This window comes from Kineococcus rhizosphaerae (assembly GCF_003002055.1).
Taxonomy (GTDB): Bacteria; Actinomycetota; Actinomycetes; order Actinomycetales; family Kineococcaceae; genus Kineococcus; species Kineococcus rhizosphaerae.
Genome location: NZ_PVZF01000009.1, coordinates 57,672 through 288,357 on the forward strand (window position 1 = coordinate 57,672; position 230,686 = coordinate 288,357).

The window sequence follows — 230,686 nt, forward strand, 5'->3', positions numbered from 1 at the left end:
CGGCGTCGGTGAACAGCGCGCTGCAGCGGGCGCGGGCGACGCTGGCCGAACGCCCCGACGTCGAGCGCACCGAGCCGCTGGACGCGCGCCACGAGGCGTTGCTGGACGAGTACGTCCGGGCGTTCGAGGCGTACGACATCGACGCGTTCGTCAAGCTCCTGGCGGCCGACGTCACGCAGAACATGCCCCCGTTCGAGCTGTGGCTGGCCGGGGCCGAGGACATCGCGGCGTGGATGCTCGGCCCCGGTCACCAGTGCCGCGGGTCGCAACTGGTGCCGGTGACGATGAACGGCTCCCCGGCGTACGTGCACTACAAGCCCATCGGTGAGCACGGCGAGCTCGTGCCCTTCGCGATCCAGGCCCTGGAACTGGCGGACGGGAAGATCGCGCGGATCACCTCGTTCCTGGACACGCGCCTGTTCGGGCTCTTCGGGTTCCCGGTTGAGCCGCCCGCGCGGGCCTGAGCGCTCAGCCCATGGACTTGCGCCCGTCGATCGCCTCGCGCAGGAAGTCGGCGTGCCCGGCGTGCTGGGAGACCTCGGCGAGCAGGTGCAGCAGGACGCGCCGCACGCTCCACCGCTCACGGGCGAACCACGGCGCCTCGGGCAGGTCGTGGGCGACGTCGAGGTCGGCGGTGCGGACGAGGTCGTCGGTGCGGGCGGCGACGGCGGCGTAGTCGGCGAGGATCCCGGCGACGGTCTCCCCCGGCAGCACCCGGAAGGAGTCGGCGCGGGCCTGCCAGTCGGTGTCGGCGAAGGACGGGAAGGCGGCCGGGCCCCGCAGGGCGAACGCGACCCACTGGGCCTCGGTCTGCCCGACGTGCTTGACGAGCCCGCCCAGGCACAGCTCGCTGACCGTGGGACGGGAACCGGCCTGCTCGTCGCTCAGGCCGGTCAGGGTCGCGGTGAACAGGGCGCGGTGCTCGTTCAGCGCGGACAGGAACTCACGTCGTTCGGGTGACAGGTCCTCGTCGGTGGTCATGACCGCAGGCTAGGGGCGGCCCCCGACACTAGGATCGGTTCCGATGCCCACGGCCCCAGCCCCGCGCACCCTCGCCGAGGACCTGCGTTCGCGCCCGGACGAGGACCTGCAGGCCCTCTTCGCCGCCCGCCCCGATCTCGCCGCCCCGCTGCCGACGTCCTCGACGGCCCTCGCCACCCGCGCGACGACGCGGGCCAGCACCCAACGGGCCCTGGAACGGCTGGACACCCCGACCCTGCAGGTCGCCGAGGTCCTCGCCGTCCTGCCGGACCCGACGAGCGTCACCGCGGTCTCGAAGGCGTGGGGGGCCAGGGCCGGCGACGTCGTCGCGGACCTGCGCCGGCGGGCGCTGGTGTGGGGGCCGGACCGCCGGCTGCACCTCGTCGCCGCCGTGCGCGAGCTGCTCGGCCCGCACCCGGCCGGGCTGGGGCCGACGCTGGCCGACGCCCTCGGCCGGCGCTCGCCGCAGCGGCTGGCCGAGCTCCTGGAGGACCTCGGCCTGGAGGTCAGCCACGACCCCGAGGTCGCGCTGGTGCGGCTCGGCGGGCACCTGGCCGTCCCGGCCAGGGTGGAGGCGTTGCTGGCCGGGGCGCCCGAAGGGGTGCGCGCCGTCCTGGACAAGCTGACGTGGGGTCCGCCGACGGGGGCCGTCGAACGCGCCGACCGGCAGGTCCGGGCCGCGTCGTCGTCCGGACCGGTGGAGTGGCTGCTGTCCCGCGGCCTGCTGGCGGTCTCAGGTCCGGGCACCGTCGTGCTGCCCCGCGAGGTGGCGCTGGCGCTGCGCGGGGGCAAGGTCCACCGCGGCCCCGAGCGGGTCGCGCCCGAGCTGACGGTCAGCGCCCGGCCGCACGACCGGGTGCTCGCCGCGTCCGCCGAGGCCGCGACCGAGGCGTGCCGGCTGGTGGCCGAGCTGGGCCGCTGGTGGGGGGCGGCCGGTCCGTCCGTGCTGCGCGCCGGCGGTCTCGGAGTGCGCGACCTCAAGCGGACCGCGGCCGCCCTCGAGGTCGACGAGCCGACGGCGGCGCTCGTCGTGGAGACGGCGTGGGTGGCCGGTCTCGTCGCCGACGACGGCGAGGTCGAACCGCGCTGGCTGCCCACGCCCGCGTTCGACGCGTGGCTGGCCGAGGACGTGCCCGAGCAGTGGCTGACGCTGGCCACGGCGTGGCTGCCCTCGACGCGGGTACCGGCGATGGTGGGCTCGCGCGACGCGAAGGACTCCGCCCGCAACGCCCTGGGCCCCGACCTGGACCGCACGTCGGCGCCCGTGGTCCGGCACGCGGTCCTGGCCGAGCTCGCCGCGCTGCCCGCCGACGGCGCCGTGCCCGGTCCCGAGCTCGCCGCCCGGCTGCGCTGGTCGGCGCCGCGGCGCGCGACGCGGTTGCGCGACGACCTCGTCGAGTGGACGCTGCGGGACGCGGCGTGGCTGGGCGTCCTCGGCGCGGGGGCCCTGGCCCCCGCGGGCCGGGCGTTGCTGGCCGGTGACGAGGACGGCGCCCTGGCCGCCCTGGCCCGGGCGATGCCCGAACCGGTGCGCGAGGTGCTGCTGCAGGCCGACCTGACGGCGGTCGCGCCCGGACCGCTGGAGGCGGCGGTGGCCCGGCGGCTGGAGTCGCTGGCCCGGGTCGAGAGCCGTGGCGGGGCGACGGTCTACCGCTTCGACCCCACGACGGTGCGCCGCGGGCTCGACGACGGGCAGACCGCGGACGAGGTCCTCGCCTTCCTCGCCCAGCTGTCCTCGACGGGGGTCCCGCAACCGCTGGAGTACCTCGTCCGCGACGTCGCCCGGCGCCACGGGCGCGTGCGGGTGGGCCGGGCGAACGCCTACGTCCGCGCCGAGGACCCCACCCTGCTCGCCGAGCTGGTCGCCGACAAGCGCTGCAGCGCACTGGGTCTGCGAGCGCTGGCCCCCACCGTCCTGACCAGCTCCGCCGACCCGGACGACGTCCTGGCGGTGCTGCGCGACGTGGGGGTCGCCCCGGCCGCGGAGGGGCCCGGCGGGGAGCTCCTCGTCCGCCGTCCCTCGGCCAACCGTTCCGGGCCCAAGCCGCCGCCGCGACCGGTGACGGGCGAGCCGCCCGCGCCGGGCCCGTCGCTGCTGGCCGCCGCCGTGCAGACGGTCCGCGGCGGCGACGACGACCTCGCCGAGCTGGAGCGCCGCCGGGAGCGGTACGAGGACGCCCCCGCCCTGCCGGCGATGGACCCCACGACGTCGCTGTCGGTGCTGCGCGAGGCCGTCAGCCGCCGCCGGCCCGTGTGGGTCGGGTACGTCGACGCCACGGGGGCCGCGGGGCGGCACCTCGTCGACCCGCTGGGCGTCGACGGTGGCCGGGTGACGGTCTTCGACCACGCGGAGCGGACGGTCCGGTCCTTCTCGGTGCACCGCATCACCGGTGTGGTGGACGCCGGCTGAGCGGCGGGAGGTACCCGTCGGAGGTGTGGGCTAGCGTCGGACCCCGGACGAGCGGCACACCTTGGATCGGAGCGCGGACCACCATGAGCGACAGCGGGCAGGGCGAGGGACAGCGGTCCTGGTGGGAGAAGCCGGACCCGGAACAGGCCCCGCAGGACCCGTACGCGGCCGGTCAGGGCCCCGGCACGGGTGACGCGCACGACCCGTACCGCACGGGTGGAGCGGACGACGCCACCCGGGCGAACCCGGCGCAGACGCCGCCGACCGAGAGCCTGCCGCGGTACGGCGAGCAGCAGCAGTCCTGGTCCTCGTCGTCCCCGTCCGGACAGCCGTACGGTGAGCAGCCCGGCCAGCCTTACGGCCAGCAGCCCGGCGGCCAGTACGGCACTCAGTACGGCGCCCAGCAGAACCAGCAGTACCCCGACCAGCGGTACGCCAACCAGCAGTACACGGACCAGTACGGCAACCAGCAGTACGGCAACCAGCAGTACGGCTACGCCGGCCAGCAGCCGCCCGTGGCGCCCATGGCGCACGCGGTCCTGTGGACGGCCGTCGGCGGTCTGGCCCTGACCCTCCTGACGGCCGGGACGCTCGGGTGGATCGCCTCGATCGTGTCCCTGGCCCTCACGCCGGGGGCCCGGCGCGACATCGTGGCGGCCAACGGGGCGAAGCGGGGTCTGGGGTACCTGCTGGCCGGGAAGATCTGCGCCTGGGTCAACATCGGGCTCGTCGTCCTCGGTGTCGTGGTCCTCGGGATCGTCATCGCCGTCGCCGCCTCCAACGGCGGCTTCGACTCCGGCTCCACCTTCGACACCGGCGGTGTCGACGTCCTCTTCCGGCGCTGACGGAAGTTCCCCGACCCCCACGGAGTTGACCACCAGGTGACCGACGGCCCCCTCATCGTCCAGAGCGACAAGACGCTGCTGCTCGAGGTCGACCACCCGCGCGCCGCGGCGTGCCGGGCGGCGATCGCGCCCTTCGCCGAGCTCGAACGCGCCCCCGAGCACGTCCACACCTACCGGCTGACGCCGCTGGGCCTGTGGAACGCGCGCGCGGCCGGGCACGACGCCGAGCAGGTCGTCGACACCCTCCTGGAGTTCTCCCGCTACTCCGTCCCGCACGCGCTGCTGGTCGACGTGGCCGAGACGATGGCCCGCTACGGCCGGCTGCAGCTGGTCAAGGACCCGGCGCACGGGCTGGTGCTGCACTCCCTCGACGCTCCCGTGCTCGAGGAGGTCATGCGCAGCAAGAAGGTCGCCCCGCTGCTGGGGGCCAAGGTCGCGCCCGACACGGTCCTGGTGCACCCCAGCGAGCGCGGCAACCTCAAGCAGGTGCTGCTGAAGCTGGGCTGGCCCGCCGAGGACCTCGCCGGGTACGTCGACGGCGAGGCGCACTCGATCGACCTGGCCCAGGACGGCTGGAGCCTGCGCCCGTACCAGGACCAGGCCGTCGAGGGTTTCTGGCACGGCGGGTCCGGCGTCGTCGTCCTGCCCTGCGGCGCGGGCAAGACGATCGTCGGGGCGGCCGCCATGGCCCGGGCCCGCGCGACGACCCTCATCCTCGTGACGAACACCGTCTCGGCCCGGCAGTGGCGCGACGAGCTGGTCAAGCGCACGTCGCTGACCGAGGACGAGATCGGCGAGTACTCGGGGGCGCGCAAGGAGATCCGGCCCGTGACGATCGCGACGTACCAGGTCGTGACGACGAAGCGGAAGGGCGTGTACCCGCACCTGGAGCTCTTCGACGCCCGCGACTGGGGCCTCATCGTGTACGACGAGGTCCACCTGCTGCCGGCGCCGATCTTCCGGATGACGGCCGACCTGCAGGCCCGGCGCCGGCTGGGCCTGACCGCGACGCTGGTGCGCGAGGACGGCCGCGAGGGCGACGTGTTCTCCCTCATCGGCCCCAAGCGCTACGACGCGCCGTGGAAGGACATCGAGGCGCAGGGGTACATCGCGCCCGCCGACTGCGTCGAGGTCCGCGTCACCCTGCCCGACTCCGAGCGCCTGGCCTACGCCACGGCCGAGGACGACGAGAAGTACCGGCTGTGCTCGACGTCGCTGGAGAAGTCCCGCGTGGTGGAGAAGCTCGTCGAGCAGCACCGGGGCCAGCCGACGCTGGTCATCGGTCAGTACATCGACCAGCTCGACGACCTCGGTGAGCGCCTCGACGCGCCCGTCATCAAGGGCGACACGTCCGTCAAGGAGCGCCAGCGGCTGTTCGACGCGTTCCGGCACGGGGAGATCACGACGCTCGTCGTGAGCAAGGTCGCGAACTTCTCGATCGACCTGCCGGAGGCGAAGGTCGCCATCCAGGTGTCGGGCTCGTTCGGGTCCCGCCAGGAGGAGGCCCAGCGCCTGGGCCGGGTCCTGCGTCCCAAGGGCGACCACGGGGCGGCGCGGTTCTACACCGTCGTCTCGCGCGACACCAAGGACCAGGACTTCGCCGCCCACCGGCAGCGGTTCCTGGCCGAGCAGGGCTACGCGTACCGGATCGTGGACGCCGACGACATCGACGGCGGGGTCCCGGACGCCGACGGCGTCCTGCCCTGACCCTGCTCTGACGCGGTCCTGACGCGTTCCCGGTGGCGCCGCCGGCGGGCGGTGGCACTGTGCGGTCCATGGCCGAGACCGCGCACCCCTCCCCCGCCGAGCCCTCCACCGGCACCGCCCGGCGGTCCAGGATCCGCCTGCCCCGGGCGGCGTCGAGGCCGTTCGCGTCCGCCCGGGACGTGGCGCGCGCCTACGCGTACCCGATCGACCGGGCCGACGGGTCGGGGCTGAGCGTCGGGATCGTCGAGCTCGGCGGCGCGGTGGGCACCGACGACCTGCGGACCTACCTCACCGAGCGCGGCCTGGCCGTCCCGGACGTCACGAGCGTGTCCGTGGACGGCGCGCAGCCGGCCTCGGACGGCGCGGACGGCGCCGACGGCGAGGTCATGCTGGACGTCGAGGTCATCGCGGCCGTCGCCCCGGGTGCCGCCCAGCGCGTCTACTTCGCCCCGAACACCGACGCCGGGTTCCGCGAGGCGGTGTCGCAGGCGGTCGCCGACGGCGTCGACGTCGTCTCGATCTCCTGGGGCGGCCCGGAGAACCACTGGGACGCCGCGGCCGTGACGGCGTTCGACGCCGTGCTCGCCTCGGCGCGCCGCGCGGGCGTGCCGGTGTTCGTGGCCGCCGGCGACACCGGGTCGCAGGACTCCGGCGGGGACGGGAAGGACCACGTCGACTTCCCCGCCTCCTCCCCCAACGCGGTCGGGTGCGGCGGGACCCGGCTGACGGTCGACGCCTCCGGGGCCCGCGCCGCCGAGGTCGTGTGGGACGACAACGACCGCTCCAGCGCGACCGGGGGCGGTACGAGCGTGTTCTTCCCGGGCCGCAACGTGCCCGACGTGGCGGGCAACGCCGACCCCGTCACGGGCTACACCGTGCGGGTCGACGGCCAGGAGGCGGCGATCGGCGGCACGTCGGCGGTGGCACCGCTGTACGCGGCGCTGTACCTGCTCACCAAGCAGCTGACGGGCCGGGCGTGGGACCCGCTGACGGTCGTCCCGGCGCACCCGACGGTGTGCTTCGACGTGACCTCGGGCGACAACGGCACCTTCCGCGCCGGTCCGGGCCGGGACGCCACGACGGGTTTCGGCGTCGTGGACGGGTCCCGGCTGCTGGCCGTCCTGGGCGAGGGCGAACCCGTGGCGGCGCAGGCGGCGGACCCGGTGGCGGCGTTCTGGGCCGACGAGCGCGTCCGCGACTGGGCCCAGCGCGAGCACGCGGGCGAGGACGAGCACGTCGCGCAGGCCGTGCTCGCCCTCGTCCGCTCCGCCGGCCGGCTGCAGCCGTGAGCCTCAGCCGTTCGTGAGCCTCAGGCGTCGGCGACGTCGATGAGGACCTTGCCCACGACGCCGCCCTCCACGGCGTCGTGGGCGTCGGCCGTGCGCTCCAGCGGGAAGCGGGTCAGCGGCAGCCCGTGCTCCTCCCCGACGCCGAGGGCGCCGTCGCGCGCGGCCGCGGTGACGTCCTCGGCCGCGGCGGCCAGCGCCTCGGCGCCCATCGTGTACATGAGGATGAACTGCAGGCGCGTGTTGAGGACCATGTGCGGGCGGATGTCGACGTTCACGCCGTCGCCGCCGTCGTTCGCGTAGCTCGCGATCGAGGCGCGCGGGCGGATCACGGCCTGGTCGAGGGCGAGGTTCTGGGCCAGGGCGACCTCGACGACCAGGTCGACGCCGTCGGGGGCGATCTCGCGGATCTCGGCGGCGGGGTCGCCCTCGCGGTAGTTGACGACGTGGTGGGCTCCGGCGGCCGTGGCCAGCCGGCCCTTCTCCGGGCCGCTGACCGTCGTCACGACGGTGGCCCCGGCCCAGCGGGCGAGCTGGATCGCGGCGTGCCCGACGGCCCCGGCGCCGCCGGAGACGAGCACGGTGCGGCCGGTGAGCGCTCCGGGGGCCAGCCGGCGGGGGCCGTCCTCGGCGACGGTCAGGGCACGGTGCGCCGTGACGGCCGGCACGCCCAGGGCCGCGCCGACGTCGAAGGAGACGCCGTCGGGCAGCCGGGTGACGCGGTCGGCGGGCAGGACGGTGAACTCCTGGGCGGTGCCGGTGGGCCGGCCCTGGGCGGCCATGCACGTCCACACCCGGTCCCCCACGGCGAGGTCGGGCACGCCGGGGCCGACGGCGTCCACGACGCCCGCCCCGTCCTGGTTGGGGGTGGCCTCCTCGAAGGCCAGCGTGCCGGTGGCCCCCGAGCGCGACTTCCAGTCGGTGGGGTTCACCCCCGAGACGACGACGCGCAGCCGCACCTCGCCCGCGTCGGGTTCGGGCAGGGGGCGCTCGGCCAGGGACAGGACGGAGGACGGACCGGTCTGGGAGTACCTGATGGACTTCACGTGGGGGCGAACCCCGCACCCGCACGAGGTGTTCCGGCCCGTGCGGGCGCGGCGGGGCACCGCTCAGGCGTCGGCCAGCCCCCGCCGGCGCAGCAGCGGTTCGATCCGCGCGTCGCGGCCGCGGAACTCGCGGTAGGCCTCCAGCGGGTCGACGCTGCCGCCGCGGGCCAGGACGGTGCGCCGGAAGTGGTCGCCGTTCTCCCGGCGCAGTCCCCCGTTCTCGGCGAACCACTCGACGGTGTCGGCGTCGAGGACCTCGCTCCACACGTAGGAGTAGTACGCGGCCGCGTAGCCGCCGCCGAAGACGTGGTGGAAGTAGGTGCTGCGGTAGCGCGGGGGGACGGTCTCCAGCGCGACCCCGGCCTCGGCCAGGGCCGCGGCCTCGAACCGGCCGACCTCGTCGGGCACGGCCCCGTCGAGGGCACCGGGGCCGACGCGGTGCCAGGCCTGGTCCAGCAGGGCCGCGGCCAGGTACTCGGTGGTGGAGAAGCCCTGCCCGTACCCGCGGGCGGCGCGCAGCTTCGCGACGTCGTCGGCGGGCAGCGGTTCGCCGGTCTCCACGTGCTTGGCGTACCCGGCGAGGACCTCGGGTTCGAAGCCCCAGAACTCGTTGACCTGGGAGGGGAACTCGACGAAGTCTCGGGGGACGCTGGTCCCGGAGAACCGGGGGAAGTGCACGTCGGACAGCAGCCCGTGCAGGGTGTGGCCGAACTCGTGGAACAGCGTCTCGACCTCGTCGACGGTCAGCAGCGCCGGGTCGCCCGCGGCGGGCTTGGGCACGTTGAGGCAGTTCACGACGACGGGCCGGGTCCCGAGCAGGCGGGACTGCTCGACGAACGAGCTCATCCACGCCCCGCCGCGCTTGGAAGCGCGGGCGTAGGGGTCGAACAGGTACAGCCCGAGGGGGCCGTCGGCGTCGGCGACCTCGAAGGCGCGCACGTCGGCGGAGAAGGTGGGCACGTCGGTGCGTTCGGTGAACGTCAGCCCGTACAGGGCGGTGGCGGTGGCGAACACGCCGTCGACGAGGACGCGGTCGAGCTCGAACCAGGGTTTGAGGGCCTCGGCGTCGACGGCGAACCGCTCGCGGCGCAGCCGTTCGGCGTAGTAGGCCCAGTCCCAGGGCTGCAGCGGGCCCTCGAACCCGTCGGCGTGCAGGAGCTCGGTGAGCTCGGCCTCCTCGCGGCGGGCGTTGGCGACGGCGGCGGGCGCGAGCCGGCGCAGCATGCCGACGGCGGCCTCGACATCGTCGGCGGTCTCGTCGGCCACCACCCAGGAGGCGTGGTCGGGGTGGCCGAGCAGGGCGGCGCGCTCGGCGCGCAGCGCCGCGATCCGCAGGAGGGTCGCGCGGGTGTCGTGGTCGCCGCCGCGGCCGCCGCGCAGCACCGACGCCTCGTGCACCCGACGACGGGACTCCCTGCGGTGCAGGGACTCCAGCACGGGCTGGCCGGTGGGCAGGACGAGCGGCAGGAGGTACCCGTCGCCGTCGGCGGCGCGGGCGAGCTCGGCGGCGGACAGCCCCTCGAGCTCGGCGGCGTCGGTGAACCGGACGGCGAGGTCGTTGGTGTCGGCGAGCAGCTCGACGTCGAAGGCGGTCGTGAGGGTGGACAGCTCCTCGTTGAGCTCGCGCAGCCGGGCCTGGCCCGCGGCGTCGAGCAGGGCCCCGGAGCGGGCCGCGTCGCGGTGCAGCCGGTCCAGCAGCCGGCGCTGCTCGGGGTCCAGGTCCGCCGGCGGGTCCTCGTGCAGGGCCGCGACCCTGGCGACCAGGCGCGGGTCGAGCCGGACCGCGTCGTGGTGGGCGGACAGCCGGGGCGAGTACTCGGCCTGCACGGCCCGCAGGGCGTCGTCGGCGTCGGTGCCGACGAGGTTGAAGAACACGGCCTCGGCGCGGGCGAGCAGCTGCCCCGCGGCCTCCAGGCCGTCGAGGAACGCCGCGGCCGGCGGGTCCTGCGCGAGGAGCGCGTCGAGCTCGGTGAGGTGCCCGGCCATCCCGGCCTCGAACGCCGGGGCGTAGTGCTCGACGCGGATCCGGTCGAACGGCGGCACGGCGAAGGGCAGGTCGCTCGCGGCGGCGAACGGGTTCTCGGGGCTCAGCGCGGGTTCGGGGGCCATGGACCGATACTGCCCGACCGCCGCCGCGCCGGCGCCGTCAGCGCGCGGGCAGCACCAGCGCCGCCAGCAGCCGGTCGACCTCGGCGGCCGGGTCGGCCGTCAGCCCGCAGTGCACCGGCGAGGTCTGCACGACCGTCGAGCGGGGGGCGACGAGCCAGCGGAAGCGGGCCCCCTTGGCCTCGGTGGTGGCGGCCCCGGCGGCCGGGTCGCCCGCGCAGACGCCCTCCAGGGCCCGCAGGTGCCGCCTCAAGGCCTCGACGTCCAGGTCGGCGCCGAGGGCGCGCAGGCGGTCGGGGTCCAGGACGGTCCGGGCCTGCAGGTGCTCGCGCTGCCGGCACCACAGCACGATCCCGGCGTTGAGGAACTCGGCGCGCTCCACGCGCGGGACGACGCGCACGACGGCGTACTCGAAGACGTCCAGCCCGGCCGGCTCAGCCACGGGAGGCCCCCCCACCGTGCTCGCGCTGCACGCGGGCCAGGTCCTCGACCCATCCCGTGGCGGCCAGGCGCGCGGTGAACCAGTCCAGGTAGGCCGTGCGCAGCGCGGCGGCGGAGTCGAACCCGGGCTCGTCCTCGACCCACACGTCCGGGACGGCGTCGACGGCCGCGCGCAGGACCTCGGGGGTCAGCGCGGCGGCGCAGTCCAGAGCGGCCACGGGCGCCGCGGCCCGCAGCAGCAGGTGGTCCTCGGCGTGCCGCAGCGGACGGTCGACGCTGGCGGCGGCGCGGGGCCAGTCGTGGTGGAAGTACAACGCCGCACCGTGGTCGATGAGCCAGGGCCGTGCACCCCACCACAGCGAGTTCGGGTTCCGCCAGGACCGGTCGACGTTGAGGACGAAGGCGTCGAACCACAGCACGCGCGCCGCCCAGTCCGGGTCGACGGGGTCCACGGCCGGGTCGAAGGACAGCGCCCCGGGCAGGAAGTCCATGCCGAGGTTGGCCCCCGGGGAGCGCAGCAGCAGGTCCTGGACCTCCTCGTCGGGCTCGCCGCGGCCGATGACGGGGTCGACGTCGGCGACGACGAGCTCGGGCACCTCCAGGCCCAGGGCGCCGGCGAGCGCCGCGGCGAGGACCTCGGCGACCAGGACGCGCCGGCCCTGCCCGGCGCCGTGGAACTTCACGACGTAGGTCCCGAGGTCGTCGGCCTCGCAGACCCCGGGCATGCTGCCGCCCTCGCGCAGCGGTACCACGTAGCGGGTCGCGGTCACCCGGCGCAGGGCGGCGGGCGGCTTCGGAGGCGGCACGGACCCGATCTTCGCACTTCCCACCCACCGCTCCGGGCGGGTCCCCAGCCCGCTCCCAGGCTGCGGGCGCAGACTGACCGGTGTGAGATCTGCGAGTTCTGCTCCGGAGGCCCGCCTGCTCGTCGTCGACGACGAGCCGAGCATCCGCGAACTGCTGGCCACCAGTCTGCGCTTCGCCGGGTTCGAGGTCGCCTCGGCCGCCGACGGCGCCGAGGCGCTGAAGCTGGCCGAGGACTTCCGCCCCGACCTGGTCGTGCTCGACGTCATGCTCCCCGACCTGGACGGGTTCACCGTGACGCGCAAGCTGCGCGAACGCGGCCGGCCGGTCCCGGTGCTGTTCCTGACCGCGCGCGACGACACCGCCGACAAGGTCGCCGGGCTCACGGTCGGCGGCGACGACTACGTGACGAAGCCGTTCAGCCTCGAGGAGGTCGTGGCCCGCATCCGCGCGGTGCTGCGCCGCACGGGCGCGGCCGAGGGCGCGGACACGGGGCGCCTGGTGTTCCACGACCTCGAGCTCGAGGAGGACTCCCACGAGGTGCGCCGGGCGGGCCGGGAGGTGGAGCTGTCCCCGACGGAGTTCAAGCTCCTGCGGTACCTGATGCTGAACCCGAACCGGGTGCTGTCGAAGGCGCAGATCCTCGACCACGTGTGGGACTACGACTTCAACGGCGAGGCGGGGATCGTGGAGTCGTACATCTCCTACCTGCGCCGCAAGCTGGACACCGAGGGCCTGGAACCGCTGATCCACACCAAGCGCGGCGTGGGGTACGTCCTGCGCGTCCCGCAGACGGTGGGATGACCCGGTTCGCCGGACGGCTGCGCGGGGCGCGGGCGCGCGCCCTGGCCGCCGAGTCGCGGCTGCCCCTGCGGGTGCGGCTGCTGGTGATCGTCGTGGTGCTGCTGGTGCTGGCGATGAGCGTCACGAGCGTGGTGTCGCTGCAGCTGCTGCAGCGCAACCTGCGAACCCAGGTCGACGAGCAGCTCATCGAGAAGGGGAAGGTCGCGATCTACAGCGCCTTCCCGGTGTTCAACCAGTCCACGGGTCAGGCGCTGCAGCTGTCCGACTTCTACGTCCAGCTCAGCGACTCCGACGGCACCGACCCGGTCGCGGCCTGCCAGGTCGACGACCAGCACCGGTGCCTGAAGGCACCGGCCCTGCCGCGGCTGACGACGGCGTACGTCGCGGCCCACGGCGACGACCCGTTCACCGTGCCCGACGCCGACGGGGGCGACCCCTGGCGGGTGCTGGTCTTCACCGCCAGCGTCAGCGGCAGTCCCACGACGAAGAACATCGCCGTCGCGCTGCCCCTGTCGGGAGCCACCCGGACGTTGTCCGACTTCCGGACGGTGGCCCTGGCCGTGGCGGCCGGGGCGCTGGTCCTCGGGGGGTTCTTCGCCGTCCTGGCGATCCGCCGCAGCTTCCGCCCCCTGGACGACATCGAGCGGACGGCCTCGGCGATCGCGGCCGGGGACCTGTCGCGGCGCGTGCCCGCCGCACCGGCCGGCACCGAGATCGGCCGGTTGTCGACGGCGCTGAACACGATGCTGGCGCAGATCGAGGCCTCGTTCGGCGCCCGGCAGCGCTCGGAGGACCAGATGCGCCGGTTCGTGGCCGACGCCAGCCACGAGCTGCGCACGCCGCTGGCGGCGATCCGGGGCTTCGCGGAGCTGTACCGGCAGGGCGCGGTGCGCGAACCCGACGACGTCGCGCACGTCATGGGGCGCATCGAGGGCGAGTCGACGCGGCTGGGGCGGCTGGTGGAGGACCTGCTGGCGCTGGCCCGGCTCGACGAGGCCCAGCGGACGCGCACGACCCGCCGCGAGCCCGTGGACCTCGTCGTGGTGGCCTCCGACTGCGTCCACGACGCCCGGGCGCTGGCGCCGGACCGGACGGTGCGGCTGACGGGGGTCCACGAGGGGGTCGGCCCGAGTTCGGCGGTGGTGCTGGCCGACGAGGCCGGCATGCGGCAGGTGCTGACGAACCTGCTGGCCAACGCCGTGCACCACACCCCGGCGGGGACTCCGATCGAGGTGGCCGTGGGCCGGGTGCGGGGACCGTCGGGCCCGGAGTCGGTCGTGGAGGTGCGCGACCACGGGCCGGGGCTGACGCCTGACCAGGCCGACAAGGTCTTCGAACGCTTCTACCGGGTGGACTCCTCGCGCCGGCGCGGGACGGGCGGCGGTTCCGGGCTGGGGCTGGCGATCGTCGCGACCATCGTGGACCTGCACGGCGGCACGGTGTCGGTGCTGCCCACCGAGGGCGGGGGGGCGACGTTCCGGGTGCGGTTCCGCGCCGACGAGCACGCCCTGCAGCCCGGACCCGAGGACGGGGACGACGCGGACGACGACGCGGACGACGACGCGGACGCGGGCGGGGCGGGCATTCACAGCTAGGTCCCAGTCGCTTCCAGGTGCGCCTGCAGCGGAGTGTCCGTCAATGGGAGTGGACAAGCCCAGGACCTACTCGCAGAGGTGAGCACCGATGAACGGCCCCGACGAGCGCGACACCACCGCCGGCAGCGGCCACCCCTCGTCCGGGGTCGCCACCACCACGGCCCGCGACAACCAGTCCGGCGGCTACGGCGACTCCAGCCCGACCCAGCCCCAGCAGCCCTGGGACTGGAACCGGGGGCCGTACCAGCAGCCCAGCGACCAGGGGTACGGGCAGTACGGGCAGCACGACCCGTGGACGACCCCCGGCGGCCCGACCCCGCCGAACGGCGGCGGCGGTGAGGGTGGCGGCGGTGGTGGCGGCGGTCGTCGCGGCCCGCGCCGCTCCCCCGGCTGGCTGGGCGTCGCCGGCATCGCCGTGGGCTGCACCGTCGCGGCGAGCCTGCTGACCGCCGGGCTCACGGGAGCGTTCGGCCAGTCGGCGACCACGGGCACGACCTCCTCGTCCACCGGCTCGGCGAGCACCCAGATCCAGGGCGTCAGCGAGACGACCGTGAACTGGCAGGCCGTCGTGAGCGCCGTCGCGCCGAGCGTAGTGTCGGTGACCGTGACCGGGCAGTCCGGCGAGGCGGAGGGCTCGGGGATCGTCTACGACTCCTCCGGCTACGTGGTGACGAACAACCACGTCGTCTCCGGCCTGGGCACGGGCGCCTCGATCAAGGTGACGCTGTCCGACGGCCGGGAGTACGCCGCGACCATCAAGGGCACCGACCCCGCCACCGACCTGGCGGTCATCCAGCTGACGGACCCGCCGGGCGACCTGAAGGCCGCGACGTTCGCGGACTCCGACGACGTCGTCGCCGGGCAGGCCGTGATGGCGCTGGGCAACCCGCTGGGCCTGTCGGGCAGCGCGACGACGGGCATCGTCTCGGCGCTGAACCGCCCGGTCGTCACCCAGGCCGAGGACGAGTCGCAGCAGCAGTCCCAGGACCCGTTCGGGCAGTTCGGCGGTCAGCAGCAGCAGTCGGCGGCGGAGACGGTGGCCACCAGCGCGATCCAGACCGACGCGGCGATCAACCCCGGCAACTCCGGCGGCGCGCTCCTGGACTCCTCCGGCAAGGTCATCGGGATCAACTCCTCGATCGCCTCGCTCAGCTCCGCGTCGTCCTCGAGCCAGTCCGGCAGCATCGGCCTCGGGTTCGCGATCCCCTCCAACGAGGTCAAGATGATCGCCGACCAGCTCATCAAGACCGGCACGGCGCAGCACGCGCTGCTCGGGGTGAGCCTGTCCCAGCAGTCGGCCACCGCGACGGTCGGCGACGTGACCCGCGAGGGCGCCCAGGTGGCGGCCGTCACCGACGGCGGGCCCGCGGCCAACGCCGGGGTCAAGGCCGGTGACGTCATCACGGCCGTCGACGGCGTGAACACCGACGGGGCCGACTCCCTGACGGCGACGATCCGCGGCAAGGCCGTGGGCAGCACCGTCGAGCTCACCGTCGTGCGCGGCGGGGCCGAGCAGACGCTGAAGGCGACGCTCACGGCACGCGCGCAGGACTGACCGGTCCCTCTCCCCCGTCCTGCATCCGGCGCACCTCGTCGAGGAACCGCCGCAGGTGCGCCGGTTGCGGGACGGGACCGGCTCGTCGCTGCGCGTCCTGCACCAGCACGCCGTGCAGCAGCAGCGGCACGACCAGGTCCTCGGGCAGGGGGTTCTCCGCCGGCAGCGACAGCGCCAGCGAGCGCTGGTCGGCGGGGGCTTCCCACCACCACCGCTCCAGCGCGAGGTCGTCAGGGGGTGTGGCGACGCGGGCGCGAGCGGGCTCGGGCTCGGGCTCGGGCTCGGGACGCACCGGCCGGCGCTTGCGGAACCCGGTCGTGGAGGGGGCCGACGAGGGACCGTCGAACTTCACGGCCGCTGCTCCCGGGGCCGTCGGACCGCCTGCCGGCGGTGGGGGCGGTCGGCTCGCGTCGAGGTGGTGTGGGTGCGCACGCGTCGTCTCCCGGGTCGGCTGAGCGGTCGCGCGACCGGGTCCGGGGTGGCGTTCCGGGCAGGCTAGGCCCGTCCTCCTCCCCCCGGCAAGGGTGGCGCAGAACCCCTCAGGGCCGGCGCGGCAGGTCCAGGCGCAGGTCGCCGGCGATGACGGCGGCGGCGACCGCGGTCAGGGTGGTCCCCTCGCGGCGGGCGTGGCGGCGCAGACGCGTGAAGGCGTCCTCGACCGTGGTGTCCAGCCGGGCGGCGAGCACCCCCTTGGCCTGCTCGATGACGACGCGGCTGTTCAGGGCGGCCTGCAGCTGCTCGGACAGCAGCGTCCTCTCCCGCAGCGACCGCTCGTTGATGAGCCCGATGGTCGCGATGTCGGCCATCGCCTGCCCCAGGTCCAGACCGGCCTGGTCGGTCGGGCCGTCGGCGAAGAGGTTGAGGGCGCCGATGACCTCCCCCCGCAACCGCATCGGCAGGGCCGAGGTGTGGGCCACCCCCGCGGCGCGGGCCGCCGCGCAGAACCGCGGCCACCGCCGCCCCGCCGACTCGGTGTCGATCTCCACGTTGCGGATGGCCCGTCCGGTGGCGAAGGTGTCGACGCAGGGCCCCTCCTCGACCTCCAGCTCGAACAGCTCCAGGTCCCGGGTCGTCTGCGACGTCCCGGCGACGACCCGCAACCGTCCCCGCTCGTCGGACAGCATCAGCCCCGCCGCGCCGACGCCCAGCAGTTCCACGCACCGCTCGGTGAGGACGTGCAGGAAGTCGACGATGTCGAAGTCGTCCACCAGGGTGTCGGCCAGCTCCACGAAGACCTGCGCGGTGCGCTGCTCGCTCACGGTCCCCTCCTCCCTCGTTCGTCCTGTGTGCTCGTCGTGCGGCGGGGGGTCGACCCGGGCGCTCACCCCGGGCTCCACGCGGTGTCGGGGCCGAAGCGCAGCCGGCCGGCCACCACGTCCGCGGCGACCTCGTCGACGGGACGGTCGTCCTTCCAGGCCCGCGCGCGCAGCAGCACGAGGGCGTCGGCGAGGTCGACCTGCGCGGTGACGCTGATCACGCCGGTCGCCTGGTGGACCACGGCCCGGTCGTGGGCCAGCGGGACGTGCCAGGCGGGCTCACCACCAGTGTCCTCCGGCGGGGTCCGCAGGGTGAGCAGCATCCTGCTCGCGGCCGTGGCGTAGGCCAGGGCCTCGGCGAGCTCGGCCCGGTCCAGGGGGCCCACCCGGTCGCGGTACAGGTCGAGCACGCCGATGCTGATGAGCCCGATGCGCAACGGCAGGGCGAAGACCGCGGCGGCGCCGGCACCGATCGCCGCGGCGGCGAAACCCGGCCACCGTGCCCGGCCGCCGACCAGGCGGTCGGCGCTGGCGAGGTCCGGGACCAGGACGGGGCGCCCGGTGCGCGAGGCGTCCAGGCAGGGCCCCTCGCCGAGGGTGAACTGCAGGTCTTCCAGGGTCCTGGCGACCTCGTCGGAGGCGGCCACCAGGCCCGCCGGGACCGCCTCGCTCGTCATGAGGGCCAGACCGACGCCGCTGACCGTCAGGGCCTGGTCGCAGGCGTCGACCAGTCGCTGCGGCAGGTCCTGGGGACGGGTACCGGGCGGAGCGAGCTCGAGGAGGATGGCGCGGACGCGTTCGGTGTCGCCCACCGCTGCCGCCCTTCCCCGTGCCGTCGTCCTGCTGGTGCGGGTCTGCGGCACGAGGACCGCGCACGCGGCCGTGATCACCCGTTCCGACCGTACAGGTCCGGTGGGGTGGTGGACGTCACGAGCGCAGGCGTGCCGCCAGCGGGCAGGACCTGTCGCGCCGCCCGGCCAGGCCGACGGTGTCCAGGTGCCGCACCACGGCGCGGAAGGCTCCCGCGAACGTGGTCTCGGTGTAGGGGACGTCGTGACGGCGGCAGAAGTCCCGCACGAGCGGTCGCACCTGGCGCAGCGTCGGACGGGGCATGCTCGGGAACAGGTGGTGCTCGACCTGGTGGTTCAGCCCGCCCATCACGAGGTCGACCCACCAGCCCCCGCTGACGTTGCGCGAGGCGGTGACCTGTCGGTGCAGGAAGTCCATCCGCGCACCCGGCTGCAGGACCGGCATCCCTGTGTGGTTGGGCGCGAACGCGCCGCCGAGCAGGACCCCGAAGCAGGTGAGGTCGACCGCCACGAAGGCGGCTGCCTTGCCCGGGGTCAGAGCGGACGACAGGAGCAGGAGGTACGCGGCCCAGCGGGTCAGCACGAGCGTGGCGTCCACGACCCGCCGCGGGCGGTGCGCGCGGGAGAGCAGGGCCCGGGCGCTGTCCACGTGCAGGTTGAAGCCCTCCAGCAGGAGCAGGGGGAAGAACAGCAGGCCCTGCCGGCGCAGGATCCGGCGCTGCAGCCGGCCCTTGGCGGACATGGCCTCCGGGTAGAAGGCCAGCGCCTTGGACTCGATGTCGGTGTCGCGCCCGCGCTGGTTCGGTGCGGTGTGGTGGACGCCGTGCTTGCCCAGCCACCAGCCGTAGCTGAGGCCGGCGCAACCGGCGGCCAGCGCGCGGGCGGCGACCTCGTTGGCCACCGGCCGGGTGAAGACCTGCTGGTGGGCGGCGTCGTGCCCCAGGAAGGCGAGTTGGCTGACGACGACCGCCACGACCGGCGCGAGCGCCAGGACGGCCCACGTGTTCCCCAGCAGCACGACGGCGACGGCGAGGGCGGCCAGGGCAGCGGCGCACGCGGCGGTGTGGCCGGCGTACCAGCCGGGCCGACGACGCATCAGCCCGCGCTCGCGCACCTCCTGGGCCAGGGCCCGGTAGAGGGCGACGCCGCTCGGGCGGGCCGCCGGAGACGCCTGGTCGACGGTCGTGGTCACGGTGATCCCCTTCGACGCGGTACGACGCGCGACCGGGTCCGGGGCAACACATCAACGGATCTCAGTGGACCACGCCCCGGAGGCGGGCGCACCCGGATCGGCTCAGTCCTGGTGCAGCAGGAGCGACCACCAGTGACCGGGCGGCCGGTGCGGGATCGGTCCGTCGGGCAGCAGGACCCCGTCGTGGCGCAGGTCGACGCCCTGCGCGGTGCGCGACCACCGCCGGCGGAAGCCGGCCACGGGTCCGACGAGCCGGTCCGCGACGGGGAGGTCACCGTCGGCGCCGAGCAGGACCCCGTCGCCGCACCGCCGGGCGAGCCGGTGGGTGCCGTGGGGCTCGGGGACCGTGGCGGCGCGCACGACGTCGATGCGGTGGCCGTCGACGACGGCGGTGGACAGCACCTTCTCCCCGCGACGCTTGGGCGTGCGCAGACCGGCGGCGCGCAGGCGGGCGATGAGCTCGCGGGTCGTGACGAGCTCGGCCCCGAGGTCGACGGCGGCGGGCACCCGTTCGACGGGGACGTCGTAGTGGTCGCCCTCGAAGGCGCGGCGGGGGACGCCGAGCCGGTCGGCGAAGGCGTGCAGCTCGGCGGTGGAGGTGTCGCTGGCCAGGTGGGCCCACCACCGTCCGTGAGCGGGGACGCGCGCGGTGTCGACGAGGACGCTCACGCGGTGGTCGTCCCGGTGTGCACAGGGTCCACTCGCGGGGCCGGACCCGTTGCTGCTGTGGACAACTCCCGCCTCCCGTCGTGCCGTCGTCCTAGGTTTCCCGCAGGTCGCCCACCGGGGCGGTCCGTGCAGTCCGCGGGTGCCGCGGGGAGGGAAGGATGCCATGAGCCGGTTCGAGGTCGACAGCGCACGCGTGGAGCAGGCCAGCACGGCGGTGGCGAGCTCGGCGACCAACCTCGCGGCCGAGGTCGAGGGGATGATGCGCCACCTGCTCGACCTGGAGTCGTGCTGGAAGGGGCAGGCGGCCAGCGGGTTCGCGAACCTGTCGGCGCAGTGGCGCCAGACCCAGGACCGCGTCCGCGGGTCGCTGGAGGAGATCCAGCGGGCCCTGGCGCAGGCCGGCCGGCAGTACGCCGACGTCGAGGCGGCCAACGCCCGGATGTTCGCCTCCTGAGCGGGCCCGGACGCACCGCAGGCCCCGCCGGGTGGGCGGGGCCTGCGGTCGGGGACCCGTGGGTCAGGCGGCGCGCGACAGCGGCGCGTGCGCCCCGGGGATGCTCCAGCGCATCTCCAGGTGCGGGCGGCCGGTGGTGTCGCGGACGGTCACCCAGTGCATGACGGGCGTGCTGCTCGCCTGCGGCGCGGTCTTCGTTCCGATGTTGGCCATGTGCCACCTCCTGTTCATCTGGTGTTCACCTTAGCGGATCTGACCGGTTTTCGAGCAACTCGTGACGCGCTTCACTCGATGTGAGCAGTGCCACACGGCTGGTGATCCCGTTCGGCGCGCCCCCGGAAGCGACCTACCCTGGGCCCGTGACGACGGTCGATCTGGGTCTTCCGCGGGTGCGCGCCGCGAGCCCGGAGGCTCGGGCGCTGACCGTTGCCGACCCCCGCTCCACGACGGGTGACCTGCTCGACCGGCACGGCCGGGTGGCCCGGGACCTGCGGGTCTCCCTGACCGACCGCTGCAACCTGCGCTGCCACTACTGCATGCCACCCGAGGGGCTGCCGTGGCTGGCGGACGAGCGAGTGCTCACCGACGACGAGATCGTCCGGTTGATCCGGTTGGCGGTGCACGACCTCGGCATCCACGAGGTCCGCTTCACCGGCGGTGAACCGCTCCTGCGCAAGGGCTTGGAGGACATCGTCGCGGCGACCTCGCAGCTGCGCACCGCGGCCGGCGAGACCGTGCGGACGTCGGTGACGACCAACGGCATCGGCCTGGCCCGCCGCGCCGCGAAGCTGGCCGCGGCGGGGCTGACCCGCGTCAACGTCTCCCTCGACACCCTGCACCCCGACCGGTTCGCACAGATCACCCGCCGCGACCGGCACGCCGACGTCATGGCCGGCCTGGCCGCCGCCGCGGACGCCGGCCTGGCGCCGGTGAAGGTCAACGCCGTCCTGCTGCGGGGCACGAACGACGACGAGGCCGCCGGCCTGCTGCGCTGGGCCCTGGACGCCGGCTACCGGTTGCGCTTCATCGAGCAGATGCCGCTGGACCCGCACGGCAGCTGGCAGCGCTCGGACATGGTCACCGCCGAGGAGATCCTCGCTGCGCTGCACCGGGAGTTCACCCTCGTCCCCCGTCCGGGCACGGCCCGCGGGGCCGCCCCCGCCGAGACCTGGGACGTCGTGGACGCGTCGGGAGCGCACCTCGGGGACGTCGGCGTCATCGCCTCCGTCACCCGCCCGTTCTGCGGGGACTGCGACCGGACGCGCCTGACCGCGGACGGCCAGGTCAGGACCTGCCTGTTCTCCACCTCGGAGACCGACCTGCGCGGTGCCCTGCGCGAGGGGGCCGACGACGCAGTGCTCGCGGCGACCTGGCGCGCGGCCATGTGGGGCAAGCTGCCCGGGCACGACATCGACGACCCGGGGTTCCTGCACCCCACCCGCCCCATGAGCGCCATCGGCGGCTGAGTGGCCAGAGCCTCCACAGTGAACGGAAGGTGAACGAGGACGTGACGCTGTCCATCCGGTTCTTCGCCGGGGCGGCCGCGGCCGCCGGGCACGAGACCGAGGAGCTCTCGCTGACCGGGCCGCAGACCCTCGGCGAGCTGGTCTCGACGCTCGGCGACCGCGACCCCGCCCTGGCCCGCGTGCTGACGGCGGCGAGCTTCCTCGTCGACGGCGTCGCCGCCCGCCCCGGGGACGTCCTGCACGACGGGGCCACCCTCGATGTGCTGCCCCCCTTCGCGGGGGGCTGAGGCGGCTCAGCGCCGGGCGAGCCGCGCGATCGAGTTCGCGAGGTGGACCCGCATGGCCGCCCGGGCGGTCTCGACGTCCCCGCGCTCGACGGCCCGCAGGACGGTGTCGTGCTCGGCGACGACGTCCGCGACGGTGTCCGTCCCCGACCGCAGCCGGGCCGCGGGCATGGCGATCATCGGCTCCCCCAGCGTCCGCAGGACGTCGAGGAGGTAGCGGTTGCCCGAGGCGGCCGCGACGGCGGCGTGGAACCGGAAGTCGGCTCCGACCGCGTCGGCCGGGCGGTCGGCGGCGTCCGCGAACGCCGTCGCGGCCCGCCGCAGCGCGTCGAGGCGGCCCTCGTCGCGGCGTGCGGCGGCCAGGGCCGCGGCCTCGGTCTCCACCGCGAGCCGGAACTCGAGCAGCTCGACGCGTTCGGGCACCGACCGCAGCCCCGCCACGTCGACCCCGAAGCTCTCCTCGCTGGGGCGGGCGAGCACGAAGGACCCCTTGCCCCGCAGGGTCTCCACGAGACCGGCGGCCTGCAGGCGGGACATCGCCTCGCGCACCACGGTGCGCGAGACCCCGAACTCGCCGACCAGCTCGCTCTCGGAGGGGACGGCCTGTCCCGGCACCAGCTCGCCCTCGACGATGCGGAACCGCAGGACGTCGACGAGGTGCTGGGTGCGGGTCGTCACCGCCTCACCGCGCCCCGAAGGAGACCGAGTCCGTCGTCCAGGCCCGCGCCTGGTCGGTGAGGGTGAACCCGAGCCCGGGGCGGTCGGGCACGACCATGCGCCCGTCGACCGTCTCGAGGCGTTCCTCGAACAGCGGGTTCAGCCACTCGAAGTGCTCGACCCACGGTTCGCGCGGGTAGGCCGCCGCCAGGTGCAGGTGGATCTCCATGGCGAAGTGCGGAGCCAGGTCGAGCCCGGCCTGGTCGGCGATCGCGGCCAGCCGCAGGAAGGGGGTGATGCCGCCGATGCGCGGGGCGTCGGGCTGGATGACGTCGGCCGAGCGGTGCTCGACCAGGGCCAGGTGCTCCCCCACGCTGGAGAGCATCTCCCCCGTCGCGATGGGCGTGTCCAGGGCGCGGGCGAGGTCGGCGTGCCCGACCGCGTCGTAGGCGTCGAGGGGTTCCTCGATCCAGACCAGGCCGAACTCCTCGAACGCCCGCCCCATCCGCAGGGCCGACGTCCGGTCCCACTGCTGGTTGGCGTCGACCATGAGCGGCACGTCGGGCCCCAGGTGCTCGCGGACGGCGGTCAGCCGGCGCAGGTCCTCGCGCTGGTCCGGCTGCCCCACCTTGATCTTGACGCCCCCGATGCCGGCGGCCAGCGACTCGTCGGCCCGCGCGAGGACCTCCTCCAGCGGGGCGTGCAGGAAACCCCCGGAGGTGTTGTAGGTGCGGACCGAGTCGCGGTGCGAGCCCAGGAACTTGGCCAGGGACAGCCCGGCGCGCTTGGCCTTCAGGTCGTACAGGGCGATGTCCAGGGCCGCGATGGCCTGCGTGGCGACCCCGCTGCGCCCCACGGACGCCCCCGACCACAGGAGCTTGGTGTAGACCTTCGCGATGTCGTTGGGGTCCTCCCCCAGCAGGTCCGCGGCGACCTCGCGGGCGTGGGCGTACTGCGCCGGGCCGCCCGCACGCTTGGAGTAGCTGAACCCCAGCCCCTCGAAACCCTGCTCGGTGCGGATCTGCGCGAACAGGAACACGATCTCGGTCATGGGCCGCTGCCGGCCGGTCAGGACCTTGGCGTCGCTGATCGGGGTCGCCAGCGGCAGGGTGGCGGTCGAGAGTTCCACGTACCGGATGCTGTCCACCCGCTCATCGTACAAGTCGACCCGCTTGTCCTACAAGAAGGGCGCGGGGTCGAACGTGCCGTTGCGACGTCGGAACTCCGTCGCCGTGTCCGGCCACAGCAGCGTCAGCCGCCCGCTGCGGGCGTCCACGTACCAGCTCTCGCAGCCGCCCCGCAGCCACACCGACTCGGCCGCCCGCGCGTCGATCTCGGCGGTGTAGGCCCGCTGCGCCGACAGGCTCACCTCCAGGGCTCCCCCGCGGGCGGCGAGGTGGTCCAGCGCCCCCAGCAGGTAGCCGACCTGGCTCTCGATGACGTGCACCGCCGAGTTGTGCCCCAGGCTCGCGTTCGGGCCGTCGAGGACGAACAGGTTCGGGAACCCGTGCACCACGGTCGAGGCGTGCGAGACCATCCCCCGCTCCCAGGCCCGCGCGAGCGGGACCCCGTCGCGCCCCAGCACCCGGGACGCGTAGGGCTGCACCGTGGAGTGGAAACCCGTCGCCAGGACCAGGACGTCGAGCGCGTGCCGCGACCCGTCCGCCGCGGTCACCGACCCCGACGCCACCGACCGGACCGCGGACGGCACGAGCGTCACGTCCGGGCGGGTCAGCGCCGGGTAGAACGTGTCCGACAGCAGGACGCGCTTGCAGCCGATCTCGTAGTCCGGCCTCAGCGCCGCCCGCAGCCCGGGGTCCTCGATCTGCGCTTCGAGGTGGTCCGACGCCCTGCGGCGCAACGCCTCCAGCGCCACCGGTTCCAGCCGGCGGGCCCCCAGGCCGCGTTCCATGTCCGTGAACGTCCGCTCCCGCAGCGCCGCCGCCCGGGCGGGCTCGGCCGCGAAACCGGCCCGCTCGTCGGCGCCGAACGGCCGGTCCCCGCGGGGGACGACCCACGGCGCGCTGCGCTGGAACACGCTGACGTGCGCCGCGGTGCCCGCCAGTTCCGGGACGACCTGGACGGCCGAGGCTCCGGTGCCCACGACCCCCACCCGCGCCCCGGCGAGGTCGACCGAGTGGTCCCAGCGGGAGGTGTGGAACACCGGGCCGCCGAACTCCGGCAGGCCCTCGACGTCGGGGATCCGGGGTTCGGTGAGCCGCCCCGCGGCCAGCACCAGGACCCGCGCGCGGACCGGGCCCCGCGACGTCTCCAGCTCCCAGCAGCGCCCGGACCAGCGGGCCCGCAGGACCTCGCAGCCCAGCCGGACGTGCCCGGCGACCTCCCGCGCCCGCTCCCGCAGGTACCGCTGGATCTCCGCGCCCGGCGCGAACACCCGCGACCAGCCCGGTTCGGGCGCGAAGGAGAACGAGTACAGGTGCGAGGGGACGTCGCAGGCCACCCCCGGGTACGTGTTGTCGCGCCACGTGCCGCCGACCTCACCGGCGCGTTCGAGGACGACGAAGCTCTCCCGCCCCCGGCGGTGCAGCCGGATCGCCGCGCCGAGCCCGGCGAAACCCGCCCCGACGACCGCGACGTCGACCACGGCACCGGGCAGCTCCCGGTCGTTCACACCGGGGCCGGCCGGCCGTACCGCGTCGTCCGCTGCCGCAGCGGACGGCCACCCGTGAGCGCCGCCGCCCGCTGCCGGGTCAGCGTCGTCCCGGCCTCCTGCCCCGCGGCGGGGTCGAGGACGCCGTCGAGCAGCAGCCCGCCGAGGTCGTCGCCCCCGCCGGCCAGGAGCTGGGTGACCAGTCCCGGCGCGTGCTTGGGCCACGCCACCTGGACGTGGTCGACGGCCCCGTCCAGCAGCAGCCGCGCCACCGCGTGCAGGGCCCGCACGGCGCGCGGCGACGGGTCCCCCCAGGGCGCAGGCATCGCGATGAACTCGGTGACGCCCCCCGTGCGGCGCGCGATCGCGGCGAGCAGCCGCAGGTGCGCGACCTGCTGCGCGCCGGTCTCGGGGCCGCCGTGCACGAGGACCGACGTGGAGGTCAGCCCGACCTCGTGGGCCGTGGTCAGCACGCGCACCCACTCGGCGACGGGCAGGTCGGGCACGCCCCCGTTCAGCCGCGTCCGCACGCCGTCGTCGAGGACCTTCGCCGCCGTCCCCGGCACCGAGCCCAGACCCGCGTCGCGCGCGGCGAGGAGGAACTCGCGGACCGTGGACCCGCGCCGGTGGGCCGCGTCGAGCACCTCGGGCACCCGGAAGGCGTGCAGGTGGACCCCCGGACCGGCCTCGCGGACCGCGCGCACCAGCTCGAGGTACCCCTTGGGACCGGCGGCGACCGGGACGGGCCCCTGGACGCAGACCTCGGTGGCCCCCAGGCCGACCGCCTCGGCGACGAGGTCGCGGACGTGGTGCAGGTCGGCGCCCACGCGCTCGGCGTCGAGGTTGCGGTTGACGACGAACGTCACGTCGTCGCCCACCCGCGCCCGCCGCAGCGCGTCGGCGGTCGCGGCGAGCCGTTCGAGGTCGTCGCCGTCGGCGCCCAGCAGGGCGAGCGCGTGGTCGTCGGACAGCTGCGCGGGATCGTCGGCGGCCACGGCGAGAGCGTCGAGCAGGTGGTCGGGCACCGCCCGAGGCTAGCTCTCAGGGGCAGGCGACCCACTCGGAGGTGCCGTCGGTGAAGTGCTGGTGCTTCCAGACCGGCAGCCGGTCCTTGACCTCGTCGACCAGCCGCGCGCACGCCGCGAACGCCTCCTGGCGGTGCGCCGCCGAGACGGCCACGGCGAGCGCCACGTCCCCGATCACCAGGTGCCCCAGGCGGTGGCTGACCGCGACCGCGTCCACGTCCAGCCCCGCCGCGACCTCGGCGACGACGGCGGCCAGCACGTCGGGGGCGCTGGGGTGCCCCACGTACTCCAGCTCGCGGACCGCGCGCCCGTGGTCGTGGTCGCGCACGACCCCCGCGAACGTGACGACGGCGCCCGCGGCGGCGGCCCCGACCAGGTCCGCGTGCTCGGCGACGTCGAGCGGTTCGCCGCTCACGGCGGTCCGCACGACGCGACGGGCGGGCGCGCTCAGGCGCCCCGGGGTCGGCACCTCGTGCTGCTCCTCGATCTGCACGAGTGCAAGGGTAGGTGTTCCCAGGCCACCGATCGTGGGGGAGACTCCCCCGGTGACGCACGTGAGCGGCTGGCGGATCGTCGTCCCGGTCAAGGGCGGCGACGAGGCGAAGACGCGGTTGGCGCTGCCCCCCGGGCCGCGACGCGCTCTCGCGCTGGCCATGGCCCTGGACTGCCTGGAGGCGTGCCTGGCCACCCCGGGCGTGGGACTGGTGGTGTGCGTCAGCGACGACCGCGACGTCCTGGCGGCTGCCCGCGCGGTCGGCGCGGTGACGGTCTCCCCGGGCCGGCCCGGCCTGGCGCAGGCCCTGGACGCGGGCCTGGCGAGCCTGGAGCGGGGCCCCACGGCCGTCCTGCTGGGCGACGTCCCGGCGCTGCGGCCCGCGGACCTGGCCGCCGCCCTCGACGAGGCCCTGAGCGCACCCGGCCCGGCCCTGGTGACCGACGCCGAGGGCACCGGCAGCGTCCTGCTGGCCGATGTGGCCGGCGACGTGCCGCACCGGTTCGGTCCCGGCTCCGCGCGCCGCCACCTCGACGCCGGGGCGCACGCGCTGTCCGCGGACCTGCCCTCGCTGCGCCGCGACGTCGACACCCTCACCGACCTGGCCGGCGCCCTGAGCCTCGGCGTCGGTCCCCGCACCCGGGACGCCCTGCCCCACGGCCTGCTCGCCGAGTGCGCCGGCCGACCCTGCTGACCCTGCTGCCCCCCGGAGAGACCCCCACCGTGAGCACCACCCTGCCGACGCCCCGTGCCCGCCACGCCGCTCCCGCCGAGGACACCCCGGCCCCCGCGCGGATCACCGCGGCCCTGCGCGCCGCCCGGGGCGGCGCCCTGGACCGCGAGCACGCCGAGGTCCTCCTGCACGCCCGCGGCGACGACCTCGCCGAGCTGTGCGCCCTGGCCCGCCCGGTCCGCGACGAGACCCTCGAGCGCGCCGGGCACCCAGGGGTGATCACCTACTCCCGCAAGGTGTTCGTCCCCATCACCCGGTTGTGCCGCGACCGCTGCCACTACTGCACGTTCGCCACCGTCCCCGGCCGGCTGCCCGTCCTGTTCCTGTCCGAGGACGACGTCCTGGCCATCGCCCGCGACGGGGCCGGCGCCGGCTGCAAGGAGGCGCTGTTCACCCTCGGCGACGCCCCCGAGGACCGCTGGCCCGCCGCCCGGCAGTGGCTCAGCGCCCGGGGCTTCGCCTCCACGATCGAGTACGTCCAGCACCTGGCCCGCCGCGTCCTCGACGAGACCGGCCTGCTGCCGCACCTGAACCCCGGCGTCATGTCGCTGGACGTCCTGCGGGCCTCCAGGCCGCTCGCGCCGTCGATGGGGATGATGCTGGAGACGACCTCGAAGCGCCTGTGGCTCGAACCGGGGCAGGTCCACTTCGGCTCCCCCGACAAGGACCCCGACCTGCGGCTGCGGGTCCTGCGCGACGCCGGCCGCGCCGGGGTCCCCTTCACCAGCGGCGTCCTCGTCGGCATCGGGGAGACCTACGCCGAACGCGTCGACTCGGTCCTGGCGATCAAGGACGTGGTCGAGGAGTTCGGCGGGATCCAGGAGGTCATCGTGCAGAACTTCCGCGCCAAGGACGACACCGCCATGCGCGGCGAGGCCGACCTCGAGCACCCCGAGTACATCGCCACCCTCGCCGTCTCCCGGCTCCTGCTGGGCTCGGGGGTCTCCCTGCAGGCCCCGCCGAACCTGTCCGACCCGGCCCAGCGGCGCCAGCTCCTCGAGGCCGGCGTCGACGACTGGGGCGGGGTCTCCCCCCTGACCCCCGACCACGTCAACCCCGAACGGCCCTGGCCCCAGCTCGACGACCTCGCCGCGACCACCCGGGAGGCCGGGTTCCGGCTCGCCGAGCGCCTCACCGCCCACCCCCGGTTCGTGCTGGACGCGCTCGCGGGCCGCGACACGTGGATCCACCCCGACCTGCACGGGGCCGTCGCGGCGCTCGCCGACCCCGTCACGGGGCTGGCGCGCGAGGCGGCCGTCCCCGTCGGCCGGGTGGCCGCGTGAGCGAGGAGGGCCGCGACGGAGCGGACCGGGGACCGGCGGCGGGCGGGTTCGCCGAGCCCAGCGATGCCGAGGTCCGCATGGCGCGGTTCGTCGGGGAGCAGCTCGCCCCCGACGGCCGGCCCGAGATCGAGGACTTCCTCAGCCGCGACGAGACGCTGCTGCTGGACGTCATGACGGCCGTGGACGCCCCCGCGCCGGGCTTCACGTCGGTCTCGACGCTGTCCATGCACCGGTACCCGAACGTGGTGGGCAGCACGGACGTGCGCGTCGAGCTCGTCACGGTGCTCGAGGACGTCGAGCGCCGGCTGGCGACGGGTCTGCTGGTCGCCTCGGCGTTCGCCGCCATCGGCGAACCGTGGCCGCTGTCGCCGGGGACGGTCTTCCCCGGGATCGTGGCCGACCTGCTCGGCGGGCGCACCGAGCACCTGCTGCTCACGACGCCGGGCAACTTCGACCACCTCAGCCGCTACCCGCTCGCACCCGACCTCGACGTCCACTGGCTGCAGGCCGTCCCCGTGCACGAGAGCGAGCGGGTGTTCCTGCTCGAGCACGGCCTCGACGCCCTGGAGCAGCGGTTCGAGGCCGCGGAGCTGCCGTTCTACGACGTGCGGCGCGACGCGGTCGTCTGAGCCCTCACGGCAGCAGCCGGTCGGGGGCCTTCGCCGCCCACCCGTCCTGCAGCGCCGTCCGCAGGTCCTCGTCCGAGACCCGCTCCAGGGCCACGAGGTAGGCGGGGTAGCCCCTGAAGTGCTGCGTGTCGAACACGCCCGGCACGCCCTGGGCGAGGACGGCGTCCTTCTCGGCGAGGTCGGCGCAGGCGATGGCCAGGATCGGGCCCGCGGGCGCCTCGACGGGCGGGTCGGCGGCCCGGAACCGCTTGACGTCGGCCTTCGTGAACGGCCGCTCCCACGCGAAGTCCTGCCCCGCCACGGCCCAGGCGCGCCCGCCCCGGCGCTCGCCCTCGCCGACCTCGGCCAGCCCGGCCGCGATCCGCGCCACGTCGTCGTAGGTCGCCATCCCCGGAACGCTAGCCCTCCCCCCTTCCCGCGCGAAGCACACCTCGGACCCTCCGGAGTGCTCTCAGAGGGCGCGAGGTGTGCTTCGCGTGGGGAAAGGGGGGCGCAGAACGCCACGAGGGCGGCCCTCCGGGTGGAGGACCGCCCTCGCGGGTGGATCAGGTGGTGCGGGGTGGGGCTGGACTCAGAAGTCCATGCCGCCCATGCCACCGTCGCCGGCCGGGGCCGGAGCGGACTTCTCCGGCTTGTCGGCGATGACGGCCTCGGTGGTGAGGAACAGCGCCGCGATGGAGGCGGCGTTCTGCAGCGCGGAGCGCGTCACCTTGACCGGGTCGTTGATGCCCGCGCCGAGCAGGTCCACGTACTCGCCGGTGGCGGCGTTGAGGCCGTGACCGGTGGGCAGGTTGCTGACCTTCTCCGCCACGACGCCGCCCTCGAGGCCGGCGTTGACGGCGATCTGCTTCAGCGGGGCCTGGATGGCGACCTTGACGATGTTCGCGCCCGTGGCCTCGTCACCGACGAGGTCGAGCTTGTCGAAGGCGAGCACGCCGGCCTGGATGAGGGCCACGCCACCACCGGCGACGATGCCCTCCTCGACGGCGGCCTTCGCGTTGCGGACGGCGTCCTCGATGCGGTGCTTGCGTTCCTTGAGCTCGACCTCGGTCGCCGCGCCGGCCTTGATGACGGCCACGCCGCCGGCCAGCTTGGCGAGACGCTCCTGGAGCTTCTCGCGGTCGTAGTCGGAGTCGCTGCGCTCGATCTCGGCGCGGATCTGGCCCACGCGGCCGGCGATGGCGTCGGCGTCGCCGGCACCCTCGACGATCGTGGTCTCGTCCTTGGTGACGACGACCTTGCGGGCGCGGCCGAGCAGGTCGAGGTCCGCGGTGTCGAGCTTGAGGCCGACCTCCTCGGAGATGACCTGACCACCGGTGAGGATGGCGATGTCGCCGAGCATGGCCTTGCGGCGGTCGCCGAAGCCCGGGGCCTTGACGGCGACGGACTTGAAGGTGCCGCGGATCTTGTTGACGACGAGGGTCGCCAGGGCTTCGCCCTCGACGTCCTCGGCCACGATCACGAGGGGCTTGCCCGACTGCATGACCTTCTCCAGCAGCGGGAGCAGGTCCTTCACGGTCGAGATCTTGGAGTTGAGGATCAGCAGGTACGGGTCCTCGAGCTCCGTCTCCTGACGCTCGGCGTCGGTGACGAAGTAGGGCGAGATGTAGCCCTTGTCGAAGCGCATGCCCTCGGTGAGCTCGAGCTCGAGGCCGAAGGTGTTGCTCTCCTCGACGGTGATGACACCTTCCTTGCCGACCTTGTCGAGCGCCTCGGCGATGAGCTCGCCGATGGAGGCGTCACCGGCGGAGATCCCGGCGGTGGCCGCGATCTGCTCCTTGGTGGTGACCTCCTTGGCGGCGGCCAGCAGCTGCTCGGTCACGGCCTCGACGGCCTTCTCGATGCCGCGCTTGAGGCCCATCGGGTTCGCGCCCGCGGCCACGTTGCGCAGACCCTCGCGCACGAGCGCCTGGGCCAGCACGGTGGCGGTGGTGGTGCCGTCGCCCGCGACGTCGTCGGTCTTCTTGGCGACTTCCTTGACGAGCTCGGCCCCGATCTTCTCGTAGGGGTCCTCGAGCTCGATCTCCTTGGCGATGGAGACACCGTCGTTGGTGATCGTGGGGGCGCCCCACTTCTTCTCCAGGACGACGTTGCGGCCCTTGGGCCCCAGCGTGACCTTGACGGCGTCAGCGAGCTGGTTCATCCCGCGCTCGAGGCCGCGACGAGCCTCTTCGTCGAAGGCGATGATCTTGCTCATGCCTGGTGTTCCTCCCAGAAGAACGGGCGTGGGTGGCTGGAGCGGTGCCCGCGACGGACGGCCGCGCGCTCCCGGGGTCACGTCCCCCGGGACCTGCGGACCTCACCGCCCCGGCCGGGGAGCTTCGCTCCCGGGTCGAGGTGCTGTTGTCACTCTCGACTCGAGAGTGCCAACGCCAATGTTGGCACTCTCCCCCTCCGAGTGCAAACGCCCGGTGGCCCGTCCGCTCACCGCGGACGGGCCCGCGCGCTCAGTCCTTGAGCCCGGCGTTGATGTCGGCGTTCATGACGTACCGCTGGAAGACGAGGTAGATGACCACCAGCGGGACGATCGAGATGACCGAGGCGCCCAGCAGCACCGACCAGTTGACGTTCTGCGCCCCGACGATGCTCTGGATCCCGATCTGCAGGGTGAACTTGCCCGGGTCGTTGAGCACGATGAGCGGCCAGATGTAGTCGTTCCAGCGCCACTGGAAGGAGAAGATCGCCAGCGTCACCATGATCGGGCGGGCGATGGGCAGCATGACGCGCACGAAGGTCGACAGCTCGTTCGAGCCGTCGATCCGGGCCGCCTCCAGCAGCTCGTCGGGCACCGTGGTGAAGAACTGCCGGAACATGAAGCACCCGGTCGCGGTGATGATCGAGGGGACGATGATCCCGGCGAGGTGGTTGTAGAGCCCCAGGTCGCGCACGACCAGGAAGGACGGGGACAGGATGACCTCGGTCGGCAGCATCGTCGTGGCGAGGATGCACATGAAGAAGGCCTTGAGCCACCAGTTGGAGTACTTGGCCAGCGCGTAGCCCGTCATGGCGCTGGCGGTGACGGTGAGCACCGTCGTGACGACCGCGACGATCAGGGTGTTGGTGAAGTACCCGGCGAAGTTGAAGCTCGTCCACGCCTGCTCGTAGCCGGAGACCGTCCAGGTCTTCGGCAGCAGCGTCAGGGGGTAGGAGAAGAGGTCCCCGGCGGGCTTGAAGGACGACAGCACGAACCACAGCACGGGGAAGCCGTAGAGCAGTGCCAGCAGCCACAGCAGCGTGGTGGCGCTGACGACCCGGAAGGGCGAGGCGTCGGTGCGGGTGCGCGCGGCGCGGCGCGCGGCCGGGGTCGGGCGGCTCAGCGAGGAGAGGGCCATCTCACGCCTCCCGGCGTCGGTTGACGAGGACCTGGGCGAAGGCGATGACCATGAGCACGGCCATCAGCACGAAGGACGCCGCGCTGGCGTAGCCGATCTGGCCCTGCTGGAAGCCGGTGCGGAAGATGTACTGCACGACGAGGTTGTTCTCCGTGCCCGGGCCGCCGCCGTTGAGGGACTGCAGCAGCGCGTACTCCTTCATCGCCCCCAGGCTGCCCAGCAGGATCACGATGAACGACGTCGGCGCGATGCTCGGCAGGGTGATGTACCGGAAGCGCTGCCACGGCGAGGCGCCGTCGAGGGAGGCGGCCTCGTAGTAGGAGGTGGGCACGTTCTTCAGCGCGGCGACGAACAGCAGCATGTTGAACGCCGTCCCGCCCCACGCCCCCGCGAAGGCGACGACGACCAGCGACAGGTTCGCGTTCGACTGCCACGGGACGGCGCTGCCGCCCAGGGAGGTGATGAGGTAGTTGACGAGGCCGAAGTTCTCCCCGAAGATCCACCGCCAGATGACGCCGGCCACGATCGGTGAGATCAGCCACGGGACGAAGAACAGGATCCGGGCGACCGTCTTGCCCTTGGCGTGCGGGGTGGTCAGCAGCACCGCCATGGACAGCGACAGGACGTAGACCAGCGGCACCGACATCGCCGCGAACACGACGGTGCGGCCGAACGCGGCGTAGAACGCGGAGTCGGCGAAGAGCTTCTGGTAGTTCGCCAGCCCCACCCAGGGCGCGGACCCGACCCCGGTGTAGCTCGTGAACGAGTACCACAGCCCCGTGATCGCGGGCCAGACGAAGAAGAGGGCGAAGAGCACCACGTTGACGCCGACGAACAGCAGCGGCGCGAGGCGGTAGCGCGCCGCCCGCCGGCGGGTGGAGCGGGACGAGCGGGCGGCGGGGGTCGCCACGAGGGCGGCGGGGTCGTCCCCGACCGCCGCGGGGACCGGACCCGGTGCGCTGGGGGGCATCGAACCTCCTGGGGGTGGGCCCGGGCCCGGGTGTCCCCGGGCCCGGCGGGGACGTCAGGCGATCTGCTCGTTGAGCAGCTTGACGATGTTGGCGACGGTCTCGGCCACGGTCTGCTGACCGTTGATGGCCTTGCCCATCTCGTCCTTGGTGGGGTCGGTGGTGATCGCCTTGCCCGCCAGGGTCAGCTTCTCACCCGCGTCGGACCCGGAGGTGGAGATCGGGTCGGCGAGCTGGATCTCCTTCTGGTACAGCGCGTAGCCGTCGAGCGCGGCCTGGTTCGTGCCCGGGTAGGTGATGTCGAGGTCGTTCTCGACGGGCAGCCAGCCGTTCGTGGCGGCGACCTTCGCGTAGTTCGCGGGGTCGTAGAGGAACTCGACGAACTTCATCGCCGCGTCCTTGGTGTCGCCGTTGTCGAAGGCGACGATCTTGCCGCCGGTGTTGATGTCGGTGGCCTGGGTGGGCTGCGCCGGGGTCGGCACGGCGGCCCACTCGAACTGGGTGATGCTCTCGGCGAAGTCCGCGACCTGCCAGACGCCGGAGAAGTAGGCGACGACCTGGCCGCTCTTGAACAGGGCGTTCGGGTCGGCCCCGGAGGTCCAGACCGACTTGGGCATGACGACGTCGTCGTTGATGTCGACGAACTTCTGCAGCACCGCCGTGGTGGCGTCGTCGACGGAGTACTCGGTGCCCTTCTCGTTGAGCTGGAAGCCCTTGGCCCCGTGCTCGTAGACGAAGGCGCGGATGCGGGCCGGGGAGGCGTCGTAGACGAGGTCGTACTTGGACCCCGTCGCCGTGCGCACCTGGGTGGCGGCGGCGAGGAACTCGTCCCAGGTCCACGTGCTGGCCGGGTCGGTCGGGTAGGCGACGCCCGCCTTCTGGAACAGGGTGGTGTTGATGAACAGCCCGGCCGCGGTGATGTCGGAGGGGATCGTGAGGATCTTGCCGTCGTCGGTCTTCTGGTAGAGCTTCTCGTCGATCTTGTTGGTGGTGCTCGTCGCGACCGCGGTGAGGTCCTGGAGCTTGTTGGTCCAGATCGGGTCCAGCGACGGGGCGCTGGCGACGTCGGGCAGGGAGTTCGCCTGCGCGGACTGGCGCAGCTTGGTCTGGTAGCCGTCGTAGGGGACGTTGACGATCTCGACGGTGATGCCCTGGGCGGCCTTGAAGGCGTCGGCGAGGTCGTAGTAGCCCTTGGCCTGCGCGTCGCTGGCCGAGAGCCAGAAGGTGATCTTCTTCGCGTCGCCGCCACCGGCGCTCGAACCGCCGCCCCCGCCGCAGGCGCTCAGGGCGCTGCCGGCGGCGACCGCGGCGAGGGAGCCGAGGAGGACGGAACGCCGGCTGGTGCTGGTACGGGTCATGGTTGGACTTCCTCGTCTCCCGGTCCTCGACCGTCTCCCCCACCCGCCGTCGAGCCGACCTGTGCGGGCCTGCGGGGGAACGGCTCCGCCGTCGTCGGCGGAGCTTGGACGGTACGAGGAAAGGGTTTACCCGTCAAGGCTCTAGAGACTGTGCGGACCGGTTGACTTCACGTCAGGTCATACGCACGATACCGTCGGCGACCCGTGACGCAGCGTCGCCCCGCCCGGCGGCTGACCAGCGCGTTCCCGAATCCCCCCGATTCCCCCCGAGTTCCCCCGAGGACGACCCGTGACCCCACCCCAGCCCTCCCCGCCGCACGGGCACCCCGTGGACGAGGCGTTCACCGCCGCGCTCGTGGCGGACCTCGACCGGCACGTGGCGGGGCTGCTGTCCGGCGACGCCGCGGCCCTGAGCCCGCTGGCGCACCGCGAGACGACGGCCCGCCTCAAGGCCCTCGTCGCGGCGTTCTCGCACCCGGACTCCGCCCACCACCACGACGAGGCCGTGCTGGAGCTCGCCGGCCGCCTGCTCGGCCACCTCGCCGCGGCGCAGACCCCCGGCGGCCTGTTCGACAGCACGAACCTGGCCTCCCCGCCCGACACCGCCTTCACCGTCAACGACTTGTGCCTGACCGCCGGCCTCGCGGCCCGCGAACCGGCCCTGGCCCCCGTGGCCGACGGGCTGCGGCGGATCGGCGAGCGCGCCCTGCCGCCCCTGCTGACCGGCGGGGTGCACACGCCCAACCACCGCTGGGAACTGTCCAGCGCCCTGGCCCGGCTCGACGCGCTCCTCGGGCCCGACCCCGCCGTGCGCGCCCGCGTCGAGCAGTGGCTGGCCGAGGGCGTCGACCTGCAACCGGACGGCATGTACTCCGAGCGCAGCCCGCTGTACGCCGGCGCCGTCACCAACCCCTCGCTGCTCACCCTCGCCGACGAGCTCGACCGCCCCGACCTGCTGGACCCGGTGCGCCGCAACCTGGAGGCGTTCCTGCCGCTGCTCGACGGCGACGGGCTCCTGGAGTCGGTGCACTCCCGCCGCCAGGACCAGCACGAGGCCGGCTACCCGGGCGACCGGTTCCTGCTGCCCTACCGGCGGTTCGCGCTCGCCGAGGGCCGCGCGGACTTCGCCGCCGCCGCCCGGAGCCTGCAGGCCCTCGGCGCGCACGGCCGGCAGGACCTGCCGGAGGTGATGGCCCGTCCTGAACTGGCCGGACGGCTGCCCGACGAACCGGCCGAACCCTGGACCGGCACCGCGGTGTACCCGGCCTCCGGGCTCGCGGTGTCAGCGACGGCCCGCAGCCGGACCACCGTCTTCGGCGGCAGCGACCTGCCGCCGGTCACGACCGTCCGTTCCGGCACCGCGAACTCGGCGACGTTCCTGCGCTTCCGGCACGGCGAGGCGCTGCTGCGCTCCGTGCGGTTCTCGGCGGAGTTCTTCGGCCTCGGCCCCTTCCGCAGCGCCGTGCTCGAACCCCGTCCGGGCGGGTACGTGCTGCGGCAGACGCTGCGCGCCGGGTACTACCAGCCGCTGGCCCCCGCCGACCGCGACCCCGCGGGGGCCTACGCGTTCGGCGACGAGGGCCGCTTCCACGCCGCCATGGCCTTCGAGCGCCGCCCGGTCGACGCGGTGGAGCTCACCACCGAGGTCGTGGTGGACCTGCTGGAGGACGGGGTGGACCTGACGGTCCGGACCACCGGCGCGGCGACGTCGTTCGCGCTGGAACTCGCCTTCCGGCCCGGCGGGACCCTCGAGGGCGTCGAGCAGGACGCCGACGGCACGCGCCGGCTGACGGGCGGGGAACTGCGGTACACCGTGGGCGGCGACCAGATCGTCGTGGGCCCCGGTGGCGGCCGCGACGAACCGGCCCGCATCGACCCCGGTGAGCAGTACGGCTACCTCGGCGCCGACCTGCCCGCCCACGGCGAGGTCGTGTTCGTCACCGGACGCACCCCCGGAGTGCAGCACGTGCGCCTGCGGGGACGCTCGGTGGCCGCAGGCTGACTCGGGTCCGGGGTGGCGCGCGACGTCACCCCGGACCCCGGGTCCTCAGAGGGCGCGGACGCTCTCGGCCTGCGGGCCCTTCTGGCCCTGGCCGACCTCGAACTCCACCCGCTGTCCCTCCTCGAGGGCGCGGTAGCCGTCGGCCACGATGGCGGAGTAGTGCACGAACACGTCCGCACCGCCGTCGTCGACGGTGATGAAGCCGTACCCCTTCTCGGCGTTGAACCACTTCACGGTGCCCTGAGCCATTGCTTCTCCTGGTGGTGCAGCGAGCGGAAGACGCCTCCGGCGCGCGCCGGACACGGGTCTCACGCTGCCCGCGGCCACGCGGCCGTGAGCGAGGCCCGACGCGCTCTGCCCCGAGGGGACGACTGCTCGCCGAACTGATCGACCGAGGCTCAGATTAGTGCGGGGAGGGGCTGGTGGGACAAGGTTCGACGAACCTCGTCTTCACGAGATGGTCACGGAACGCTCGCTCAGAGCGCGCCGCGCGCCAGGTCGAGCAGCGGCCCGAGGACCGAGCGCAGCCCCACGACGAGGCCGGCGACCACGACCGCCGCGAGCACCCCCCACGCGAGGACCAGCACGAGGACCCCCAGCGGACCGCGACGGGTGCGGTGCGCACCCCGGCGCGCGGCCAGCTGGCGGGTCCGGGTGCGGCTCAGGGCTGCACGCCCAGGCGACGGGCCGAGCGCGCCCGCTGCCGGCTGGAGCGCATGCGGCGCAAGCGCTTGACCAGCATCGGGTCGTGCGCCAGCGCGGCCGGGGAGTCGATGAGGGCGTTGAGCAGCTGGTAGTACCGCGTCGGGGACAGGTCGAAGAGTTCGCGCACGGCCTGCTCCTTGGCCCCGGCGTACTTCCACCACTGGCGCTCGAAGGCGAGGATCTCGGCGTCGCGCCGGCTCAGCCCCTCGGGCAGCTCGCCCGACGGTGCGCCGGCCTGCTCGTGCTCGTCGTGCCCGATGCGCGCCGTCGCGTCCGACCGCTCCACGTGCCCACCCCTCCGTCACCGTCAGGCCCCCCGGCGGTGCCCAGCGGTCGTGAGTCTAGGAGGGCATCACACGCGTGTCATTCACCTGGCCGCGCGCGCCGGGGGCTGGGTACGGTCCCACGCGTGACTCCCACCCCAGCGTTCCCGCAGACCCCGCAGGACCCGGCCGGCCTGGGCCTGGACGACCTCGACCCGGGCTGGGCGCAGGCCCTGGCCCCCGTGCGCGCGGACCTGGAACGGATCTCGGCGGCGCTGGCCGCCGAAGCCGAGACCTGGTTGCCCGCGCCCCAGGACGTGCTGCGCGCGTTCCGGCAGCCGTTCGCCGGGGTGCGGGTGCTGCTCGTCGGGCAGGACCCCTACCCCACGCCCGGGCACCCGGTCGGGCTGAGCTTCGCCGTGGAGCCGCACGTACGGCCGCTGCCGCGCTCGCTGGTGAACATCGGGCGCGAACTGCGCGAGGACGTCGGCGTCGAACCGCCCGCGCACGGCGACCTGTCGAGCTGGACCGAGGCGGGCGTCCTGCTGCTCAACCGCGTCCTGACGGTGCGCGCCGGCAGCTCCGGCTCGCACCGCAGGCTCGGCTGGCAGGTGGTGACCGACGCGGCCGTGCGCGCCCTCGCCGCCCGCGGCGGTCCGCTCGTGGCGCTGCTGTGGGGCCGCGACGCCCAGCAGGTGACGCCGCTGCTGGAAGGTGTGCCCGTGGTCGCCGGGGTCCACCCGAGCCCGCTGTCCGCCTCGCGCGGGTTCTTCGGCTCGCGGCCCTTCAGCCGCGTCGACGCGCTGCTGCGCGAGGCCGGCGGGGACGGGATCGACTGGCGCCTGGAGTGAGGCCGGGGTTCCGGCACGTTGTCCGGCGCTGCGCGCTGGCTCCATCCCCGGTCTCGATGAACGGGACCGTTGAGTCAACGTGCCGGAACCCGAGCGGCCCCGTGACGGCGGGCGCGGGGCGTAGGGCACGATCGGCCCCATGACGGCAACGGTGCACAGCAGTCCCTTCGGCCGGACCCGCCGCGGGGAACCCGTGGAGCGTTGGGAGCTGCGGCTGCCCTCGGGCGCGAGCGCGGCCGTGCTGACCCGCGGGGCGACGCTGCAGCAGGTCCGCGTGCCGGACGCCGCGGGCGACCTCGGCGACGCGGTCGTCGCGCTGCCGGACGTCGCGGCCTACGAGGACGCCGACGGGTACCCCGGGGCCGTCGTCGGCCGCGTCGCGAACCGCATCGCGGGCGGGCGGTTCAGCCTCGACGGCGTCGAGCACCGGGTCCCGCTCAACGACGGCGTCAACGCGCTGCACGGCGGCCTCGAGGGTTTCGACCAGCGCGTGTGGTCGGCCTCGCAGGTGGACGTCGACGGGGTCCCGGGGGTCCGGTTCGCCCTGCGCTCGCCCGACGGCGACATGGGGTTCCCCGGGACGCTCGAGGCGGCCGTCACGTACTCGCTGCGCGAGGAGGGCTCCGCCGTGGTCCTGCGCCTGGACTACGCGGCGACGACCGACGCCCCCACCCCGGTGAACCTCACGAACCACGCGTACTTCGCCCTCGACGGGGCCGGGTCCGTGGAGGACCACGTCGTGCGGCTGGCCGCCGCGCGGTACCTGCCGGTGGACGCGAACCTCATCCCCACCGGGGAGCTCGCCGCGACGGCCCGCACCCCGTTCGACTTCTCCTCCCCCACCCGGATCGGCGAGCGCCTGCGCGACGCCGACGACCAGCTCCTGCGGGCGGGCGGGTACGACCACTGCCTGGTGCTGGACGGGCCCGGGACCCTGCGCGAGGTCGGGACGGTGACCGGTTCGCGCTCGGGCCGCACGGTGGCGGTCCGCACGGACCTGCCGGGGCTGCAGTTCTACTCGGGCAACTTCCTCGACGGCTCGTGGCGCACTGTCCAGGGCCGGCCGGTCCGCCAGGGCGACGCGGTGTGCCTGGAGACGCAGCTGCTGCCCGACGCCGTGAACCAGCCGCTGCTCGGGGACTCGGTCGTGCGCCCGGGTGAGGAGTTCACCTCGACGACCGAGTACGTCTTCTCGGCCTGAGGGCGGGACGACGACGGCGACGGGGGCACCTCGTGCACCCCGTCGCCGTCGGCCCCGTGCGGTCAGTTGATGTGCTTGCCGCCGTCGACCTGGTAGCTGACGCCGTTGACGAAACCGGCGTCCTGCGAGAGCAGGAACGCGACCATCGCCGCGATGTCGGCGGGGGTCCCGACGCGGCCGACGGGGATGCCCGCGGCCATGCCGGCCTTGCGCTCGTCCGTGAGGGTCCCGCCCATGATGTCGGTGTCGATCGGGCCGGGCAGGATCGCGTTGGCGGTGATGCCGTGCGGGCCGAGTTCGCGCGCGGCGCCGCGGGTCAGGCCGAGGACGGCGGCCTTGGCGGCGGCGTAGGAGGTCTTGGAGAACGTCCCGCCCCCGTCGACCGCGGTGATCGAGGACGTGTTGACGATGCGCCCGACCCCGAGGTCGATCATGCGGCGGGCGGCGGCCTGGATCATCAGCAGCGACCCCGTCGCGTTGACGGCCATCGTCCGGTTCCAGCCCTCGACCGTGAGGTCCATGAGGGGGGTCGGGTCGGCGATCCCGGCGAGGTTCACCAGGCCGACGACGGGCGGCAGGTCGGCGTCGAACCGCTCGAACGCGGCGGCGACGGACTCCGGGGAGGAGATGTCGGTGACGGCCCCGGAGACCTCGACGCCGGCGTCGGTGAGTTCGCGGGTGATCTCGGCGACGCCGTCGGCAGAGATGTCGACGAGGCCGAGGCTCCAGCCGTCGGCCGCGAGGCGGCGGGCGACGACGCGGCCGATGCCGCGGGGGGCGCCGACGCCGGTGACGACGGCGGTGCGGCGGGCGGGGAACTCCATGGTGGTCTCCAGGGTGTGGTCGGGTCAGCGGACGGCGTCGGCCGTGGTCGCGGGGGCGTCGGCGGGGGCGGTGCGCAGGAACCTCGTGCCCAGCAGGAACAGTGCTCCCAGGACGGCCATCCCCGCCAGGGCGAACAGCCCCGCGGTGCTGGAGTCGAACGTCTCCTCGGCCCAGACGCGGATGTTCGGGGCGATGAAGCCGCCCAGGTTCCCCAGGCCGTTGATGAGACCGAAACCCGCTGCCAGCGCGGCACCGCTGAGGTAGCGGGTGGGCAGGGTCCAGAACAGCGGCTGGCAGGTGACGAAACCGACGGCCGCGACGCACAGGGCGACGATCGCGACCACGGCGTTCTCCGCGACGGCCGAGACCGCGATGCCGATGCCGGACAGGACGAGCAGCGCGGCGCCGATCTCGCGGTGCCGGCCGGTGCGGTCGGCGAACCGGGGCAGGAGGGCGATGGTGACGAAGGCGCAGGCCCACGGGATCGAGGTGAGCAGCCCGACCTGGAACCCGACGTCGCGTCCGGTGATGCTCGCCACCTGGGTCGGCAGGAAGAACGTCAGGCCGTAGACCGCGGCCTGGATGCACAGGCAGATCAGGCAGAAGTACAGCACGCGGGGGTTGAGCAGCGCCTTGGCCCAGCCCTGGTGCCCACCCACGGCGGCGCGGTCGGCGTTGTCCGCCTCGAGCCGGGCGAGCAGGGCGTCGCGTTCGGGGGCCGGCATCCAGGCGGCCTTCTCGGGCCGGTCGGTCAGGTAGAACACGGCGACGATCCCGACGAGGACCGCGAGGACGCCCTCGACCATGAACAGCCACTGGTACCCGGCCAGACCCCCGAACCCGTCGAGTTCCAGGAGCCCACCGGACAGCGGGCCGCCGACGATGTTGGCCAGCGGCAGGCCCATCTGGAACAGGCCGGTCGCGAAGGCGCGCCGGTCCTCGGGGAACCAGTACGTGAGGTAGAGCAGGACGCCGGGGAAGAACCCGGCCTCGGCGACACCGAGGAGGAACCGCAGGACGTAGAACATCGTCTCGCCCTGCACGAACATGAACGCGGTGGCGATGATGCCCCAGGTCACCATGATCCGGGCCATCCACCAGCGAGCGCCGACCCTGTGCATGATCAGGTTGCTGGGGACCTCGAACAGGGCGTAGCCGACGAAGAACAGGCCCGCGCCCAGCGCGTACGCCGCGGCCGACAGGCCGATGTCGGCCTCGAGCTCCTCCTTGGCGAACCCGACGTTGCTGCGGTCGAGGAACGCGATGACGTACATCAGCAGCAGGAACGGGATGAGCCGCTTGGCCGAGCGGCGGACGGCGGAGTCGACCAGCGCGGTCTGCTCTCCGGTGGTGGGCGTGCTCACGGGCTCTCCAGAAGACGTCATCGTTCACAGAGGTCGTCCAGGACGGACGAGAGTGCTCGGGCGATAAAACATCCAATAGGATGTTGCTGTCAACGTGAGCGCGGTCGACCCGCGACGACGCGGACGGTCAGCGGCCGGCGCTCGCGCGGTCCTCGATGGCCCGGCGCCGGACGGCTTCGAGGTGCTCGCGCATGCGCTCGGCCGCCGCGGCCCCGTCCTTCGCCCGCAGGGCCTGCACGACCGCCGTGTGCTCGTCGATCGCCGGGCCGGCGTCGGTCACCCCGCGCTGGACGAGCCGGAACCGGAACCGCTGCAGCTGACCGTTCAGGCCCTCGAACGCGTCGGCCAGGAACCGGTTGCCCCCGGCGTGGTTCACCAGCCGGTGGAACTCGTTGTCGGCCCGGTGGTAGTCCTGGTACTCGGTGAACGACGGCCCCTTGGGGGCCCGCGCCATGCGCTCGACGGTCTCGCCCAGCCGCGCCAGCAGGTCCTCGTCGACCGCGGCGGCCGCCGCCGCGACGTTGTGGCACTCCAGCAGCAGCCGGGCGTCCATCAGCTGGTCGATCTCCTCGCGGGACAGCAGACCCGCCACCCGGTACCCGCGCATCGCGACGCGTTCGAGCAGACCCGTGGACTCGATGCGGGCCATCGCCTCGCGCACCGGCGTCGGGGAGACCCCCAGCAGCCGGGCGAGCCCGTCGATGCTCAGCGCCTCCCCCGGTTCGGCGTTGCCGTCCATCAGCCAGGCCAGCAGCGAGGTGTGCACCGAGTCGGCCAGCGAGGCGCGCGCGGGGACGGACGGCGGCGCGGGGCGGGACGGCACCGCGAGATCGTACCCACCGCCGGTCGGCCCCCCGCGCCGCAGCGGGTCCCCCGGCCCGTCCCTCAGAAGGAGGCGAGCAGGGCCTGCACCGACGCCCGGGCGTCGTCGGCGAGCGCCACCAGGTGCAGGCGCAGCGGTTCGAGGTCGCGCAGCGGCACGAAGACCAGGTCGTCGGAGCGGTGCGCGGAGGCCACGGCCTCGGAGGTGATGGCCATGGCCCGGCCCGTGGCGACGACGGCCAGCATCTCCTCGACCGTCGTGGCGGCGGGCCCCACGACGACGGGGACGGCCCCCGAGGGCCGGGGGTCGACGAGCCAGACGTCGCGCTCGCTGCCGGCGTCGACGATCGGCTCGGCGTCCAGGTCCCCGATCGACAGCGAGCTGCGGGCGGCCAGCCGGTGCCCGGCGGCGAAGACGGCGACCCGGCCGATCCCGGCGACGTCGACGGACCGCACGCGCGGGTCGGGGTCGGCACCCGGCGGCCGCTGCTGGAAGACGACGTCGACCTTGCCGTCGACGAGGTCGGCGACCTCCCGGCCCCACGGGACGTGGCGCAGCACGACGTCGAGCCCGGGGCTCTCCTGGGCGGCCTCGACGAGCCGCGTCGAGACCCACCGCGGGGTCGACGTGCCGATCCCCACGGTCAGCCGTTCCCGCTCGCCGGCCTCGGCGATGCGCCGGGCGCGCACCAGGGCTCGGTCGAGGAGCTCGGTGATGCGCTCGGCGTCGGCCACCAGGGCCTGGCCCGCGGGCGTCAGGGGGTTGCCCTCCCGGGCGACGCCGCGGGCGTCGCGCACGACGAGCCGGCCCCCCACCAGGGACTCCACGCGGGCCACGGCCTGGCTCAGCGCGGGCTGGGACATCTGCAGGGAGGCCGCGGCGGTGGTGAAGCTGCGGTCGCGGGCGACGGCCAGCAGGTAGCGCAGCGACCTCGCGTCGAGCTCGCCCTGGCCCCGCCCCGACCGTTCCTCCACGGCGTCGATGGTCCCAGAGGAGTCCCGTGCGCGACACGCAGGGTGCGAGGTGCCTACGTTGTGCTCGTGCGTCCGCTCGTCTCGCTGCCGAAGGTCCACGTGCACGCCCACCTGGACGGGTCGTACCCCCGCCAGGCCGTGCTCGACCTCGCCCGCCGCCGCGGCGTCGGCCTCGACCTGCCCGCCCGGGCCTCCTCCGGCGAGCCGGAGCGCTGGCCGGACGTGTGGGGGTTCTTCGACGCCTACGGGCGCGTCCCGGCGCTCGTGCAGGACCTCGACGACCTCGCCGGGTTGTGCGAGGCGCTCGTGGCGCAGGAGGCCGCCGAGGGCGTCCTGTTCCTCGAACCGGCGGTCGAACCGCAGTTGTACGCCCCCCGCCTGGGCAGCCTGCGCGACGTGACGCGGGTGGTGCTGGAGGCGTTCGCCACGGCGGGCCGGCGGCACGGGATCGAGGTCGGCGCCCTCGTGACGGTGAACACCGACCAGGACGAGCCGGTCGCCGCGGACCTGGCCGCGCTCGCCGCCGAGTTCGCCGGGGCGGGGGTGACGGCGTTCGGGACGGCGGGGTTCGAAGAACCCTCTGGCCTGGAGCGGTTCGCGTCCTGCGCGGCCGCGGCCCGGGCCGCGGGCCTGCCGGTGGTGGCGCACGCGGGCCAGACCGGGGGGTGGGAGTGCGTCGCCGAGGCCGTCGACGTGCTGGGCGCGACACGGATCTCGCACGGGATCAGGTCGGTGGAGGACGCCGGGTTCGTCCGCCGGCTCGCCGAGACCGGGGTCGTGCTCGACGTCGCGCCCGTCTCGAACGTCGCGCTGGGGATCGTCCCCGACCTCGCCGCGCACCCGGCGCCCGCCCTGCACGCCGCGGGGGTCGCGCTGACGCTCAACGCCGACGACCAGCTGTGGTTCGGGCGCGGCGTCGGCGACCAGTACGCCGTCGCGCGCGACGTCTGGGGCCTGCCGGACACCGAGCTCGCGGTCCTGGCCGGCAACGGGCTGCGCGTCGAGGGGATGAGCGCGACGACGCGGCAGCGGTTCGGCACGGCCCTGGCGCAGTGGCTGGCGGCCCCGTGACGCTGCTGCTGTCGGCGTTCGAGATCAACGGGCCGAACCTCACGAGCCAGGGGTTGTGGGCCCACCCCGAGCAGCAGACGGTGCGCTACAAGGACCTCGAGCACTGGCTCGACCTGGCGCGGTTGCTGGAGGACGGCGGTTTCGACCTGCTGTTCCTCGCCGACTCCCCCGGCTACCCGGTGCTGCGCGGGCGGACCCCGGACGTCACGTTCGAGCAGGCCGTCGAGATGCCGACGAACGACCCGATGCTCCTGGTCCCCGCCATGGCGGCCGTCACGCGGCGCCTGGGGTTCGCCGTGACGGCCTCGACGACGTTCGAGGGGCCCTACCCCAACGCCCGGCGGTTCGCGACGCTGGACCACCTGACGCGCGGCCGGATCGGCTGGAACGTCGTCACCACGTCCTCGCCCGTCGTCAGCGAGCTGCACGGGCGGCCCCCGCTGCCCGCGCACGACGTGCGCTACGACGTCGCCGACGAGCACCTGGCTCTCAGCTACCGGTTGTTCGAGGGGTCGTGGGAGGACGACGCCGTCCTCGTCGACCAGGACGCCCGCCGCTACGCCGACCCGGGCCGGGTGCACCCCGTCCACCACGACGGCCGCTGGTTCTCCGCGCACGGCTACTTCAAGGTCGAACCGTCCCCGCAGCGCACCCCGGTGATCTTCCAGGCCGGGACGAGCGAACGGGGCCGGGAGTTCGCCGCCGAGCACGCCGAGGTGGTGTTCCTGCAGGGCCGCGACGCGGCGACGCTGCGCCGGCACGTGCAGGACCTGCACGCCCGCGCCGCCCGGCACGGGCGCGCGCCGGGGTCGGTGCGCACGCTCGTCGGGCTCAGCGTCGTGCTGGGCCGCGACCGGGCGCACGCCCGCGAACGCCTCGAGGAGTACCTGTCGTGGGTGGACGTCGACGCGGCCCGGGCCTACTTCGCGTCGATGACGGGCGTCGACCTCGCGGCCCTGGACCCCTCGGGCAGCTTCTCGGACGTGCGGACCGAGGGCGGGCGCACGCAGGTGGAGCGGTACCGGGGCGAGACGGTGGCCGGGGCCACGGCCGACTTCCTGCGGTTCGGGATGCGCGAGTTCGTCCTGACCGGCACGGCGGGCGACGTCGCCGACGACCTCGAGCGCCTGCTCGCGGACACGGGGGCCGACGGGTTCAACGTGACCCCGTTCGTGGTGCCCGGCTCCTACGCCGAGTTCTGCGCCGAGGTGGTCCCCGAGCTGCGCCGTCGCGGGCTCGTCGCCGACCGCCGCCCGGGCGCGGCGCCCTCTACGCTGCGCGAGGCGGTCTTCGGGGCGGGTCGCGCCAGGCTGCCCGCCGACCACCCCGCGGCCCGGTTCCGGCACGTCCACGAGGAGCGGGCGTGAGCGGTGAGCGGCACGGTGGTGCCCGTCGTCCGGGTCGTGGACGCGAGGCACCGACAGGTTCGTCCCGAGGCTGGAGCCAGCGAGCAGCGCTGGACCGCGACCAGGAGCAGGAGGCACCGTGAGCGAGGTTCCCGCGACCCCCCGGACCCGGGTGGGCGGTGTCGACGTCGAACTGAACGGCGTGAACGCCGTCTCCGAGGCCGAACGCCACGGCCGGCCCCGCGACCTGTTCTGGCCCTGGTTCGCCGCCAACGTCTCGGTGCTGGCCGTCAGCTACGGCTCGTTCGTGCTGGGGTTCGGGATCTCGTTCTGGCAGGCGAGCGCCGTATCGGTCGTGGGCGTCGTCGCCTCGTACGTGGTCGTGGGGCTGGTCGCGATCGCGGGCAAGCGGGGCTCGGCGCCGACGATGACGTTGTCCCGCGCCGCGTTCGGGGTCCACGGGAACCGGTTGCCGTCCCTGGTGTCGTGGCTGCTGACGCTGGGCTGGGAGACGTCGCTGGCCGCGGTCGCGGTGCTGGCGACCTCGACGGTGCTGGGCCGGCTCGGGGCCGGCGGCGGGACGGGGACCAAGCTCGTCGCCCTCCTCGTCGTCGTGGGCCTGATCGTCCTGGGCGGGACGCTGGGGTTCACCGTGATCATGCGCATGCAGCGCTGGATCACGGTCGTCACGGCGGTGCTGACCGTCGCCTACGTCGTCTTCGCGGCGGGCTCCGTCGACTGGGCGACGGTCAGCGCGATCCCGGCCGGGGACACCGCCGCGGTCGTCGGCGCCTTCACGATGGTCATGACCGGGTTCGGCCTGGGCTGGGCCAACGCGGCGGCCGACTACTCCCGGTACCTGCCGCGGGACGCCTCCAGCGCGGGGGTCGTGGTGTGGACGACGCTCGGCTCCTCGCTCGGCCCGGCGGTGCTGCTCGTGTTCGGCGCGCTCGTCGTGGGCTCGAACCCGGGCCTGAGCGAACTCGTGGGCCAGGACCCCGTCGGGGCGCTGACCGGCATCCTGCCGACGTGGTTCCTCGTGCCGTTCGTGGTGGTGGCCGTCCTCGGCCTCGTCGGCGGCGCGGTCATGGACATCTACTCCTCGGGCCTGGCGCTGCTGAACGTGGGGCTGAGGGTCCCGCGGCCCGTCGCGGTGCTCGTCGACGCGGTCCTGATGATCGCCGGCGCGGTCTACATCGCCTTCTTCTCGGCCAACTTCCTGATCCCGTTCCAGGGGTTCCTCATCACCCTGGGGGTGCCGATCGCGGCGTGGGCGGGGATCTTCCTGGCCGACCTCGCGGCGCGGCGCGGCGGGTACGCCGAGGCCGAGCTGCTCGACGCCCGCGGGCGCTACGGATCGGTGCGCGTGCTGCCCGTGGTCACGATGGTCGTCGCCACGTTCCTGGGCTGGGGCCTGGTGACCAACGGCGGAGCGAGCTGGCTGACCTGGCAGGGGTACCTGCTGGGGCCGATCGGGGGCCGCGACGGCGGGTGGGCCTACGCCAACCTCGGCGTGCTGCTGGCGTTCGCGGTCGGGTTCGCCGTCGTCGCGGTGTTCGGGCGCGCGGCGGTGCGCGCCCAGGAGGCTCGCCGCTGACCCGGGTCCGGGACCGTTGACGCATCGGTACGAACCTTTCGCACCGATGCGTCAACGGTCCGACGAACCGGACCGGACAGGACGCCGCGACGAGCGCGCCCCGAGGGTCACGCGCGCTGGACGACGACCTTCGGCGGCGTCTGCAGGGTCTGGGCGATGACGCAGTAGCGCTCGGCCAGGGAGATCATCTTCGCCTCGGTCGCCTCGTCGGCGTCGGAGGTGAAGTCGAAGGTGATGGTCACGTCGGTGATCCCGACCGGCACCTCGCGGGCGACGCCGAGCGTGCCGCGGGCGTCCCAGTGGGCGTCGACGGTCACCGACGCGTTGCGCAGCTCGACGCCCATGGCGGTCGCCACGCTGCGCAGGGTGACACCGGCGCACGCCGCGACGGCTTCGCAGAGCATGTCGGCCGAGCACGCCTCGGTGCCGTCGCCGCCGGCGGCGGGGTGCAGCCCGGCGCGGGTGGTGCCGGCGAAACCGTCGACCGAGACGCCGATGGACTGCCCGTCCAGCACCGCCACGGCCCGCGCGGGGACCAGCGCCTCGGCCGGGTCCTCGCGGTAGGCGTCCTTCAACGGCTTCTGCAGGGCCCTGAGCTCGGTCGAATCCACCGCCGAAGCTTAGGCCCCCCGCGGGGCGCGCCCGCAACCTCGGACAGACTGCGGGGGTGAAGTGGACCACTGCCGTCAGGACCCTCGAGGACGTCGCCGACCGCTGCGCGCACGTGGGCCGCCAGCCCGAGGGGATCATCCGCCTGCGGGTCTTCCAGGCGTGGGTGTTCGGGCCCCTGCTGGGGCCGCGGACGGACGACGTCGACGACGTGGACGGCGTGCGGGTCGCGCTGGTGACGAACGCGCGCGAGGAGGACTGCGCCTTCGGCACGCGCCCGCCGGCCGCCGGGCAGTGGCTGGCCGCCTCGAGCCTGGAGACGAAGCCGGTGCGGCTGTTCTTCCGGTCCGGGCAGGCGCCGGTGTGGAACCACGTGGTCGAGCGGCCGGTGCGGTTCTGGACCCGCGAGGACGGGGTGGACCCCGAGGTGCTCGCCCGGATCCGTGCCGGGGAGGGCAGCGGGCTGCGCCCGGCGGCGCCGACGGCCACCGAGCTGGCCGGGCGCCTCGACGCCGAGCTGGCGGTGAGCCTGGCCGCGCTGCGGCGCACGGCGGTGGAGTACGACGAGAAGCGGTGGTCGCCGGGGTCGCCGACCAAGCGCGCGGACGCGCTGGCCGACGCCTCCCTGGGGTACCTGAGCGTGCGCGACGCGCGGGATAGCCTGTCCGCGTGAGCGAGGAGAGCACCCCCGGCACCGCCGGCGAGAAGCTGGCCTACCGGCTCCTGACGGGCCCGGACGACCGGTCGTTCTGCGAGAAGGTGAGCGCGGCCCTGGCGGACGGGTACGTCCTGCACGGCAGCCCGTCGGTGACGACGACGGACGGGCGCACGATCGCGGCGCAGGCCGTCGTGCTCCCCCACGTCCTGGGCTGAGCCCACCGGTCCGCCCGGAGCCGGGCGGACGTGCGGCACCCGAACCCGTTTCTGCTGCCCGCCAGGCGGTGTTAAGGTTCGGGCAGGTCATGAGTGACAGCGACAAGCCCTGGCTCGCTGTCCGGCAACCCTCCTCCGCGGCGGGGTGCCCCAGGTGAAGACCTGGCCGGACGAACCCGTCCGGCAAGCGCGGATCGTCGGACGCCGTCGATCACGGTAGCTGCGAGCCGCGCGCCCGCCCGTACGACCACCCGGAGTGCCTTCGTGTCCACCGCCCCCGCCCTTCCCGACAAGCCCAAGCGCCGTGGGCTCCTCTACGGCATCATCGCCGCCGTCGTCGTCGTCGTGGTCGTCGTCGTGGCGATCGTCCTGGGCACCCGGGACGACTCCGCGAAGACCACGGCCGCCGGCTCCACGGCCGCCGCGAAGACCGTCAAGATCGGTGTCGCCGACAAGTCCCTGAAGTACTGGACGCCCTACGTCGAGCTCGCGAAGTCGAAGTACGACGTGGACGTCGAGCTCGTGAACTTCTCCGACTACACCCAGCCGAACCCGGCGCTGTCGCAGAACCAGCTGGACCTCAACCAGTTCCAGCACATCCAGTACCTCGCGAACTACAACGCGACGTCGGGCGACGACCTGCAGCCCATCGGCGCCACCGCCGTGTACCCGCTGCCGCTGTACTCCCTGACCGCGAAGTCCGTCGCCGAGCTGCCCGCCGACGCGAAGGTCGCGATCCCGAACGACGCGATCAACGAGGCCCGCGGCCTCCTGGTCCTGCAGCAGGCCGGTCTGGTCACGCTGAAGGACGGCGGCACCGCGTTCTCCAAGACGAACGACATCGAGTCGTCCAAGGTCCAGGTGACCACCGTCGCCGCCGACCAGACCGCGAGCGCCCTGCAGTCCGGGTCCGTGGCCGCCGCGATCGTGAACAACAACTACGCCACCAAGGCGAAGCTGCCCGTCGACGACATCATCGTCAAGGACGACCCGTCGTCCCCGGCCGCGGCGCCGTACGTGAACATCTTCGCCGCCCGCAAGGCCGACGTCGCCAACCAGACGTACCTGGACCTGGCCGCGCTGTGGCACGACCCGGCCGTGCAGAAGGTCTTCCTCGAGGAGAACCCGGGCGCGGTCGTCCAGGACACCCCTGCCGCGGACCTGCAGGCGGAGACCACCAAGGTCGAGGCCGACGCGAAGGCCGCCGCGGGCAAGTGACCGCTCTCATCTCGCTGACGGACGTCAGCAAGAGCTTCGACCGTCGTGACGGGTCCACCGTCACGGCGGTCGACGCCGTTTCGCTGGAGGTCGAGACCGGCGAGGTCCTCGCGGTCATCGGCTACTCGGGGGCCGGGAAGTCGACCCTCGTCCGGCTGCTCAACGCGCTGGAGAAGCCGACGTCGGGCAGCGTCCTGGTCGCCGGGCAGGACCTCACGCGGTTGTCCGAGGGGGAACTGCGGGCGGCCCGCTCGAAGATCGGGATGATCTTCCAGCAGTTCAACCTGTTCCGGTCCCGCACGGTCGCCGGGAACGTGGCGTACCCGTTGAAGGTCGCGGGCGTGGCCAAGGCCGAACGCGACCGGCGCACCGCCGAGCTCCTCGACTTCGTGGGGTTGCTGGACCGGGCGCACTCCTACCCCGAGCAGCTGTCGGGCGGGCAGAAGCAGCGCGTCGGCATCGCGCGGGCGCTGGCGACGAACCCGCCGCTGCTGCTGTGCGACGAGGCGACGAGCGCGCTGGACCCGGAGACGACGACCGAGGTGCTGTCGCTGCTGCGCCGGGTGAACTCCGAGCTCGGGGTGACGATCGTCGTCATCACCCACGAGATGGACGCGGTGCGCCAGATCGCCGAGCGGGTCGCGGTCATGGAGAACGGCCGGCTCGTGGAGATCGGGGACGTGTACGACGTGTTCTCGGACCCGCAGACGCCTGCGGCGCAGCGCTTCGTGCGCAGCGCCACCCACGACCGCCCCTCGGCGGACACCCTGGTGCGGTTGCGTCACCAGCACCCCGGACGCCTCGTCAGCGTCCGCATCACCGACGAGGCCGGTCTGCAGCAGCGGATCGACACCGCGTTCCGGGACACCGGCACGACCGCCGAGCTCGTGTACGGAGGGGTCTCGGAGATCCGCGAGCGCCGCACCGGGTCGCTGACCTACGAACTCACCGGGCCCTCTGTCGACGCGGCGCTGGACGCGCTGCGCGCCGGGGGCATCCACGCGACCGAGGAGGTCTGAGCATGGACTTCAGCGGTTTCCTCGACACGCTCGACGTGTACAAGGACGCGATCTGGCAGACGCTGCTCATGTCGCTCGTCTCGCTCGTCGTCTCCGGGGTGCTCGGGCTGGTGCTCGGGACGGCGCTGTACGCCACCCGCCCCGGGAACCTGTTCGGCAACCGGCTGGTGTTCGGCGTCATCGGGTTCGTCGTGAACCTGGTGCGGCCCATCCCGTTCGTCATCTTCCTGGCCGCGATCACGCCGCTGCAGATCGCGGTGGTGCGCACGAGCATCGGGACGACGGCCGTCACGTTCGCGATCTCGCTGGCGGCGGCGTTCGCCGTGGCGCGCATCGTGGAGCAGTCGCTCGTGAGCGTCGACCCGGGGGTGGTCGAGGCGGCCCGCGCGGTGGGGGCCTCGCGGTTCTCGATCCTCGTCGGCGTCGTGGTCCCCGAGGGCCTGGGGCCACTCATCCTGGGGTATACGTTCATCTTCATCGGGATCGTCGACATGACGGCGCAGGCCGGGATCGTCGGCGGCGGCGGGCTGGGCGAGTACGCCATCAGCTACGGCAAGCAGCAGTACGACTACGGGATCATCTACGTCGCCGTGGCGACGATCATCGTCATCGTGCAGGTGGGGCAGGTCATCGGCAACCGCCTCGCCCGCGGGGTCATGAGGAGGTAGGGCCGACGACGATCGGCGCGTTCGTGTCCGCCGGCCCCCGCCACGCCGACGGAGTCGCTGCGTGGCGGGGACCGGCGGGCACGAACCCGGGCGCCGTGAGGAGTCGGCCAGAAGATCACGGGCAGACGACCTGCCAGACGTCGGCGTGCATCTCCCACCGCTCGGAGGTCTGCGGGTCGGTGACCTCGCCGTCGGAGTTCAGCCGGAACGTGCCGTCCTCGGCGCGGATCTCGACGACCTTGCCCGTGGCGGTCACGACGTCCTGCCGTTCGACGTGGACGCCGCGGCGCAGCCCGGCGGCGAACCCGAGGCGGGCCAGGGGTCCGGTGGAGGTGCTGACGACGACGTCGGCGAGCCCGTCGTGGGGGTCGGCGCCGGGCACCAGGGGGGTTCCCCCGCCGATGGTGCCGCCGATGCCGATGCCGGCCATGAGGACGGGCCGGCCGGGCGGGGTGAGGACCTTCCCGTCGACCTCGACGCGCAACGCGAAACCCCTCCCGGCGCTGATGCCGGCCCAGGCGGCCCCGACGGGGTAGGCGGCGACGCCGAGGCCCTTCTTCAGCCGCTGCGCCTTGGCGGTGGCCGAGGCCCCGATCCCGGCGTGGACGGTGTTGACGGTGATGCGCTGGTGGGAGTCGACGAGCAGTTCCAGACCGCGGGGGCGGCCGGTCGCGGCGACGCGGGCGGCGGCGACGGGGTCCAGCGGCAGCCGCAACGAGCGGGCCAGGTCGTTGCCGGTGCCCAGCGGGACGACGCCGAGGGGTCCCACGTCGCGGGTCCGGCCGGCGTCCCACAGCAGTTGCAGCGCGGCGTGCAGGGACCCGTCCCCGCCGAGCAGGACGAGGCGGCGCCCGTCGGCGCTCAGCAGGGCGTTCCGCAGGTCGTGCAGGTCCCCGGTGCGGCGCAGCTCGACGTCGCCGGCGCGGCCCAGCTCCCCCACGACGGCCTCGACGGCGTCGGCGCGGGCCGATCCGGCGGCGGCGTTGACGATGGCCAGGTACCCGTTCACACGCGGCACAACGGTCCGGCGCCCCGGCGGGTGCCGGGCCGTGGCCGGCCTCACAGCCGGGCCCGCACCCGGGCCCCCCGCCGAGCCTCCGGCGGGCCCCGCCGAGCCCCCCGCCGAGCCGGTCACGACGCGCCGCTCGCGACGCACCTGTGCGGTACCTGGATGCGGGCCCAGGATCGGGTTAGCCTCGGACCACGCTGACGAGGAGGTCACCGATGCCCGCTCCCGCCCCCGGGGACGACCCGTACGAGGACGTCCGCTCCTCCCCCGAGTTCCAGGCCCTGCGCCGGCGCTTCCGCCGGTTCGTCCTGCCCCTGGCCGCGCTGTTCCTGGTCTGGTACGCCGCGTACGTCCTGCTCGCCGACTACGCGCACGGGTTCATGAGCACCCGGGTCGCCGGCTCCAACATCACCGTGGGGCTGCTGTTCGGCCTCGGCCAGTTCGTCTCGACCTTCGCCATCACGACCGTGTACGTGCGGTGGGCGAACCGGCGCTTCGACCCCGCCGCGGAGGCGCTGCGGCACGAGGTCGAGCAGCGCGTCGCGCGCGGCACGGAGGTGCAGCGGTGACCGACGTCGGCGAACCCCTGGTCAACGTCGCCATCTTCGTCGTGTTCGTCGCGGTGACGCTGGTGGTGGTGCTGCGCGCCAGCCGCGGCAACCGCACGGCCGCCGACTTCTACGCCGGGGGACGCTCGTTCACCGGGCCGCAGAACGGCATCGCGATCGCCGGGGACTACCTGTCCGCGGCGAGCTTCCTGGGCATCGCGGGGGCGATCGCGGTCTACGGCTACGACGGGTTCCTCTACTCCATCGGGTTCCTCGTCGCCTGGCTCGTGGCGCTGCTGCTGGTGGCCGAGCTGCTGCGCAACACCGGTCGCTTCACCATGGCCGACGTCCTCAGCTTCCGGCTGGCCGAGCGGCCCGTGCGGCTGGCCGCGGCGATCTCGACGCTGGCCGTCTCGTTCTTCTACCTGCTCGCCCAGATGGCCGGGGCCGGGGGGCTGGTGGCGCTGCTGCTGGGCATCGACTCCACCGCGGGGCAGAACGTCGTCATCGCGGTCGTGGGGACGCTGATGATCCTGTACGTCCTCGTGGGCGGCATGAAGGGCACGACGTGGGTGCAGATCATCAAGGCGTGCCTGCTGGTCGCCGGGGCCGCGGTCATGACGGTCTGGGTGCTGGCCCGGTACGGGTTCAACCTCTCCGACCTGCTCGGCGCGGCCGTGGCCGCCCCCGGGTCGGCCGGTGACGCGCTGCTGGGGCCGGGGGCGCAGTACGGCGCGACCGGCACGTCGCGGCTGAACTTCCTGTCGCTGTCGCTGGCCCTGGTGCTGGGGACGGCGGGCCTGCCGCACGTGCTCATGCGCTTCTACACGGTGCCGTCCTCCCGGGAGGCCCGGCGCAGCGTCGTGTGGGCGATCTGGATCATCGGGTTCTTCTACCTGTTCACCCTGGTGCTGGGCTACGGCGCCGGCGCCCTGGTGGGCAAGGAGGCCATCCTCGCCGCCCCCGGGAAGGTGAACTCCGCGGCCCCGCTGCTGGCCTACGAACTGGGCGGGACGATCCTGCTGGGGATCATCGCAGCCGTCGCCTTCGCCACCATCCTCGCCGTCGTGGCGGGGCTGGCGATCACCGCCAGCGCCTCCTTCGCCCACGACGTGTACGCCTCGGTGATCAAGCGGGGGAAGGCCGACCCGGCCTCGGAGGTGCGCGTGGCGCGCCTGACCGTGGTCGTCATCGGCGCCGTGGCGATCGTCGGGGGGATCTTCGCCAACGGGCAGAACGTCGCGTTCCTCGTGGCCCTGGCCTTCGCGGTGGCCGCCAGCGCGAACCTGCCGACGATCCTGTACTCGCTGTTCTGGCCGCGGTTCACCACCCGCGGGGCGCTGTGGAGCATGTACGGCGGGCTCGTCTCCTGCCTGGTGCTCATCGCCTCCTCCCCCGTGGTGTCCGGGAAGGTCGACCCGGTGACGGGCGCGTCGCTGTCGATGATCCGGGACACCTCGGTCGACTTCTCCTGGTTCCCGCTGGAGAACCCCGGCCTGGTGACGATCCCGCTGGCCTTCCTGCTCGGCTGGCTCGGCTCGGTCACCGGCCGCGAGCGCGGGAACGAGCGGCGCGCGGCGCAGATGGAGGTGCGCAGCCTCACCGGGGCCGGCGCGGAGAAGGCCGTCGAGCACTGAGGGTCGCGCGCGGGTTCACAGGTGCACCCAGGAACCGTCGGGGCGGGCCACCTGCCCGCCGTCGTCCCACCGGTACACCGACCGGCCGCGCACGACGACGTGCAGGGCGCGGGACATGACCTCGAGGGGGTCGCCGGACCAGACGACGACGTCACCGTCCAGACCGGGAGCCAGGGACCCGACGCGGTCGTCGATCCCGAGGATCCGCGCCGGGTTCACGGTCAGGGCCCGCAGGGCCTCGTCGCGGTCGAGGCCCTCCTTGACGGCGAGGGTCGCCGAGACCGGCAGCAGCTGGATCGGGACGACGGGGTGGTCGGTGGTGAGCGCGACCCGCAGCCCGGCGCCGGCGAGGATCCCGGGGACGGCCATCGACCGGTTCCGCAGCTCCGGTTTGGACCGGGACGTGAGCAGCGGCCCGACGACGGCGGGCAGCTGCTTGTCCCGCAGCAGGTCCAGCACGAGGTGGCCCTCGGTGACGTGGTTCAGGACCAGCCGGTAGCCGAACTCGTCGGCGAGGCGGACGGCGGTGGCGATGTCGTCGGCGCGGTGGGCGTGCTGCTGCCACACGAGCTCGCCGGCCAGGACGCGGGCGAGCACCTCGGCGTCGCGGTCGGTGGACTCCGGGGTGTGCCGCTGCGCGGCGCTGAAGGCGTCGCGCAGGGCGGCGGCCACGCCCATGCGCGTGCCGGGCCCGCCGGAGGCCTTCTTGGGGTTCTCCCCCAGGGCGCTCTTCACGCCGATCGGGGCGCGCACGAGCATGTCGTCGACCGTGGTGCCCCACGTCTTCAGCGCCGCGGTCTGGCCGCCGATGACGTTGCCCGAGCCGGGCAGCACCGCGACGGTCGTGACCCCCGCGCCGAGGGCGTCGGCGAACCCCCGGTCGGCCGGGTCCACCCCGTCCCAGCTGCGCAGCCGGGCGCCGCGCGGTTCGCCCTTCTCGTTGACGTCCGCCCCGTGCCAGCCCTCCCCCTCGGCGTGCACGCCGAGGTGGGTGTGCGGATCGACGAAGCCGGGCAGGACGAGGCAGCCGGTGGCGTCGACGACGGGTACGCCCGCCGGGACGGCGACGTCGCCGACGGCCTCGACGCGGCCGTCGCGGACCAGGACGGTGCCGTGCTCGCGTTCACCGCCCCAGGCGGGGGTCAGGCGCAGGAGGGTGCCGCCGACGATCGCGACGTCTGCCGTGGGGTTCACGCGATCACTGTGTCAGTCCCGCGGCGGGGACGCCGTCCCGGACGGCGGGACCGGGTCAGCAGCTGTGCGCCAGGCGGGCCAGTTCGCTCTCGACGGCCGCCAGGAGCCGCGAGACGTCGACCAAGAGGTCCGCGTGGGTGTCGGGGAAGCGCAGGGGCCACGGCAGCCGCGGCTCGGACCCCACGACGACGCGGTGCCGCACCCCGGCGGCGAGGGCGAGCTTGGCGAACGTCGGGTAGACCAGCGACCGGGGGGTGAGTTCCACGACGCTCGCGCCCGGGCGGCAGAACACGAGGTTCGTCAGTCCCGCCCCGTGGACCCCGACCACGATGTCGGCCTCGGCGAAGGTCCGGGCCTCCTCGGTGATGCTCAGCGCCGCCGGGTCGACGACCTCGAACCCGCGACGGGCCAGCGCCTCGAGCACCGCGTCCGCGTTGAGCAACCGCCTGACCTGCCCGTCGCGGTGCAGCAGCAGCCGACGGCCCGTCCCGGTCGGGGGAACCGGCAGGGCCGCCCGGCGGACCAGGTCCACGGTGGGGGCCGAGACCCAGCGGTTGCGCCCGGGCACGCTGGACACGACCAGCCGGTCGGTCGAGAACTGCGCATCGGCGTCGACCACCTCGACGCGCCGGGAGGCCGGCACCCCGAGCAGGTCCAGCCACTGGGCCACGAACGCGGGCGCCCGGCCGGGGACGAGCCACTGGTCGACGTCGTCCAGACTCCCCCCCAGCGCCCGCCGCACGTGCAGGACGCGGGGGACGGTCTGGACGGTCCAGTGGTAGTAGTTCGGCGACCACGGCATCAGCAGGGAGACGGTCGTCCCCGGCAGGTGCACCGGCGGTCGCAGCGACCGGGACGGCGGCAGCAGGGAACGGGCCGGGAACCCCGCCTCCTGCCAGAGGTCCTCGACCAGCCGCCCGTCGTGGAAGACCCAACCCTCCCGTCCGGTGAGAGTTGCCCGCGGCAACTCCAGGACGAACTGCTCGGGCACCGAGGTCACGTCGCGCTGGCGGATCGCGCGACGGTCCGCCGCGTCGAACTCCCCGGGGACGGTCAACCGGACCTCGTGCCCGGCCTCCGCCGCGTGGTAGCGGATCCCGGGCCCGGCCAGGGCCCGGGCCCGCACCCCCGGCACCGTGGCGTGGCGAACCCCGCGGGCGAACCGCTGCACCGCCCTCACCTGGTGCGCCCCTGCGCTCACCGCGAGGTAGCGCCACCCGACCCGTCCGTCCACGAAGGAGAAGCGTGCCACCTCCGCGGGCCCCGGACCACCGAGGACCGCCGGAACCACCGGTTCGTCGCAGTCCGCCTCAGCAGGCCGCGGGGGCGACCGCGATCGGGTGCTGGGTGTCGAACCAGCGGTTCTCGGTGAACGTCACCCCCGACGGTGCCGTGGCGGCGCCGTAGCGGTTCCCGTGACCGAACTCGTTCCGGTCGAACACCACGTTCTCCAGGTTGGCCGCGCAGGAGACGTTCACGGAGTAGCTGCCGCCGTTGAAGAAGTTCTGCTCGAACCGGGCGTTCACCAGCCGCCTGGCCCCGGTCTCCGTCCCCAGCTGCACGGCGGAGTTCAGGAAGTCCTCCGAACCCTGCACCCGCGGGTCCAGGGTGTTGTGGCGCACGAGGACGTTCGAGCCCGAGGTGGACTGCAGGGCGTCGGTGTGCACGGCGGGGTCGCGGACGAGGTCGTGGACGTAGCTGTCGGAGATCGACACGTCGTCGCCGAGGCGGGGACCGTCCTGGGTCCCGTGGACGTCGACTCGGCGCAGGGTGTAACCGCTCCAGCCGATGGCCACCTCGGCGGAACCGTCGCTCACGATCTCGGAGTCCTCCATCACGAAACCGGGGGCGTCGACGAGGGCGACCGCGCGCAGCGTGGGGTCCTGGCAGGTGATCCGCGAGTTGCGGACGGTCACGCCGGGCACGTGCACGGTCAGGCACCCCTGGACGTCGAGGCCGTCGAGGACCGCGCCGGGCTCCCAGACGTCCAGGTCGGTCGAGGGGCGCAACGTCACCCCGTCCGGGACCCCGGTCGTGTCGGAGGTCGGGAAACCCGCCGGGATGCTCGTGGTGTCCAGCGGCACCGCCCGCAGGTACTTCGTGACCGACTGGACCATGTACTTGCCGCTGTAGAGCTTGGCGACGACCTTGACCGTCCCCAGGTACCCCGTGAGGTCGAGTTCGCCGGTCCCGGTGTAGACGCCCCCGGAGTTCACGACCGAACCCAGGGCGCCGTTCTGGACGTCGTTGACGTAGTAGGTCCCCCGGTCGAACTTCACGTTCGTGACGGTGTCGACGTCGACGAGCGTGGCGGGCACCCGCGCGCTGTTGACGGAGGCGTCCAGGTAGGTCATGTAGGGGGCGAACGCGGCGTCGGCCGGGGCGGCCACCCCGACGGCGGCGGTGACGGCGACGGTCACGGCGGCCAGCGGGCCGGCGAGCAGGCGGGCGCGGCGCGAGGCGCGGGCGGGACGGCGGGCGAGGGTGCGTGGGGGGTTCACGGTGACCTCCGGGCAGCGAGAACGGGTGTGTCCTCGATGTCTCGTCCGGAGCCGCTGTGACCTGTCTCGTCCGGTCCGGTAGGGCGAACGAGTGAGCCGCCGTGACGCTACTCTGCGTGGCCGGCTGGGAGGCCGTCCGGGGATCCCTTGCGCTGCACCGTGACCGCGTCGTACAGCTCGCGCGAGGGGACCCCGTCACGGGCGGCGACCTCGCGCACCGCGTCCTTCATCCGGCGCCCGGCGGCCACGAGCTCGCCCACCTCGGCCACGAGCTCGGCGCGGGAGCGGGCCGTGCGGCCGGAGGACCCCTGGACGACCAGGCACACCTCGCCGCGGACCTCGCCCTCGTGCGCCCACGCCGCGAGCTCGGCCAGCGACCCGCGCACGACCTCCTCGTACGTCTTCGTCAGCTCCCGGCAGACGGCGGCGGGCCGGTCGGCCCCGAACGCGTCCGCCATCGCGCTCAGGGTCGCCGCCGTGCGGTGCGGGGACTCGAAGAAGAGGAGGGTGCGCTCGTCGTGGGCCAGCGCCGCGAAGACCCGGGCGCGCTCGCCCGGCTTGCGCGGCGCGAACCCCTCGAACGCGAACCGGTCGCTCGGCAGGCCCGAGACCGCGAGCGCCGTCAGCACGGCGGAGGGGCCCGGGACCACGCTCACGGGCAGACCGGCCTCGACGCACCCGCGCACGAGGCGGTAGCCGGGGTCCGACACCGACGGCATCCCGGCGTCGGTGACGAGGGCGACGGTGGCGCCGCCCCGGACCGCCTCCACCAGCTCGGGGGTGCGTGCGGACTCGTTGTGCTCGTGGTAGCTGAGGACCCTGCCCCGGGGCGCCACCTCCAGCGCCGCCGCCAGCCGGTGCAGCCGGCGGGTGTCCTCGGCGGCCACGACGTCGGCCGTCGCGAGGAGGTCGACGAGGCGCCGGCTCGCGTCCTGCGCGTTGCCGATGGGGGTGCCTGCCAGCACCAGGCGGCCGGTCGTGCGCTCGGGGTCCACGGGCGCCATCGTGCCGCACGCCCCGGTCGCCGTCGCGCGCCTACGATGGCGCGGTGATCGCGAACGAGCTGGCCCCGTCCGGGACACCCGCACCGGTGGACGCCCGGGAACGGCTGCTGGGCACCGGCTCGGAGATCACGGGAGAGTCCTGGAAGCGGTCCTGGATCCCCTTGCTGGTCGTCACGGCGATCGGTGGGTTCCTGCGGTTCTTCCAGCTCGGCCGGCCGCACCAGCTGGTCTTCGACGAGACGTACTACGTCAAGCAGGGGTACTCGCTGCTCCTGCACGGGGTCGAGCTGCGCAACGACCCCGCGATCGCCAAGCCCGACGAGCTGTTCACCGCCGGCACGCCCGACGTCTTCGGCAGTGCGGGCGACTTCGTCGTCCACCCGCCCGTGGGCAAGTGGATGATCGCCGTCGGCGAGTGGTTGTTCGGGATCGACTCCTCGTTCGGCTGGCGCTTCTCCGCCGCGCTCATCGGGACGCTGTCGATCCTGCTGATCGGCCGGGTCGCGCGGCGGATGTTCCGCTCGACGCTGCTGGGCGTCACGGCCGCGGTCCTGCTGGCCTTCGAGGGCGAGCACTTCGTGGAGAGCCGCACGAGCCTGCTCGACGTCTTCCTCATGTGGTGGGTGCTCGTCGCGTTCTCGCTGCTGCTGGTGGACCGCGACCACGCGCGCGAGCGCCTGGCCCGGGCCGTGCAGCGGCACGGCGTGGGGGGGCTGGGCCCGCGGATCGGCTTCCGCGGCTGGCGGCTGGCGGCGGGGGTCAGCCTGGGCCTGGCCTGCGGGGTGAAGTGGTCCGGGATCTACGTCCTGGCCGTGTTCGGGCTGATGACCGTGCTGTGGGACGCCGGCGCCCGCCGGGCGGTCGGGGTGCGGCCGTGGTTCGCCGCGGCGGTGTGGCGCGACGGCGTCGGCGCGTTCGTGCTCCTGGTGCCGGTCGCGGTCGCGACCTACCTGGCGGCCTGGACGGGCTGGTTCCGCAGCGACGTCGGCTGGGACCGGCAGTGGGGGGCCGAGCACCCCTCCCGCGGGGTCGGCGCGCTCGTGCCGGACGCCCTTCGCAGCCTGTGGCACTACCACCAGCAGGCCTACACGTTCCACGTCGGGCTCGACACCCCGCACCCCTACATGGCCAACCCGTGGTCCTGGCTCGTCCAGGGCCGCCCGACGTCCTTCTTCTACGAGGCGAAGAGCCGCGGCGTGGAGGGCTGCACCGTCGAGAACTGCTCCAAGGCGATCACGTCCCTGGGCACCCCCGTCCTGTGGTGGGTCGGCCTGGTGGCCCTGGCCGTGCTGCTGTTCCGCTGGGCCTTCGCGCGGGACTGGCGGGCCGGGGCGATCCTCGCCGGGTACGCCGGGGCCTACCTGCCGTGGTTCCAGTACCAGCACCGGACGATCTTCACCTTCTACGCCGTCGTCTTCGTGCCGTTCGTCGTCCTGGCGGTGGTGCACCTGCTGGGGCTGGTCCTGGGGCCGGACCCGAGCACGGCGGTGCTGCAGCGCGGGGTGGGCGTCGAGGCGGCCCTGCTGCGGCGGCGGGTGGGGGCGGTGCTCGCCGGTGCCGTCGTGGTGGCGTGCGTGGCCTGCTTCGCGTTCTTCTGGCCGGTCTACACGGCCCAGGTCATCCCGTACGAGGCGTGGAGCCGGCGCATGTGGCTGCCCAGCTGGATCTGACGGTGGGGTGGTCTCTCGTCACCCCTCGTGGGGATGATCCGCCGTTCGGGTGAGCCTTGTGCGGGGGAAGTGTGATGACGTCCTCTTGGCGGTTACCCACAGCAGTCGCTAGGGTGCGGCAAGTTACAGGCTCGCCCGCCCGGGTGACCGTGAGCTCGAGGACGCCCCATGACTGCACTCCTGGTAGCCAATGACGGCGGACACCTGGCCCAGCTGCGCTCGCTGGCCAAGCGGCTGCCCATCGCGGACGCGTTCCGCTGGGTCACGGTCCCCACGCCCCAGTCCGAGTCCCTGCTCGAGGGCGAGGACGTGACCTGGGTGAAGCCCGCCCCGACCCGCGACCTGAGGGCCGCGGTGCACAACGCCGTACTGGCCTCCCCGCTCTTCCGCCGCGGGCGCATCTCCGCCGTGGTGAGCACCGGTTCCAGCCTGGCCGTCTCGGTCCTGCCGCAGGCCCGGCTGCACGGGACCCCCAGCTACTACATCGAGAGCGCCACCCGCACCGACGGCCCGAGCCTGTCCGGCCGCGTGCTCGCCAGGGTCCCCGGCGTCGAGCTGTACACGCAGAACGCCTCCTGGGCCTCCAAGAAGTGGAAGTACGCCGGATCGGTGTTCGACGGCTGGGAGCCGCTGCACCTGCCCGAACCCCGCAAGGTCTCCAAGGTCGTCGTGTCGCTGGGCACCTCGCGCACCTACGGCTTCCGCCGCCTCGTCGAGCACGTCGCCCCCCTGCTGCGCGACCTGGGCGCGGAGGTGCTGTGGCAGACCGGCACCACCGACACGGCCGGGCTGCCCGTCCTGGAGCCGCGGGCCGCGGTCCCCGCCCAGGAGCTGAGCACCGCCATGCGCGAGGCGGACCTCGTCATCGCCCACGCCGGGACGGGCGTGGCCCTGGAGGCGCTGCAGGCGGGCAAGCTGCCGCTGCTCATCCCGCGCCGCGCGGAGTTCTCCGAGCACGTGGACGACCACCAGGAGCAGATCGCCGGGATGCTGCGCACCCGCGGGCTCGCCGTCGTGCGCGAAGCGGACCAGGTGAGCGCGGACGACCTCAGCCTCGCGGCGAGCAGGACCGTGGACCTGCGCGAGGACGCCCGCCCGCTGGCCCTGTAGCCGCCGGCGGTGCGCCCGGGACGGAGCCGGAGGTCGATGGCCCTGAGGGGGGAACCGACCTCCGGCTCACCGCCGGGGTCTCAGCGGGCGGTCTCGACCCGCTCCAGCAGCGGTCGCCACCAGGCCTCGTTGTCGCGGTACCACCGGACGGTCTCGGCCAGGCCCTCGTCGAAGGTGTGCTGCGGGGCGTACCCGAGTTCGGCCGAGATCTTCGAGATGTCGACGGAGTAGCGGCGGTCGTGGCCCTTGCGGTCCTCGACCTCGCGCACCTTCTCCCAGCCGACGCCGAACGCCTCGAGGATGCGTCCCGTCAGTTCCCGGTTGGTGAGTTCGGTCCCACCGCCGATGTTGTAGACCTCACCCGGGCGCCCCCCGTCGACGACGAGCTGGATTCCGCGGCAGTGGTCGTCGACGTGCAGCCAGTCGCGCACGTTCAGACCGTCCCCGTACAGCGGGACGGTCTCACCCCGCATGAGGTTGGTGATGAACAGCGGCAGGACCTTCTCGGGGAACTGGTAGGGGCCGTAGTTGTTCGAGCAACGGGTGATGCACGCGGGCAGCCCGTGCGTGCGGTGGAACGAGCGCACGAGCAGGTCGCTGGAGGCCTTCGACGCCGAGTAGGGGCTGTTGGGTTCCAGCGGGTGGTCCTCGGGCCAGGAACCCTCGGGGATCGTCCCGTACACCTCGTCGGTCGAGACGTGCACGAACTTGTCGACGTCGTGGCGCACGGCCGCGTCGAGCAGCACCTGGGTCCCGACGACGTTCGTACGCACGAAACCCGCTGCGCCGTCGATGGAACGGTCGACGTGGCTCTCGGCCGCGAAGTGCACGACGACGTCGGCCTCGGCCATCAGCGCGTCGACCGCGGCCGCGTCGGTGATGTCCGCCTCGACCAGGCGCAGCCGCGCGTCACCCGCGACGGGGTCGAGGTTGCGCGGGTTCCCTGCGTAGGTGAGTTTGTCGAGGACCACGAGGGATTCGATCCCGGCGGCCCCGTGCACCCCCGTCAGGGCCGACCGGACGTAGTGACTTCCGATGAAGCCTGCACCACCGGTGACCAGGAGTCTCATGGGGCGACATACTACGGTGTCATGCGCGGAATCATCCTCGCCGGCGGATCCGGCACCCGGCTGCACCCGATCACCCGGGGCATCAGCAAGCAGCTCGTCCCGGTGTACGACAAGCCGATGATCTACTACCCGCTCTCCACGCTCATGCTCGCGGGGATCCGGGAGGTCCTGGTCATCACCACCCCGCACGACGCCGAGGGGTTCCGGCGGCTGCTGGGTGACGGGTCGCAGTTCGGCGTGGACCTGCAGTGGGCCGTCCAGCCCTCGCCGGACGGTCTCGCGCAGGCGTTCGTCATCGGCGAGGAGTTCATCGGCTCGCAGACCGTGGGACTGGTGCTGGGGGACAACATCTTCTACGGCCCCGGGCTGGGCAACCAGCTCAGCCGGTTCGACGGCCTGACCGGCGGCGCGATCTTCGCCTACTGGGTCAGCGACCCCACGGCCTACGGCGTCGTCGAGTTCGACGAGGCGAGGAACGCGCTGTCGCTGGAGGAGAAGCCGCAGGCGCCGAAGAGCAACTTCGCCGTTCCCGGGCTGTACTTCTACGACAACGACGTGGTCGAGATCGCGAAGGCGCTGGAACCCTCGGCCCGCGGCGAACTCGAGATCACCGACGTGAACCGGACGTACCTCGACCGCGGGGAACTGTCGGTCGAGGTCCTGCCCCGGGGGACGGCCTGGCTGGACACCGGGACGTTCGACCAGATGCTGGCCGCGGGGAACTACGTGAGCACCCTCGAAGCCCGGCAGGGGCTGAAGATCGGCTGCCCCGAGGAGGTCGCGTGGCGCAACGGCTGGCTGGACGACGCCGAACTCGCCGACCGCGCAGGGGCCATGGTCAAGAGCGGGTACGGCTCGTACCTGCTGGAACTGCTCGCCCGCGGCCGGCACGCCTGAGGCCGGTGCCCACCCGCGGTGCTCAGGCTCCGGTGCGCCGTCGCCGCGCCAGGTCGGTGAGGGCCCGCGACGCGGCGTGGAACCCGCACATCCCGTGCACCCCGCCCCCGGGCGGGGTGGCCGCCGAGCACAGGTAGACGCCCTCCAGGGGCGTGGAGTACGGGTCGAGCCCGACGACGGGGCGGAAGACCTGCTGGCGGATCGTCAGCGCCCCTCCCCCGACGTCCCCGCCGACGAGGTTCTCGTCCAGCGCCTCCAGCGCCGCCGGCGGCGTCTCGACGCGGGCGAGGACCCGGTCGCGGAAACCCGGCGCGAAGCGCTCGATCTGCCGGTCCACGCGCTCGCCGGTGCCGGGGTCGGCCGAACCGTGCGGTGCGTGCGCGTACGCCCACAGGACGCGCCGCCCCCCGGGGGCCCGGCCGGGGTCGGCGACGTCCTGCTGGGCGACGAGGACGAACGGGCGCTGCGGGTGCCGGCCGTGGACCACGTCGGCCTCGGCCTCGGCGATCTGCGCGGCGGTGCCGCCCACGTGCACCGTGACGGCCTCGGCCAGCCGCGGGTCGCGCCACGGGACGGGCCCGTCGAGCAGGTAGTCGACCTTGTGCGCCGCCGGTCCGTACGACCAGCGGCGCATCGCGCGCGCGTACCGCGGGGGGAGCTCGTCCCCGGCCACCGCCAGGAACTGCCGGGGCGTCAGGTCCAGCAGCGTGACGTCGGCGGCACCGGCCGCGCCCAGGTCCGTCAGCGTGCGGACGGGGTGCTCGAGCAGCACCCGGCCGCCGTGCTCGGCCAGCTCGGCCGCCAGGGCCCGGGTGAGGGCCCCCGTGCCCCCCTCGGGGACGGGCCAGCCCGTGGTGTGCGCGGCCGTGCCGAAGAGCATCCCGAAGGCCGCCGTGAGCGGCTGGGTGTGGGGCTGCAGGGCGTGCGCGGCCATCCCCGAGAACAGGGCCCGCGCCGGGTCGTCGCGGAACACCGCGCGCACGAAGGCCGCCGAGGGCCAGGCGGCGCGCAGCCCGAAGCCGGCCAGCGCCAGCGGCGCGGTCGGCACCCGCAGCAACGGCCCCAGGACCGCGGGGACCAGCGACTCCCAGTTGCGCACCGGGCCGGTGAACAGCGCCCGCCACGCCGGGCCGTCGACGCCCAGCTCCGCGACGGCCTCGTCGAGGTTCCCCGGCAGGACCGCCGCGGGCCGGCCGTCGAGGGGGTGGCCCAGCGGGTAGCGCCCGTGCCGCCAGCGCAGCCCGTGCCGCTCCAGCGGGAGGGTGGAGAAGAAGGGGCTGGCGGCGGCGAAGGGCTGCACGGCCGAGCCGACGTCGGAGACGACGCCGGGCCCGAGCAGTTCCGCGGTGCGCGAGGCGCCGCCGAGGTGGGCGGTGGCCTCCAGGACGGTGACCTCCAGACCGGCCCGGGCCAGCAGGACCGCTGCGGACAGGCCGTTGGGGCCGGCCCCCACCACGGTGGCGCGGCCGATCACGGGCGGCCGGCGGCGGTCGTCTCGTCCACGGCCCTCACCGTACGCCGCCCCTTGCGGCGCAGCAGGTCGCGGGGCGGACGCCGACCGCGGCCGGGGGCGGTCTCAGTCCCGGCCCAGCACCTCGCCGGCCGCGGCGCGCCACCGGCCCGCCCAGTCCCCGATCGGTTCGGCGAGGGCGCGCACGCCGTCCGTGCCCAGCACCGAGAAGGCCGGCCGCGGCGCGGGGCGGACGAACTCGGCGCTCGTGACGGGTTCCACCTCCACGTCGTCCAGGCCCGCCGAGGCCAGGACCGTGCGCGCGAACTCGAACCACGAGCAGCGTCCCGCCGAGACCGCGTGGTAGGTGCCCGCCGGGGCGCCGGCCTCGACCAGCCGCAGCGCCAGCCCGGCGACGTCGCGCGTCCAGGTGGGCTGGCCGACCTGGTCGTCGACGACGGACAGGGCACCGCGCTCGCGGCCGAGGCGGACCATCGTCCTCGGGAAGCACGCGCCGTGCGCCCCGTACAGCCAGGCGGTGCGCAGCACGAGCGCGTCGGCGCCGGAGGCCCGCACGGCCCACTCCCCCGCGGCCTTGGTGCGCCCGTAGGCGCTGCGCGGGGCGACGGGCGCGTCCTCGGCGTAGGGCTCGCTGGCCGTGCCGTCGAAGACGTAGTCGGTGGACACGTGCACGAACCGGGCGCCGGCGGCGCGGGCGGCGTCGGCGAGGGTGCGGGCCCCGACGGCGTTGACGGCGAACGCGGTGGCCTCGTCGGTCTCGGCGGCGTCCACGGCCGTGTACGCGGTGGCGTTCAGGACGACGTCGGCGTCGCGCACGAGGGCGCGCGCGGCCGACGCGTCGGTGACGTCGAGCTCGGCGCGGGTCAGGGCGGACACCTCGTGCCCGGCCGAGCGCAGGACGTCGACGACGTCCGTGCCGAGCATCCCGCCCGCTCCCGCCACGATCCAGCGCACGTGTGCTCCCTCCGGGGTACGACTGTCGGCCGCAGCCTACGGTGACCGCACGATCACGCACAGCCCGCCTCTCTCGGTAGTCTCCGCCGCGTGCAGACACGAGAACTCGCCGTCCCCGGCGCCTGGGAGTTCACCCCCCGACAGTTCGGCGACGAGCGCGGGACGTTCATGGAGTGGTTCACCGCGGGGTCCTTCAGCGCCGGGCCCGGTCACGACCTGACCCTGGCCCAGGCGAACTGCTCGGTCTCCGCCGCAGGGGTCCTGCGGGGCGTCCACTACGCCGACGTGCCTCCGGGACAGGCGAAGTACGTGTTCTGCGCGGCCGGCGCCGTGCTCGACGTCGTCGTCGACCTGCGCGTCGGGTCCCCCACCTTCGGCACGTGGGACGCGGTCGTGCTCGACGACGTGGACCGGCGCGCGGTCTACCTGTCCGAGGGGCTCGGGCACGCGTTCCTGTCGCTGGCCGACGGTTCGACCGTCGTCTACCTGTGCTCGCAGGGCTACGCCCCCGGGCGCGAGCACGGCGTGCACCCGCTGGACCCGGCCCTGGGGATCGACTGGCCCACCACCGGCCGCGACGGGCGGCCGCTGGAGTTCACACTGTCCGGCAAGGACGAGCAGGCCCCCACGCTGCAGCAGGCCCTGGAGGCCGGTGCGCTGCCCCGGGCCGAGGACGTCGAACGGTTCGTGGCCCGGCTGCGCGTCAGCTGAGCCCGAGCAGGTCGCGCCAGCGCTGCCCGCGCGCGGCCCACGTGTGGCGCCCGGCGAACTCCCGCCGGGCGTCCGCCGCGGACGGGTCGTCACCGGCGGCCGCCGCGAGCGCGGCCGCGCCGAACGCCGCCGGGTCGGTGACGAGGTCGTCGACGACGCTCACCCCGGGGGCGTCCAGCCAGTCCAGCGCCTCCAGCCGGGTGGAGACGACGGGCAGCCCCGCGGCGAGGTACTCCAGCACCTTCAGCGGGAAGCTCGCCTGGTTGAACTCCGAGAGCGTGTACGGCATCAACCCCACCGAGGCGCGCGCCAGGACCTGCGAGACCTCCTGCGGCGCACGCGGTCCCAGCCAGTGGACCCGGGGGTGCTCGAGCAGTCCGCGCCAGGCGGCGTCCTGGGTGAAGGTGGGCTGGCGGGGACCGACGACGACGAGGTCGAGGCCGGCCTCGACGACGGCGCGGAAACCCCCGAGGTCGATGCGGTCGGAGACCATCCCGAGGAACACCGCGAACGGGGCCGCCGGCAGGTCCGGGTTCCCGGCGCCCGGCGCGGACAGTTCCGCCCCGGCCGGCACGAGGCTGGCCCGCCGTCCGGAGTCGGCGCACAACCGCTGCAGGCGGGGCGAGACGACGACCACCTCGTCGGCCAGGGCGAGGCTGCGCTCGCGCCCGCGGCGCAGCCGCTCGGCGGGGACCCCCACCAGCCCGGCCCCGGCGACGTAGTCGTCCTTGACGAGGAACGCGGTCCGGGCCCCCAGGACGCGCGCGAGCGCCTGCAGCGGCCGGCCCACGTTCTGCGCCGAGGCGAAGGCCAGGGGGCGACGGCGCTCGCGCAGCACCGCGGCCAGGACCGTCGCGGCCACGATCGGGGCGTTGAGGTGGTGCAGGCCGCGGCGGCGGCTGGCGGGCGGCACCCACGGCGTCACGACGCGCACGCCGTCCGGGGCGGGCACGGGGGGCCGGCGCAACCGCAGGCCGTCGGCGCGGGTCCAGACGGCCGTGGGGGGCTGGACGAAGAGCACGTCGTGCGTGCGCGACAGCTCCGCCGCCAGCCGCTGCTCGTAGAGGCGGTGCCCCTCGAAGGCGGTGCTGGACAGCACGGTCACCAGAGGCCGGCCGCTCACGCCGCCTCCCGGACCAGGCGGGCCAGGTCGGCGGCCATCCGCGCGGTCGAGAACCGTTCGCGCACCCGGCGCGCGGCGGCGCGTCCCATCGCCGCGGCGCGGTCGGGGTCGGCCAGCAGCTGCGTGACGGCCGCGGCGAGCGCGCCGGCGTCCCCGGGCGGCACGAGCAGGCCCGTCTCGCCGTCGGCGACGTAGTCGGCCATGCCGGGGGTGGCGCTGACCACGACGGGCACGCCGCAGGCCATGGCCTCCAGCGAGGCCGTCAGGCCCGAGCAGTGCACGTTCGGCACGAGCGGCACCACGACGACGCGGGCCCGCCGGTACACCTGCTCGCGCAGCGCGACGTGGTCGAGCTGGACGGTGCGGCTGCGCGGGCCCGCCGGCAGCGGCCGGCTGGTGGCGGCGGTCAGCTCGGCGGCCGGGGCCGTGCGCAGGACGCGCGGCCAGGCGGCGGCCAGCGTCGCGTAGTCGCGGTGCCGGTCGTTGCCGACCGAGGCCACCAGCTGCCCCGCGGGCGGCTCGTCGCGCTCGGTCCAGAAGTCGGTGTCGACGCCCTGCGGCACGAGCCGGACCTGCGGGGCCCGCAGGCCCCAGCGCTCCAGCACCGGCAGCTGGGCCGAGGACAGCACGAACAGCCGTCCCGCCCGGGGCAGGTAGCGTCGCGTGATCGCCTGCGCCGCAGCCGATCCCCCGTCGGTCGCCCAGACGACGCCGGAGACCACCGGGCGGGAGCGGCCCGCCGCGGCCAGGGCGGGGACGCCCAGGCGCTCCTCCCACGTCAGCAGCGGGTCCGTCCCGCGCCAGGACGGGCCGGCGAAGCGCAGGCCGTCGAACAGCTTGCCGGACAGGCGCTCCAGCGGGCGCGGGACGCCGACGTCGAGCAGGCGCGGCGCGAGGTCGTGCGCGGCCAGCCGGTCCAGGCCGTAGGGGAAGCGGTCCGGGACGAGCCCGGCGGCGTGGCGCTGGGGCCAGCCGCGGGTGTGGGCGGAGGCGACCGCCACGTCGACCGCGAGGTGTGCGCGGGTGCCCCGCGCGGTCCCGGCGGTGTCGGCCTGCGCGCTCACCCGGCGGCCCGGACCTGCTCGGCGCCGCCGAACTCCCGCAGCAGCTCGCGCGCGGCGTCGACCGCCTCGTCGGCGCCCGAGGCGGTGCGGGTCAGGACGCTCTCGGACGTCCACGCCTCGCGGAAGTCGGCGATCTTGCCGTAGGAGTTGTCCAGCACCACGTGCGGGATCCCCAGCAGCAGGCACAGGACGTGCCCGTGCAGGCGGTCGGTGACGATCACCCGGGCGCGGCTGAAGGTGCGCACCCCCGCCTGCAGGTTCTGGCGGGCCATCGCGTCGTAGGTGGCGCGCAGGACCGGCTGGGTCAGCCGGGACGTGGCGGCCGTCTCCACCCGGCGGACGGCACCGATCGTGCGGCGCTTGAGCCGCCAGGCCCGGTGGTCGAACGCGTGCCTGCCCCAGTCGGTCACGGGCAGCCCCGCGGCGCGGAACGTCGCGGCGTGCCCGACCCCCTCGCGGTCGTCGCGCATGAGGCACAGGACGTCCACCTCGGCGGGCGCCGTCCGCTCCAGCGGTCCCAGCCCGAAGGCCGCGTCGGGCACGAGGCCGACCGCGGCGTCGGGGAACCTGCGCCGCGCCTCGTCCAGCGAGCGCCGGTCGCGGACCATGAGGTGCAGGTCGGGGTGGGCGCGCAGGGCCCGGGAGCCGTCGGATCCGGTGTCGTCACCGGCGGCGGAGTCGGAGTACCAGATCGACTGCGGCAGCTGCACGATGCGCTGCCGGGGGAACCGGCGGGCGACGTCCTCGCGGAAGCGCTGGTAGTCGGGCCACACGTCGCCGAAGTTCCCGCCGCCGTGCAGCATCAGGGGCCGGGAGCCGTTGCGGGCGCGCAGGGCGGCCGGGACGAGGGAGTGGTGCTCGCAGGCGTAGTCGACGCCGACGCCGGCCCGGGCCAGCAGGGCGCGTTCACCGAGCCAGATGAGGGAGTCCCCGACGTTCTTGTGGCCGGGGAAGTCCAGCAGCGCGGCGCGCTCGGAGCCGAGCGCCGCGGTCACGGCGTCCTGCCAGGCGGTGCCGAGGCGGTGGACGAGGGCCGCATCCGATCGGGTGACGGTCATGCCGGGAGTGTAGGGGGACGAACACTGGCGGTGACCGGAGCGGGTGAGGTCGTCGCCTCGATGACGGAGCGCAACCGGTGTGCGACGATGCGCGCACCGCCGCCGACGGAGGGAGACACATGTCGACGCCCGAGTCGGCGCCGCGCACCACGAGCACGACGCGAGAGCCCGCCACGCCGGCGCCCTTCGTCGACGTGGTCGTCCCCGTCAAGGACGACCCGCGGCTGGTGGGGTGCGTGCAGGCCCTGCTGACCCAGGACCACCCGGCCGACCGGTTCCGGGTCATCGTCGCCGACAACGGCTCCGCCGCGCCGCGCCTGGACCTGGCCGACCTCGACCCGCGCGTCAGCGTCGTCGTCGAGACCCGCCCCGGCTCCTACGCCGCGCGCAACACCGCGGTCCGCCAGGCCCGCGGCGACGTCCTGGCCTTCACCGACTCCGACACGCTGCCGGACCCCTCGTGGCTGTCCAGCGCCGTGCGGGCGCTGGGCTCGGGGGCCGACATCGTCGCCGGCCGGGTCAGGGTCTACCCGCGCGACCCCGCCCGTCCCCACCCCGTCGAGGCCTTCGAGGTCGTCAACGCCTTCCGGCAGGACCGCACCGTGCCGCGCGGCTTCGCCGTGACCGCCAACGTCGTGGTGCGCCGGGAGGTCTTCGACGCCGTCGGCCCCTTCGCCGACGCGCTGCCCTCGGGCGGGGACGCGGAGTGGTGCGGGCGGGCGATCGCCGCCGGGTACCGGCTCACCTACGTCGAGGACGCCGTGGTGGCCCACCCGGCCCGGGAGTCCTACGCCGAGGCGTGGCGCAAGCTGTGCCGGGTGCAGCTCGGGCGGCAGCTGCGGGTCCGCGGCGGGGAGGACCCGCCCGGCGCCCTGACGCTCAAGGCCTTCGCCCCGCCCCTGGGGTCGCTGGCGCGCGCGGTGCGGGCCCGGGAGCTGTACGGGGCCCGCGCCCGGGCCGCGTACGTCGTCGGGGCGTTCTACATGCGCTACGGGCGCGCCGCCGCCGCCGTGAAGTACCGCTGAGACCGCCCCGGACCCAGGACGACCCGTGAGCACCGCACCCGCCGGCACCGCCGCCGACGCGCACGACGCGCCCCGCCCCGCCCCGCCGGCCCGCGTCGACGGCCTGAGCATCGCCCGCGAGCGCCGCGCGCGCCGCCGCCGGCTGCGGTCCCTGCCCGCCCTCGTGGTGGAGGCCCTGCGGCTGTGCTGGAGCGCCCGGCGCCGCGACCTCGTCCTGGTGTTCGGCGTGCAGCTGCTCGGCGCGCTGCTGCTGGGGGTGCAGGTCCTGGTGGGGCGCGAGGCCCTGACCCGGGTGTTCTCCGGCGGTGCCGGTGGTGCTGGTGCCGGCACCGGCGGTGACCTGCTGCCGCTGGTCGGGGGCCCGCTGCTGGCCCTGGGGGGTCTGAGCGTCGTGGCGGGGCTGGCCGGTGCGGTCCGCGGTCAGCGCATGCGCCTGCTGTCCGAGGCCGTGCAGCGGGCGGTGTGGCGCCGCGTGGTGGACACGACCACGACCGTCCCCCTGGACCGCTTCGACGACCCGGAGTTCTACGACCGCCTGCAACGGGTCTCGACCAACGCCGTGTCCCGGCCGGTGGGGGTGGCCCAGGGACTGGTGTCGATCCTGGGGGGCGCGGTCGGCGCGGTCGGCCTGGTCGTGGCGCTGTGGGCCATCGACCCCCTGCTGCTGCCGCTGCTCCTGCTCGCCGGGGTCCCGGTGTTCCTGGTCTCGCGCCGCGGGGGGCGGCTGGAGTTCGACTTCGCGGTCGCGCAGTCGGGGCCGTACCGGGTGCGCAGCTACCTGCGCTCGGCGCTGACCGGGCGGCGCGAGGCCAAGGAGGTCCGCGCCTACGGCCTGGCGGCGCCGCTGGGTGCGCGGTACGAGCGCCTGCTGCAGGAGTACGAGGACGCGCTGACGCGGCACGTGGGCCGGCGCATGCGGTTGTCCCTGCTCTCGCAGGTCCTGACGGCCGCCAGCGTGGTCGGCACGGTCGCCGTCCTGCTGTGGCTGGTGGACTCCGGGCGCCTGTCGCTGGCCGACGCCGGGGCGGCCGGGGCGGCCGCCCCGCTGCTGGCCTCGCGGCTGCAGTCGCTGGCCGGCGGTGTCGGCACCGTGCTGGAGGCCGGCCTGTTCCTGGACGACCTGCGCGGGTTCCTGCGGCTGGGCACCCCGGCCGGACGGGGCGCGCAGGGGCCGGCGGCGCTCGAGCCGCTCGTCGAGCTCGAGGTGGACGGCGTCGGGTACCGCTACCCGCAGAGCGCGGGACCGGCGCTGAGCGGGGTGTCGCTGCGGGTCCGCCGGGGCGAGGTGGTGGCGCTGGTGGGCGAGAACGGGTCGGGCAAGACGACCCTGTCCAAGCTGCTCGCCGGGTTGCTGCCCCCGGGCGAGGGGACGATCCGCTGGAACGGGACGGACGTCGCCGCGCTGGACCCCGCCGCGGTGCGCGAGCACGTCGCGGTCGTGTTCCAGGACTTCGTGCAGTGGCAGTTCTCCGCGCACGACAACATCGCGGTGGGACGCCCGGACCGGCCCGACGAGGCGGGCGCGGTGCCGGCCGCGGCGGTCCAGGCGGGGGCGGACGCGCTGCTGCGCAGGCTCCCGGGGGGGTACCGCACCCTGCTGAGCGCCGAACTGGCCGGCGGGGTGGACCTGTCGCTGGGGCAGTGGCAACGGGTGGCCCTGGCCCGCGCGTTCTACCGGGGGGCGGGCCTGGTGATCCTCGACGAGCCGACGGCGGCGCTGGACGCGCGCGCCGAGGCCGAGCTCTTCGCGGGGATCCGCGAGCTGATGAGCGGGCGGACGGTCGTGCTGGTGTCCCACCGGTTCTCCAGCGTGCGCGAGGCCGACCGCATCGTCGTCCTGCGCGAGGGCCGGGTCGACGACACCGGGACCCACGAGGAGCTGCTGGCGCGGGGCGGCCTGTACGCCGAGCTGTACACCCTGCAGGCGCAGGCCTACCTCGACGAGGGGACGGCGCGCGCGGGCAGGGCCCCCACCGGCCGGCACGCGGCCCACCGGTGAGCCGTGTCGCAGCGTGTTCGTGCCCTTACGCTGTGCCCGTGAACGAGGCGCAGCAGGTCGCGGTGCGGTCCGAGGAACTGGCGTGGAACGAGGTCGACGACCAGATCGTGGTCCTCGACACGACCACCTCGACCTACCACGCGGTCTCCGGCGCGGGAGTCGCCCTGTGGCCGCTGCTCGTGGAGGGCACCACGCGCGCGGACCTGCTGGAGGTCCTGCGGCGCACCTACGACGTCCCCGGGGACCGGGCCGCAGCCGACCTCGACGCCTTCCTCGACGCCTGCACGCCGCTGCTGCGGACGGTGTGAGGTGCGGCCCGCGACCTCCCTGCGCCGTCTGCGGCGGCGGGCGGTGCGCCGCCTGCGCCGCCGCCTGGGGCTGGTCCGGCACGGCGGGCTGAGCGCGGCCCGCTGGGCGGACCGCTCGCTGCGGGCCGTGCGCCGGGAGCTGCCCACCGACGGTCTGCGCACCCGGGTCGTCCCGCCCCCGGACCTGCCCGGCACCGGCCTGGAGGCCGTGGAGGCCGTGCTGCGCCGGCGCGGGGCGACGTGCCTGCAGCGCTGCCTCGTCGTGCAGGCCTGGCTGCTCGCGCACGGGCAGCCGCGCGAGGTCGTCGTCGCGGCGTCGGTGAGCGACGGGTTCGCCGCGCACGCCTGGCTCGACGGCCACGACGAGGACGAGAGCGCGACCTACCGCGAGCTCACCCGCGTGCCGGCGCGCGGGTGAGCCCGGCCCCGTCCCCGCACGTCCCCCCGTCCCCGCACGTCCCCCCGGACCGGCTGGGCCCGCTGGAGACGGTGTGGGGCATGCCGATCGGCGCCCAGCCGGGGGTGCGGCCACTGGCGCCGGACTCGGAGCTGACGCTGCGCGCCGCGCTGGAGGAGGCCGTGCTCCCCGCGCTGCGGCGGGCCCCGTGCGTCGTGAGCTTCTCCGGCGGCCGGGACTCCTCGACGGTCCTGGCCGTGGCGACCTCGGTGGCCCGCCGCGAGGGCCTGCCCGACCCGGTCCCCTACACGCACCGCTTCCCGCACGTGCCGGACTCCCACGAGGACGAGTGGGCCGAGCTCGTCGTGCGCCACCTGGGCCTGCGCGAGTGGCAACGACCGGCCTGGCACGACGAGATGGACGTCCTGGGTCCCTTCGCCCGCACCGTCCTGCGGCGCGACGGCGTGCTGCCGCCGTTCAACGGCCACCTGCACGAACCCGTCTTCGCCGCCGCGCGCGGGGGGTCGGTGCTGACCGGCATCGGCGGCGACGAGCTGTTCTCGCAGGTCTCGCGCTACCCGGTGGTGCGGCTGCTGGCCCGGCGCGCACCGCTGAGCCCACGGGCCCTGCCGCGGGCGGCGTTCTCGGCGCTGGCCCCGGCCCCGCTGCGGGCCCGGCGGGCCGGGCGGCACCTGCCGCTGGACTTCGGGTGGCTGCGCCCGGACACGGCGCGCCGGCTGCGGGCGGCCGTGGCCCGGCACACGGCCTCCGAACCGCTGCGCTGGGACCGGGCGGCGCGCCGGTGGCTGTGGCCCAGCCGGGTCCTGCACGTGGCCGGGGCCGCCAAGGAACGCATGGCCGCCGCCCACGACGTCCACGTCAGCCACCCCTTCTCCCGCCCCGCCACGCTGCGCGCGGCGGCGGTCGCCTTCGGGTGGGCCGGGCCCCGCGGGCGGGCCGGGGAGCTGCTGCGCCACGTCGGGGACCTGCTGCCGCGCGCGCTGTGCGAGCGCGAGAGCAAGGCCGGCTTCAACGGCGCCTTCTGGACCGCGACGGCCGCGTCCTTCGCGCAGCGCTGGACCGGGGTGGGCGTCGACGCGGACCTGGTCGACCCGGAGGCGCTGCGCGCGGAGTGGGCCGGCCCGGACCCCGACCTGCACTCGGTCACCCTGCTGCAGCACGCGTGGCTGGCGCAGGAGGGCCCGGCCGCGCGCTGAGGTCCCGCGCCGGTTCGCCGCACGGTCGCGGCGCGGGCTCAGCCGTCCCGGCGGACCGGGGAGCCGCGCTCGCCGAGGGCCAGCAGGTGCCCGGCCAGCAACCGCGCGGCGTCGTCGGCGACCTCCAGGCGCCGGGGCCGCAACAGGCGCACCGTCGGCAGGCTGAGCAGGCGCAGCGGAGCGCGCTCGTCGGCCGGGGGCAGGCGCAGGGCCAGGGCGTGGGTGAGGGCCGGCCACCGCTGCGGCAGCGGCACGTCCTGCACGGCCGGGGCGTCGGCCCAGCCGAGGTGGACCAGGCCCGCCAGCTCCAGGTCCCCCGGGGGCAGCCGGACCGGGACCTCGACCCGCCAGCGCCGCCGGCGCCCGACGACCCCGATGTCCTGGCCGGCGCCGTAGTGCTCGGCGCTCTCGCGGCGCAGGTCCACGCAGCGCGGCCCCGGCAGCACCCGCAGCCCGTCGAGCACGAGGACGTCGTCGGCCACGAGGTCCAGCCCGGCGCGCACGAGGGAGTACATGGCCGTGCTCTTGCCCGCGCCGCGGTCCCCCAGCACCGCCCAGACCCGCCCGCCGACCACGACGGCCCCGGCGTGCAGGGCCACCCGGCCCTGCCACCAGGCGACGGTGGCGGCCGTGGCCGCCAGGTAGGGGTGGACGACGGCCGCGTCGTCCGGCGGGGGGCAGGCCGTGAACGTGGTGGTCGCGCCGAGGCGGTCGACCTCCACGTTCCCCTCCCCCATCGGCAGGACGGCCCGGTCGGGCCCCACGACCGTGCGCACCGGTGGCGGGACGCGCTCGAGCGCCACCCGCCGCACGCTCCACGTCGTCTCCCCGCCGCGCGCGGGGTGCAGCAGCCGGGCGGCGCCGGCGAGGTCCGGCAGGGCCAGTCCGTAGGCGACCGGGGCGGTGCTCATGGGGGCAAGGGAAGCAGGCCGCTCCTGCGGCCACGGCACCGGCTCCCGCTCCGGCGCAGCGGGCCGTCCCCCCGGCACCCGCCCTGCTCCTACACACCGTCCAGGTGACTTCTACGGACAGTACGCAGAGAGCGTGACAGTGCAGTAACCTCACGAGCACCGGGCGTGACTCCCGGCCCGATGCACCGCCGCACCGCCGCACCGCCGAACGACGACGCCGACGCCCTGGAGGTCCCCGTGGCCGAGCAGTACTCCGCTCCTCGCCTGACCACGCTCGGCTCGCTGGCCGAGCTGACCCTGCGGAACAAGAAGTTCGGCACCCGCAGCGACGGCGACTTCTTCTGCGAGGACGACACCGCCACCCCGCTCTACACCGTCTCCTGACCCGATCCCGAGGAGGAACCCCCGTGACCCAGCCCTACGTGGCCCCCACCCTCACGACGCTCGGCTCGCTGGCCGACCTCACCCTGCAGACCGGCAAGCAGTTCGGCGCCAAGAGCGACGGGGACTTCCTCAACGGCAAGTCCGTCTACACGGTCTCCTGCGGGTGCGAGACCGGCATCAACTGAGCCCCGCCCTGGACCGCGGCACGCCCGGAGGTCCCCGCCGCGCCCACCGCGCGGCGGGGACCTTCGTGCGCTCGCTGCTGCGCGGCGAGCAGGCCTCCCCCCGCGGCGTGACCCCCGAGGCGCTGGGCCGCGTCGTGCACCTGCACCGCGTCGGGCCCACCGTCGACCACCTGCTGCGGACCGCGCCCGACGCCGCCGCCCTGGCCCCGCTGCGGGCCGGCACCCGGCCCGCCCTCGTGGCCCAGAGCGCCCGGCAGCTGCCGGTCCAGCTGGACCTGCGCACCGTCGAGACCGCCCTGCGGGGCCTGGCGTGGGCCGTCGTGAAGGGGCCGGCCGTGGCCCGCACCCTGTACGGGCGCACCCCCCGGGAGTTCCACGACCTCGACGTCGTCGTCTCACCGGCCTCCTTCGGCGAGGCCCTGGGCCGCCTCGAGGCCGCCGGCGCCCGCCCCATGGACCCCGACTGGGCCGGCATCCGCGCCGCCCGCGCCGGCGAGATCGCCGTGGCCCTGCCCCACGGCACCTTCCTGGACCTGCACTGGCACCTGGTCAACCGCCCCCACCGGCGCACCCGCTTCACGCTCGACGTGGACGCCATGCTCGGGCGCGTGCGCAGCGACGTCCTGCTCGGCACCCGCGCACCGCTGTTCGACGCCACCGACCAGCTGCACCACCTCGCGCTGCACGCCTGCCTGTCCGGGGCCTGGCGGTTGCTGTGGTCCCACGACCTGCGCCTGGCCGCGGCCGCCTGCGACGACGCCGGCTGGGACGAGCTGGTCGCGCGCGCCCGCGCCGCCGGCACCGGGCTCGCGGTCGCGCTGGCCCTGGCCCGCGCGCGGCAGGTCCTGGCCGCCCCCGTGCCCCCCGTGGTCCTGCGGCGGCTGTCCGCGGGCCGGGGCGGGGACCAGTGGCGCGCCGCGGGGACCCTGTGGACCGCCGCGCTGCCCCCCCACCGGCTGGTGTCCGCCCGCCGCAACGGTGCCGTCGTCTACCAGAGCACCGCCGGCTCGGGGGTCGCGAGCCTGGCCACCCTGGCCGCCGAGACCGCCCGGCGCCTGCGGGTCGGTCCTCCTCGCCCCCCGGCGCAGGTGGTCCTCCCGCCGGACGACCCCCGCGCCGCGCGCGAGGGGTACCTGGCCGACGTGGCGTCCGGAACCGCCTGAGGCGTCGTCCGGACGGAGCAGGACCGCGACTCGTTGAGACCTCTCAGCCACGCACGGTAAGTTCACGCCGCCACAGCGCTCACTCTCAGCACCCGCGCGAGTGCGCGCCGCACCACCGTCCGAGGAGGCCCCACCGATGTCCACGCACCGAGCAGACGAGGCGCACCGGTGAGCCCTGGCCCGTCCCTGAGGTCCGCCACGGCCTCCGGCGTCGCGTGGAACGCGGTGCAGATGTGGGCCGTGCGCGCCACCACGGCGCTCGCCTTCATCGTCATCAGCCGGCAGCTGCAGCCGTCGGAGTTCGGGCTGGTGGCCCTCGCGATGTCGGTCATCGCCGTGCTGCAGCTGCTCAGCGACTCCGGGATGGCGAGCTTCCTCATCCGCCAGGAGGAGCTGGACGAGCACAGCCGCAGCACCGCGTTCTGGACCAGCGTCGTGCTGGCCGTCGTGCTGGCCGGCGTGCTCGTGCTGCTGTCGGTCCCCGTGTCGGGCTGGTTCGGCGAGCCCGACCTGGCCCCCGTCCTGCAGGTCCTGAGCATCGGCATCGTGCTGACGGGCGTCAACAGCGTGCCCACCGCGCTCCTGCGGCGCGACCTGCGGTTCAAGACGCTCGCGGTGCGCGGGACGGTCGCCACCCTGGTCGGCTCGGTGGTCGCCATCGTCCTGGCCCTCCTGGGCGCCGGCGTCTGGGCCCTGGTCGCGCAGAACCTCGTGCGCGGCGTCGTCGGCATCGTCATCCTGTGGACGTCCGTGCAGTGGCTCCCCCGCGTCCTGCCGCGCTGGACGACCGCGCGCTCGATGCTCGCCTTCGGGTCCAAGCTCCTGACGATCGACCTCATGCGGCAGGTGCAGAACCGCGGTGAGGAGTTCACCCTGGCCGGCGTCGGGGGGTCGACGACGCTGGGGTACTGGTCGGTGGCCACGCGCCTCATGCGGATCGTGACCGAGACCGGGTCCTCCGTGATCAGCTCGGTGACGCTGTCGACGTTCAGCCGCCTGCAGAACGACCGCGACCGGCTGCACCGCGCCTACCGGACGAGCATGACCGCGGCCGGGCTGGTGATGTTCCCCGCCCTGCTGTTCATGGCGGCGGCGAGCCCCGACCTCGTGCCCTTCCTGCTCGGCCAGCAGTGGGCGACCACGGCGACCGTCGCCCAGATCACCGCCCTCACCGCGGCGTTCAGCACCTTCGGCTACTTCGACCGCCAGGTGTTCATCGCGGTGGACCGGCTGCGGCCGGAGGTGGTGCTCGTCGCCGCCACCGTCGTGGCCCACCTCGCGATCGTGGTGGTCCTGGCCCGCTACGGGCTGGTGGTGCTCGCGTGGGGCCTGCTGGGCCGCACCCTGCTGACCCTGCCCGCGCGGCAGGTCCTGCTGCACCGGGTGGCCGGCACGCCGTACCGGACCGTCGTGCTGCCCTGCCGGGTCCTGCTGGCCTCGGCGGTGATGGGTGCGCTCGTCGCCGGGCAGCTGTGGCTGTGCGCGGACCTGGCCCAGTGGCTGCGGCTGCTGCTGGCCGTCGTGGTCGCCGCGCTCACCTACCCGCTGGCCCTGCTGGTGCTCGCCCGCCCCGCGGTCGAGGAGTTCCGCGGCGACGCGGCGCGCATCCTGTCGCGGGTGCGGCGCACCCCGCGCCGGCCCCCGGCCGCCGACGCGGTGGACGAGCTGGTCGTCCCGGACGCCCCGGTCAGCCGGCCCTGACCACCCGGCGGCGCACCGAGCGTCCGACCTGGCCGGCGAAGTGGACCCAGGCCCTGGCGCCCCCGGTCCCCTCCAGCCCGAACTCGGCCACCTGCCGACCCGAGACGGGACGCCCGCGCGGCACCCTCGACAGGCCGGAGTGGTTCTCCCCCGTCCCGACCGTGTAGACGGCGCCGGGGAAGGGCAGGGCCCGCAGGGGTTCTCCGCGCGCCGCGGAGTGAGCGACGCTCGCGCGGTGGGAGCCGAGCAGGTCGCGGACCAGGAAGGTCCCGAGCCGCGCGGTGAGCTCGTCCTGGCCCGCCGAGGGCGCCGGGAGGTCGGCGGGCAGGCCGAACGCCCGGTTGGCGAGGATCTCCGAGGTCCCGCACCGCTCGTTGAACCCGTCCACCGCCGTGATCAACCCGGTGCGGTCGGACAGGACGTAGCCGTGCTCGACGTACCACCCGGCCTCGGTCGGGCGGTCCGCCGACCACCCCGCGAGGCGCCTGCTGACGAAGTCGTCGGCGTCCACCTTCATCACGTGGTCCGGACGGTGGCGTTGCGCGGCCAGGAGCGCCACCGCGAGCTTCGTCCCCTTGTCGCGCAGCACGGCGTCCCTGCCGGTCATCGGGCCGGGCGTGTCGACCGGCGGGGGGAAGTCGACCCGGACGAACTCCACGCGCGGGTCGAACCGTCCTGCGGGGATCTCGTTGCAGGCCACCACGACCGCGAACTCGTCGTGGTCCTGGCGGCAGACCGAGCGCAGCGTCCGGCGCAGGAGGTGCTCGACCCGCGAGTAGTCGGCCGAGTTCCGCGGGTGCCGCAGCGAGGTGATGAAGGCCAGCACGGGGATTCCTCCGACGGTCGGGTGGGCAGGGCGAGCACCGCGGACCCTAGTGGCCGGGACCGGCCGCACATCACCCGGTCGCCCGATTCGGACACTCAACGTGTGCGATCGAAGTCGGCCAGTGACCAGTCGTGTAGCCTGCGCACCGTCGGCGATCAGCGAGGTCCGCCACTGCTCAACGCTCGCAGACCACCGGAGGGAGTCGACTGCCGTGGAGATCGACGTGCGGACCGCGGGGACCGCGGCGCCGACCCCGGTCCGGTCCCCCGGACCGACGGCGACGGCCGACCAGCGCCCCCCGCGCACCGCGCTGGTCGTGGCCGACGACCCCCGTCACGGCCTCAACCGCTACGCGGGGGTCCTGGACGCGGCGCTGCGGGCCGCCGGCACCGGGACGTCCACCGAGGTCGTCCGCCGCGGATCGGTCGCGAGCGCGGTGCGCGCGGCGCGGCGGGCACGACGGGCCGACGTGGTGCACCTGCAGTTCACCGACCGGTACTTCGGGTCGGCCGTCCGTCAGTTGCCGGTCGTGCTCACCCTGCGGCTGGCCCTGCTCGGCCGTCCCGTGGTGGTGACCGCCCACGACTTCCACACCCCGCGCCGCGAGGTGCTCGCCGCGCGTCCGCGCTCGGGCCGCGCCCGGCTGCGCGCCGCCGCGGCCGACGCCACCGCCCGCGCGCTGCTGGGGTCGGCCTCCCTCGTCCTGACCTGCACCGCAGCCGAGCAGGACAAGTGCGCGTGGACGCGGCCGCGACGCAGCGCCGTCGTGCCGCACTACGTGGAGGACGTGGCGCGCGAGCGGGTCGACGACGAGCGCACCGACGACGCGACGATCGTCGTGGCGGGTTTCATCCACCGCCGCAAGGCCCAGCACCTCGCCGTCGAGGCGCTGGCCCACCTGCCCGGTTTCCGCCTCGTCCTGGCCGGCAGCGCCGACGGGCGGGCCCGGCAGTACCTGCACGACGTCCTGCGCACCGCCGCCGAGCTCGGGGTCGAGGACCGGGTGAGCGTGACCGGGTACCTGGACGACGACAGCATGCTGCGCGTCCTGCGCCGCGCCCGGGTGGCCCTGGCCCCCTACGAGAGGATCGCCGCGTCCGGTTCCATCGCGACCGTGGCCGCGGTGGGCGTGCCGCTGGTGGTGCGCGCCGGCGACGCCGTCGGCGACCTCGTCGAGGCCTGCCCGTCGGCGGTGCGCACCTTCGCCGGCGACGACCCGCGCGCCGTCGCGGCCGCCGTCCTGGCCACCACCGCCGAACCCCTGGCGCAGCAGCGTGCGGAACTGTCGCGCTACTCCGCGCAGCGCGGCACCGACGTGACCGCCCGACGGCACGTCGACCTCTACCGCACGCTCTCGTCCCCCCGCCGCGCACGACCTCTGGAGAACCGACGGTGACGACACCGGGAACGACCGTCTGCGGGTTCTTCGGACACCACAACCTCGGCGACGAGGCCATCCTCGCCGGGTTGTGCGACGCCCTGGACGCGGCGCGGCCGGGTGAGCGGACGCTGGCCCTGACCGCCGACCCGCGGGGGACCCGCCGGGACTTCGGCATCGACACCGCCTACTTCCGTCCCGCCGCCCCGCGCAGCTCCCGGCTGCCCAGCGCACGGCCCGCGGCGGAGGGTCTGCGCCTCGTCGAGACCCTGCGGTCGCGGGACGGTTTCCTCCTCGGCGGGGGCGACCTCCTGCGGGACTCCCCCACCCAGGAGGTCGTGGGCCGGTGGCTGAAACCCCTGCGCTGGGCCCAGCGGCTGGGGCGCCGGACGGCCGTCGTGGGCGTCAGCGTCGGCGACCTGTGGAAGAGGAGTTCCGAGGACGCGCTGCGCCGGGCGCTGGACGGGACGAGCTTCGTCGTCACCCGGGACGTGCCCTCCACGGAGCGGCTGCGGGCGCTCGACCTGCAGGTGCCGGTCGAGACCGCGCCCGACCTGGCGCTGCGCGTCTTCACCCCCGACGACGGCGGTTCCCTCGCCGACCCGGCGGCCCCGAGGGTCCTGGTCTCGGTGCGCGGTCTGGCCGACCGGGGCGACGCGGCGGCGAGCGCCGCGCACGAGCACGCCCTGCGGACGCTGGCCGAGGTGCTCGACGGCCTCGTCGACGACGGCGCCCGGGTGGAGCTCGTGCCCTTCCGCAGCCTGCCCGGGCAGTTCCAGCCCGTGGACGACGACTACGTCGCCTCGCTGGAACTGGCGCACCGGGCCCGCAACGGCCACCGGTTCACGGTGCACCGCGACGTGCCCACGGTGGACGCCCTGCGGGACCTGCTGCGGGGGGCCCGCCTGGTGGTCGGCATGCGCCTGCACAGCGTCATCATGGCCGTCGGCCTCCAGATCCCCGTCCTGGCGATCTCCTACGACCGCAAGGTGCGGAACTTCTGCCACGAGGTCGGGCTGTCGGAGGCGTGCTGGGACTCGGCCGACGTCGAGGCGTCCGTCCTGGGGCGGGCCGCCCGGGCGGCCCTGGCCGGGCCGGTGCGCACGACGACCGCGGCCGCGGCGTCCTACCGGGCCCGCTCCGAACTGGTCGTGGACAGGCTCCGCGCCTGGGGCTGAGCCCGGCGGCGGGCCAGGAGCCCGGTCGCGAAGTCCGCGTGGTCGCGCGCGACGGTCTCCCACCGGTGGCGGGTCAGGTCCGGCCCGCCCCGCCGGGGCCTGGCCTCCAGCGCGGCGTGCAGCACCTCGGGGGTCAGCGGACCCTCGAACGTCCGCAGCCACCCGGGACCGACCTCGGCGCCCAGTTCCTCGAAGACGGCGGTGCGCCGGGCCAGGACGGGCCGGCCGGCCGACAGGCACAGCAGCACCGACCCGGAGTTGAAGACGGAGCGGAACGGCAGGACCGTCAGGTCCGCGGCGGCCAGGACGTCGTCCACCCCCTCCTGGGGCAGTTCCTGCAGCAGCAGCGTGACGCGGTGGTCGGCGAGCTCGGACAGGGTGCGGCGCAGGCCGGGGTCGTCGCAGCCTCCCGCCACGACCAGCCGCAGGGACGGGTCCGGGGAGGCGACGACGGCCGCGACGAGGTCCTCGACCCCCTTGTAGGGCTTGATGCGCCCGACGGCCGCGAGCACCGCGTGCCCGGCGTCCAGGCCCAGGCGTGCTCGCGCGGCCGCCCGGTCGGGACGTCCGAGCACCGGCTCGTAGGTGCCGTGGGCGACGACGCGGTGGGGTGCGCGGGCGAGGACGGGGAAGGCGTCCTCGACCTGGGCGACCCCGGTGGCGGACAGCGAGATCCACCCGTCCACCAGGCGCGGGAACGTCTGCCAGAGGAGGCGCTGCAGCAGCGGGCGGGACCCGTCGTGGGCGCGCAGGTTGTGCAGCGTCCACACGACCGGCACGTGGGCGCGGCGGGCCCGCAGGACGTGCACGTACGTCCTGGCCAGCCGTTTGAGGGCGTACCCGGTGCGCGGTGAGTGCAGGGGCATCTCGGGCCAGTGGACGTGGACCACCGACCGGTCGTCGAACGGCCGGGTGCCCAGGTGCACCACGTCGTGCCCCTGCTCGCGCAGGGCCCCCACCAGCAGCGACAGGTACGGGTTCACCATGGGCCGGTCCGGGCTGGGCTGCAGGTGGATCGTCAGGGGGCGGGCCCCGTCGGGGGTGGTCACGGGTGTCAGCTCCGGGCGGGGGGTCGCGGGGGGACGGCGCGCGCACCGGCCCGCGAGGCGAGCAGGCCGAGCACGACGGTGAACACGAGCGTGGGCTGCGGGAACGAGGTCAGGTCGCTGGTGAAGGCGCCCATGAGCACGACCCCGAGGACGGCCAGCAGGGAGCGGTTGAGGCTGCGGTCGGCCGCGTCGGCGGCCAGCACGCTGCGGTCCCAGGCGACGGCGCCGGCGACGAGGAACAGCAGGGCGAGGACGACGACGCCGACGGCGCCCCCGCCGATGAGCGTGCCGAGCCAGGTGTTGTCCAGGTACACCCCGCCGGTCTCGGGCCGGTAGACCCCGGAGCCGAGGCCGAGGACGGGGTGCTCGCGGAACAGCTGCTCGACGAGGACGTAGTCGTCGAGGCGGCCGGTGACGCTGTTGTCCTGGCCGGCCTCGCTGAAGATCAGCTGCAGGGACCCGGCCAGGGCCGGGGCGAGCACGAACAGCAGCAGGACCCCGGCCCCGGCGGCGACGAGCGCCCCCACCTTCTGGGCCGCCGGCCAGATCGAGACGGCCACGACGGCCGCGATGGCCAGGCCGAGGATCGCGGTGCGCGAGACGGCCAGCGGCACACCGGCCACGAGGACCAGGCTGGCCAGCCCGGACGCGCGGCGGCGGGCGGCGGTCGCTCCGTGGCGGGCCAGGTGCAGGGCCAGCGGCAACGCCGCCGTGGTGGCCAGGGAGAACTCCAGGGGGTGCTCGCCGGTCCCCCGGGCGCGCAGGAACTCCAGCCTGCTCACCGCCCGCAGCGTGGGGGTGTTCTCGACCAGGGGCGTCGAGCGGACCAGGGAGGCCCAGTCGAGGACCCCGGCCCACGACAGCGCGCCCACGACGACCGAGAAGGTCGCCCCCACGACGATCCAGCCGACGATCCGGTCGACGTCGCTGCGCTCGCGCACGAGCATCCACGTGTAGAAGGTGACTCCGGTGATCCCCAGCGCGCCGACCAGGGAGCGCAGGGCACCGGCGCTCTGGGCGGCGTCCAGCGGCTGCGAGAGCGCGACGCCGTAGCTCCAGACGGCGGCGGCGAGGTAGAGCACGACGGCTCCGCCGACCAGGGACCAGCGCGGCTCCCCGTCGTCGCTGCGACGGCGGCGCGAGCCCACGAAGGTCAGCGCGGCCAGGGCGAGGCACACGAGGGAGAACAGGCGCGCGGGGGTGCCGTTGGAGTTCAGCGGCCCCGGGACGACGAAGTTGCCGGGGAAGAGGAAGGCGCACACGACGACGGCGACCGGCAGCCAGGCCACGGGCACCGGTCGCGGGCGGTGCGGGGTGTGCCGGGTGGGGTCGGCGACGGTCCGGGCGAGGGCGGTGAACAGGCTCACGCCGTGCTCACGGGCGACGTGCGGTGGAACCGCCGGCGTGCTCGTGGTCGCGCTGCGCGCGCTGGTCGTCGGCGGCGCGCACGTCGAGGTCGCGGGCCGGGGTGGCCTGCGGCAGCGGGCCCGAGCCGGCCCCGGCCGGCGCGCCCGGCTGCGCCGCGGCGCCGCGGCGCCGGGCGCGGCGCGAGGACAGGCCGCGGGCGAGGGCGGAGAGGATCGCGTCCAGGGCCACGACGAGCACGACCCCGGCGGCCAGCCCCCCGAGCCCGATGGCGCCGACGGCGCGGGCGCGGTCGGGGTAGGTCTCCACCGGACCGTCGGTCGGGGTCGACTGGATGATGACGAACAGCCCGTTGTCGGGGGCCTGGACCGCGTGCTGGACGTCCAGCAGCTGCCGGGCGCCGGCCTGCAGGGCGGCGGCGATGACGGCGGCCCCCTGGTCGGGGGTGTCGGTGGCGGCGCTCACCGTGAAGTAGGTGCGGTTGCCCGTGGTGCCCGAGGCGTCGGCGGCGGAGAACCGGGCCCCGGGGAACGGGGTCATGAACCCGGCCTGGACGGTGTCGGTGTTCAGCGACGCCGAGACGGTGGCCGCGAGCGTGCTGGCCCCCCCGGACAGGGCGAACGGGTTCCGGGTGCCGGGCTCGGTGCCGGGCACGTTCTCCGGCAGCGGCGTCGAGAGCGCGACGCTGGGGGTGACGAGGAAGGTCGCGGAGGTCTGGTACTGCGGTGCGGCCTGGTTCCAGGCGCCCCGGGCGAAGTAGGCGACCAGGGCCAGGACCACCACGGTGAGGTACCAGCGGTGCAGCAACGTCCTGGTCAGCGATCCGATCGTCACTGCAGTCTCCTCGGCCTCGAACGCGATCCGGTCGGAGGTGGCCCGTGCGGGCACCACCCTTCTTCCCCCCGCTGGACGCGGAGAGCATTGCACAATCAGCAGTGCGTAGCGAACACCCGGATCCACTAGGCCGTTCGTGGACGCCTACGATGACCGGGAGCCAGCCGCGGGCTGACTCCGACCGCCCGGCCAGCGGTGTCCTCGACGACGAGCACGCCGGACGCACATCGAGAGGTGACCGTGCCCGCGCTCCGCCCGTCCCCGCCACGCCCCCTGCCCGCTCCTCCCCCCGCCCCCTCACCCGCTCCCCTGCCGGCGTTCCTCCTGGCCGCCGTGCTGGTGCTGCTCGCCGGGTGCACCGGCGGCGCCGACGAGCCGGCCGACCCCCACGCCGACCAGCGGGCGCGGCTGGCCCGGCAGGCCCGGGCGCTGGGCATCCCCCTCGGCTTCCCCGGCCCGGACACCACCGGGGTGCCGCTGGGCACGGTGCTGCAGGAGTCCGGCTCGCTGTCGGCGACCCGGGACGGCCAGGTCGTCGAGAACCTCGACGTGGACGGCTGCCTGTCGATCAAGGCCGACGACGTCGTCGTGCGCAACGTGCGCATCCGCTGCAGCGGCAAGGAACGGGCCATCACCATCGAGGGGGCCCGCACGGGGATCGTCGTGGAGGACTCCGAGATCGACGGCGGGGGCTCCACGCAGGTCGCGATCGGCTGGGGCGGGTACACGCTGCGCCGGGTGGACGTCCACGGGGTGAACGACGGGCCCCGCCTGGGCAGCGCGACGACCGTGGAGGACTGCTGGATCCACGACATGGTCCGCAAGGACGGTTTCCACTCCGACGCCCTGCAGTCCAACGGGGGCAAGGGCATCGTCGTGCGCCACAACACCCTCACGCCCAAGCAGACGTCCACCGGCGACGTGCTGAACTCCGCGATCCAGCTCGGCGCGGAGAACGACGGCGGCACGCTGTCGGACGTGACCGTCGAGGACAACTACCTCGACGACGGGAACTACAGCGTCAACGTCCGCGACGACGACGGAGTCTCCGGCATCGTGCTGCGCGACAACGTTTTCGGCACGTCCGCCCGGTACGGCCCGGTCATCGCGCCCCGGGGCAAGGTGGAGGTCGACGCGTCCAACACCACGCGCGGCACGACCACCGGGGTTAAGACCGTCGAACCGTGAGCTCGCGTTCTACCTACAGCGCGTGACCGGCTGCTACGGTGCGCGCGTGACCAGCGCCTCCCCTCCCGCGTTCACGGGCAGCGTTGTCATCCCGGCGCACGACGAGGGCCCGGTGATCGACCGGTGCCTGCGGCTGCTCGACGTCTCCCGCGGCGACCTCGAGGTCGTCGTCGTGGCCAACGCCTGCACCGACGACACCGCCGAGCGGGCGCGGGCGCACGGGGTCGTGGTCGTCGAGACCGCCACCCCCGGCAAGGCCCACGCCCTCGACCTCGGCGACGAGCGCGCGACGGCGTTCCCGCGCGCGTACGTCGACGCCGACGTCAGCCTCGCCGGCGACGACCTGCGGCGCGTGCTGGACGTCCTGCGGGCCGGGCCCGCGCAGGCCGCCGCCCCGGCGCTGCACGTGGACACCTCGCGGTCCTCCTGGCCCGTGCGGGCCTACTACGCGGTGTGGACCGCCCTGCCCTACGTCACGGACGACCTCGTCGGCTCCGGCGTCTACGCCCTGTCCCGCCGGGGCCGGGAACGCTTCGGGCGCTTCCCCGCGGCCACGGGCGACGACACCTTCGTGCGCTCGCTCTTCCGGCCCGGTGAGCGGGTCAGCGTGCCCGGCACCCGCTTCACGGTCCACCCCCCGCGCACCCTCGCGGCCCTGCTGGCGATCAAGACCCGCGCCCGGTTCAGCGTCGCCGAGCACGCCGCCGCGACCGGGTCGGGCAGCGCCGCGCCCGCCTCGGCCGGTCGACGCCTGCTCGCCCGCCCCGACCTGTGGCCCGCCGTCCCCGTCTACGCCGCGGTCGGGCTGGTGACGCGGCTGCGCGCCCGGCACCGGCTCGCCTCCGGTGCCGACGTGGCCTGGGACCGCGACACCACGTCGCGCGTCCCGGCCGCCCGCTGAAGACCGACCCGAGGAGTCACGGTGCCCCCTTCGCTCAACAGGTTCCGCGCCGTGCGCAAGGTGCTGGTCGACGCCCGGCGGCTGGTCTACACGCGGGTGTGGGGCATGGACATCCACCCCACCGCGACCTTCAGCCTCTCGGCCCGGTTCGACAAGACGTACCCGCAGGGCGTCCACGTGGGCGAACGCAGCTACGTGGCCCTGGAGGCCATCGTCCTGGCGCACGACATGACGCGCGCCAAGAAGACCCACACCCGCATCGGCCGGCACTGCTTCATCGGGGCCGGGGCCATCGTCCTGCCCGGCGTCACGATCGGTGACGGGTCGATCGTCGCGGCGGGGGCCGTGGTGACCAAGGACGTGCCCCCGGCCTCCATCGTGGCCGGTTCGCCCGCCGTCGTGATCCGCTCCGGCATCACGGTCGGCCCCTACGGGCGGCTCCGATCGGAGCAACGGGCCCCCGCCCCGGAACACCCGGTGACGATCACGCCCCCGATGGTGCAGAGCACGCACGAAGGGTGACGAAACGCGATCCGCCGTCCCCCTGACGCCTCACCCGCGCAGAGGATGGCGGTGACGGGGTCCGCGACCCGATGCCTTGAGGGACACCACGTTCTTCGAGACAGCACCCCCGCGGAGGCACCACCGTGTTCACTGCCCGACGCACCCTGCGCACCACCCTGGCCGTGCTCGGCACCGCCGCCGTGATCGGCTCCGCGGCCCTGCCGGCCGACGCGGCGAGCACCAGCACCTGGATCGCCTACGCCGGCACGTCGGTGAACAACGCCCGGGTCCCCGCGAGCAGCGTGTCCCTCACGGTGCGCTCCCCGCAGCCCTTCGACACGGTGAGCTTCCTCGTCGGCGGCAAGGCCGTCAGCGGCACCGGGACCGCCACGCTCGGCAGCGACGGCGACTGGGTCTCCTCCGCCGCCGCGGACCTCAGCGGCTACTCGGGCAGGATCAGCCTCACGGCCCGGCTGACCCGCGGCAAGGCGAGCAGCAGCATCGCCAAGACCCTGCGCGTCGTCGACCCGGCCTCCACCCTGGGTTCCGGCAGCACCGGCACCTCGCAGCGCCCGACCCGGGCCGTCCGGACCCAGTACGGCGACGGCCGCCCGGGCGCCTTCACCACCGGCCTGCGCGGCGGCGCGGACCCGGCCCGCGTCCTGACCGGCGACCAGACCATCACCACGGCGGGCACGGTGCTCGACGGCGTGACGATCAAGGGCTGCCTCGTGGTGAAGGCCAGCAACGTCACCGTGCGCAACAGCAAGGTCGTCTGCCACGCCCCGGGCCGCCAGCTGGCCGTGAACGTCGGCGACGGGGTCACCGGCTTCGTCGTCGAGGACTCCGAGATCGACGCCACGGGCACCGACGTCGGGATCGGCTGGGGGAACTACACGCTGCGACGGGTCAACGTCCACGGCTCCGCCGACGGCGCCCGGTTCGGCACGAACGTCACGATCGAGGACTCCTGGATCCACGACATGTCCCGCGCGGACGGCCTGCACTCCGACGCGGTGCAGACGACGTCGGGGGCGAACGTCGTGATCCGCCACAACACCCTGGACCCCTCCAGCGGCGGCGACCCGCTCAACTCGGCCGTCATGATCGGCACCGAGACCGGCCAGCGGGCGCTGAAGAACGTGCTCGTCGAGAAGAACTTCCTCGGCGGCGGCTCGTACACCCTCAACGTCCGCGGGGACGTGAACGTCTCGGGCCTGGTCGTGCGCGGCAACACCTTCGACGACAACAGCCGCTACGGCGCCATGATCGTGCCGAACGGCAAGGACATCACCGTCTCGGGCAACACCATGGGCTGGACCGGCAAGGAGGTCACCGCCGACCGGTGGTGACGGGCACGGCCGGGGGTGGCGCGGGGCTCAGTACGCCCCGCGCCCCCCGAACACGGCCTGCGCCGTCTTCGCCAGGATCATCACGTCGAAGGCCGGGGACCAGTTCTCGACGTACTGCAGGTCCAGGCGCGTCGACTCCTCCAGGTCCAGGTCCGAGCGCCCCGACACCTGCCACAGGCCCGTCAGCCCGGGCTTGACGAGCAGCCGGCGCCGCAGGTCGTCACCGTACTCGGCGACCTCGCGCGGCAGCGGCGGGCGCGGGCCGACCAGCGACATGGACCCGCCGACGACGTTGAACAGCTGCGGCAGCTCGTCCAGGGAGTAGCGGCGCAGCCGCGCCCCGACCCGGGTGACCCGGGGGTCCTGGTGCATCTTGAACAGCAGGCCGTTGCCCTCGGACTGGTTGCGCAGGTCGATGAGCAGCCGCTCCGCGTCGACGACCATCGAGCGGAACTTCACCATGGAGAACTCGCGGCCGTCGCGGCCGACGCGGGTCTGGCGGAAGAAGACCGGCCCGGGCGAGTCCAGCTTGATGAGGACGGCGACCAGCAGGAACAGCGGCGAGAGCAGCAGCAGGCCGGCCAGGGCGCTGCCGCGGTCGAACAGCGCCTTGCCGGCGTGGCGGATGCCGTGCAGCTCGGGGCGCTCGACGTGCAGCAGCGGCAGTCCCGAGACGGGGCGGATGACCACCCGCGGCCCCACGATGTCGGTCAGCGCCGGGGCGACGACGAGGTCGGCCCGGGTCCCCTCGAGCTCCCAGCCGAGCGTGCGCAGCACCGGGCCGTCCAGCTCGGGGCAGGTCAGGGTGGCCACCACGTCGACGTCGAGGTCCTGGGCGACCTCGGCGATCTCCTCCAGGGTCCCCAGCACGGGCACGCCGAGCGCCTCGAGCTCGGCCGACGCCTCACCGCCCGGCGTGCAGGCGCCGTCGACGCGCAGCCCGTGGTCGGTGTTGCGGCGCACCTGCCGCACGAGGGAGGCCACCGCGTGCGGGTGCCCCGCGACCAGCGTGGACTGCATGCACTCCCCCGCCGCCCGGCGCAGGTGCAGGTAGCGGCGGACCGCCAGTCGCGCCCCCACGGTCAGCAGGCCGGCGGCCGGCAGGGCGACGACGACGAACCCGCGGGCGACGTCGAGCTGGAACGCCCACGATCCGGTCCCGACGAGGGCCACGACGGTGGTGCCGGCCAGCAGGACCCGCTGGAACTCCTCGGACCCCACCCCCAGGAAGCGGGGCTCGTAGGCCCGGAACAGCAGCATCGAGACGACCCAGACGGGCGGCAGCAGCACCATCGTCCACGCGGCCGAGGGGCCGGTGGAGCCCAGCCCCGCGTCCCCGAAGCGGACGACCCAGCCGAGCAGCGCCCCCAGGAGGGCGGCGACGACGTCCGAGACGACGATCGTCCGGACGTACTCGCGCTGCCACGGGGACCGGCGGCCCGCGCGCACGGTCCGGGCGGCCTGCGGCGGACGCCCCAGCGGCGGCAGGAACCCGGAGGGGCCGGGAGCGGTGTCGTGGATGGTGGTCCGTCGTCGCTGCGTCGGCAGCAGGCGGACTTCTTCAGCAGCCATGGAACCCTCCCGCGTCGTGGCCGTTCGGTCACCCACGGCGGCGTGGGGGTGGCCAACTGCTCCGTCCGGACGACCCCGGGTGCCCGGGATCACTGCGGATGGGTTGGTCGGCGTGCCACATCGTAGCTTCGCATCACCCGTTCGCCGCAACCCCCTCACACAGGAGACACGAGCGTGCACTGGACACGGGCACGAACGCAGCGAGGAGCGGGAACGACGAAGGCCCCCACCGGTCTCCCGGTGGGGGCCTTCTCGAAGGGTGGAGCTGAGGGGATTCGAACCCCTGACCCCCTCGTTGCGAACGAGGTGCGCTACCAGCTGCGCCACAGCCCCTTGCTGCTGACCGAACTTCACCGCCCGATCACTCGCGGCGACGAAGAAGAGGTTACCAGCCCTGGCGCCCGCAGCGGACCACCGCTACTGGTTGACGACCTGGGCGTGCTCGCGCAGGTCGATCACCCGGGTCTGCTCGACGTCCGCCTCGAGGAGCCGGGCCGCCGCGACGGCCGGCGAGACGGGGTCCCACGTCCGGGCCCGGTCCTTGAGCAGGTACGTGGGCAGCGGCACGGGGACGGGCTCCCACCCGCGGTCGCCCGCCAGCGGGGACGGGCGCTCGTCGCGCTGGACGGGCACCGAGACCGCGCGGGGCTGGCGCACGGCCGGCAGGACCACCGTCGCCGGGACCGCGACCGGAGCGGGCGACGCCGCCCCGTGCCGGCCCAGCGCCCCCACGACGAGCAGCAGGCCGAGCGTGGGCACGGCACCGGACCACCACGGCGCGAGGCCGGCCACGACGAGCGCCCACCCGAGTAGGGTCAGCGCCGCGATCGTGCCGAGCAGGCGACGGCGCCGGGCGACCACCCGGGAGTTGTTGCGCCGCAGCGGCTTCAGCGGAAGCTTGACGGGAACGGCCTGCGTCGCAACGGAACCGGCGCCACGGCCCAGGACCGGGCGCGACGAGGAACTCGCCACGGCCGCGTTCACCGCCGCGGCGGCCAGGGCCTGACCGACCGGTGCCGCACCGCGGCGCACGACGACGCGCATCGCGTCCGAGTCCCGGTCCGCCTGGCGCGCCGAGGCCGTCCGCCGGTGCTTGCGGATCTGGTCCGGCAGGACGTGGGCCGCCACCAGGGCGATGATGACGAGGAAGATCAGGCTGCTGGCGGGCACGGTCGAAACGGTAGGCCGCACACCGGGCCAGACCGCGCAACGCGACGGTGTGTCGCGCCGCTGAATTCGTGGGGAACCCCTGGGGGATCGTCGCCGCGGCGTCAGCGCGCCCGGGACGCCTCGTACCGGGCCAGGACGCCCTCGGGGACCTCACCCGCGGTGAGGGCGAAGGTCCGGTGGTCGCGCCACGAACCGTCGATGTGCAGGTAGGCCTTGCGCAGGCCCTCGTCACGCATCGCGAGTTTCTCCGCGACCCGCAGCGAAGCGGCGTTCTCGGGCCGGATGTTCACCTCGATGCGGTGCAGCCGAAGGGGTCCGAAGCAGTGGTCGGCCACGAGGGCGAGCGCCACGGGGATGGTTCCGCGACCGGCGACGCGGCGGTCGATCCAGTACCCGACGTGGGCCGAGCGCAGTGAACCCCAGGTGATCCCCGAGACGGTGATCTGCCCGACGAGGTTCCCGTCGAGTTCGACCACGAACGGCAGCATGCGCCCGGCGCGGGCCTCGCGGGAGAAACCCCGGACCATCTGCGGGAAGCTCGGCGCGGGACCGCTGCCCTCGGGGGACGTCGCCTCCCACGGCCGCAACCACGAGGCGTTCGCGGCGCGCACCGAACGCCACACCGCGGCGTCGCGGCGGCGCAGCGGCCGCAGCCGGACCGGGCCCCGGCGCAGTTCCACGGGCCAGCCGGCGGTCACGGCCGCACCACCCGGGGGTGGTCGCCGCCGTGGAGCTGGTCGACGGCGTGCCGCAGGAACCCCGCGAGGACGGCGACGCCGTCGCGCGCGCCCCCGCTGGACCCGGGCAGGTTCACGACGAACGTGCGCCCGGCGACCCCCGCGATGCCGCGGGACAGGACGGCGGTCGGGACGCCCGCGGCCGCGCCGGCGGCCCGGATCGCCTCCGGCACGCCGGGGACCTCGTGGTCGACGACCCGGCGGGTGCGTTCGGGGGTGAGGTCCAGGGGGCTGAGCCCCGTGCCGCCGTTGGTGACCACGACGTCGTACCCGGCGGCGACGGCGTCCCGCAGCGCCTCCTCGACGGGGTCGCCGTCGGGCACGACGACGGGGCCGTCGACGGTGAACCCCATGCCCCGCAGGCCCTCGACGACGATCGGGCCGGACGTGTCGGCGTACACCCCCGCCGAGGCCCGGTTGGAGACGGTCACGACGAGGGCGGTGGGTTCAGCGCTCACCGTCGACGCTCCAGTCCCCCGAACGGCCACCGCTCTTGGCGGTCACGCGCACGCCGTCGAGGACGGTGCGCCGGTCGACGGCCTTGACCATGTCGACGAACGTGAGGCCGGCGACGACGACGCACGTCAGCGCCTCCATCTCGATGCCCGTGCGGTCGGCCGTGCGCACCGCGGCGGTGATCCGCACCCGCGGGTCGTCGGGGTCCGGCACTGGTTCGACCTCGACCTCGACGGCGTGCACCGCCACGGGGTGGGCCAGGGGGATGAGGTCCGGGGTGCGCTTGGCCGCCTGCAGGCCCGCGATCCGCGCCACGGCCAGGGCGTCGCCCTTGGGCAACCCGCCGTCGGCGATGAGCTCCAGCACCCGCGCCGAGCAGCGCACCCAGCCCTCGGCGCGGGCCTCGCGCGCCGTGACGGGTTTGGCGGAGACGTCGACCACCCGGGCGTGGCCGGCGTCGTCGAGGTGGGTGAGGCGCTCGTTCACGGCGTGTCCTGGGATCGGGGGGCGGGGGCGGGCAGCGGTCCGAGCAGGATGCACTCGACCTCGTCGCCGGGCTCGACGACGCCGACGCCCACGGGCACGACCGCCAGGCACGTCGCGCGGGCCAGGGCGGTCACCAGGTGCGAGCCGTGGCCCGAGACGGGCTCGACGACGAAGCGCCCCCGCTCGTCGCGCGTCCACGCGGCGCGCACGTACTGCTCCTTGGCCGGCGGTGACGTCCAGCCGGCACCGGCGACGGCCGTGACGCGCGGGCGCTGCGGGTCCGGGCCCTCGTCGCCGAGCATGCGGCGCAGCGCGGGCCGCACGAAGACCTCGAAGGACACGAACGAGCTCACCGGGTTCCCGGGCAGCGTGAAGACGGGGACGGCCTGCTCCCCCAGGGTCCCGCAGCCCTGGGGCATGCCGGGCTGCATCGCGATCCGGTCGAACCGCACGGCGTGCTGCCCGGACGCGGACAGCACCTCCTTGACGGTGTCGTAGGCCCCTTCGCTGACCCCGCCGGAGGTGACGACGACGTCGGCGCGCACGAGCTGGTCGTCGAGGACGCCGGCGAGCTCGCGGGCGTCGTCGGCCACGACCCCGACGCGGTAGGCCAGGGCCCCGAGGTCCTCGACCGCGGCGGTGAGCAGGTACCCGTTGGCGTCGTGCAGCTGGCCGCGGGCCAGCGTCACGCCCGGTTCGACGACCTCGGTGCCGGTGGACACGACGACGACGCGGGGCCGGGGCCGCACGCGCACCCGGGCCCGGCCGATCGCGGCCAGGACGCCGACGTGCCGGGGCTCCAGCCGGGTCCCGGCCTCCAGCACGAGCACGCCGGCCTCGACGTCCTCCCCGGCGCGGCGGACGTGCTGGCCCTCGGCGGGGACCCGGGTGATGCTCACGTGCGCGACGCCGCGGTCGGTCCACTCCACGGGCACGACGGCCTCGGTGCCCTGGGGGACGGGGGCCCCGGTCATGATGCGCGCCGTGGTCCCGCCGACCAGGCGCAGCGCGTCGGGCCGCCCGGCGGCGATGTCGCCGACGACGGGCAGCCCGACGGGGTGCTCCTCGCTCGCCCCGGCCACGTCGCGCAGCCGGACCGCGTACCCGTCCATGGCGGAGTTGTCGAAGGCGGGCAGCGGTCGCGGGCTGACGACGTCCTCGGCCAGCACGCAGCCGAGGGCGTCGCGCAGGGCGAGGTCGAGGGGCGGCAGCGGCCGCACCAGGTCCAGGCAGGCCTGCCGGTGCGCCGCAACGGTGGTCAGGGTGTCACCAGCGGGGCTCACACCCTGAACACTGTCACGTCAGGCCTGCGCAGCCGCACCCGGCGCGGGCATGTCCCGGACGTACTCCGCGAGCCAGTCGCGCAGCTCGCCGCCGATGTCCTCGCGCTCGCTGGCGAGGCGCACGACGGCCTTGATGTAGTCGAGCTTGTCGCCGGTGTCGTAGCGGCGTCCGCGGAAGACGACGCCGTGCACGCCGTAGCCCGGGCCCTCGCCCTGGGCGAGCACCTGCAGGGCGTCGGTGAGCTGGATCTCACCGCCCTTGCCGGGCGGGGTCTCGCGCAGCACGGCGAAGACGGCCGGGTCGAGCAGGTAGCGGCCGATGATGGCCAGGTTGCTGGGGGCCTCCTCGGTCTTGGGCTTCTCGACCAGGCCGGAGACCTTGACGACGTCCTCCTGGCCCGTGGGCTCGGCGACGGCGCAGCCGTAGAGGTGGATCTGGTCGCGCGGGACCTCCATGAAGGCCACGACGCTGCCGCCGTGCTCCTCGCGGACCTTGATCATGGTGTCCAGCAGCGGGTCGCGGGGGTCGACGATGTCGTCGCCGAGGAGGACGACGAACGGCTCGTCGCCGACGTGCTGCTCGGCCACGGCCACGGCGTGCCCGAGGCCCTTGGGGTCGCCCTGGCGGACGTAGTGGACCTGACCGAGGTCGGTGGACTCCTGGACGCGGGCGAGCTTGGCCTGGTCCCCCTTGGCCTCGAGGCCGACCTCGAGCTCGACGTTGCGGTCGAAGTGGTCCTCCAGGGACCGCTTGTTGCGGCCGGTGATCATCAGGACGTCGGTGAGCCCGGCCCGGACGGCCTCCTCGACGATGTACTGGATGGCCGGGGTGTCGACCACCGGCAGCATCTCCTTGGGCATCGCCTTCGTGGCCGGCAGGAAGCGGGTGCCCTGCCCGGCGGCGGGGATCACGGCCTTGCGCACCGTGCGGCCCGGACGCGCGTCACGTTCAGTCATGCGCCGGAGGCTACCGCCCGGGCAGGGCCGGGCACCGCCTGCTGTCGCGCGTGGTCCGTGCGGGGGACGTTCGGCCCTTCCGCGCGGCCCGCCCGAGGAGGCACACTCGACGGTGAGGACGCGCCCGAAACCCCTCGTCAGCGCCGTCCGGCACTCCAGGAGCCGCCGTGCCCGCCGAAGACACCGTCCCCCACCCCGCCGACGTCGCGACGGACACCCTGAGCGTGCACGCCGACGTCCTCGAGGTCGAGGCCCGCAAGCGCGCGCTGCGCCGCGGGGTCCGTGCCCGTCGCCGGGCCCGCGACGAGGAGACGGCCGCGGCCGTCGACGCCGGGGTGGCCCGGGTCCTGGTCTCCTGCCCGTTGCTGGCCGGGGCCCGCCGCGTGGCCGTGTACTCCTCCCTTCCCGGCGAACCGGGGACGCGGGCCCTGCTGGCCGAGCTGCGCCGCCACGACGTGGAGGTCCTGCTGCCGGCCCGGCTGCCCGACGACGACCTCGACTGGGACCTGCGCCCGGCCCGCGCCGACGCCCCCGGCCACCTGGGGGTGCACGCCATCGCCACGGCCGACCTCGTCGTCGTCCCGGCCCTGGCCGTCGACACCGCCGGCCGCCGGCTCGGGCAGGGCGGCGGCAGCTACGACCGCGCGCTGCGACGGGTCCCCGCGCGGGTGCCGGTCGTGGCCGTCGTGCACGACGAGGAGCTGCTCGACGCCGCGGTCGCGCCCCTGCCGACGCTGCCGCACGACCGGCTGGTGCAGGCCGTGGTGACCCCCACCCGGTGGCTCTGGCTGGCGGCCTGACCCCCGGGGCGGCCCTCCCCCGCCCACGTTCCGTGGTTCACTGTGCGCGCGTCGACGGTGACGATGAGTTGCGGACCGTTGAAGAGGAACCTGTGGAGGACCGGGCATGAACGTCGACGTCTCGATCGTCATCGTCACCTACAACGCGCCCGAGTGGATCGCGCAGTGCCTGGACTCCCTGACCGGTGCGGGACGCCCGAGCGCGTCCTTCGAGGTCATCGCCTTCGACAACGCCTCCGGCGAGCAGACCCGGGAGCTGCTGCGCGCGCGGGCGGCGACGACGCCCGAGCTGCGCGTGCACTTCCACCCCGACAACCTCGGCTTCGCCGCGGGCGTGAACCGCGCGGCGCAGATGGCCGAGGGGCGCCACGTCCTGCTGGTCAACCCCGACGCCGTCGTCCTGCCCGACGCCGTGGACCGGCTGCTGGCGTTCCTGGACGAGGACCCCACGCGCGGCGTCGTCGGCGGTCGCGTCCTGTACCCGGACGGGACGGTGTCCCTGACCAGCTGCTTCGCGCAGCCCACGCTGTGGAGCTGGTTCTGCTACGCGACGGGCCTGTCGACCGCGTTCAAGCGCAGCCCCGTCTTCGACCCCGAGTCCCTGGGCCGCTGGGACCGCGACAGCGTCCGCGACGTCGACATCATCAGCGGCGCGTTCCTCCTGACGACGACGCCGACCTGGCGCCGCCTCGGCGGGTTCGACGAGAAGTTCTTCATGTACGGCGAGGACGCCGACCTCAACCGCCGCGCCGTCGACGCCGGCTTCCACCCCGCGGTCACGCCCGACGCGGTCGTCGTCCACGCCGGCGGGAAGTCGTCCTCCACGAAGACGGCCAAGCAGCGGCTCCTGCTGCGCGGCAAGGCCGAGTACGCCCGCAAGCACTGGTCCGCCCCCCGGGCGCGGCTGGGGATCGGGCTGCTGGCCACCGGCGTCGCCCTGCGGTCGGTCGGGGAGACCGTGCTGGGCCGCGGGCGGACCTGGCGGCCGCTGTGGGACGAGCGCGCCGACTGGGGGCAGGGGTGGCCGGCCCGCCTGGACCTGCGGGGCGAGCGGACGCCCGCGTCCTGAGGACGATCCCGACGGGCCCCGGGGCCCGCTCGCGCTACGGTGCCCCATGACCCTGGAGGACTTCAGCCGCGTCCTGCTGCTCGCCTCCGGCGTGCTGCTGCTGGCCGTGCTGGCGGTCCGCCTCTCGACCCGCACCGGTCTGCCCTCGCTGCTGCTCTACCTCGCCCTCGGGCTGGTCCTGGGCGAGGACGGCCTGGGCATCCCGTTCACCGACGCCGAGATCGCCCAGGTCCTCGGGTACGGGGCCCTCGTCCTGATCCTCGCCGAGGGCGGCCTGACGACGCGGTGGGACGCGATCCGCGGGGTCCTCGCGCCCGCGGGGGCGCTGGCGACGGTGGGCACGGCCGTCTCGATCGGGGTCGTGGGGGCCGGCGCGCACCTGCTGCTGCACACGTCCTGGCCCGTGTCCTTCCTGGTCGGGGCCGTGGTGTCCTCCACGGACGCGGCGGCGGTGTTCTCGGTGCTGCGCTCGGTCCCGCTGCCGCGCAGGCTCTCGGGGATCCTGGAGGCCGAGTCGGGGCTGAACGACGCCCCGGTGGTCATCGCGGTGCTGGCGCTGACGGAGGTCGCGGCCGGGCACTCCGACCACGCGTGGTGGTTCTTCCTGGGCGAGGCCGTGTTCGAGCTCGCCCTGGGCACGGCCGTCGGGGTGGGGGTCGGCGCGGCGGGCGCCTTCCTGCTGCGGCGCACCGCGTTGCCGAGCGCGGGCCTGTACCCGGTGGCGGTGCTGGCACTGGCCGTCGGCGCGTTCGCGGTCGCCGACGTCCTGCACGCGTCGGGGTTCCTCGCGACCTACCTGTGCGGTCTGGTCCTGGGCAACGCGCGGCTGCCGCACCGGCAGGCGACGCGGGGTTTCGCCGAGGCGTTCGGGTGGCTGGCCCAGATCGGGCTGTTCGTCATGCTCGGGCTGCTGGCCGACCCCTCGCGCCTGCCGGCCGCCCTGCTGGGCGCGCTGCTGGTGGGCGTGGTGCTGACGCTGTTCGCCCGCCCGGTCTCGGTGCTGGCCGCCCTGGCGTGGTTCCGGCTGCCGCGGCCCGAGCTGCTCTTCCTGTCGTGGGCGGGGTTGCGCGGGGCGGTGCCCGTCGTGCTGGCCACCGTGCCCGTCGTGGCCGGCATCAGCGGCTCGGAGCAGCTCTTCGACCTCGTCGTGGTCCTCGTCGTGGTCTTCACCCTCGTCCAGGCCCCGACGCTGGCGCCGCTGGCCCGTCGCCTCGGGCTGATCTCGGCCGCACCCACGCAGGAGCTGGACGTGGAGGTCTCGCCGCTGGGGACGTTGTCGGCCGACGTCGTGCAGGTGCGGGTGGGGCCCACGTCCCGGCTGCACGGCGTGGAGGTCTTCGAGCTGCGGCTGCCCAAGGGCGCCAACGTCAGCCTGGTGGCGCGCGAGGGCACGACGTTCGTCCCGCAGCCGCGCACGGTGCTGCGCCGCGGCGACGACCTGCTCGTCGTGACCTCCACCGCGGAACGGCGCCGCGTGGAGGAACGGCTGCAGGCGATCAGCCGGGACGGCAAGCTCGCCGGGTGGCGCGACACCTGAGGTCCCGCGACCGCCGCCCGGGCGCAGGAGCGGCGGGTGCGCTGGGCCCACGGGGGTGGCGCGCGCCGAGTACCATTGGCACTCGAACACCCCGAGTGCCAGTCGGGGTCCAGGAGATTGCGGAGAACAGGTGCCCACCTACGCCTACGCCTGCCAGTCCTGCGGACACTCCTTCGAGGTCCGTCAGTCCTTCAGCGACGACGCCCTGACGGTCTGCCCGGAGTGCTCCGGTCAGCTGCGCAAGCTCTTCAACAACGTCGGCATCGTCTTCAAGGGCTCCGGGTTCTACCGCAACGACTCGCGCGGGTCGTCCAGCTCCTCGGAGAGCTCCTCGGGCTCGACGCCCGCCGCGAAGAAGGAGTCCGCCCCGGCGGCCTCGTCCGGCTCCTCGTCGAGCTCCTCCAGCTCCTCGTCGAGCTCCTCCGCCGGCTCGAGCGGGTCCACCTCCGCCGCCTGAGCCGCCCGCCCGTGACGTCCCGGTGTCCACAGGCCGCCGGGACGGCGTGTCGTCCACAGCCGGGTCGGGCGCGGGCCCCGGCGGCCGCCGGTCGCGCCTAGCGTCCGGGCGTGCCCGAGATCGCGACCGCTCCGCCCGCCCCGCTGGGTCCCCTCGACCGCCGTCGCCGGCGGCTGGGCCGCCGCTGGGCCTCGGCGGGGCTGGTGGCCGCCGCCGGCGGGGTGGCGGTCTCCGCGCTGGCGCCGTCCGCCCCCGAACTCGACGCGGTGCTGGTCGCCGCGCGCGACCTGCCGACGGGAGCGGTGCTCACCGCGGCGGACGTCGAACGCGCCGACCGTCCCGCCGACTCGCTGCCGGACGGCCTGCTCACGCCCGGCGCGGTCGTCGGCGCCGTGCTGGCCTCCCCCGTGCGCCGCGGGGAGGTCCTCACCGACACCCGGACCACCGCGGGTCCGCTGCTGACGGGGCAACCGGCGGGGACGGTCGCCACGACCGTGGACGTCGGCGACCCGGCCCTGCTCCCCTCGCTCGCCGCGGGGACCCGCGTGGACGTGCTGGCGCGCACCGAGGACCCCCTCACGGGTGCGGCGACGGGGGCGGACCGGATCGCCGTGGACGTCGTGGTCCTGCGCGTCCCGGCGCCGGCGGACGCCTCGGGCCCGCTCGGGGTGCCCGGCTCCCCGTCGTCGCCGGGGGCGTCCGTGCTGGTGGCGGTCGACGCGGCCACGGCCGCGCGGCTGGCCGCCGCGGCGGGGCACACCGTGCTGACGGTGCGCTCGTGAGGTCAGTCGCTGCCGGTGCGGGACGAGGGCACGGCCGCGGCCGGCCGGCCCTGGGCGCGCAGGAGGCCGAGCACGGCGCCGGCGGTCATGGGGTCACCGACGTGCTCGCCCTGCGCGCTGTGGCAGCCGAGGGCGGCCAGGACGCGCTGGGTGCCCGCGTCGGCCACCCCCTCGGCGACCACCCGCAGCCCGAGCTCGCGGGCCATCTGGATGGTCGAGCGGACGATGACGGCCCGGGCCCGGTCCCGGGTCATCCCGGTCACGAAGCTGCGGTCGATCTTCAGCTCGTCGACCTCGAGGTCGGTGAGGTAGGTCAGCGAGCAGTGGCCGGTGCCGTAGTCGTCGACGGCCACGGCGCACCCGAGGGCCCGCAGGCGGCGCACGACGAGGCGGGCGCGCGCGGGGTCGGAGACGATGCCCGTCTCGGTGATCTCGAGGACGACGGCGGAGGCGTCCACGCGGTGCCGGCGCAGTCCGTCGGCGACGAGCGTGGGCAGGTCGTGGTCGGTGAGCAGCCGGGCCGACAGGTTCACCGACACGGTGAGCCGGTGCCCCTCGGCGCGCCAGCGCCCGACGTCGGCCAGGGCCTGGTCGAGCACGACGGCCGTGACCCCCTCGACCAGGCCGGACTGCTCGGCGAGCGGGATGAACCGGTCGGGCGCGACGGCCCCGAGGTCGGGGTGCCACCAGCGCACCAGCGCCTCCGCGCCCACGACGACCCCCGTGCGCGGGTCGACCTGCGGCTGGTAGCGCACGAAGAGCTCACCCCGGTCGAGGGCGCGGCCGAGGTCGCCGAGCAGCCGCAGCCGCTCGACGGAGTTCCCGTCGCGGGGCCCGGCGTAGGTGCACGCCCGGCCCCGGACCCGCTTGGCCTGGTAGAGGGCGACGTCGGCGCTGCGCAGCAGCGACGGCGCGCTCGTCCCGTGCTCGGGCGCCAGGGCCACCCCCACGCTGGCCGGCAGCAGCACCTGCAGGTCCCCCACCCGCAGCGGCCGGGACATCTCCTCGACCACGGCCAGCGCGAGCCCCTCGGCCTCGAGCCCGTCGGCGACGAGGAGGCCGAACTCGTCCCCGCCGAGCCGGGCGACGACGGCCCCGGCCGGGGCCTGCGCGACGAGCCGTTCGCCGACCTCCCGCAGGAGGGCGTCGCCGACGGGGTGCCCCAGGGTGTCGTTGACGTCCTTGAAGTGGTCGAGGTCGACGACCAGCAGCCCCGGCCCGGTCCCGGCGCGGGCGGCCCCCCGCAGAGCGCGGGAGGTGGCCCCCAGCAGGGCGTCGCGGTTGGGCAGCCCGGTGAGGTCGTCGACCACCGCGCTGCGCTCGTGCCGGCGGGCGGCGGCGGCACCGACGAGGACGGCGCCCAGCGGGACGCAGACCAGCAGCAGCAGCCAGGGGCCACCCTCGGCGCTGACGGCCACGACCGGGGCGGAGGCGACGACGGCCAGGACCAGCAGGAGACCCGAGGACGGTCCGGGACGCACCAGGGACCGGGGGGCGCGCTCGAGGAGGCGCCAGCCGGCGAGGACGGCCCAGCACTGCACGAGCGAGCCCGCGACCGCGGCGGCCAGGACGGCGGGCCACCGGCCGGCGTCCGGCAGCGCCGGCCCGGTCGTCGTGCCCGCCCCGAGGAGCCCGGTGAGGACCAGGGCGCAGGTCAGGACCCCGGCGACCGAGGTGCCGGCTCCCACGACGACGGCCAGCGGCCCGGCTCCGCGGCGCACGTCGCGCACGACCGCCGGGACCAGGCGCACCAGGAGGGCCAGGCAGAGGGGGCCGAGCGCCACCAGGGCGACCAGGAAGCCCCAGGACAGCGGCAGCGCCTCCCCGCGCCCCCCGGTGCGGGCCGTGACGGGCCGGGACTCGGCGGCGAGGACGACGAGGGCCAGCACGAGCGCGGAGGAGGAGACCGGCCACGGCGAGGGGGCGGCGAGCGCCGCCGCGCCCGCCGCGACGAGCAGCGCGACCGCCACCGCGCCGGCGACGGCGGCGGGCAGGTCGGTGAGCGCCGGGACGCGGGGCCGACCGTCGGGGCGGGCCTGACCGGCGGGGCGGGAGCGTCGCCGTGGGGCCGCGGGCGCGGTCGCCGAGCGCTGCATCCCCACCCCTTCCGTCACCGAGCCCGAGGGCCTGCCGGGACCTGCCGCAGGCCCCCCACCGGGGGACACCGGTCGAGGTTCCGCGCCCATCATGGGGTGGGTGACGCGCACGGCAGAAGGCTTGCCGCGGGTGGAGTTCGAACTTTCGACCCAGAGTGATTCTGGTTGAACCTTCAGTCAGCATCTTGTGTCCGACGGCAACACTTTCGTCACCCTCAGTGGGTCGTCGCCCTGCGGAGGCCCCGCCGCGCCCGGGGTCAGTCCCAGTGCGGAGGGCGCTGGGACAGGTACCAGTCGTCGTCGAAGCCCGACCCGGACCGCTCGCCCCAGCCCTCGTCCCGGTCGTCGGCGGACCGCTCGTCCTCCAGGGACACCTCGCGCTCCTCCTCGGGCTCGGGAGCCGGCTCGGGAACGGGCCCCGCGGCGGGTCCCGCGGCGGGTCCTGTCTCGCGGGCGTTCACGACGCGTCCGCCTCGGCCGGCACGGGCGTGCGGTCCTCGTCCCGCACGTCCACCGCCCCGTCGGCGGGCTCCGCGGGTCCGGCCCGGTCGAGGTCGACGACCCACGGCAGCTCGTGACCGGCGTCGGCCAGCGTGTCCCGCCACAGCGCGGCGAGACGGCCCGCCTCGGCGTCCGCGTCGGCGAACACGTCGGCCGTCAGGACCCGCACGTAGCGCCAGCCGCGGCGCTCGAGCTCGGTGGGGCCGTCGACCTCACGGTCCACGACGTCACCCGCGGCCCAGGCCGCGTCGTCGAGCTCGACGGCCAGGGCCGGCCCGACGCCGGCGCGGGCCCGCTCGTCGCGCACGACGAGCGCCAGGCGGTGCGACGCGCCGACCTCGCACTCCACGGGCAGGCCCACGCGGCGGCAGGCCGCGGCGAGCGCCCGCACGACCGCGTCGGCCCCCGGGCGGTCCGGCGCCGACCCGCCCGGCTCCTCGGCCAGCAGCTCGTCGCGCTCCCAGGCGACGGCCGTGCGGGCGAGCAGGTCCCGGCCGTCGGCGAGGTCGTCCTCGCCGGTGCGCCCGGCGCTCCAGCCGGAGTCGTCGAGCACGAGCGTCGTGCGCAACCGGCTGCGCGTCAACGCCATCCACGCCTCGGCCCGCCCCGTGGGGACGCCGTCGCCGCCCTCGCCCGCAGCGCCCAGGGCCGGGCCGTTCAGCACGGCGTCGGTGACGACGAGGACGTGGTCGCGGCGTTCACCGGTCCAGCGCACGGGGGTGCCGACGAGCAGGGGCTCACGGCCGACGGCCAGCGGGAGCTCCTCCTCCAGCGCCTGCCGCCGGACGGTGTCGGCGAGCAGCTCGGCGCCGGCCGCGTCGGGCACGACGATCCCCAGCGACTCCTCCGGGTGGGCGCGCAGCGCGGCCAGGGCCGTGTCCAGCACCAGGTCCACCAGGGCGTCCGGACCCCGCCGGGCTCCCGGCGGCCGGTCGGACGTGCGGGCGGTGGCGCGTCCGTCGCGGCCCGGGCCGGGCAGCGACGTCTCGGCCACGGGCACCGGGACGGCCGACAGCAGGGTGTCGTCCAGGAGGGCGTGCTGACGGTCCAGCCGCAGCGTGGGCAGCACGGCCCCGACGTCGGCGAACAGGCTCTGGGCCACCGGCCGGGACGGCGACTGCTCGTCCCGGGCGGTCGCCACGTCGGCGGGGCCGGGCAGGTCGGGGTCACCGACGACGAGGACGCGCACGCCGCGCGAGAGCGCCGGCAGCGCCGAGGACGTCGTCGTGGCCTGCGCCCCGAGGACGACGAGCAGGTCGGCGTCCTCGACCCGCTCGGCCAGGGCGGCCACCCCGGCGGTGGACAGCGCCGTGACGGGCAGCAGGTCCGCGTCGGAGGTCCTGGCCCGGGCGTCGAGGTCGGCCCGCACCGCCGCGGCCCGCACCCGGCGCCGGGCCGCCACGGCGAGCTGCAGCTCGTGGCGCGCCGAGCGCAGCGCGGCCGCCTCCCCCGTCCCGACCAGCGGGTCGACCATGGAGACGGCGTCCAGGACGCCCGACCACCAGGCCGCTTCGACCTCCGAGGGCAGGTGCAGGCTGCCGGGGCCCGTCCAGCGCGCCCGCAGGTCCTCCAGCAGGCCGTCCCAGCCGGCCGCCTCGAGCTCCTCGAGCAGCACGGTGCGCCGCGGCAGGGGCTCCAGCGCCGCCGCGTCGGCCGCGAGCGCCCGCAGCAGCGTGGTGAGCTCGGGCAGCTGGACCTCCAGCAGCGACGCCGCCCCGAGCCCGGTCCAGGTGCGTTCGGGCAGGACCAGGGCGAGCTCGGTCAGCTCGTGCCGGACGGCGTCCACGGCCGCGGCGAGGGCGTCGAGGTCGTCGGGGACGCGGGGGGCGTTGTCCCGCACCGACACGCGCTGCCAGCGCAGCCGCTGGGAGCGGGCGGCCTGCAGCCAGTCGTGCAGGGTCGGCAGGTCCTCGGCGCTGACCTCCGGGCGCAGCAGGGCCCGGGCCTCGCGCCGCAGCCGCCAGCGGCGCACCCAGCCCTGGCGCACCTCGTGCTCGCGCCGCCACTGCGCGGTGGCCGTGGCCGCGGCCACGTCCCCCAGCGACTGCGCGAAGACCTCCGGGCCGAAGCGGTCGACGGTGGCGCGCACGCCGGCGAGCAGGTCCGTGCGGTCGACGGCCTCGGCCACCGAGGCCGCTCCCCGCAGCCCCGCCGCGTCGCAGACGGTCGCCAGCAGGGCCCGCAGGGCGGGCAGCCGCTGGCCCAGGAGGTCCTCGACCCGGCCCAGGGCCCGGGCCGCCGCCTCGGGCGTGCGCAGGGCCGCGCCCGCCCACGGCGTGGTGCCGGGCCCGACGGTGAAGGCCCCGAGCTCGACGGCCTCGACGACCGCGTCCTGCCAGTGGGCGAGGTCCTCGCGCGAGCAGGCCGTGAGGGCCTGCCCGCGCAGCCGGCGGCTGGTCGTGGGGGGCTGGGGCCGTTCGGCCAGCGTCAGCAGCGCCTCCACGGCCTCGGCGGCGCTGACGGCCCACGGTTCGCGCAACCGGTGCAGCGCGCGGGCGTGCTCGTCGAGCACGGTGGCCGGGCCGCCGACGTCGGGGTCGGCGCCCGGGGTCCGGTCGGTCAAGCAGCGGGCCTCGAGCTCGCGGCGCGCCGCCGCCCGCTGCAGGCCGGCGTCGTCGGCCGAGTCGTCCAGGTCGGCGACCAGGTGCAGCAGCAGGCGCCCGAACCCGTTGTCGCGCAAGCGCTCGTCGACGGCGCGGCGGTCGGCGGCGGAGTCGGCGACCAGCAGGACCCGGCGACCGGCGGCGACCTCGGAGGCGACGACGGCCGCGGCCACCTGGGTCGCTCCGGTGCCCGTGGGGGCGTGCAGCCGCAGGTCGTGCCCGGCCAGGACGGCCTCGACGGCCTGCCGCTGCGCCGGGTCCAGGCAGAACCCCTCGGCGGCGGGCGGCACCCGCTCGTCCCCGGCCAGCGGGGGCGGCGCGGCCACGGCGCGCTGCTCGGCGATGGCCGCCACGACCCGGTGCTCGCGCGCGAGCGCCCCCCGCCGGCGCAGGTCGGCCAGCAGGTCGGCGCCGGGGTCGGCGAAGGTGCCCAGCAGCAGCCGGCGCTCGACCCGCAGACCGCGCACGCCGGTGAGCTGGCGGCGCAGCTCGTCCATCGCCGGGTTGGGGTCGAAGCCCCAGTGGGCCCCCACGGCGGTGGCGATGCGCCGGGTGTCGAGGTCGACGCCGAGCTCGCTGCGCACGACCCGCACCAGGACGGGGTTGACGATGACCTCCGGCGCCAGCTGCACCACGAAGTCGTCGAGGGCCTCGGTCGCCGGCGTCAGGGTGCAGCGGCGCAGCAGGACGGGCGTGCGCCGCGGCGCGCGCAGGGTCGACGGGAGGACCGCCTCGGCCAGCTCGCGCGCGTCGGCCTCCTCGGCCAGCGACCAGCCGGCGGTGCCGACGGCCACGGCCAGCGACCGCGTGCCCCGCTGCGCCAGCAGCGCCCCCGCGAGCCGGTGGGTGGTGCGGGCACGGCGCCGGGCCTCGGTGAACGCCCCGGACTCGCGCACGAGGCTGCTCAGCGGGGCGGGCCCGCCCGCGAGCAGCTGGGCCAGGCCGGAGGGGTGGGCGGTGGTCAGGTCCAGCACGGCGTCCGTCCCCACGGGGCAGTCCAGCAGCGCGGACGTGCCCCCCAGGGCCTGCGCCTCCGCCCACCAGCGCCGCCGCGTGGAGTCGGGACCGGTCGCGGCAGAAGACGTCACGCCTCCAAGGTTAGGCGTCGCGGACCGGTGATCCGGTCAGGCGCGACCGGCCGGCACCCGCCCGGGCGAAGGGCCCGGCGGGGCCGGCTCAGCCCAGGGTCTCGCTGGCCCCGTCGCGCATCGAGGGCACGACCCGGGCGGGGCCCTGCCCGCGCGAGAACGCCACGAGGGTGACGTCGTCGCGGGCCCGGCCGCCGCTGTGGCGCCGCGCCACGTCGAGCGCCTCGTCGACGAGGGCCTGCGGGGTCAGCTCCGGCAGCCGTCCCAGCGCCTTGAGGACGCCCGCGATGCCCAGCTCGTCCGTGCTGCCCGTGGGACGGGCCTCGGTGAGCCCGTCGGTGAACACGACGAGCAGCGATCCGGGGGCCAGGGAGGCGGTCCGCGTCCGCCAGCTGCCCGGCTCGTCGAGGTGCAACCAGGACAGCAGGGGGCCGGTGGGCTCGAGCTCGGTGACCACCCGCACCCCGTCGCCGTCGTCGGCGCGCAGCACCAGCGGCGCCGGGTGCCCGGCGTTGGCGTACGTGACCGTGCCCGAGTCCGGGTCGACGACCACGACCACGCAGCTGGCGAACCGCTCGGCCTCGTCGGAGAACACGCGCGCGGCCATCGCCAGCGCCAGGTCCGGTTCGGGGGCCAGGTGCAGCGCGGCCTCCAGGAGCCGCTTGAGCTGGATGGCGACGATGCCGGCCCGGGCGCCGTGGCCGGACACGTCGGCCACGACGACCGCGAACCGGCCGTCCTTCAGGGGCAGCACGTCGTACCAGTCCCCCGCCAGCAACCCCTCGGCCGGGCGCAGCGCGGCCGCCGAGGACCACCCGGGCACGACGGGCAGGTCGTGCGCGGTCAGCTGGTCGCGGACCTCCGCCACCAGGGGCTGCCCCTGCTGGAGGGCCTCGCGCGCCGAGACGGCGTCGGCGAGCTCGTCGAGGATGCGCCGGCGCATCGTCTCGGCCGAGGCGGCGACGGCGGCCAGCTCGGGCGGGCCGGGCAGCGAGACCGGGGTCTGCAGGTCGCCGCCGCCGACCCGGAGCAGCTGCTCAGACAGCGACCCGAGCGGGTGGATGACCCAGCGGCGGACCAGGTAGAGCACCGCGGGGACCAGGAGCAGGGAGACGGCGGCGACGACGAACTGGATCTCGCGCGCACGGTTGCGTTCCGCCACGGCCTGGTCGCGCTCACGGTCCTGCAGGGTCCTGAGCGTGGTGTGCAGGGGGTCCAGGTCGCGGTAGAAGGTCAAGAAGGCGGCGGCCGCGGGCTCGTCGGCGATGGAATCGCTCAGCCCCTGAGCGTCCGCCCTCTGTTTGTAGTCGCCCTGCGCGTCGACCTGGGCGCGCCAGTCCGCGGCGTCGGCCAGCACGACCTCCAGCTCCTGGCGCACGACGGGGTTCTCCTCGCGCCCGGCGGCGGCCACCAGCACCGCACGGGTGTCGTCGTACTTCTGCAGCAGCTCCCGGCGCGCCGCACCCTGGGTCCGCAGCCGGTCCAGGGTGGAGGCCGTGATGTAGAGCTGGTGGGTCGACTGGGCCTCGACCATGGTCCGCTGCAGGGCGTCCACCTGCTCGACCAGCCGACCTGCCGCGCTGGAGGTCTCGGCGGCCTCGTTCTGCGCTCCCCGCAGGGCGCTGCCCAGCAGCAGGACGGTCAGGACGAGGACGATCACGAGGAACGCCCCGCCCATGACCGAGACGCGCCGCTGCAGCGACGTGCGGGTCATGAGGCGGTGCCACGCGCTGGTCACGGCCACCAGGTCCGCCACCCCCTCGTCCGCGCACCGGTGGCGATCACCGGCGGGTCGGCTCACACCTTGTCATCCCCGGGCCCCGAGGTGTCACACGTGTCGGCCGTCCGGGGGGTTCCCGGGCGCGCGCCGAGCGTGCGGACGCGGTAGGGCTGAGGGGTGAACGACTCCCGCTGGCCCTCCGACCTGGTCCTCGTCCGGCACGGGCAGTCGACGGGGAACCTCGCCGACGCCCACGCCCGTTCCACCCACGCCGAGGTGGTCGACGTCGCCGAGCGCGACGCCGACGTCCCCCTGTCCGCCCTCGGCGTGGCGCAGGCGCAGGCCGTGGCGCGCTGGCTGGCGCAGGACCCGCAGGCCCCGCCCGTGCCCGAGGTGGTCGTCGCCTCCCCGTACCTGCGGGCCCGGGACACCGCTGAGGCGATCGTCCGCGGGCTGCACGAGCAGGGGGTGGACCTGCCGTTGCGCACCGACGAGCGGCTGCGCGAACGCGACCTGGGCTGGTGGGACGGCCTGACGGGCCGGGGGGTGCGGGCCCGGTTCCCCGAGGAGGCCGAGCGCAGGCGCCGCATCGGCAAGTTCTACTACCGCCCCCCGGGCGGGGAGAGCTGGTGCGACGTGGCGCTGCGGGTGCGCAGCGTCCTGTCGACGCTGCGCGAGGACCACCCGGGGCAGCGGGTCCTCGTCGTCTCGCACCAGGCGGTGATCATGAACTTCCGGCTGGTGCTGGAGGACCTCGACGAGCCGACACTGCTGCGCCTGGACGCCGAGGAGCCGCTGGCGAACTGCTCGGTGACCGCCTACCGCGGCGACGGCGGGCGCCCCGTCCTGGACCGCGCCGGGGACGTCAGCGCCGTCCGCGACGTGCGGGTGACCGACGACCCGGTGGACGACGAACCCCGAGGGGCGGTGGCGCGGTGAGCGCGACGGGCGCGGACGGGGCGGTCACCGTCACCTCCGCGGTGCTGCGCGAGTGGCCGCTGCCCGCCCCGGGGGTCGGCAAGGAGTCGCGCGGGCGGACGGTCGTGGTCGGCGGCAGCACGCGCACGCCCGGGGCGGTGCTGCTGGCCGCGGAGTCGGCGGTGCGCGCGGGGGCGGGCAAGCTGCAGGTGGCGACGACGCGCGACACGGCGACCGCGCTGGGCGTCGCCCTGCCCGAGGCCCTGGTGCTGCCGCTGGCGCAGACGCCCGGCGGGGGGATCGACCCGTCCGCCGGCACCGACGAGGAACTGCTGGACCTGGTGGGCGGCGCGCACGCGGCGCTGCTGGGCATCGGGGCGATCGGCGAGGACGACGTGCGGGCGCTGCTGGAGGCGCTCGTGCCCCGGGTGGACGACGGCGTCGTGGTGCTCGACGCCCTCGGCCTGGCGCCCGTGACGGCCGACGCGACCTTCCTGCACCACCTGCGGGGCCGGGCGGTCCTGACGCCGAACCTCAGCGAGCTGGCCATCGTCCTGGGTGCCGCGCCCGAGGAGGTGGAGGCCGACGTGGGCGCCGCGACCCGGGAGCTGGCCCGGCGCAGCCGCTGCACGGTCGCGGCCGGTGGCGGCGAGTCGTGGATCGCCGACCCCGACGGCCGGTGCTGGCGCGACCCCTCCGGGGGTGTCGGCCTGGGCGTGTCGGGGTCCGGGGACGTGCTGGCGGGCATCGTGACGGGCCTGTGCGCCCGTGGCGCGGACCCGACGCAGGCCGCGGTCTGGGGTGCGCACCTGCACGGTCGTGCCGGTGACCGGCTCGCCAGCGCGGTCGGCCGGCTCGGCTTCCTCGCCCGGGAGCTGCCGGCTCAGGTGCCGGCCGTGCTCGCCGAGATCGAGGTCTGACTCAGGCCAGCAGCGCGGCGGCGCTGGCGACGACGTCGGCGGTCGGGACCTGGAGCTGCCAGGTCGTCGCCGAACGGTTGTCGCAGGCGTCGGGGTCGCCGCCCGCGCCGGCCCACGTCTGGGGCTGGGCGGTGACCTTCCACGCGGCGCTGCCCCGCTGGCGCGCGCGGGCCGCGAGCCCGGCGTCACCGGCGCGCTGGGCGGCCTCGGCGAGGACGTCCACGGCGCGACCGAGGGAACGGGCGTCGTAGAAGGACAGGGTCAGGCCGGTCTCGGCGGCGGAGGTGGAGACGAGGATGCACCCGGACTCCTGGAGCGCCACGGCGAGGGCGGCGACGGCGGCCTGCTCGCGCGGGGCGCGCCGCGGGGCGGGGACCCGGTGGGTGCCGGCGCCGGCGGTGCGGGTGGTGGTGACGGACATGCGGGACGACTCCTCGAGTGACGGCAGCGGCCGGGTGTCGGAGTCCCCGTCGACTGCGCCCGACACCCGAACGAGCCATCGGTCGGTGTTCCTTGCGCCTTGAGTGTAGGCACTCCGTTCGGGCGATCCCGACCACACCCCCCGCGTGTTCGCTTGCAGCACAGGCCGTTTCCAACTACCGGGCGTCGTAGTTCGGGGATGTCGAACGAACCGGGACACCGTGCGACCGTCGCCCCGGCGAGCCCGGTAAGGTGAGGACAGCGCCTCTATAGCTCAGGGGATAGAGCATCGGTTTCCTAAACCGTGTGTCGCAGGTTCGAATCCTGCTAGGGGCACCGCGCCACGACGCCGGCCGGAGCGCCGGCACGGATCCCCGCCGCCCCGCGAGGACGACGGGGCCCCGCCTCACCCCCCGGCGGCGATGTCCACCCACCCGAGCTTGCCGTTCGTCCCGCCGATGCCGTCGAGCGTGAGCCGGCCGTCGGCCACGACCACCCGGGCGCTCGCGGTGAAGAAGCGGGTGGTGGACGTCGGCGTGGTGGGCGCGAGCACCGTGACCTGACCGGGCTGGCCGCGCTCGGCCGTCACCGCGTACGTCGAGTTGAACGCGGTGGCGTCCCCCACGCCGACCGTGACCGTGTAGGTGCCGTTGGGCAGCGCGTACTCCCAGGTGCCCCGGGTCTGCGCCGTCGCCTGGGACAGGATCAGCGTGTCCGAGCGCTGGTCCGGCGAGGAGGCGGACCCGCGCACGCGCCCGTTGCCGACGAGCGAGAGCGGCTGCCGGCTGGTCTCCCCGACCCAGCCGTAGCCCCGGGTGGTGTCGTAGGCCTGCCCGTAGTCGCGCACCGAGTCGGCGGCCAGGGGGCCGGTCTGCGTGGTGAAGTCGACGCTGGCCCCGCCGAACCCGCTGGCGGGCACGACGTCCACGAAGTCGAGCTTGGTGTTCGTGCCGCCGGTGGCGTCCAGCGTCAGCCTGCCGTTCGTCACGGCGACCCGGGCGGTGCTCTTGCGCCACGGCGTGGACGACGTGGGCACGAAGCCGTCGACGACGACCTTCTCGCTGCTCGTGCCGCCCTGCGCGACGATCCGGTGCCGGGAGTTGGTCGCCGTGGCGTCCCCCACGACCACGGTCACGTCGTAGGTGCCGTCGGGCAGCGTGGTGACCCAGCGTCCCGGGGTCGTGTTCCCGCTGCCGGCGGGCGCCTGCACCAGGATGAACGAGGTGTAGCGGACGTCCGGTGCGGCGCTGGAGGTGCGCACCCGGGTGTTGGCGCTCAGGTCCAGCGGGTTGCCCGCCAGGTCCTGCCACCCGCGGGTGCCGTCGAAGGGCGCCCCCGCGTCCCGGCTGTACCCGTCGGCCAGCGTCGCGGTCTTCGGCTGGAAGCTCACCTTCAGGCTCGTGCTGGCCGGCTGCGCGGGTTTGAGCAGGGTGATCGCGCCGCTGGTGAGGTCCGTCTCGTTGAGGTACTCCGCGACGTAGACGACGCCGCTGACCGGGTCGGTGACCACGCCGAGGGGGTTGGTGAAGACGAGCCGCTGCCCGGGGGCGTCGGCGTCGGCAATGGTGGCGGAGGAGACGGGCTTGCCGGCGGAGTCCAGGCTCACCGCGAGCAGGTCGTCACCGTTGGAGTACTCGGAGACGATGAAGCTGCCGCGCAGCTTGCCGCCGAAGGCGCCGGTGCTGCGGTACTCCGCCGCCCCGTTCGGCGAGCGGTGCACCCCGAGGTTGAGGTCGGGCGACTGCCAGTCGGCCTCGGGCCTGGTCCCCACGGGGTACTGCCGGACCTCCCAGGGGTCGACGCCCGAGGTCGGGTTGGCCCCGTTGAGCGCGTAGTGGCCGGTGGAGGGGTTGGGGTGGCCGTAGTACTTGCCGGCGACGATGCGCGTGAAGAAGTCCGCGTAGGCGGGGACGTCCTCGAGGTGCGGGGACGCCCCGTCGGGCGAGGCCGGGGTGTTGCCGCCGTCCGCGGACTCGTTGACCGGCGCGTAGAGCTTGCCGTTGGAGGCCCAGACCAGGGTGTAGGGGTTGCGGACCCCGGAGGCGTAGACCTTCACCGGGGCCCCGGCGGCGCCGGGCCGGTAGCCGACCGCGGGGGCCGACCCGTCGGCCGGAGCCGGGTCGGAGGTGTCCGTGTTGACGTTGACCGCCACTCCCGGCCGGAAGAGCGTGGTGTCGTGGACGTCGGCGACGAGGATGGCCGCCGACATCGGCTGCTCCCCGCGGTCGCCCCAGTAGACGTCGGTGTCCCCGTAGGCGGTGTTGGCGCCCTGGGCGATGTAGAGGCGGCCGTCGGGACCGAACGCGAGGCCGTTGGTCATGTGGTCGTACCGCGAGCGCGGCAGGCCGATGATCACCGGGCTGGCCGTCGCGGCGCTGAGCGCGCCCCCGCTCTTCAGCCGCAGCAGGGAGACCGCCCCGGAGGAGCGGGGCGCGTCCTCGGCGATCCCGTAGTTGTTGGTGACGTAGAGGGCCGTGGGGTCGGCGGGGTCGAAGGCGAGACCGGTGATGATCCGGTCGCCGAAGGGCTGGACGGTCTCGGGGGCGGACAGGGTGCCGTCGGCGGCCCGGGCGTAGCGGACCAGGGACCCCGTGTAGGTGCCGACGTAGAGGCGCCCGTCGGGTCCCAGGGCCATGACGGAGGGTTTCGCGACGCTCGTCGTGGCCGCGCGGCGGAAGGCGTAGGGCGAGACCGGTGGTGAGCTGTTGTCGGTGCGGAACGCGCTGGAGTAGCTGAGGAACGCCTGCCCGTCCTTGGTGCGCAGCGCGGTGGTGGTGCGCACGGTGTACTTGGTGTTGGCGGAGAGGTTGCGCGCGGGGGTGAAGCTGATGGTGCCGCCCGCCGCGTCGCTGTTCAGCGTCAGCGGGACGTCGCCGTCGGGGCCGACCAGGTGCACGCTGGCCGCGGTCGTCGTGTCGTCCACCGGCTCGGTGATGGCGAGGCTGACCGAGGTGTCGAGCCGGACGCCGGTCGCCCCGTCCGCGGGCAGCGTCGAGGTGATGCGCGGCGCCGGGACGGCGGGGGTCGCGGTGGACGGCTCCAGGGTGAGCGAGGTGAGCTTGGTGTTCACCCCGCCCGTCGCGTCGACCGTGAGGCGGCCGTCGTCGACGGCGACCACCACGGTCGCGCTCGCCGTCGGCTGGGCGGCCGTGGGCACGAAGTCCTTCACCGCCTCGACGCCCTCCACGCTCACCCGGTGGGTGCTGTCCAGGCAGCAGTACGCCCCGGTCGCGGTCTTGCCCGTGTCGCCCACGCCGACGGTGACCGAGTACACCCCGTCGGGCACGCTGTACTCCCAGCGCCCGCCCGCGACGACGAGCCCCGAACCGCTGGGCCGCTGCAGGTGGATGAACGAGTTCTCGGGGCTGGTGCCGGTGCGCTGGCGCGTCTCGGCCGACAGGTCCACCGGGGTCTCGTCCGCGAAGCGGACCCATCCGTAACCGCGGGTCGCGTCGAAACCCAGGCCGGTGTCGGTCGTCCAGCCGGCCACGGCCGGCGAACTCGCCGGCGCGAAGTCGATCTGCGCGGTCGTCGGCGGTGCGGCCGCCGCGGTGGTCGCCGCGGTGATGGCCGACGCGCCGACGAGCCCGGACGCGGCGAGCGCCGCGCCCAGGACGGTCAGCGCTCTGCCGGTGCGCCGGTAGGCACCCATGTGTTCTCCCCCGAATCCCCCGCCGAGCACGGTGGCCGCACGAGTTTCCACGGCGCTGATCGGCTCGGTCGGGACGACGGTAGCGAGGCCGCGCGGGCAGGAGAAGGACATCGGGGGAATCGGCGGCTACCGCCGATCGAGTGAACTACTCACGGTCCACAGTTGGTCACTCAGAATGGTTCTCGTGGTGCCCGCCGGGGGAGGAACCGGCCCGGCGCACGACCGGGCTCAGCGCCGCAGGCTCACCCGGGGCAGGTCGGCCCGCGACACCCCCTGGGCCGGGACGAGGCTCTTCGGGCGGCAGCAGGCGGGCGAGCAGAAGGTGTACATGACGACGAGGCGGTCGACCGTCTTGGCGTGCCCCCCGCGGTGCAGGCCGAGGGTGTCGGCCCAGGCGACGTCCCCCGCCCGGCCCAGCGCCTCGACCATCACCGGCTCCTCGAACGTGGCGTCGATCAGTTCGTCCTCGACGCGGAACCCGATGCCGTCCCACTGCGACGGCAGTTTGATCTTGCGGCCCTGCGGGGTGTTGGTGCCCTTGACGTACCGGAGCGGACCGGCACCGGCGGGCACGTCGTCGACGTAGAGGAACGCCTTGAGGATCTTGGTGTCCTCCAGCAGGTCGCGGTGCCACTTCTGGGACTTCGAGGCCGGCGCGTCCGTGGCCAGGTTCTGCCAGACGTTGACGTCGTGCAGGCGGACCCGCGTCTCGAAGTACGCCTCCGCGATGCCCAGGACCTGCTCCTGCAGGGCGAACTGCACCAGCGGGTCCCTCGGGTCCACCTCCGGTCGGGTGCCCAGGAGCTCGACCAGGTAGTCCTTGGAGCGGGCACCCACCCCGTCGCGGGCGAGGGCGGCCCGCCGCTCCTCGATCACCGTGGCGTGCTCGGCCTTCAGCGCACGGACGCGGTCCTGGACCCGGTCGAGGAGCGCCGCGTCCGGACCGAGCAGCGCGCGGCTGTCGGCGACGATGACGCCGTCGCGCCGCAGGGTGCGCACCACGTCCTGGGCCGGGGCCGACAGGGCCGGGGGGTTCTGCCGGTACCGCAGGGTGGAGACGAGGTTGAACCCGTAGCGGGACACGACCGGGTTCTCGCAGCGCACCCTCCGCCACGCCTGCCCCAGCGACCGACGCGCCTTGCGGAAGACCTGGGGAACCTCACCGGTCGCCCCCTGAGCCGACACCTCTGCCACCACGTCCTGCCTCCGCCCGCTCCACGACCCGTTGCCGATCCCTGCGTCCGGCGGAGTTCCCGGCAGGACGGCGCGGCAGCCGGCCGAGGGCCAGCCCCGACCGTTCGCCCCGACCTGTCGTCCCCCCGGGCGGACCACGTGTCACACCCGCGAGGGGGATTCTAGGTGGCCACCCACCGCCCGTGGGCGCGCTGTCACGGAGCAGTTCGCGAACAGTGACCGAAGACCTTCCGGACTGAAACTCTGAGTGGTGGATCAGTCACTCAAACGACAATATTTCGGGCCCCCGCCCCGCGCACCGGACCCGCCACCGCCGCCGCGTGACCAAGACCACGCGCCACCGACCTCGCGACGGGACCACGCGCTGCCCGCCGACGGCGCGCAGGCCGCCTCGAACGCCGCCCGACGACGGCACGTGCCGATACGCTCCGAGCGACCCCGGTGCCCACCGGGTCGATCCCGCCTGCACCCGGCGGCTGCTCGTGATCACCGAGTCGCCGGGGCCGACGACTGGGAGGTCCCCCCACGTGAGCATCGGTGAGTTCCTGATCGCCCTGCGCCGCAGACGCGCGCTGGTCGTTGTCCTCCTCCTGCTGCCCCTGGTGGCGGCGGTGGTGTTCTCCCTGGTGCGGGGGAAGACCTACGAGGCGACCGCGCAGGCCTTCGTCAGCACGCCCTCCAGCGTCGCGGCACCGGACCAGGTGGTGCAGGGTTCGCAGTTCGCGCAGACCCGCGCGGAGTCCTACGCCCTGCTCGCCCGCACGGAGACCGTCACCGGTCCCGCCATCACCTCGCTCGGGCTCAAGCTCACCCCCCAGCAGCTGGCCCGCGAGATCTCGACGTCGGTCACCCTCGACACCGTCATCATCGACATCACCGTGGAGGACACCTCCGCGCAGCGGGCCGCCGACATCGCCAACGCCGTCGGCAAGCAGCTGGTGAGCGCCGTCGGCACCCTGGAGGCGCAGAGCGGCGCGACGAGCCCCGTCGCGGTGACCATCGTGCAGCCCGCCACCGCGCCGACCTCCCCCGCCGGCCCGGGCTGGCTCCTCGTGCTGGGGCTGGGCCTGGTCGCCGGGCTGGCGCTGGCCGTCTGCGGCGCCCTCGTCGCGGAGTCCCTGGCCGCCTCGCGCGCCCGCGCGGTCCCCGCCGGGACCTCACTGCGGGGTGAGGGCGCGCCGCGGGAGACCCGCGCCGGCAGCGGCAGCTGATGGCGGCGCCCGTCTCCTCGGCGCCGCAGGCGCCACCGCGCCCCTCCGCGGGAGCCCCGGGGGGTCCCGGGGTGGCGACGGGGACCGGGCCCCTGCCCACGCTGCAGCGCCCCCCCGCCCGGCACGGCACGCTCGCCTTCGTCCTGGCGTTCGCCGCGGTCGTCGTGAACCTGCTGGACGTGTGGGTCTACCCCACGGCGACCAGCGACGCCGTCGGCATCAAGGCCGCCGGGATCCGGGTCACCGACCTGCTGGCCGTGGCCGCGCTGGCGATCGGGGCGGTCAACGTCCTCGCGGGCCGGGTCGCCCTGCCGCGGCCCGTGGTCCTGCCCCTGGTCCTGGTGACCGCGGCGTGGACGGCGGGGACGGTCGTCGGCCTGGCCAACGGCCACGACGGCCGGCTGATCTTCGGCCAGTGGCACCTCGTGCTCTACGTCTGGGCCCTGCTCGTGGCGTGGGCCGGGGCGCCCGACGCGCTGCTGCGACGCGGCGAGGTCCTGCTCCCCTGGCTGACGCTCGTCGTGGCCGTCGGGCTGGTGCTGACCGGCGGCGGCGGCGACCCGTACACCGTGGTCGCCGCCGTGGCCGCCGTCGCCCTCGTGCGCAGCCGGCTGCTGGTCGCGCTGCCCCTGCTCGTGCTGGCCGTCGTGCTCGTCGGCCTGGGCGGCCAGCGGGCCGCCCTGCTGTTCTCGCTGCCGCCGCTGGTGCTCGCCGTGCTGCTGCGGGTGCGCAGCCGCCACCCGTCGCGGCGCGCGCTCGGGGTCAGCGCCGCCGTCACCGCCGTCCTGGCCCTGGTGGGACTGGCGACGGCCGGCACCGTCGCGACCTTCGTCTCCAAGGTCGTGGACGCGACCTTCCGCCGCACGGGGAAGGTGGAGTCGAGCCACTCGCGGCTGGACCAGGCCACCATCGCGCTGCGGGAGATCCGCGACTCGCCCTGGCTGGGGCGGGGACTGGGCTTCGAGTACAAGCTCTACGACCGGCCCACCAACCGCTCGGCGATGACCGCCCTGACGCACGACGTGTACCTCGACCTGCCGCTGCGCCTGGGGCTGGTGGCCACCGGCGTGCTGGTCGTGGTCCTCGCGGTGTGCGCCCTGCAGGTCCTGCTGCGCCTGCCGCGGCTGCTGCCGCTGCAGGTCGCCGCGCTGGGGGTGCTGCTGGGCCTGCTCGGCAAGGGCGCGGTCGAGTCGATCCTCGACAAGCCCCGCCTGATGCTCCTCGTCGCCTGGCTCGTGGTGACCGTCCTCACCGCGCGGCGCACCCTGCCGCACGCCACCTCCCCGGAGACCGTCGCGACCCGCTGAGCGTTCGCCCACCCGCCCGCGGTGCGCGTCCCGCCGGACGCGCACCGCGGGCGCGACCACGGCACCGCCCGCCGCTGCGGACGTCACTGCGGACGTCACTGCTGACGTCGCTGCAGGTGCCGCCGACCGGCGGGTGAGACCGGTCTGCCGGGTCGGGGCGCGACGGGCGGGTGACGCGCGCCGGGCCCGCGGTGCCGGCCGGTCCCGGACGGTGGAGCCGTGGCCCGCCCCGGCCTGGACGTCTCGACGCCCGTCGCGCCCGGACGTCCTGCGGCGCAACCGGTCCCGGGCCGGCGCACCACCGCGGTACGGACCGTCCACCGACCACTGCTGGACCACCGGGTTCCCGCGGACATACCGCACAGTCGATCGAGAAACCACGTCATCCGCGTGTGAAATAACTCTCGTACCCCTTGATCACCACCGGCGCACCCCTGCTGACCTGCGACGAAGTAGTTGAACGCGCGCCGTGAGTCCGTCGATCGTGACGCCTCCGGGGGGCGAAATGGTCACGCAAACTAGCGATCTGGTCACTCTTTCGGGCAGATTGCCACCCGATCGGGCTAACCGATCACATTCGACGCCGCACCCAGCGGCACACCGAGTGCGACGCGGTGACGCGGGGAAGGGCTGTGCGGTCAGGGGGGGGCAAGGCCGAGTGCAACCGTTCTCCGGCGCGTCGCTCTCCTGAACCCGGAAGAGAGCCATGCCCCTCCTCACGCCATCCTCGACGTCCCGAGACGACAGGCCCACCGGCACCACGACCACCCGTCCGCTGCGCACCGGCGCGCGGACCGCTCTCGCCGCCCGGTTCGGCACGGCGCTCGCGGTGGCCGGCACCCTGCTCGCCGGGGCCGTGCTGCAGGCCCCGCCCGCCCAGGCGGGGACGGGCACGCTGCACGGGGCGTTCGTCCGCCCGGCGACCGACACCGGCGCCTTCGCCAGCCTGACGGGCCGCAAGCTGCAGCTGGTGACCGGGTTCCTGCCCGAGACCAGCTGGTCGCAGATCACCGACCCCTACCCCATGAACCAGTGGAAGGGGAAGGGCTACCGGATGCACTGGTCGGTGCCGATGCTCCCGGACTCGGGGGCCTCCATCCAGACCGGCGCCACCGGTGCCTACAACAAGTACTTCGTGAAAGTCGCCCAGAACCTCGTCAACACCGGCCAGTCCAACGCCATCGTGCGCCTGGGGTGGGAGATGAACTGCTCCTGCCAGACGTGGAGCGCGAAGAACGACCCCACCTCGTACATCAAGTACTGGCGGCAGGTGGTCAGCGCGATGCGTGGCGTGTCGGGGCAGAAGTTCACCTTCCTCTGGGCCCCCGGCAGCGGGAACTCCCTCGGGACGTTCGACACCGACCGGGCCTACCCCGGGGACGCCTACGTCGACGCGATCGGCGCCTCCCTCTACGACCACAGCGAGAACTTCGCCCCCTCGGACTACGTGGGGCGCTGGGGCCACTTCTACGACCAGGACTACGGCCTGAAGTGGCTGGCGAGCTTCGGCAAGCAGCACGGCAAGCCGATCGCCCTGGCCGAGTGGGGGCTCAGCAGCCTCTCCAGCGGGTGGGGCGGCGGCGACGACCCGTACTTCATCAAGAAGGTCTACGAGTACGTGGCCACCAACAACGTCCTCTTCGAGAGCTACTTCAACTACGACCCCAGCAGCGCCGAGCGGCACCGGATCACGGGCAGCACCTTCCCCAAGGCCAAGGCGCAGTACGCGCAGCTGTGGAAGCAGGGTTTCGTCGCGAGCGCGACGGCCACCTCCACCGGTCGCGTCGCCACCTCGAGCGACGTCCTGCAGTGGACGAAGAACTCGGACCGTTCGGGGACCGCCTACGCGCTCTCGGGCGCCTCGATCCACGACTTCGCCTACGTCACGGCCAAGGTCTCCTCGTCGCAGGCCAGCCGGGTGAGCTTCTACCTGGACAAGGCGACCTCGAGCACGCCGACGCACAGCGAGTCCGACGCCCCGTTCGACCTGTACGGGGTCTCGGCCATCTCCGGGCGCGCGAACCCGCTGGACGGTTCGGCGCTGAGCGCGGGCACGCACACCCTGACCGTCGTGATCACCGACTGGAAGGGCGCCAAGCGGACCGTCTCCTCGACGTTCACCGCGGGGTGAGGTCCGCGCCGGGGGTCCCGACAGGACCCCCGGCGCGGCCGGGTCGTGGCGGCGGCAGGACGACCGGTGGGCCGCACCGCGGGGGCGTTGTCCGCCGCCGTACAAACTCTCCGCGCTGGATCACTTGCTCTGCGTGAGATGGATCAGGGTGTTGCTCACATCTGAGGGACGGATGCACTGCGACCGGTGACCAGGACCACCCGAACGCAGTACCGTCAGCCTCGCGAGCGGCCTCTGCAGCGGGCCGCCCCGGACACCGGAGGGCATCATCACCTCGACGCGCGACCGCGGCACGCGGTACCGACTCACGATCGCCGCGACCGCGGCAGGCACCGTGCTCCTGCCGATGGTCCACGCCTCGGCAGCCGGCGCGGCCACGGTCGACCCGAGCACCCGCACCAGCGCGCGGGTGAACTTCCAGAGCCAGGCCGCCACCGCGCCCGCCGGTTACACCGCGGACTACGGACAGGCCTGGAGCGACACCACGGGGTCCGGGTGGCTGGACGACAACACCTCCGCGCCCGCCTCCCTGGTCGGCAACGGCCGCCAGCGCAACTCGAGCGTCTCGCCGGACAAGCGCTACGACACGTTCATCCAGATGCAGCAGACGACGGCCTCCACCGGCGGCACGCTGACCCCGGGCCGGTGGGAGTACGCCCTGGCCAACGGCACGTACGACGTGACGGTCGCCGTCGGGGACGCCACCGCCTACAACTCCACCTACACGATCACCGCCGAGCCGGGGACCCCGAACGCCGTCACCGTGATCGACGCCGTCAAGCCCACCTCGGCGGCCCCCTTCACCACGGTCACCAAGCGCGTGACCGTCTCCGACGGCCGCCTCACGCTCTCCCCGCGCGGCGGCGTCAACACCAAGATCGACTTCGTCGACGTGGTGGCCGTGCCGAGCACCCCCACCGACACCACCGCGCCGGTCGCGACGGTCTCCCTGGCCGGTGACCAGGACGGCACGGGCGCCTACACCAGCGACGTCACCGTGACCGCCGGCGCCACCGACGAGGCCGGCGGCAGCGGGGTCGCGGGCATCACCTACTCCCTCGACGGCGGTCCCGCCCTGCCCTACAGCGGCCCGTTCGCGGTCGCCGACGCCGGCGCGCACTCCCTGACCGTCACGGCGACCGACGGGGCGGGCAACACGGGGACCGCCACGACCTCCTGGACCCGCGCCACCAGCGAACCGGCCGGCACCCTCGTGGTCAGCTCGCCCGACGACGCGGTGCTCGGGCTGCCCACCTCCCGGCTGATCTTCAGCACGGTCAAGTCGCGCCCGACCCCGCCCGCGCGGGCCTTCACCTTCACCAACACCGGCGGCACCGCCCTGACCCTGTCCGGGCTGGCCACGGGCGGGGAGGACGCGAGCAGCTTCGCGCTGGCCCCGGGGCAGCCCAGCAGCGTCACGGTGCCCGCGCACGGCACGACGAACGTGCAGGTCGTCTTCACCCCGACCGACCCGACGAACTGCCCGACCTCCACGAACACCACGGCCATCGCCGACATGATCCGCAAGGCCACCCTGACCTACACCACCAGCAGCGGTGCCGGGTCGGTCGACCTGTCCGGCGTCGTCACCTGCAACGTCGAGGGCAACAACGAGCCCACCCTGCAGCAGGTCACCGACAGCCTCGGCTACAACGTCAAGACCTACCGGACCTACGGCAACGAGCGCTTCCTCGGCGCGCAGCGCTACCAAGCCGGCTCGGACGAGGTCTACAGCCCGTACTTCACCGCGGCCACGCCGGGGACGCCGGTCACCCTGACCCCCGTCGCCCACTACGGCAGCCGCAACACCGCGGCCTCGGGCTACGGGCGCACCGGGTGGATCGCGCAGGGCGCCGTCGGCGCCACGGCGTGCAGCTCCACCTGCAAGCAGCTGTTCACCTTCCCCGGTGACACGTCCTCCTCCTACACGGAGAACCAGAAGCTGATGCCGGCCGTCACCGGCACCACCTCCTTCACGCCCACCGGCGGCTTCGGGCTGTACCACGGCGACTACGGCGACGTGAACTACACCGACGACGGCTTCAACCTGGCGCGCACCACCACGGGCGCCACGATCAGCCCGGCGCACTACGTGCACAGCATCCGCGTCTACCCCGCCTACACGGCCGACCGGACCCTGATCCCCGGCACCTGGATCGTGGGCGTCGACATCACCCGGGTGCCCGCGTACAAGAACAACGACTTCGAGGACGTCGTGTTCGTGCTGCGCAACGCCACACCGGCCGTGCCCGCGGCCCCCCAGCCCGGCGCGGCCACCACGGTGAACCTCGCCGCCGGCGGCACCGTCGGCAGCGGCTGCCAGGTCACCGGCTTCGACGGCGTCGTGCCGAACACGGCCGGCACCCAGTGCAACGCGGCGAACCTGGCGTTCACCTCCGCCGGCCTGCAGATGACCTCCACCGCCGGGCAGTTCCCGAACGGCAACCAGCAGAACGCGTTGTACAAGTCGTTCGACGCCTCCACCGGCCCGTTCACCGTCACGGCCCGGGTCAAGGGGCCGATCACCACCCTGTCCCAGCCCTACCAGCAGGTGGCGGCGTTCTTCGGCCCGGACCAGAGCAACTTCGTCAAGGCCGAGATCGAGTACCAGGGCACCGGCACCGACCCGCACGCGACGTTCTTCTTCGACGAGAAGGGGACGGCGAAGACGATCGCCACCACGTCGCTGCCCGGGGTGACCTCGGCCAGCACCGTGGACCTCATCATCAAGGCGAACACCAGCGTGCCGGACCCGATCGCCTCGACGTCGGACCCGAACAAGGTGCGCGGGTACCCGCTCGACCAGGTGTCGGTGTACTACTCGATCGACGGCGGGGCCGCCGTGCAGATCGGCACCGCGCCGGTCAGCCCCGCCGACGTCTCGAAGTGGTTCAGCCGCTCGGCCCGGGCCGGGGTCCTGGTCTCCGGCGGGGGCAGCAGCACCCCGTACACGGCGACGTTCTCCCGCTTCGCCGTCACCGCCGGCTGATCAACCACCCGGCACCACCTGCACCACCGCACCACCGCGCCGCCGTCGTCGCGCCGTCACAGCCCGGCACCGCGGGAGGACCTCCCGCGGTGCCGGTGACCACCGACAACCCACGACCGCTGCGGAGGCACCCCCTGAGAAGCGTCATGGTCACCAAGTTCACGCCCTTCCCCGCCGACGGCGGCGGCAAGCTGCGCTCGCTGGCGGTGCTGCGCCGGCTGGCCTCGATGGGCCCGACGACGCTGTGCTGCTTCGCCGACGGCACCGGTGACGCCGACGCCCTGCGGGCGGAGGGCATCACGGTGCACGAGGTGCCGTGGACCCCCGGGCCCCTCACCGTGGCGAAGGGGATCCTGCCCGCGGGCAGCCTCTCGGCGGCCCGCTTCCACGACGCGCGCCTGGCCGCCGTGGTCCGCGAGCAGGTGGCCCGGCAGCGGCCGGACCTGCTGCAGGTGGAGTACTCCCAGCTCGCGCCCCACCTGCGCGCCGAGGGCGCCAGGGTGCGGGCGCTGGACTGCCACAACGCGGAGGCCGCCCTCGTCGCCAGTTACGCGGCCTCGGCGCCGCCCCTGCGCAAGGTGGCGGCCCTCGTCGAGGCCCGCCTGCTCGAGCGCGTGGAGCGCGCCGGTCTGCTGGCGGCCGACCTCGTCTCCGTGGTGAGCGCCAAGGACGCCGAACGCCTGCCGGTGCAGCCGCGCCGGCTGGTCACCGCGCTCAACGGCTGGGAGCCCCGCCCCCTGCTGGAGCCCGCGAGCGACCCCGTGGCCGTGTTCGTCGGCGTGCTCGGCTGGCAGCCGAACGCCGACGCCGCCCAGTGGCTCGCCCAGCAGGTCTGGCCCCACGTCCGGGCCTCCCTGCCGCAGGCCCGGGCCTCCCTCGTGGGGCGCAACCCCTCCCCCGCGACGCTCGCCCTCGCCGGCGACGGGCTGACCGTCACCGGCACCGTCCCCGACGTGCAGCCCTACCTGCAGCAGGCCCGCGTCGCGCTGGCCCCGCTGCGCGCGGGGGGCGGCACGCGGCTGAAGATCCTCGAGGCGCTGGCCGCGGGCCGCCCCGTCGTGGCCACCTCGGTCGGCGCCGACGGGCTGGAGGACCTCGTCGGGTCCGGGGTGGTCGTCGCCGACGACCCGCGCGAGTTCGCGGCCCGCGTCGTGGAACTGCTCGACGACCCCGCACGGGCGCAGGACCTCGGGCGCGCGGGCGCCGCCGCCGTGGCGGACCGCTACAGCTGGGACCGGGTGCTGACCCCCTGGGCGGACGCCGTGCAGGAGCTCGTCGCCCGCGCCGACCCCGAACCGCCCCGGGCCTCCCCCGCCCGCACCCTGCCCCGTCCCCGACCGGGGCAGGCCCTGGCCGGCGACGGCGTCGCCGGGTCGGCGTCGACGGTGATCACCGACCTCCAGCAGTCCACCCTGGCCGCCTTCCGGCCGCTGCTGGAGGGCCGCGACGTGGCGCTGCTGGACTTCCCCAACCACAGCAACTGCGGGGACAGCGCCATCTGGCGCGGGGAGGTCGCCGTCGCCGAGGCCCTGGGGTGCCGGGTGGTGTACCGCTGCGAGACCGGCACCTACCGGCGCGAGGACATCGCCAGGCTGCCGGAGTCCACGGCCGTCCTCCTGCACGGCGGGGGCAACTTCGGCGACCTGTGGCCGCACTTCCACGCCTTCCGCGAGCGGGTCATCGCCGACTTCCCCGACCGCCGCATCATCCAGATGCCGCAGTCCATCCACTTCCAGGACCCGGCCGCGCTGCGCCGCACGCAGCAGCTCATCGCCGCCCACCGCGACTTCGTGCTCGTGGTCCGCGACCACCAGAGCCACGCCCTCGCGCGCACGTCCTTCGACTGCCAGGTCCTGCTCGCCCCGGACATGGCCTTCATGCTGGGCGCCCGTCCCCGCACCCACGCCGCGACGCAGCCGATCCTGGCCCTGGCGCGCACCGACCACGAGACCCTCGGCGAGGCACTGGACCCGGTGGCCCGGGCCGAGGGCCTGAACCCCGTCGACTGGGGCCGGCCGCGCCCGCCGGCCCACCACCCCGAGGGGTTCCTCATCCGGCTGGACCTCGGCCTGGACCGGTTGCCGCCGCCGCTGCGCACCCTCGGGCTCCTGGAGCGCCGGCAGGGGTGGATCTACGAGTGGCAGGCGGAGAAGCAGCTCCAGCGGGGTCTGGAGCACCTCAGCCGTGGGGAGGTCGTGGTGACCGACCGGCTGCACGCGCACCTGCTGGCGGAGCTGCTGGGCATCCCGCACGTCGCCATGGACTCCGGCTACGGCAAGATCCGCAGCTACCACGAGACGTGGCTCGCCGACTCCCCCCTGGCCCACGTCGAGACGACGGCCAAGGGGGCCGTGGAGAAGGCGCGCCAGCTGAGCGAGGAACTGGTCGCCCGGTGACGGCCCCGTCGGACCCCTCGGCCCCGGAGGCGGGCCCGGCGTCGCCCGAGGCCCCCGCGACCGGGCGGGCGCACGGCGTGGGCGCGCGCGCGATGCGCGGCGCGCTGTGGTCGGTGCTGGAGAAGTGGGGTTCGCGCCTCACCCAGCTGCTCGTCTTCGTGCTGCTGGGCCGGCTGCTGGACCCGACCGTCTTCGGGGTGATCGCGCTCGCGTCCGTGGTGCTGGACCTGGTGCGCATCCTCGTCGACCAGGGTTTCAGCCAGGCCATCGTCGTGGAGAAGGAGCCCGACCGGGCCTTCCTGAGCACCGCCTTCTGGGTGGGTCTGGCCACCTCGGCGGCCCTGACCGCGGCGATGTTCTTCACCGCCCCGCTCGTGGCGGACTTCTACGACGAGCCGCAGCTGGTGGGCGTCCTGCGCTGGCTCTCCCTGGGCTTCGTGCTGCAGGCCGCCTCCAGCGTGCCGACGGCCCTGCTGTCCCGGGAGTTCAGGTTCCGCGAGCTCGCCCAGCGCCGTCTGGTGTCCGTCTTCCTGGGGGGCCTGGCCGGGGTGGTGCTCGCCGCCTGCGGGGCGGGCGTGTGGAGCCTGGTCACCCAGACCCTGGTCACCACGGGCAGCGCCGTCGCCATCCTCTACGCGGCGACGCGGTTCCGCCCCAGCCTCACCTTCGCCCGCGGGCACTGGCGGCGGCTGGTGCGCTTCAGCGGTGGCGTGCTCGGGGTCGACCTCATGACCTGGCTGGTGAACAACGTCGACAAGCTCATCGTGGGCGCGGTGCTGGGCACGAAGGCGCTGGGGTACTACTACATCGCCTGGCGCATCCTCATGCTCGTCACCGAGGTGATGACGGGGGTGATGTCCGCCGTCGCGCTGCCGGTGTTCTCCCGGATGAGCGACGACCGGGAGCTGACCGTCCGGGCCCTGTTCCGGGCCACCAAGCTCTCCGTCTCGCTCGCCGCGCCGATCTTCATCGCCGTCCTGGTGCTGGCTCCCGACCTCGTCCCGGTGGTCTTCGGGTCCCAGTGGCGCGACGCGGTCCCGCTGACCCAGGTCCTGAGCGTGGTCGGCCTGGTGTACTCCGTCACCTTCTTCGACCGCAGCGTGCTGTACGCCGCGGGACGGCCCGGTCTGGAGCTCATCGTCTCCGCGGCCACCGCGGCGGGGACGGCGGCCGCCGCGTTCGTCGGCTCCCAGTGGAGCCTGATGCTCGTGTGCGTCCTGCTCGCGGTCCGCTCCTACGGCCTGTGGCCGTTGCGCCTGACGTTCCTGCACAAGGTCACCGGGCTGTCCGTCGCGCGGTACCTCCTGCAGTGGGTGCGCCCGGTGCTGGCCACCGCGCCGGCCGCCGGTGCCGGCCTCGCCGTCCGCGCGCTGCTGGACGACACCTACCCGGTGCTCCGGCTGGTCCTGGCCGGGACGGCGATGGGGGCGGTCTTCCTGCTGGCGCTCCTGGTCATCGACCGCCGCTTCGTGCGCGAGACCGCCTCGATGCTCCGTTCGGCCGGACGGCGTCGGGGCGGCGGCGGTGCCCCGGCCCCGGTGACCGCCCCGGCCGGGGCGGAGGGCTGACCCTGCGCCGCAGGACCCTGCTGGCCGCCGTCGCCGGGACCGTGGTGCTGGGCAGTGCCGTGACGCTGGCCGTCACCGGGGACGGATCCCCGGAGGCGTCCGTCCGGCCGTCCTCGGAGCGCTCGGGACTGCCGTGGCCGAGCGGCGGGTCGGACGACGCGGGGATCGCCGAGTTCGAGCGCTGGCGCGGCCGGCGGGCGGACGTGCGGGTCATGTGGAACAGCACGAGCACCTGGGCCGAGGCCGAGCCCGCGCAGGGTCTGCGGGAGGCGCGGGAGCAGGGCGAGCCGCGGCTGATCAGCTACGCCGTCCCCCTCGTCACCGAGGAGTCCGGGCAGGACCTGCGGGCCTGCGCCGCCGGGGCCAACGACCGGCGCTTCCGCGTCATGGCGCGCAACGTCGTCGACAACGGTTTCGGCTCGGCGATCGTGCGGATCGGGTGGGAGGGTTCGGCGAGCTGGTACCCGTGGGGGGTCACCAACCCCGTGAACGGCGGGGTGCAGGAGGCGCAGCGCGCGTTCCGGGAGGGTTTCCGCCGCTGCGCCGCCGCGTTCCGCGAGGTCGCCCCGGACGTGCGCATCGAGCTGAACTACGGCTCGGCCCGCGGCCGGACCAACGTCGCCGACGTCTACCCGGGGGACGAGTACGTGGACGTCGTCGGCAACGACGTGTACCTGTCCCCGGACGTCCGCAGCGCCCAGGACTGGCAGCGGGCCTGCCGCGCCGGGACCGCCGAACGGCCGGTGGGTCTGCAGCGGTACGCGGAGTTCGCGCGCGCGCACGGCAAGCTCTTCGCCGTGGCGGAGTGGGGGCTGGACACCACCGAGGCCCCGGACGCCGACGCGGTGGCCTACGTCGAGGGCATGGCGCGCCTGTTCCGCGACCACCGCGACGTCCTGGCCTACGAGGGGTACTACAACCGCACGAACGACGCGGCGGCACCGTGCAGGTTCCGTCTCGACGAGGGCTGCAACCCCGCGGCGGCGGCCGCCTACCTGCGCCTGTTCGGCGCCGCGGCCACCGCCGCGTGACCACGACGACGGCGGTCGCCGGGGTTTCCCGGCGACCGCCGTGGTGGTGCCGCGCCACCGGACCGGGTCCTGGTCAGGAACCCGCCGGTGACGCCGTGCGCAGCACCCTGTACCGGCGCGTCAGCGTCTGGGCCGGTCCTGCGGCTGGGTCAACCTACCGTCGTGCCGCCGACGGTGAAGGTCGCGGTCTGGGTGATCGAGGGCAGGTTGTAGCGGCTGACGACGACCGTCATCGTGTGCGTGCCGGGCGTCCAGGTGCTGACGTCGGTGGGCAGGGCGGTGGGGGAGATCGGGGACGTGCCGCCGAAGTCGTAGGGCGCCGTGGACTCCGTCTTGCTGGGGGTCCCGGTCGCCGCCTTGTCCAGGTAGAAGTACACGGCGCGCGTGGAGCTCTTGGGGACGTTGACGTCGATGTAGTTCGCGCCCTGCAGGTTCGCACCGTTCAGGTCGTACTTGGTGGAGTTCACGTCGGCGTCGACCCGCACCCGGATCAGGGTCGTGCTCGTGGCGGCGGTGCCGGTGGTCACCGGCGTTGCCGTGGGGGCGAAACCGCCGACCCACAGCTTCTGGTAGAGCGCGGCGGCCTTGGGGAAGTTCCCGGTGTTCAGCGCGTGCTTCTCGCAGTCGGTGACGTCCTTGTTGAAGTAGCTCTCGTACGCCACGTCGTTGTTCGCGATGTAGTCGTGCAGCTTCTGGACGAAGTAGGTGTCGTCCCCGCTGTCCCAGCCGTCGCAGCTCTTGGTCAGGCCCCACTCGGAGAACGCGATCCGCTTGCCGTGCGCCTTGCCGAACTCCGCCAGCCACTTCAGCCCGCCGGCCTGGTTGTACATGTTGGCCCAGCGCTCGACGTACTGGTCGGGGCGGAAGCTCTGGCTGTGGTCGTAGAGGGACTGGCCGACGATGTCGACGTAGGCGTCACCGGGGTACGCCGTGGCGGAGTCGAACTGCCCCATGTTGTTGCCGCTGCCGGGCGACCAGTTGAAGGAGAAGTTCGCGCCGGGGACCGAGCGCATGGTCGTGACGATCTGGCGCCAGTAGGCGATCCAGGAGGCGGGGTCCTTCTTGGCGCTCCACTGGAAGCTGTCGGAGTTGAACTCCCAGCCGACCCGCAGGATGGCGTTGCCCTGGTTGTTCTTGACCAGCAGTTCGGCGAGCTGCTTGAAGTAGGTGTTGTACTGCCCGGTCGCCCCCTGCTGGATGGACACCCCGGAGGTCTCGGGCAGCATGGGGACCGCCCAGGCCATGCGGTGGTAGCCGCCGGAGTACAGGCCCACGCCCCACTGCCAGGAGGAGATGTCGCTCCAGGTCGCGTCGGGCAGGAAGGCGGTCGTCACGGCGACGTCCTTGCCGGTCCACTGGCCCCACTCGGTGACGGGACCGCGCGAGCCGGTGGAGAACACGCCGGTCTGGACGTCCGCGTAGGCCGAGGCGGACGAGGCGCCGACCGTGGCGGTGGCGACCAGCGTGGCGCCCGCGACGGCGGCGGCGGCGGCGAGGCTGGTGAGACGGGTGCGACGGGAGGTGCCGTTCCTGCGCATGGGAGGGGTCCTCTCAGGACAAACGGTGCTGGGCGAAGGTGGTGCGCCGGCCGCCGGGTCAGCAGCTCAGCTCGGTTGCTGATGGAGTTCTCGGGCCCCCTCGGACCGCCCTTGAAGGATCGGTTCGCGTCAGGGCGAGACAAAACACTTTCGGGCGCGTAACGACCACGGGGAGTGACGATCTTCAGTCGTTCCCGCCTCGTCCCCCCACCTGGGAGGGGGTGCCGGTGACGACCCCCGACGGGGTCGCCGGGACGGGACCGCGGACGGCAGCGGGGCGGACCGGTGGGACACCGCCCCGGGGTGCCGGCCGGCGCGCACCGCGCTGCGCGAGAACGCAGGTCGTGGCAGGAAGGGCGGACGCCGGCACGTACCGGCGCTTGACGCGCGGGCGATTGCCACTAGAGTTTCTCGACACCGGCTGATTCACTCGATCGGCGGAGGTGCGACAGCACGTTGTCATCGATCGATGTGGAGCGTCGCGAACCAGTGGCCATCCCTGCGTAGCGCGAGAACCGACAGTCCGCCGAAGAGTGATCGAGCATGACGATCCGTCACCACACGACGTCGTCGCTCTCGTGGTGGGGTCCGGGACCCCTCGGCGCCGGTGCGCCGCGGGGATCCAGAGAACAGTCCGTGCGTGGACGGGGCCAGCGGGCCTCGACAGAGGAGACACCGTGGCGATGCCCGTCCGAACGACGTCCAGCGCTGGCGACCGGTCCCCGGGCCGGGTCAGCACCGCCGTGGCCCTGGGGTGCCTGGCCGTGACGGCCTACACGCACGTGGGGTACCCGGTCCTCGTGCGCCTCGCGGCCCGGTACCGGGGGCAGGCGGCGGCGGACGACGGGACGGACGCCGTGCTGCCCACCCTGACCGTGGTCGTGCCCGCCCACGACGAGGAGGAGTTCATCGGTCGCAAGATCGAGGACACCCTGGCCCAGGGGTACCCCGCCCACCTCCTCGAGGTCCTCGTCGTCGACGACGGCTCGCAGGACGGCACGGCGGACGTCGTGCGTGCCGCCGTCGCCGCGGGCGCGCCGGTCCGCCTGGTGCAGCAGGCCGTGCGCGGCGGCAAGAGCTCGGCCCTCAACCGCGGCGTGCGCGAGGCCGGCGGTGAGGTCGTCGTCTTCACCGACGCCAACGGCTCGCTGGTCCCCGGCTCCCTGCGAGCGATCGTGGCGCCCTTCCTCGACCCCCGGGTGGCGGTCGTGTCGGGGGCCAAGAAGCCCGTCGGCGCCGGTGCCCACGGTGAGGGCGAGTCGACCTACCAGCGCCTCGAGAGCGGCCTGAAGACCGCGGAGAGCGCCTTCGGCGCCGTGGTCGGCGCGGACGGCGGCATCTTCGCCGTCCGCCGCAGCACCTACAAGCCGATCCCGCCCGGGGTCTACGCCGACGACTACTGGATCCCGCTGGCCGCCCTGGAGCAGGGCCACCGCGTCGCCCACGTCTCCCGGGCCTGCGCCGTCGAGGCGGTCTCCCTGACCAAGAGGGACGACTTCGAGCGCCGCACCCGGATCTCGGCCGGCATCTGGCAGGGCACCGTCGCCAAGGCGCGGCTGGCCGACCCCCGCCGGGGCTGGGTCGCCCTGGCCTTCGTGTCCCACCGCGTCCTGCGCACCGCGGTGGTCCCCCCGCTGCTCGTCGTGGCCTTCGGGGCCTCCGCCCGCGCCGCCCGGCGCAGCGTCCCGATGCGCGTCCTGTGGGGCGCGCAGGTCCTGGGCTGGTCGGCGGCCGGTGTCGGTGCGGTGACCAACTCCCGGTCGCTGGCCCTGCCGTACCAGTTCGCGCTGGTGAACGTCGCCGCGGTGCGCGGTGGCCTGCGCCAGCTCCTGGGCCGCCAGAGCGGGCTGTGGAAGCAGACGAGCCGCGGTGCGTGGTCCGCCCCCGGGGCCGTGGACCAGCCGCAGGCCTCCACCGAGCACGTGGTCATCGACCTCACGGCCGCCGAGCAGGCGTCCGCCCGCACCGGCCTCGCGCAGGAGGAGACGGTGGACGCGCCGGTCCGCTGACGCCGTGACCCGCCGAGCGGGACGTCGTCCCCCACCGACGACGGTCGGCGGGGGACGCGCGGCTCAGCCGGCGACGGCGTCCCCGGCCCGGACGTCGTCGAGCCGGATCTCGCGCAGGTCCACGACGGCGTCCAGCGCCTGCACGAGGCGCTCGGTCACCTCCGCCACCTCGCCGAGGCCGTCGACCGAGCGCAAGACCGCCCGTTCGGAGTAGACCTGCACCAGCGGAGCGGTCTGTTCGAGGTACACGCGCTGCCGGTTGCGGATGACGTCCTCGGTGTCGTCGGACCGTCCCTGGGCCTGCCCGCGCGCCACGAGGCGGCGCACCAGCTCGTCGGTGTCGGCCGTGATCTCCAGGACCCGGTCGAGCTGCGCGCCGGACTCGGCGAGCATCCCGTCGAGCTCACGGACCTGCTCGGTGGTCCGCGGGTAGCCGTCGAGGATGAACCCCGCGGCGGCGTCGGGCTGCTGCAGCCGGTCGCGGACCATGGCGTTGGTCACGCTGTCGGGCACGTACTCCCCCGCGTCGAGGTAGCGCTTCACGGTGAGACCGAGCTCGGTCTCACCCGCCACGTTGGCGCGGAAGATGTCCCCTGTGGAGATGGCGGGCACGCCCAGCCGCTCGGACAGCAGCGCCGCCTGGGTGCCCTTGCCGGCGCCCGGCGGGCCGAGGAGGACGAGTCGCGTCATGGCATGAACCCTTCGTCGGTGGTCGAGCTGATCATCTCCGAGTCGTGCCTCGAGCGAGCGTCAACCAGGTGTCCACCACAGTGTCGGGGTTGAGCGAGACGGTGTCGATCCCCTCCTCGAGCAGCCAGCGGGCCAGGTCGGGGTGGTCGCTGGGGCCCTGACCGCAGATGCCGACGTACTTCCCGCGCTCCTTGCAGGCCCGGATCGCCGTCGCGATGAGGCTCTTGACGGCCGGGTCGCGCTCGTCGAAGGAGCCCGCGACGAGGGCGGAGTCGCGGTCCAGGCCCAGCGTCAGCTGGGTGAGGTCGTTGGAGCCGATGGAGAAGCCGTCGAAGTGCTCCAGGAACTGCCCGGCCTGCAGGACGTTGGAGGGCAGCTCGCACATCATGACGACCTGCAGCCCGTTCTCGCCGCGGCGCAGCCCGTGCCGGGCCAGCAGGTCGACGACACCGCGCGCCTCGGCGACGGTCCGCACGAACGGCACCATGACCTTCACGTTCGTCAGGCCCATCTCGTCGCGCACGAAGCGCAGCGCTTCGCACTCCATCGCGAAGCAGTCGGCGAAGTCGGGCGACAGGTAGCGGGAGGCGCCGCGGAACCCCAGCATCGGGTTCTCCTCGTGCGGCTCGTAGCGCTCACCGCCCAGCAGGTTGGCGTACTCGTTGGACTTGAAGTCCGACAACCGCACGATGACCGGGTGCGGGGCGAACGCCGCCGCGATCGTCGCCACGCCCTCGGCGACGCGGGAGACGAAGAACTCCCGCGGGCCCGGGTAGGCCGCGGCGCGGGCCAGGACCTGCTCGCGCAGCTCCACCGGCAGGGTGCCGGCCTCCAGCAGCGCCCGCGGGTGCACACCGATCTGCCGGTTGACGATGAACTCCAGCCGGGCCAGACCGACCCCGCGGTGCGGCAGCGTCGAGAACGCGAACGCCTGCTCGGGGGTCCCGACGTTCATCATGACGTCCACGTCGACGGCCGGCATGTCGTCCAGCCGCGTCTGCTCGACCGTGAACTCCAGCACCCCGTCGAGGACGAGACCGGTGTCCCCCTCGGCGCACGAGACGGTGACCGCGCGGCCGTCGGTCAGCACCGCGGTGGCGTTCCCGGCGCCGACGACGGCGGGGATGCCCAGTTCGCGGGCGATGATGGCGGCGTGGCAGGTCCGCCCGCCGCGGTTCGTCACGATGGCCGCCGCGCGTTTCATGACGGGTTCCCAGTCGGGGTCCGTCATGTCCGCCACGAGGACGTCGCCGGGGGTGAACGCGTGCATCTGCGCGAGGTCGTCGAGGACCCGCACGGGCCCGGCGCCGATGCGCTGCCCGATGGCCCGGCCCTCGACGAGCACGGTGCGGGGGGTGTCGCCCCGCTCCTGCAGGCGGTACCGCGTCAGCACGGCCCCCTCCGTCCGCGACTGGACGGTCTCGGGACGGGCCTGCACGACGTACAACCGGCCGTCGAGACCGTCCTTGGCCCACTCCACGTCCATGGGCCGGCCGTAGTGCTCCTCGATGAGCAGCGCCGTGCGGGCCAGGTCGGTGACCTCGGCGTCGGTCAGGCTGAACCGGACGCGCTCGTCGGCCGGCACCTCCACCGTCAGGACGCCCGAACCGCTCGCCGGGTAGACCGTCTTGACCGCCTTGGTGCCCACCGACCGCCGCAGCAGCGCAGGCCGGCCCGCCCGCGGCGCGGGTTTGTGGACGTAGAACTCGTCGGGGTTCACCGCTCCCCGCACGACCGTCTCGCCCAGACCGTACGAGGAGGTGATGAACACCGAGTGGTCCACGCCGGTCTCGGTGTCGATCGCGAACAGCACCCCCGAGGCGGCCAGGTCCGAGCGCACCATGCGCTGGACGCCGGCGGACAGCGCGACGGCCGCGTGGTCGAAACCCCGGTGGACCCGGTAGGAGATCGCGCGGTCGTTGTACAGGGAGGCGAACACGTCACGGACCGCCTGCAGCACGGCGTCGATCCCCCGCACGTTGAGGAACGTCTCCTGCTGCCCCGCGAACGAGGCGTCGGGCAGGTCCTCGGCCGTCGCGCTGGACCGCACCGCCACGGAGGCCTCCTCGCCCAGCCCGTGCACGAGGTCGGCGTACGCCGCGCGGACGTCGGCCTCGAGGTCGGCCGGGAACGGCTGGCGGGCCACGGCGTCACGGATCCGCTTGCCCACCAGCGTCAGGGCCTGCACGTCGTCGGCGTCCAGGGCCGCGAGCTCGGCCTCGACGAAACCGGCCAGCCCGTCGTGGGCGACGAACCGGCGGAACGCGACGGGGACACGGGGACCTCCGGGGGTGGGTTCGTCAGGAAGGACGGCGGGCGAGGTGCTGCAGGACGACGGTGGACATCTCCTCCACCGACGTCGTGGAGGAGTCGAGGACGGGCAACCCGTGGGCGGCGTACAACCGGCCCGCGCGGGACAGTTCCCACGAGCACTGCTCCCGGGTGCTGTAGCGGGAGCCGGGGCGACGTTCGGCTCGGACCTGGCTGAGCCGCAGCGGGGTCGTCGTGATGCCGAAGCAGCGCGACCCCAGGTCCCGCACCGGGCGGGGCAGGTCGGTGGTCTCGAGGTCCTCGGTCAGCAGGGGGTAGTTCGCGACGAGCACCCCGTGCTGCAGGGCGAGGTGCATCGTCGTGGGCGTCTTGCCGCAGCGCGACGGTGCCAGCAGCACGACGTCGGCCTTGTCCAGGGCCCGCAGGCTGCCGCCGTCGTCGTGCTCGATCGCGTACTCGACGGCCTGCGTGCGGGCGTTGTAGCGGCGGACGTCGCCGACCCCGTGCAACCGCAGCGGCCGGCGCACGCCGCTGGTCCCCAGGAGCTGCTCGACCCGGCTCAGGTGCAGGTCGAAGAAGTCGATGAGCGGGCACGCGCTCGTGTGCAGGATCTCGCAGATCGGGGCGAGCGCGGTCGTCGTGAACGCCAGCGGCCGCACGGGCCCGCGCACCGCCTCGTCGAGGACGGCGACCGCGGCGCGCGCGTCGGCCTCGGTGGCGGTGAACGGGATGAGCGTGCGCTCGAAGTGCAGGCCGGGGAACTGCAGGAGCAGTGCGTCGCCCATCGTCTCGGCGCTGATCCCGGTCGAGTCGGACAGGAAGAACACCGGCACGACCGAGGACCCGGCGGTGACGGTCGCGGTTCCTCCCGGCATCGACGCGGCGACCGGTCGCACACCAGGGAACTGTTCCCGGTCCCCGGTGCGGGCACAACGACCGCGTCGGGTGAAGTTCGAGGGTCCTTCACGCGGACCGACGGTTGCGGGCGGCGGCCACGGCCGCACCGCCCCGTCCCGGGCCCGTCGAAACCCCGGAAGTTCCGGAGGGGTCAGCTTCGCACCACGCTCCGCCGGACCGCGCCGCGGGTTCCGGGGCCGGGTCCCTGCACCGTCGCACGTCGTGCGCAACCCGGGGAGGGCCCACCCGGACCCGTCCGGATGAACCTCCGTCCCGGGCGGGCGCGAGCGGTCGCCGTCCCCTAGCTTCGCGGGACCGGTGGCGGTGCCGCCCCGGACCGCCGCGACCCGAGGACCACACCATGCGTCTCACCCGTCGTTCCACCCTGCCCGCGCTCGCCGCGGCGACCCTGCTGGTGGGTTTCACCGGCAGCGCCGCCCAGGCGGCGACGCCCGTGCCGAAGGTGGGCACCCCGTTCCCCTACGTGGGGCTGGTGCGGGCCGCGGGCGCGGACCGGTACGAGACGGCCGCGGTCATCTCGCAGGGGTCCTTCCAGCCGTCGGCGGGCTCCTCGGTGTTCGTCACCAGCGGCGAGGCCCCCGCCGACGCCCTGACGGCCGGCCCGGCCGCCGCGAGCCTGGACGCCCCGCTGCTGCTGACCCGGGCCGGCGACCTGCCCGCCCCGACCGCCGCCGAACTGGCCCGGCTCAAGCCCACGACCGTCTACGTCGTCGGGGGCACCGACCGCGTCTCCGACGCGACGCTGACCGCGATCGGCGCCGCCGCCCCCGGTTCGACCGTCGAGCGCATCGCGGGCGCGGACCGGTACGCGACCGCCGTGGCCGTGGCCGACGCGTTCTTCCCGAACCCAGAGGGTGTCGTCCTGACCCGTGGCGACACCTTCCCCGACGCCCTGTCCGGCGGGGCGGCCGCCGCGTCCAGCGGGGTCCCGGTGATGATCACCGAACCCGGGCAGCTGCCCGCCCCGGTGGCGTCCTGGATGGCCGCGCACACCTTCGCCGCCAGCCTCGTCGTCGGCGGCCCCGACTCGGTCAGCCCCGACGTCGCCACGGCGCTGGCCGCCCGCACGACGGGGTCGGCCCCGACCCGCATCGCGGGCGCCGACCGGTACGACACCTCCTCGGCGGTCGCCGCGAAGGTCTTCCCGAAGGCGACCACGGTGGTCCTGGCCACGGGCGACAACTTCCCCGACGCCCTCGCCGGGGTCCCCGCCGCCGCCGTCAACGCGGCGCCGATCCTGCTGCTGCCCCAGACGTGCTTCCCGGCCTCGACGTTCGACTACCTCAGCACGTTCACCGAGGGCGTCAGCGAGATCATCCTCGGCGGCCCGACCGCGGTCACCCCGGAGGCGCTCAGCGTCGACTGCTGACGCGCAGCGGACCGACGGGCGCCGGGACCGTGGCGCCCGTCAGTCCGTCTCGGGGCCGCGGCAGTAGGGGCAGTCCTCCCCGCACCCCGCACCGGCCCCACCCGCGTCCCGGACCCCGTCCCGGACCCCGTACGAGGCCGGGGGACGCCACCCCCGGGCCTCGGGTTCGCGCACCACGGTTCCAGCTCCTGCACCAGTTCCTGCATCCACCACGCGTTCCACTGTGGCACCGCACCCCGCACCGACCGCCGCGACGCGCGGAGCCCGCACGACCTCCCCCACGGACGTCCGCCGTCCCTGCGCCGATCCACCACGCTCCGCCGGGCGAGGGGCGATCGGGAGCTCCGCGGGCACCCACCCGGTAGCTTCTCGGCGTGAGCAGCCACCCCGCAGACCAGCACGCAGACCTCCACCGCGGGCTGCTGGCCGTCCTGCGCGGCGGCCCGGCCGGCGGCGCGGTCGACGGCCGGGCCCCCGAGCCCGGCCCGGCGCCCGCCACCGTCTCCCTCGTCCCGCGGACCGCGACGTCGCGCCACCAGCTGGCCGTCGACACCGTCCTGGGCGGCGCACCGGTCCTCGTCGACGTGGGCGCTCAGGGCCCCGTCCTGCTCGTGGGCCTGCTGACCGCCCTCGCCGCGGCGGGCCGCCGGGTGCGGCTGCTGCCCGGGGCCTCCACGGAGGCGGCCCGCGAGGAGCTGGGCCGGCTCGGCCTGGCCCACCTGCTGGCCGGCACCGCGGAGGACGTCGCACGCCGCGGCGCGGACCTGCCGCCGACCGACCCGAACCGCTGGCTGAACCTGCTGCGCGACCTGGACGCGCGCAACCGGTCCTGGTTCACGGCCCGCGAGGGTGCTCCCAGCCGGTTCGAGGCCCTCGCGGGGCTCGCAGCGCTGCGGGCCGAGCACCTGCACCCGCCGCTGCTGCCCGCGGCGGCGGCGTGGACGGCGGCCGACCGCGCCCGCGTCGTCACGCTCCTGGACCGGGGCCCGGCCGGGCCGGGCGCCGGCCCCGACCCGCTGGCCGGGGCGTCCGACGAGCAGGTCGCCGCCGTCGCCGACGCGCTGGAGACCCTGCCCGGGCTGCTGGAGCGGACCGCCGGGTTCGTGGAGCGGCTCCAGCGCCTCGGGTGGCGCGGGCCGGACACCGTGGACGGGCTCGACGTCGCGGTCGCGGTGCTCGCCCGCGTCGAGGACGTCCAGCGGACCTACGTGGCGGCGGCCCTGCACACCGACCTCGACCAGGCCCGCGCGATCCTGGCCCGCCAGCCGCGGTCCCTGCTGTCGGGCGAGGAGCGCGAGCGCCGCCGCGAGCTGAAGCGGTTGTCGGCGCTGCGCCACGACGGGGGGTCCTTCGGGACCGCCGACGTCGACGCGCTGGCGGCGGTGCACTGGGCGTGGGGCGAGCACGCGAACGGCACCCCGGCGGTGCTGCCGGACCGCGCCGACCTCGTCGCGCTGCTGGCGTCGCTGCGCCGCGACCTCGGCCGGGTGCGTGAGGTCCTCGACGTCCCCGCCGACCCGCCGGTCGCGCACCTGGCGGAGCTGGCCGGGACCGTCCGGGCGGCCGCGGCGGCGGCGCGGGCCCGGCAGGACCGGGCGGCGGTGGCGGTCGACGGCCTGGACGACCTCGCGGCCGCCGTCCCCTCGGGGGCGACGACGGACGAGGTCGCCCGGCTCGTCGAGGGCACGACGTGGCGGGCCGTCGGGGAGGCCCCCGAGCCGGGCGGCGGGTCCGTGGAGGACCTGGCCGAGGAGTTCCGCCGGCTCGACGACCTGCGCCGGGCGCGGGCCGTGCGGGAGCTGCAGCTGGCGCTGTCGGGGGCGCGGGCGCACGCCGTCCTCGTCGGCGACGACGCGGGCCAGGACGCGGGCCCGGACGCGGGTCCCGCCGACGTCCCGGTCGACGTCCTCGTGGTGGACGACGCGCACCGGGCGGACGCGGCCCGCCTCGCGCAGCTGGCCGAGGGGGCCCGGCAGGTCGTGCTGCTCGGGTCCGGCGACGGGGCGCCGGACGCGGCGTGGGCCCGGGCCCGGCAGCTGCTGCCCGTCGTGTCCCTGGAGCTGCCGCTGCGCCGCTCGGCGCTGCACGACACCGTCGCCGAGGCCCTGCGCGCCGCCGGGCCCGCCGTCGGGGACGACCCGGCGTCCGGGCTCGTCCTGACCGAGGGCGACACCCGGCTGCGGGTGGACGTCGAGGACGCGCTCGCGGCGCTGCGCGTGCAGGACCGGGAGGTGGCGCTGCCGGCCCTGCGCCGGGCCGAGGGCGTCCCGTACCGGGTGCTGCGGGTCGCGGACTGGTTCGGCGACCACCGGGGCACGACGCGGCGAGTCGTGGAGGCCTTCCGCGCCCTCGAGCCGGCCGCCCCGGCGGGACCGGTCGCGCCGGTCGTCCCGCCCGCCCCGGTGGACACCTTCCCCCGGGGCCTGGGCTCGGCCGAGGACGCCCACCGCGCCGTGTCGGAGTTCCTGACGGCCCTGGGCGGGGGGAACCCGAACATCGACCAGACCCCCGTCGCGGTGGTGGACGCGGCGATCGCGCTGAGCTACGCCGACCTCGGGACGCAGGCCGGCGACCAGGCCGTCCTCGACGCGGCGATGGACCTGCTGACCTACCGCCGGCGCGGGGTGAAGGTGCTGCGGGCCTTCAAGGACTCGTTGCAGCGCAGCAAGAAGCGGATGCGCGGAGCGGGCGTCAAGGTCTCCTGACCACCCGTCACCTCCCCCTCCCCCGCGCAACGCGCACCTCGCGCCCTCCCCGCGCCTCCCCGCGGGTCCGAGGCACACCTCGCGCCCTCGGAACGCCCCCGGCAGGGCGCGAGGTGCGCCTCGCGCCCTCGACGCGGGCGCGCGATGATCGCGTCCGTGACCCGCGAGGTGGACGTCGTGGTGCTGGGGGCCGGCGCGGCCGGGCTGGCCACGGCGGCCTGCCTGCGCCGCCGCGGGCTCGATCCCGTGGTCCTCGACCGCGGGGACCACGTCGGGCAGGTCTGGCACGAGCGCTACGACCGCTTGCACCTGCACACCCCGCGGGTCCAGTCGGCGCTGCCCGGGCTCCGGCTGCCGGCGGGCGCCGGCCGGTGGGTCGCGCGCGACGACTTCGCGGCGTACCTGGCCGGGTACGCGCAGGTGCACCGGATCCGGCCGCAGTTCGGGCACGACGTCGAGCGCGTCGTCCGCCGCGGTGGCCGGTGGGACGTGCGGACGTCGGCGGGGTCCTTCCGGGTGCGCGAGCTGGTGGTGGCGACCGGGCACGCGAACTCGCCCGCGCTCCCGGACTGGGGCCGGGGCTCGGTGCGGGTCGTGCACTCGGCGGCGTACCGGAACCCGGGGCGCCTGGGAGCACGGTCGGTGCTGGTGGCGGGGGCCGGGAACTCGGGCGCGGAGATCGTCGTCGACCTCCTCGAGCACGGGGTCGCCGACGTGCTGTGGTCGGTCCGCACGCCGCCCCCGGTCGTGCCGCGGTCGCTGGGGCCCGTGCCGGCGACGCTGCTGACGATCGTGCAGCAACCGTTCCCGACGGCCCTCGTGGATCCGCTGAGCCGCTGGGCCGCGGCCCGTTCGGTCGGTGACCTGAGCGCCCACGGCCTGCCCCCGGCCCGGATCGGCCCGGTGGCGCGGACGCGCACGACCGGGGAACCGCCGGTCATCGACGTGGGGATCGTCGCGGCCCTGCGCGCCGGCCGGGTGCGCGTGGTGCCCGCGGTGACGCGGCTGGAGGGGGCCGACGTGGTGCTGGCCGAAGGTTCCCGGCACCGGCCGGACGTCGTGGTCGCCGCGACGGGGTTCAGCCCCGCGCTGGGGTTCCTCGAGCACCCGGACCTGCTGGACCGCTCCGGGCGGCCCCGGACCCACGGCGGCGCGAGCACCCCCGGCGCCCCGGGGCTGCGCTTCGTCGGCTTCCGGGTCCCGGCCCGGGGTGCGTTGTTCGAGGCCGGCCGCGACGCCCGCGCCGCGGCCCGCGCGATCACCCGGCGGGCGTAGGTCCCGCCCGGCCGGCGGGGCCGCCCGGCCGGACGGGGCATCACCCGGACGCCTCCTCCGGGGGAACAGGACGGTCGACGACCGGGTTCGCCTCGAGGCGGAAGTTGCCCCATGCAATAGTTGCCGCCGCCCGTACCGTCGCTCTGGAGTTGTCACCGTGTCCGCACGACCACCCTCGTCCTCCCCGTCCGACCCCGCCCAGCCGGACCCCGCCTCGTCGCACCGCAGCGACGTCTTCTTCGACATCCGCACCGTCATCGGCGGTCTGTTCGCCGTCTACGGCGTCGTCTGCCTCGTCTGGGGCCTGGTCTCCTTCACCGCGGCCGACCGCGCCAAGACCGGGGACGTCAACCTCAACCTCTGGACGGGGATCGGCATGCTCGTCCTGGCCGCCTTCTTCGTCGGCTGGACCCTGCTGCGCCCCCTGCACCCGGCCGAGCAGCCCGCCGCCCAGTCCTCCGCGCAGTCCTCGGCGCAGTCCTCCGAGCAGCCGGAGGCGGGCCGGTGATCGCCCTCGCCGCCGCGGCGCCGCAGCGCATCGACGCCCACCTCGTCGACTACCTGCTCGTCGCCTTCTACTTCGTCGTGGTCCTCGGCATCGGCCTCATCGCCCGCCGCAGCGTCTCCTCCAGCCTCGACTTCCTGCTGTCCGGCCGCAGCCTGCCCGCGTGGGTGACCGGCCTCGCGTTCGTCTCGGCCAACCTCGGCGCCACCGAACTGCTCGGGCAGGCCGCCAACGGGGCGCAGTTCGGTGAGCAGGCGTTCCACTACTACTGGATCGGCGCGATCCCGGCGATGGTGTTCCTCGCCCTGGTGATGATGCCGTTCTACTACGGCTCCAAGGTGCGCTCGGTCCCGGAGTTCCTCGGGCGCCGCTTCGACGCCAAGACGCAGCGCCTGCAGGGGTTGCTGTTCGCCATCGCCTCCGTCCTGCTGGCCGGGGTCAACCTCTACGCCATGGCCATCGTCGTCAACGCCCTGCTGGGGTGGCCGACGTGGCTGGCGATCGTCGTGGCAGGCATCATCGTCCTGGCCTACACGTTCCTCGGCGGTCTGTCGGCCGCGATCTACAACGAGGTCCTGCAGTTCTTCGTCATCGTCGTGACGATGGTGCCCATCACCCTCGTCGGCCTGCACCGCGTCGGCGGCTGGGACGGGCTGGTCGCGAAGCTGACCGCCAACGGCGACACGAACATGCTGCAGGCGTTCCCCGCCCAGGACCTCACCGGCATCGGGTCCTCCATCGGCTCGACGTTCGGGGTCGTCCTCGGCCTCGGCTTCGTGACGAGCTTCGGGTACTGGACGACGAACTTCACCGAGGTCCAGCGCGCCTTCTCGGCGCGCAACGCCGCTGCGGCGCAACGGACCCCGCTCATCGCGGCGATCCCCAAGGTGCTCATCGCCCTGGTCATCATCGTCCCCGGCATGATCGCCGCCGTCCTCATCCCCGGCATCGAGAGCCTCAAGCGGGGGCTGCCGAGCGACGTCACCTACAACGACGCCGTCCCGCTGCTGCTGCGCGAACTGCTGCCCAGCGGTTTCCTCGGCGTCGCCCTCGCGGGTCTGCTGGCCGCGTTCATGGCCGGCATGGCCGCCAACGTCAGCTCCTTCAACACCGTCTTCACCTACGACCTGTGGCAGGACTGGCTGCGACCGGGCCGCGACGACGCCCACTACCTCAAGGTCGGGCGCCTGGTCACCGTCGTCGGCACCGCGCTGGCCATCGGCACGGCGTTCATCGCCGCCGGGTTCTCGAACATCATGGACTACATCCAGACGTTGTTCTCGTTCTTCAACGTCCCACTGTTCGCCGTCTTCGCCTTCGGGCTGTTCTGGAAGAAGCTCACCGGCTCCGGGGGTTTCTGGGGCCTGCTGTCCGGCACGGTCAGCGCGATCGTCGTGTTCGTCATGAACCAGGTCGGGGTCCTGTCCCTGTCCGGGCAGGGTTCCAGCTTCCTCGGCGGCGCCGTCGCGACGGTCGTCGCGGTCCTCGTCGGCCTCGTCGTCTCCCGCGGCGGGACCCCCCGCCCCGAGGCCGACCTGCGCGGCCTGGTCTGGACCCTCACCCCGGCCGAGGTGCGGGCCGTCCCGCGCGAGGCCGGCTGGTACCGCTCCCCGGTGGTCCTGTCGGTGATCGTGCTGGTGCTGGCCGTCGGCGGCTACGTGCTGTTCGCGGTGATCTGAGAGGTTCGGCAGGATGCAGCGGTGAGCACCGAACCGCTGCGCGTCATGACCGTCTGCACCGGCAACATCTGCCGGTCCCCCATGGCCGAGGTGGTCCTGCGCGACCGCCTCGACCGGGCAGGCCTGGGCGACCGGGTCGTCGTGGACTCCTCGGGCATCTCCGAGGAGGAGCACGGCAACCCGGTCGACCGGCGCGCTGCCTCCGTCCTGCGCGAGCACGGCTACGACGTCCCGGCGCACGCGGCGCACCGCGCCACCCGTGAGGAGCTGGCCGGGCGCGACCTGCTGCTGGCCATGACGTCCCGGCACGCGCAGTGGCTGCGGGCCCAGGCCCCCGCCGGCGCCGACGTCCGGATGTACCGCTCCTTCGACCCCGCCGCCCCGCGGACGTCGCGCGAGGCCGACCTCGACATCGACGACCCGTGGTACGGGGACCGGTCTGACTTCGAGCGGACCCTGGAGCAGGTCGAAGCCGCCGCCGACGCGATCGTCGACCACCTGCGGACCCGCCTGCCCTGACCCCGGCGATCAAGGAACCACCCGTGGCGATCAAGGAACCTCCTCGTACGGAGGGTCCTTGATCGCGGTCCGGGATTCCTTGATCGCGGTGGTCAGAAGAGGCGGCCGGCCTCGTCGGCGGCGGGCTCCTCCAGGTCGAGCAGGAACCGCTTGCGCCACAACCCGCCCGCGTAGCCGACGAGGGCGCCGTCGTGCCCGACGACCCGGTGGCAGGGCACGACGATGGACAGCGGGTTGCGGCCGTTGGCCACCCCCACCGCCTGCGCGTGCCCGACCCCACCCAGGTCGCGGGCCAGGTCCCCGTACGTCGACGTGGTGCCGTAGGGGATGCGCGTCAGCGCGTCCCAGACCCGGCGCGCGAAGACGTCGCCGCGCGGGGCCAGCGGCAGCTCGAACGTGCGCCGCGCACCGGCGAAGTACTCCCCCAGCTGCTCGCGGACGTCGTCGAAGGCCGCGTCGTCACGGTCGCCGAGGGTCTCGCTCGGCCCGCCGCGGTGGTCGGCGAACCACACCCCGGCCAGGCCCGCGTCGGTGCGGGCGACGGTGAGGTCCCCCACGGGCGAGCCCAGGACCGTCCAGCGCATCGGAACCCCTCTCGGTAGCGTTCCCCAGGATCGCACCGACCAGGAGGTACCCCGTGCCCAAGCCCCCGCTGACCCCCGACGCCGCCGCGCTGTTCGCCGAGCCCAACCCAGCCGTCATGGCCACGGTCCACCCCGACGGCCACCCCGTCACCGTCGCGACCTGGTACCTGTTCGAGGACGGCCGGCTCGTGCTGAACCTCGACGGGAGCCGCGCCCGGCTCAAGCACCTGCGGGCGAACCCCGCCGTCTCGCTCACGGCACTGGCCGAGGGCGACTGGTACACGCACGTCTCCGTGCAGGGCCGGGTCGTCGAGATCCGCGACGACGAGGGCCTGGCCGACATCGACCGCGTCTCCCGGCACTACACAGGATCGGCCTACCCGAACCGCGAGTCCCCGCGCGTCACCGTCGTCGTCGAGATCGAGCACTGGCACGGCTGGGGCGCGGTCGCGAAGTAGTCCACCGGCGCTCAGGCCGACAGAGCCGCCACGACCTTCTCCACGCGCCGGACCCGGGTCGCCTCGGCCTTGGCGCCCTCCACCGCGGTCACGTGGGCCTTGCGCTGCGAGGGCGCCAGCGCGTCGAAGGCGGCGCGCAGCCCCGCCGCCTCCAGGGCGGCGGCGAGGTCGGCAGGGACCTCGACGACGCGCGGGGCGGTGTCGAGCTCCAGGACCACGTCCAGGACGTCGCCGGCGGCGACACCCGAGGCGGCCCGCACCTGCGCGGTGACGGGGATCAGGGCGCGGCCGCCCATCGACCCCACCGTCGTGCGGAAGCTGTAGCCGGCGAACGTCACGGTCACCGCCGGCCGCCTGCCTCCGCCGAGCTGCTCCAGCACCTCCGCGGGGACCTCCAGCCCCGTCGCGGTCGTGCGGTGCAGCTCCAGCGTCGCCGTGAACTCGACCGGCATGGACCCTTCCCTCCGTCGCGGTGCAGGACACGTCACCCCATGGTGACCCGTCCCGCACCCGACGGGGAGTTCCCGGTCGGGCTCAGGCGGCGAGCTTGAGGACGTCGGCCGTGCGGGCCATCGTCGTCGTCAGCAGCTCGTGGTCGTCGGACAGCTTCGTGCCGTAGGACGGGACCATGGCCTTGAGCCGGTCGCGCCAGAGGTCCTGGTGCGCAGGGAAGCACTGCGCGAGCAGGCGCAGCATGACGTCGACGGCCGTCGAGGCCCCCGGCGAGGCGCCCAGCAGGGCCGCGACGGACCCGTCGGCGGCGTGCACGAGCTCGGTGCCGAACTGCAGGACGCCGCCGCGCGGGCCCTTCTTGATGACCTGCACGCGCTGACCGGCGGTCAGCAGCTCCCAGTCCTGCGCCTTCGCGTCGGGGTAGAACACGCGCAGCGCCTCGAGGCGCTGGTCCATGGACTGCACGATCTGCTTGCCCAGGTACGTCATGAGCGAGACGTTGTCCCGGGCGACGGCCAGCATCGGGAGCAGGTTGTGCGGGCGCACCGACAGCGGCAGGTCCAGGAACGAGCCCTGCTTGAGGAACTTCGGGGAGAACCCGGCGTAGGGGCCGAACATGAGGGCCTTCTGCCCGTGGGAGTACCGGGTGTCCAGGTGCGGGACAGACATCGGCGGGGCACCGACCTCGGCCTGGCCGTAGACCTTCGCCGAGTGCCGCTCGATCACCTCGGGGTTCGTGCAGCGCAGCCACTGCCCGCTGACGGGGAACCCGCCGAAACCCTCCCCCTCGGGGATCCCGCTGCGCTGCAGCAGGTGCAGGGCGCCACCACCGGAGCCCACGAAGACGAACGGGGTGGCGACGGCGAAACTGCCCTCCGAGCTCTCCCCGACGACCGTCCAGCCCGACCCGCGGCGGCGCAGGTCCTTGACGGTGTGCCCCGTCAGGAGCTCCACGCCCTCCGTGGCCGCCCCGGCGAACAGCTGCTTGGTGAGCGCACCGAAGTCGACGTCGGTGCCGTGGTTCGAGCGCGTCGCGGCGACCTTCTCGCCCGGGGCGCGGCCGGCCTCGAGCAGCGGGGCCCACTCGGCGATCCGCGCGTGGTCGTCGGCCCACTCCATCTCCGCGAACAGCGGGTGCTGCGACAGGGCCTCGTAGCGGGCGCGCAGGAACTCCACGTCGCCGCCGCGCACGAAGCTCATGTGCGGGACGGCGTTGATGAAGTCGCCCGGCGAGGCCAGCACGCCCTTCTCGACCTGGTGGGCCCAGAACTGCCGGCTCGCCTGGAACTGTTCGTTGATCGCGACGGCCTTGGCGATGTCGATGGTGCCGTCGGGCCGCGCGGGCGTGTAGTTCAGCTCGCACAGGGCCGAGTGGCCCGTCCCGGCGTTGTTCCACATGTCCGAGCTCTCGGCCCCGACGGTGTCGAGCTTCTCCAGGACGAGGACGGACCAGTCGGGCTCCAGCTCGGCCAGCATGGTCGCGAGCGTCGCGCTCATGACCCCGCCGCCGATCAGTACGGCGTCGTAGCGGTTCGCTGCGGGCACGGGCTCACCCTCGTTCGTCGTCGATTCGCGGACCCTGGAAGGTTACGACCTGGACGCGGTGGGGCACCGCCCGGGATGCCGGACGGTGCCCCACCTCACACGTGAGCTGCGTCTCAGCTCGTCGTGCCGCTGCTCGTGCTGCTGCTCGTGCCGGTGGAGCTCAGCGGCTGCGTGAGGTCGTACACGGTCGTGCCCCCCACGGTCAGCTCGGCGTAGTTCGCCGCGACCCACTCCTGGACCTTCGCGGCGTCGGAGTCGCTGCCGCCCCGGCCACCGCCCATCCCGCCGCCGCTGATGAGGTAGTGCACCTCACCGGCCGCCACGTACTGCTGGAACTGCGCCAGCGTCGGCGTCGGGTCGTCGCTCCAGCCGCCCATCGCCATGATCGCGGTGCCGGTGGCGAGCTCGTAGGAGGCCGCCGACTGCGAGCCGGAGACGGCCGCCGCCCACCTCGTGCCGGCGTTCTGCAGCAGCGTCGTCAGCTCGGTGTTCGTGCTCGCCCCCTCGCCGAACCCGCCGCCACCGGTCGGCGCCTGGCCCGTGGCGTCACCCGCGGGTGCCTCGCCGGTCGGGGCCTGGGCCGAGGAGGTGGACCCGTCGTCGGTCGTCCCCGGGAAGCCCTGCGGGGCCCCGTCCCGGGTCTGCGTCCCGTCCTGGGACGGGACGGTCCCGCGCGCCCCGCCGAACCCCCCGCCACCGAAACCGCCCATCCCGCTGCCGGCCGCGGCGCCCGCCGGGCCGACCGTCGGGATGGACCCGGTGTGCGGGGTGGCCGCCGTCGCGACGGCGTAGGAGGCCGTCCCGGAGAACCCGACGACCGTCGCCGAGAGCACCAGCACGATCGCGAGCCGGCGCAGCCGGGCGGGCGTGACGACGAACCCGGTCGACAGGGCCACGCTCACCAGCATCAGGACCCAGCCGGCCCAGACCCAGGTGCCGTTGCGGTGCAGCAGGACGAAGGCCCAGACGCCCGCCGAGGCGAGGACGAGCGCCAGCCCGACGCGGGCCAGGACCTGCGCCCGGCGCGTCCACAGCACCTGCCCCCCACCGGCCGCGAGCGCCGCGACCGCCGGCGCGAGCGCGACCGTGTAGTAAGGGTGGACGGTGCCCTCCATGTAGGCGAACGTCGCGCCGGAGACCAGCAGCCAGCCGCCCCACAGGACCAGCGACGCGCGGGCCCGGTCGGTGCGCGGGGCCCGGCCGCGGGCGATCAGGCCGAGGACCAGCGCGAGCAGCGCGGCCGGCAGCAGCCAGGAGATCTCGTTGCCGAACTCGGAGGAGAACAGCCGCCGCCAGGTGGCCTCCCCGCCGAAGCTGGACCCGGCCGTCCCGCCGGACATCCCCCCGCCCCCGCCGCCGTTGCCGCTGGAGCCGAGGATGCGGCCCAGGCCGTTGTAGCCGAGGACGAGGTTCATGACGGTGCCGTCGGTGGAGCCGCCGATGTAGGGCTTCTCACCGGGCCAGAAGGTGACGGCCAGGACCCACCAGCCCGCCGAGACGACGACGGCGAGGCCCGCGCCGAGCAGGTGCAGGACGCGCTTGCCGAGGCCCGTCGGGGCGGCCCACAGGTGGACCAGGGCCAGGCCGGGCAGGACGAGGAAGCCCTGCAGCATCTTGGTGAGGAAGGCGAAACCGATCGCGACACCGGCCCAGGCCAGCCACCGCCACGACGCCTTCTCGGTGGCGCGGACGGTGCAGTACGCGGCCAGGGTCATGAGCAGGACGAGCAGCGCGTCGGGGTTGTCGAACCGGAAGATGAGGGCCGCGGCCGGGGTGAGCGCGAGCGCCGCGCCCGCGACCAGGCCGGCGACGGGCCCGTGCCAGCGGCGGACGGCGGCGGTCAGCAGCCACACCGCGCCCACGCCCTCCAGGGCCTGCGGGACGAGCAGCGTCCAGGAGCTGAAGCCGAAGGCGCGCGCGGCGAGGCCGCTGACCCACAGCGACGCCGGGGGCTTGTCGACGGTGATGAAGCTCTGCGTGTCCAGGGAGCCGAAGAACCACGCCTTCCAGCTCTGCGACCCGGCCTGCACGGCGGCGGCGTAGAAGCTGTTCGCGTAGCCGGAGGCCGACAGGTCGACGACGTACAGGACGGCCGTGGCGGCCAGGAGGGCGACGGTCGCCCAGCGCACCCGGTGCGGGTACCGCGCCCGGCCGGTGGGAGCGGTGGGCCCCGTGTCCGCCGCGCGCGCGGCTGTCGTGGTGGTCATGGCCCCAGGGTCGACGGCGAACCCGCCACGCCGCCCAGGACCGGCTGTGAGCCGGCCATGACCCTGCGTGGTCCGGGGTACCGGCACGTTGACTCCCCGGTCCCGTTCAACGGGACCGAGGATGGAGCCGGCGCGCAGCGCCGGACAACGTGCCGGTACCCCGGGCGCCCCTCAGGGCAGGAGGGTCAGCACCTCGCGCCGCTGGGCGGCGAGCTGCTCCAGCAGCGCCACCTCCTCCTCCGGCCCGGACTGCACCGTGCCGCGGCGCATCCGGTCACGGCGGAAGGCCAGCTCGGTGGCGGTCTTCTGGAAGTCGCGCACCGAGCGCGCCGCCGCGCGACCACCCCGGGCGGCGGCCGCCGCGCGAGCCCGGCGACGGCCGCGGGAGGAGGCGAGCATGGCGACCTCGGCCTCCCCCAGCCACCCGGTGCGGGCGTACACCTGCAGGTGGCGGCCGATGAGGCGCGCCTCGCGGGCCCGGGCGACGAGCGCCACCGCGACGGCCGCGGCGAACACGGGGACCTGCAGCAGCAGGAACAGCTCGAAGAACGTCGTGATCCCCGAGGCGGCGGAGGCGTTCCACAGCGCGTGCAGGACGACGGCCACGACGAGGCCCAGGACGGGGGCGCCGACGCGGTGCAGCGGCCGGTGCGACCGGGCCGCCAGTCCCAGTCCGACGCCGACGGCCATCGTGAACAGGGGGTGGGCGAACGGGGAGACGAGGCAGCGCAGCACGAAGACCGCGACGAGGGAGGCGGGCTGGTCGTCGCCGAGGGCCCGGCCCAGGTAGAGGACGTTCTCGAGGTAGGCGAACCCGACGCCGACGAACGCGGCGTAGACGACGCCGTCGACGACGCCGTCGAACTGCTTGCGCTGCTTGAGCAGGAGCAGCAGGACCCCGAGCCCCTTGAGCCCCTCCTCGACCAGCGGCGCGACGACGACGGAGGTGTTGGTGACGTCGCCGACGGAGTTCTGCAGGAGCCGGGCCGCCCCGGTGTTGAGGACGAGCGCGCCCAGGCTGGCGACGCAGGCCCCCCAGCCGAAGGCGAAGGCGAGCAGGTGCGGGGGTTCGGCCTCGTGCCGGTCGAGCCACAGGACGGTGGCCAGGACGGGGCCGACGGGCACGGCCGCCAGCGCGAGGCCGGGCAGCAACCCCCGCCAGCCGACCTCCATGGCGACGGCCGTCAGGCTCAGCGCGCCGCAGACGGTGAGGACGATCACGGCGAGGGGGGCCAGCGCGGACGCGCGGACGCGCGGGGCCGGCATGGGTCCGAGGGTACGGGCTGGGCCGCGGCGGGCACCTCGTGCACCCGCCGGTGCTGCCGCTCCCTCTACGCTGAGCCGGTGAGCAACGACAAGGTCACCGAGCGCATCGTCTGGATCGACTGCGAGATGACCGGGCTGAGCCTGGCCGACGACGCCCTCGTCGAGGTGGCGGTCCTGGTCACCGACGCCGACCTCAACGTCCTCGGCGACGGCGTCGACGTCGTCATCAAACCCCCGGCGGAGTCGTTGCAGGACATGGACCCCGTCGTCGTGGACATGCACACGACGTCGGGGCTGCTGGCCGAGCTGCCCGGCGGGGTGACGCTGGCCGAGGCCGAGCGGACCGTCCTGGAGTACGTGCGGCAGTGGGTGCCCGAGCCGCGCAAGGCGCCTCTGGCGGGCAGCTCGGTGCACACCGACCGCGCGTTCCTGGCCCGGGACATGCCGGAGCTGACCGACCACCTGCACTACCGGCTCATCGACGTGTCGTCCCTGAAGGAGCTCGCCAAGCGCTGGTTCCCGCGGGTGTACTTCAACACCCCGAAGAAGCACGGCGGTCACCGGGCGCTGGCGGACATCCGCGAGAGCATCCAGGAGCTGAAGTACTACCGGGAGGTGCTGTTCGTGGCCGACCCGGGCCCGGACTCCGAGACGGCCAGGGCGGCGGGCGCCAAGCACGAGCTGAAGCCGCAGGCCTGAGCCCGCGGCGGGCACCGGGGTGACACCGGGGTGAAACGTGTGCCGGAGGACTCCGGTGCGCGTGTATCCTCGTCCCGTCACCTGCGCTGCGGCGTCGGTGGTGCACGTGGTGGGTGTAGCTCAGCTGGTAGAGCACCTGGTTGTGGTCCAGGAAGTCGCGGGTTCAAGTCCCGTCACTCACCCCACACCGAAGGGGCGGTTCCGACGCGGAACCGCCCCTTCGTCGCGTCCTCAGGTGTTCTGCTCCTCGCTGCGGGCGATCCGGGTGCGCCCGATCTGCACGAGCTGCTCGCGCAGCCACGCCAGGTAGGCGTCCCGGTCGGCCCGCAGGCCCAGGGAGATGACGGGCTGCCCCACCACGTCCCAGTGCCCGGTGCCGGCGACCGGCAGCACGACGATCCGCAGCGAGAAGGGCCGGATCCGCCAGCCGAGCTGCCGTTCGACGGCGGTGACGAGGTTGGTCTCGAACAGGGCGCTGGGGGCGCGGGCGACGACCCGCTTCTCGATCTCGCGGGCGCGCGCGCACCAGGTGACGGCGTCGTCCATGCCGAGCTCGGCCAGCCCGCGCAGCTCGGTGCGCCCGGTCAGTCCCGGGTAGCGCGGCGGCAGGATCGAGGTGAGGGCGTCGGCGCCGCCTGGGAAGTGCTCCACCCACCAGGACGCCCACTGCTGGCCGGCGGCCTCGAGCCCGGCCAGGCCGCCCGCGGCGCGCAGGGGCCGGACGGCGGGGTCCAGGGGCGGCAGGTCGGGCAGGACGGGTGAGGTGGGCGGGTCCAGGCCGGCCGCGTCGCGCAGGTGCAGGGCCAGCAGCAGCGACTGAGGCATCGTGAGGTCGATCCCCCAGGCTCCGACGTCCTGCATCGCTCCACTGTCCTCGGTGGGGAACGCCTCGTCCACCCGGATCGCGCTCGAGGGGTGCCCGCCCCACCCGTCACGTCCTCCCCAGGGGTGAGGTGCGGGTCGTGCTCGTGAGGGATGTGGAGGTGGGGACCGCCTCCCTAGGGTCGTGACCATGGCCGTCCCGGTGCTGACCCGCTACCCGCTCGCCACCTCCGCCGCCCGGCGCCGACGACGGCGGATCGCCGCGGTGGTGGCCGTGCGGCGCGAGCAGTCCGGGCGCTCCGGCACCGGCCGCCGGAGCCGGGCGGTGGACGACCGCAGGGGGTCCGCCGACCACGCCGGGTGACCGCGCGGGCCCGGCGCGCGCCGCGAGTGCTCCGGACGGGTCGTGCCGGGGGCCGCGTCTCAAGGAACGCGGCGCGGGCGACGACGTTGTGTGCATCCCCTGCTCGCGGGGGCCGTTGGAAGTCCTCGGGAGGATGCATGACGCACGAGAAGACGACGTCCGCCGACAGCGCCGGCGAACCGGTGATGGAGATGCTCTCCGAGCACATCCCGCTGTCGCTGATCATGGACATGGCCTCGCCGGACGGTCCGCACTCCGCGGAGCTGCTGGCCGCGGAGGGGCTGCCCGACGAGGAGTGGTGGAACCAGGGCTGAGCGGCCCGGCCGCCCGCACGGCGGGTCCGGACCCGCGGGGAGCTACCCCTCTCGTTCCCCGCGGGGCCGGATTTCGCCGCTGCGCAGCCCCTCTGCTACGGTTCCACCCGTTCCGCGCTACTAGCTCAATTGGCAGAGCAGCTGACTCTTAATCAGCGGGTTCATGGTTCGAGTCCATGGTGGCGCACTCCTCAGGCCCCGCGACGGTTCTCCGTCGCGGGGCCTGCTGCGTTCACGGACCCTCCGCCGCACCCTCCGGTCCGGGACTGCTCACGGGCCCGCCAGCACGGCCTGGACGGCCGGGGCGGCCAGCCGGACGAGGTCCTCGCGGCCGGCGGCCGCCAGCGTCGGCACCTGCACGACGTGCCGGCCGAGCACCAGCCCCACGAGCATCGACGCGGCCACCCCCGCGCGCAGGGCGGCAGCGCCCTCGGCCCCGGCACCACCACGTCCCCGTCGACGGACGCCGTCCTGCAGCCGCGCTTCGATGAAGCCGCGCAACTGCTCGCGGGCCAGGTCGTTGGCCACGGCGCTGCGCAGCACCGCCATGAGCGGTTCGGACTGGGCGGGAACGCCTTCCCACACGTCCAGGAAGGCCCGCACGACGCGCTCGCCGAGGTCCTCGTCCGGGCCGCGGAAGACCTCGTCGAAGCGTTCGAGCACGCTCGCCGGGACCTGCACGACCGCCGCGAACAGACCCTGCTTGGAGCCGAAGAACTGCATGACGAGCGAGGCGTCGACGCCGGCCTCGGCGGCGACGGCGCGGACGGTCGTGGCGCTGAAGCCGTCCCGGGCGAACAGGGCCCGGGCCGCGTCCAGGACGCGGCCGCGGGTGTCGTGGGTCCCCGGGCGCCGGCCTCGCCTCGGCTCCCCCACCCCGCCCGTCGTCGCGTCGCCGTCGGCCGTCACGGGGCCACGGTAGAGGCTCACCCGAAGGATCTCAACGCTCGTTGACATCACAGGGAACGGACACCTAGCGTCACGGGGACGAGCCGACCGGCACCGCGGACCCTCCGATCCGCCGGTTCGCGACCCGAGCAGAGGAGCTCCCGTGAGCCAGGACCCGAAGACCTACACCGCCTCCTCCCCGCTGCCGCCCGGGCGCACCGGGGTGCTGACACCCTTCGAGCCCGGCACCCGCACGCTGCCCGCCGGGTTCCAGGTCGCCCCCCAGTTCAAGGCCCTGCCCGTCGACGTCGTGCTCGACAGGGACGTGCCCGTCACCTTGCGCGACGGGGTGACCATCCGCGTCGACGTGTTCCGCCCCGCCGGGACCGAGACGGGTGAGCAAGTGCCGGTGATCGTGGCGTGGAGCCCCTACGGCAAGGGGCAGGGCACCTCGCCCAGCGTCATGGGCGTCTTCGGCCTGGTCGGTCTGCCCAACAGCGTCGTGTCCGGGCTGGAGAAGTTCGAGGCGCCCGACCCGGCGTACTGGTGCGCCCACGGCTACGCCGTCGCCAACCCCGACGTCCGCGGCGTCGTGGACTCCGAGGGCGACAGCGTCCTGTGGGACCGCCAGGAGGGCCGCGACTGCCACGACCTGGTGGAGTTCCTGGCCGCCCAGGACTGGTGCGACGGCAAGGTCGCGATGTCCGGGACCTCCTACCTCGCCGTGGCGCAGTGGTTCACCGCGGCCGAGCAGCCCCCGCACCTGGTGGCCATCAACCCCTGGGAGGGCGTCAGCGACGTCTACCGCGACCTCGTCAAGCGCGGCGGGATGCCCGACACCGGTTTTGCGCGGCAACTGCAGGAGGGCAGCTTCTTCGGGCGCAACCGCAAGGAGGACGTCCTGGCCGAGGTCGAGACCCACCCGCTGTTCGACGAGCTGTGGGCCGACAAGGTCCCCGACTTCGAGAAGATCACCGTGCCCGCCTACGTGGTGGCCAGCTACTCCAACACCCTGCACACCGCCGGCACCTTCCGCGCCTGGCGCCGGATGGCCTCGCAGCGCAAGTGGCTGCGGATCCACGACACCCAGGAGTGGCCGGACTACTACGACCCGGCCCACGTGGAGGACCTGCGCCGCTTCTTCGACCACGTGGTCAAGGGCGTGGACAACGGCTGGGACCAGACCCCGCCGGTGCGCTACTCGGTCCTCGACCTCGCCGGTGGGGACCTGGTCGACGTCGCGGCCGAGTCCTTCCCGCCGCCCGGGGCGGTCTCGACGAGGTTCTACCTCGACGGCGCCACCCGCACCCTGACCCCGACGGCGCCCGCGGCGGCGGTGGAGGCCGCCTACGCGGTGGGCGTCAACCCCGACCGCGTCTCCTTCACCACCCGCTTCGAGGCCGAGACCGTGCTGACCGGCTACCCCAAGGCCCACCTGTGGGTCGAAGCCCGGGGCGCAGCCGACATGGACCTGTTCGTGCTGGTGCAGAAGCTGGACGCCCACGGCACCCCGCTGGCGGCGTTCACCACCCCGAACACCTCCGCGCGGATCCACGACCTGACCGACCACGGCGCGACGATCCTGAAGTACAAGGGCTCGGACGGGCGCCTGCGCGTCTCGGCGCGCCACCTGGACCCCGAACTGTCCACCGGTGACGTCCCGGCCCACACCTTCGACAGGGTCGAGCCGTTGGAGGCGGGTCAGGTCGTCGACGTGGAGATCGACCTGCTGCCCCTCGGGCTGGTGTTCCGGCCCGGGGAGCAGCTGCGGTTCGTCGTCAGCTCCGCGAACCTCCTGGGCACCCTGATGCCCGGGATCGCCGAGTACGTCGGGGCGAACGCCGGGGTGCACGTCATCCACACCGGCGGAGAGCGCGCGTCCTACCTGCAGCTGCCCGTGCAGGCGGCGACCGCCTGACCGCAGCCGTTCACAGTAGGCCTTCGAGCTCCAGCGCCCAGTCGTCCCCGGCGGGACCGTTCAGGGCGCTGGAGGCCCGCGGCTCGAACCAGACCGTCTTGCCCGGTCCGGACCCCGCCGGCAGGTCACGCACCCCCCAGCGGGCGCACACCGAGGCCACCAGCCGCAGGCCCCGCCCCGTCGTGGACGTCGCCGCGAAGGACCGGGGCTGCAGCGGGACCGGGGAGGAGTCGGTGACCTCCACCCGCACGCCGCCGTCCGCGGTGGCGTGCACGGACACCGTGAACGCGGTGCGGGCGTGCAGCACGGCGTTGGTGACCAGCTCCGAGACGGCGAGCTCGGCGGCCTCCTCGAACGCCTCCGCGTCGAGGTCGCGCAGGACGCCCCGCACGTACCGGCGCGCCGCGGTGACGCTGCTGGCCAGCGACTCCAGCACCAGGGGCGGGGCCGCCGACCGCGGTTCCCCGCCCGGACCCGGGCCGGACGTCTCGAGGGGGGCGGCGACCTCCGGGGGCGCGGCGGCTTCCGGGTGCGGGGGTCCGGGGTCCGCCGCGGGGACGACCCGCCACGGGCGCGGGGCCTCCCCGGCGAGCTGGCGCTGGGACTCCGCCACGAACCACCGCCGGTAGGCCACGACCTCCTCCGAGGCCGGCAGGATGAGCAGGTGCTGCCGGCTGCGGCAGAAGTCGTCCGCCTCGTCCAGGACCGTCCCCAGGCGCAGCAGGAAGGGACCGACGGTGGGCGGCACGGTGTACGTGACGTCGCAGAAGTCCTGCCCGGCCGCCAGCGCGGCCTGCACCGCGGCGTCGGGGGCGCTGCGGAACGCGGCGTAGGGGCCGTTGAGCTCGGCCGCGATCTCCAGCACCCGCGGCGGCAGGGACTCCCCCAGCCCGTGGCCCACCCCGATCTGCAGCAGGGACAGCTCCCGCGTCAGGTCCTGCAGGTGCTGGCTGAACAGCAGGCGCGACTGCACGGGGGTGCCCAGGAGCTGCACCTGCCGGAGTCCCCCCTCGTCACCCACCGGTCGAGTGTCACACACAGTCACAGTCCGATGATGCACAGTAGCGAGGGCCGGGAGGAAGGCCCCGCGACGTCACACCGAGCGCAGCTCGTCGCGCAGCACGGGGAACAGGTCCCCCCAGCACCGCACGATCCTGCCGCCGGCGAAGCGGTAGACCACCAGCTCCTGCACGGTGACCGTGCGCCCGGTCGGGGCGATCCCGCTGAAGGTCCCGGTGTGCGTCCCGCGGCCGAGCAGCCGCACGCAGACCGTGTCCCCCTGCACGACCACCTGCTGCGGTTCCCAGCGGTAGTCGGGGAAGGCCCTGATCACGGCGGCGACGCCCTCGACGTACGCGGCCAGCCCGTCGACCGGCCCGGACCCGCTGACGTCCTCGGCCACGAACCCGCCGAGGTCGTCGAGCCGGTGCTCGTTGCAGCAGGCCAGGTAGCGCTCGTAGAGGGCCAGCACGTCCGGGGAGTCAGAGGTCACGCACCGATGCCACCAGCACCGTCGCGGCCGCGCACCCGCAGGCTCCCCCGACCGTCGTGGGCACCGGGCGGCTCCAGCGCCCACCCGGCCAGCACCGGCAGCACGCGCGCCGTCGGCGAGTCCGGTTCGACGGTGTAGACGACCAGCCGCTGGTCGGGGTCGTGCGGCCCGACGACGGACTCGATGCCGAACTCCAGCGGCCCCGCGACCGGGTGGTCGACCTGCTTGCGCACCGACGTGCGGAAGGTGACCCGCTGGTCGTCCCACCACCGCGCGACGTCGGGGTCGGCGCGGCGCAGCTCGGCGATCAGCCCGGCCAGCCGCCGGTCCTCGGGGCAGCGCCCCGACTCGAAGCGCAGCGCCCCGACGGCCGAGGCGGCGAAGTCGGCCCAGTTCACGATCCGCCGCCGCGCCGCGGGGTCCAGGAACAGCCAGCAGACGAACGACGAGCCGGGCTCCATCGCGTCGCCGAGGACGGCGGTCAGCAACCCGTTGCGCGCCAGCACTTCCGAGCGCCGGCCGAGCAGCAGCACGGGGACGTGGTCCAGGGCCGTGGCCAGGCGCAGCATCCCGGGGTCGGGGCGTTGCGGCGCCTGCGGCCCGCTGCGGCGGCGCCGCGAGGAGGGGGCGGCGAGGTCGCGCAGGTGCGCGCTCTCCACCTCGTCCAGCTGCAGCGCCCGCGACAGCGCCGCGACCACGTCGTCGCTGACGGTGGGCTGCCGGCCCTGCTCCAGCCGGCTGTAGTGGTCCGGGCTCAGCCCGGCCAGGACGGCCAGCTCCTCCTTGCGCAGCCCGGGGACCCGGCGGGGTCCCGGGAAGGCGGTGATGCCCGCCTGCGCCGGGGTCAGCCGGTCGCGCCGGGAACGCAGGAAGGCACCCAGGGCGGCGCGGTCGGCAGGCACGACGCCAGCGTAGGAGCGCACCCGTCGCGTGGACCTGGTCGTCCCGTGACCAGGCAGGACGCACCCTGGCCGCCCACCGCGCCCGCGGGTCGGATGGCCGCATGACCACCGCACCGAGCGGGGCCGACAGCCCCCGCACCGTCCTGATCACCGGATCCACCAGCGGCATCGGCGCCGCCACCGCCCGCACGCTGGCCCGCGACGGCTGGCACGTCGTCGTCACCGGGCGCGACGAGGCCCGGGGCGCGTCCGTCGTCGCCGCGGTCGAGGCCGACGGCGGCCGGGCCGTCTTCACGCCCTCGGACCTCACCGGCCCGCCGGACTCCCTGCGCCGGTTCGCCGCGGCGGCCACCGCCGCGGCCGGGGGCCACCTCGACGCCGTCGTCCACAACGCCGCCCTGTGCCCGGCGGTCGACACCGTGTCCCTGTCCGACGCCGACCTCGAGGCGACGCTGGCGGTCAACGTCCGCGCCCCGCACGTCCTGACCGCCGCGCTGGCCCCGGCCATGGCCGGGCGCGGCCGGGGCGCGATCGTCGTGATCGGTTCCTGGATGGCGCACGTCGGGCACCCGTTCGTCGGGCTCTACTCGGCCACCAAGGCCGCCGAGATCCAGCTCGCGCGCAGCTGGGCAGCCGAGTTCGGGCCCCGCGGGGTGCGGGTCAACACCGTCTCCCCCGGCGCCACCCGCACGCCGGTCAACGCCGCCGACGGCGACGTCGTCGCGCACATGACCGCCGGAACCCCGGCCGGGCGCCCGGGCACCCCCGAGGAGGTCGCCGACGCCGTGGCCTGGGTGCTCTCGCCGCGCGCCGGGTACGTGCACGGCGCCGAACTCGCCGTCGACGGCGGGATCACGGCGACCCGCGGCGTCTGAGCGACGGGCCGGGGGCGGGGCGTCCACGACGCGCGGGCCGGGCGGGACGCGCGCAGGCTGGGACTGTGCAGCCTCCCGCCCGCCCGGTCTCCCGCACCCGCACCGCCGCCCGCTGGGCCCTCGGCGGGGTGCTGGTCTTCGCCGGCACCTCGCACCTGACCTTCGCGCGCGGGCCGTTCGCCGCCCAGGTGCCGCCCTGGGCGGTGAAGGCCTCGCCCTTCTCCGCCGACGACATCGTGCTCATGTCCGGCGTCGCCGAGATCGCCCTGGGCAGCGGGCTGGTGCTGATGAGGGAGGACCAGCGGAAGGTGGGCGCCCTGGCGGCGGCGTTCTTCACGGCGATCTTCCCCGGGAACGTCGCGCAGTACACCGAGCACCGCGACTCCTTCGGTCTGGACACCGACCGCAAGCGCGCGCTCCGGCTGCTGGGTCAGCCGGTGCTCGTGGCCTGGGCGTGGTGGTCGACGCACCCCGGACCCCGCGGCTGAGGGCGGGGTCCACCGCTGCACGGCGTGCTCCACGGGGTTCCAGAGCGCCGACCGCCGCTCGAGCGTGCAAGGTGGTGGACGAGGTCGCGCGAGGGTCCGGAACACCCCGCGCGCCGTCGCCGGTGCCCGCCGCAGCGGGACGGCCGGCGCCACCGTCAACGACACCGAGGAGTTCCCCGTGAAGGCTCTCGTCTACAACGGCGCGTTCGACGTCTCCGTCCAGGACGTCCCCGACGCCCGGATCGAAACCCCCACCGACGCCGTGGTCCGCATCACCTCGACCAACATCTGCGGCTCCGACCTGCACATGTACGAGGGCCGCACCGACATGGAGACCGGCCGGGTCCTGGGCCACGAGAACATGGGGATCGTCGAGGCCGTCGGCGCGGGCGTCGACCGCCTGAAGGTCGGCGACCGCGTCAGCCTGCCCTTCAACGTCGCCTGCGGCACGTGCGAGACGTGCGTGGCGGGCAGGACCGGTTTCTGCCTGCGCGCCAACCAGGCCGGTACCGCGGGGGCGGCGTTCGGGTTCGCCGCCATGGGCGAGTACGCCGGCGGCCAGGCCGAACTCCTGCGGGTCCCGTGGGCCGACTTCAACGCCCTGGTCCTGCCCGAGGGCACGGACAAGGAACTCGACTACACGATGCTGTCGGACATCTTCCCCACCGGCTGGCACGGGGTGGAACTGTCCCGGTTCGAGCCGGGCGACTCGGTCGCGATCTGGGGCGCCGGGCCCGTGGGTCTCATGGCCGCGCACTCGGCCCGCATCCGCGGCGCCGCCGAGGTGTTCGTCGTCGACCGCCAGCCGGATCGGTTGAAGCTGGTCGCGAAGGCCGGCGCCACCGCGATCGACTACTCCGCCGGGGATCCGGTGCAGCAGATCCTGGAGGCCACCGGCGGGCGGGGCGTGGACCGCGGGGTGGAGGCCATCGGGTACCAGGCCCACGACGCCTCCGGCGACGAGGACGCCTCGCTCGCGCTGAACCAGCTCGTCCAGGTGGTCAAGGCCACCGGCGGGATCGGGGTCGTCGGGGTGTACCTGCCGCAGGACCCCGGCGCGAAGGACGAACTCGCCCAGCAGGGCAAGGTCGCCTTCGACTACGGCACGTTCTGGTTCAAGGGCCTGTCGATGGGCACCGGGCAGTGCAACGTCAAGGCCTACAACCTGAAGCTGCGCAACCTCATCACCGCCGGGACCGCCACCCCGAGCTTCATCGTCAGCCACGAACTCGACCTCACCGAGGCCGGCGGGGCGTACGAGAAGTTCGACCGCCGCGACGAGGGCTGGACCAAGGTCGTGCTGCACCCCGGGGACTTCAGCGCCGCGCGCTGACCCCCGGACCACGACCGGCGGCCCGTCCCCCACGAGGGGACGGGCCGCCGGTCCGGTGGGGATCACATCGGGGGCATGAGCACCGAGTCGACGAGGTAGACGGTGGCGTTGGCCGTCTGGACGTTCCCGCAGATGACCTTGGTGGACCCGTTGACGGTCATCGCGTCCGGGGTCCCGGCGACCTTGAGCGAACCCCCCTCGACGGTGGGCACGGTCCCGGCGTCGATGAGCTGCTGCGGCGTCATGCGGCCCTGGACCACGTGGTAGGTCAGGACGGTGGTGAGCGTCTTGGCGCCCTCGGGGGTCTTCAGCGAGTTCACCGTGTCCGCGGGCAGGGCCTGGAAGGCGGTGTCGACGGGGGCGAAGACCGTGAACTGCCCGCCGTTGAGGGTGTCGACGAGGTTCACCTGCGGGTTCAGCTTGCCCGAGACCGCAGCGGTCAGCTGCGTCAGCAGCGGGTTGTTCGACGCGGCGGTGGTCACGTTGTCCTGGGCCATGCCCTGGACGGACCCGGCGCCGGAGGGGACCTTGGCGGCGTAGTCGGCGCACCCCGAGCCCACGGGGGTGGTGTCGGCCATCGCCGAGCTGGAGGTCATCGTGTCGCTGGGGCTGGACGAGGTCGTCGAGCTCGAGCTGGACGAGCTCGACATCGAGCTGCTCGGGGCGCTGCCGGCGCTGTCGTCGGAGCCGCCGCAGGCCGAGACTCCGAGGCCGAGCGCTCCGGCCAGGGCCAGGGCGGAGAAGGTGCGCTTGCGGGTCGCGGTCATCATCTCGTGCTCACTCCTCAGTGCTGGTGGTGCACCCCCGGACGACGTTCGCCCGGGAGACGGGTCTGGTTCGGCGTCGTCCCGTTCCGGGGTTCGGTCTCCGGAGCGGTTGCGGTGCCGTCGATCTGCATTCGCAGCCGCGCCCGCTGCGGTTTGGTGGGACCTGCGGAACTTCTCCGGCAGCCGGTCAGGTGACGGTGAAGAACTTGCTGGGCCAGCCTGAGGAACCGTCGGGGATCGGTTTCACCACGTCCTGGGTCTGCAGCTGCCCGGTGCCGTCGGTGGCCCGGGCGCGCACGGTGTGGTTCCCGGGTTCGGCGCCGTCCCACGCGTACGTCCACTGCACCCAGGTGCTGGGGTTCACCGTGGGCACGAGGGTGGCCTCGACCCACTCCCCGTCGTCGACGCTGACCTCGACCCTGCTGATGCCGCGGGTCTGGGCCCAGGCCACCCCGGCGACGGGGACGGTGCGCCCGGAGGCGACCTTGGCGAAGGAGGCCGGGACGTCGATGCGGGTGGCGGTCTTGATCGGCGCCTGCGGCGCCCACCCGCGATCGGTCCAGTAGGCCGTCTTCGCGTCGAAGCGGGTGACCTCGACGTCGGTGATCCACTTGCAGGCCGAGACGAACCCGTACAGGCCGGGCACGATCATCCGGGCGGGGAAACCGTGCACGTCGGTGAGCGGTTCCCCGTCCATCCCGATCGCGATCATCGAGTCCCGGCCGTCGGTGGCCTCGGCGAGGGGGGTGGAGACGGTGAACCCGTCGACGGAGGTCGAGAACAGCATGTCCGCCCCGTCCGCGATCCCCGCCCGGTCCAGCAGCGTGGTCAGCGGCACACCGAGCCAGCGGGCGTTGCCGGCCAGGTTCCCGCCGACCTCGTTGGACACGCAGGTCATGGTCATCCACCGCTCGTGCAGGTCCTCGCCCAGCAGGTCCTCGAAGGTGACGGTGACCTCGCGCTCGACCATCCCGTGGATGCGCAGCGACCACGTCGACACGTCGACCTGCGGGACGGACAGCGCGGTGTCGACGCGGTAGAAGTCCTTCGCGCTCGTCACGTACGGCGTGATGCCCTCGGTCGGGTCCACCCCCGCCGGCAGAGCGGCGGCCGGGGACGCGGGGGCCGGCAGCCGGATGCCGGCGCGCGTGGCCGCCACCGAGTGCGACCGGTTCACGACCGTGCCCGCGCCGGCGGTCACGGCCGCGGTCCCGGCGACCGCGCCGAACAGCACCGACCGGCGGGACAGCGACCGCGTTCCCCGGCCCCCGGCGGCCCCCCGCCGCACCGCGCGGACGAGCAGGACGAGGGCGGCGGCGCCGGCCAGGGTGCCCACCGTGGAGGGCACCCAGCTCAGCGCGGTGGCGTCGGGGCGGTGGGCCGTGGCCCCGATCGCTGCGGCCCCCAGCACGGCCACCAGGACCAGAGCGGCGCGCAACCACCGCACGGCCACCAGGCCGACGACGGCGAAGAGGACGACGAGGGTGGCGTACAGGCTGCCCAGCAGCACGGCCTTGTCGGACTGGCCGAACTGACGGATCGCCCACTCCTTCAGCCACTCCGGCGTGCGGGCGATGAACTCCTGCCCGACGCCGAGCACCGGGTCGGCCGAGCGGGTCACGAAGGAGGCGAGCAGCGTCCCGACCCCGAGGGTCAGGCCCCCCGAGAGCAGTCCGGCCAGCAGACCGCGCAGTGCCGTCGGGGGAACCTCGGGGCGCCGGGGCGGGCGCCCCCGCCCCGGCCGACGGGCGCGGGCGGTGGGGTCGGGTCGGCGTCGCACGGGGCTCCTCGGTCGCTCGGGCGGACCGTCGGGCGGGCCCGGTCCACCTCTGCCTTCGGAGCCGCCGCCGTCGTGGATGCGTCCCGGTCGCCCCCTCGGTGGCGGTGGGTGCCGTCAACCGTCCTCGTCGGCGGGGCGGCCCGGGAAGCCGGTGCCCGCGGCGCAGCTGAACCAGACGACCTTCCCGGACCCGTCCGGGCGCGGGTGGACCCCCCAGTCCTTGGCCAGCAGGTCCACCAGCGCCACCCCGCGCCCGCCGGTGGCCTCCGGCGCGACCTCGCGCCGCTGGGGCCGGTCGCCGCTGCCGTCGCCGACCTCGACCCGCACCTGCCCCGGTTCGCTCGTGACCGCGACGGTCACGGGAGGGCTGCCGTGCAGGACGGCGTTCGCGACGAGTTCGCTGGTCAGCAGCTCCAGGACCTGCTGGGAAGCGGCGTCGGGGAGGTGGACCCGGCAGGCGTCGAGCACCCAGCGGCGGGCGACACCGACCGCCGACCGCCGGAAGGGCAGGTCCAGCACCACGTACGTCACACCACGACTCCCTGCTCACGCCAGGAGCCGAGTGGTTTCAGCCGCTGTTCGCACACCCCGCCGAGCGCAGGGGCCACCACTGGTGGCAGTTCGCACACTGGTGCGAGTCCAGCTCCTGTGCAAGTGGAGCCCGGCGGCCGTGCCGTCGGCGATGATGGACGCCGCCTCGTCGCGCAACCCCTCGCGGCCCGGACCCGACCTCGGAGACCGCCACGTGACCCCCTGGACCCCGCGACCGCCGCACGAGCCGCGGTCCGCGACCACCGTCGAGGCCGGCGACGCCGACGGCGGACCGGCCCGGCGCCCGCTGCCGGCCACGGGCGACGCCGGCCTGCGGGCCGTCGCGGCGCTCGCCGCCCGCCTGCTGTCCGCCCACGCCGCCGAGGTCTGCCTGGTCGGCGGGACGCGCACGATCGTCGCCGGCGCGGCGGCGGCCGCGGGGAGCACCGGCGGACCGACGTCCCCCGAGGAGGCGCTGTGCACCCTCGTCGCCCGCGGGGGCGTGCCTTCGAGCGTCGAGGACGCCGGTGCCGACGTGCGGGTCGCCCACCTGGGCCCGGTGACCCGCGGCGAGGTGGGCGCCTACCTGGGGGTGCCCCTGGTCGGCGACGACGGACAGGTCGTCGGGGCCCTGTGCGTCCTCGAGAGGTCCCCCCGCCGCTGGAGCACGACCGACCACGACCTGCTGCAGCACCTGGCCCCCGCCGTGGCGGCCCAGCTGCAGATCGCGGCCCTGGACGCGGGCGTGGCCCACGCAGACCGCCGGGAGGTGCTGGCCGGGGCGGCGCACGCGGCCGGCATCGGCTCCTTCACGTGGGACGTCGGCGACGACGTCCTGGTGTGGGACGGCCCGCTGCTCGAGGTCTTCGGCTACGACGAGACCACTTTCTCCGGCACCATCGACGCCTTCAGCGCCCGTCTGCACCCCGACGACGCGGAACCGGTCGACGCGGCTCTGCGGGCGGCGATCGGACGGCTCGGCGAGTACGCCGCGGACTTCCGCGTGGTCCGCCCCGACGGCACCACCCGCTGGCTGTCGGCCCGCGGACGCGCCCACCGCGACCCCGCGGGGCGGACGCACGTGCTGGGAGCCGTCACCGACGTCACCGCGCTGCGCGAGCAGGAGGCCCGGGTCGCCGCGGTCCTGGAGGCCATGCCGGTCGGCTACCTCGGCCTGGACGCGGACTGGCGGATCGCCTACGTCAACGCCGAGACCGAACGGGTCGCCGGTGCCCCCCGGCGCGACCTCGTCGGGCGCGACTTCTGGCGCACCTTCCCCGCCACCGTCGGCACGGTCTTCGAGGACAGCTACCGCCGCGCCGTGCGGGAGCGGGTCGACGTCGTGTTCGACGCGTACTACCCGGCGCCGCTGGACGTGTGGGTGGAGGTCCGGGCCGTCCCCCGCGACGACGGGCTGGCCCTCTACTTCGTCGACGTCACCGACCGCCGGCGCGCCCTGGAGGACCGGGACCTGGCCGCCCGGCGGCTGCGGCGGACAGCGCACTTCGCCCTGGCCCTGGGCCGGGTCGCGACGATCGACGACCTCGTGCGCACCGTCGCCGAGGACGGGCTGGCCGAGCTGGGCTGCAACGGCGGGTCGGTCGCCGCACCCGACCCCGAAGACCCCAGCACGCTGGTCTCGCTCCTGGCGAGCAGCTACGGCGCCCAGGCCCAGCAGGAGTACGGCCGGCTGGACCTGCACGCGGACCTGCCGGTGGCCGCCGCCGCCCGGACCGGGCGGGCCGTGCTGGTCGCCGACCGCGACGCCTGCCTGGCCTACTCCCCCGAGATGGGGCACGTGCTGGAGGTGACCGGCTCGGTCGCCTTCGCCAGCCTGCCGCTGCGGGTGGAGGACCGGACCATCGGCGTCGTCACCGCCGGCTGGGACGCCCCGCAGACCTTCGACGAGCACCAGCTCGACCTGCTGGAGACGTTCGCGGCGCAGGTCGCGCAGGCGCTGGGGCGCCTGCAGGCGCTCGACGCCGAACGCGCCGCGGCCGCCGAGGTCGCGGGCCTGTCCGCAGCCCTGCAGCGCTCCCTGCTGACCGAGCTGCCCGAACCCGACCACCTCGAGCTCGTGGCCCGCTACGTCCCGGCCGCGGACGCGGCTCAGGTCGGGGGTGACTGGTACGACGCGTTCACCGTCCGCGACGGGTCGACGTGCCTCGTCGTCGGGGACGTCACCGGCCACGACCGTGCCGCCGCGGTGCAGATGGCCCAGGTCCGCAACCTGCTGCGCGGCACCGCCCACGCCCTCGTCGAACCCCCGGCCGCGGTCCTGGGCGCCCTCGACGGGGCCATGCGGGACCTGGCCGTCGGTGCGCTGGCCACCGCCGTCCTGGCGAGGGTGGAGCAGGGCGCCGACGCCGCCGCCCGCGGGCTGCGCACCCTGCGCTGGTCCAACGCCGGGCACCCGCCGCCGCTGCTGCTGACCGCGGACGGTCACGCCGAGTTCCTGCGCCGGCCCAGCGACCTGCTCCTGGGCCTGGGGCTGGACATCGAGCGCCACGACCACACCCGCGAACTGCCGCCCGGCTCGACGGTGCTGCTGTTCACCGACGGGCTCGTCGAACGACGCGGTGAGGACCTCGACCACGGGCTGGAGCGGCTCCGGCGGACCGCGGCCCCGTTGGGTCACCTGCCGCTGCAGGAGCTGTGCGACGAGCTCCTGCAGCGGCTCGCGGGCGACAGCGAGGACGACGTGGCGCTGCTCGCCCTGCGCGCCCACCCCGAGGACCGGCCGCGCCCGGCCGAGGCGGGGCCGGGGAAGGGACCCGCCGACCTGGTCGGCGACGCGCCCGGCCCGTTGCCACCGGGCTGAGCGGGCCGGGCACCGGCACCGGTCCGGTCGCGGGGCGCCCGGTGGTCGCGCCGCTCCGGGGTGCGCTCCAGCACCACCGACGCGACAGTGAGGCTCACACCTGGACGTCGAGCACCCGTGCGTTCACCACGACGAGGACGGGCGGAGCATGCACATCAGCGCAGCGAAGGACCTGGCGACGAAGGCGGCGGCCGCCGCGGGGAACGTGGTCCTGCGCCACGGCGGCCCGTCCGGTCCGCGGCAGCAGACGCTCACGGTGACGCGTCCGGTGGAGAACGTCCTGCGCGCGTGCCAGGACGCCGACGTGCTGGCGGCGGTGGTCGGACCGGCCGGTGGGGTCGTCCGGCAGGACCCCGACCGGTTCACCTGGCACCTGGCCGGCCGGACGGTCGTCACCGACCTCGTGGCCGAACCGAACCGCGTGGTGTTCCGCACGGCCGGTCCCGAGCCGGCCGAGGCCCTCGTGGTGGAGGCCTGGCCCGCTCCCCGCGAGGGCGGGGCGGAGGTGGTCGTGCGACTGGACCTGCCCCTGGCGGGTGAGCTGGGCGAGGGCGCGGCGGCGTTCACGTTCGCCTACCGGCTGCGGGCCCTGCTGCAGACGGGCGAGGTCCCGACCCTCGGCGACGTCCCCAGCGGCCGCTCCGGGCAGAACTCCGGGGAGGAGCGCTGATGCGCGCCCTGTGCTGGAACGGCCCGAACGACCTGGCCGTGGAGACCGTCCCCGACGCGAGGCTCGTCAACCCGCGCGACGTGGTCCTGGAGGTGACGTTGAGCAGCGTGTGCGGTTCGGACCTGCACATCGTCGACGGGTACCTGCCGGGCGCGTTGCCCGGCGACGTCATCGGGCACGAGTTCACGGGCCGGGTCGTGGAGGTCGGCCCGGAGGTGTCCCGGGTCCGCGTCGGGGACCGCGTGGTCGTGCCGAGCTTCATCGCCTGCGGGAACTGCTGGTACTGCGAGCGCGAGCTGTACTCGTTGTGCGACACGACGAACCCGCACGCCGCGACCCAGCAGCCGCTGCTCGGGTACCCCAGCGGCGGGATCTACGGCTACACCCAGCCCTTCGGCGGGTACGCGGGATCGCACGCGCAGTTCGTCCGGGTGCCGTTCGGCGACGTGAACTGCTTCACCGTCCCGGACGCCCTCGACGACACCTCGGCCCTGTTCGCCTCCGACGCCCTGCCGACGGGGTTCATGGGCGCCGACCTGTGCGGCATCACGCCCGGGGACACGGTGGCGGTGTTCGGCGCGGGCGCCGTCGGGCTCATGGCGGCCGCCTCGGCGAAGCTGATGGGCGCCGACCGCGTCCTGGTCGTCGACCGGGTCCCCGAACGCCTGCACCTGGCGCGCACGCGGGTGGGCGCCGAGACCGTCGACTACTCCGAGGTCGACAGCGTCCAGGAGTTCCTGCGCGAGACGACCGGTGGGCGCGGACCGGACGCCGTGATCGAGGCCGTCGGCATGGAGGCGCACGGCACAGGCGTCCAGCACGTCGTGGACCGCGCGAAGCAGGCCCTGCGGCTGGAGACCGACCGGGCGACGCCGCTGCGCGAGGCGGTGCTCGCGGTCCGCAAGGCGGGGACGGTCGTGGTGCTCGGCGTGTACGGGCTGACGGACAGCTTCCCCACCGGCGTCGTCCTCAACAAGGGCCTGACGATCCGCTCGGCCCAGCAGCACGGGCAGCGGTACGTGCCGCGCCTGCTCGAGCACCTCGTCGCCGGGGAACTGCAGACGAGTTTCCTGGCCACCCACCCGATGTCCCTGGAGGACGGGGTGCGCGGCTATGAGATGTTCAAGGACAAGACCGACGGGTGCGTGCGGGCGGTGTTCGCCCCCGGCGGGGTCACGACACCCGCCTGAGCGTCCGGGCCCCGGCACGACGAGAGCCCCCGGCCGTTCGGCCGGGGGCTCTCGGGGAGGTCGCGGTCAGTCGCCGATCTTCTGGTCGGCCGCTTCCTGCGCCTTGTCGATCTGCTCGTCGTGCTTCCCGCCGGTCTTCTCGTCGACCGCGTCACCGGCCTTCTCGATGCCGGCGTCGCTGGCCTTCTCGGTGATGTCGCCGAAGTCGGGCATGCGTCAACTCCTCTGAACGGTCGTGCGGCCCACCGCCCGGGCGGGCCGTCGGTGCCTCAAGCCTGGTCCCGCTGCGATCGGTCCGCCACCCGGAACGGCCCCGCAGGTGGCGTCAGCGGTCGCGCCGGAACGTTCCCGGTGGGCGCCCCGGGTGAACCCCGCCTGGCGCCTCAGACCTTCCCGCGCAGCAGCCGCCGGAAGTAGACCTGCGGCAGGACGTAGCGGTCGAACGCCCACGCCGAGCGGCGCGGCGCGAACGGGGCCGGCAGCGGCAGCGGCCGGGGGCCCCGCCGGTCGGCCTGCACGAGCATCAGTTCGTGCCGGCTCGTGGTCACCGGCATGACGGTGTACCCGTCGTAGGACCGCAGCCGGCGCCCCTTCGCGGCGGCGGACAGGTTGCGTGCCAGCACCTTCACCTGCTTGCGCAGCGCCCCGCCGGAGGAGCGGGTCTGCAGCGCGGCGACGTCCCCGATCGCCCAGACGTCGGGGTGGTGGCGTGAGCGCAGGGTGCCCGGGTCGATGTCGACGAGCCCGGCCGGCGACCCGTCCCCCAGGCCGCTGCGGGTGATCCACTCCGGGGCGCGGTAGTGCGGCACGGCGTGGGCGTAGGCGAGGTGGTCCACGCGCCACGGGCCGTCCGGCGTGGCGATCTCCACCGACCGCAGCACCGGGTCGACGCCGGTCAGCCGGGCCCGGCGCAGCACCCGCACGCCGTAGGACCGCAGGGCGGCCTCGAGGTGCTCGTCGGCGCCGTCGACCCCCAGCGGCCGCTCCTGCGGCAGGACCACCGTGACGTCGAGGTCGGCCAGCACGCCCGTCCGGCGCCAGTGGTCGCAGGCCATCAGGGCCGGTTTGAGGGCGGTGGGCGCGCACGGCGCGGGCTCGGGCGGGACGGTGAACACGACGGCGCCCTCGCGCACGCCGCGCAGCGCCGGCCACACCAGGGGCGCCGAGCTCGGCACGTAGGTCGAGCCGGCCCAGCCGGCGGTGTAGGCGTCCTGCAGCCCGGGGGTGGCGTCCCAGTCCTCGCGCAGCCCGGGGCACACGACGAGCGTGCCGTAGCCGATGGTGCGCCCCAGGCGCGTGCGGACGGCGTGCCGCCCGGCGTCGACGACCTCGACGGCGTCCTGGACCCAGCGGCACCCGTCCGGGATCACCGACCCCGTCGGGCGCTCGACGGCGGCGGGCCTGGCCTGGCCCGCGCCGACGTAGTTGAGCAGGGGCCGGTAGCGGTGGACCGGGGACGGCTCGACGATCGCGACGTCCCGGGCTCCGTCGCGCAACAGCTTGGCGGCCAACGAGATCCCCGCGTTGCCCGCGCCCACGACGAGGACCTCGGCGTGGGCGGGCGAGGTGCTGGGCTGCGCGGTGCGGGTGGGGGTGGGCACCGGGCCACCCTCATCCGCCCCGGTGACCCCCGCCACTCGGACCGTCGGGCCCGTCGTGGCGGGTGCGCCGGACGGGTGGGCGACGCCGGCCGTGGCCCGGAGCACCCCACCGGCCCTGGTACCGTTGTCCACGCAAGCGCTACTAGCTCAATTGGCAGAGCAGCTGACTCTTAATCAGCGGGTTCATGGTTCGAGTCCATGGTGGCGCACCCTTCACGACCAGCACCCCCGTCGCCGTCGCGACGCCGGGGTCGCAGCACGAGAGGGACGGGCCCGATGCGTCTGACCGGCCTCGAACGGGCCGTCCTCGAAGCCGCCGAGCAGTCCCACGTCCTGGTCGAACCCGAGTCCGCCGAGGCGGTCGGCGCCGTCTACCTGCGGTTGAACCGCGACGGCTTCCTCGACGTCGAGTGGTGGCCCGGCGACCCCCTGCCCCTCCTGGTGGCCATCACCGGCACCGGCCGCACCGTCCTGGCCCTGCAGCGGGACCTGGGGTGAGCACCGGCGCCGGGCCGCGCTGGGCGCGGCTGGCCAGTGAGCTCCTCGCCCCGTGGGTGCTCGCCGCCGTCATGCCGGTGCTGGTCTCGGCGCTCACGACGCGACCGGCGTGGCGCGGCGCCCTCCTCGGGCTCGTCGTCACCACGACCTGCGCCGCCGTCCCCTACGCCGTCGTCGCGGTGGGGGTGCGGCGCGGGCGCTACGAGTCGCACCACGTCCGGCGCCGCGAGGACCGGCCGCCGCTGCTGGCCCTGGTCGCCGGGCTGACGGTGCTGACCGCCGTCCTGCTCGTCGCGCTGGGCGCCACGGCGACGTCGCTGACCTACCTGGGGTTGATGACCGCCTGCGTCGGGGTGGGCCTGGTCGTGTCGCGGTTCTGGAAGATCTCGCTGCACTGCCTGGTCCTCACCGCGTCGGTGGTGGTGCTGACGGGCCTGCGACCGTGGGCGTTCCCGGTCCTGGCGACCGTCGCCTGGGTCGGGGCCGCCCGCGTGCGGCTCGGGGCGCACACGCCGGCGCAGGTGGCCGCCGGGACCGTCGCGGGCGCCGTCCTGGCCGGGGCCGCTCTGGTGCTCGCCCCGGCCTGAGCCCCGGCCGCGCGGCCCCTCGTCAGCCCAGGTCGTCCACCGCGACGAAGTCGTACTCGTGGAACTCGGCGACCTCGGGCACCCAGCGGTCCGCGACGAACGCGCGGTGGGCCGGGTGCGCGTCGTAGGCGGCGTAGGCGTCCTGGTCGGCGAACGTCATGGAGAACCGCCAGTCGCCGGAGCTCTCGGCGCTCACCTGCCGGTGCACGGCGAACCCGCCGACACCCTCGATCGCGGCCAGGACGCGGTGGGCGGTCCGCAGGAAGTCGCGTTCGGCGGCCGAGCCCGCCGGGTGGACCAGGCGGAAGACGACCGTGTGCTGGATCGGGTGCTGCATCGGGTGCTGGGTCTGGTGCTCGCTCACGCACGGGGAACTGCGCGCGGGCGGCCCCGGTTCCCGCTGCAGCGCCGCGGCGTCAGGTCCTGGTCGTCCGCAGCAGCAGGGCGAACGAGACCACCTGCAGGACGACGAGGAGGACCACGACCGCTGTCGTGGAGACCTCCAGGAGCACGCCCACCGCGGCGCCCCCGAGCAGGGCCGCCGCGCCCTGGATCGCGGCGAAGACCCCGTAGGCGCTCCCGCGCCGGTTCCCCGGGACGAGGGAGGCGACGAGGGCCTTGACGGTGGAGTCCTGCACCCCGCCGGCCGCGCCCCACAGCAGGGCACCCGCGACGAGCGCGACGACGTCCGGGGACAGGGCCAGCACCGCCGCTCCCGTCCCCAGCAGGGGCAGCGCCAGCAGGACCCGCCCGTGCCAGCGGTCGAAGGCGAAACCCGTCGCGAGGGCGGCGACGGCGGCTGCGGCCATCGCCGCGGCGTACAGCAGCGGGGCCTGGGCGAGGCTCAGCGTCCCGTTCGCCGTGGCGTGGAACGACAGGACGCCGAACGTCAGCAACCCCGCCGTCGCGGCGGCCGCGGCCGCGGCGAAGACGAAGAACTCCCGGGGCAGGTCCAGGCCGAGCCGGTCGCGCCAGGTCGGGCGGACCGGTTGCGGCGCAGCCCTTCCCGGAACCTCGGACGCAGGTTCGAGTGCGGGTTCGGGTGCTCGGCGGCGCAGCAGCAGGAGCAGCAGGATCGAGGCGGCGCCGGGGACGGCGAGCACCGCGAACGCGGGCGCCGTGGTCCCGGCGGCGGCCACGACGGCGGCCACGACGAGGGGCCCGGCGAAGGCGCCGACCTGGTCGAGCGCCTGCTGGACGGCGAAACCCCGGCCCAGTCCGGTGCCCGTGGCGGCGCGGGCCAGCAGCACGGACTTGGCGGGGCTGCGGACGGCCTTGCCGGTGCGTTCGGCCAGGACCAGGACGACGGCGAGCGCGAGACCGGCGGACCCGAGCGCCGGGGCGAGGGCGAGGAGCGGGACGCAGACCGCGGTGAGGGCGTACCCGAGCAGGGTCAGCGACCAGTACCGGCCGGTGCGGTCGGCGAGGGGCCCGGACACCAGGCGCAGCAGCAGGGCCGCGGCCTCGCCGGCCCCCGAGACGACGGCGACGAGCAGGGCCGAGGCGCCCAGGGAACCGAGGAAGGGCCCGGTGATCGAGCGGGCGCCCTCGTAGACCATGTCGGCGCTCAGGCTGACGACGCCGAAGCCGACGACGAGTCGCCAGGGGGTCCAGACGGGACGGGCGGTCACTCGGGCTCCCGGTGGCGGGCGTGGCGGGCGGGGTCGTCACCGTCGTACCACGCACCCCGGCGGTGGACGCCCGGACCGGGCCGGCCCGCAGCGCCCGTCAGCGCTGGGACCGGTAGTGCTCCAGCACCTCCCGGGTGCTGGTGACGCCGTAGCGGGCCCGCAAAGCGGTCAGCCGCCGGGCCACCTCGGCCAGGGGGACCCCCAGTCCCTCGGCGGCCCCCGTCGCGCTGGTGCCGGCCCCGAGGAGGTCGAGCAGGTGCCGGTCGTCCCGGTCCAGTTCGACGTGGTCGGGTCCGGTCCTCTCGCACACGGTCATCGGCCTCCTCCGCCGGGTCGTTCGGTCACGGGCGCGTCAGTGGACGCGCCGGGTCTTGTCGTTGCGGGCCACGGACAACCGGACCCGGCCCCGGACGTCGTCGCGGCCCAGGACCTGCCGCAGCTGGGCGCTGACCTCCTGCGAGGCCGCCGCGACGGTGCGCAGGTCGGCGGTGGGTTCGACGACGGCGCGGAACTCGACGAGCAGCTCCCCGCGGTCGGAGATCGTGCGGCCCGAGGCGCTGCGCACCCCGGGGGTCAGCGCGAACTCCTCCGCGGCAGCGTCGACGGGACCGGAGGCGGTGAGCCTGGACTGCCCGCCGGGCCCCGAACCGGGCAGCGACAGCGTGCCGACCGACCGACGGGGCACGTGGGCCAGGAGCCACCACAGGGCCAGGACGGCGAGCACCACGGCGGCGACGGCCGCGGCCGCGGCGAACCAGGACTCCTTCGTGACGTCGGCGACCGCCAACCGCGCGGGGGCACCCGGCCACCACTGCCGCAGCCACCCAGCGGCCCAGACGACGGCCGCCGCTCCCCCGGCGAGCAGGACGAGCCCCAGCAGGACCGCGACCACCCGGTCGAGTCCCAGCACGCGCCGGCTCACGACGCCACCTCCTTCGTCCCGTCCGTGGATCCGTGCGTGGTGCCCGGCCCCGCGGGCGAGGACGCCGAGGACGGGGCCTGGACGCGCACCCGCACCCGCGGCGCGGGGTCGAGGCCGTCGAGGGCCCGGCCCACGGCGTGCTCGACGGCGGAGCGCACGCTCGCGCTGGTCGCCTCGACCTGCACGTCGACGCTGCGGCGACCGGCCCGCGTCGAGGCGGACAGCACACCGTCCTGCTGCCGCGCGGCGCCGGCGGCGAGCCGGGCGACGTCACGGGTCGACAGGGTCGTGTGCGGGGCCCCCTGGACCCGGACCGTCCGGCGCGAGCGCCGGGAGAACCCGGTCACGACGAACCAGAGCCCGAGCAGGACCGCGACGGCACCGCCGACCAGGACGGCGGTCGTGGGGGTGGCGCCGTCGGCGGCGCGCAGCAGGGGGGCCAGCCACGACGTGCCGGACACCGAACCCCGGGCGACGAGGGCCTCACGGCCGAACCCGACCGCCAGCACCAGCAGGAGCACCGCGAGCAGCGGACCGACGACGCCGATGCGGCCGGCCCCGGTGGGCGCCTTCGCGGGAGGCAGGGGTGCGCCGCTCACTGCACCCTCCGCATGTCGGGGGCCTGGCGCACGTACTCGGCGACGGTGACGTCGCAGGCGTCGACGACGACGGCGGCGAGCCGGGACAGCTCCGCCACGACGCTGGTGCGCACGCGGTCGGCGAGGGCGGGGGCCGGGGTGGGCCAGCGGGCCGCGACCTGGACGTCCAGGCGCACGCGGTTGCCGGCCCGGGTGCAGGCCGCCGTCGGGTAGGCGCGGTTCAGGACCGTGTCGACCGCCTGCCCCAGGCCCGCGCGGGGCCGGGAGGTGCGGACGCTGCCCTCGACCGCACCGGCTGCGGCGCGGGCGATCCGCGTCAGGGCGCGGTCGGCGACGACGAGCGTCCCCCGGTCCTCGGGGGCCGGGAGCGTCTCAGCCACGGCTGCGTCCGGGCAGCAGGGAGAGCAGGTCGACGCGTCCTTCCAGGTGCGCGCCGACGAGGTAGCCGATGGCGGCGAACAGCAGCGCCAGCAGGAACCAGCCGAGACCTGCGACACCACCGATCAGGGCGAGCAGGAGACCGGCGAACAGGCCGGTCGTGGACGAGGACACGGGTTCTCTCCGAGGTGGGTGGGTGGACGGGGGGTGGTGGTGCTCAGAGCGCCGGCTCGGCGGGGGCCACGTCCTCGACGTGGACCAGGACGTCCGCGGTGGTGCCGTGCAGCGCGAGTTCCTGCGCCACGCGGGCGTGCACGTCGCGCGCGGTGAGGCGCACCGGGACGCCGGGGACGACCACGACGTGGACCTCCAGGGGCGCGCGGCCGGCCAGGACGTCCTCGCTGACCCGGACCCCGCCGACGCGGCGTCCGGGCAGGTAGGTGCCGAGCTCACCGAGGACCCCGGCGTGCAACCGGACCACGCCGGGGACGGTGAGCACGGCGGCGGCCACGTCGTCGGCGAGCGATTCGACCGTGACCGGCTGCGCGGCACCGGTGTCGGAGGTGCTCACGTCACTGGACGCGGGTGGTGCGGACCTCGGGCTCGTCGTCGTCCTCCTCGGGCAGGTGGACGTCGGAGACCTCGAGGTTGACCTCGGTGACCTCGAGCCCGGTCATGCGCTCGACGGAGGCGATGACGTTGCGCCGCACGGCGGAGGCGAGGTCGCTGATGGCCACCCCGTACTCGGCGATGAGTTCGATGTCGACGGCGGCCTGGCGCTCGCCGACCTCGACGGAGACGCCCTGGGAGTGGTTGACGCGGCCGCCGGGGATGCGCTCGCGCAGGGCGCCGACGGCGCGGGCGGCACCGCCGCCGAGGGCGTGGACGCCGGAGACGTCCCGGGCGGCGATGCCGGCGATCTTGGAGACGACGGTGTCGGCGATGGTCGTCACGCCGTGCTCGCTGGACAGGCCCGAGGGGGCGACGGCGGCGGTCCCGAGGCCGGTGACGGGCTTGGTGGTGGTGGTCTCGCTCACTGTTCCTCCTGGTGTGGTCCGGTCGCCGGGCGACCGGAGCGGGTGCGTACGGAGGGTTGGAGTGCCGCAGCCGCGGATCGTCACGGAGCTTCGAGAGTGATCTGGGTCACACTCCGCCGTCGTTCCGGTCGCGCCGCCGCACGGCGCGTGCTGCGATCACCTGGCCCTGACCGACCGGACCTGGAGACACCGTTGAGGCGACCCGCCCCCGACGAGGGCTCCGGACCGCACGCCGACCCGCACGCCGACCCGCGTTCCGACGAGGTCCTCGCCCGGCGGGCCGGCCTCGGCGACCGCGAGGCGTTCGCCGCGATCGTCGACCGGCACGGCCCGGCCCTGGCCCGCTACGCCGGTCGTCTCCTCGACGACGCCCACCAGGTCGAGGACTGCCTGCAGGACACCTTCCTCGCCTCCTGGCGCGGGCTGCCCGCCTTCCGCGGCGACGCGAGCCTGCGGACGTGGCTGTTCACCCTGACCCGGCACGCGGCCTTCGCGCGGTTGCAGCGCTGGCCGCGGTCGGGGTCGCGCCCCCACGTCCCCGTCGAGGAGGTCGCCGACCGGCTGCGCGACTTGCGCGAGGACCCGGAGCGATCCAGCGTGGAGGGCGCGCTCCGGGAGGCCCTCGACGTGGCCCTGCGCCTGCTGCCGCCACGGCAACGCACCGCGTGGCTGTTGCGCGAGGTGGAGGGTCTGGGTTACCCAGAGATCGCGGTCGTGCTGGGATCGAGCAGCACGGCCGTCCGGGGACTGCTCGAACGGGCCCGCACGACACTGGCGAACACCTTGGAGGAGTGGCGGTGAGCACCCGAGCGGACTCGACGGACGAGGCGGTGGCCGGTGAGCGGCCCACGGGCCAGGGGGCGCGCGTCCTGGCCGAGGCGACCGCCGCCCTGCGCCGCTACACCCCCGCGGGGTGGCAGGACGTGCGGACCGATCTGCTGGCCCTGGCCCGCCGCGCCCACCGCCCCTCGGCGCCCGTCCGCGGGCGCCACGACCTGGGCGACTTCCTGCTGGCCACCGACGTCCTCGTCGGCGCCCTGCGCGCGGCCGTCGACCCGGTGCCCGACGTCACCGTCGCCGCCGTGCACTGCGTCACCGGTGACGGCGAGCGCCTCACCGGGGTCACGGTCGAGGTCGCCGCCCTCTTCGGGACCCACCTGCCCACGGCGGCCGACACCGTGCACGACACCGTCGACCGCGCCCTCGGCGACCTGCTGGGGGTCCTGCGGCCGCCGTCGGACGCCGTCGACGTCCACGTGCACGTCGCCGACGTGGTCACCGACCGGACCGCCGTGGACTGACCCCTCGGGAGCCGGGGCGCGCCGGAGGGCTCAGGACGGTCGCAGCTCCGAGGCGACGTCCGGCACGTACCGGTACGCCTCGCGCGGCGGCCGGACGTACTTGCCCGCCGCCGGCCGGCGCCCCAGGGTGAGCTTGCGGGGTTCGAGCTCGGAGTACGGGACCTGCCCCAGCACGTGCGACAGGCAGTTCAGCCGCGCGGCCCGCTTGTCGTCGGCCTCCACCACCCACCACGGGGCGAACGGCGTGTCGCAGCGGGCGAACATCTCGTCCTTGGCCCGGGAGAAGTCCACCCAGCGCCGCCGGGCCTCGATGTCCATCTCCGACAGCTTCCAGCGCCGCATGGGGTCGTCGAGCCGGGACCGCAGGCGTTTCTCCTGCTCGGTGTCGCTCACCGAGAACCAGTACTTCAGCAGGACGATCCCGTCGTCGACGAGCATCCGCTCGAACTCCGGCGCCTGCGTCAGGAACGTCTCCAGCTCCCCCGGCGTGCAGAAACCCATGACGCGCTCCACCCCGGCCCGGTTGTACCAGGACCGGTCGAACAGCACGATCTCCCCCGCCGTCGGCAGGTGCTGGACGTACCGCTGGAAGTACCACTGCCCCTTCTCGCGTTCACTGGGCGCCGGCAGCGCCACGACGCGCGCGGTCCGCGGGTTCAGGTACTCCGTGAGCCGTTTGATCGCCCCGCCCTTGCCCGCGGCGTCACGGCCCTCGAAGAGGATCGCGACGCGGGCGCCGGTCCGCACCACCCAGTCCTGCAGGACGACGAGTTCGCGCTGCAGTTCCAGCAGCCGCGCCTCGTAGGCCCCGCGCGGGACCTTTCCGGCGCCGCCGTCCTCCGGGTCGCGTCGCTTCTTCGCCATCGTCCGTCCCCTCCCGTGCCCACCGGCGCTCCGCCGTGATCACCGATCCTGTCCCCGCACCGGGCGGGGTGCCAGTCGCTCGCGGTGGACGCCCCCGCCGTGCGGGCCGGGACCCCGCGGGATGATCGCGCGGTGACCGCCTCCGCGCCGCTCGCCCGCCGCCTCGGCCGCGCCGACGCCGTCGTCATCGGCCTCGGGTCCATGCTCGGCGCCGGCGTCTTCGCCGCCTTCACCCCCGCCGCGGCCGCCGCGGGTCCCGGTCTGCTGCTCGGCCTCGTCCTGGCCGCGGTCGTCGCCTGGTGCAACGCGACCGCCACCGCGCAGCTCGCCGCCGCCCACCCCAGTTCCGGCGGCGCCTACCTCTACGGCCGCGAGCGCCTGGGCGAGCGCTGGGGTTTCCTCGCCGGCTGGGGCTTCGTCGTGGGCAAGACCGCCAGCTGCGCCGCCATGGCCACGACCTTCGCCGCGCACGTCGTGCCCGGCCCCTGGCAGCGTCCCGCGGCGGCGCTGGCCGTGGTGGCGCTGGCCGTCGTGAACCACCGCGGGATCACCCGCACGGCGCGCCTGACCCGGGTCCTGCTGGCGGTGACCCTGAGCGCGCTGGCGGTCGTCGTCGTCGCCTCCCTGGTGGGGGCCTTCGCGGGGGACGGCGCCCCGCGGGCCGCGCTGGACCTCACCCCCCTGGACGTCCCGGGCGTCCTGCAGTCGGCCGGGCTGCTGTTCTTCGCCTTCGCCGGGTACGCGCGCGTGGCCACGCTGGGCGAGGAGGTCCGCGACCCGGCCCGCACGATCCCGTGGGCGGTGACGGTGGCCCTGGCCTGCGCCGTCGTCGTCTACGCCCTGGTCGGCGTCGCCGTCCTGGCGGCCCTGGGTGCGGACCGGCTGGCGACGCAGGACGCTCCCCTGGTCGCCGCGGCCGGGACCGCCGGCTGGGGCTGGACGTCACCGCTGGTCCGCGCCGGTGCGGCGGCCGCCGCGCTCGGGGCCCTGCTGGGGCTCGTCGCCGGCGTCGGCCGGACGAGCCTGGCGGTGGCCCGCAACGGCGACCTGCCCCGGGCGCTGGCCGCGGTGCACCCCCGGTACGCCGTCCCGCACCGCGCGCAGGCGCTCGTCGCGGTCGTCGTGGGCGCCCTCGTCCTCAGCGTCGACCTGCGCTCGGCGATCGGGTTCTCCTCCTTCGGGGTGCTCGTCTACTACCTCGTCGCCAACGTGGCCGCGTGGACGCAACCGCGCGAACAGCGCCGCTTCCCCCGCGCGCTGCAGGTGATCGGGGCGGCCGGGTGCGTCGCCCTGGTCGCCGCGCTGCCGGCCCGCTCGGTGGCGGCCGGGATCCTGGTGTTCGCGGTCGGGTTCGGCTACCGGTCGGTGCACGCCCGGTCCGCGCGCCGGCGCCGCGGCTGAGGGCGGGTGGGTCAGCCGCGCCGGGAGGGCAGGAACTGCTCGACGCGGGCCACGGCCAGCCCGATGCGCGGCAGGTCCGACGTGCGCTCGAAGCACAGGAAGCGCGGGACCCAGCGCGGCTGGTACTTGGCGTTGCTGCGGTAGAGCTGTTCGAGCTGCCACGTCCGCGAGAACACGACGAGCACCCGGTACCACAGCCGCAGCACCGGCCCGGCCCCCAGCCGCGAACCCCGGTCGAACACCGACCGGAACACGGCGAAGTTCAGCGAGATGCGCTGCAGGGCCGCGCTCCTGGCGTGGGCGACGACGTCGGTGACGACGAGTTCCACCGTGCCGTTGGGCGCCTGCGGGTTGCGGCGCATGAGGTCGAGCGAGACCCCGTGCACCCCCCACGGCACGAACGTCAGCACCGCCAGCAGCTCACCCTCGGCGGTGCGCGCGGTGGCGACGAGCAGGTCCGGGTCGGCCGGGTCCCCCAACCGGCCCAGGGCCATCGAGAAACCCCGTTCCTGCCCCTCGCGCCAGGTCACCGCGGCCGAGGCGATCTCCAGGAGCTCCGAGTCCGGGACGTCCTGCTGACGCCGGACGCCGACCTGCGTGCCCCCGCGCCGGGCCCGGTTCACGGCCTGCCGCAGACCCCGGACGGCCCGGCCCTCCAGGCTGAACGCGTCGACGTCCAGGACCGCCTCGTCGCCGACCTCCAGGACCTGCAGCCCCGCCCGGTGGTAGACGGCGGCCCCGGCCTCGGAGGCACCGACGACGGCGGGACGCCAGGCGTGCGCGGCCAGCTGCTCGCGCCACGCCTCGACGGCCGCGGGCCACGACGTCTCGTTCCCGACGGGGTCGCCGCTGGCGACGCTGACGCCCCCGACGACGCGGTGGACGACCGCGGCGCGCCCGTTCGGGGCGAACACGGCCGTCTTGTCCCGGCGCAGGTTGAAGTACCCCAGGGCGTCGCCCTCGCCCTCGGTGGCCAGCAGCCGGCGCAGGGGTTCCTCCGCCGCGCCCAGGGCCGCGGGATCGGCGGCGGGACGGAACAGGAACCACGTGACGAGGAGCACCAGGACGGTCCCGGCGGAGTTCAGGACGACGTCGACCCAGCCGGGCACGAGGACCCCGTCGGGGAAGATGACGAAGGTGTCGACGGACACGAGGGTTCCCGCGGCGGCGTACCAGAGCCGGCTCAGGACGTTCCCGGCGCTCTCCTGCGTCGCGACCACGAACCCCGTGCCGATCGCCAGCCAGACCAGGCTCGCCCCGCCGCCGATCCGCAGGGCCTGGCGCACCCCCAGCCGCGACGGCAGGACCGTGAACTCGCGCCGGGACACCACCAGGAGCACGAGGAGCAGGCACTGCACGGTGAGGAACCCGTGCGCGGGGAACGCGTCGACCAGGCTCCACACGACGTTGCAGACGGCGTTCAGGCCGGTCACGACGACCGCCGTCCACCAGGCCGCCCGCTTGCGCTGCGCGAGGGAGTGCGCCAGCAGCAGCAGGACCGTCCCGTAGCCGAAGCTGGGCCAGCTCGTGGCGAAGACGACGTCGGCCACCAGCGGCGGCGCCGACTGCGCGCGGTCGGACAGGGGCGCGTGGACCGCCATCGCGATGGACGCCAGTCCCGACAGCAGGAAGACCCACGTGCCGGCCGAGGCCAGGAGGCGGGGCAGCCGGCCGCCGCGGGGCTCCGGCTCGTGGCCCGTCCGGGTCCGCACCGGCTCCGCCGATCGCACCACGCCCACGTTCCCGCCCACGGCCACCGTCTCCTCGCGCTCCCGTGAGGACGCCCGGCGGCGACCTCCGGTACCCGATCGTGCCGGTCACGACCCACGGCGGGCATCCGCCCGCGGTACCGGACGACGACGTGCGCCACCCCTACCCACGGAGGTCGCAGGTCATCCCGGGGTAGTACCCCGGGAGGGGGTCAGGCGCCCGCGCGCAGCTCGCGCAGGTCGGCCGTGCCGTCGGAACGGCCCACGACGACGGCGTCGGCCATCTGCACGAACAGCCCGTTCTCCACGACGCCGGGGATCTGGTTGAGCGCCAGCGCCAGCGCCGGCGCGTCCCGGACGGCCCCCAGCTCGACGTCCAGCAGGTAGTTGCCGGAGTCGGTGAGCACGAGCTCCCCGTCGCGCCGGCGCCGCTCGAGGTCGGCGACCTCGTACCCGTGCTCCCGCAGCAGGCGGGCCACGAGCCGCGTCGTGCTCGACCAGCCGAAGGGCAGGACCTCGATCGGCAGGGGGAACCGGCCAAGCGTGGTCACGATCTTGCTCTCGTCGGTGACGATCACCGTGCGGCGCGAGGCGCGGGAGATGATCTTCTCTCGCAGCAGGGCCGCGCCGCCGCCCTTGATCATGTCGCCGTTCCCGTCCAGCTCGTCGGCGCCGTCGACCGTGAGGTCCAGCTCGGGGTCGGTCTCCAGGTCGGTGAGCCGCACCCCCACGCTCAGGGCGAGGTCGCGCGTGGACGTCGACGTGGGGACCCCCACGACGTCGAGGCCGTCGGCGACGCGCTCGGCCAGGGCCCGGACGAAGAAGTGCGCGGTCGAGCCCGACCCCAGCCCCAGCGTCATCCCGTCCCGGCACAGCTCGACGGCCCGGCGGGCGGCGGCCTGCTTGGCCAGGTCCTGGGCGCTGGTGGTGGTCATGCGGTCCCTCCGAGGTGGTCGGCAGCTCGACACGGCAGCGGGCACCGCCCGGTCGGCTCCATGGTCCACGGTTCACCGCGCGCACCGCGCACGGGGGGTCGCCCGCGCAGGCCCCGCGTAGGGTCGCCCGGATGACCGCACCCGCTCTCGTGGCCACCTGCTGGACGACCGCCGGCACGGCCCGCCCGCTGGACGCCTCTGAGGTGGCGTCGTACTCCCCCCTCGAACGCGTCCGTGCCGTGGCCGACGGCGGCTGGACGGGGCTGGGGTTCGCCCACGAGGACCTCGAGCGGATCCGCGCGACGACGGGTTTCGCGGTCATCGCCGCGGCCGCCCGGGACGCCGGCCTCACCCACGTCGAGGTCGAACTGGTGACGGACTGGTGGAAGCCGGAGGAGTCCTGGCGGCCCCGCTGGGAACTGCTGCTGGAGGCCGCGCAGGCGTTCGGTTCGCCCTTCGTCAAGGCGGGCACGGAGTTCAGCGCCCCGTGGGCTGACCTGTCGCCGCTGGTGGACCCGTTGCGCCGCCTGGCGATCGAGGCCGCCGACCACGGGACGCGGGTCGCGCTGGAACCCCTGCCGTTCTCGATGGTCGGCTCGGTCCCCGCCGGGGCCGACCTCGTGCGCGCCGTCGACCACCCCGGCGCCGGGCTGGCCGTGGACCTGTGGCACGTGGTCCGCGCGGGCACCACGCTGGCCGAGCTCGAGCAGTGCCTGACGGCCGACCTGGTCGCGGCCGTGGAACTCGACGACGCCGACGCCGACCCCGTGGGCACGCTGTTCGAGGACACCCGGGACCGCCGGCGCTACTGCGGCGAGGGCGCGCAGGACGTCCGCGGTTTCGTCGAGGTCCTGCGCCGGCTGGGTTTCCCGGGCCCGTGGGGCGTGGAGATCCTGTCCGACGAGCACCGCGGCCTGGACCTGACGGCAGGGCTGGCCCGCGCCCGGCGGACGGCGCTGAGCTGCTTCTAGGGCTCGCGCCAGCCCTGGCCCCAGACCCGGGCCGCGCGCAGGAACTCCTGCAGCACCGGCGGCTGGGCGTACACCGCGTAGGTGTTGCGGCCCAGCGTGAGCGCCACGGCGACGTCCGGCACGTCCACCGCGAAGGCCCGCAGGTCCCGGACGAGGTGCTCGGGGAGGAACTCGGCCGGGCCCAGGGTGAGGAGGTCCTCGCGGAGGGCGGGGGCGAGCTGACGCCACCAGGACGCCACGGCGTCTGTCTGTTGCTGCACACCAAGGGTCTCGACCGGTCCGCACCGCACCTCGACCGCTCGTCACCCGGCTGGGGGTAGTGCACCACCCACCTGGCCCGCCCACCGCACCCGGCACCGGCCCGCCCGGGTCCGCCCGGTGCGCGAGGGCCTCCGGTCCCGTCCCGGCACGCAGACCGCCGCTCTCCCTACCCCCCGCCGCGCTGCCCCGCCAGCTCCTGCACGAACCGGGCGATGGACCCGTCCAGGTCGGCGCGCTCGAGCGCGCGCGGGTCCGCGTTGCTGGCCCGCACCTCCAGCACGGGGATCCCCTGCTCCTGCAGCGCCAGGGTGATGAACCGGGCCCCGGCGACGTCGTCGGCCACCAGGTGCACGACGCCGTCGACGCCGTGGGTGCGCGCCTCCCGCACGTACCACTGCGGGGCCAGCAGCGGGGAGTACAGCAGGTCGGTCACGCCGACGAACCGGGCCGCGAGCGCCTCGACCGGGTCGTCGCCGTAGCGGACGTAGCCGTCGGCGGCGATGGCCAGGTACATCGACCACACGAAGACCGCGCCGAACTCCTCCTCGAACCGGCGGTAGAGCGCGGTATCGCCCCACAGGCCGCGCCCGACCCACATGAGCCGGACCCGCTCGTCGGGCACGACGGCGGTGCCCGCCGCGACGAGGGCCTCGACCTCGTCGTGCAGGGCCCGGGCGGCGTCGCGGCCCCAGGGGCTGCCCCGGTGCCACTGCGGGACCATGACGGCGGGGATGGTGTCGCTGACCCGGACCGGCGTGGGCCGGGCCTGGGCGATCAGGTCGCGGGTGCGCATGTTCCACTCCTCCTGCTCGTTGACGAGGTCCATCACCTCCCGCAGCCGGTCCAGGTCGAAGGTGCGGCCGGTGCGTTCCTCCAGGAAGGCGATGAGCTGACGGTTCTCCTCGGCCATGAGCGCGATCCGGTCGGCGCCGAAGACGCGCTCCCAGTCGTGGGCCACGAGGTCCCACCAGCGCTCGGGGGCCGGGACGGCGGCGGTGCGCTCGTACGGGAAGAACGCCGTGCCGGGCTCGTCGGTCCACGCCTCGAACGCCTTGCCGGTGGCGTCACCGCTCAGCTCGGCGATGACGATGCCCGGCTTCGGCAGCCCGCCCCACAGGGCGTCCTGGTCGGCGACGCCGCGCGAGCCGAGCGCGAGGACGTCGTACTGGCGGCTGTCGTCGGGGTGGCCCAGCCCGGCCACCACCGCCAGGCTCTCCTGCGCGAGCTGCTTGGCGGTGACGATCGAGGCCCACCACTGGTTCACGACGTAGGGCACGTCCATCGCGCGCAGGACCTCCTGCGGGGCGTCGGCGTTGACCAGGGCGACGGCCTCCCCGGCGGCGGCACGCTCGCGCAGGTCGGCGAACCACGCGCGCTGGTGGGCGAGGGCAGCGGTGGTCGCCGCGAGCCGGCCCGCCCCGCTCACGCCGACCGCCGGAGCACGGCGAGGGCGTCGAGCACCGCCTGCGGGTCGTCGGCGGCCGCACCCCGCACGAGCGCGGCGGGCACCCCGGCCGCGGCCCGCTGGCGCGAGTAGTCCCACGCGGGGGCGTCGTCGTGCTCGCGGACGACGGCCAGCAGCGCCCGGGCGCCGGTGCGCGCGACGCCGGCGGCGGTCGCCGCGGCGCGGGCGGCCATGGTCGAGGTGGCGGCGGCGGGGGCGCCGACGAGGCGGGCGCGGACGGCGACCTCGGCGGCGGCCTCTCGGGTGCGCGGCGCCGGGCCCGCCGGCGCGTCGGTGAGGACCGGGTCGCCCCAGTCGTGGTCCTCCCCGACCACGACGGCACCCGCGGACTCCAGGAGGCGGTAGAGGTCGTCGCCGACCGGTGCGCTGCCGGTCAGCCAGAGCGGCAGGCCGTCCGCGCGGCGCGGGACGGGCCGGGCCAGCGCGGCCTCGATCGCGGGGAGGGCCTCGGCCCCGGGGGCGCCTGCGGCGAGGCCGTAGGCGTGCAGGGCCACGGTGCCGCCGGGTCCGGCCGGGTGCGGGCGCCGGTCGTGCAGGTCCCGCAGGACGGCCGTGGTGCGCTGCTGCTGCGCCCACGCGTCCGCCAGGCTCCCCTCGTCGACCGCGCCGCCGGTCCAGGCCTCCACGGTCCGCAGCATCGAGAGCACCTGCTGCACGTTGAAGCGCACGGTGCTCTCGCGCGGCAGGTGGACCTGGTCGACCAGGTGGACCGGCAGGGTGGTCCGCCCGCGCCGGTGCAGCTCGTGCAGGACCGCGTGCAGGCGGACGGACCCCTCGCCGTCGTGGGCGATCAGCAGGCCGCGCAGGGGGTCCAGCTCCCCGGCGAGCACCGCGGCCGCGACGAGCAGCGCGGCGCGGTCGACCGCGCCGCCGAGGTGCTCGGCGGCCACGGCCACCTCGGCGGCCGCGCGCTCGCGCGGCGGGACCCGGAACGGTTCCCCGCCGGCCGCGGCGACGAGCGCGGCCGGCACGTCGCGGCCGACGACGCCGACGACCGGTGCGCCGCCCGCGGCCCGCTGCAGCGCGGCGGAGGTGCGGGTGGCGTAGCGCGCGGCGAGTCCGGTGAGGCCCCCGGGGGCGTCCACCGTGGAGCCGGGAGCGGCGTTCACAGGGCGCCTGCGGCGCGCAGGGCGGCGATCCGCTCGACGTCGTAGCCCAGGAGTTCGGACAGCACGCTGTCGGTGTGCTCGCCCAGCCAGGGCGCGGGCCGGTCCAGGGAGGTGCTGCTGCCGGACAGGACGATGGGCACGCCCGAGCCGTACAGCTCCGGCGCGACGCCGTACACGGGGTGCCGCAGCACCTCCACCTCCCCGCGCTGCAGGACCAGCGGGTCGCGGACGGCCTCGCCGGTGTCGCGCACGACCGCCGCGGGCACGCCCCGGGCCTCCAGCCTCGCCACGGCGTCGGCGACGTCCAGGCCGGCCGCCCAGTCGCGGATCAGGGCGTGCAGCTCGTCGGCGTGCCGCACCCGCATGTCCCGCACGGAGAAGCGGGGGTCGTCGGCGAGTTCGGGACGCCCGACGGCGGTGAGCAGGTTCCGGCTGAAGGCGTCGGTCGGCCCGCACAGCGCGAACCAGCCGTCGGTGCCCTCGAAGACCCCGAACGGCGCGAGCCGGGGCACGTAGGACCCGGTGCGCAGCGGCATGCCGACCTTCTCGAACGCGTCGAAGGGTTCGCAGGCGACCAGGGACGTCAGCGCGCCCAGCATCGAGACGTCGACGTGCTGACCCCGACCGGTGCGGTCGGCCTCCAGCAGCGCCGACAGCACGCCGATGACGCCGAACAGCGGCGCGACGAGGTCGGCGATGGGCAGCCCGAACCGGACCGGCGGGTCGCCCGGTTCGCCGGCGGTGAGCATGGTGCCGCTGAGGGCCTGGATGATGGTGTCCATCGCCTTGCCGCCGCCGGGCACGCCCTGGGCGCCGAAACCGCTGATGGAGGCGTAGACCAGGCGCGGGTTCAGCTCGTGCACGACGGGGAAGTCGATGCCGAGGCGGTGCGTCACCCCGGCGCTGAAGTTCTCGACGAGCACGTCGGCCTTCGTCACGAGTTCGCGGAACACGCGGGCCCCCTCGGGGGTCTTCAGGTTCAGCGTGACGCTCTCCTTGTTCCTGCCCCGCAGCATCATCGAGACCGACATGTCCTTGTCGCTGGTCCGCTGCGCCTGCAACCCCTCGGCGGAGTAGTAAGGGGCGTTGTTGCGGGAGCTGTCGCCACCGAGCTCGGGGTTCTCGACCTTGATGACCCGCGCGCCGAGCCCGGCCAGCAGCAGGGTCGCGTAGGGGCCGGACAGGGCCGTGGTGAGGTCCACGACGGTCTTGCCGGCCAGCGGGTGGGCCGTGTCGGGACGGTCGCTGCCGGGACGGTCGGTGTCGGTCATCGGGTGGCTCCTCGCTCGTACGGGACGTGCTGCTCGTCCTGCTCGTTCTGCTGGTGCGGTTCGCCCGGTCCGACGCGGACGACGTCGCCGTCGACGGTGAAACCGGTCGCGAAACCCTCGGCCCGCGTGGTGCGCCGGAGGTACTCCAGGACCGCCCGGCCGTCATCGGCCCCGCCCCACGGCACGGGTCGGGCCCGGCGGTCGATCCAGCAGGGCACGAACCCGGCGACCACGCGCCCGTCGTCGTGCACGTCGAGGACGGCGATGAGCGTGTTCCGGCTCTCGGGGTGGAACGGGTACCACGACGGCAGGTCGGGATCGGGCTCGAAACCGAACAGCCGGCGGCGCCGCAGGGCCCACCGGCGCTGCTCGGCCACGTCCCCGGCGGCGGGGGTGAGGGCGTCGGTGACGGTGACGAAGTTCCCGAGCCCGTGGAAGATCGGACGGCCCCGGTGCAGCTCGATCCCGCGCGCGACGTGGGCGTGGTGCCCGACGACGGCCGCGGCGCCCGCGTCCACCGCCGCGTGCGCGACCTCGGTCTCGTAGGCCGCGAGGTCGACGGGGGTGTGCACGAGGCCCTTGTGCAGGGCGACGACGAGGACGTCGACGGTGGCGGCGACCCGGCGGACCGTCTCCCGCATCCGCGCCAGGGTCTCCGCGTCGGCCCAGGTGTGCACGCTGGGCGGTCCGCCGGGGTTCGCCCCGACGGGTTCGTAGTGGGTGAGGACCCGTACGTACGCCGCGCCGGGGCGACGGCTGGTCGCCCAGCTGTCGGTGGGGCCCACGCAGTTGAAGGACAGCACCCCGACGGTGAGGCCGCCGACGCGGGCCAGGGCCGGGACCAGGGCGGCGTCGAGGTCGCCGCCCGCGCCGGTGGTCCGCATCCCGTGCTCGTGCGCGGCGGCGAGGGTCTGGGCGATGCCCTCGCCGCCGGCGTCGGCGATGTGGTTGCCCGCCAGGGTGAGGACGTCGAACCCTGCGCGGCGCACCGCGCCCAGGTGCGCCGGGTCCGCCGGTGGTGCCGGGACGTCCACGGTGGCGACGGTGGTCGTCCTGGCGTGCGGCACCTCCAGCTGGCCGACGGTGAGGTCGGCCGCGCGCAGGAACTCCCGGGCGGGGTCGAAGAAACCGTCGGGGTCGGGCCGGTCGACGACGAGGTCCCCGGTGAGGGCGATGCGGACCGGGCTCACGCGCGCACCGGGGGTTCGGCGACCCCGTTGAGCTCGTCGACGAACACCCGCACCTCGCGCACGAGCCGGTCGGCGGACTCGTCGCCCACCATGTGCCCCTCGTCCTCGAACAGGACGGCCTTGGCGCCGCGCACGTGCATGGCGGCGCGCAGCGCCGACTCCGGGGAGATGACCCCGTCTCGCATCCCGGCCAGGACCAGGACGGGCAGACGCAGGCCGCGGTAGACCTCGGCGAGTTCTTCGTCGGTCCGCGCCTCGGGGAACGGTTTGCCCTGGTTGATGCTCGCCTCGTCCTCGGGCCGGTCGGCGGCCTCCTGCGCAGCTTGGGCGAACCGCGCGCGCCGCGACTCCAGCCGGGCCGGGTCGTCGGTCCAGCCCGCGAGCTTCTCGAGCAGGGACGTGACGACCGCGGGGTCGTGGCGTTCGGCGATGAACCGGCGGCGGCCCTCGGAGGACTCCGTGCCCCCGGCCCGGTCGTGGGGGGTTCCGACGACGGACACGAGCGCCTTCAGCCGCTGCGGGTGGCGGCGGGCGAGGTGCCAGCCGATCCCGGCGCCGTGCGAGACACCGGTGTACAGGAACCGGTCGAGGCCGAGGCGGTCGGCGACGGCGCAGACGTCGTCGGCCCACTGGTCCAGCCAGCCGATCGCGGGGGGTTCGGCCGGGTGGGTGGACCGGCCGAAACCCCGGGCCTGGATCGTGTAGACGTGGTACCCGGTGGGCGGGTCGGCGAGGACCTGCGGGTAGGCCCCGGCCGTGAAACCCATGGCGCAGGACAGCACCACCTCGTCCCCGGAGCCGAACTCCTCGTACCACAGCTCACCGTCGCCGACGTCGATCGTGGGCATTCCTCAGTCCTTCCGTTCTGCGAGTTGCTGCTCGGCCAGCGCCCGGCGCAGTTCCCGCCGGCGCTGCTGCTCGTCGGGGTCGGGCACGGGTGCGGCCGCGAGCAGCGCGCGGGTGTAGGGGTCTTGCGGGTCCTCGTGGACCCGTTGCGCCGGACCGTGTTCGACGATCCTTCCGGCCCGCAGCACCGCGACCTCATGGGCGACGTGCCGCACGACGCTCAGGTCGTGGGAGATGAACAGCAGGCTCAGCCCGAGGTCGCGCTGGACCTCGGTGAGCAGGTTCAGCACCTCGGCCTGCACGGACAGGTCCAGCGCGCTGACCGGTTCGTCGCACACGACCAGCCGCGGGGAGAGCATCAGTGCCCGGGCGATGGCGATGCGCTGGCGCTGGCCGCCGGAGAACTGCGCCGGGTACCGCAGCGCGGCGTCGGGCCCCAGGCCCACCCGCTGCAGCAGGGCGGCCGTGCGGTCCCGGACCTGCGCACGGGTCATGCGCTCGGCCGCGGGCAGGGTGGCGCACGGTTCGGCCAGGCTCGCGCCGATCGTCAGGGTCGGGTCCAGCGAGCTGTAGGGGTCCTGGAACACGACCTGGCGCCGGGCGCCGAGGGCGCGGCGCTCGGGGCGCGACAGGGTCGCGAGGTCGCGTCCCTCGAACTCGACGCTGCCCCCGGCGACGGGCACGAGCCCGAGGACGGCCCCGCCGATCGTCGACTTGCCCGAGCCGGACTCCCCGACCAGGCCCAGGGTCCGGCCGGGCGCGATGTCGAACCCGACCCCGTGCACGACGCGGGTGCGGCGCCGTCCGGTGCCGTAGTCGACGGCGAGGTCGCGCACCCGCAGCAGGGGTTCCCCGGGTTCCCGGAGTTCTCCGACTTCCCCGGTCACGAGGCGCTCACCGCCACCCGGTCGACGTGGACGCAACGGCTGGTCCGGTCGGCCCCCACCTCCAGCACCGGGACCGGCGCCGAGCGGCACCGGTCGGTGGCGAACGCGCAGCGCGCGGCGAAGCGGCACCCGACGGGCCACTGCCGCGGGGGCGGGACGACCCCGCCGATGGTGGGCAGCGGCCGGCCGGGGACGGCGTCGTGCGGGTTGGAGCGCAGCAGCGCCAGCGTGTACGGGTGGCGCGGGGCCGTGAAGGTCGCCCGGACGGGGGCGGACTCCACGACCTGCCCGGCGTACATCACGACGGCGCGCCCGCACAGGTCGGCGATGACGCCCCAGTCGTGGCTGACGAGCACGACCGCGGTCCCGGTGCGCTGCTGCAGGCTGCGCAGCAGGTCGAGGACCTCGGCCTGGACGGTGACGTCGAGCGCGGTGGTCGGCTCGTCGGCGATGAGCAGGCGGGGTTCACCGGCCAGGGCGATGGCGATGGCGACGCGCTGGGCCATGCCGCCGGAGATCTCGTGCGGGAACCGGCGCGCCACGGCGGGGTCGAGGCGGACGGCGCGCAGCAGGTCGGCCACCCGCTCCCGCACCTGCGGCCGGCTCAGGCGCCGGTGCGCGCGGGCCGCCTCGGCGATCTGGGCACCGACGCGGAACGAGGGGTCCAGGGAGACCATCGGCTCCTGGGAGATCATCGCGATGCCCGCGCCGCGGACCTCGCGCAGTTCCCGGTGCGACAGCCCGACGAGTTCGCGGCCCGCGAACCGGACGGACCCGGCCAGGACGCGCCCGTTCGCCCCGAGCAGGCCGAGCAGGGCCAGGGCGGTGACGGTCTTGCCGCTGCCGGACTCCCCCACGAGGCCGACGACCTCACCGGGCGCGACGTCCAGGTCGACGCCGTCGACGACGACGGTCTCGCGCCCGGGTTCGCCGAACCCGACCCGCAGGCCGCGCACGACGAGCAGCGCGTCGTCGGCGGAGCGGCCCGTGGGGGCGGGTTCCACCGCGGGTTCCACCGCGGGGGACCCGGCGGCGGGACGGCGCCGCGGTCCGGCCGCGCCGGCGAAGGTGAACCGCTCCTGGTTGGCGTCGCGCAGCGCGTCGGCCAGCAGGCACAGCGCGAGGGTGGTCAGCGCGATCACCCCGCCGGAGGGCACCAGCAACCAGGGGTCGACCTGGACGAGGGAGGCGGCCTCGGCCACCATCCCGCCCCAGGTGGGCGCGGGCGGGGGCGGCCCGAAGGACAGGAAGGCCAGACCGGTCTGGATGCCGAGGGTGGCGGCGGCGAACAGGCTGACCTGCACGAGCAGGACACCGCGCAGCTGCGGCAGGACGTGGCGCAGCACGATGCGCGCCTCCCCGACCCCGGCGACCCGGGCGGCGCCGACGTACAGCTCCCGGCGGACCCCGAGGACGACGCTGCGGAAGACCCGGATGAATGCGCCGCTGGCCAGGACGCCGACGCTGACCATCGCGACGAGCATGCTGCCGTCGAAGATCGCCAGGACGGCGAGCGTGATGATCGTGCCGGGGATGGACAGCAGCACGTCGACCGCGCGCAGGACCACCCGGTCCAGCAGCCCGCCCACGTACCCCGCGAGCACCCCGAGCGGGACCGCGATGACGAGCATCGCCGCGACGGCCTCGAGCACCCCGGCCAGGGACTGGCGGCCGCCGAACAGCAGGCGGCTGAGCACGTCGCGGCCCAGGCTGTCGGTGCCCAGCCAGTGCTGGGCACCCGGCCCCTGCCGCACGACGCGCAGGTCCTGCAGCAGGGGGTCGTGGGGGGCCAGCACCGGCGCGGCGAGCGAGGCCGCGACGACGACGAGCAGGACGACGCCGGCGGCGACGCCGAGCGGTTTGCGCAGCACGCGCGGCCAGAGGCCTGTCGAAACCGGACGCGAGGCCGGACGCGAGGCCGGGCGCGAGGCCGGGCGCCGGGGTTCGGTGGTGGTCATCGCACCCGCACCTTCGGGTTGAGCACGCCGTAGAGCACGTCGACGACGACGTTCACGACGATGACGAACAGGGTGAAGACGACCCCGACCCCGAGCACGACGGGCAGGTCGTGGGAGGTGGTCGCCTGGGTGACGAGGCTTCCGAGGCCGGGCAGGACGAACACGTTCTCGACGAACACGGCGCCGGTGAGGGAGGCGACGACGGTGATCCCGAGGACCGTCAGCGACGGCAGCGCCGCGTTGCGCAGGACGTGGCGGAACACGATGCTGCGCTCGCGGATCCCGGAGGCGCGCAGCACGCGGACGTAGTCGCGGGCGAGGACGTCGAGGGCGGAGTCGCGCATCTGCTTGGCCACGATGGTGATCCCGCCCAGGCTGAGCGCGGCGACGGGCAGGACGAGCGAGAGCAGCCACTGCAGCGGGCCGTCGGCGAACGGGCGGTACCCGGTGGCGGGGAAGACGCGGACGGCCACGGCGAACGCGGCGACCAGGACGATGGCGATCCAGTAGCTGGGCAGGGCCAGCCCGAACAGCGAGACGGTGTCGAGCACCTTGCCGAGGACGCCGCCGCGCACGGCGCTGACGAGGCCGACGAGGGTGCCGAGGACGCCGATGACGAGGGTCGACAGGACCAGCAGGGACGCGGTGACGGGGACGCGGGCGACGATCAGGGCGCTGACCTCGTCCCCGCTGAGCACCGAGCGGCCGAGGTCGCCGTGCAGGACCCCGGCCAGCCACGTGCCGTACTGCACGGGCAGGGGCCGGTCGAGGCCGAGCTGGTCGCGCAGGCGCGCGACGAGGTCCGGGGTCGCGTTGGCGCCCAGGATCGTGCGCGCCGGGTCACCGGGCACGAACGACATCAGCAGGAAGATGACGAACGAGGCGATCACGACGAGGACGACGGACAGGGCGAGCCGGGTGGCGATGAGCCGGGTCACGCGCGTCCCCCCTGCGGGGTGCCGGTCGCGGGCCGGGCCGGGCGGCGGTCGCTCACTCGGCGCTCTTCCACGCGTACCGGGGGTCCGGTGAGACGGGCAGCGGGTTGGGGTTCAGCGCCGACGCCGTGACGTTCTGCAGGTCGGCGTCGACCGCGAACACGTTGTCGGTCGAGACGGCGGGGATGAACCACGCGGCCTCGTTGGAGGCCTTGGTGATCTGCTCGAAGACCGCGGTCCGGTCCGCCCCGCTCGCCGCCTGGGCCTGCGCGTACAGGGCCGTGAGCGTCGGGTCGGCGGTGCCGAACGGGTCGGTGACACCGGGCTGGACGAAGTTCGCCAGCACCTGGGCGCTGGTGGAACCGATGACGGGCCAGACGAGGACGGGGTACTGCTTGGACAGCGCGGCCTGGATGAAGTCCGGCACGGTGTTCTTGACGACGAGTTCGACCTTGACGCCGATCTTGGCGAGGTCGCCGGCCATCGCCTGCGAGATCGTCGTCTGGTTGTCCAGGACGTTCTCGGTCAGCACGGGCAGTGTGAAACCGTCCGGGTACCCGGCCGAGGCCATGAGGGACTTGGCCTCGGCGAGGTCCTGGGTGAAGCCGTACCCGTCGAGGTGGCCGTCGACCCCCTCGGCGGTGAGCTGGCCGTTGGCCTGGTTGTAGTCCGCGCCGAGCGCGGAAGCGAGCGCGTCGCGGTCGAGGGCGAGGGCCATCGCCTGCCGCACGTCGGGGTTCGCCAGGGCGGGGACGAGGGTTCCCTGGTGGTCGGCGACGGTGAGGCCCCAGGTGAAGAACGGCGCGGTGACGAGTTTCAGCCCGCTGGACTTCGCGCTGACCGCGGTGGTCGGGGTGAGGCCGGCGAAGGAGACCTGGCCGGTGGTGACGGCCGACAGGGAGGCGCTGGGGTCGCCGATGACCTTCACGACGACGGAGTCGTACTGCTGGGCCTCGGGCGCGAAGTACCCGGGGTTCTTCTCGTAGGTGTACGAGGAGTTCGTGACGGACTTCGACGCCGAGTAGGTGTAGGGACCGGTGCCGTCGGTCGCGGTCAGCAGGCTGTCAGGGTCGGCCAGGCCCTTGGGCCCGATGACCTGCCCGACACCCCAGTACTGCGTGAGGTAGTACGGGCCGTCGGGGTACGGGGTCTTGTACGTGATCACCACGGTGTCGGCCGACGGCGCCTCCACCGAGGCCACCGGCCCGGCGTAGCGCAGGTCGCCGCCGCCGGCGGACAGGAAGTACTCCAGCGACGCCTTGACCGCGGCGGCGTCCAGGGGCGCGCCGTCGCTGAACTTCACGCCCTGGCGCAGGGTGAGGGTGAGCACGGTGTTCGTAGGGTCGAAGGACCACGCCGTGGCCAGGTCGGGGATCAGTTCGCCGTCGCCGGTCTGGTGGATGAGGGAGTCGTAGGCCAGGGCGGTGAAGATCGCGCTGCCGCCGGACCCGCCGAGGGCGGGGTTGAGGCTGATGGGGATGCCCGCGAACTGCGTCGTGAGGGTCCCGCCGGGGCCGCCGGAGTTCTCCGGTCCGTTCGACCCGGTGTCGCTGCAGGCGGTCGTGGTGAGGGTGAGGACAGCGACGGAGAGGGCGGCGAGCAGGGTTCTCGTGGGCAGGCGGGAGGCAGGCATCGGTGCTCCTTTGCATGGTGTGCTGCGGGGGCGGACGCGTCCGCTGCGACGGAAAGTATCAGTTGAACTGATATCTTGTCAGCACTCGAGACGAGGAGTCCGCAGACGATGACGTACCGCTCCGTCGCGCCGATCCGGGACACGGGATCCGTCCCCTTCGGCACCGCGCACCTGCCCGACCTGGCCATGGGCGTCGACCTGGCCGCGCACGGCTACGTCGAGGAGGAACTGCTCCTGAGCGGTGCCGCCGCCGTCTGGCACCGCCCGGTCCCCGGTGGCGAGGCCGTCCCCCGCGCGGTGGAGTCGCCGTTCCGCACCCGGGTCCTCGTGCGCCGCCCCGCCGAGGCCGCGACCGCGTCCGGGTTCACGCTCCTCGAACCCCTGCACCCCGACCTCGACTCCGCGCTCGTGTGGAACGACGTGCACCCGTGGCTGCTGCGCGAGGGGCACGCCTGGGTGGGCGTCACCGCCTTCGCCCACCTGGCGACGCAACTGCGCGAGGAGATCGACCCCGAGCGCTACGCCGACCTGGACCTGCCGCACGAGGGGCAGCAGTACGACGTCCTCGCCGCGGCGGTGCGCGCCCTCGCCGCCGGCGACCTGCTGGGTCCCGTGGCCCCCGGGCCCGTCGTCCTCGCCGGGATGTCGGCGACCGGCAGCACCTGCCGGGTGTTCCTGCAGGACGGTTTCCACGAGCGCTGCAGCACCCCCGCCGGCCGCCGGCTCGTCGACGGGTACCTCATCGCGATCTCCTCCGGCGGCGCGGGAGCCGCCGGCTACCCGCCGCTGTCCCCGGGTGACGCCGTCCTCGCGGCCGACGACGCCCGCCGCACCGTCACCGGGCACGGCGCGGTGGTCGTGGAACTGCTCAGCGAGACCGAGTCCGAGACCCACGGCCCGGTGCTGCGCGCGGACGGCGACGAGACCGACGACCGCTACCGCCTCGTCCAGGTGGCCGGGACCGCGCACGTCGAGGCGCGACCGAGCGTGCTGACCAACCGGCAGCAGTTCGAGGACGCGGGCGGGCGCCGGCCCGCGTTCGCCGTCCGCGAGCCGCTCAGCGACGCGCGCTTCGACCTGTACGCCCGCGCGGCCCTCGCCGCGCTGCGACGCTGGATCACCGACGACGTCCCGGCGCCCCGCGCGGACCGCCTGCACCTGCGCCCCGGGGCCGAGGAGCTGGAGCGCGACGAGGACGGCACCGCCCTCGGCGGCGTGCGCCCCCCGTGGGTCCAGGTGCCGCTGGCCGTGCACCTGCCGCACGGCACCGCCTCCGAGGAGTGCGAACCCCCACCGCCCTGGATGCCCTTCAGCGACCCCGAAGCGCTGGCCCGCCTGGTCGGCACCGTGCGCCGCTTCCCGCTGGCCGAGACCCGGCGCCGCTACGGCACCCGCGCGGCGTGGCTGCGCCGGTTCGCGGCCGCGACCGGCCAGCAGGTCGCCGCCGGCTGGTTGCTGGCCGAGGACGGCACCGAACTCCTGCACCACGCGCCGGAGCGCTGGCGTGGTTGAGCCGGGCACCGCGCACCGGGGACGGCCGGTGCCCGGCCGCGACGACAGCCCGGTCCCAGGTCGTGGCCCTAGGTTGGCCCCGTGAACGCCGACGCCCCGGGCACCGCCCGCCCGCGACGGTCCGCCGCCTCCCGGCACCGGGCCAGCGCGCCCGCGGAAGCCCTCGCCCGGCTGGAGTGGGTCACGCAGCGGGTGTCGAGGGCCCTGCAGCGCGCGGTGGACCTCGTCGCGGCCGACCACGGCATCACCGCCGCGGAGTACCACCTGCTGCTCGCCATCAGCGACGACGTCGGCCGGTCCAACGCGGAGATCGCCCGGCTGACCTTCGTCACCCCTCAGTCGGCCAACCACGTGCTCGCCGAGCTCGAGCGCCGCGCGTTCCTGCAGCGCACCGACGACCCGAACCACGGCCGCATCCGGCACGCGGTGCTGACGCGCACCGGCCGGGAGGTCCTGGACAGCTGCACCCGCCAGATCGCCGCGATCGAAGCCCGGGTCGTGGCCGGCCTCGACGAGCAGCAGCGCGCGGTGCTGCTGCCCGCGCTGTGGCAGGCGGCCGAGACGCTGGCCGGCGGCTTCTTCGGCGACGCCGCGGAGGAGGCCCGGGCCGAGGAGCTGCGCCGCGCCCGGCACGCGCCGCGCTGACGCCCTCGGCCCTCACGCCTCGGTGTGCCCCAGCGCCAGGTCGGGCAGCGTCCGCACGACCGGATCGGCCGTCCCGTCCAGTTCGAGCACGGTGACGACGTTGCGCCCCGCCCGGACCACCGGGGCCGGGACGTACAGCGAACGCTGCGGCCCGTGCCGCCAGTACCGGCCGAGGCAGAACCCGTTGACCCACGCCACCCCGCGCCCCCAGCCCCCCGTGTCCAGGAACAGGTCGGCGACGGCGGGGACGTCGAGCGCGGCGCTCGCGAGCACGGGCCCCACGAGGGCGTCGACTGGTCCGGCGCCGGACCCGGCGCCGGGGTCGAGCCGCAGCGCGTCGTGGTCGACGGGCCGGACGACGGCCCCCTCCAGCCGGCGGCCGCCGACCAGGAGCGGGCCGACGATCCCCTTGGGCTCGCCCAGGCGGGGTCCGTAGTTGACGCGGCCGGCGTCCTCGACGAGCAGGTCGACCCGCGTTCCCGGCGCGTGCGGGGGCAGGGCCAGCGCGACGTCGTGGTGCTCGCGGAACATCGTCCCGACCCGCACCCCGTCGAGCAGGACCGTCACCCGGTCGCGGACCTCGCCCACGCTCAGCAGCGTCGGGCCCGCAGCCCCGCCGGAGGTCCCGGAGATCCAGGCGAAGCGCACGGGTTCCCCCGACGGGACCTCGAGGTCGTCCAGGACGGGCGGTGCGCTCCCCTCCCAGGGCAGGTCCGGGCCGGCGAACTCCGCCAGGGGACGGGAGGCGGTGAAGGCCGCCTCCAGGACCGGTGCGGGCGGGTGGTCCTGCGCCGATCCGGTGAGGACCTCGGCGGGGACCGGCGCGTACCGGGCGATGACCTCGCGGAACGCGTGGAACTTCGCCGTGGGCCGGCCCGCCTCGTCCAGCAGGGCGTCGTAGTCGTAGGACGTGACGGTCGGCTGGTAGGTGCCCTTGTCGTTGGCTCCGTTGGTGAACCCGAAGTTCGTCCCGCCGTGGAGCACGTAGACGTTCACCCCGGCCCCGCGCGAGAGCATCGCGTCGAGTTCCGCGGTGGCCTCGGCCACCGACGTCGTCCCGTGGTGCGAACCCCAGTGGTCGAACCAGCCGATCCAGAACTCCGAGCAGACCAGGGGCCCCTCGGGCTGGTGCTCGCGCAGCGTCGCGAGCCGTTGCGCCGCCCGGCCCCCGAACGACCCCGTCGTCAGCAACCCGGGAAGGGTGCCGGCGGCCAGCATCTCGTCGGTGGGCTGGTCGACGGTGGTCAGCGGGACGGTGATCCCGGCCCCGCGCGTGGTCGCCACGAGGTGCTCGAGGTACCGGACCCGGGCGGCGCCGTCGTCCCCGGTGTCGTAGGCGCCGTACTCGTTCTCCACCTGCACGAGCACGACGGGACCGCCGCGGTCGGCCTGCCGCGGGACCACGACGTCGTAGACGGCGGTCAGGAACTCGTCCACGGCCGCGAGGTAGTCCGCGTCGTCGGTGCGCAGCCGCACCCCCGAGCGGGTCAGCCAGACCGGCAGCCCCCCGTTGTCCCACTCGGCGCAGATGTACGGGCCCGGGCGCACGACGACGTCGAGCCCCTCGCGGTCGGCGGCGTCGAGGAACCCGGCCAGGTCGCAGAAGCCGTCGGTGCGGAACTCACCCCGGCGCGGGGCGTGCAGGTTCCACGGCACGTACGTCTCGACGGTGTTCAGGCCGAGCAGGCGCGCCGCCCGCAGCCGGTCGCCCCATTGCTGCGGGTGGACGCGGAAGTAGTGCAGGGCGCCGGACAGCAGCAGGTGGGGGCGGCCGTCGCGCACGAACCCCTCGGGGCCGACGGTCAGCTGACGGGTGCTGGGCGCGGGCGTCACGCGTCGCACGCTACCGCCCGGACGGGCGCGGTACGGGCTGCTCACGCCCCGCACCCGGACCTCTCGTTTCCCGCGCTTCGCACACGTCGGGCCCCGGATCGCGACGATCCGGGGCCCGACGTGTGCGAAGCGCGGGAAGAGCCGGTGGGTCAGGTCCTCACCGGCTCGCTCCAGCGCGGGCCGAAGGCCGACTCGTCGACCCGCGGCGCCGGCAGCCCCAGCCGTTCCCGCAACGTCCCGGGCGCGTACTCCTCGCGGACCAGCCCTCGCGAGCGCAGGATCGGCAGGACGGACGCGGCGAACGCCTCGAGGTCGTCGGGCAGCACGTTGACGTGGACGCTGACCCCGTCGAGAGCACCGGCCTCGTACCAGCGGGTGAGGTCGTCGGCGATCTGCAACGCCGTCCCCGCCAGCAGCCGGTGGCCCGAGCTCTCCGCCTGCGGGCCCGTCGGGGCGTGGTCGAACCGGTCCCGCGCGACGGTGTCGGCGGCCTGCAGGTCGTGGACCCGCTGCAGCGCGGCGTCCCGCGACGCCCCGACGACCGGCACGACGCCGGGCAGGACGCGGACGTCGTCGGCGGCCCGTCCGTGCCCCACGGCCGCGGCCCGCACCCGGCGGCGGTAGTCCACGCTGCCCTGGAGGTCGGGCTGGCGGGTGTAGACGACGTCGGCGAACCGGCCGGCGAGGTCGATCCCGGACGGGGACCCCCCGGCCTGGGCGATGAGCGGGACGGTCTGCGGGGACCGCGTCGTGTGCAGGGGCCCGCGGACGCGGTAGTGCGGGCCGTGGTGGTTGACCTCGCGGACCGCGTCCCGGCGCAGCAGCTCCCCGGACTCGCGGTCGGCGACGAACGGGTCGGGCTCCCACGCGCTGAGCAGGGCGATGACGGCGGTGACGTAGTCCTGCGCCACCTCGTACCGCAGGTCGTGCTCGGGCAGCCGGTCCCGGCCGTAGTTGCGCGCCGAGTTGTCGTCGGTGCTCGTCACGACGTTCCACCCGGCCCGGCCCCGCGTGAGGTGGTCGATGGAGGCGAGCTGACGCGCGGTCGTGAACGGTTCGTTGAAGGTCGTGGAGTGGGTGGCGACGAGCCCGAGGTGCTCGGTCGAGCCGGCCAGGGCCGCGACGAGGATGAAGGGGTCCAGGGGCCACTGCAACGGCGAGGCGGGGTCGTCGGGCACGGCCAAGGTGTCGGCGAGGAAGAGGGCGTCGAAGACCGCCTCCTCCAGGACCCGGCCGAGCTCCGACCAGTACTCCAGGGTGGTGTTGGCGGTGACGTCGGCGCGGGACACGCGCCAGGCGGCGGTGTGACCGCCGAGCTGACCACGCAGGACGGCGTTGAGGACGAAGGGCACGGTGGTCTCCGGAAGGGTGTCGCGAGCGGCCGTTCAACGAGCCGCTCGCGGCCCTCCCGGGTTCTGGTGCAGGAAAGGTCAGGGTTCGAGCGTCGGTCGCGGGAACTCCTCCCACGACCGGCTCGGGAACTCGCGGCGCACGACGGGGGCCACCTCGCCGGCGAACAGTTCGAGCGTCGCGCGCTGCTCGGCCGGGTCCAGCCCCTGACCGTCGACACCGATCGCGAGGAGCTCGTGACCGAACGCCCCGTGGTAGTCACCGATCTTGTCCACGACCTGCGCGGGCGAGCCCACCAGGTTCGGCCCGCGGTCGAGAGCGTCCTCGAGCGACGTGAACGGCGACCGGTTGTGCGCCGCGGCCGGGGTGGCCATGTACGCCTCCCACAGCGGCCGGAACCGGGCGACCGCCTCCTGGGACGTGCGGGCCAGGTGCACGCCCCCCGACCCCGCCCCCACGAGCGCCCGCGCGGGGTCGTGCCCGTGCTCGGCGAACCGCTGACGGTAGTGGGCGATGAGGTCGGCGTACTTGGCCTGCGGGTGGAAGGCGTTGGCCGAGAACAGGGGTTCGCCGTAGCGGGCGGCCAGCTCCGTCGACTCGGTGCTCGACGCCGAGCCGTGCCACACCCGCGGCGGACCCGCCAGCGGACGCGGGTACGTCGTGGCCGCGACGAGGTCGGGACGGTACCGGCCGGACCAGCTCACCTTCTCCTCCCTCCACAACCGGTGCAGGAGCTCGTAGTTCTCCCGGTTGCGGTCCCACTGGTCGGCGAGGTCGAACCCGAACAGCTCGGACTGGTGCGCGTCGTTGCCCTTGCCGATGACGATCTCGACGCGGCCGTCGGACAGGTGGTCCAGCGTCGCGTAGTCCTCCGCGACGCGCACCGGGTCCAGCAGGCTCAGCACCGTGACGGTCGTGAACAGCCGGATCGTCGACGTCCGCGCCGCCAGGTGCGAGAGCACGACGGTCGGTGAGCTGGACAGGAACTCCGGTGAGTGACGCTCCCCCACCCCGAAGGCGTCGAGCCCCAGCTCCTCGACGAACTCCGCCGTCTCGACGACCTCGCGGAACCGCTGCCGCGGCGGGGTGAGCCGCCCGGCGGCGGCATCGCCGCTCGTGCCGATGAGCGTCATGACGAGGAACTTCACGCCGACCCCTCCCCGGGCGTCAGGTCCTTGGTGAACGCCAGGGGGCCGATCGTCTCGGGGTCGACGTCGAGGTCGAACTGCGGGACGTAGCCGGAGGTCAGGTAGAGGTGCTTGGCCTCGGGCTGGCGCGGCCCCGTCGTCAGGTACAGCGCCTCGTAGCCGTTCGCCACCGCACGCCGTTCCAGCTCGGCCAGCACCCGTCGCGCCAGGCCCCGCCGGCGGTGCGCGGGGTGCGTCCAGATGCGCTTGAGCTCGGCGGTCCGCTCGTCGTAGCGGCGGTAGGCGCCGCCGGCGATCGCGGCCCCGTCCTCCAGGAGCAGCAGGAGCACCCCGTGCGGTTCGGCGAACTCCTGCGCCGGGTACCGCTCCAGCTCCTGCCGGACCTGCTCGACCGTCCCGCCGTAGCGCGTGCCGTACTCGTGGGCGAGGTCGTCGAACAGCGGCTTCGCCAGCGGGTCGGCGGTGCCGACCGCACGGACGACGAGCTCGGCGGGTTCGGCGGTCACGTCGCGTCCTCCAGCGCCCGGCGGCCGGGGATGGCCTCGAGCAGTTCCACGGTGTACTCGTGCTGCGGGTGCGCGAAGACGTCCCGCGCGGGGGCGAACTCCACCAGGTTCCCGCGACGCATGACCCCCACCTTGTCGCTGATCTGCCGGATCACGGCCAGGTCGTGGGAGATGAACAGGTAGCTCAGCCCGTGGTCGGCCTGCAGCTGCACGAGCAGCTCCAGGATCTGCGCCTGCACCGACACGTCGAGGGCGGAGACGGGCTCGTCGCAGACGACGAACTCCGGTTCCAGCGCCAGGGCGCGGGCGATGGCGACCCGCTGGCGCTGACCGCCGGACAGCTCCGCGGGCCGGCGCTCGAGGGCGTCGGCGGGCAGTCGCACCTGGTCCAGCAACGACGCGGCCTTCTTGCGCCGCGAGGACCGATCGCCGACCCCGAAGGCGCGCAACGGTTCGGCGATCGTCTCGCCGACGGCGACGCGCGGGTCGAGGGACGCGTAGGGGTTCTGGTAGACGAGCTGCGCGCGACGGCGCAGGTCCCGCCACGCGGACCCCTTGAGCCCCGCGGTCTCGACGCCGTCGAACAGCACCTGCCCCGAGGTGGGCCGCTCCAGCCCCAGGACGAGGCGGGCCGTCGTCGTCTTGCCCGACCCCGACTCCCCCACCAGCCCGACGGTCTCGCCGCGGCCGATGTCGAAGCTGACGTCCGACACGGCGGTCTGGACGTTGCCCCGGCCGGGCAGCGGGAACTCCTTGACCAGGGACCGCACCTGCACGAGGGGCTCGCGCGGGCGGGGCGCCGGCGGAGCGGTCCGCTCGCGCGGCACGGCCCGGATCCGCGCGCTGTGCAGGCTCGGGGCGGCCGCGAGCAGCGACTTCGTGTACTCGTGCTCCGGTTCCGTCAGCACCTGCTGGGCGGTGCCGACTTCGACGACCTCGCCCTGGGACATGACGACGACCCGGGAGGCGCGGTCGGCGGCCACCGCCAGGTCGTGCGTGATGAACAGCACAGCCGTCCCCGCGTCCCGGGTGAGGGACTCCAGGTGGTCCAGCACCTGCCGCTGCACCGTGACGTCGAGCGCGCTCGTCGGTTCGTCGGCCACCAGCAGGCGGGGCCCGGCGGCCAGCCCGATGGCGATGAGGACGCGCTGCCGCATGCCCCCCGACAGTTCCGTCGGGTACTGCTTCGCGCGCACGGCCGCGTCCGGCAGCCCGGCGGCGGTGAGGAGCTCGACCGCCCGCAGCCGGGCGGCGGCGCCCTTGGCCAGACCGTGGACGTGCAGCACCTCGGCGACCTGGTCCCCGATGCGCTTGACGGGGTTCAGCGACAGCGTCGGGTCCTGCGGGACCAGGCCGATCCGGGCCCCGCGCACCGAGCGCCAGGCCTTCTCGCCGAGGCCGACGAGCTCGTCGCCCTCGAACAGCACCGATCCGGAGCCCACCGTGCCCGACCCCGACAGGAGCCCCACGACGGCGTGCGCGGTCGTGCTCTTGCCCGACCCGGACTCCCCGACGACGGCGACGACCTCACCGGGGTGGACGTCGAACGACACCCCGTGGACGACCTCGCGGGAACCGTAGGAGATCTTCAGGTCCTGGACCTGCAACAACGGCTGGTTCACGCCGTGCCCCCGGTTCGCTCCGTCGTGGCGCACCAGACGGCGCCTTCCTCCCGGGCCGCGCAGCGACTCCGTCTGGAGCCGGCGCGCAGCGCCGGACGCGTCCCGTCCGTCCAGGCGCTGTCGCGCCACTCGTCGCTCACGCCGTGCCCCTCTCCAGCGCCCGGGCGATCCGGTTGGCGGACAGCACGACCGCCGCCACCACCAGCCCCGGCAACGTCGTCAGCCACCACGAGGTGGCCAGGTAGTCGCGCCCGCCCGCGACGAGCGAACCCCACTCGGGCGCCGGCGGCGGGGCGCCGAACCCGAGGAAGCTCAGCGAGGAGACGGCGAGGACCGCGACCCCGAACTCCAGCGCCGAGAGGGCCAGCACGGGACCGGCGGCGTTCGGCAGGACGTGCCGGAACAGCACACCCGTCGTGCGCACCCCGCTGGCCCGGGCCGCCTCGACGTACACGGCCGCGCTGACCTTCAGCACCTCCGAGCGCATGACGCGGGCGAAGTTCGCGACCGTCCCGATGCCGACGGCGATCGCGACCTTGACCGTCCCGAAGCCCAGCGCCGTGATGAGCGCCATCGACAGCAGCAGGGCGGGGATGGACAGCAGCACGTCCATGGTGCGCATGAGGACGTCGTCGACGACCCCGCGCACGAAACCGGAGAACAACCCGATGAGCGTCCCCACGACCAGGCCGATGAGCACGGCGAGGACCGTGGCCTGCAGCGTGAGCCGGGACCCGTGGACCACGCGGGAGAACAGGTCGCGTCCCAGGTGGTCGGTGCCGAACAAGTGCGCCGCCGACGGGCCCTGGAGACGGTCCGCGGGCACCCCGTCGATGGGGCTCTGCGACGTGAACAGCGACGGGAACGCCGCCCACGCCAGCACCAGCAGGATCACCAGGGCTGCCACCAGCAGGTCGGGCCGCCGGGCCCACGCCGGCAGCGTGCGCCGGGTTCCCGCGGGTGCCTTCGCACCGCTGCGGTAGCGCTCACCGATGTCCAGGACGTCGAGGACGGCCTCGGGTGCTTCCCTGCTCACGACACGCTCCCCACGAGGGTCTTGGTGCTGGCCCGCGGACGACGCGGCACCCCGACGACCCGGATGCGCGGGTCGATGACCGGGTACAGCAGGTCCACCACGAGGTTGGTGACGACGAAGATCGTGGCCGCCAGCAGGACGAGGCCCTGCACGAGCGGGATGTCCTGCCCGTTGACGGCGGTGACGGTCAGTCGCCCGATGCCGACACGGGAGAACACCGTCTCCACCACGACGGCACCGGCCAGCAGGTTGCCCACGATGACCCCGCCGATCGTCAGGGCGGGGATCGTCGCGTTGCGGAACGCGTGCCGCAGGTGCACCCGGGCCCGGGAGGCGCCCTTGGCGCGGGCCGTCTCGACGTAGGGTTCGGCCAGCGCGGTGCGCAGCCCGCGGGCCAGCACCTGCGCGATCGACGCCGAGACGGGGACGGCGAGGGTCACCGACGGCAGCACGAGGCTGGCGAGGCCCTCGTTGCCCAGGGCCGGGAAGATCGAGATCCGGAACGAGAAGAACTGGATGAGCAGCAGGCCGACCCAGAACGTCGGCAGCGAGACGCCCAGCGGCGGCAGGGCCAGCAGCAGCGTGCGCACCCAGGCCCACCGGGTCCAGGTCGACAGGAACGCGATCCCGACACCGAGCACCAGCGCGATGACCAGCGCCGAGACGGCGAGGACCGCGGTCTGCGGCAGCGCGTCGCCGATGAGGGAGGTGACCGGGGCCCCGTTCTGGATGGAGCTGCCGAAGTCCAGGTGCAGCGTCCTCCACAGCGCGTGGACGTACTGCACGGGCAGCGGCTCGTCCAGGCCGTACTCGTGCCGCAGGGCCGCGACCTGTGCGGGGTCGACCGTGGACTGCTCCCCTCCCTGCCCCCCGGCGAGCATGATCTCCACCGGGTCGCTGGGCAGCAGGTAGAGGATGACGAACGTCACGGTGTACGCCGCCCAGAGGACGACGACCGCCTGCCCGAGCCGCCGGGCGACGTAACCGGTCACGCCCTCACCTGCTCCCTCGTCGCGGCGCCCGGGTCGACGCCTTCCTCCCGGACCGCGCAGCGACTCCGTCGGCGCGTTCCGCTCGTCCAGGCGCCGACGCGCCGATCCTCGCTCACGCCCTCACCTGCTCCCTCGTCACGGTGCTCACGCCTGCTTCCAGGCGTCGTAGAACCACAGCCGCGACGAGCCCTCGAACTGCAGGTCGTGCACGTCCTCGTTCGCGGCGATGACGGTCGACAGCTCGATGAGCGGGATCGAGTGCGCCTCCTCGACGAGCAGCTTCGAGGCCTGCGCCACGAGCTGGGCCCGCTGGGCGGTGTCCGTCGTCGCGGCCTGCTGCGTGAGCAGGTCGTCGACCTGGCTGTGGGCCCGGTGGTTCACGTTGCGGGTCTCGGTCGAGAAGATCGTCCGCAGCACGTCCGGGTCGGAGCGGGTCAGGTTGTAGAACAGGACGTCGTAGTCGCCGGAGTTCTGCAGGGCCGTGGTCTCGGCGGTGGTGCCCTGCTTGAGCTGCAGGTCGATGCCGACGGCGCGCTCCTGCTGCTGGACGAGCTCCAGCACGGCGGTCGTGGGCTGCCAGAACGTCACGGTGACGGTGAGCTTCTTGCCGTCCTTGGCCCGGACGCCGTCCGCGCCCTTGACCCAGCCGGCCTCGTCGAGCAGCTCGTTCGCCCCCGCCACGTCGAGCGCGAGGTCCTTGGAGTCGTCGGACGCCAGCGGGGTGGAGGCCGACAGCGCCGAGCTCACGGCGACGTCACCGGGGTTCAGGATGCTGGCGAGCGTCTTGCGGTCGACGGCCTTCGAGAACGCCTGCCGAACCCTGATGTCGGAGAAGATCGGGCGCGACTCGTTGGGGAAGAAGTTGTACGGGATGCCCGGGTTCGCGCGACGCTGGGTCCAGAACCCGTTGCCGTCGAACTGCGGCAGGTCCTGCGAGGCGATGCCGGTCGTCGCGTCGATCTGCTTGGACTGCAACGACCCCGTGCGCACGCTGGCCTCGGGGACGACCTCGTAGGTGATGGTGTCGAGGTAGGCCTCGCCCTGGTGCTTGGCCCCGGTGGGCGCCCAGTCGTACCCGGTGCGCTTCTTCAGGACCGTCTTGGAACCGTTGGCGTAGCTGCCGACGGTGAACGGCCCGGAGCCGACCAGCGTGCTCCCGTCGCACCGGGTCGCCGGGTCGGCCGTGGTCGTCGGGACCGACAGGAGCCCCAGGCTCATCGTCGAGGTGGCCTGGAGGAACTGCGCGCTGGGCTGCGCGAACGTCACGACGGCCGTCTGCGCGTCCGGGGTCTGGGTGCCGGTGTAGCCCTGGAGGTAGGTCGAGCCGAGCGACGCCTTGGCCCCGAGGGCGACGATCCCGTCGAGGTTCGCCTTCACCGCGGCCGAGTCGACGGGGGTGCCGTCGGAGAACGTCGCCCCCTCGCGCAGGTGGAAGGTGAAGGTCTTCGCGTCCGGGCTGACCTCCCACGTCTGGGCCAGCCAGGGCTGGATCTTCCCGTCGAGGTCCTGCACCGTGAGGGAGTCCACGAGCTGGCGGCCGATGTTCAGCGCGTCGTTGTTGCCCACCTGCTGCGGGTCGATGCACCCGGAGTCGACCGAGATCGCGAACGTCAGGTTCCCCCCCTTGACCGGGGTGGCGTCGGCGGACTTCTCGGAACTGCTCTGACCACCGCCACCGCACGCGGTGAGGACGAGGAGCGCGGCGAGGGTGACCGCGGACAGGGGCGTGCGGGTGCGCAAGGGGACTCCAGGGGCGGGAACGACGAAGGTGTGCACCCGCCACGCGGGACGGTGCACGGACGCACGGGAACGTTTCCCGGCGTCGGGAGGGGTGGTCAGCGACAGCCGGAGGAACCGGTCAGGCAGAAGTCGACGACGCGGCGGAGGATGGCGACGTGCGACGTGCGGTCCACGAGAACTCCTCCATCGGTCCTGGCGGAAGCACCCGCGCCCGTTTCCGGGGGGTTGCTGCGGCGTCGTCGAGCCAGGTCTCTCAGCCGCTCTGGATGGTGTACCCGTTCACCATAGGGGACCGGACCCCGGATCCTCAACCCCCTCGTCGACCCGATCGGACGGTTGACCCGGTGATCGCTCACCTGCGAGTCTCCGGGGAGGTCATGAGTGCTGCCGACAAGCCCCGGCTCGGCAGCCGGCAACCCCCTCGCACGGCGTGGGGTGCCCGGGTGAAGACCCGGCCCTGTGGAAGCCCCAGGGCAAGGCAGTGCTCCGCGGGACCGCCCGCGGCGCCCGAAGAACGAGGGATCCTCCGTGCCCCGACGCATCACCCTGTCCGCGCTCGCCCTGAGCGCCGCTCTCGCCCTCGCCGCCTGCTCCGCGGGCTCGAACGCCGACTCCCCGGCCGGTGCGGACGCCTCCCGCGCGGCCGACGCGAAGCCGGTCGACGGCGGGACGCTGACGTTCGACGTCGCCTCCGACGCCGGCTGCGTCGACCCCCAGCAGGTCGGCAGCAACGAGACGATCTACGCCACGCGGCAGTTCGTCGACTCCCTGACCGACCAGGACCCCGAGACGGGCACGATCGAACCCTGGCTCGCGAAGAGCTGGGACGTCAGTCCCGACGGGACGACGTTCACGTTCCACCTGGTGACGGGGGCGACCTTCTCCGACGGAACACCCGTCGACGCAGCCGCGGTCAAGGCCAACCTGGACGCCGCGACGAAGCTCGGGGCCCGCGCGACGCTCGTGACGAACTACCTCACGGGGTACGTCGGCGCCGACGTCGTCGACCCGCAGACCGTGAAGGTCACGTTCTCCGCCCCGAACGCCCAGTTCCTGCAGGCCACTTCGACGTTCAGCCTCGGGCTCGTGTCCGTCGCCAGCACCCGGCAGAGCCCCGACGAGCGGTGCAAGGGCATCGTGGGCTCCGGACCCTTCACCCTGGACCACTACACCCAGGGCAAGGAGATCGTGCTGAAGAAGCGTGCGGACTACGACTGGGGTTCCTCGCTCTGGACGACGCAGGGAGCCGCCCACCTGGACGGCATCACCTTCCAGATCGTCCCCGAGGCCAGCGTCCGCAGCGGATCCCTGCAGTCCCAGCAGGTCGACGCCATCAGTTCGCTGTCCCCGCAGGACCTCGACCTCATCGAGTCCACGGGCGGGCACGTCATCAGCCGCACCAATCCGGGCATCCCGCTGCACCTGGCCGTGAACAACTCCCGGCCCGCCACCTCCGACGTGAAGGTGCGCGAGGCGATCTCCCGGGCACTGGACCGGCAGGAGGTCATCGACACCGTCCTGTCGAAGCAGTACGAGCCTGCGACGAGCGTCCTGTCGGACACCACCCCGGGGTACGCGGACGAGTCGGAGCTGCTGACGACGGACCAGGCGAAGGCGAAGCAGCTGCTCGACGAGGCCGGCTGGGAGGAGGGGACCGACGGCGTCCGGGAGAAGGACGGCCAGAAGCTGAACCTCGACCTGTACTGGTTCAACAACGGGAACTTCGGCCCCACGACCGAACTGTTCCAGCAGCAGCTGAAGAAGGTCGGCATCGGCGTCACGATCCACCAGGCCCAGATCTCCGAGGCCGCGCAGGTGCAGAAGGACGGGAACTTCGACCTGATCTACGGCGGCCTCACCCGCGCCGACGGCGACATCCTGCGGACGAGCTACTCGACGAAGGGGACGAACAACGCCCGCATCCCCGTCACCGAGCTCGACGACGTCCTGGCCCAGCAGCTCGCCACCGTCGACGTCGACCAGCGCAACGCGCTGCTGGCGAAGGCGCAGCAGCTCATCGTCTCGAACTACTACGTGATCCCGGTGGTCCAGCAGACCACCGTGCTGGCCACGACCGGGGACGTCCACGACCTCGACTTCGAGGCGTCCTCCCGCCTGCAGTTCCACGACACCTGGAAGGGCTGAGCCGTGAAGTTCCTCGCGATGACCCTGATCACCCACACCCCGGACCCGGTGACGGGGGTGTGGCCGACGCAGCACGAACGCCTCACCGAGGTGGTCGAGAACGCCGCCCTGGCCGAGCAGTGGGGTTTCGACGCCTACGGCGTCGGGGAACGGCACGAACGCCCGTTCCTGTCCTCCTCCCCCACCGTCGTCCTCTCGAACATCGCGGCCCGCACGTCGCGGATCAAGCTGTTCACGACCGTCACGACGCTCAGCCTGCTCGACCCGGTCCGCGCCTACGAGGACTACGCGACGTTGGACCACCTCGCGAACGGCCGGCTGGAACTCATCGTGGGCAAGGGCAACGGGGCGGCGCAGGCGAACCTGTTCCACGTCACGACCGACGACCAGTGGGACCGCAACGCCGAGGGGTACGAGTTGTTCCGCCGGTTGTGGCGGGAGGAGAAGGTCACCTGGCAGGGCCGGTTCCGGCCGTCGCTGGACCAGGCCGAGACCTGGCCCGCCCCCTACCAGCGCGATCTGCGGATCTGGCACGGCAGCGCCACGAGCGAGGAGTCGGTGGAGGTCGCCGCGGCCGCCGGGGACCCGCTGTTCTCCGCGAACGTCACGTACCCGATCGGCAAGTACGCCACGCTCATCGAGCGCTACCGCGAACGGTGGGCGGCGCACGGCCACGACCCGGCCGACGCGCTCGTGGGCGCCGGATCGGCGGGCAGCTTCGTGGCCCGGACCTCCCAGGAGGCCCGCCGCGTCTGGCGGCCGCACTTCGAGGCGCGCCAGAAGGCCTTCGCCGGCAGCGGTGTCCCGAAGGTGTGGGAGGACTTCGAGGACTTCCTGGTCCGCAGCTCCGCCCTCGTCGGCTCCCCCGAAGAGGTCGTCGACAAGGTCGGCCGCTACCACGAGCGGTTCGGCCACGAGGTGACCGCCCTGCACTTCGACCGCTCCGGGCTGAGCGAGGCGCAGCACCGGGAGAACTGGGACCTGTTCACGACCGACGTGGCTCCCGTGCTGCGCCGGCAGTTCCCCTCGCGCCCCCTGCTGCCCGCCCCGGCGCAGGCCCAGGGCCGCGCCCCCCTCGTCCCCGCCTGACCCCGCGCGATCGGGACGAGGCCCGCCCGGGTCAGCCGAGCCCCAGGTTCCCCCGCAACGTGCCCGCCGCGTACTCGCGCCGGAACAGGCCGCGGTCCTGCAACCGCGGGACGACGAGGTCGGCGAACGCCTCGAACCCCGCCGGCATGTGCGTGGGGATGACGGTGAACCCGTCCGCCGCCTCCTGCTCGAACCAGTGCTGCAGGTCGTCCGCGACCTCGTCGGCGGACCCGACGAGCAGCCGGTGGCCGTTGGTCGCCGCGGCGTGCCGGGCCAGTTCCCCGAGCGTCCAGCCGGCACGGGCCGCGGGCCCGAACAGCAGCGCCACGCGGCTGCGCCCCAGGGAACTGGGCGGCAGGTCCCGCACGGGTTGCCCGGGGTCGGCTCCCGTGAGGTCCACCCCGGAACGCCACGACAGCTGCCGCAACCCGGCCGCGGTGTCCTGCAGCTCCTGCAGCTGCGCCCACACGTCCCGCGCCGCAGCACGGGTGGCCGCGACGACCGGCAGCACGCCGGGGAACACGAGGACCCGTGCCGGGTCACGCCCGTGCGCCCGGGTGGCGGCGTGCACGCGCTGGCGGAAACCACGCCCCTCGGCCGGGTCCTGCGCGACGGTGTAGACGACGTCGGCGAACCGCCCGGCCAGGTCGATGCCCGCCTCCGAGGATCCCGACTGGGCCAGGACGGGGCGCCCCTGCTCGGAGGCCGGGACGTCGAGCGGTCCGCGGACGGCGAAGAACTCCCCCACGTGGTCGATGGGCCGGTTCGCGCTCAGGTCGGTGTACACGCCGCTCGCCGCGTCCCCCACGTGGTACCCGGCCGGGAAGCTCCCCCACAGCCGGAGCACGACGTCGACGAACTCCGCCGCCCGCCGGTAGCGGGTCGCGTGGTCGGGGAACTCAGCCAACCCGAAGTTCGCGGCGGCGTCCGCGAGCTGGCTGGTGACGGCGTTCCACCCGGCGCGGCCGTGGCTGATGCGGTCCAGCGACGCGAACTGCCGGGCCAGGTTGTACGGCTCGCTGAACGTCGTCGAGGCGGTCGCGACGAGGCCGATGCGCGTCGTCTCGCGGGCCACGGCGGCCAGCAGGGTCAACGGTTCGACCGCCCGTACCGGCCCGTCGTGGCCGGGTCTGGGAGCGGCCAGCGCGTCCTCGCAGAAGAACAGGTCGAACCGCGCCCGTTCGGCCAGCTGCGCCGTGCGCACGACCCAGTCGACGTCGTCGGCGCGGCCCTGCGCGCCCGGCAGCCGCCACCCACCGGGGTGGCGGCCGACGGGCTGGTTGAACAGCGCCAGCTTGAGCTGACGGCTCACCAGGGCGCTCCCGGCGGCAGCACCGCGGGTGTCCCGGGGACGGTCCCGTCCTCACCGAACACGTGCAGGCGCCGGGCCAGGCCGGGCCGGGACGTCTCGAACGCGCGGGCCGCCTCGAGGAGCGCGGCGTGCACCTCGTCGGCCACGGCGTCGTGCAGCCGGCCGCTCGTCAGGGTCGCCACCACGCGGCGGACGGCCTCGCCCGCGACCTCCCCCTGCCGGCGGTCCTCGCCGTTCGCGGCGGCCCGCAGGACGCGTCCCACGAGGTCCTCCACCGACAGGCCGGGGACGGCCTGCTCGTGCAGCCGGTTCAGCCGGGCCGGTTCCAGCAGCGGTTCGAGGACGACGGCGGCACCGGCGGCGACGGCCACGACGGGGTCGAACACGGGCCCGGTCCGCGGCGCGTACGTCTGGTCGTCGCGCTCGAAGCGCGGGGGCGGGGGCAGGAGCACCGCGACGGCCGAGGCCGGGACGCCGGCGACCTCCGCGTCCAGCAGCGGCAGCAGCGCCTCCACCGCCCGCCGCTGGTCGTCCGGGGCGACGGCTTCGGCCGCCGGGGAGTCCGGCGATCCCTGGTGGGCCACGCCGCCGACGAGACGCGCGAGCGCGGCGACCTCGTGGCGGTGCAGCAGGTGCAGGACGACGAGTCGGGGTTCGAGGTCCCCGACCTGCCGGTCTCGGGCCAGCGCCCCGCGGGAGAACTCCCCGAGCGCCACCTCCCGCACCTCGAGGAGCTCGGCGAGCGTCGTGAACGGGTCGTCGCCGCTCGTCCAGGGCACGGCGTCGGGGTGGGCCGCGTCCGGCGCGTGTCCGTCGGCGTCGGTGACGAACACCAGACCGGAGGGGGTCTCGTCGTCGGCGTACCCGTGCCGGACGAGGAACTCGTCCCACGGACCGACGCCCGCGGAGTAGGCGCCGGCGAGGTCGATCCGCCCGTCCCGCAACCGCAGGCGCGGGTGCGGGTAGTCCATGACGGACGGTTTCGCGTGCTTGGTGCTCGCGTAGTTGTGGACGAACCCCAGGGCGTGCCCGATCTCGTGCGCCGCCAGGTGCCGCAACCGGGCCAGCACGAACCGCTCGACCGCGGCGAGGCGCTCGGCCTCGTCGGGCCGGCCGTACGGCGTGAGCAGCGCCTCGGCCAGCAGGGTCAGCTGCTCGACCCGGTGCGAGCCGAGCCGGACCTGCCCGCGCAGGATCTCCTGGGTGCGCGGGTCGGTCAGCGCCCCGCCTTGCGACCAGCCCCGGCCGGCGCGGTGCACCCAGGAGACCGAACTGGTCCGCGGCCCGAACGCGTCGACGTCGTCGGCGCGCACCCGCACGTCGAAGGCGTCGGGCAGCCCGGCTGCGGCGAAGGCCTGCCGCCACCACCGGCCGCCCTCCACGACCGCGTCGCGGTAGGGCTGCGGGATCCGGGGGTCGACGTGGAAGACGACGGTCCGGTCGGTGCGGAACCGAGGCTGGAAGCGGACCTCGACGCCGTGCCCGATCCGGTCGTGGTCGGCGTGCCCCTTGGCGTAGGACCCCGAGGCAGGGTCGTAGCGGCGCGGAACGAAACCTTCGTCCGGCAACGGGATCGCCGTGACCTCGACGCCGACGGTGACCCAGCGCGCATCGGGCACCACGCGGACGAGCTCGGCCGAGGTCCCGGGCCCGGTCAGGGTCAGGACCGTGCTCCAGTGCGCCCCCTCGGCGCTGACCCGGACCTCCGCCAGGTGGCTGCGGGCGGTGTCGAACCGGTGGTCGCCGTGCCCGCCCGCGGCCAGGATCCCGGCGACGCCGTGCAGGTCGGAGACGAGGAGCCCCTCGACGTCCACCGCGCCGTCGACCAGCGGCCCGGCGAACAGCGTGGACTCGGCGAAGGACCCGGCCCCCAGGTGGTGCTTGCTCTCCTGGACGAGCCGCACCGCGCCGCCCCGGACCTCGACGCGGACGAGCCGCACCTCCCCCGGCTGACCGCGGTCCAGCCGCAACCGGGACGACCCGAGGCCGTGGCCCACGGTGGTGGCGAGCAGGAACCTCTCCCCGTCGACGGGATCGACGAGCCGGGTCCCGCGGACCGTGAACGGCAGGCTCACGACTGCTTCCAGATGTCGTGGAACACCGGTTTCCCGGAGGCCTCCCAACCGAACCCGTGGACGTCCGCCGCCACCCCGAAGACGCCGACGCTCTCGACGACCGGGAGGCCGAAGCCGTCGGCGACGATCCGCTGCTGGGCCTGCGCGGTGAGCGGGTCCCGCTGCGCCGCGTCGGTCGTGGTGCGCTGCTCGGCGAGGACGCGGGCGAGCTCGGGGTCGGACCCGCCGTGCCGGTTGGACGGCGAGTCCGGGGAGTACTGGCTCCACAGGACGTCGGGGTCGGGGCGCACCTGGGAGTTGTAGAACAACCCGTAGTCCCGCTTCGTCAGCGTGTCGGTCAGCTCGGCCTGGGTGATCTTGCGGATGTCCAGCGCGATCCCCACCTTCGCCAGCTGCTGCTGCACGAGTTCCAGGACGGCCTGGCCCGTGCCGATGGCGGGGTTGAAGGACGCCTGGAGGCGCAGTTCCCGGCCGTCCTTGCTCCGCGTGCCGTTCCCGGTGCGGGTCCAGCCCGCGGCGTCGAGCGCCTCGCCCGCCGCGGCCGGGTCCACCGTGAGCTCCTTCGAGACGTCGACGTACCCCGGGGTGGCGCTCGACAGGACCGAGGTGGCCGCGGGGGCCTGACCGAAGAACACCGTGTCGGCGACCTGCTGGCGATCGACGACGTGCAGCAGGGCCTGCCGCACCGCGGGGTCGGCGAGCGGCCCGGCCGTGGTGTTGACGAAGAACGACCCCGTCAGGCCCGGGTTGGGTTTCGTCAGGACCTGCAGACCGGAACCGCGCACTTGGTCGGTGCTCTGCGCGGGCAGGTCACCGACGGCGTCGACCTGGCCGGAGGCGAGGGACCCGCTGCGCACGCTGGCCTCGGGCACGACGGTGAAGTCGACCGCGTCGAGGTGCGCGTCGCCCTGGTGGGCGGCTCGGGCCGGCGCCCAGCCGTACCCCGTGCGCTTCTCGATCCGCACCGACTGGCCGGCGACGAACTTCGTGATGGTGAACGGCCCGCTGGCCGCGTAGTCCCCCTCGCACAGCTGCTCGGGCGTCTTGTCCTGCAGGCTCTTCGGGGACAGCAGACCCAGCGACATGCTGGAGCTGGCCTGCAGGAACTGCGCGTTGGGCCGGTCGAAGTCGACGCGCACGGTCGACGGGTCCACGACCGTCGCGCCCTGGTAGCCCGTGAGGTACTGGGCCGGCAGCGCGGCGAGCGCGCCGAGGGACTGGGTGTCGTCGAAGTTGACCTTGACGGCCTGCGCGTCCAGCGGGGTGCCGTCGGAGAACGTGACCCCGTCCCGCAGGTGGAACGTGAAGCTGGAGCTGTCGGCGTTCGTCTCCCAGCTGCTCGCGAGCCAGGGTTCGATCGCGCCGGTCTCGGGGTCCTGGTCGGTCAGGGAGTCGACGACGCTGCGCGTGACGGTGAGGCTGACCGTCAGCCCGCCCTGGCGCGGGTCCAGGCAGACGGGGTCGGCCTGCAGCCCGTACCTCAGCGTCCCGCCGTCGACGGGCGTGCCGTCCCCGGCGGGTGCGGAGTCGTCGGAGGCACCGGCGGAACACCCGGCGAGGAGGAGCAGGCCGACGAGGGCGACGGTGGAGCGGCGGAGCACGGGAGGTCCCTTCAGGGCAGGAGCCGACGCAGGGCGTCGAGGTGGTGGGTGCCGAACTCGGCGTGGCCGGCCGCGACGTCGTCGAGACGGGCGGCGACGGCGTCGTTGACCGGGGTGGGGGCAGGACCGCGCACGGCCGGGGCGTACCCGAGCGGGTGCGTCTCGCGGGGACGGCGGCGGACCGCGATGTCGCGGAAGACCCCGCTACGGTCCTTGGGCATCGTGCGCAGCCAGGCGACGAGGCGGGCGGTGGCCGCGGTGCGCACGCGCTCGCTGGCCAGGGCCCGGAAACCGTACGGTTCCCAGGCGTCGAAGGGTTCCAGCACCAGCCCGGCCGCGATCGACGCCTCGACCTTCTCCGCGGCGGCCGCGGACGCGACGTCGGGGTAGGCCTCGACGACGTCGGCCATGGGCGCGTCGACGAGCGTCGTGACCCCGAGCACCGCGCCGAAACCGGCCTTCGACGCGCGGTACCCCTCGAGGTTCGCCGTCACCACGACGTCGCCGTAGGCGCGGAGGTCCTCGGCCGTCTCCAGCACCCGCAGGTCGGGCGCCCCGGAACCCGGCAGCCCGACCGCCAGGGCCCCGAGGCCGCCGTCGCGCACCACGCCGGGTTCGAGGTAGTCGGCGAAGATGTTGACGAAGGCGCCGAGGACGCGGTGGGTGCCCACGTGGTCGGCGATGACGGGTTCGTTCACGCCGTTCTGCGCCGAGACGACGAACCCACCCGGCGCGAGCCGGGACGCGGTCCACGTGGCGGCCTGCACGGTGTGCTGCGACTTCGTCGCGATCACGACCTTCTGCAGGTCGCGCAGGTCCTGCGCGTCGTCCGGGTGCACGGCCCGCGCGACCTCGACGGTGTCGTCGCGCCCGTCGGCGCGGCGGATGGTGATCCCCTTGCCGCGCAGCGCGTCCACGTGGTCGCGGTCGGCGTCGACGACGACGACCTCGTGCCCGTCCCGGGCCAGCGCGTGCGCGAGGGTGCCGCCGATGGCGCCCGCACCGACGATCGTCCAGGTCATCGGGTCTCCCCCAGTTGCCAGCGGGTGGGTCCGGGCCAGTGCACGGGCAGCGCGTTCGTGCCGGCCGTGGCGCCGCCGTCGACGTTCAGCACCGACCCCGTCGTCCAGCCCGCGGCGGGCGAGAGCAGGAACTCCACCGCGTGCCCGACGTGGACGGGATCGGCCGGGCCGGGCAGCAGGGTCGCCGAGACGGCCGCGGCGTACTCCTCCGTCACGGGGTTCACCTCGCTGCCGACCCCGAAGAACCCGGGCGAGACGGCGTTGACGCGGATGCCCTGGGCGGCCAGCTCCACGGCCAGGGCCTGGGTGGCCATGACGAGGGCGGCCTTGGAGACGTTGTACGCGGCGGCGCCGGGCCGGGCCCGGCGGGCGGCGCCCGAGGTGAGGTTGACGACGGCGGGCCGCACCCCGCGACCCCGCGCCAGCTCGGCCAGCGCCTGGGTGGCGAACACCGCGGCGCGCACGTTGACGTTCTGGACGCGGTCCCAGACCGCGGTGCCGAGGGTGTCGAACGGGACGGCCGGGTAGATCCCCGCGGCGTTGACGAGGCCGTCGACGGGGGCGAACTCCCACGCCCGGCGGACGACGTCGCCCGGCGCGTCGGGCGACCCCAGGTCGGCGACGTCGGTCTGGACGTCCGGTAGGCCGTCCACGCTGCGCTGCAGCGCCTCGCCCCGCAGGTCGACGGCCGTGACGGTCCAGCCGGCGGCGGCCAGGTGGCGCGTGACGGCCAGCCCCAGGCCGCCCGCGGCCCCGGTGACGACGGCGTGCCGGCGGGCGGGAGCGTTCACGGGGCCACCGCCAGCACGTGGTCGACGACCTGTTCGTGGGTGGCGAACCAGACCCCGGCGTCCCTGCCGGCGGCGAGGAGTTCCTCCACGATCCACGACCGCGACCGGTGTCCCGAGACGGAGGGGTGCAGGGTCAGCTGGAACACGCCACCGTCGGCGACCGCTCCGTCGAGTTCACGCCGCCAGATCCGGGCGACGGTCTCGGGGTCGGTGTAGGGGCGCAGCCCGGAGTAGCGGGCCATGCCGAAGTAGACGGCGTCGTCGCGGACCCACTCGACGGGCAGCTCCACGAGACCGCTGGGCTCGCCGTGCGACAGGAGTTCGTAGGGCACGTCGTCGGCCATGAGGGAACTGTCGTAGCGCAGCCCCGCCTCGACGAGGATCCGCAGGGTCGCCGGGGAGAAGTCCCACGACGGCGTGCGGATCCCCGTGGGCCGGCGGCCCGCCAGCCGCTCCAGCGTGTCGAGGCTGCGCAGCACGAGATCGCGCTCGTCGGCCTCGGCCAGCAGGGAGTTGCGTTCGTGGATCCAGCCGTGGGCGCCGACCTCGTGGCCCTCGGCGACGAACCGGCGGATGTCGTCCGGGTGCAGCAGGGCCGACACGGCCGGGACGTAGAACGAGGCGGGGACCTCGTGCCGGGCCAGCAGGTCCAGGATCCGCGGGACGGCCACGCGGGACCCGAACTCCCCCGCGGCCAAGACGCCCGGGGAGGTGTTCCCGTCGCGCAGCGCGGGGGTCTCGTGGTCGGCGTCGAAGGAGAGGGCGAAGGCCGCCGGGGCGCCCCCGGGCCAGGACGCGGGTTTCAGCGACCGCCCTGCCCGGACCTCCTCCACGACCCCGCGCCACACGGGCTCCGGCCACGCCCACGGTGGGTTGTCTGCGTCGGACACACGACCTCTGTTCGCCAGGTTGGTGGTACCCCGGCCGGCGTCCGGTGGAGTGGAGCGCCCCGCGGGCCGGGCACCGTGGTGCCCGGCCCGCGGGGGCCTGTCGGGGCTCGCCGCGGCGGGACGTCCCGGTGGCCCGCGGCGAGTTCACGTCAGTTCGCGACCGGCGCTCCGGTCGGCAGTTCGGCGCGGACCGTGCGGGCCGCTTCGACCAGGTGCCGCAACGACTCCGTCGTCTCCGCGTACCCGCGGGTCTTCAGCCCGCAGTCGGGGTTCACCCACAGCTGGCGGGCCGGGACGGACCCGACGGCCGAACGCAGCAGGCTCACGACCTCCTCGGTGGACGGCACCCGCGGGGAGTGGATGTCGTACACGCCGGGCCCGATGCCGCGGGCGAAACCGGCGCGGGCGATGTCCCCGAGGACCTCCATGCGCGAGCGCGCCGCCTCGATGCTCGTGACGTCGGCGTCGAGGCCGTCGATCGCGTCGATGACCTCGCCGAACTCCGAGTAGCACAGGTGCGTGTGGATCTGGGTGGCGTCGCCCGCCCCCGCCGTCGCGAGCCGGAACGAGGCGACCGACCAGTCGAGGTACGCCGCCTGGTCCGCGGTCTTCAGCGGCAGGAGTTCGCGCAGGGCCGGTTCGTCGACCTGCACGATCCCGATGCCGGCGGCCTCGAGGTCGGCGACCTCGTCGCGCAGGGCGAGCGCCACCTGGTTCGCGGTGTCACCCAGCGGCTGGTCGTCGCGCACGAACGACCACGCGAGGATCGTCACCGGGCCGGTGAGCATGCCCTTGACCGGCTTGGTGGTGCGGCTGGCGGTGTACGTGCTCCACGGCACGGTGATCGGCGCGGGGCGCGTCACGTCGCCCCACAGGATCGGCGGGCGGACCCCGCGCGAACCGTACGACTGCACCCAGCCGTGCTGCGTGACGGCGAACCCGTCGAGCTGCTCGGCGAAGTACTGGACCATGTCGTTGCGCTCGGGCTCGCCGTGGACGACGACGTCCAGACCGAGTTCCTCCTGCAGCTGCACGACGCGGTCGATCTCGGTGCGCAGGAACTCCTCGTACCCCGCCTGGTCCAGGTCCCCTCGGGTCCACGCCGCCCGGGCCCTGCGGATCTCCGTGGTCTGCGGAAAGGAGCCGATGGTCGTCGTCGGCAGGGCCGGCAGGTGCAGGGCCTCGTCCTGGGCGGCGCGACGGACGGCGTAGTCGCTGCGGCCGAACGCCTCCGGCGTCAGCGCGGCGAGCCGGTCGCGGACCTCCGGGCGCACGACGCCGGGGGCGGTGAGCCGGTCGGCGCGGCCGGCGGCCGACGCGGCCAGTTCCGCCTCGACGGAGGCCGCGTCCCCGAGCGCCTTGCCGAGCAGGACGACCTCGGCGACCTTCTGGTCGGCGAAGGCCAGCCAGCCGCGCAGCCGCTCGTCGAGCTGGGTCTCGCGACTGACGTCGTGCGGGACGTGCAGCAGCGAGGTGGACGTGCCGGCCACGACGTGCGCGGCGGAGCCCTCCAGCTGCCGCAGGGTCGCCAGCGCCTGCACGAGGTCACCGCGCCAGATGTTGTGGCCGTCGACGACCCCGCCGACGACGGTCTTGCCGGCCAGGACGGAGCGGTCGGCCGGGAGCGCGCCCTTCACGAGGTCGAGGGCCAGCCCCTCGACCTCGCCGAAGGAGGCCAGGTACCCGCTCGCGTCGCCGTAGGGCGTGGCGACGAGCAGGCGCGGACGGCCGGCGAGCGCCGTGAGGCGGTCGTAGGCACCCCGCACCAGGTCGGCCAGACCCTCGACGCCGGCGGTCGCGGAGTCGCTGACCAGGCCCGGTTCGTCGAGCTGGACCCACTCGGCACCGGCGGCGGCGTAGGCGGCCAGGAGGTCCTCGTAGGCCCCGAGCAGGTCGTCCAGGCGCGAGATCGGCGCGAAGCCCTCCGAGCTGCCGTCCGCGGCCTTGGCCAGCAGCAGGAAGGTCACCGGCCCCACGACGACGGGCCGGGTGAGGAAGCCGTCGGCGAGCGCCTCGGCGAACTCGCGGACCCCGCGGTCGTCGGCGAACCGGAAGTCGGTGTCCGGGCCGATCTCGGGGACGAGGTAGTGGTAGTTCGTGTCGAACCACTTCGTCATCTCCAGCGGCGCCTGGGCCCCGCGGCCGCGGGCGATGGTGGAGTACCCGACGAGGTCGACCGTGCCGTCCTGGCCCACGAGGTCGGCGAAGCGCTCGGGCACCGCGCCCACGGCGACGGCCGCGTCGAGGACCTGGTCGTAGGCCGAGTACGACGAGGGGATCGAGGCGTCGTGCGCCGGCAGGCCGAGCGCGTTGAGGCGGCGGACGGTGGCGGCGCGGACGGCCGCGAGCTGCTCCTCGGTGCTCGCGAGGTCGGCCTTGCCGGACCACAGCGCCTCGAGGGCCTTCTTGGTCTCGCGGTCCGGGCCGATCCGGGGGTAGCCGAGGATCGTGGCGGTCCAGGCCGGGGTGCTGGACGAGGTGGTGGTCTGGCTCATCGGGTGGGTCCTCCTACCGCGACGCGGTCGCGGCCTTCGACGGAACGGGGCAGGTCGAGGTGGTCGATCAGGTCCAGGGCCGGGGCGGCCGCGTTGAACGTGTACAGGTGCAGCCCGGGGGCACCGGTGTCGAGCAGCCCGTGCGCCAGGCCCGAGGAGAAGGCCGTCGCGGCGCGCAGGCGCGCGGTGGCGTCGTCGGTGTCGAGGGCGGCGAGCAGGGCGGGCGAGGCCGGGACGCCGGTGAGCTCGCCGATCCGCTGGAAGCGGCGCGGGTCGTCGGAGACGGCGATCCCGGGCAGCAGCGGGATGGTGATCCCGGCCGCCCGGGCCCGGCGGACGAACGTGGCGTACTCCTCGGCGGAGAACGTGACCTGGCAGACCGCGAACTGGGCCCCGGCGTCCTGCTTGGCCCGCAGGACCGCGAGCTCGTGGTCGTCCCGGGCCCGGGGGAAGGCGGCCACGGCCAGGCTGAGGCTGCCCTCGTCCACCGGACGGGCCCCCCCGCGCAGGGCGAGGCGACGCCGGTCGGCGACCTGCAGGAGTTCCACGAGGTCGCTCGCGGTGGTCACCCCGTCGGGGTGCGGGGTCCAGTCCGCGGCCCCGGCCGGCGGGTCCCCGCGCAGCGCCAGGACGTTGCGGACCCCGGCGTCGAGGAACTCGGTCGCCAGTTCCACGACCTCGCGCCGGGAGGAGCCCACGCAGGTCAGGTGGGCCATGGCCGGCACGGCCGTGGTGCTCAGGACGTGGGCGAGCAGGTCGCGGCTCGGGCCACGGGTCGCGCCCGCTGCCCCGAAGGTCACCGACACGAAGTCGGGGGCTGCGGACAGCAGCTCGGACAGCTTGCGCCACAACGCGTCACGTCCGGCGTCCGAGCGCGGGGGGAACAGTTCGAAGCTCAGCGTCGGCCGCCCCGCCGCACCGGCGACGAGGGGGGCGAGCGTCATCGCACGGTTCCCCGGCCCGGAACCGGGTGGGGAGCGACGACATCGGTGGTCCGCATCACGAACTCCATCGGCCTGGCGTTAGCACCCTCGCCCGGGCTCGGGGGGTTGCTGCGGCGTCGTCGAGCCAGGACTCTCGGCCGCTCTGGATGGTGTGCTTCGAATGTAGACCGGTCCCGGCACGGTCCACAAGTGGTTCCCCCGATCAGCCCCCACCCGCGTCCTGGGCGCCCCGCGAGAACGCTCCAGGACGCTCGAGGTCGACCCGCGACACGCCGACCTTGATTCCCGGCGGTTGCGCGTGGCAATCTCCCCTCAGGTCATGAGTGCCAGCGACAAGCCCCGGCTCGCTGGCCGGCAACCCTCCTCCGCGGTGGGGTGCCCCGGGTGACGACCTGGCCGGTCCCGAGGTGGGCCCGGCAAGCGCGGACCTCGCCGGGGTGATCCCGGTCCTCCCGGCAGGGTCCACTTCCCGAGGAGACCTCGTGTCGACGAGCACCCTGTCCCCCAGCCGTCCCGCCCCTCGTGCGGCCTGTCGCCCGGTGGCCCCGCTGCTGCCGGTCGTGGGCGCCGACACCGTGGTGCCGCTGGCCACGGGCGGGACCGCCACCTACGCCAACCTCGACAACGCCGCCAGCGCGCCGGCCCTCAGCGCGGTGGCGGCCCGCGTCGCGCAGGTGCTGCCGCACTACGCCAGCGTCCACCGCGGCGCCGGGTACCTGTCCCGGGTCTCCACGGCGCTGTTCGAGCAGGCCCGCGAGCAGGTCGGGCGGTTCCTCGGCGCCCGGGCCGACGACGTCGTGGTCTTCACCCGCAGCACGACCGACGCGCTGGACCTGCTCTCCCGCGCCGTCCCCGCCGGTGCCCGGGTGCTCGTCGCGGACGTCGAGCACCACGCGAACCTGCTGCCCTGGCAGCGCTCGGCGGCCACCACGGTGGTGCGCGGCGGTGCCGACGCCGAGGAGACCGCTGCCCTGCTGGAGGCCGAGCTGGCCACCGGGCAGTACGCGCTGCTCGCCGTCGCGGGCGCCTCCAACGTCACCGGCGAGGTGCTGCCGCTGCGCCGGCTGGCCCGCGCCGCGCACGCGGCCGGGGCCCGCATCGCCGTCGACGGCGCCCAGCTGCTGCCGCACCGGCGCGTGGACGTCGGCCGCGACGAGATCGACTGGATCGCCCTGTCCGGGCACAAGCTGTACGCGCCGTTCGGCGCCGGCGCCCTCGTCGGCCGCCGCGACTGGCTCGACGCGGCCGAGCCGTACCTGGCCGGCGGCGGCGCGACGCTCGACGTCAGCCACGACGCGGTGCGCTGGGCCTCCGGCCCGGACCGGCACGAGGCCGGGTCGCCGAACGTGATCGGCGCCGTCGCCCTGGCCCAGGCCTGCGCGACGCTCGCCGCCCTGCCGGACGGTGCGCTGGAACGTCACGAGGGCGCGCTGCGCGCCCAGCTCGTCGACGGGCTCAGCGCCCTGCCGGGCGTCGAGGTCGTCCGGGCGCACCCGGCCGACGCCGTGGGGGTCGTGACGTTCACCGTCGCGGGCCGCTCGGTCTCCGAGGTCGCGGCGTACCTGTCGGCGGAGCACGGGATCGGCGTGCGCGACGGGCGCTTCTGCGCGCACCGGTTCGCGAACTCCCTCGGCCTGGTCGCGGGCGGGCTGCGCGCCTCGACGGGGGTCGGGACCGGCTCGGCCGACGTCGAACGGCTGGTGGCCGCGGTGGAGCGGTTCGTGACCACGGGCCCCGAGCTCGAGTACGGCCTGGTGGACGGTCACTGGGGTCCGCTCACCGACGCCCGGCCCGCCCCCGAGACGTTCCTCGACCCGGTGACGGAACTCGGGTAAACTCACCGGCGAAGGTCACGAGAACCAGCGACAAGCCCTGGCTAGCTGGTCGGCAACCCTCCCCCGCGGTGGGGTGCTCCAGGTGACGACCCGGCCGGAGGAAGACCTCCGGCAAGCGCGATGACCCGCCGGACGCCTGCGTGTCGTCAAGACAGCAGGAGGAGAACCGTGTCCGAACTCCACCTCTCCGTGGCCCTGGAGTCCACCGGGTGGCACCCCGCGTCCTGGCGCGAACCCGGCGCCCGCGCCGACGAGCTGTTCACCGCCGCGTTCTGGCGCGACACCGTCCGCGAGGCCGAACGCGGGCTGTTCGACCTCGTGACCATCGAGGATTCCTTCAGCCTGCAGGGCAGCCACTTCGGGCTACCCGACGACCGCACCGACCGGGTCGCCGGCCGCCTGGACGCGCTGCTCGTCGCGGCCCGGCTGGCGCTGGTCACGCAGGCCGTCGGTCTGGTCCCCACCGTCACGACGACCCACACCGAACCGTTCCACGTGTCCAAGGCGCTCGCGACGCTCGACCACGTCAGTTCCGGCCGCGGCGGCTGGCGGGCCCAGATCGCCCCCCGCGCCCACGAGGCCGAACTCTTCGGACGGCGGTCGATCCCCGTGGTCTCCCGCGAGACGTTGCAGGACCCCGAGGTCGCCGCGGCGGTCGAGGACCTGTTCGCCGAGGGCCGCGCCGTCGTCGACACCGTGCGGGCGCTCTGGGACTCCTGGGAGGACGACGCGGAGATCCGCGACGTCGCCTCGGGACGCTTCGTCGACCGCACCAAGCTGCACCGGGTCGCGGTCGAGACCCCCTGGTTCTCGGTCCTCGGCCCCTCGATCACGCCCCGTCCCCCGCAGGGACAGCCCGTGGTGACCGCACTGGCGCACGCGCGGACCGCGTACGAGTTCGCCGCCGCGAGCGCGGACGTCGTGTTCGTGACGCCGCACGAGGCGGCGAACGCCCGCGAGATCGTCGCCGAGGTGCGTGCCGCGGAGGCCGCCGTCGGCCGGACGGGAACCCCGCTGCAGGTCCACGCCGACCTCGTGGTCGCCCTCGGCCCCGACGCCGCGGCCGCCCGCAACCGCCTGGACCGGCTCGACACCGTCGACGGTGAGGCGTTCGGCTCCGACGCGCTCGTCGTGGCCGACTCCCCCGCGGGCCTGGTCGAGCGTCTGCTGCTGTGGCGCGAGGCGGGGATCGAGGGGTTCCGGTTCCGTCCGGCGGTGAACGCCACCGACCTGCCCGCGCTCGTCGACGAGGTCGTGCCGCTGCTGCAGTCCGCCGGGGTGTTCCGCCGGGAGTACACCGGCACCACCCTGCGCGACCACCTGGGGCTGGCCAGGCCCGTCAACCGCTACGCCGCAGTCTGAGGAGGACCCGATGAGCATCCCCGACGGCAAGCCCCGCAAGCAGATCGTCCTCGGCGCCCACCTGCCCGGCGTCAACCACCACACCGTCTGGCAGGACCCGGCCGCGGGCAGCCAGATCGACGTGCGGAGCTTCGCCCACCTGGCCCGCACCGCCGAACGGGGTTTCTTCGACCTGTTCTTCCTGGCCGAGGGCCTGCGGCTGCGCGAGCACGCGGGCGAGATCTACGAGAACGACGTCGTGGGCCGGCCGGACACCTTCACGGTGCTGGCCGCCCTGGCCGGGGTCACCGACCACCTGGGCCTGGCCGGGACCATCAACACCACGTTCAACGAGCCCTACGAACTGGCCCGCGAGTTCGCCTCCCTCGACCACCTCTCCGGCGGCCGCGCCGCGTGGAACGTCGTCACCAGCTTCGACGCGTTCACGGGCGCGAACTTCCGGCGCGGCGGCTACCTCGACCGCTCGCAGCGCTACGAGCGGGCCGAGGAGGTGCTCCTCGCCGTCCGCGCCCTGCGGGACTCCTGGGGCCCGGGCGACGTCCTGGCCGACAGCGCCACCGGGCAGTTCCTGGCCCGGCACGGCGTGGGGGCCTTCGAGCTGCACACGAACCAGTTCGACGTCCGCGGCCGGTTCAACGTCCCCCGTCCGCCGCAGGGCCACCCGCTGATCATCCAGGCCGGCGTGTCCGACCAGGGCCGGGAGTTCGCCTCCGCCAACGCCGACGCGATCTTCTCCCCCTTCCGGCGCACCGACGACGCCGTCCCGTTCTACCGCGACGTCAAGGCGCGGGCGGTGCGTCACGGGCGCCTGGCGAGCGACGTCAAGATCCTGCCCTCGGCCGGTGTCGTCCTCGGCGACAGCGCCGCCGACGCCGCCGAGAAGGCGCGCGAGCTCACCCACCAGCAGGTCAGCCCCGCCACCGCCCTCGCGCTGGCCGAGCAGGTCTGGAACCGCGACCTGTCGCAGCTGGACCCCGAGGGTCCGCTGCCGGAGTTCGACGCCGACACCACCGCGCCGCCGCGCTGGAGGGGCCGGGCGATCCACGACCCCGACCTGAACGCGGTCGTGGCGCGCTGGCGCGAGATCGCCGCGCGCGGGGGGCTGAACCTGCGCGAGACCGTCATCGAGGTCACCGCCCGCGCGACGTTCGTGGGCACGCCCACCACGGTCGCCGACCAGCTCGACGACTTCGTCCAGAACGACGGCTCCGATGGTTTCATCCTGCACCCGCCCGTGGTGCCGACCGGCCTCGACGAGTTCGTCGACACGGTCGTCCCGCTGCTGCAGGAACGGGGTTCGCTGCGCACGGAGTACACCGGGACGACGCTGCGGGAGAACCTCGGCCTGTCCCCGGCCCGGGCGGCGCAGCCGGCGTGAGCGTGGAACTGTCCGTCCTCGACCTCGTCCCCGAGAGCGAGCACGAGGGGCTCGGTGCGGGCATCGCCCGGACCCTGGAACTGGCCCGGGCGGCCGACGACTGGGGCTACCGCGGGTTCTGGCTCGCCGAGCACCACCTGTCCCCCGGCGTCTCGAGCTCGACCCCCGCCGTCCTGGCGGCGCTCGTCGCGTCCTCGACGCGGCGCCTGCGGGTGGGCTCGGCCGCGAGCCTGCTGGCCGTCACGACACCGGCCGTCGCCGCCGAGCAGTGGGCCACGATCGCCCGGGCCGTCGGCGGCCGCGTCGACCTGGGTTTCGGCCGGGTCCACGGCCCCGCCCCCGCGGGGGCCGAGCGGCCCGGGGCGAGCGGGTCCCGGGTGGTCGACGGGCTGCCCGTGCCCGCCGCGCCGCCGCCCCTGTGGCGCGACCCGGCGCTCGTCGAGACCCTCACAGCGACCGCGCGCGTGCTGGGCGTCCACCGCGCCGACGCGCCGCCGTTCGCGGACGAGCTCCGCCTCGCCCTGGACCTGCTGCGCGACGGGCACACCGACGCCGAGGGCCGCACGCACGGCAGTTCGCTGCTGTCGGGTGCGCCCGTGGACGTGCACGTGCTGGCCTCCAGCGGCGGCGAGTCCGCGCGGGTCGCCGGCGAACTCGGCCTGCCGCTCGTCGCGAACTACCACGTGGCTCCCGCCTCCGTGCTGGACACCGTCGCCACCTACCGCGACGCGTTCCGTCCCGGCGTCCTGCCCGCCCCGCGGGTGGCCGTGTCGGCCGACGTCGTCGTGGCCGCGACCGACGCCGAGGCGCGCGAGCTCGCCCGTCCGTACGCGCAGTGGGTGCTCGGCATCCGCCGCGGCACCGGGGCCGTCCCCATCCCCTCCCCGCAGGAGGTGGACGCGTTCACCTGGTCCGCCGAGGACGAGGCGCTCGTCGCCGACCGCCTCGAGGGTCACGTCGTCGGCTCGCCGGAGACGGTGGTTCCCCGGCTCGAGGCGCTGGCCCGGGTCACGGGGGCCGAGGAGATCCTCGTGACGACCGCGACGTACCGTGCCGCCGACCGGTTCCGCTCCTACGAACTGCTCGCGCAGGCGTGGCGCGACCGGTCGACCGTGCACCTGCCCGAACCCGCCCACGCGACCGCGTGAGCGCCGAGAACACCAGACCACAGGAGTGACGTGAGCGAGACCACCCTCCCCGAGGCCCCCCTCGTCGACGCCGAGACCGCCGGCCGCGCCGTCGCCGGTGGCGCGTTGTTCGTCGACGTCCGCAGCGACGCCGGCCGCGCCGCCCACGGTGAGCTGCCGCAGGCCGTCGTCGTCGCCAAGACCGACGTCGGCCGCAAGTTCGCCGTCGGCGAGCCCGGCGCGCTGGAGCAGCTGACCGACAAGGACCAGGAGATCGTCGTGATCTGCGGGTCGCCCGCCGGGTCCGGCCCCGTCACCGCCGAGCTGCTCGCCGCGGGCTTCACCAACGTCGTCCAGGTCGACGGCGGTTTCCCGGCGTGGAAGGCCGCCGGACTCGCGACCGAGGAACCCGTGCAGGCCGGATGAGCACCACCACGGAGAACCCCGTGTCGGACGGCGCGACCACGCTGACCGTCCGGTCGGCCCGCCCCGACGAGCTGGCCGCCGTCGGGGAGCTGACGGTGGCCGGGTTCTCCGTGGGCCCCTACCCGCCCGACGCCGCGCGGGCAGCGCTCCTGCGCGACGCCGCGGGCCGGGCCCGCACCGCCGACGTCCGCGTCGCGGTCGAGGGCACGGGCGAGGACCTGCTGGGCACCGCGACCCTGGCGCCCGGGGGCACCGAGCACGCCCGCTTCGCCGGACCCGACGAGCTCGAGTTCCGGCTGCTGGCCGTCTCCCCCGCCGCCCGCCGCCGCGGACTGGGCGCCCTGCTGCTCGAGGACGCCGTCGCGCAGGCGCGGGCCCGGGGTTTCACCCGGGTCGTGCTGGACACCGGGGCGCGCAACGAGACCGCCCAGCGCCTCTACCACCGCTCGGGCTTCACCCGGCTGCCCGAGCGGGAGGACCGGCTGGGCGGTGGCGGTCTGCGGCTCGCCGTGTTCGGCCGGGACGTCGACCCCGCTCCCGGGGTGCTCGTCCGGCTGGCCCGGCCCGGGGAGCTCGATGCCGTCAGCCGGCTCGCCCTGGACGCCTACGCCGCCGACGGCGACCTGCCCGACTGGTACGCCGCGCAGGTCGCCGACGCCGCGACGCGGACCCGCGAGGCCGAGCTGTGGGTCGCCGTCGACGCCGTCACCGGCGAACTGCTCGGCACGGTGACGCTGCCTCGTCCCGGGCGGACCCTGAGCGCCACGGCGCTCGACGGGGAGCTCGACCTGCGCCTGCTGGCGAGCGCCGTGCCCGCCCGCGGTCGCGGCGTCGGGACGGCGCTCGTCCGGCACGCCCTCGACGTGGCCCGCTGGCGCGGACTGCACCGCGTCGTGCTGAACTCCGCCCCGCGGATGACCGCGGCGCACTCCCTGTACACCACCCTGGGTTTCGTGCGCCTGCCCGAGCGCGAGACGCGCGTCGTCGAGGGCGGCACCCTGCTCGCCTTCGGGTACGACGTCGTCCCGCTCGCGGGCGACGACACCCTCTGACCCACCCCTCCCGGCGATCGAGGAATCTTCCGCCGTGATCGAGGAATCCCCGGCTCCGAGGCCTGCCGTGCCGTCCTCGATCGCGGCGTGAGATTCCTCGATCGCCGGAGTGGGGCCACCCTTCGGCGTGGACGCCCCCGCCGTCACCGACCGGAGCACCCTTGCGCCCGTCCGACCCCCGCACCGCCGTCTGGCTCGTCTGCCTCGGCACGGGATTCGTCACCCTCGTCGACCAGAGCATGGTCGGCGTCGTGGTCCCGGCCCTGCGCGCCGACCTGGGCGCCACGCCCACGCAGGTGCAGTGGATCCTCGCCGGCTACTCGCTGACCTTCGGGCTGGCCCTGGTCCCCGCCGGCCGGCTCGGCGACGTCCTGGGGCGCCGGTTCCTGCACCTCAGCGGCTTCGTCGTGTTCGCCGCCGCGGCCGTGCTGTCCGCGACGGCGCACGACGCCTGGACGGTCGTCCTCGCCCGGGCGCTGCAGGGGCTCGGCGCGGGCGTGGTCAACCCGCAGGTGCACGGCACGCTGCAGACGGTGTTCCGCGGCCCCGAGCGGGCCCGGGCGTTCGCGGGGTACTCCGTCGCGACGGCCTGCTCGTCGGCGTGCGGTCCCCTGCTGGGCGGGCTGCTCACCGGGCTCGGGGGCCCCGGCCTGGGGTGGCGCCTCGTGCTGGCGGCGAACATCCCGATGGCGGTCCTGCTCCTGCCCGTGGCCTTCCGCCACCTGCCGCGGGTGGCCCGCCGGCCGCTGCCCCGCGGCGGGCTCGACCTGCCGGGCAGC

208 protein-coding genes, 5 tRNA genes, 2 pseudogenes and 6 riboswitches (2 of these 221 only partly in view) are annotated in these 230,686 nt (G+C 74.7%); of the genes and pseudogenes, 99 read left to right on the forward strand and 116 right to left on the reverse strand.

Translation table 11 applies throughout. From position 1 onward, the window contains the following. On the forward strand, positions 1 to 464 hold the 3' portion of the coding sequence (locus CLV37_RS17390) for a sigma-70 family RNA polymerase sigma factor (RefSeq protein WP_106212712.1). The gene continues 538 nt to the left of window position 1, outside the view; 464 of the gene's 1,002 nt are visible here — the last part of the coding sequence; the start codon falls outside the window, past its left edge; its stop codon occupies positions 462 to 464. Positions 465 to 468: 4 nt separating this feature from the next. Here the strand turns inward: CLV37_RS17390 and CLV37_RS17395 are convergent, their stop codons facing one another. Further along, on the reverse strand, positions 469 to 981 hold the full coding sequence (locus CLV37_RS17395; RefSeq protein WP_106212714.1) for a DinB family protein: 513 nt from the start codon (positions 979 to 981) through the stop codon (positions 469 to 471). 43 nt (positions 982 to 1,024) lie between these two features. Here CLV37_RS17395 and CLV37_RS17400 point away from each other — a divergent pair, with 43 nt between their 5' ends. From CLV37_RS17400 to CLV37_RS17415, 4 genes are all read left to right on the forward strand, one after another. After that, positions 1,025 to 3,391 (forward strand): helicase-associated domain-containing protein, encoded by a 2,367-nt coding sequence (locus CLV37_RS17400; RefSeq protein WP_106212716.1) that lies wholly within the window; start codon positions 1,025 to 1,027, stop codon positions 3,389 to 3,391. Positions 3,392 to 3,474: 83 nt separating this feature from the next. After that, positions 3,475 to 4,236: a hypothetical protein gene (locus CLV37_RS17405; protein ID WP_106212718.1), complete on the forward strand. Its 762-nt coding sequence runs from the start codon at positions 3,475 to 3,477 to the stop codon at positions 4,234 to 4,236. Between the two features lie 36 nt (positions 4,237 to 4,272). Continuing rightward, the gene (locus CLV37_RS17410) at positions 4,273 to 5,943 is read left to right on the forward strand and encodes a DNA repair helicase XPB (protein WP_106212720.1); all 1,671 of its coding nucleotides are present in this window, start codon (positions 4,273 to 4,275) and stop codon (positions 5,941 to 5,943) included. A 68-nt stretch (positions 5,944 to 6,011) separates the two neighbouring features. Further along, a complete protein-coding gene (locus CLV37_RS17415) occupies positions 6,012 to 7,232 on the forward strand; it encodes a S53 family peptidase (protein ID WP_146149457.1) in 1,221 nt (406 codons plus the stop codon). Between the two features lie 20 nt (positions 7,233 to 7,252). Here CLV37_RS17415 and CLV37_RS17420 read toward each other — a convergent pair whose 3' ends face one another. The 4 genes from CLV37_RS17420 to CLV37_RS17435 form a co-directional block, all read right to left on the reverse strand. Next, positions 7,253 to 8,275, reverse strand: a complete 1,023-nt coding sequence (locus CLV37_RS17420) for an NADPH:quinone reductase (RefSeq protein WP_106212724.1) — start codon at positions 8,273 to 8,275, stop codon at positions 7,253 to 7,255. Between the two features lie 63 nt (positions 8,276 to 8,338). Next, positions 8,339 to 10,384, reverse strand: a complete 2,046-nt coding sequence (locus CLV37_RS17425; protein ID WP_106212726.1) for a M3 family metallopeptidase — start codon at positions 10,382 to 10,384, stop codon at positions 8,339 to 8,341. Between the two features lie 37 nt (positions 10,385 to 10,421). Next, complete coding sequence (locus tag CLV37_RS17430; protein ID WP_106213101.1) at positions 10,422 to 10,823, reverse strand: DUF3037 domain-containing protein; 402 nt, start codon at positions 10,821 to 10,823, stop codon at positions 10,422 to 10,424. Further along, a complete protein-coding gene (locus CLV37_RS17435; protein ID WP_245885463.1) occupies positions 10,816 to 11,628 on the reverse strand; it encodes a HipA family kinase in 813 nt (270 codons plus the stop codon). Before CLV37_RS17435 ends, CLV37_RS17430 begins: the two co-directional genes overlap by 8 nt. Before the next feature lie 82 nt (positions 11,629 to 11,710). Here CLV37_RS17435 and CLV37_RS17440 point away from each other — a divergent pair, with 82 nt between their 5' ends. The 3 genes from CLV37_RS17440 (at position 11,711) to CLV37_RS17450 (ending at position 15,580) form a co-directional block, all read left to right on the forward strand. Then, complete coding sequence (locus CLV37_RS17440) at positions 11,711 to 12,430, forward strand: response regulator transcription factor (RefSeq protein WP_106212728.1); 720 nt, start codon at positions 11,711 to 11,713, stop codon at positions 12,428 to 12,430. Further along, a complete protein-coding gene (locus CLV37_RS17445) occupies positions 12,427 to 14,025 on the forward strand; it encodes a sensor histidine kinase (protein ID WP_106212730.1) in 1,599 nt (532 codons plus the stop codon). The genes CLV37_RS17440 and CLV37_RS17445 overlap by 4 nt, the downstream gene beginning before the upstream one ends. An 88-nt stretch (positions 14,026 to 14,113) precedes the next feature. Then, positions 14,114 to 15,580 (forward strand): S1C family serine protease, encoded by a 1,467-nt coding sequence (locus CLV37_RS17450; protein WP_106212732.1) that lies wholly within the window; start codon positions 14,114 to 14,116, stop codon positions 15,578 to 15,580. On the opposite strand, the gene CLV37_RS17455 is transcribed toward CLV37_RS17450, so the two are convergent. The 5 genes from CLV37_RS17455 to CLV37_RS17475 all read right to left on the reverse strand — a co-directional run bounded on the left by CLV37_RS17455 (position 15,558) and on the right by CLV37_RS17475 (position 19,506). Continuing rightward, the gene (locus CLV37_RS17455) at positions 15,558 to 15,932 is read right to left on the reverse strand and encodes a hypothetical protein (RefSeq protein ID WP_106212734.1); all 375 of its coding nucleotides are present in this window, start codon (positions 15,930 to 15,932) and stop codon (positions 15,558 to 15,560) included. The two genes, CLV37_RS17450 and CLV37_RS17455, sit on opposite strands and share 23 nt — an antisense overlap. Positions 15,933 to 16,119: 187 nt before the next feature. Then, positions 16,120 to 16,839 (reverse strand): GAF and ANTAR domain-containing protein, encoded by a 720-nt coding sequence (locus CLV37_RS17460; RefSeq protein WP_106212736.1) that lies wholly within the window; start codon positions 16,837 to 16,839, stop codon positions 16,120 to 16,122. Between the two features lie 62 nt (positions 16,840 to 16,901). Further along, on the reverse strand, positions 16,902 to 17,726 hold the full coding sequence (locus CLV37_RS17465; protein WP_106212738.1) for a GAF and ANTAR domain-containing protein: 825 nt from the start codon (positions 17,724 to 17,726) through the stop codon (positions 16,902 to 16,904). Between the two features lie 37 nt (positions 17,727 to 17,763). Beyond that, positions 17,764 to 18,837, reverse strand: a complete 1,074-nt coding sequence (locus tag CLV37_RS17470; protein WP_245885464.1) for an acyl-CoA desaturase — start codon at positions 18,835 to 18,837, stop codon at positions 17,764 to 17,766. 102 nt (positions 18,838 to 18,939) lie between these two features. After that, on the reverse strand, positions 18,940 to 19,506 hold the full coding sequence (locus CLV37_RS17475) for a DUF4031 domain-containing protein (protein ID WP_106212740.1): 567 nt from the start codon (positions 19,504 to 19,506) through the stop codon (positions 18,940 to 18,942). 163 nt (positions 19,507 to 19,669) lie between these two features. Between CLV37_RS17475 and CLV37_RS17480 the strand changes: the two genes are divergently transcribed. Continuing rightward, complete coding sequence (locus CLV37_RS17480; RefSeq protein ID WP_106212742.1) at positions 19,670 to 19,960, forward strand: WXG100 family type VII secretion target; 291 nt, start codon at positions 19,670 to 19,672, stop codon at positions 19,958 to 19,960. Positions 19,961 to 20,023: 63 nt separating this feature from the next. Here CLV37_RS17480 and CLV37_RS27710 read toward each other — a convergent pair whose 3' ends face one another. Continuing rightward, complete coding sequence (locus CLV37_RS27710) at positions 20,024 to 20,173, reverse strand: hypothetical protein (protein ID WP_170127332.1); 150 nt, start codon at positions 20,171 to 20,173, stop codon at positions 20,024 to 20,026. A gap of 146 nt (positions 20,174 to 20,319) precedes the next feature. Between CLV37_RS27710 and moaA the strand changes: the two genes are divergently transcribed. Then, complete coding sequence (gene moaA / locus CLV37_RS17485) at positions 20,320 to 21,426, forward strand: GTP 3',8-cyclase MoaA (RefSeq protein ID WP_211298743.1); 1,107 nt, start codon at positions 20,320 to 20,322, stop codon at positions 21,424 to 21,426. Positions 21,427 to 21,455: 29 nt separating this feature from the next. After that, the gene (locus CLV37_RS17490; protein WP_245885465.1) at positions 21,456 to 21,713 is read left to right on the forward strand and encodes a MoaD/ThiS family protein; all 258 of its coding nucleotides are present in this window, start codon (positions 21,456 to 21,458) and stop codon (positions 21,711 to 21,713) included. Positions 21,714 to 21,719: 6 nt separating this feature from the next. Here the strand turns inward: CLV37_RS17490 and CLV37_RS17495 are convergent, their stop codons facing one another. From CLV37_RS17495 to CLV37_RS17515, 5 genes are read right to left on the reverse strand one after another with little or no spacing between them, the layout of a single operon-like run. Beyond that, on the reverse strand, positions 21,720 to 22,388 hold the full coding sequence (locus CLV37_RS17495; protein ID WP_106212746.1) for a FadR/GntR family transcriptional regulator: 669 nt from the start codon (positions 22,386 to 22,388) through the stop codon (positions 21,720 to 21,722). A gap of 4 nt (positions 22,389 to 22,392) precedes the next feature. Beyond that, positions 22,393 to 23,514: an L-talarate/galactarate dehydratase gene (locus CLV37_RS17500; RefSeq protein ID WP_106212748.1), complete on the reverse strand. Its 1,122-nt coding sequence runs from the start codon at positions 23,512 to 23,514 to the stop codon at positions 22,393 to 22,395. Positions 23,515 to 23,544: 30 nt separating this feature from the next. After that, a complete protein-coding gene (locus tag CLV37_RS28895) occupies positions 23,545 to 24,999 on the reverse strand; it encodes a flavin-containing monooxygenase (protein ID WP_211298745.1) in 1,455 nt (484 codons plus the stop codon). Continuing rightward, on the reverse strand, positions 24,996 to 26,003 hold the full coding sequence (locus CLV37_RS17510; protein ID WP_245885466.1) for an FO synthase: 1,008 nt from the start codon (positions 26,001 to 26,003) through the stop codon (positions 24,996 to 24,998). Before CLV37_RS17510 ends, CLV37_RS28895 begins: the two co-directional genes overlap by 4 nt. A gap of 16 nt (positions 26,004 to 26,019) precedes the next feature. Next, positions 26,020 to 26,490 carry a molybdenum cofactor biosynthesis protein MoaE gene (locus CLV37_RS17515; RefSeq protein WP_342762286.1) on the reverse strand — a complete coding sequence of 157 codons (471 nt, stop codon included), beginning with the start codon at positions 26,488 to 26,490 and terminating at the stop codon, positions 26,020 to 26,022. Positions 26,491 to 26,548: 58 nt separating this feature from the next. On the opposite strand from CLV37_RS17515, the gene cofC reads away from it, so the two are divergent. The 3 genes and pseudogenes from cofC to CLV37_RS17530 all read left to right on the forward strand — a co-directional run bounded on the left by cofC (position 26,549) and on the right by CLV37_RS17530 (position 29,141). Further along, positions 26,549 to 27,190 carry a 2-phospho-L-lactate guanylyltransferase gene (gene cofC / locus CLV37_RS17520; protein WP_106212750.1) on the forward strand — a complete coding sequence of 214 codons (642 nt, stop codon included), beginning with the start codon at positions 26,549 to 26,551 and terminating at the stop codon, positions 27,188 to 27,190. 41 nt (positions 27,191 to 27,231) lie between these two features. After that, positions 27,232 to 28,497 (forward strand): annotated as a pseudogene (gene cofG, locus CLV37_RS17525) (7,8-didemethyl-8-hydroxy-5-deazariboflavin synthase CofG); the annotation flags it as partial. A gap of 11 nt (positions 28,498 to 28,508) precedes the next feature. Further along, a complete protein-coding gene (locus CLV37_RS17530) occupies positions 28,509 to 29,141 on the forward strand; it encodes a suppressor of fused domain protein (RefSeq protein ID WP_106212752.1) in 633 nt (210 codons plus the stop codon). Positions 29,142 to 29,145: 4 nt separating this feature from the next. Here CLV37_RS17530 and CLV37_RS17535 read toward each other — a convergent pair whose 3' ends face one another. The 5 genes from CLV37_RS17535 to CLV37_RS17555 all read right to left on the reverse strand — a co-directional run bounded on the left by CLV37_RS17535 (position 29,146) and on the right by CLV37_RS17555 (position 34,799). After that, positions 29,146 to 29,529 carry a hypothetical protein gene (locus CLV37_RS17535; protein WP_106212754.1) on the reverse strand — a complete coding sequence of 128 codons (384 nt, stop codon included), beginning with the start codon at positions 29,527 to 29,529 and terminating at the stop codon, positions 29,146 to 29,148. A gap of 183 nt (positions 29,530 to 29,712) precedes the next feature. Further along, on the reverse strand, positions 29,713 to 31,338 hold the full coding sequence (groL, locus tag CLV37_RS17540) for a chaperonin GroEL (protein ID WP_106212756.1): 1,626 nt from the start codon (positions 31,336 to 31,338) through the stop codon (positions 29,713 to 29,715). 250 nt (positions 31,339 to 31,588) lie between these two features. Continuing rightward, positions 31,589 to 32,473: a carbohydrate ABC transporter permease gene (locus CLV37_RS17545; protein WP_106212758.1), complete on the reverse strand. Its 885-nt coding sequence runs from the start codon at positions 32,471 to 32,473 to the stop codon at positions 31,589 to 31,591. A gap of 1 nt (position 32,474) precedes the next feature. Next, positions 32,475 to 33,443: a carbohydrate ABC transporter permease gene (locus CLV37_RS17550; RefSeq protein WP_106212760.1), complete on the reverse strand. Its 969-nt coding sequence runs from the start codon at positions 33,441 to 33,443 to the stop codon at positions 32,475 to 32,477. A gap of 54 nt (positions 33,444 to 33,497) precedes the next feature. Then, complete coding sequence (locus CLV37_RS17555; RefSeq protein WP_106212762.1) at positions 33,498 to 34,799, reverse strand: extracellular solute-binding protein; 1,302 nt, start codon at positions 34,797 to 34,799, stop codon at positions 33,498 to 33,500. A 289-nt stretch (positions 34,800 to 35,088) separates the two neighbouring features. Between CLV37_RS17555 and CLV37_RS17560 the strand changes: the two genes are divergently transcribed. Next, complete coding sequence (locus CLV37_RS17560; RefSeq protein ID WP_106212764.1) at positions 35,089 to 36,801, forward strand: hypothetical protein; 1,713 nt, start codon at positions 35,089 to 35,091, stop codon at positions 36,799 to 36,801. Between the two features lie 45 nt (positions 36,802 to 36,846). On the opposite strand, the gene CLV37_RS17565 is transcribed toward CLV37_RS17560, so the two are convergent. Together CLV37_RS17565 and napA are read right to left on the reverse strand one after the other, a co-directional pair. Next, entirely contained in the window at positions 36,847 to 37,050 is a 204-nt protein-coding gene (locus CLV37_RS17565; protein WP_106212766.1) for a cold-shock protein, read from the reverse strand. Positions 37,051 to 37,462: 412 nt separating this feature from the next. Further along, positions 37,463 to 37,765: a nucleoid-associated protein NapA gene (napA, locus tag CLV37_RS17570; protein WP_106213118.1), complete on the reverse strand. Its 303-nt coding sequence runs from the start codon at positions 37,763 to 37,765 to the stop codon at positions 37,463 to 37,465. Between the two features lie 198 nt (positions 37,766 to 37,963). Here napA and CLV37_RS17575 point away from each other — a divergent pair, with 198 nt between their 5' ends. Next, complete coding sequence (locus CLV37_RS17575) at positions 37,964 to 38,620, forward strand: uracil-DNA glycosylase (RefSeq protein WP_106213120.1); 657 nt, start codon at positions 37,964 to 37,966, stop codon at positions 38,618 to 38,620. 139 nt (positions 38,621 to 38,759) lie between these two features. After that, positions 38,760 to 39,821 (forward strand): aldose epimerase family protein, encoded by a 1,062-nt coding sequence (locus CLV37_RS17580; protein WP_106212768.1) that lies wholly within the window; start codon positions 38,760 to 38,762, stop codon positions 39,819 to 39,821. A 62-nt stretch (positions 39,822 to 39,883) separates the two neighbouring features. On the opposite strand, the gene CLV37_RS17585 is transcribed toward CLV37_RS17580, so the two are convergent. The 4 genes from CLV37_RS17585 to CLV37_RS27715 all read right to left on the reverse strand — a co-directional run bounded on the left by CLV37_RS17585 (position 39,884) and on the right by CLV37_RS27715 (position 43,807). Then, on the reverse strand, positions 39,884 to 40,645 hold the full coding sequence (locus CLV37_RS17585; protein ID WP_106212770.1) for an SDR family NAD(P)-dependent oxidoreductase: 762 nt from the start codon (positions 40,643 to 40,645) through the stop codon (positions 39,884 to 39,886). Positions 40,646 to 40,669: 24 nt separating this feature from the next. Next, a complete protein-coding gene (locus CLV37_RS17590; protein ID WP_170127333.1) occupies positions 40,670 to 42,031 on the reverse strand; it encodes an MFS transporter in 1,362 nt (453 codons plus the stop codon). A 106-nt stretch (positions 42,032 to 42,137) separates the two neighbouring features. After that, positions 42,138 to 42,833, reverse strand: coding sequence for a GntR family transcriptional regulator (locus CLV37_RS17595; protein WP_106212774.1), 696 nt, complete (start codon positions 42,831 to 42,833; stop codon positions 42,138 to 42,140). A gap of 62 nt (positions 42,834 to 42,895) precedes the next feature. Further along, a complete protein-coding gene (locus tag CLV37_RS27715) occupies positions 42,896 to 43,807 on the reverse strand; it encodes a LysR family transcriptional regulator (RefSeq protein ID WP_170127334.1) in 912 nt (303 codons plus the stop codon). Between the two features lie 66 nt (positions 43,808 to 43,873). Between CLV37_RS27715 and CLV37_RS17605 the strand changes: the two genes are divergently transcribed. The 3 genes from CLV37_RS17605 (at position 43,874) to CLV37_RS17615 (ending at position 47,821) form a co-directional block, all read left to right on the forward strand. Beyond that, positions 43,874 to 44,878 carry an adenosine deaminase family protein gene (locus CLV37_RS17605; RefSeq protein WP_170127335.1) on the forward strand — a complete coding sequence of 335 codons (1,005 nt, stop codon included), beginning with the start codon at positions 43,874 to 43,876 and terminating at the stop codon, positions 44,876 to 44,878. Continuing rightward, entirely contained in the window at positions 44,860 to 46,245 is a 1,386-nt protein-coding gene (locus CLV37_RS17610; protein ID WP_170127336.1) for an NtaA/DmoA family FMN-dependent monooxygenase, read from the forward strand. Before CLV37_RS17605 ends, CLV37_RS17610 begins: the two co-directional genes overlap by 19 nt. Positions 46,246 to 46,363: 118 nt before the next feature. Next, on the forward strand, positions 46,364 to 47,821 hold the full coding sequence (locus tag CLV37_RS17615) for a purine-cytosine permease family protein (RefSeq protein ID WP_106212780.1): 1,458 nt from the start codon (positions 46,364 to 46,366) through the stop codon (positions 47,819 to 47,821). Between the two features lie 107 nt (positions 47,822 to 47,928). Here CLV37_RS17615 and CLV37_RS17620 read toward each other — a convergent pair whose 3' ends face one another. Beyond that, positions 47,929 to 48,432, reverse strand: a complete 504-nt coding sequence (locus CLV37_RS17620) for an OsmC family protein (RefSeq protein WP_106212782.1) — start codon at positions 48,430 to 48,432, stop codon at positions 47,929 to 47,931. Between the two features lie 56 nt (positions 48,433 to 48,488). On the opposite strand from CLV37_RS17620, the gene CLV37_RS17625 reads away from it, so the two are divergent. The 5 genes from CLV37_RS17625 to CLV37_RS17645 all read left to right on the forward strand — a co-directional run bounded on the left by CLV37_RS17625 (position 48,489) and on the right by CLV37_RS17645 (position 52,208). Continuing rightward, on the forward strand, positions 48,489 to 49,103 hold the full coding sequence (locus tag CLV37_RS17625) for a DUF7711 family protein (protein WP_106212784.1): 615 nt from the start codon (positions 48,489 to 48,491) through the stop codon (positions 49,101 to 49,103). Continuing rightward, a complete protein-coding gene (locus tag CLV37_RS17630; protein ID WP_106212786.1) occupies positions 49,100 to 49,303 on the forward strand; it encodes a DUF1737 domain-containing protein in 204 nt (67 codons plus the stop codon). Before CLV37_RS17625 ends, CLV37_RS17630 begins: the two co-directional genes overlap by 4 nt. A gap of 85 nt (positions 49,304 to 49,388) precedes the next feature. Then, positions 49,389 to 49,499, forward strand: a riboswitch (SAM riboswitch). A gap of 68 nt (positions 49,500 to 49,567) precedes the next feature. Beyond that, complete coding sequence (locus CLV37_RS17635) at positions 49,568 to 50,521, forward strand: MetQ/NlpA family ABC transporter substrate-binding protein (protein WP_106212788.1); 954 nt, start codon at positions 49,568 to 49,570, stop codon at positions 50,519 to 50,521. Next, the gene (locus CLV37_RS17640) at positions 50,518 to 51,540 is read left to right on the forward strand and encodes a methionine ABC transporter ATP-binding protein (protein WP_106212790.1); all 1,023 of its coding nucleotides are present in this window, start codon (positions 50,518 to 50,520) and stop codon (positions 51,538 to 51,540) included. Before CLV37_RS17635 ends, CLV37_RS17640 begins: the two co-directional genes overlap by 4 nt. 2 nt (positions 51,541 to 51,542) lie before the next feature. Then, positions 51,543 to 52,208, forward strand: coding sequence for a methionine ABC transporter permease (locus tag CLV37_RS17645; protein ID WP_106212792.1), 666 nt, complete (start codon positions 51,543 to 51,545; stop codon positions 52,206 to 52,208). Between the two features lie 115 nt (positions 52,209 to 52,323). Here CLV37_RS17645 and CLV37_RS17650 read toward each other — a convergent pair whose 3' ends face one another. Beyond that, positions 52,324 to 53,217, reverse strand: coding sequence for a diacylglycerol/lipid kinase family protein (locus CLV37_RS17650; protein ID WP_170127337.1), 894 nt, complete (start codon positions 53,215 to 53,217; stop codon positions 52,324 to 52,326). A 215-nt stretch (positions 53,218 to 53,432) separates the two neighbouring features. Between CLV37_RS17650 and CLV37_RS17655 the strand changes: the two genes are divergently transcribed. Together CLV37_RS17655 and CLV37_RS17660 are read left to right on the forward strand one after the other, a co-directional pair. After that, a complete protein-coding gene (locus CLV37_RS17655) occupies positions 53,433 to 53,786 on the forward strand; it encodes a DUF485 domain-containing protein (RefSeq protein ID WP_106212796.1) in 354 nt (117 codons plus the stop codon). Then, positions 53,783 to 55,402, forward strand: coding sequence for a solute symporter family protein (locus tag CLV37_RS17660; protein WP_106212798.1), 1,620 nt, complete (start codon positions 53,783 to 53,785; stop codon positions 55,400 to 55,402). The genes CLV37_RS17655 and CLV37_RS17660 overlap by 4 nt, the downstream gene beginning before the upstream one ends. Before the next feature lie 15 nt (positions 55,403 to 55,417). Here CLV37_RS17660 and CLV37_RS17665 read toward each other — a convergent pair whose 3' ends face one another. The 4 genes from CLV37_RS17665 to rsmI all read right to left on the reverse strand — a co-directional run bounded on the left by CLV37_RS17665 (position 55,418) and on the right by rsmI (position 60,092). Next, the gene (locus tag CLV37_RS17665; protein WP_106212800.1) at positions 55,418 to 56,596 is read right to left on the reverse strand and encodes an amidohydrolase; all 1,179 of its coding nucleotides are present in this window, start codon (positions 56,594 to 56,596) and stop codon (positions 55,418 to 55,420) included. 55 nt (positions 56,597 to 56,651) lie between these two features. Further along, positions 56,652 to 57,830: a glycosyltransferase family 61 protein gene (locus CLV37_RS17670; RefSeq protein WP_146149459.1), complete on the reverse strand. Its 1,179-nt coding sequence runs from the start codon at positions 57,828 to 57,830 to the stop codon at positions 56,652 to 56,654. Between the two features lie 76 nt (positions 57,831 to 57,906). Then, positions 57,907 to 59,097, reverse strand: a complete 1,191-nt coding sequence (locus CLV37_RS17675) for a hypothetical protein (protein ID WP_106212804.1) — start codon at positions 59,095 to 59,097, stop codon at positions 57,907 to 57,909. A gap of 107 nt (positions 59,098 to 59,204) precedes the next feature. After that, entirely contained in the window at positions 59,205 to 60,092 is an 888-nt protein-coding gene (gene rsmI / locus CLV37_RS17680) for a 16S rRNA (cytidine(1402)-2'-O)-methyltransferase (RefSeq protein WP_245885470.1), read from the reverse strand. 53 nt (positions 60,093 to 60,145) lie between these two features. Between rsmI and CLV37_RS17685 the strand changes: the two genes are divergently transcribed. Then, positions 60,146 to 61,771, forward strand: coding sequence for a dolichyl-phosphate-mannose--protein mannosyltransferase (locus CLV37_RS17685; RefSeq protein ID WP_245885471.1), 1,626 nt, complete (start codon positions 60,146 to 60,148; stop codon positions 61,769 to 61,771). 168 nt (positions 61,772 to 61,939) lie between these two features. After that, positions 61,940 to 62,881: a glycosyltransferase gene (locus CLV37_RS17690; protein ID WP_106212808.1), complete on the forward strand. Its 942-nt coding sequence runs from the start codon at positions 61,940 to 61,942 to the stop codon at positions 62,879 to 62,881. Positions 62,882 to 62,961: 80 nt separating this feature from the next. Here CLV37_RS17690 and rfbB read toward each other — a convergent pair whose 3' ends face one another. Then, positions 62,962 to 63,951 (reverse strand): dTDP-glucose 4,6-dehydratase, encoded by a 990-nt coding sequence (rfbB, locus tag CLV37_RS17695; RefSeq protein ID WP_106212810.1) that lies wholly within the window; start codon positions 63,949 to 63,951, stop codon positions 62,962 to 62,964. Between the two features lie 21 nt (positions 63,952 to 63,972). On the opposite strand from rfbB, the gene rfbA reads away from it, so the two are divergent. Then, positions 63,973 to 64,848, forward strand: a complete 876-nt coding sequence (rfbA, locus tag CLV37_RS17700) for a glucose-1-phosphate thymidylyltransferase RfbA (RefSeq protein WP_106212812.1) — start codon at positions 63,973 to 63,975, stop codon at positions 64,846 to 64,848. Between the two features lie 22 nt (positions 64,849 to 64,870). Here rfbA and CLV37_RS17705 read toward each other — a convergent pair whose 3' ends face one another. Together CLV37_RS17705 and rfbD are read right to left on the reverse strand one after the other, a co-directional pair. After that, entirely contained in the window at positions 64,871 to 66,322 is a 1,452-nt protein-coding gene (locus tag CLV37_RS17705; RefSeq protein ID WP_106212814.1) for a phytoene desaturase family protein, read from the reverse strand. Between the two features lie 102 nt (positions 66,323 to 66,424). After that, positions 66,425 to 67,273: a dTDP-4-dehydrorhamnose reductase gene (gene rfbD, locus CLV37_RS17710; protein WP_106212816.1), complete on the reverse strand. Its 849-nt coding sequence runs from the start codon at positions 67,271 to 67,273 to the stop codon at positions 66,425 to 66,427. A gap of 90 nt (positions 67,274 to 67,363) precedes the next feature. Between rfbD and CLV37_RS17715 the strand changes: the two genes are divergently transcribed. Further along, positions 67,364 to 67,984 (forward strand): dTDP-4-dehydrorhamnose 3,5-epimerase family protein, encoded by a 621-nt coding sequence (locus CLV37_RS17715; protein ID WP_106212818.1) that lies wholly within the window; start codon positions 67,364 to 67,366, stop codon positions 67,982 to 67,984. Here CLV37_RS17715 and CLV37_RS17720 read toward each other — a convergent pair. The 3 genes from CLV37_RS17720 to CLV37_RS17730 are packed head-to-tail and all read right to left on the reverse strand — an operon-like array spanning position 67,977 to position 71,229. Next, positions 67,977 to 69,107 (reverse strand): glycosyltransferase, encoded by a 1,131-nt coding sequence (locus CLV37_RS17720; protein WP_146149460.1) that lies wholly within the window; start codon positions 69,105 to 69,107, stop codon positions 67,977 to 67,979. The genes CLV37_RS17715 and CLV37_RS17720 overlap by 8 nt on opposite strands. After that, positions 69,104 to 70,171 carry a glycosyltransferase gene (locus tag CLV37_RS17725; RefSeq protein ID WP_106212822.1) on the reverse strand — a complete coding sequence of 356 codons (1,068 nt, stop codon included), beginning with the start codon at positions 70,169 to 70,171 and terminating at the stop codon, positions 69,104 to 69,106. The genes CLV37_RS17720 and CLV37_RS17725 overlap by 4 nt, the downstream gene beginning before the upstream one ends. Then, entirely contained in the window at positions 70,168 to 71,229 is a 1,062-nt protein-coding gene (locus CLV37_RS17730) for a polysaccharide pyruvyl transferase family protein (protein ID WP_106212824.1), read from the reverse strand. The genes CLV37_RS17725 and CLV37_RS17730 overlap by 4 nt, the downstream gene beginning before the upstream one ends. A gap of 119 nt (positions 71,230 to 71,348) precedes the next feature. Here CLV37_RS17730 and CLV37_RS17735 point away from each other — a divergent pair, with 119 nt between their 5' ends. From CLV37_RS17735 to CLV37_RS17755, 5 genes are all read left to right on the forward strand, one after another. Then, entirely contained in the window at positions 71,349 to 72,254 is a 906-nt protein-coding gene (locus tag CLV37_RS17735) for a glycosyltransferase family 2 protein (RefSeq protein WP_106212826.1), read from the forward strand. A 25-nt stretch (positions 72,255 to 72,279) separates the two neighbouring features. Further along, positions 72,280 to 74,253, forward strand: coding sequence for an ABC transporter ATP-binding protein (locus tag CLV37_RS17740; RefSeq protein ID WP_211298746.1), 1,974 nt, complete (start codon positions 72,280 to 72,282; stop codon positions 74,251 to 74,253). Between the two features lie 38 nt (positions 74,254 to 74,291). Next, positions 74,292 to 74,561, forward strand: a complete 270-nt coding sequence (locus CLV37_RS17745) for a PqqD family protein (protein ID WP_211298747.1) — start codon at positions 74,292 to 74,294, stop codon at positions 74,559 to 74,561. A gap of 1 nt (position 74,562) precedes the next feature. Then, positions 74,563 to 74,979 (forward strand): transglutaminase-like domain-containing protein, encoded by a 417-nt coding sequence (locus CLV37_RS17750; RefSeq protein WP_106212830.1) that lies wholly within the window; start codon positions 74,563 to 74,565, stop codon positions 74,977 to 74,979. An 80-nt stretch (positions 74,980 to 75,059) separates the two neighbouring features. Beyond that, complete coding sequence (locus CLV37_RS17755) at positions 75,060 to 76,175, forward strand: asparagine synthase-related protein (protein ID WP_146149461.1); 1,116 nt, start codon at positions 75,060 to 75,062, stop codon at positions 76,173 to 76,175. A 38-nt stretch (positions 76,176 to 76,213) separates the two neighbouring features. Here the strand turns inward: CLV37_RS17755 and CLV37_RS17760 are convergent, their stop codons facing one another. Then, positions 76,214 to 77,086 carry a phosphoenolpyruvate carboxykinase (ATP) gene (locus tag CLV37_RS17760; RefSeq protein WP_106212834.1) on the reverse strand — a complete coding sequence of 291 codons (873 nt, stop codon included), beginning with the start codon at positions 77,084 to 77,086 and terminating at the stop codon, positions 76,214 to 76,216. A gap of 165 nt (positions 77,087 to 77,251) precedes the next feature. On the opposite strand from CLV37_RS17760, the gene CLV37_RS17765 reads away from it, so the two are divergent. The 4 genes from CLV37_RS17765 (at position 77,252) to CLV37_RS17775 (ending at position 80,519) form a co-directional block, all read left to right on the forward strand. Further along, a complete protein-coding gene (locus CLV37_RS17765; protein ID WP_146149462.1) occupies positions 77,252 to 77,470 on the forward strand; it encodes a hypothetical protein in 219 nt (72 codons plus the stop codon). 23 nt (positions 77,471 to 77,493) lie between these two features. Further along, entirely contained in the window at positions 77,494 to 77,655 is a 162-nt protein-coding gene (locus CLV37_RS27720) for a hypothetical protein (protein ID WP_170127339.1), read from the forward strand. Then, positions 77,634 to 78,818, forward strand: coding sequence for a nucleotidyltransferase family protein (locus CLV37_RS17770; protein WP_170127340.1), 1,185 nt, complete (start codon positions 77,634 to 77,636; stop codon positions 78,816 to 78,818). The genes CLV37_RS27720 and CLV37_RS17770 overlap by 22 nt, the downstream gene beginning before the upstream one ends. Positions 78,819 to 78,986: 168 nt before the next feature. Beyond that, entirely contained in the window at positions 78,987 to 80,519 is a 1,533-nt protein-coding gene (locus CLV37_RS17775; protein WP_106212840.1) for a lipopolysaccharide biosynthesis protein, read from the forward strand. Here the strand turns inward: CLV37_RS17775 and CLV37_RS17780 are convergent. After that, on the reverse strand, positions 80,506 to 81,345 hold the full coding sequence (locus tag CLV37_RS17780) for a glycosyltransferase family 2 protein (RefSeq protein ID WP_106212842.1): 840 nt from the start codon (positions 81,343 to 81,345) through the stop codon (positions 80,506 to 80,508). The genes CLV37_RS17775 and CLV37_RS17780 overlap by 14 nt on opposite strands. A gap of 211 nt (positions 81,346 to 81,556) precedes the next feature. Here CLV37_RS17780 and CLV37_RS17785 point away from each other — a divergent pair, with 211 nt between their 5' ends. Beyond that, positions 81,557 to 82,741 (forward strand): glycosyltransferase, encoded by a 1,185-nt coding sequence (locus CLV37_RS17785; RefSeq protein WP_170127341.1) that lies wholly within the window; start codon positions 81,557 to 81,559, stop codon positions 82,739 to 82,741. After that, a complete protein-coding gene (locus CLV37_RS27725; RefSeq protein WP_170127342.1) occupies positions 82,738 to 83,901 on the forward strand; it encodes a polysaccharide pyruvyl transferase family protein in 1,164 nt (387 codons plus the stop codon). The genes CLV37_RS17785 and CLV37_RS27725 overlap by 4 nt, the downstream gene beginning before the upstream one ends. On the opposite strand, the gene CLV37_RS17795 is transcribed toward CLV37_RS27725, so the two are convergent. Genes CLV37_RS17795 through CLV37_RS17805 form a run of 3 tightly spaced genes read right to left on the reverse strand, consistent with a single transcriptional unit; the run spans position 83,850 to position 87,149 of the window. After that, the gene (locus tag CLV37_RS17795) at positions 83,850 to 84,950 is read right to left on the reverse strand and encodes a glycosyltransferase (protein ID WP_106212846.1); all 1,101 of its coding nucleotides are present in this window, start codon (positions 84,948 to 84,950) and stop codon (positions 83,850 to 83,852) included. The genes CLV37_RS27725 and CLV37_RS17795 overlap by 52 nt on opposite strands. Before the next feature lie 5 nt (positions 84,951 to 84,955). Continuing rightward, complete coding sequence (locus CLV37_RS17800; RefSeq protein ID WP_106212848.1) at positions 84,956 to 86,317, reverse strand: O-antigen ligase family protein; 1,362 nt, start codon at positions 86,315 to 86,317, stop codon at positions 84,956 to 84,958. Positions 86,318 to 86,324: 7 nt separating this feature from the next. Beyond that, positions 86,325 to 87,149, reverse strand: coding sequence for a hypothetical protein (locus tag CLV37_RS17805; protein ID WP_146149464.1), 825 nt, complete (start codon positions 87,147 to 87,149; stop codon positions 86,325 to 86,327). Between the two features lie 240 nt (positions 87,150 to 87,389). Here CLV37_RS17805 and CLV37_RS17810 point away from each other — a divergent pair, with 240 nt between their 5' ends. The 4 genes from CLV37_RS17810 (at position 87,390) to CLV37_RS17825 (ending at position 91,094) form a co-directional block, all read left to right on the forward strand. Beyond that, a complete protein-coding gene (locus CLV37_RS17810; RefSeq protein ID WP_146149465.1) occupies positions 87,390 to 88,337 on the forward strand; it encodes a right-handed parallel beta-helix repeat-containing protein in 948 nt (315 codons plus the stop codon). Between the two features lie 46 nt (positions 88,338 to 88,383). Beyond that, positions 88,384 to 89,238 carry a glycosyltransferase gene (locus CLV37_RS17815; protein ID WP_106213130.1) on the forward strand — a complete coding sequence of 285 codons (855 nt, stop codon included), beginning with the start codon at positions 88,384 to 88,386 and terminating at the stop codon, positions 89,236 to 89,238. A 21-nt stretch (positions 89,239 to 89,259) separates the two neighbouring features. After that, entirely contained in the window at positions 89,260 to 89,760 is a 501-nt protein-coding gene (locus CLV37_RS28900; protein WP_281260549.1) for an acyltransferase, read from the forward strand. Between the two features lie 125 nt (positions 89,761 to 89,885). Next, positions 89,886 to 91,094, forward strand: a complete 1,209-nt coding sequence (locus CLV37_RS17825; RefSeq protein WP_106212854.1) for a right-handed parallel beta-helix repeat-containing protein — start codon at positions 89,886 to 89,888, stop codon at positions 91,092 to 91,094. A gap of 27 nt (positions 91,095 to 91,121) precedes the next feature. Here the strand turns inward: CLV37_RS17825 and CLV37_RS17830 are convergent, their stop codons facing one another. The 8 genes from CLV37_RS17830 to galU all read right to left on the reverse strand — a co-directional run bounded on the left by CLV37_RS17830 (position 91,122) and on the right by galU (position 97,755). Continuing rightward, positions 91,122 to 92,666 carry a sugar transferase gene (locus tag CLV37_RS17830; RefSeq protein WP_106212856.1) on the reverse strand — a complete coding sequence of 515 codons (1,545 nt, stop codon included), beginning with the start codon at positions 92,664 to 92,666 and terminating at the stop codon, positions 91,122 to 91,124. A gap of 260 nt (positions 92,667 to 92,926) precedes the next feature. After that, a tRNA-Ala gene (locus CLV37_RS17835) sits at positions 92,927 to 92,999 on the reverse strand. 84 nt (positions 93,000 to 93,083) lie between these two features. Then, on the reverse strand, positions 93,084 to 93,836 hold the full coding sequence (locus CLV37_RS17840; protein WP_106212858.1) for a hypothetical protein: 753 nt from the start codon (positions 93,834 to 93,836) through the stop codon (positions 93,084 to 93,086). Positions 93,837 to 93,937: 101 nt separating this feature from the next. Beyond that, the gene (locus CLV37_RS17845) at positions 93,938 to 94,534 is read right to left on the reverse strand and encodes a GNAT family N-acetyltransferase (RefSeq protein ID WP_106212860.1); all 597 of its coding nucleotides are present in this window, start codon (positions 94,532 to 94,534) and stop codon (positions 93,938 to 93,940) included. Beyond that, complete coding sequence (locus CLV37_RS17850; RefSeq protein ID WP_106212862.1) at positions 94,531 to 95,031, reverse strand: MogA/MoaB family molybdenum cofactor biosynthesis protein; 501 nt, start codon at positions 95,029 to 95,031, stop codon at positions 94,531 to 94,533. The genes CLV37_RS17845 and CLV37_RS17850 overlap by 4 nt, the downstream gene beginning before the upstream one ends. Then, positions 95,021 to 95,515 (reverse strand): cyclic pyranopterin monophosphate synthase MoaC, encoded by a 495-nt coding sequence (gene moaC / locus CLV37_RS17855; protein ID WP_106212864.1) that lies wholly within the window; start codon positions 95,513 to 95,515, stop codon positions 95,021 to 95,023. Before moaC ends, CLV37_RS17850 begins: the two co-directional genes overlap by 11 nt. Further along, positions 95,512 to 96,798, reverse strand: a complete 1,287-nt coding sequence (gene glp, locus CLV37_RS17860) for a molybdotransferase-like divisome protein Glp (protein ID WP_106212866.1) — start codon at positions 96,796 to 96,798, stop codon at positions 95,512 to 95,514. Before glp ends, moaC begins: the two co-directional genes overlap by 4 nt. 18 nt (positions 96,799 to 96,816) lie before the next feature. Then, positions 96,817 to 97,755 (reverse strand): UTP--glucose-1-phosphate uridylyltransferase GalU, encoded by a 939-nt coding sequence (gene galU / locus CLV37_RS17865; protein WP_106212869.1) that lies wholly within the window; start codon positions 97,753 to 97,755, stop codon positions 96,817 to 96,819. Positions 97,756 to 97,922: 167 nt separating this feature from the next. Between galU and CLV37_RS17870 the strand changes: the two genes are divergently transcribed. The 5 genes from CLV37_RS17870 (at position 97,923) to CLV37_RS17890 (ending at position 102,400) form a co-directional block, all read left to right on the forward strand. Beyond that, on the forward strand, positions 97,923 to 98,555 hold the full coding sequence (locus tag CLV37_RS17870) for a 5-formyltetrahydrofolate cyclo-ligase (protein ID WP_211298748.1): 633 nt from the start codon (positions 97,923 to 97,925) through the stop codon (positions 98,553 to 98,555). 106 nt (positions 98,556 to 98,661) lie between these two features. Further along, the gene (locus tag CLV37_RS17875) at positions 98,662 to 99,624 is read left to right on the forward strand and encodes a glycosyltransferase family 2 protein (protein WP_106212871.1); all 963 of its coding nucleotides are present in this window, start codon (positions 98,662 to 98,664) and stop codon (positions 99,622 to 99,624) included. A 46-nt stretch (positions 99,625 to 99,670) separates the two neighbouring features. Continuing rightward, the gene (locus tag CLV37_RS17880; RefSeq protein WP_106212873.1) at positions 99,671 to 101,161 is read left to right on the forward strand and encodes a potassium/proton antiporter; all 1,491 of its coding nucleotides are present in this window, start codon (positions 99,671 to 99,673) and stop codon (positions 101,159 to 101,161) included. Positions 101,162 to 101,291: 130 nt separating this feature from the next. Next, on the forward strand, positions 101,292 to 101,618 hold the full coding sequence (locus CLV37_RS17885) for an FmdB family zinc ribbon protein (RefSeq protein ID WP_106212875.1): 327 nt from the start codon (positions 101,292 to 101,294) through the stop codon (positions 101,616 to 101,618). 110 nt (positions 101,619 to 101,728) lie between these two features. Further along, positions 101,729 to 102,400 carry an SAF domain-containing protein gene (locus CLV37_RS17890; protein WP_106212877.1) on the forward strand — a complete coding sequence of 224 codons (672 nt, stop codon included), beginning with the start codon at positions 101,729 to 101,731 and terminating at the stop codon, positions 102,398 to 102,400. 2 nt (positions 102,401 to 102,402) lie between these two features. Here the strand turns inward: CLV37_RS17890 and CLV37_RS17895 are convergent, their stop codons facing one another. The 4 genes from CLV37_RS17895 to CLV37_RS17910 form a co-directional block, all read right to left on the reverse strand. Further along, complete coding sequence (locus CLV37_RS17895; RefSeq protein WP_146149466.1) at positions 102,403 to 104,496, reverse strand: putative bifunctional diguanylate cyclase/phosphodiesterase; 2,094 nt, start codon at positions 104,494 to 104,496, stop codon at positions 102,403 to 102,405. A 257-nt stretch (positions 104,497 to 104,753) separates the two neighbouring features. Then, the gene (locus tag CLV37_RS17900; RefSeq protein WP_106212882.1) at positions 104,754 to 104,957 is read right to left on the reverse strand and encodes a hypothetical protein; all 204 of its coding nucleotides are present in this window, start codon (positions 104,955 to 104,957) and stop codon (positions 104,754 to 104,756) included. Continuing rightward, entirely contained in the window at positions 104,954 to 108,688 is a 3,735-nt protein-coding gene (locus CLV37_RS27730) for a hypothetical protein (protein ID WP_106212884.1), read from the reverse strand. Before CLV37_RS27730 ends, CLV37_RS17900 begins: the two co-directional genes overlap by 4 nt. Positions 108,689 to 108,776: 88 nt before the next feature. Then, positions 108,777 to 110,444 (reverse strand): PP2C family protein-serine/threonine phosphatase, encoded by a 1,668-nt coding sequence (locus CLV37_RS17910; RefSeq protein ID WP_106212886.1) that lies wholly within the window; start codon positions 110,442 to 110,444, stop codon positions 108,777 to 108,779. 141 nt (positions 110,445 to 110,585) lie between these two features. Between CLV37_RS17910 and CLV37_RS17915 the strand changes: the two genes are divergently transcribed. Together CLV37_RS17915 and CLV37_RS17920 are read left to right on the forward strand one after the other, a co-directional pair. Then, positions 110,586 to 111,347, forward strand: a complete 762-nt coding sequence (locus CLV37_RS17915) for a histidine phosphatase family protein (protein WP_106212888.1) — start codon at positions 110,586 to 110,588, stop codon at positions 111,345 to 111,347. Beyond that, entirely contained in the window at positions 111,344 to 112,246 is a 903-nt protein-coding gene (locus tag CLV37_RS17920) for an NAD(P)H-hydrate dehydratase (protein ID WP_106212890.1), read from the forward strand. Before CLV37_RS17915 ends, CLV37_RS17920 begins: the two co-directional genes overlap by 4 nt. A 1-nt stretch (position 112,247) precedes the next feature. On the opposite strand, the gene CLV37_RS17925 is transcribed toward CLV37_RS17920, so the two are convergent. After that, the gene (locus CLV37_RS17925; protein ID WP_146149468.1) at positions 112,248 to 112,667 is read right to left on the reverse strand and encodes a hypothetical protein; all 420 of its coding nucleotides are present in this window, start codon (positions 112,665 to 112,667) and stop codon (positions 112,248 to 112,250) included. A 262-nt stretch (positions 112,668 to 112,929) separates the two neighbouring features. Here CLV37_RS17925 and CLV37_RS17930 point away from each other — a divergent pair. Then, positions 112,930 to 113,002 (forward strand) — tRNA-Arg (locus tag CLV37_RS17930). 70 nt (positions 113,003 to 113,072) lie between these two features. On the opposite strand, the gene CLV37_RS17935 is transcribed toward CLV37_RS17930, so the two are convergent. Then, the gene (locus tag CLV37_RS17935; protein WP_146149469.1) at positions 113,073 to 116,318 is read right to left on the reverse strand and encodes a PQQ-dependent sugar dehydrogenase; all 3,246 of its coding nucleotides are present in this window, start codon (positions 116,316 to 116,318) and stop codon (positions 113,073 to 113,075) included. A gap of 228 nt (positions 116,319 to 116,546) precedes the next feature. Further along, positions 116,547 to 117,401, reverse strand: coding sequence for a phytanoyl-CoA dioxygenase family protein (locus tag CLV37_RS17940; RefSeq protein ID WP_146149470.1), 855 nt, complete (start codon positions 117,399 to 117,401; stop codon positions 116,547 to 116,549). Between the two features lie 638 nt (positions 117,402 to 118,039). On the opposite strand from CLV37_RS17940, the gene CLV37_RS17945 reads away from it, so the two are divergent. The 7 genes from CLV37_RS17945 to CLV37_RS17980 all read left to right on the forward strand — a co-directional run bounded on the left by CLV37_RS17945 (position 118,040) and on the right by CLV37_RS17980 (position 130,145). Then, the gene (locus CLV37_RS17945; RefSeq protein WP_146149471.1) at positions 118,040 to 118,723 is read left to right on the forward strand and encodes a YveK family protein; all 684 of its coding nucleotides are present in this window, start codon (positions 118,040 to 118,042) and stop codon (positions 118,721 to 118,723) included. Between the two features lie 71 nt (positions 118,724 to 118,794). Further along, positions 118,795 to 120,030, forward strand: a complete 1,236-nt coding sequence (locus tag CLV37_RS17950; protein WP_170127343.1) for an O-antigen ligase family protein — start codon at positions 118,795 to 118,797, stop codon at positions 120,028 to 120,030. A 706-nt stretch (positions 120,031 to 120,736) separates the two neighbouring features. Continuing rightward, positions 120,737 to 122,161 (forward strand): glycosyl hydrolase, encoded by a 1,425-nt coding sequence (locus CLV37_RS17955; protein ID WP_106212903.1) that lies wholly within the window; start codon positions 120,737 to 120,739, stop codon positions 122,159 to 122,161. A gap of 334 nt (positions 122,162 to 122,495) precedes the next feature. After that, positions 122,496 to 125,150, forward strand: coding sequence for an OmpL47-type beta-barrel domain-containing protein (locus CLV37_RS17965; RefSeq protein ID WP_106212908.1), 2,655 nt, complete (start codon positions 122,496 to 122,498; stop codon positions 125,148 to 125,150). Positions 125,151 to 125,296: 146 nt separating this feature from the next. Then, a complete protein-coding gene (locus CLV37_RS17970; RefSeq protein ID WP_106212910.1) occupies positions 125,297 to 127,546 on the forward strand; it encodes a glycosyltransferase in 2,250 nt (749 codons plus the stop codon). Further along, on the forward strand, positions 127,543 to 129,114 hold the full coding sequence (locus CLV37_RS17975) for a lipopolysaccharide biosynthesis protein (RefSeq protein ID WP_106212912.1): 1,572 nt from the start codon (positions 127,543 to 127,545) through the stop codon (positions 129,112 to 129,114). The genes CLV37_RS17970 and CLV37_RS17975 overlap by 4 nt, the downstream gene beginning before the upstream one ends. A 44-nt stretch (positions 129,115 to 129,158) precedes the next feature. Beyond that, positions 129,159 to 130,145: a glycosyl hydrolase gene (locus tag CLV37_RS17980; RefSeq protein WP_170127344.1), complete on the forward strand. Its 987-nt coding sequence runs from the start codon at positions 129,159 to 129,161 to the stop codon at positions 130,143 to 130,145. Positions 130,146 to 130,294: 149 nt separating this feature from the next. Here CLV37_RS17980 and CLV37_RS17985 read toward each other — a convergent pair whose 3' ends face one another. Next, on the reverse strand, positions 130,295 to 131,683 hold the full coding sequence (locus CLV37_RS17985; protein WP_106212916.1) for a glycoside hydrolase family 26 protein: 1,389 nt from the start codon (positions 131,681 to 131,683) through the stop codon (positions 130,295 to 130,297). A gap of 683 nt (positions 131,684 to 132,366) precedes the next feature. Here CLV37_RS17985 and CLV37_RS17990 point away from each other — a divergent pair. Continuing rightward, the gene (locus CLV37_RS17990) at positions 132,367 to 133,692 is read left to right on the forward strand and encodes a glycosyltransferase family 2 protein (RefSeq protein ID WP_146149472.1); all 1,326 of its coding nucleotides are present in this window, start codon (positions 132,367 to 132,369) and stop codon (positions 133,690 to 133,692) included. Between the two features lie 63 nt (positions 133,693 to 133,755). Here the strand turns inward: CLV37_RS17990 and CLV37_RS17995 are convergent, their stop codons facing one another. From CLV37_RS17995 to CLV37_RS18005, 3 genes and pseudogenes are all read right to left on the reverse strand, one after another. Beyond that, complete coding sequence (locus CLV37_RS17995) at positions 133,756 to 134,382, reverse strand: adenylate kinase (RefSeq protein WP_106212920.1); 627 nt, start codon at positions 134,380 to 134,382, stop codon at positions 133,756 to 133,758. A 31-nt stretch (positions 134,383 to 134,413) separates the two neighbouring features. Then, positions 134,414 to 136,648 (reverse strand): annotated as a pseudogene (gene ppsA, locus CLV37_RS18000) (phosphoenolpyruvate synthase); the annotation flags it as partial. A 34-nt stretch (positions 136,649 to 136,682) separates the two neighbouring features. After that, a complete protein-coding gene (locus CLV37_RS18005; protein WP_106213136.1) occupies positions 136,683 to 137,528 on the reverse strand; it encodes a pyruvate, water dikinase regulatory protein in 846 nt (281 codons plus the stop codon). A 383-nt stretch (positions 137,529 to 137,911) separates the two neighbouring features. Between CLV37_RS18005 and CLV37_RS18010 the strand changes: the two genes are divergently transcribed. The 6 genes from CLV37_RS18010 to CLV37_RS18035 all read left to right on the forward strand — a co-directional run bounded on the left by CLV37_RS18010 (position 137,912) and on the right by CLV37_RS18035 (position 145,623). Beyond that, positions 137,912 to 138,940: a cell wall-binding repeat-containing protein gene (locus CLV37_RS18010; protein ID WP_106212924.1), complete on the forward strand. Its 1,029-nt coding sequence runs from the start codon at positions 137,912 to 137,914 to the stop codon at positions 138,938 to 138,940. A gap of 374 nt (positions 138,941 to 139,314) precedes the next feature. Then, the gene (locus CLV37_RS18015; RefSeq protein ID WP_106212926.1) at positions 139,315 to 141,645 is read left to right on the forward strand and encodes a hypothetical protein; all 2,331 of its coding nucleotides are present in this window, start codon (positions 139,315 to 139,317) and stop codon (positions 141,643 to 141,645) included. A 156-nt stretch (positions 141,646 to 141,801) separates the two neighbouring features. Beyond that, positions 141,802 to 142,920 carry a flavin-containing monooxygenase gene (locus CLV37_RS18020; protein ID WP_211298749.1) on the forward strand — a complete coding sequence of 373 codons (1,119 nt, stop codon included), beginning with the start codon at positions 141,802 to 141,804 and terminating at the stop codon, positions 142,918 to 142,920. Between the two features lie 157 nt (positions 142,921 to 143,077). Continuing rightward, complete coding sequence (locus CLV37_RS18025; protein WP_245885472.1) at positions 143,078 to 143,428, forward strand: hypothetical protein; 351 nt, start codon at positions 143,078 to 143,080, stop codon at positions 143,426 to 143,428. Beyond that, the gene (locus CLV37_RS18030; protein ID WP_170127355.1) at positions 143,428 to 145,104 is read left to right on the forward strand and encodes a sodium:solute symporter family protein; all 1,677 of its coding nucleotides are present in this window, start codon (positions 143,428 to 143,430) and stop codon (positions 145,102 to 145,104) included. Before CLV37_RS18025 ends, CLV37_RS18030 begins: the two co-directional genes overlap by 1 nt. A 45-nt stretch (positions 145,105 to 145,149) precedes the next feature. Further along, complete coding sequence (locus tag CLV37_RS18035) at positions 145,150 to 145,623, forward strand: arsenate reductase/protein-tyrosine-phosphatase family protein (RefSeq protein WP_106213140.1); 474 nt, start codon at positions 145,150 to 145,152, stop codon at positions 145,621 to 145,623. A 92-nt stretch (positions 145,624 to 145,715) separates the two neighbouring features. On the opposite strand, the gene CLV37_RS18040 is transcribed toward CLV37_RS18035, so the two are convergent. After that, positions 145,716 to 146,207 carry a methylated-DNA--[protein]-cysteine S-methyltransferase gene (locus CLV37_RS18040; RefSeq protein WP_106212932.1) on the reverse strand — a complete coding sequence of 164 codons (492 nt, stop codon included), beginning with the start codon at positions 146,205 to 146,207 and terminating at the stop codon, positions 145,716 to 145,718. 53 nt (positions 146,208 to 146,260) lie between these two features. On the opposite strand from CLV37_RS18040, the gene CLV37_RS18045 reads away from it, so the two are divergent. Continuing rightward, positions 146,261 to 146,665 carry a TIGR03618 family F420-dependent PPOX class oxidoreductase gene (locus CLV37_RS18045; RefSeq protein ID WP_106212934.1) on the forward strand — a complete coding sequence of 135 codons (405 nt, stop codon included), beginning with the start codon at positions 146,261 to 146,263 and terminating at the stop codon, positions 146,663 to 146,665. Between the two features lie 11 nt (positions 146,666 to 146,676). On the opposite strand, the gene CLV37_RS18050 is transcribed toward CLV37_RS18045, so the two are convergent. The 4 genes from CLV37_RS18050 to CLV37_RS18065 form a co-directional block, all read right to left on the reverse strand. Next, a complete protein-coding gene (locus CLV37_RS18050) occupies positions 146,677 to 147,117 on the reverse strand; it encodes a YdeI/OmpD-associated family protein (RefSeq protein WP_106212936.1) in 441 nt (146 codons plus the stop codon). Between the two features lie 82 nt (positions 147,118 to 147,199). Then, the gene (locus CLV37_RS18055; protein ID WP_245885474.1) at positions 147,200 to 148,663 is read right to left on the reverse strand and encodes a malate:quinone oxidoreductase; all 1,464 of its coding nucleotides are present in this window, start codon (positions 148,661 to 148,663) and stop codon (positions 147,200 to 147,202) included. A gap of 113 nt (positions 148,664 to 148,776) precedes the next feature. Then, positions 148,777 to 150,870 carry an ArnT family glycosyltransferase gene (locus CLV37_RS18060; RefSeq protein ID WP_106212938.1) on the reverse strand — a complete coding sequence of 698 codons (2,094 nt, stop codon included), beginning with the start codon at positions 150,868 to 150,870 and terminating at the stop codon, positions 148,777 to 148,779. A 171-nt stretch (positions 150,871 to 151,041) separates the two neighbouring features. Next, complete coding sequence (locus CLV37_RS18065) at positions 151,042 to 152,136, reverse strand: PrsW family intramembrane metalloprotease (RefSeq protein WP_106212940.1); 1,095 nt, start codon at positions 152,134 to 152,136, stop codon at positions 151,042 to 151,044. Positions 152,137 to 152,214: 78 nt separating this feature from the next. Here CLV37_RS18065 and orn point away from each other — a divergent pair, with 78 nt between their 5' ends. Beyond that, positions 152,215 to 152,835, forward strand: a complete 621-nt coding sequence (orn, locus tag CLV37_RS18070) for an oligoribonuclease (protein ID WP_106212942.1) — start codon at positions 152,215 to 152,217, stop codon at positions 152,833 to 152,835. Between the two features lie 109 nt (positions 152,836 to 152,944). Continuing rightward, positions 152,945 to 153,020, forward strand: a tRNA-His gene (locus CLV37_RS18075). Between the two features lie 46 nt (positions 153,021 to 153,066). Here the strand turns inward: CLV37_RS18075 and CLV37_RS18080 are convergent. Then, entirely contained in the window at positions 153,067 to 153,696 is a 630-nt protein-coding gene (locus CLV37_RS18080) for a hypothetical protein (protein ID WP_146149473.1), read from the reverse strand. A gap of 151 nt (positions 153,697 to 153,847) precedes the next feature. On the opposite strand from CLV37_RS18080, the gene CLV37_RS27735 reads away from it, so the two are divergent. The 3 genes from CLV37_RS27735 (at position 153,848) to CLV37_RS18090 (ending at position 154,522) form a co-directional block, all read left to right on the forward strand. Further along, a complete protein-coding gene (locus tag CLV37_RS27735; RefSeq protein ID WP_170127345.1) occupies positions 153,848 to 154,021 on the forward strand; it encodes a hypothetical protein in 174 nt (57 codons plus the stop codon). Positions 154,022 to 154,158: 137 nt separating this feature from the next. Next, on the forward strand, positions 154,159 to 154,335 hold the full coding sequence (locus tag CLV37_RS27740; protein WP_170127346.1) for a hypothetical protein: 177 nt from the start codon (positions 154,159 to 154,161) through the stop codon (positions 154,333 to 154,335). Positions 154,336 to 154,449: 114 nt separating this feature from the next. Beyond that, positions 154,450 to 154,522, forward strand: a tRNA-Lys gene (locus CLV37_RS18090). 83 nt (positions 154,523 to 154,605) lie between these two features. On the opposite strand, the gene CLV37_RS18095 is transcribed toward CLV37_RS18090, so the two are convergent. Next, complete coding sequence (locus CLV37_RS18095; protein ID WP_211298750.1) at positions 154,606 to 155,265, reverse strand: TetR/AcrR family transcriptional regulator; 660 nt, start codon at positions 155,263 to 155,265, stop codon at positions 154,606 to 154,608. A 121-nt stretch (positions 155,266 to 155,386) separates the two neighbouring features. On the opposite strand from CLV37_RS18095, the gene CLV37_RS18100 reads away from it, so the two are divergent. After that, a complete protein-coding gene (locus CLV37_RS18100; RefSeq protein WP_106212948.1) occupies positions 155,387 to 157,141 on the forward strand; it encodes a CocE/NonD family hydrolase in 1,755 nt (584 codons plus the stop codon). Between the two features lie 10 nt (positions 157,142 to 157,151). Here CLV37_RS18100 and CLV37_RS18105 read toward each other — a convergent pair whose 3' ends face one another. The 3 genes from CLV37_RS18105 to CLV37_RS18115 form a co-directional block, all read right to left on the reverse strand. Beyond that, complete coding sequence (locus CLV37_RS18105) at positions 157,152 to 158,162, reverse strand: ATP-binding protein (RefSeq protein ID WP_146149474.1); 1,011 nt, start codon at positions 158,160 to 158,162, stop codon at positions 157,152 to 157,154. Positions 158,163 to 158,234: 72 nt separating this feature from the next. Further along, positions 158,235 to 158,633: an ester cyclase gene (locus CLV37_RS18110; protein WP_106212952.1), complete on the reverse strand. Its 399-nt coding sequence runs from the start codon at positions 158,631 to 158,633 to the stop codon at positions 158,235 to 158,237. After that, complete coding sequence (locus tag CLV37_RS18115; protein ID WP_106213147.1) at positions 158,630 to 159,535, reverse strand: helix-turn-helix transcriptional regulator; 906 nt, start codon at positions 159,533 to 159,535, stop codon at positions 158,630 to 158,632. Before CLV37_RS18115 ends, CLV37_RS18110 begins: the two co-directional genes overlap by 4 nt. Positions 159,536 to 159,636: 101 nt before the next feature. Here CLV37_RS18115 and CLV37_RS18120 point away from each other — a divergent pair, with 101 nt between their 5' ends. From CLV37_RS18120 to CLV37_RS18130, 3 genes are all read left to right on the forward strand, one after another. After that, positions 159,637 to 160,410: an SDR family NAD(P)-dependent oxidoreductase gene (locus CLV37_RS18120; protein WP_106212954.1), complete on the forward strand. Its 774-nt coding sequence runs from the start codon at positions 159,637 to 159,639 to the stop codon at positions 160,408 to 160,410. Between the two features lie 65 nt (positions 160,411 to 160,475). Continuing rightward, positions 160,476 to 160,898, forward strand: coding sequence for a DoxX family protein (locus CLV37_RS18125; RefSeq protein ID WP_106212956.1), 423 nt, complete (start codon positions 160,476 to 160,478; stop codon positions 160,896 to 160,898). Positions 160,899 to 161,076: 178 nt separating this feature from the next. Then, positions 161,077 to 162,231 carry a glutathione-independent formaldehyde dehydrogenase gene (locus CLV37_RS18130; protein ID WP_106212958.1) on the forward strand — a complete coding sequence of 385 codons (1,155 nt, stop codon included), beginning with the start codon at positions 161,077 to 161,079 and terminating at the stop codon, positions 162,229 to 162,231. 62 nt (positions 162,232 to 162,293) lie between these two features. Here the strand turns inward: CLV37_RS18130 and CLV37_RS18135 are convergent, their stop codons facing one another. The 3 genes from CLV37_RS18135 to CLV37_RS18145 form a co-directional block, all read right to left on the reverse strand. Continuing rightward, the gene (locus CLV37_RS18135) at positions 162,294 to 162,998 is read right to left on the reverse strand and encodes a fasciclin domain-containing protein (RefSeq protein ID WP_106213149.1); all 705 of its coding nucleotides are present in this window, start codon (positions 162,996 to 162,998) and stop codon (positions 162,294 to 162,296) included. A gap of 187 nt (positions 162,999 to 163,185) precedes the next feature. After that, complete coding sequence (locus tag CLV37_RS18140; RefSeq protein ID WP_211298752.1) at positions 163,186 to 164,778, reverse strand: molybdopterin-dependent oxidoreductase; 1,593 nt, start codon at positions 164,776 to 164,778, stop codon at positions 163,186 to 163,188. A 114-nt stretch (positions 164,779 to 164,892) separates the two neighbouring features. Next, complete coding sequence (locus CLV37_RS18145) at positions 164,893 to 165,309, reverse strand: ATP-binding protein (protein ID WP_106212960.1); 417 nt, start codon at positions 165,307 to 165,309, stop codon at positions 164,893 to 164,895. Positions 165,310 to 165,409: 100 nt separating this feature from the next. Here CLV37_RS18145 and CLV37_RS18150 point away from each other — a divergent pair, with 100 nt between their 5' ends. The 3 genes from CLV37_RS18150 to CLV37_RS18160 all read left to right on the forward strand — a co-directional run bounded on the left by CLV37_RS18150 (position 165,410) and on the right by CLV37_RS18160 (position 169,990). After that, positions 165,410 to 168,130: a SpoIIE family protein phosphatase gene (locus CLV37_RS18150; protein WP_170127347.1), complete on the forward strand. Its 2,721-nt coding sequence runs from the start codon at positions 165,410 to 165,412 to the stop codon at positions 168,128 to 168,130. Positions 168,131 to 168,278: 148 nt separating this feature from the next. Next, positions 168,279 to 168,800 (forward strand): hypothetical protein, encoded by a 522-nt coding sequence (locus tag CLV37_RS18155; protein WP_106212963.1) that lies wholly within the window; start codon positions 168,279 to 168,281, stop codon positions 168,798 to 168,800. Further along, positions 168,800 to 169,990 (forward strand): zinc-dependent alcohol dehydrogenase, encoded by a 1,191-nt coding sequence (locus CLV37_RS18160; protein ID WP_106212965.1) that lies wholly within the window; start codon positions 168,800 to 168,802, stop codon positions 169,988 to 169,990. The genes CLV37_RS18155 and CLV37_RS18160 overlap by 1 nt, the downstream gene beginning before the upstream one ends. Before the next feature lie 66 nt (positions 169,991 to 170,056). On the opposite strand, the gene CLV37_RS18165 is transcribed toward CLV37_RS18160, so the two are convergent. Next, positions 170,057 to 170,203 carry an antitoxin gene (locus CLV37_RS18165; protein ID WP_106212967.1) on the reverse strand — a complete coding sequence of 49 codons (147 nt, stop codon included), beginning with the start codon at positions 170,201 to 170,203 and terminating at the stop codon, positions 170,057 to 170,059. Positions 170,204 to 170,373: 170 nt separating this feature from the next. Then, positions 170,374 to 171,591 carry an NAD(P)/FAD-dependent oxidoreductase gene (locus tag CLV37_RS18170; protein WP_146149476.1) on the reverse strand — a complete coding sequence of 406 codons (1,218 nt, stop codon included), beginning with the start codon at positions 171,589 to 171,591 and terminating at the stop codon, positions 170,374 to 170,376. A gap of 136 nt (positions 171,592 to 171,727) precedes the next feature. Here CLV37_RS18170 and CLV37_RS18175 point away from each other — a divergent pair. From CLV37_RS18175 to CLV37_RS18185, 3 genes are all read left to right on the forward strand, one after another. Continuing rightward, positions 171,728 to 171,800 (forward strand) — tRNA-Lys (locus CLV37_RS18175). A 67-nt stretch (positions 171,801 to 171,867) separates the two neighbouring features. Next, positions 171,868 to 172,089, forward strand: a complete 222-nt coding sequence (locus CLV37_RS18180) for a hypothetical protein (protein ID WP_106212972.1) — start codon at positions 171,868 to 171,870, stop codon at positions 172,087 to 172,089. Then, complete coding sequence (locus CLV37_RS18185; protein ID WP_106212974.1) at positions 172,086 to 172,676, forward strand: hypothetical protein; 591 nt, start codon at positions 172,086 to 172,088, stop codon at positions 172,674 to 172,676. The genes CLV37_RS18180 and CLV37_RS18185 overlap by 4 nt, the downstream gene beginning before the upstream one ends. Positions 172,677 to 172,698: 22 nt before the next feature. On the opposite strand, the gene CLV37_RS18190 is transcribed toward CLV37_RS18185, so the two are convergent. The 9 genes from CLV37_RS18190 to CLV37_RS18230 form a co-directional block, all read right to left on the reverse strand. Beyond that, positions 172,699 to 173,040, reverse strand: coding sequence for a Dabb family protein (locus CLV37_RS18190; protein ID WP_211298753.1), 342 nt, complete (start codon positions 173,038 to 173,040; stop codon positions 172,699 to 172,701). A 52-nt stretch (positions 173,041 to 173,092) separates the two neighbouring features. Beyond that, positions 173,093 to 174,235: an MFS transporter gene (locus CLV37_RS18195; protein ID WP_106213155.1), complete on the reverse strand. Its 1,143-nt coding sequence runs from the start codon at positions 174,233 to 174,235 to the stop codon at positions 173,093 to 173,095. Positions 174,236 to 174,404: 169 nt separating this feature from the next. Further along, a complete protein-coding gene (locus CLV37_RS18200) occupies positions 174,405 to 174,617 on the reverse strand; it encodes a hypothetical protein (protein ID WP_146149477.1) in 213 nt (70 codons plus the stop codon). Between the two features lie 42 nt (positions 174,618 to 174,659). Then, on the reverse strand, positions 174,660 to 175,229 hold the full coding sequence (locus CLV37_RS18205) for a hypothetical protein (protein WP_106212978.1): 570 nt from the start codon (positions 175,227 to 175,229) through the stop codon (positions 174,660 to 174,662). Next, a complete protein-coding gene (locus tag CLV37_RS18210; protein WP_106212980.1) occupies positions 175,226 to 175,828 on the reverse strand; it encodes a DUF6286 domain-containing protein in 603 nt (200 codons plus the stop codon). Before CLV37_RS18210 ends, CLV37_RS18205 begins: the two co-directional genes overlap by 4 nt. Next, positions 175,825 to 176,208, reverse strand: coding sequence for an Asp23/Gls24 family envelope stress response protein (locus CLV37_RS18215; protein ID WP_106212982.1), 384 nt, complete (start codon positions 176,206 to 176,208; stop codon positions 175,825 to 175,827). The genes CLV37_RS18210 and CLV37_RS18215 overlap by 4 nt, the downstream gene beginning before the upstream one ends. After that, positions 176,201 to 176,380, reverse strand: coding sequence for a DUF2273 domain-containing protein (locus CLV37_RS18220; protein WP_106212984.1), 180 nt, complete (start codon positions 176,378 to 176,380; stop codon positions 176,201 to 176,203). Before CLV37_RS18220 ends, CLV37_RS18215 begins: the two co-directional genes overlap by 8 nt. 43 nt (positions 176,381 to 176,423) lie before the next feature. Then, on the reverse strand, positions 176,424 to 176,777 hold the full coding sequence (locus tag CLV37_RS18225) for an Asp23/Gls24 family envelope stress response protein (protein ID WP_106212986.1): 354 nt from the start codon (positions 176,775 to 176,777) through the stop codon (positions 176,424 to 176,426). Position 176,778: 1 nt separating this feature from the next. Continuing rightward, the gene (locus tag CLV37_RS18230) at positions 176,779 to 177,243 is read right to left on the reverse strand and encodes an Asp23/Gls24 family envelope stress response protein (RefSeq protein WP_106212988.1); all 465 of its coding nucleotides are present in this window, start codon (positions 177,241 to 177,243) and stop codon (positions 176,779 to 176,781) included. 192 nt (positions 177,244 to 177,435) lie between these two features. On the opposite strand from CLV37_RS18230, the gene CLV37_RS18235 reads away from it, so the two are divergent. Together CLV37_RS18235 and CLV37_RS18240 are read left to right on the forward strand one after the other, a co-directional pair. Beyond that, positions 177,436 to 178,044 (forward strand): RNA polymerase sigma factor, encoded by a 609-nt coding sequence (locus CLV37_RS18235; protein ID WP_245885475.1) that lies wholly within the window; start codon positions 177,436 to 177,438, stop codon positions 178,042 to 178,044. Next, the gene (locus CLV37_RS18240) at positions 178,041 to 178,544 is read left to right on the forward strand and encodes a hypothetical protein (protein WP_106212992.1); all 504 of its coding nucleotides are present in this window, start codon (positions 178,041 to 178,043) and stop codon (positions 178,542 to 178,544) included. The genes CLV37_RS18235 and CLV37_RS18240 overlap by 4 nt, the downstream gene beginning before the upstream one ends. 30 nt (positions 178,545 to 178,574) lie before the next feature. On the opposite strand, the gene ppk2 is transcribed toward CLV37_RS18240, so the two are convergent. After that, positions 178,575 to 179,408, reverse strand: coding sequence for a polyphosphate kinase 2 (ppk2, locus tag CLV37_RS18245; protein ID WP_106212994.1), 834 nt, complete (start codon positions 179,406 to 179,408; stop codon positions 178,575 to 178,577). A gap of 132 nt (positions 179,409 to 179,540) precedes the next feature. Between ppk2 and CLV37_RS18250 the strand changes: the two genes are divergently transcribed. After that, entirely contained in the window at positions 179,541 to 180,809 is a 1,269-nt protein-coding gene (locus CLV37_RS18250; RefSeq protein WP_106212996.1) for an APC family permease, read from the forward strand. A gap of 11 nt (positions 180,810 to 180,820) precedes the next feature. Here the strand turns inward: CLV37_RS18250 and CLV37_RS18255 are convergent, their stop codons facing one another. Together CLV37_RS18255 and rpiA are read right to left on the reverse strand one after the other, a co-directional pair. Continuing rightward, complete coding sequence (locus CLV37_RS18255; RefSeq protein WP_170127348.1) at positions 180,821 to 182,539, reverse strand: phosphatidylglycerol lysyltransferase domain-containing protein; 1,719 nt, start codon at positions 182,537 to 182,539, stop codon at positions 180,821 to 180,823. Positions 182,540 to 182,730: 191 nt separating this feature from the next. Continuing rightward, positions 182,731 to 183,453, reverse strand: a complete 723-nt coding sequence (gene rpiA, locus CLV37_RS18260; RefSeq protein ID WP_106213000.1) for a ribose-5-phosphate isomerase RpiA — start codon at positions 183,451 to 183,453, stop codon at positions 182,731 to 182,733. A 131-nt stretch (positions 183,454 to 183,584) separates the two neighbouring features. Between rpiA and CLV37_RS18265 the strand changes: the two genes are divergently transcribed. After that, positions 183,585 to 184,424 (forward strand): sugar phosphate isomerase/epimerase family protein, encoded by an 840-nt coding sequence (locus tag CLV37_RS18265; protein WP_106213002.1) that lies wholly within the window; start codon positions 183,585 to 183,587, stop codon positions 184,422 to 184,424. Here the strand turns inward: CLV37_RS18265 and CLV37_RS18270 are convergent. From CLV37_RS18270 to CLV37_RS18315, 10 genes are all read right to left on the reverse strand, one after another. Beyond that, positions 184,421 to 184,684, reverse strand: coding sequence for a hypothetical protein (locus tag CLV37_RS18270; protein WP_245885476.1), 264 nt, complete (start codon positions 184,682 to 184,684; stop codon positions 184,421 to 184,423). The two genes, CLV37_RS18265 and CLV37_RS18270, sit on opposite strands and share 4 nt — an antisense overlap. Positions 184,685 to 184,851: 167 nt before the next feature. Beyond that, positions 184,852 to 186,111, reverse strand: coding sequence for a 2-hydroxyacyl-CoA dehydratase family protein (locus CLV37_RS18275; protein ID WP_106213005.1), 1,260 nt, complete (start codon positions 186,109 to 186,111; stop codon positions 184,852 to 184,854). Beyond that, entirely contained in the window at positions 186,108 to 187,259 is a 1,152-nt protein-coding gene (locus CLV37_RS18280) for a 2-hydroxyacyl-CoA dehydratase family protein (protein WP_106213007.1), read from the reverse strand. Before CLV37_RS18280 ends, CLV37_RS18275 begins: the two co-directional genes overlap by 4 nt. After that, complete coding sequence (locus tag CLV37_RS18285; RefSeq protein ID WP_106213009.1) at positions 187,256 to 188,530, reverse strand: CaiB/BaiF CoA transferase family protein; 1,275 nt, start codon at positions 188,528 to 188,530, stop codon at positions 187,256 to 187,258. The genes CLV37_RS18280 and CLV37_RS18285 overlap by 4 nt, the downstream gene beginning before the upstream one ends. Further along, entirely contained in the window at positions 188,527 to 189,720 is a 1,194-nt protein-coding gene (locus CLV37_RS18290) for a CapA family protein (RefSeq protein ID WP_106213011.1), read from the reverse strand. Before CLV37_RS18290 ends, CLV37_RS18285 begins: the two co-directional genes overlap by 4 nt. Then, on the reverse strand, positions 189,717 to 190,568 hold the full coding sequence (locus CLV37_RS18295; RefSeq protein WP_106213013.1) for an alpha/beta fold hydrolase: 852 nt from the start codon (positions 190,566 to 190,568) through the stop codon (positions 189,717 to 189,719). Before CLV37_RS18295 ends, CLV37_RS18290 begins: the two co-directional genes overlap by 4 nt. A gap of 3 nt (positions 190,569 to 190,571) precedes the next feature. Next, positions 190,572 to 191,453: an ATP-binding cassette domain-containing protein gene (locus CLV37_RS18300; RefSeq protein WP_106213015.1), complete on the reverse strand. Its 882-nt coding sequence runs from the start codon at positions 191,451 to 191,453 to the stop codon at positions 190,572 to 190,574. Continuing rightward, positions 191,450 to 193,411 carry a dipeptide/oligopeptide/nickel ABC transporter permease/ATP-binding protein gene (locus tag CLV37_RS18305; protein WP_106213017.1) on the reverse strand — a complete coding sequence of 654 codons (1,962 nt, stop codon included), beginning with the start codon at positions 193,409 to 193,411 and terminating at the stop codon, positions 191,450 to 191,452. Before CLV37_RS18305 ends, CLV37_RS18300 begins: the two co-directional genes overlap by 4 nt. Further along, positions 193,408 to 194,349 (reverse strand): ABC transporter permease, encoded by a 942-nt coding sequence (locus tag CLV37_RS18310; protein ID WP_106213018.1) that lies wholly within the window; start codon positions 194,347 to 194,349, stop codon positions 193,408 to 193,410. Before CLV37_RS18310 ends, CLV37_RS18305 begins: the two co-directional genes overlap by 4 nt. Before the next feature lie 52 nt (positions 194,350 to 194,401). Beyond that, on the reverse strand, positions 194,402 to 195,979 hold the full coding sequence (locus CLV37_RS18315; RefSeq protein ID WP_106213020.1) for an ABC transporter substrate-binding protein: 1,578 nt from the start codon (positions 195,977 to 195,979) through the stop codon (positions 194,402 to 194,404). 108 nt (positions 195,980 to 196,087) lie between these two features. Here CLV37_RS18315 and CLV37_RS18320 point away from each other — a divergent pair, with 108 nt between their 5' ends. Together CLV37_RS18320 and CLV37_RS18325 are read left to right on the forward strand one after the other, a co-directional pair. Beyond that, positions 196,088 to 197,491: an alpha/beta hydrolase domain-containing protein gene (locus CLV37_RS18320; protein ID WP_106213022.1), complete on the forward strand. Its 1,404-nt coding sequence runs from the start codon at positions 196,088 to 196,090 to the stop codon at positions 197,489 to 197,491. Positions 197,492 to 197,572: 81 nt separating this feature from the next. Further along, on the forward strand, positions 197,573 to 198,136 hold the full coding sequence (locus CLV37_RS18325; RefSeq protein ID WP_106213024.1) for a MarR family winged helix-turn-helix transcriptional regulator: 564 nt from the start codon (positions 197,573 to 197,575) through the stop codon (positions 198,134 to 198,136). A gap of 12 nt (positions 198,137 to 198,148) precedes the next feature. On the opposite strand, the gene CLV37_RS18330 is transcribed toward CLV37_RS18325, so the two are convergent. The 8 genes from CLV37_RS18330 to CLV37_RS18365 all read right to left on the reverse strand — a co-directional run bounded on the left by CLV37_RS18330 (position 198,149) and on the right by CLV37_RS18365 (position 208,363). Next, the gene (locus tag CLV37_RS18330) at positions 198,149 to 199,969 is read right to left on the reverse strand and encodes a glycoside hydrolase family 35 protein (RefSeq protein WP_106213026.1); all 1,821 of its coding nucleotides are present in this window, start codon (positions 199,967 to 199,969) and stop codon (positions 198,149 to 198,151) included. Between the two features lie 149 nt (positions 199,970 to 200,118). Further along, positions 200,119 to 201,321 carry an NtaA/DmoA family FMN-dependent monooxygenase gene (locus CLV37_RS18335; protein ID WP_106213028.1) on the reverse strand — a complete coding sequence of 401 codons (1,203 nt, stop codon included), beginning with the start codon at positions 201,319 to 201,321 and terminating at the stop codon, positions 200,119 to 200,121. Positions 201,322 to 201,399: 78 nt separating this feature from the next. After that, positions 201,400 to 202,467: an LLM class flavin-dependent oxidoreductase gene (locus CLV37_RS18340; RefSeq protein ID WP_211298755.1), complete on the reverse strand. Its 1,068-nt coding sequence runs from the start codon at positions 202,465 to 202,467 to the stop codon at positions 201,400 to 201,402. Continuing rightward, complete coding sequence (locus CLV37_RS18345) at positions 202,464 to 202,973, reverse strand: GNAT family N-acetyltransferase (protein ID WP_106213030.1); 510 nt, start codon at positions 202,971 to 202,973, stop codon at positions 202,464 to 202,466. Before CLV37_RS18345 ends, CLV37_RS18340 begins: the two co-directional genes overlap by 4 nt. Then, entirely contained in the window at positions 202,970 to 204,628 is a 1,659-nt protein-coding gene (locus CLV37_RS18350; protein WP_245885477.1) for a dipeptide ABC transporter ATP-binding protein, read from the reverse strand. Before CLV37_RS18350 ends, CLV37_RS18345 begins: the two co-directional genes overlap by 4 nt. Positions 204,629 to 204,731: 103 nt before the next feature. Next, positions 204,732 to 205,595 carry an ABC transporter permease gene (locus CLV37_RS18355; RefSeq protein ID WP_170127357.1) on the reverse strand — a complete coding sequence of 288 codons (864 nt, stop codon included), beginning with the start codon at positions 205,593 to 205,595 and terminating at the stop codon, positions 204,732 to 204,734. A gap of 32 nt (positions 205,596 to 205,627) precedes the next feature. Next, positions 205,628 to 206,623, reverse strand: a complete 996-nt coding sequence (locus CLV37_RS18360; RefSeq protein ID WP_106213035.1) for an ABC transporter permease — start codon at positions 206,621 to 206,623, stop codon at positions 205,628 to 205,630. Positions 206,624 to 206,767: 144 nt separating this feature from the next. Further along, a complete protein-coding gene (locus tag CLV37_RS18365) occupies positions 206,768 to 208,363 on the reverse strand; it encodes an ABC transporter substrate-binding protein (protein WP_106213037.1) in 1,596 nt (531 codons plus the stop codon). A gap of 180 nt (positions 208,364 to 208,543) precedes the next feature. Beyond that, positions 208,544 to 208,636, reverse strand: a riboswitch (SAM riboswitch). A gap of 100 nt (positions 208,637 to 208,736) precedes the next feature. Beyond that, positions 208,737 to 208,849, forward strand: a riboswitch (SAM riboswitch). A 42-nt stretch (positions 208,850 to 208,891) separates the two neighbouring features. Here CLV37_RS18365 and CLV37_RS18370 point away from each other — a divergent pair. Together CLV37_RS18370 and CLV37_RS18375 are read left to right on the forward strand one after the other, a co-directional pair. Further along, positions 208,892 to 210,508, forward strand: a complete 1,617-nt coding sequence (locus CLV37_RS18370; protein ID WP_211298756.1) for an ABC transporter substrate-binding protein — start codon at positions 208,892 to 208,894, stop codon at positions 210,506 to 210,508. A 3-nt stretch (positions 210,509 to 210,511) separates the two neighbouring features. Further along, on the forward strand, positions 210,512 to 211,597 hold the full coding sequence (locus tag CLV37_RS18375; protein ID WP_106213039.1) for an LLM class flavin-dependent oxidoreductase: 1,086 nt from the start codon (positions 210,512 to 210,514) through the stop codon (positions 211,595 to 211,597). A gap of 31 nt (positions 211,598 to 211,628) precedes the next feature. Here the strand turns inward: CLV37_RS18375 and CLV37_RS18380 are convergent, their stop codons facing one another. From CLV37_RS18380 to CLV37_RS18415, 8 genes are all read right to left on the reverse strand, one after another. Continuing rightward, the gene (locus CLV37_RS18380; protein WP_211298757.1) at positions 211,629 to 212,909 is read right to left on the reverse strand and encodes an NtaA/DmoA family FMN-dependent monooxygenase; all 1,281 of its coding nucleotides are present in this window, start codon (positions 212,907 to 212,909) and stop codon (positions 211,629 to 211,631) included. Further along, positions 212,906 to 214,984: a zinc-dependent metalloprotease gene (locus tag CLV37_RS18385; protein ID WP_106213043.1), complete on the reverse strand. Its 2,079-nt coding sequence runs from the start codon at positions 214,982 to 214,984 to the stop codon at positions 212,906 to 212,908. Before CLV37_RS18385 ends, CLV37_RS18380 begins: the two co-directional genes overlap by 4 nt. After that, positions 214,981 to 216,585 carry an ABC transporter substrate-binding protein gene (locus CLV37_RS18390; protein ID WP_106213045.1) on the reverse strand — a complete coding sequence of 535 codons (1,605 nt, stop codon included), beginning with the start codon at positions 216,583 to 216,585 and terminating at the stop codon, positions 214,981 to 214,983. Before CLV37_RS18390 ends, CLV37_RS18385 begins: the two co-directional genes overlap by 4 nt. Positions 216,586 to 216,596: 11 nt before the next feature. Then, entirely contained in the window at positions 216,597 to 217,607 is a 1,011-nt protein-coding gene (locus CLV37_RS18395) for a ketopantoate reductase family protein (RefSeq protein ID WP_106213047.1), read from the reverse strand. Then, the gene (locus CLV37_RS18400; protein ID WP_106213049.1) at positions 217,604 to 218,398 is read right to left on the reverse strand and encodes an SDR family NAD(P)-dependent oxidoreductase; all 795 of its coding nucleotides are present in this window, start codon (positions 218,396 to 218,398) and stop codon (positions 217,604 to 217,606) included. The genes CLV37_RS18395 and CLV37_RS18400 overlap by 4 nt, the downstream gene beginning before the upstream one ends. Further along, positions 218,395 to 219,288 carry a polysaccharide deacetylase family protein gene (locus tag CLV37_RS18405; protein WP_106213051.1) on the reverse strand — a complete coding sequence of 298 codons (894 nt, stop codon included), beginning with the start codon at positions 219,286 to 219,288 and terminating at the stop codon, positions 218,395 to 218,397. The genes CLV37_RS18400 and CLV37_RS18405 overlap by 4 nt, the downstream gene beginning before the upstream one ends. 149 nt (positions 219,289 to 219,437) lie before the next feature. Further along, positions 219,438 to 221,783, reverse strand: a complete 2,346-nt coding sequence (gene metE, locus CLV37_RS18410) for a 5-methyltetrahydropteroyltriglutamate--homocysteine S-methyltransferase (protein WP_106213053.1) — start codon at positions 221,781 to 221,783, stop codon at positions 219,438 to 219,440. Further along, complete coding sequence (locus CLV37_RS18415; RefSeq protein ID WP_106213055.1) at positions 221,780 to 222,727, reverse strand: methylenetetrahydrofolate reductase; 948 nt, start codon at positions 222,725 to 222,727, stop codon at positions 221,780 to 221,782. Before CLV37_RS18415 ends, metE begins: the two co-directional genes overlap by 4 nt. Positions 222,728 to 222,788: 61 nt before the next feature. Continuing rightward, positions 222,789 to 222,880, reverse strand: a riboswitch (SAM riboswitch). A gap of 162 nt (positions 222,881 to 223,042) precedes the next feature. Continuing rightward, positions 223,043 to 223,156: riboswitch (SAM riboswitch) on the forward strand. 53 nt (positions 223,157 to 223,209) lie between these two features. Here CLV37_RS18415 and CLV37_RS18420 point away from each other — a divergent pair. The 7 genes from CLV37_RS18420 to CLV37_RS18450 form a co-directional block, all read left to right on the forward strand. Beyond that, positions 223,210 to 224,562 carry an aminotransferase class V-fold PLP-dependent enzyme gene (locus CLV37_RS18420; protein ID WP_106213057.1) on the forward strand — a complete coding sequence of 451 codons (1,353 nt, stop codon included), beginning with the start codon at positions 223,210 to 223,212 and terminating at the stop codon, positions 224,560 to 224,562. A gap of 13 nt (positions 224,563 to 224,575) precedes the next feature. Then, positions 224,576 to 224,686, forward strand: a riboswitch (SAM riboswitch). Continuing rightward, complete coding sequence (locus CLV37_RS18425; RefSeq protein ID WP_106213059.1) at positions 224,683 to 225,924, forward strand: LLM class flavin-dependent oxidoreductase; 1,242 nt, start codon at positions 224,683 to 224,685, stop codon at positions 225,922 to 225,924. Its footprint overlaps the riboswitch before it by 4 nt. Positions 225,925 to 225,934: 10 nt before the next feature. Continuing rightward, positions 225,935 to 227,302, forward strand: coding sequence for an NtaA/DmoA family FMN-dependent monooxygenase (locus CLV37_RS18430; RefSeq protein ID WP_106213061.1), 1,368 nt, complete (start codon positions 225,935 to 225,937; stop codon positions 227,300 to 227,302). Further along, on the forward strand, positions 227,299 to 228,450 hold the full coding sequence (locus CLV37_RS18435; RefSeq protein WP_106213063.1) for an LLM class flavin-dependent oxidoreductase: 1,152 nt from the start codon (positions 227,299 to 227,301) through the stop codon (positions 228,448 to 228,450). The genes CLV37_RS18430 and CLV37_RS18435 overlap by 4 nt, the downstream gene beginning before the upstream one ends. Before the next feature lie 30 nt (positions 228,451 to 228,480). After that, positions 228,481 to 228,855, forward strand: a complete 375-nt coding sequence (locus CLV37_RS18440; protein ID WP_106213065.1) for a rhodanese-like domain-containing protein — start codon at positions 228,481 to 228,483, stop codon at positions 228,853 to 228,855. Then, the gene (locus tag CLV37_RS18445) at positions 228,852 to 229,907 is read left to right on the forward strand and encodes a GNAT family N-acetyltransferase (RefSeq protein ID WP_106213067.1); all 1,056 of its coding nucleotides are present in this window, start codon (positions 228,852 to 228,854) and stop codon (positions 229,905 to 229,907) included. The genes CLV37_RS18440 and CLV37_RS18445 overlap by 4 nt, the downstream gene beginning before the upstream one ends. A 161-nt stretch (positions 229,908 to 230,068) precedes the next feature. Beyond that, positions 230,069 to 230,686 carry the 5' portion of an MFS transporter gene (locus CLV37_RS18450; RefSeq protein ID WP_106213069.1) on the forward strand. Its footprint extends 933 nt past the window's final position, so the window shows 618 of its 1,551 coding nt (coding positions 1-618); its start codon is at positions 230,069 to 230,071; its stop codon lies off the right edge, out of view.

Coding starts and splice junctions, on each gene's coding strand:
- CLV37_RS18135 (WP_106213149.1), bottom strand. CDS start 162,998: ATGACCGCGACCCGCAAGCGCACCTTCTCCGCCCTGGCCCTGGCCGGA.
- CLV37_RS18195 (WP_106213155.1), bottom strand. CDS start 174,235: ATGGTCTACGAGGGCGCCCGCTCGATCACCGGGCCCTTCCTCGGTTCC.
- CLV37_RS17585 (WP_106212770.1), bottom strand. CDS start 40,645: ATGGAGTTCCCCGCCCGCCGCACCGCCGTCGTCACCGGCGTCGGCGCC.
- CLV37_RS18445 (WP_106213067.1), top strand. CDS start 228,852: ATGAGCACCACCACGGAGAACCCCGTGTCGGACGGCGCGACCACGCTG.
- CLV37_RS17655 (WP_106212796.1), top strand. CDS start 53,433: ATGCCCGCTCCCGCCCCCGGGGACGACCCGTACGAGGACGTCCGCTCC.
- CLV37_RS17735 (WP_106212826.1), top strand. CDS start 71,349: ATGTCGACGCCCGAGTCGGCGCCGCGCACCACGAGCACGACGCGAGAG.
- CLV37_RS27735 (WP_170127345.1), top strand. CDS start 153,848: ATGGCCGTCCCGGTGCTGACCCGCTACCCGCTCGCCACCTCCGCCGCC.
- CLV37_RS17970 (WP_106212910.1), top strand. CDS start 125,297: ATGGTCACCAAGTTCACGCCCTTCCCCGCCGACGGCGGCGGCAAGCTG.
- CLV37_RS17880 (WP_106212873.1), top strand. CDS start 99,671: ATGACCCTGGAGGACTTCAGCCGCGTCCTGCTGCTCGCCTCCGGCGTG.
- CLV37_RS18265 (WP_106213002.1), top strand. CDS start 183,585: ATGACCGCACCCGCTCTCGTGGCCACCTGCTGGACGACCGCCGGCACG.
- CLV37_RS17535 (WP_106212754.1), bottom strand. CDS start 29,529: ATGGCGACCTACGACGACGTGGCGCGGATCGCGGCCGGGCTGGCCGAG.
- CLV37_RS18285 (WP_106213009.1), bottom strand. CDS start 188,530: ATGACCGACACCGACCGTCCCGGCAGCGACCGTCCCGACACGGCCCAC.
- CLV37_RS18415 (WP_106213055.1), bottom strand. CDS start 222,727: ATGACGCTCGCCCCCCTCGTCGCCGGTGCGGCGGGGCGGCCGACGCTG.
- CLV37_RS17645 (WP_106212792.1), top strand. CDS start 51,543: ATGGACTTCAGCGGTTTCCTCGACACGCTCGACGTGTACAAGGACGCG.
- CLV37_RS18040 (WP_106212932.1), bottom strand. CDS start 146,207: ATGCGCTGGACGGTCCTGGGCTCGCCCGTGGGGGACCTCACCGTCGCC.
- CLV37_RS17755 (WP_146149461.1), top strand. CDS start 75,060: ATGCCGATCGGCGCCCAGCCGGGGGTGCGGCCACTGGCGCCGGACTCG.
- CLV37_RS17995 (WP_106212920.1), bottom strand. CDS start 134,382: ATGACGCGACTCGTCCTCCTCGGCCCGCCGGGCGCCGGCAAGGGCACC.
- CLV37_RS18315 (WP_106213020.1), bottom strand. CDS start 195,979: ATGCCTGCCTCCCGCCTGCCCACGAGAACCCTGCTCGCCGCCCTCTCC.
- CLV37_RS17730 (WP_106212824.1), bottom strand. CDS start 71,229: ATGACCGTCACCCGATCGGATGCGGCCCTCGTCCACCGCCTCGGCACC.
- CLV37_RS18305 (WP_106213017.1), bottom strand. CDS start 193,411: ATGACCACCACCGAACCCCGGCGCCCGGCCTCGCGCCCGGCCTCGCGT.
- CLV37_RS17405 (WP_106212718.1), top strand. CDS start 3,475: ATGAGCGACAGCGGGCAGGGCGAGGGACAGCGGTCCTGGTGGGAGAAG.
- CLV37_RS17935 (WP_146149469.1), bottom strand. CDS start 116,318: ATGGGTGCCTACCGGCGCACCGGCAGAGCGCTGACCGTCCTGGGCGCG.
- CLV37_RS17590 (WP_170127333.1), bottom strand. CDS start 42,031: ATGACGTCTTCTGGAGAGCCCGTGAGCACGCCCACCACCGGAGAGCAG.
- CLV37_RS18035 (WP_106213140.1), top strand. CDS start 145,150: ATGACCGTCTGCACCGGCAACATCTGCCGGTCCCCCATGGCCGAGGTG.
- CLV37_RS27740 (WP_170127346.1), top strand. CDS start 154,159: ATGACGCACGAGAAGACGACGTCCGCCGACAGCGCCGGCGAACCGGTG.
- CLV37_RS18120 (WP_106212954.1), top strand. CDS start 159,637: ATGACCACCGCACCGAGCGGGGCCGACAGCCCCCGCACCGTCCTGATC.
- rpiA (WP_106213000.1), bottom strand. CDS start 183,453: ATGACCACCACCAGCGCCCAGGACCTGGCCAAGCAGGCCGCCGCCCGC.
- ppk2 (WP_106212994.1), bottom strand. CDS start 179,408: ATGGCGAAGAAGCGACGCGACCCGGAGGACGGCGGCGCCGGAAAGGTC.
- CLV37_RS17400 (WP_106212716.1), top strand. CDS start 1,025: ATGCCCACGGCCCCAGCCCCGCGCACCCTCGCCGAGGACCTGCGTTCG.
- CLV37_RS17875 (WP_106212871.1), top strand. CDS start 98,662: ATGAACGTCGACGTCTCGATCGTCATCGTCACCTACAACGCGCCCGAG.
- CLV37_RS17445 (WP_106212730.1), top strand. CDS start 12,427: ATGACCCGGTTCGCCGGACGGCTGCGCGGGGCGCGGGCGCGCGCCCTG.
- CLV37_RS18065 (WP_106212940.1), bottom strand. CDS start 152,136: ATGCCGGCCCCGCGCGTCCGCGCGTCCGCGCTGGCCCCCCTCGCCGTG.
- CLV37_RS18430 (WP_106213061.1), top strand. CDS start 225,935: ATGAGCATCCCCGACGGCAAGCCCCGCAAGCAGATCGTCCTCGGCGCC.
- CLV37_RS18180 (WP_106212972.1), top strand. CDS start 171,868: ATGCGTCTGACCGGCCTCGAACGGGCCGTCCTCGAAGCCGCCGAGCAG.
- CLV37_RS18155 (WP_106212963.1), top strand. CDS start 168,279: ATGCACATCAGCGCAGCGAAGGACCTGGCGACGAAGGCGGCGGCCGCC.
- CLV37_RS17555 (WP_106212762.1), bottom strand. CDS start 34,799: ATGACCCGTACCAGCACCAGCCGGCGTTCCGTCCTCCTCGGCTCCCTC.
- CLV37_RS18320 (WP_106213022.1), top strand. CDS start 196,088: ATGACGTACCGCTCCGTCGCGCCGATCCGGGACACGGGATCCGTCCCC.
- CLV37_RS18395 (WP_106213047.1), bottom strand. CDS start 217,607: ATGACCTGGACGATCGTCGGTGCGGGCGCCATCGGCGGCACCCTCGCG.
- CLV37_RS17760 (WP_106212834.1), bottom strand. CDS start 77,086: ATGAGCACCGCCCCGGTCGCCTACGGACTGGCCCTGCCGGACCTCGCC.
- CLV37_RS18295 (WP_106213013.1), bottom strand. CDS start 190,568: ATGCCCACGATCGACGTCGGCGACGGTGAGCTGTGGTACGAGGAGTTC.
- groL (WP_106212756.1), bottom strand. CDS start 31,338: ATGAGCAAGATCATCGCCTTCGACGAAGAGGCTCGTCGCGGCCTCGAG.
- galU (WP_106212869.1), bottom strand. CDS start 97,755: ATGACTGAACGTGACGCGCGTCCGGGCCGCACGGTGCGCAAGGCCGTG.
- CLV37_RS17955 (WP_106212903.1), top strand. CDS start 120,737: ATGCCCCTCCTCACGCCATCCTCGACGTCCCGAGACGACAGGCCCACC.
- CLV37_RS18060 (WP_106212938.1), bottom strand. CDS start 150,870: ATGACCACCACGACAGCCGCGCGCGCGGCGGACACGGGGCCCACCGCT.
- CLV37_RS17545 (WP_106212758.1), bottom strand. CDS start 32,473: ATGGCCCTCTCCTCGCTGAGCCGCCCGACCCCGGCCGCGCGCCGCGCC.
- CLV37_RS18050 (WP_106212936.1), bottom strand. CDS start 147,117: ATGCCGGTCGAGTTCACGGCGACGCTGGAGCTGCACCGCACGACCGCG.
- metE (WP_106213053.1), bottom strand. CDS start 221,783: ATGAGCCAGACCACCACCTCGTCCAGCACCCCGGCCTGGACCGCCACG.
- CLV37_RS17580 (WP_106212768.1), top strand. CDS start 38,760: ATGACGGCAACGGTGCACAGCAGTCCCTTCGGCCGGACCCGCCGCGGG.
- CLV37_RS17425 (WP_106212726.1), bottom strand. CDS start 10,384: ATGGCCCCCGAACCCGCGCTGAGCCCCGAGAACCCGTTCGCCGCCGCG.
- CLV37_RS17395 (WP_106212714.1), bottom strand. CDS start 981: ATGACCACCGACGAGGACCTGTCACCCGAACGACGTGAGTTCCTGTCC.
- CLV37_RS17480 (WP_106212742.1), top strand. CDS start 19,670: ATGAGCCGGTTCGAGGTCGACAGCGCACGCGTGGAGCAGGCCAGCACG.
- CLV37_RS27710 (WP_170127332.1), bottom strand. CDS start 20,173: ATGGCCAACATCGGAACGAAGACCGCGCCGCAGGCGAGCAGCACGCCC.
- CLV37_RS17415 (WP_146149457.1), top strand. CDS start 6,012: ATGGCCGAGACCGCGCACCCCTCCCCCGCCGAGCCCTCCACCGGCACC.
- CLV37_RS18080 (WP_146149473.1), bottom strand. CDS start 153,696: ATGCAGGACGTCGGAGCCTGGGGGATCGACCTCACGATGCCTCAGTCG.
- CLV37_RS18425 (WP_106213059.1), top strand. CDS start 224,683: ATGACCCGCCGGACGCCTGCGTGTCGTCAAGACAGCAGGAGGAGAACC.
- CLV37_RS17450 (WP_106212732.1), top strand. CDS start 14,114: ATGAACGGCCCCGACGAGCGCGACACCACCGCCGGCAGCGGCCACCCC.
- CLV37_RS17925 (WP_146149468.1), bottom strand. CDS start 112,667: ATGTCCGTCACCACCACCCGCACCGCCGGCGCCGGCACCCACCGGGTC.
- CLV37_RS18010 (WP_106212924.1), top strand. CDS start 137,912: ATGCGTCTCACCCGTCGTTCCACCCTGCCCGCGCTCGCCGCGGCGACC.
- CLV37_RS18165 (WP_106212967.1), bottom strand. CDS start 170,203: ATGCCCGACTTCGGCGACATCACCGAGAAGGCCAGCGACGCCGGCATC.
- CLV37_RS17990 (WP_146149472.1), top strand. CDS start 132,367: ATGCCCGTCCGAACGACGTCCAGCGCTGGCGACCGGTCCCCGGGCCGG.
- CLV37_RS17895 (WP_146149466.1), bottom strand. CDS start 104,496: ATGCAGCGCTCGGCGACCGCGCCCGCGGCCCCACGGCGACGCTCCCGC.
- CLV37_RS17830 (WP_106212856.1), bottom strand. CDS start 92,666: ATGGCTGCTGAAGAAGTCCGCCTGCTGCCGACGCAGCGACGACGGACC.
- rfbB (WP_106212810.1), bottom strand. CDS start 63,951: ATGAGACTCCTGGTCACCGGTGGTGCAGGCTTCATCGGAAGTCACTAC.
- CLV37_RS18160 (WP_106212965.1), top strand. CDS start 168,800: ATGCGCGCCCTGTGCTGGAACGGCCCGAACGACCTGGCCGTGGAGACC.
- CLV37_RS18005 (WP_106213136.1), bottom strand. CDS start 137,528: ATGCCGGGAGGAACCGCGACCGTCACCGCCGGGTCCTCGGTCGTGCCG.
- CLV37_RS17565 (WP_106212766.1), bottom strand. CDS start 37,050: ATGGCTCAGGGCACCGTGAAGTGGTTCAACGCCGAGAAGGGGTACGGC.
- CLV37_RS17985 (WP_106212916.1), bottom strand. CDS start 131,683: ATGCGCAGGAACGGCACCTCCCGTCGCACCCGTCTCACCAGCCTCGCC.
- rfbA (WP_106212812.1), top strand. CDS start 63,973: ATGCGCGGAATCATCCTCGCCGGCGGATCCGGCACCCGGCTGCACCCG.
- CLV37_RS17690 (WP_106212808.1), top strand. CDS start 61,940: ATGACTGCACTCCTGGTAGCCAATGACGGCGGACACCTGGCCCAGCTG.
- CLV37_RS17550 (WP_106212760.1), bottom strand. CDS start 33,443: ATGCCCCCCAGCGCACCGGGTCCGGTCCCCGCGGCGGTCGGGGACGAC.